Genomic DNA, 230,686 nt, shown 5'->3' on the forward strand with positions numbered 1-230,686 from the left:
TGAGGCAGTTGATTCTTCTTTCGCAGGTGCTTCTTCTTGTTTGTCTTCTTTATTAGAAGAAGCATCACTATGGTTACCTTTAAATTGCATTTGTTCAGCATCAGGAGCATCAATTCTTACAATAACGTCACCAACTACTGCTACAGTTCCTTCATCTACTAAAACTTCTTCAACAGTTCCGCTTACTGGCGAAGGAATTTCTACTACAGATTTGTCATTTTGAACTTCAGCTAAAACGTCATCTTCTTCAATAGCGTCACCAGCTTTAACAAACCACTTAACAATTTCACCTTCGTGGATACCTTCCCCAATATCGGGTAATCTAAATTCAAATGCCACGTTCTTGTCCTCCTAAGATTTACATTTTTAAATTAGTTTTAAAATATATACTAAAGTTGCAAGATAAGAAAGCCTTTACAACTTAGTTTACGCTTTATTACTTAATTATTACTACAGTCAGCTAATCCATTGATTAAATCATACAATGATTAAAACTCTAAAGTAGCTTTTGCTTTTTCAACAATGTCATTTTTGTTAGGTAACCAAACATTTTCCGCTTGTGTAAATGGATATACAGTGTCAGCTGCAGCTACACGAGCTATAGGTGCTTCTAATGACAGAATTGCACGTTCAGCTAATTCTGCAGCTACTAGAGCTCCTACACCAGCTTGACGTTGAGCTTCTTGTATAACAACAGCACGACCAGTTTTTTCTACTGAAGTTACTAAAGTATCTATATCAATAGGTTGTACAGTACGTAAATCAATAACTTCTACAGAGTGACCATCTTTTTCTAATTCTTCAGCTGCTTTTAAAGATTCTTGAACCATTGCACCATAAGCAATTAGCGTAATATCATTACCTTCTTTTTTAACACTTGCTTTGCCAATTTCAATTGTATATTCCTCTTCAGGTACTTCTTCACGGAAAGAACGATATAATTTCATATGCTCTAAGTAAACAATCGGATCATTACTTTGAATAGAAGAAATTAATAAACCCTTAGCATCATATGGACCTGATGGAATAACAACTTTTAAACCTGGTGATTGCGCTAAAATACCTTCAAGGTTATCAGCATGTAACTCAGGAGTATGAACTCCACCACCAAATGGTGTTCGAATAGTTACAGGTGCAGGTTTAGTACCACCTGAACGGAATCGTGTACGTGCTATTTGACCAGCAACTTCATCAAATACCTCAAATATGAATCCTAAGAATTGAATCTCCATAACTGGACGGAAACCTGTTACAGCTAGACCTAGTGCTAAACCACCGATACCTGATTCTGCTAAAGGTGTATCAAATACTCTATCCTCACCAAATTCTTTTTGTAGTCCTTCAGTTACACGGAATACACCACCGTTAACACCAACGTCCTCACCGAACACTAATACGTCTTCGTCTCTTTTAAGTTCAGTTTTAAGCGCATCGTTAATCGCTTGAACCATTGTCATTTGTGCCATGGCTTACTTCGACTCCTTATCTTTGTAAATTTCATATTGTTCTGATAAGTTTTGAGGCATATCTTCATACATAATATCCATTAGAGAAGTAACAGTTTGTTTATCTGTGTTGTCAGCCTCTTTAATAGCTGCTTTGATTTCAGATTTAGCACGTTCAATGACTTCATTTTCTTTATCTTCATTCCAAAGACCTTTTGACTCTAAATATTTTCTAAAACGAACTAATGGATCTTTTTTCTCCCACTCTGCATCTTCGTCAGAAGTTCTATAACGCGTTGGATCATCCCCAGCCATTGTATGAGATCCATAACGATATGTGAGTGTTTCAATGACAGTAGGACCTTCTCCTGCTATCGCACGTTCACGTGCTTCTAATGTTGCTTGATAAACTGCTAAAGCATCCATACCATCTACTTGAATTCCAGGAACACCTACTGAAATAGCTTTTTGAGCTAAAGTTTCAGCAGCAGTTTGTTTACTACGTGGAGTAGAAATGGCATAGTTATTATTTTGAATTACGAAAATAGCGGGTGCTTTGTATGCTGAAGCAAAGTTGATACCTTCATAGAAGTCGCCTTGTGAAGAACCACCATCGCCAGTGTATGTTATAGCTACCGCATTTTTTCCACGTTTTTTAAGTCCAAAAGCAACACCAGCAGTTTGAACATACTGGGCACCAATAATAATTTGTGGACTTAATGCATTGACACCTTCAGGAAATTGATTTCCTTTAAAGTGCCCTCTTGAGAACAGGAAAGCCTCTGTAAAAGGTAAACCATGCCAAATTAACTGTGGTACATCACGATAACCAGGCAAGATGAAATCTTCGCCTTCTAATGCATATTGTGAAGCAAGTTGTGAAGCTTCTTGACCAGCTGTTGGCGCGTAGAAACCAAGACGTCCTTGTCTATTTAGTGAGATTGAACGTTGATCAAGAATGCGTGTCCATACCATTCTTTCCATTAATTCTACTAATTGTTCATCTGTTAAATCAGGTACTAAGTCTTCATTTACGACATTACCATCCTCATCCAAAATTTGAACCATTTCAAATTTCGATTGAGTTTCATTTAAAACTTTAACTGCATCGAATTGGGCTTGTAACTTAGGAGCCATTCAATTCACCATACCTTTCCCATTTAAATAGAAATTCATTTTATCCTCCTTAATTGTATCATAAATGAAATTGCCTGTTAAACGATTTCATAAAGTTCTGTTTTAACGTAAAATAATACAGTCATACGTACTGTTATAGTATAAACCGTACAACTGTATTACTTCATTTAGTTATTTAAATTGATCTACATCCTGTTTCTCTCTTGTTACCTTTCTCATGGCTTTTGAGTATGTTTTGAATTTCTTATTCATATCCTTATAAGCACTAGATAAGTCTTTAGATTTACTATCTACTTCAGATTGTGTTGCATTCTCTTCATTCAAATAAGTAAACAGATCTTTTTCTTTACCAAGCGCCTTTTTGTAAGCCTTTGCATAAGCGTTGTGGGCTGTGTATTTTTCTTTAATCGCATCGTCTAATTCTTTGACTTCTTTTTTCTTAGCTTTGTTTTCAATATGATTCATATATTGCCTTGCTTTCTTAAATTCTTTTTCTGAATTATTTAAAGCATTCTCTTCATTTTTAAATTCTTTTTGGCGTTTTTCTACGTTACTTACGATATCTTTCGCGGCTTGTTTTCTTGTATTTTGATCTTTGTTGTTAACTTTTTTAAATAACTTTTGTTTGTCTTCTTCAAATTTATTTATTTTTTTACTGGTACTATTTACTGATTTCTCTTGATCAAAAGCTTTTTGAACTTGGTCATCATATTTTTTTATTTCTTTCTTATCAGTAGTACATCCAGCTAATAACACTGTTGACGTTAGGACAATTGCGACAGTTTTTCCGAACTTCATTAACTGTTACCTCCTCATAGTTGTTCGTTTGTAATATTAAATAATATTTAAACATAAATCAATATTAAGCTATTGTGTACATTTCATTTTAACTTTATAATAAAATGCTCTTCCACTGTAAACCAACTCAAAACATATCTTCACGATTACAAGTATCTAATAATGTACTTAAGTCTAATTTATCTGATATATTAATAAATAAGGAAGGTGTATGACATGTTAACAATGAAAGATATTATTAAAGATGGTCATCCAACACTTCGTGAAAAGGCCAAAGAATTAAGCTTTCCACTTTCAGATGAAGATAAAAAAACTTTATGTGCAATGCGTGAATTTTTAATCAATAGTCAAGATGAAGAAACTGCTAAACGTTATGGTTTACGTTCTGGTGTAGGTTTAGCTGCACCTCAAATAAATGTAGCAAAACGTATGATTGCAGTTTATTTACCTGATGATGGTAATGGTAAATCATATGATTATATGCTCGTAAATCCTAAAATTATGAGCTATAGCGTTCAGGAAGCTTACTTACCTACAGGCGAAGGTTGCCTTAGTGTTGATGAAAATATTCCAGGATTAGTACACCGTCATAATAGAATTACGATTAAAGCTCAAGATATTGACGGTAATGAAGTTAAACTGCGTCTCAAAGGTTATCCTGCAATTGTTTTCCAACACGAAATTGACCATTTAAATGGCATCATGTTTTATGACTATATCGATGCTAATGAACCTTTAAAACCGCATGAAGATGCCGTAGAGGTATAATTAATAAATTTAAGTCTAACACTTCACTAAGTTGTATTTAAAACATGCTTAGTGAAGTATTTTTTATTAAAAGCACTATTTACTCATTAATAATTCTAAACTGTAGAAACGAGAATCAATTAAGTAAGATAAAACTGCTTTATTTATTCAAAAACATCATGTAAAATAAAAGTTAACTGAAATCTTAGTAAAATTATACTAATTTCAAATATTGAACGACATTATTACCCTAGAGAACATACTGGGCAGTGAAATTAAACGAGCGTTGTTCAAACCAAAGTTTAGATTGAGCTAGTATGTTTCTAAAACTTAAAATCTTAGAACACTAATTATTGAAGAAAGAATTTTAAATGCATATATATATAGCTCTTTAATAACCCGAGTATTTACCGCTAGGGTCGTAAATATGAACAAATAAGTATTTAGGAGGAAATTTTAAAAATGGCAGTATTTAAAGTATTTTATCAACATAACAAAGACGAAGTCATCGTTCGAGAAAATACACAAACTATCTATGTTGAAGGACAAACGGAAGAACAAGTAAGACGTTATTTAAAAGACCGCAATTTTAACATTGAATTTATTACTAAATTAGAGGGCGCACACTTAGAATACGAGAAAGAACATTCACCTAATTTTAATGTGGAGAACGCTGAATAATGAAGCAACTACATTCAAATGAAGTAGGTGTATATGCGCTTGGTGGTCTAGGTGAAGTTGGTAAGAATACCTATGCTATCGAGTATAAAAATGAAATTGTAATTATCGATGCTGGAATTAAATTCCCTGATGATAACCTTTTAGGCATTGACTATGTCATTCCTGACTACACTTACTTAGAACAGAACCAAGATAAAATTGTCGGTCTGTTTATCACTCATGGACACGAAGACCATATAGGCGGTGTGCCCTTCCTATTAAAACAAATTAATGTACCTATTTACGGTGGTCCATTAGCATTAGGTCTTATTCGTAATAAATTAGAAGAACATCATCTACTAAGAACTACTGAACTACATGAAATTGATGAAAATAGTGTAATTAAATCTAAACATTTCGAAGTCTCATTCTATCTTACTACTCATAGTATTCCAGAAGCTTATGGTGTTATCGTTGATACACCTGAGGGTAAAATAGTACACACTGGAGATTTTAAATTCGATTTCACACCTGTTGGCGAACCAGCTAACATTGCTAAAATGGCAAAATTGGGTGAAGAAGGTGTTCTCTGTTTACTTTCTGATTCAACAAATGCACTTGTCCCAGATTTTACTCTAAGCGAACGTGAAGTTGGACAAAATGTGGATAAAATTTTCAGAAATTGTAAAGGTCGTATTATATTTGCAACATTCGCTTCAAACATTTATCGTGTTCAACAAGCAGTAGAAGCTGCAATAAAATATAATCGTAAAATCGTAACATTTGGTCGTTCAATGGAAAATAATATTAAAATTGGGATGGAATTAGGTTATATTAAAGCTCCACCTGAGACATTTATAGAACCTAATAAGATAAATAGTATTCCTAAACATGAATTATTAATTCTTTGTACCGGTTCTCAAGGCGAACCAATGGCAGCTTTATCAAGAATTGCCAATGGTACTCATAAACAAATTAAAATTATTCCTGAGGATACTGTTGTCTTCAGCTCATCTCCTATTCCAGGGAACACTAAAAGTATTAACCGCACAATCAATGCTTTATATAAAGCAGGTGCTGATGTGATTCACAGTAAGATTTCTAATATTCATACTTCTGGTCACGGTTCACAAGGTGATCAACAGTTAATGTTACGCCTTATTCAACCAAAATACTTCTTACCTATTCACGGTGAGTATCGTATGTTAAAAGCTCACGGTGAAACAGGTGTTCAATGTGGTATAGATGAAGATAATGTGTTTATATTTGACATTGGTGATGTGTTAGCCTTAACACATGATTCAGCACGTAAAGCTGGAAGAATTCCATCTGGAAATGTACTTGTAGATGGTAGCGGTATTGGTGATATAGGGAATGTGGTTATTAGAGACCGTAAGTTACTTTCTGAAGAAGGGTTAGTAATTGTAGTAGTTAGTATCGACTTTAATACTAATACGTTGCTTTCAGGTCCTGATATTATCTCTCGTGGCTTTGTTTATATGCGTGAGTCTGGCCAATTAATTTATGATGCACAACGTAAGATTAAAACAGATGTTATATCTAAATTGAACAGTAATAAAGACATCCAGTGGCATCAAATTAAATCTTCAATTATTGAAACACTTCACCCTTACCTTTATGAAAAGACAGCACGTAAACCTATGATTTTACCTGTCATTATGAAAGTAAATGAAGATGATAAAGAAAGTCAACATTCTTCTAAGAAACCCAAAAGTAACACTCGAGAGAAAAAAGAATCAAAATCATAATGCAAATAAATTTATTTTATACTCCCACATGTTGAAAAACTAAGTGGGAGTTTTTATGTATTCACGTTAATTTGTAGTGAAACTGTAAATTTTTCTCTTCAAATAATTTAGTATTCTAAGATGTTCATACTAAAAATCATGGTAAAAAAATGGGCCCTAAGATAATTCCATTAATTAGAATTTATTTTAGAACCTGATTACTGATATAGTCACATTATTTTTTCCTTAAAGTAAAACCTAAAATGACCATCATATAACATACAAAAATAATAAAATAGATTAACCTAAAACCTATCGGATTGGTTATAAAATTATTATTAGAAATTAAAGCAATATCCAATATCATTAATATAAAAATCATTGCTATGTATAGCTTACTTTTAATCAACATCGTTTATTCACCTCTACTGCAAGTGACAAATTGTCTTTTTCGTTTTTAAACCTCCAGTAAATTTACTTCCGAGGTCACTGAACCATCTCACCCATAATTAAATTTATCGCCTAACATGAATAACACTACATTTATGTTGAATTCCCTTTACAAATCATCATTTCTATAATCTTAATTCTAATCGAAAAGAAATAAATATACAATTAAAACATTAATGTGTAATAACACAATATTGTTTTAAAATGGGGTATATAATTATTTTTAAATTATTTAGCGTTTAATTTGATTTAAATTTTCAAAATAAAATCTCCCTTCAAAGTTTTAATCGTACTTCAAAGGGAGAAACAATTCAGTAACCTCACAATTATTTGCTTATATTTTTTTCAAACCGACCTAAATCATTATCGTGTCCAATCATAATTAAAATATCACCAATTTCGATATTGATGTTTGGATCAGGAGATACAATGAACTCCTTAGCACGTTTAATAGCAATAATATTAATTCCATATTGTGCACGAATATCTAAATCTATAATCGTTTGACCTGCCATTTTTTCAGTTGATTTTAATTCTACTATCGAGTGTTCATCTGCAAGTTCTAAATAGTCGAGTACGCTTGCACTCGCCACATTGTGAGCAATACGACGTCCCATATCTCTTTCAGGATGAACTACAGTATCTGCACCAATTTTATTTAAAATCTTAGCATGATAATCATTTTGTGCTTTAGCCGTTACCTTTTTAACACCTAATTCCTTTAATATCAATGTCGTTAATGTACTGGATTGAATATTTTCACCAATAGCAACAATTACATGATCAAAATTACGTATTCCTAGACTTTTCATGACTTCCTCATCTGTTGTATCAGCTACAACTGCATGCGTAGCAATATCACTATATTCATTGACACGATTTTCGTCTCTATCAATTGCCATTACATCCATATCTAAGGCATTCAGTTCTCTAACAATACTACCACCGAAACGGCCAAGTCCTATTACGACATACTCTTTATCCATATTCGTCCTCCACTATATAAAAGAGGAAAAGTGATTAACATTGATGAAAGAACACCAACTATAATCAATATCCTCGAAATGATATTATCTCTTGCCTTCTACATATGATTTGTCGAAAACAAATAGTCTCAATAATAATATTAACGATGGAACTATTAAAAGTAAACCTAAAGTAAACGCAATGACTAATGCTAAACCCATTTCTGGATTAACATGAGAACTTGTAATTTTAACAAATGGATGAAGTAGATATGGTAGTTTGCTCATTCCGTATCCAAAAAAAGCAAATAACATTTGTAAAATGACTATAATAAACGCTAAGCCATGATTTTTCTTAAAAATAGTTAACGCACCTACAATTAAGAAAAAGACAAAGCTAAGCGCAAACATCCACCAGTAGTTAAATACTGCATTATTAAAATGATCAGCATTTTGAATTCTTAAAGATAAGAAAACAAATAATGAAATGACAATCATGGGTGGTCCCAAAAAAATATGCCATTGTATAGTTAAATTATAGGCAGGTTTATCATTAGCTTTATGAGCATAGAATATTAAGAAATCAGTAGAAATATATAAGCTAAGAATACGACTCTGACCAAGCAAACGGGCTTAAAAGTAATTGTAGCCAGTTTAAATCGATATGTGAGCCATGTTCACTAATATAAACCACCTTCTGAAATTGTTAATGCTGTAGCTAAAGAAGCAGGAATAAATAAACCAGTTAAACCATATAACACTATCCAAGGTAACTTCGTATCTTGTCCATAATTTTCAAAAGCATAAAAACTACTACGAATTGAGATCAATACTAAGGCAATGGAACCTGGTACTAATAACACAGTTCCTAAATATTTCGCAGAGTCAGGAAAGAACCCTATAAATCCTACAAAGAAGAAGACAAAGAATACATTCGTCACTTCCCATACGGGGTTCAGATATCTATGAATTAAATGATTAATCTTTTTCTCTTTACCTAGCATTTTCGAATGTAGCGCGAAGAAGCCTGCACCAAAATCTATTGAAGCGATGATGATGTAACAAAACAAGAATATCCATAGCACTGTTATCCCAATATACGCATGTATTATTTTGTTCCCCCTCTCTTTTCAATTACTTTATCAACATCTTGATATGCAGGTTTATTTTTGTACATTCTAATTAACACATAAGCAGAAGTCACTAAAAGTACAAGATATAAAATACCAAACATAATAGTTACAAGCGTAATGCCTCCAGCTTGTGTCGCTGCCTGAGATACACGCATATAACCACGAATAATCCATGGTTGTCGACCCATTTCTGTTAAAAACCAGCCAAATTCTATCGCAAGCGTTGATGCAGGTCCAGTTAATAAAATTGCGTAAAGTGTCACTTTGTGAGTTAAATATTTACGCAGTTTCTTTATAAGTAGAAACAACATGTATACTCCGGAAATGATAAAGCAAAACACACCCATTGATACCATTAAGTCAAAGAAATAATGCACAATCATTGGTGGTAAATCATTTTTAGGGAATTCATTTAACCCTTTAACTTTAGTTGTAAAACTATTATCAGCTAAGAAACTTAAAAGTCCTGGTATTTCAATTGCCCCACTCACTTCATGTGTTTTTTCGTTTAGCACTCCAAAGAATACTAAGTTCGCGTGTCACTGAGTATCGTAATGCCATTCATATGCAGCAAGCTTTTCCGGTTGAACATTGTGCAAGAATTCAGCTGAAAAATCCCCTGCTATCATAGATAATACTGTATTTATGAAACCAATCATCATGCTCATATAAAGCGCTTTTTTATGATATGTTTTATCCTCTGGATGTTTATTGCGTAATAACTTAAACGCTGCAATTGCAGCCAATATAAATGCCATAGTCATACCTGCAGTCGCTACTACATGGAATGCTCTCACTATAAATGATGAATTAAACATCGCTTCTAACGGTTGAACATTAACCATGCGTCCATTTTTCATCTCAAAACCAGCAGGCGTATTCATGAATGAGTTCACTGATGTAATAAAGAACGCTGAGAAAGAGCCACCAATAATAACTGGTAAAGAGATAATAAAGTGTATCCATTTATTTTTAAATCTATCCCAAGTATATAAATATACGCTTAGAAATATTGCTTCGAAAAAGAATGCAAATGTCTCCATAAATAGTGATAAAGCAATGACATGCCCTCCCATTTTCATGAAAGTTGGCCAAACAAGTGAGAGTTGTAGGCCTATGATTATACCTGTCACGACTCCAACAGCTACAGTAATTGTGTAGCCTTTTGAGCATCTTTTGGCTAATGCAATATAGTTTGCATCATCTTTTTTAATACCAATAAATTCTGCGATTGCAAACATTAAAGGCATACCGACACCGATTGTAGCGAATATGATATGTGTACTGCAAGATTCATACCAGTTAGAAATCGGCTTATTTCAACTGAATCCATCTATTTATCACCTTTTCTTTATTTTGATATATTGGAGCCAAAAGTGGTTAAAATTATAAATCCTCATCACGTTGAACTAAATTAAGTTGCTTTAAATTAATGCGTCTATTTTATGACGTTTCACACAACGTTCACAAACATTGATTTGTCTTTATTTTTTTATATAGTATTTTGAGAAAAGTTTGAAAGGATGTTATAAATGACGAGCGAAGTCACAATTTATACTCAAGACAATTGTCCACTCTGTGCCTTTATCAAAAATTATTTAAGTGAGCATAATGTTGATTATGTGGAGAAAAATATTAAACATTCTCAATTTCGTAATGAAATGATAGATTATGACGCTTATGCAACTCCATTTATATTATTAAAAGGTGAAACTATATATAATGTTGATATAGATAAACTTAATACGATATTAAATCTTTAAATTTAAATTAATTCAATGAAAAACCACTTAATATTCTCAGTCATGTACACGTATCAAGTTCGTTTTTCAGCTTGACCTTAAACAATTACATCGAATGTTGAGTGTTTTTTATATAACTGGAAAATTTATTTTTATCTTATTATTCATCTTAAATGTAAAAAGAGAGTAAATGCAATTATGCATCTACTCTCAGTTAATTGATATATCTTTAACTATTATTTACTAATTCAACAACTTCATCTTGCGTAGAACATTCAATAGCACGGTTAGCAAGTTCAGCCATTTCATTTTTACTTAAACCATTAATTTGTCTTCTAGCTTTAAGAATAGAAGTCGCACTCATTGAGAACTCATCTAATCCTAAACCAAGTAATAATGGGACAGCTGTTGCATCTCCAGCCATTTCGCCACACATACCAGTCCATTTACCTTCTTTATGTGATGCTTCAATGACTTGTTTAACTAAACGCAAAATTGAAGGGTTATATGGTTGATACAAGTAAGAAACACGTTCTGACATACGGTCAGCTGCTAATGTATATTGAATTAAGTCATTCGTACCGATACTGAAGAAATCAACTTCCTTAGCAAATACGTCAGCTAGAGCTGCTGTTGCTGGAATTTCAACCATGATACCTAATTCAATATCATCAGAAACATCGTAACCTTCTTTTTGAAGATTTTCTTTTTCTTCTAAAAGAATAGCTTTTGCATCACGAAATTCTTTAATGGTTGCAACCATTGGGAACATGATATTCAATTTACCATAAACAGATGCACGTAATAATGCACGTAGTTGTGGTCTAAAGATATCTTGTTGCGCTAGACATAAACGAATGGCTCTGTAACCTAAGAACGGATTCATCTCTTTAGGTAGATCTAAATACGGAAGTTCTTTATCTCCACCGATATCTAAAGTGCGAACAACTACGCGCTTACCGTCCATTGTTTCTAATACCTTTTTATAAGCTTCAAATTGTTCTTCCTCTGTTGGCATTTGATCTCTACCCATATACAAGAATTCTGTACGATAAAGACCGATACCTTGCGCACCATTCTCAATTACACCACTTAAATCATTTGGCGTACCAATATTTGCAGCAAGTTCAGGATGAACACCATCAACAGTAACTGTATCAGCATCACGTAATTTTTGAAGTTCTTTCTTATCTTCAAAGAAACGTTCACGTTTATTTTGATAAGCAATTAACTCATCTTCTGTAGGATCGATAATGACATAACCAGACATACCGTCAACAATAATCATATCTCCTTGTTTAACTTCTTCAGTGATGGATTGAGTACCTACAACTGCAGCAATTTCAAGCGAACGACTCATTATTGCAGAGTGACTCGTTCTACCACCTATGTTAGTTACAAAGCCTTGAACGTATTCTTTATTTAACTGAGCTGTATCTGAAGGTGTTAAATCATTACCAATGATTACGACACTTTCATTAATTAAACTTGGGTTAGGTAGGTCTACACCAAGAATGTGAGCTAAGACACGTTTAGAGACGTCTCTAATATCAGCTGCACGTTCTTTCATGTATTCATTATCCATAGATTCAAAAATAGAAATAAATTGAGTTGTTACTTCATCTAATCCTGTAGCAGCACTTACTTTATCATTTCTAATTTTATCTTGGATAGGTTGAATTAATTCAGGATCATCTAAAACTAATAAATGCGCATCAAAAATAGCTGCTTTATCAGCACCTAATTGCTTCTCCGCATTATTTCTAATTTGAGTTAATTCGACTTTTGATGCTTCGATAGCTTCATTAAATTTGTTTACTTCGCTCTCAGTGTCAGTGATTTTCTCATCACTATTGAAAGACAAGTCTGGCTCTACAATTAAGTAAGCTTTTGCGATTGCTACACCATCAGATGCAGCAATCCCTTTAATTAACTTAGACATAATTACTCAGCTAAACCCTCTTTTGATAATACATCAGTGATTGATTCTACCGCATCTTTTTCATCGCTACCGTCAGCATAAATAGTAATTTCAGCATCTTTCCCTACACCTAAACTCATAACACCCATGATTGATTTTAAATTAACTTTTTTACCGTTATATTCTAATTGAATATCTGAATCAAATTTTGATGCAGTTTGCACTAGCATCGTAGCAGGGCGAGCATGAATCCCTGTTTCGTCTGTAATTACATATGATTTTTGTTCCATGTTTAAAACTCTCCTTTGTACAGTTAGAATCTTCAATATTATTACCATCTAACATAAACTTTACACAAATAACTTTACCAAAAGCTATTGCTAAATTCAATTCGTTTAAAATCGTTTTCAGTATTTAAATTTTAAACTCATTTGAAATTATAACATTTACTACAAATTATTGATAACTTTTTCACATTTTTCAATATGATCTTTTCCTAATTTACTCATAAAATAATAGCTAATTGAAGCAGATACTGCTTGTCCAATAAAAGGAAACCATTTCGTTTGTTTTGCCGCTGCACGTTTAGCAACATCTTTGATAATAACCTTTAATAATGCTTCAGAAACTTTTCTTCCTATAAATTGACTTCCTTGTATAGCAGCTGCCGACATAATTCTTTCTTTGACATCATCACCTAATGAATTGACTTTCTTATGGTCTAAACCATAAATTTTATTGACGTCTTCAATAATATCACGTATTAATTTAATATCCACACCAAAATCTAGACCTGGAATAGGGACTACACTAGCAGCTGATGATAATATAGATTTCTTTTTGACTAAAGATTCTGCTATTTCTCTTCGATGACGTAGTTCGTCTTTAGTTGTCGGCAAATCGCCCTTCTCTTTAATTTCCTCTATATTTAATGATGAATTCCCAACTTTATTAGTTATATCATTGGTAAATTTAGTTCTAATACCCAAATGTATACACCCTTTCATAACAATGGTTTCAATAAAGCATTATACCCATATTTTTATAAATTAATGCTTAATTGTAACAAATATAGCCTTTAAATATTTTGATGGTTTGTAATGAGGGTGAGTTTTAAAATCTTTAGGTAAGCCCATAACTTCGTTTATTTCATATTCAACTTCAGATTGTGACAGCGACTTTTTAATAACATTTTTAAACGCCTTTAATGAAAATGCACTCGAATTTGTACATAATAGTAAAGTACCTTCAGGCGATAAAATATTTAATGCACCTTCTATCAAACTGTCATAGTCTTTTTGTACTGAGAAAGTTTTTTTCTTATTACGAGCAAAGCTTGGTGGATCGATAACAATTGTCTCATATTGATAACCTTGACGTGTAGCATAATTATAAAAATCAAAGGTATCCATCACATAAATATATTGTGACTTAGAATCAATTCCATTCAATCCGAAGTTTTCCTCAGTAAGCGCTCTTGAACGGTTTACAAGATCTACACTTGTAGTAGAACGAGCATGTTCTGCAGCTATCATTGAAAATGCACCAGTATAACTAAATAAATTAAGTACATGTCTATTTTCAGAGAATTGATCGCGCAATTTTTTACGTACTTCTTTTTGATCTAAAAAGATCCCAGTCATTAATCCATCATTTAAATCAACATTATAAAAAGTGAAATTTTCTTCAATGATAATCGGAAATTCAGGTGCTTCACCTGCAACAAATCCACCTGCATATGAAGTGTCTTTGAATCTCATTTTTTCAAAAATAGACGTAAAATTAAAAACAGTCTTGATTGCTTCTAATACGTTGTATCTAAATTTATAAATCCCTTTAGAATACCATTGTATTAAAAGATGACTGTCATAGTTATCAATTGTTAATCCACCTACACCATCACCTTCAGCATTAAATAGTCTAAAAGCATTTGTTCCTTCAATATTAAAATAGTATTCTCTTCCCTCTAATGCCTTTTCAAATAAATGTACAAAAAATGATGTATTGATTTCTGCGTTTTCATCATAACTTAAAACCCATCCTAAACCTTTATGTTGACGGCCTACATAACCAGTTGCGATATATTGTTGTTGGTCAGTAACTAATTTAACTAAATCACCTTCTTTTAAATGATCATGCGCATATATATCTTCTTCATCTATCAGTGGATAGTGATTTAAATACTTTGATTCCTTGCCTTTATTTAATGTAGCAGTCTTCATATATGTCTACCTTTCTTTTTAAATTTAATACTAAGTTGTACTTATATCATATTTAAAGTTACTATTGCCTAATCACAATTTTAAAATCATTTTAACAAATTCCCTCTTTAAATCATACGTAAAAAAGCCATTGTTATTGAAATTCAATAACAATGGCTACAATCAATACCTTACGGTTTCTCTCTCAATTGTAATGAATATGCGACAATCATCGCGATTAACATTAATAATAAGATTGGAGTGATAAAGATCGATAGTAATAAACCGTGAATCATAATATTGATAAATTCAGTTAAGAATTTAAAGAATAATATACTTCCCATGAAGAGCTGTAGATAATAAAATTTATCTCTTAAATAATAAGTTAGTGTCGTCGCAATATAAATGATAATGATGAATAGTAACAAAATAAGTGTAACCCATTCAACAACATATTGTGTTTGTGACAACTCCCATTCTCCGGATAAGAATAAAGAATTACGATTATTAAACTCTAAAAATGCGAAGAATAAAATGACGACACCGCAAAATAGTTGAACATACATTGGTTTAATCCATTTAGGCTTTTTCATCCAATGTGGAATATCGTCTTCTTGAATATCAACTATATTCTTAACTTTATCTTTAAATTTATCCCTTTTAGCTCTCATCTTATCTAAATCAACACTTCTTCTTGTCTTACGTGCATATTCTGTTGTCTTATCTTGGAGTTGTTTTAAGTGAACTTTTGTTTGATTAGATACGTTCCCTTTATTAGTTCTTGAAAGCTCAGGTTCTTCTTCACCTAATTCTTCTTTAGTTAAAGGTAATGAACGTCTTAAGAATAAGAAATTCCAAATTGCCATTTGACCTAATAACCACATAATAATGAAGAAAGTATTTACACTTAAAATATCTATTGATTCAATTTCATTAGCATCAATACGACCATATAATACGATTTGTGTAATTAAATAACTAATACTATATGTCACAATAATCCACATATAGTGATTTTTGCGATTATTATGATTTAATTCATCTTTATATACGATATATCCAATATGTACGATGAACGGTATGATAAATACGATTGCGAAGAAACCATAAACTTGTGTCATAAGTAATAATGTAATAATGAAATACATAATACCAATAACCAAAAAGAAAATAGAAATGTCATAGTCATATTTTATTGTTCTAAATAACGTATGACCTAATAACATTAATAAGATACCAAACATAATAATAATAATGGCACTTATTATTGGAAAACAACCTATAAATCTACTCATCACTTTAATGATTTCAGCGAAGAATGCATTAAGAAATTCCCATACATTATGTACATGTGTATTAACTTTCTTATCCCCATTAAAGTGTTTAATTAATGGTAAGTTAATAAGAATGATGAGACCTGTGAAAAGTGAAACGATACCGATAATGTAGCTAAATATGATCTCGGTGTGTTTCCTAAGAAAAGACATACTGTTCACCTCAAAAGTTATTATATATGAAGATTTTATAATTGTCTTTAAATTAACTATTAAATACGTCTATAGTCTTATAAACGTTTATTACTAGAATAACGGGGTAACTTATATGTGTAAACTAAAATTCCTGTTTAAGGGGGGAGGAAATATTATGGGAAAAGAAGAATATAAAAAGAAATCAGCTGAACAAGCTAAAGAAGTTGAAGAAAAATTAAAAGAACAAAATGAAGAAAAAACTGACGATATCGAACAAACTAAAAAAGATATTCAGGATACTTTAGATTAGTAGTTTAAAGACATTTTTCCATGCAAAAACAATTAAATATTTATAGATGCTAAGTAAAACCTCAGAGTTAACTCTGAGGTTTTACTAATACATAAATCTACAGATTATATATTTTCGCTTAAATTTATAGCAATCATCCTTAGAATACTATATTGGCAGTGAATCAAAACTATTTTTCTAATTTTAACGATTTTACCTTTGGTATTTCTGGTAAGAAATCATATTTAATATAAACAGCCAAATACGCATTTTTATCGTTAACATTCACTATATATTAGCCTAAATCACCACTTCCTTGATTGTCTGCTTGCAATTTGATTAAAACCGACTCTTCATTTAATAAAAAGTTATATGTTTTTTTATCTGTCGTAATTCTATGAAGTTGATACGTGTCATTATTTTTAATGTAAGTATTAATTTGTTTCTGACTTGAATAACCTGCCCATCAATCAAAGAAGAAAAAATTTATCACTGCGTAACATTTCAATAATAAAATTACAGCACCGCAAATACGGACAATCTTTATCATAAGACGTTCTCCTTATTTAAAAAAGCACCCCATAAATAAATTATTTTCTAGTTCTCCTAAAAAACATTCAAAAAATTGTAATAAATTCTGGTGATTTTTCAATATTTTAATTTATGAAAGATAAACCATTACTTTTTGAATACACTCGAATAGCTACTCAATTATTGTAAAACTATCTATTAATATACTTTAATTTGTTTTAATCAGCCTTGACATTGTTTAATAAAAATCATACATTTAAATTAATTAAATAATCGAACGCACTAGGGGTGTATGTTTACTGAGATGAGGTTTACCTCAAACCCTTTGAACCTGATCTAGCTAGATACTAGCGTAGGAAAGTGTAGTTAATTATATAATCTAATTGAATGAAACAAATTAGATTTATCTTCTGACGCACAGCTTTCCTAGGAAGGGTTGTGCGTTTTTTAGGAGGATTGTTATGTCAAAAGGTTTAAAACTATCAGAAATACTCGTAACAGTGTTAATTTCTGTAGTATTTGCAATCATTTATAACCTATGGTGGTTTATTTACAATGTAGTACAGGTTGCAGGTATTCACCTAGAGCAATTGACTTACGGTGTATGGTTTATGGCTGCAATTGTTTGTTACTTAATCATACCTAAACCAGGGATTGCTCTTTTAGCAGAAATCGCTGCCGGTGCGGGGGAAACTATAGTCATGGGAAAATTTGATATTCCAACAATTATTTATGCTGTATTACAAGGTTTAGCATGTGAAATTGTGTTCGCTATTTTTAAATATAAATCACGTTCTGCAGCTGTAGCGATGCTTGCTGGATTAGCAACTGCATTAGTGTCGTTCCCAGTAGATTATTTTTATGGCTACCTTAATGAAGTTGCGGGATGGAACTTATTACTATTTATCATTTTCCGTTCAATTAGTGGTATAGTTTTAGCTGGTTTAGTTTCTTATTGTATTGTTAAAGCACTAGATAAAACTGGGGTTACTAAATTCTTTAGACCTGCTTCACAACAAGATTACGATAACCTATAAGGGGATTTTTTAATTGTTAAAAGTTAAAAATTTGCGTTTGAAATATCCAAATGGGGATAGAAAAATTTTTGATAATTTAAATATAGAAATCAATGATAAAGAAAAAGTGCTTTTACTTGGTCCCTCTGGATCAGGTAAAAGCACGTTACTTAATGTATTAAGTGGCATCGTACCAAATTTAATAGAACTTCCAATGAAATATGATGACTTAGAAATAGATCATCAAAGTGGAGTTATTTTCCAAGACTCTGACACTCAATTTTGTATGCCCAAAGTTTATGAGGAATTAGCATTTGTCCTTGAGAATAGACAACTACCACGCAGCGAAATGGACGCTGAAATCAAAGCTGCATTAGAATCTGTTAATTTACACGTAACTGATCAAACATATGTGAATCAATTAAGTGGTGGGATGAAGCAGAAATTAGCTATCGTAGAAACAATACTTCAAAAATCTAAAACGTTATTTTTAGATGAACCAACCGCTATGTTAGACGTAAAAGCAACTGAATATTTATGGAAAAAACTCATTGAACTATGGGATGATCAAACCGTCTTGATTGTTGAACACAAAGTTGAACATATCTGGCATCATGTTGATCGTGTATTGTTGATGAATTACGACGGACAAATTATTGCAGACGATACACCGGAAATTATTCTCAGTCATTATGAAAAATTATTAACTGAATATGGTGTTTGGCATCCTAAAGCTTGGAACAACGCACCTCAACCTATCAAATTACATAATCATTCTCAAGAATCTTTATTTAAATTTGAAAATGGAAGAATCATACGTGGCAAAAAGACATTGTTTTCTACTGATTATTTCGAGATACATTCTGGTGAATGGATAACAATTACAGGAAAAAATGGTGCAGGTAAAACATCTTTACTAGAATCAATATTACAATTGATAAAATATAAAGGTCACATGACCTATCGTAATCAATCATTATCGAAAATTAAACAAGCTGCTAAGCATATGTATTTAGTTTATCAAAACCCTGAATTACAATTCATAACTAATTCTGTATATGACGAAGTCCATATTCATTATAACCACTTAGACCCTAAAAATGCCGAAAATGAAACGATACAACTGCTCGAGCTACTTCACTTAGAAAAAGTAAAAAATCAGCATCCATTTGAAATATCGACTGGTCAAAAACGCCGCTTAAGTGTCGCTACAGCTCTTAGCTCAAAAGCAGAGATTATTTTACTTGATGAACCTACATTTGGTTTAGATAGTCATAATACTTTTCAACTTATTAAACTTTTTCAAGAACGTGTCAAGAAAGGTCAAACTATTGTAATGGTTACACATGATCCAGAAATCATTCATCGCTACACAACACGTCGTTTACATGTAGAAGATGATTATCTTAAAGAGATTGAAGGTGAACGCAATGTTTGAAAGATGGAAAAAACACCACACCTTCGTAGATGATGTTAATATCATTACTAAATTATTATTAGGTATTGTATTATTCTTCTTCATTATATTTATTCACAATTTTGATTTTATGATCTATATCGTTGTATTAATGTTTATATTTTTACTATTATTTAATGGTACTGAATTTAAAATTACTGGTATTTTCATATTAGTGACGACCATTTTCGCCTTGATGTCATCATTATTTATGATTTTATATGGTGATGGTGAGCATATGCTGGTAAAATTTGGTATTATTCAAATCAGTCAAGAAAGCATCGTTCGTGGTTTTCATTTATCAATGAGAACAATAACAGTATCAATGTTTGGAATTTTAATAGCATTGACTTCTCAAATCGTGATGATATTTTACAGTTTAATGCAACATTTAAAAGTAAAGCCCAAAATAGCATACGCTTTTATGGCAGCAATAAGAATAGTACCACTTATCATAAGCTCACTGATTCAATTACGTCGTTCTCTAAAAATGCGCTATCAAATGATAGATGCCTCAAATTATAAAGGAATCAAACGTCTCAATCATTTAGTGATTCCTTTATTAAGTCAAAATATACGTCGTGCTCATCAACTGTCGGTAGCAATGGAATCCAAAGGCTTTAAAGACGGACCGAGAACATATTATTATCGCACACCTTTTTCTTATAAAGATATCATCTTTATAATGAGTATTCTAACTATTATTGGCTTATCATTTTTATTATCAAATTACCTACCTATTACCGGAATCCATGATGTACGTTTCGGCAAATTAGGTTAAAGATAAAAAAATCAAGATGTTAGTCACTATGAATTGATAATGCTAAACAAAAAACGTCCACAGATAATTTGTAATTAAATATCTGTGGACGTTTTTTGTTTGTATATTAAAAGAATCAGTAACTTATCAAATTTTTATCGCTTTGTCACCAATATCATTTCTATAAAATAGATTATCACATTTTATTCTTTGAGCGTTTTCATAAGCAACCTTTTGTGCCTCTTTAACAGTCGTACCTTCACCTATCGCTAAAATAACACGCCCACCTGAATTTACAAAGTGTTCTCCATCTTTCTTTAAACCACTCACAAAATAACCCGATTCTAATTTAAAGCCACTTACTTCATGTCCTTTACTATAGTTTCCTGGATATCCTTTCGATGCAAGCATGACACCAACTACCACTTCATCTTTCCACTCAAAATGAATACTATTTTGCTCATCTAAAGCAATAATATGTTCCATTAAATCACTATCTAAACGCGTAAGTAAAACTTGTGCTTCTGGATCACCGAAGCGCGCATTAAACTCTATCACTTTAGGTCCTTCTTTAGTCAAAATTGCACCAATATAAAGCAATCCAAAAAACTCATGTCCTTCTTGCGCCATAGCCTTAGCAATTGGTTGTGCAATTTGCTCATTTGTTTGTCTAAGCACCTCTTTATCAATATGAGAAACAGGACAATATGCACCCATACCGCCAGTATTAGGTCCTTCATCATTATCATAAGCACGCTTATGATCTTGAGCAATACAATCAAATGGAACTGCATAATCACCATTTACGAATGTCATCAATGAAAATTCTTCACCCTCTAAGAAGCGTTCAAAAACAACTTTACCTTCCTCATTAGGATAGACTGCTTTAACTCCTTCTATTGCTTCTTCTCTAGATTTCGCAATGATTACTCCTTTTCCTGCAGCTAAACCATCTTTTTTAATAACAACTGGTAACTCACAAGACTCAACATAGTTTATAGCAACGCTTCGATTTGATACTTCTCGATATTCTGCAGTAGGGATATGATATTTTTCCATTAGTTGTTTTGCAAAAAGTTTCGAACCCTCAATTTGTGCAGCATCTTTACCAGGTCCAAATACCTTAATTTGTTCTTTTCTTAAAACATCTGCTAAACCATCTATTAATGGCTGTTCAGGACCTATGACGACCCAATCAATATCATTTTGCTTGGCAAATTTTAATATTCCTTGATGATCTGATTCAGCAATTTCATCATGAACTTCAGCAACATTACGCATCGCTTCGTTTCCAGGTATTACAAAAACTTGATCAATAATAGTAGATTGATTCAATTTGGAAGCTAGTGCATGTTCTCGACCTCCAGCTCCTACAACTAAAACTTTCATAGGTTAACCCCTTTCTCTCAGTCAAACTTAATGTTTAAAATGACGCATACCTGTCATTACCATTGCGATACCATATTTATTAGCCATGTCGATAGACTCTTGATCTTTAATTGAGCCACCTGGTTGAATAATCGCTTTAATACCGTGTTCAGCAGCATATTCAACTGTATCACCCATAGGTAAGAAACCATCAGAAACAAGCGCAACATCCTCATTTATTTCAATCGCTCTCTCAATAGCAATTTTAGCTGAACCTACTCTATTCATTTGCCCAGCACCAATTCCTACCGTTTGTTTGTTGTTACTTAATATAACTGCATTACTTTTAACAGCACTCACTACTTTCCAACCAAGTAACATCGCTTCCCATTGTGATTCTGTAGGCTGTGTGTGAGTAGCAACAGTCATCTTCTCACGCGAGACATCTTTATTATCTTTATCTTGAACCAAATAACCACCAGAAACCGATACAAACTCTTGTTCGGCATTATCAATTGTCATGTCAATTTCTAACAGACGAATATTTTTCTTTTTAGTTAAAATAGCTAATGCGTCTTCAGTAAATTTAGGAGCAATAACAACCTCTAAAAAGATAGAATGTAAAGTTTCAGCCAATTCAGCAGTTACTGTACGATTCAAGGCAATGATACCTCCAAAAATTGACTGATTGTCCGCCTCATATGCGTGCTTAAATGCCTCTTCAATCGTTTCTCCAACACCCACACCACAAGGGTTCATATGTTTTACAGCTACAGCAATTGATTGTTTAAACTTCTTAACTAAACTAAGTGCAGCATCCGCATCTTTAATATTATTGAAACTCAATTGTTTACCATGTAATTGCTTCGCACCAGCAATAGTATGTTTACTATTAGAATTTCTCACAAAATAAGCGGATTGTTGAGGATTCTCACCATATCTCAGTGTTTCTTTATTATCTTTGAAGAAACTCACAATTGCATGATCATATTCATTCGTATGTTCAAACACTTTAATCATTAATTCTTTTCTGAACGCTTCATCTAACTGATTCGTTTTAATTTTATGAATTACTTCATTATAATCTGAAGGATGAACAACTGTTGTAACATGTTTAAAGTTCTTTGCTGCTGCACGTAACATTGTTGGTCCACCAATATCAATATTCTCTATAGCATCATCTTGTGTCACGTCAGGATCTGCAACAGTTTGTTGAAAAGGATATAAATTAACTACTACCATATCAATTAAGTCAATATGTTGTTCTTTTAATTGATCGAGATGAGCCTGTTTATCACGATCAGCTAAAATACCTCCATGCACAGCGGGATGTAACGTTTTTACACGTCCATCCATAATTTCAGGAAATTGTGTTAACTCGGAAACTGATTTAACGTTAATATCTGCCTCTTCTAAAGTACGTTTTGTGCCCCCTGTAGAATATAACTCATAATCTAATTCAGTTAAGGACTTTGCAAATTCTACAATTCCACTTTTATTAGAAACACTTAAAATTACTTTTTTCATTGTTTCAGATACTCCTCTATTTAATGATTTTAGCGATAACTTTAGGATAAAGTTCATGTTCTAATTTTTTTACTCTATCTTCTAATTGTTCTTTTGAATCGTCCGGCCTAATATCACATTGCTGTTGTTCAATAATTTCTCCCGTATCCATACCACTATCAACAAAATGTACAGTAGAACCTGTGATTGTATCGCCACTATCAAGTGCTTGTCCTATTGCATCTAACCCCTTAAATTTAGGCAATAGTGAAGGATGGATATTTAACATACGACCCTCATATGCTTGTAATAAATCTTCTCCAACTAATCTCATATAACCAGCTAATATAATCCATTGAACACCTTCATGGGATAATAATTTTAATAAATGTTGTTCATATAATGATTTTGTCGAAAAATCTTTAGGTTGATTCACATGTACTGGAATTTTTAATTTTTTGGCTCTATCGATACAAGTTGCCCCTTCATTATCTGTGTATAAAGCTGTGACATTTATTCCAGGCAATTGTCCTGTTTGAACATGCTTAACAATATTTTCAAAGTTACTCCCTGAACCTGAAACAAAAATCGCTATATTTATCACGATTCTACCCCCAATAAATAAATTGGTGTATCTTCATCTTTAATAATTTCACCAATTTCATAAGCTTGTGTATCAAGCGCGCGCAAAATTGTTAAAGCTGTTTGTACATCTTTTTTATCCACTATAACCGTATATCCAATACCCATATTGAAAATATTATACATTTCTTTAGTAGGTATATTTCCTTGTTGTTGTAACCAATCAAATACTTTTAATGTAGGGAAAGAGTTCGTGTCAATCTTAGCCGATAAGCCTTTCGGTAATACACGCGGTATGTTTTCATAAAATCCGCCACCCGTAATATGATTCATTGCTTTAATATCGACATGTTTCTTAAGTTCAAGAATTGGCTTAACATAAAGTTCAGTTGGAGCTAAGAACGTTTGTAAAAATGTTTGCCCATTAAAATGATCATTTAAATCAATTCCTGACTCTTTAATTAATTTTCTAACTAGACTATAGCCATTTGAATGAACACCATTAGAAGCTAAACCAATGATGGCTTGTCCTTCTTTAACTTTAGTACCATCAATATACTCATCTTTTTCTACCGCTCCAACAGCAAAACCGGCAATATCATATTCACCTTCATGATACATCTCGCCCATTTCAGCAGTTTCACCGCCAATCAATGCAGTGTTAGTTTGTTGACAACCATCACTGACACCTTTAACAATTTGTTCAATAATACCTGGGACTACTTTGTTTGTAGCTATATAGTCAAGAAAATATAACGGTTCTACCCCAGTCGTTAAAATGTCATTTACACACATAGCTACTGCATCAATACCAATGGTGTCATGCTTATCATAATCAATAGCTAGTTTTAACTTTGTACCAACTCCATCTGTACCAGACACCAATACAGGGGCCTTCATATTTAACTGTGATATATCAAATGTTGCACCAAAACCACCTAGTCCACCTAGAACTTCCTTTCGCATAGTGCGTTCGACATGACTAGATATTCTCTCTACTGCTTCGTATCCTGCTTGAATATTTACACCTGATTCTTCATATACTTTAGACATGTAGATTTCCCTCACTATCGAAATAATATTTATTTTTAGCTATATATAATTTTTGTCTTTCACTTAAATATGCCTTATAATTCTCTCCGTAGTCATAAAGACCCGCAGGATAATCACCTGTAAAACTCTCAACACATAAACCGCTATAAGGAGCATCATAATCAAGACCTATAGATTCAATTAACCCATCAACGCTAAGATACGCCAGTGAATCTGCACCAATATGATTTTTTATTTCCTCTGGAGATTTACTTGCAGAAATTAACTCAGCCGTAGTAGATACATCGATACCATAGAAACTTGGAAACATAAATTCCGGTGAGGCAATTCTGACATGTATATGATTGGCTCCTGAATCTTTAAGCATTTTTACTATACGTTTAATTGTCGTACCTCTAACAATAGAATCATCAACAAGAATAATATCTTTCCCTTCAACTATATCTTTGACAGCCGATAACTTCACTCTTACACCTTGTTCACGTAATTCTTGAGTCGGTTGAATAAATGTACGTGCAACATACTGATTTTTGACAAGCCCCATTTCATATGGAAGACCAATTTGTTCAGCATAACCACTCGCTGCAGATAATGAAGAATTAGGTACGCCAATAACCATATCTGCATCTGCAGGACTTTCTTGTGCAAGTCGTTTACCAGATACTTTTCTTACAGCATGAACATTCTTTCCTGCAATCGTTGAATCAGGTCTAGCAAAATAGATATATTCCATAGCAGAAATAGCTGTATTAGTTTGACGTGTATAAGATTTTACCTCAATACCTTCATCATTAATAATTACATATTCACCTGCATGAATATCTTGTACAAACTCTGCCCCTAAAACATCAATTGCACATGTCTCACTCGCTAAGATGTATGCACCATTTTCCATTTGTCCAACGACAAGTGGACGAATTGCATTAGGATCAACCGCACCATAAAGTGCATCTTTTGTTAAGATTGCGAAGGTAAATCCGCCTTTAATTTGTCGCAAACTTTCTTTAAGAGCCTCTTCAAAAGATGGTGCCTTACTACGTCGAATTAAATGCATAATCACTTCAGTATCTGATGAAGAGTGGAAGATAGCACCTTGTTTTTCTAAGTTTTGACGTAATGATTGAGCATTAATAAGGTTTCCATTATGACAAATACCTACACTCATATCATAAAAATAGTATAAAAATGGTTGAATATTCTCTATTCCTTTATTTCCAGATGTTGCATATCGTACATGTCCTATCGCGTGAGGGGATCCTTTTAAATTATCCATATGTTCATCTTTTATCGCTTCAGTTAGTAAACCCAATCCACGCTCACCTTTAAGTATCTCATCACCTGAAACAACGATACCTGCACCTTCTTGACCTCTATGTTGTAAACTATGAAGCCCCATATATGTTAACTGTGCTGCTTCAGGATGGTTCCAAATTCCAAATACGCCACATTCTTCGTTTAGTCCTGAGTAGTTAAACATTGAGCAATAGCTCCTTCCCATGTTTGTTTAATGTGTGAAACACTTTCTGAAATTGTTACATCCGAATTCGAAATTTCAAAAGATTGGTCATAAGTAAGCTGCCCTATTTCTATTGCTTGATTGATATTAAGCGATTGTCCTTCTTTAACAGATACAATATAACGTCCCTGTGTTTCACTAAATAACTGTGCATTGGTTACATCTAAATGTGCTTTTATACCTAAGTTATAAAAAGCACTGATTTTAGCTAACGTAAGAAGTAATCCACCCTTACCTACAGTTTGTACATGAGAAGCAACACCATTACGTATGGCTTGTTTAATCAATTCACCTTTTGTAACTTCATCACTTAAATCAATAGCTTCAAATTCATGATTAACTGAACCATACAATAATTTTTCTAGTTGGCTTCCTCCAAAGTCATCACGTGTTTCACCCACTAAATAAAGTTTGTCGCCTGCTGTTGGTTTAAAGTCATTTAAAAAGTCTATATCATCAATAAGTCCTACCATGCCAACTACAGGAGTAGGGAAAATAGAAGTACCTCTTGTCTCGTTATATAAAGATACATTGCCAGATACAACCGGTGTTTTTAATACTTCACAGGCTTCTGCCATGCCTTTAGTAGAATCTATTAATTGTTGATAAATTTCTTTCTTTTCTGGAGAACCATAATTTAAACAATCAGTCATGGCTAGTGGTGTTGCACCTACAGCAATTAAATTGCGATACGCTTCTGCGACCACCATTTTTCCACCTTCATAAGGTTGGTTAAATACGTATCGTGCTTCTCCATCAATAGTAGAGGCAATTGCTTTATTTGTTTTTTCAACACGAACAACCGAAGATTGTAAACCGGGTTTGATAATTGTATTTGCTCCAACCTGTTGGTCATACTGTTCATATAAATAATGCTTTGATGCAATCGTCGGATGTTTTAGTAATTTTAAAAAGACATCTTGAACATCTACATTACTATAATCATTTTTCGAAGTATTATATTCTTTTTCTTCATCTTCAAGAATATAAACAGGAGCTTCATCAGATAGTGGCTGTACTGGTATATCTGCAAACACTTCATCTTCGTACGTTAAAACAAAACGATCTGTGTCAGTAACTTCACCAATTACCGCACTATCTAGTTCATGTTTATCAAACAAATCTAAGAATTTTTGCTCTGTTCCTTTTTCAACTACAAGTAACATTCTTTCTTGCGTTTCAGATAACATCAATTCATAAGGTGAAATACCAGGTTCTCTAGTAGGAACTTGATCTAATCTTAAATGTAAGCCACTACCACCTTTAGCTGCCATTTCTGAAGATGAAGACGTTAAACCCGCTGCCCCCATATCTTGAATGCCTACAAGTTCATCAAATGTGATTGCTTCAAGAGTAGCTTCCATCAGTTTTTTACCTACAAATGGGTCTCCAATTTGTACGGATGGTCGTTTATTTTCGCTTTCTTCTGTAAGTTCCTCCGAAGCAAATGTTGCGCCATGAATACCATCGCGACCAGTTTTCAATCCTACGTAAATCACTGAGTTACCAACACCTTTAGCAGTGCCTTTTTGAACCATATCGTGGTCAATAACTCCTACACACATTGAGTTGACTAGTGGATTACCATCGTATCGATCATCAAATTCAATTTCACCAGCAGTAGTTGGGATACCTATACAATTACCGTAGCCACCGATACCACTAACCACTCCCTTTAATAAACGTTGATTTTGTTTCACTGATAATTCGCCGAAGCGCAAACTATTTAATAAGTTGATTGGTCGTGCACCAATAGAAACAATATCTCTTATAATTCCACCAACTCCAGTTGCAGCACCTTGATATGGTTCAATTGCTGATGGATGGTTGTGTGATTCCACTTTAAATACTATTGCTTGATTATCTCCAATATCCACAACACCTGCGCCTTCACCAGGTCCCATTAAGACGTGCTTACCAGTTGTTGGAAATTGCTTTAAAAATGGTTTAGAGTGTTTATACGAACAATGTTCACTCCACATCACAGAGAATATACCTACTTCTGTAAAGTTGGGTTCTCTGCCAAGAATTTCTGTTACTTTATCGTATTCTTTATCACTAAGCCCCATATCTTGATAAAGTTTTTCAAGTTTAATTTCTTCAACACTTGGTTCGATAAATTTAGACATGTTGTTCCCTCCAACTTTCAACCATCGATTCAAACAATTTCACACCACTGTCTGTACCTAGCAATGTTTCAAGCGCGCGTTCTGGATGTGGCATCATACCGCAAACATTTCCATCTTTGTTAACGATACCTGCGATGTCTTCATAAGAACCATTGGGATTATCCATATATTTAAGTATAATCTGATTATTTTGTTCAAGTTCATTAAAGATATCTTCTGTACAATAGTAATGACCTTCTCCATGTGCAACTGGATATACCACTTTTTCATTTTCTTTATATAAATGTGTAAATGGTGTTTGATTATTAGTCACTTTTAAAGTTTCATTTCTACTTATAAAAAGATGTGAATCATTATGCAGTAATGCACCAGGTAGTAACCCTATTTCAGTTAATATTTGAAATCCATTACATACACCTAAGATAGGTTTACCTTCTTTCGCTAATCGTTTTACTTCATTAATAATAGGAGCGACACTTGCCATTGCACCAGATCTTAGATAGTCACCAAACGAAAAACCTCCAGGGATTAATACACCATCAAAACCTTTTAAAGTCGTTTCACGATAGTCAACATATGCTACTTCAATACCAGATTTAATCGCTGCATTATACATATCTCTATCGCAGTTTGAACCTGGAAATACTAGAACTGCAAATTTCATGTTATGCTTTCTCCTTTTCATCAATCACTTTATAGCTATATTCTTCAATCACTGTATTTGCGAAAAGTTTTTCACTTAAGATAGTAATAATATTATTGACCGCTTCATCAGTTGCTTCATCCACAGTCATATATAAAACTTTACCTACTCGTATATCATTAACTTGTGTATAACCTAAGTCATGAACAGCTCTATTAAGTGCTTGTCCTTGTATATCTAGTACCTGTGGTTGTAATGTGATATGTAATTCAATCGTCTTCATGATTTAAGATCCTCCAATTTATTTAAAAATGTTTGATAAGTATCAATGAGAGAGCCAGTGTCATTTCTATAAACATCTTTGTCAAAATTTGTATCTGAATATTTCTCCCATATTCTGCATGTATCTGGTGAAACTTCATCTGCAAGTAAAATAGTTCCTTTATTTGTTTTACCAAATTCAACTTTGAAATCGATAAGTTTAAGCTCCATCTCATCCATAAGTTGAATCAATATTTTATTAATATCTTTTGCCATTTGTTTTAGCGTGACAATATCATCATCATTAGCAATGTGAAGTAATTTAACATGGTCATCCGTTATAAGTGGATCGTTAAGATCATCATTCTTATAAAAAAATTCTACTAATGGTTCTTCAAATTGATGTCCTTTATTAAAACCTAGACGTTTTGTAATAGAACCTGTAGCAATATTTCTCACTACGACTTCCAATGGAATAATATTAACTTGTTGTACTAATTGCTCTATTTCTGAGAGTTGTTTAATAAAATGGTTGTCGATATTATGGCGTGTTAAATAATCAAATATAATAGATGTGATTTGATTATTTAACTTTCCTTTGCCGACCATTGTGTCTTTTTTTGCACCGTTGCCAGCTGTAACTTCATCTTTATATTCTACTCGCAATTGGCCTTCAGTTTCAGTTGTATATACTTTTTTGGCTTTTCCTTCATATAATAAAGACACTTATTTGTCTCTCCCTTCAAATTTCATTAACATATATTGCTCTGTTTGATTGACATCATCCGTAAGTAATGTCATATGTCCCATTTTTCTATCAGGCTTTCTGTCTGACTTACCATAAATATGCACATGCCATTCTGGATGTTCACCAAATTCATTTTCTAGTAGATCTAAATCACGACCTAATAAATTCATCATCACTGCAGGTTTAAGCACATCAATTTGTTGAGGTAACTTTTGACCAGTTACTGCCAAGATATGCGTATCAAATTGAGAATAATCGCAAGCTTCTATCGAGTAATGACCTGAATTATGAGGACGTGGTGCAATCTCGTTTACATATAATGTATTTGTCTTATCTATGAAGAATTCCACAGTAAATGTACCTACAAAATGGATAACATTAGTTATTTTTTTCACTTCTTTACGCGCCTCTTTTTCTTTGTCTGATCTTGCTGGTATAATTGTTTTGAATAATATTTGATTTCTATGTTCATTTTCTTGTAATGGGAAAAATGTTGTTTGTTGATCATTTCCAATCGTAACTGTTAAAGAAACCTCTTTATCTATATCAATATATTGTTCGACAACACATTCTTGTTTTTTAATTAAATCTTTAGCCGCTTCTAGATTTTCTTCATTTTCAACTAAAATTTGTCCCTTTCCATCATAACCACCAAAACGTGTTTTAATGATAATTGGATAACCCAATTCTTTTATTGCCTTTACTAAATCTTGTTCGTTTTGTATGTATAAAAATGGAACAATTTGTGTTTTTGCTTCTAGTAATGATTGTTTTTCAGTTAAACGATCTTGTAGTATTTCAATTGCTTGATAACCTTGGGGAATGTTAAATGTTTCAGTTAGATGTTTTAGTTGCTTAGAGGAAATGTTCTCAAATTCATAGGTTATCACATCAGAACTTTCACCTAAGCGTTCTAAAGCATTTTCATCATCATAATTAGCATGAATAAATTGGTGAGCAACATAGCGACACGGACAATCTTCATTAGGATCAATAACAATAACTTTAAATCCCATTTTCTGAGCCGATTGTGCCATCATTTTCCCTAATTGACCGCCACCAATAATTCCGATTGTTGAGCCGAAACTTAATTTATTGAAGCTCATTTTGCATTTCCTCCACTTTATCGACTAAAGATTTTTCGTAATTTTCCAAATTCTTTTGTACTGATTTGTGATACATACCTAACATTCTTGCGGCTAATATACCTGCATTTTTCGCACCAGATTTACCAATAGCTGTCGTTGCAACCGGTATACCTCCTGGCATTTGAACAATTGAAAGTAATGAGTCTAACCCTTTCAAACTTCTAGACTCTATTGGTACTCCAATTACAGGCAATGTTGTCATTGATGCTACCATGCCTGGTAAGTGTGCTGCACCACCAGCACCTGCAATGATAATGTCATAACCATTTTGGCGAGCTGTACTTGAAAACTCGAACATGAGTTGAGGCGTACGATGTGCTGAGACAACTTTTTTATCATACGGTATTCCAAATTTTTCTAGCATATCGCAGCTTTCTTTCATAATATTCCAATCTGAAGAACTACCCATAATGACTGCTATTTTCACTTTGTACATCCTTTCAAAATTTTGGATTATGATAAGAAATAGTTGTATATTACACATATAGCATAACAACAGTAGCATTAATTTTCAATCAAAATCGAACTTTATTGTTAATTTTAAATTTAATTTACGTCTTTTGACTATTAATCACTTTGATATTAATGTTAAAGTTAAGATATTAGTTAATTATAAGGAGGAGTTTTAGGTGGTCGCTAAAATTTTAGATGGCAAACAAATTGCAAAAGAATATAGACAGGGGTTAAAAGATCAAGTAGAAGAATTAAATAAACAAGGGTTTACACCAAAATTATCAGTTATCTTAGTTGGTAATGATGATGCTAGTCAAAGTTATGTCAAATCAAAGAAAAAAGCAGCCGAAGAAATTGGCATGATTTCAGAGATAATTCATTTAGATGAATCAACAACAGAAAAAGAAGTACTCAATGAATTAGGGCGATTAAATAATGATGATTCAGTAAGTGGTATATTAGTGCAAGTTCCCTTACCTAAGCAAGTCAGCGAACAAAAAGTCTTAGAAGCGATCAATCCTGACAAAGATGTAGATGGTTTCCACCCTACCAATATTGGAAAACTGTGTATACATGAACAAACGTTTATACCATGCACTCCATTAGGAATTATGGAAATATTAAAACATTCTGACATAGATTTAGAAGGAAAAAATGCTGTTGTAATTGGGAGAAGTCATATCGTAGGTCAACCTGTATCTAAGTTACTACTTCAAGCTAATTGCACTGTAACTATTTTACATTCACGTACTAAAAATATGAGCGAATATCTAAAAAATGCTGATATCATAGTAAGCGCAGTTGGTAAACCAGGATTGGTTACAAAAGATGTAGTTAAAGAAGGTGCAGTTGTTATTGATGTAGGTAATACACCAGATGAAAATGGAAAATTAAAGGGCGATGTAGATTATGATGAAGTTAAAAACGTTGCCGGAGCCATAACTCCTGTACCTGGTGGAGTGGGGCCATTAACAATTACAATGGTGCTTAATAATGCTTTGTTGGCAGAAAAAATGCGACGTGGTATTAAATAGTAGTCACGAATATATGATTAAATTTATTATTGTTCCCTTTAAAGCAACAGAATTCTATTATCTGAAGTTTTTATAATTTAAAATAGTTGTCATTTTACATATTCTTTATTGAAATTTACTAAAAAAATATTTAATTTTTGTTAACATTAGGGTATATTAAGACCATAGCATGATGTATATACATTAATTTTAAAGTATATTATATATATCGTAAACGACTACAAGACGGAGGTTAAGTGATGAACAAATTACTACAGTCATTATCAGCACTTGGAGTTTCAGCTACATTAGTGACACCAAATTTAAATGCAGAAGCTACTACAAATACTGAGCCTCAACTACGAGGTGTAAATGATGTCGTTATTGAAAAAGGCCAAGAATATAACTTATTAAATGGTATTAGTGCTTATGATAAAGAAGACGGTGACTTAACACATAAAATTAAAGTCGACGGTCAAGTAGATACATCTAAAACAGGAAAATATGCAGTAGAATACAAAGTAACAGACTCTGATGGAGCAGAAAAAACATCTATTAGACATGTTGAAGTTAAATAACTCATCAATTAGTTAATTAATTATAAAATTTGAGATTTTGAAATTTAACTTTAATTATATTATTTTTTGCAAAGGTACTTTGAGAGTCTAGAAATGGCCTTTAGATTAGAAATTCAACATTAAAAAGAAATTGATCATATATAGTAGTAGATATTAGTTCAATATTTCAATTTAAATTATCCAGATAAATCAATATATTAAAAAAAGGCAGTCTTATGAACTTTATCATTTGACTGCTTTTTAATACTATTATTTATAAATGTTTTCATTTGGTTATCTTTAAAAAGTAATTAACCTATCACTAAAATAATGTGTTAGTAGTCCCCGAATGATTTAATCACTAATATTTTTAAATACCTTTTGATATTGAACATACCCTGAAAGATAGTGTTCAATATCATCAATACGGACTCGATATCCATGATGCTTAATGAAAAATCCACCAAGAATTTTAGCAGGATTTTTAAAATACATTGCTACTTCAGGATAAAAATAACCTACTCGTTGATAATTAGCTCTTTTTTCAATAACATCAATTAAATACTTTTCATCAATTAATTTAGCAACTAAGCCTTCTCTACCTGTATCTTTAGCTTTTTGAATTAGACGATATGTTGCAATTAACATCTCTAAATAAGTCGGAAAAGTTGTCTCTCTTTGCTTGATAAAATCTAAATAAGTATTCACATTTTTGATACCAAATTCGAAATACTTATCTTGAGGATTAATTTGAACTAGCTCATTTGTACAATAACCTAACCAATGATCATGATATTTCCAGTAATCTTTATCAATAAAGTGATTCATTAAATTTTCAACTGTATTTAACCATAACTTATTATTGTCTAGCTGATATAATCTTAGTAAAGCTAAAGCTGCTTCACCATCATAATATATGATTCTATATTGCTCTTTTAATGACAAATCTGGATAATTTAATATATGTGTTGTTTCATAAGTTTCTTCATTAATCATCGTTAAAATACCATGAGCAACTTTTTGAGCTTTTTCTAAATATAAGTCATTTTTTTGATATTTTAAGTATTCACACACTGCAAATATAAAGGAAGCATTTTGTCCTAACTTAATTTCATTGATTCCGTTCGTATCTTCATAGACATATCCCCTATTATCTTGCTCCATTAAATTATGTTTAATTACATAATCAATAGCTTTTTTAGCGGGATCTAAATTCTTTCCTAAGTATGACAAACCTTCTATCAATGCATAAGTTGACGAAGAGTGTCTTAAAATATTATAGAACCCTATCTCATTATCAAAATGAGGGAAATAACCGTACACATATTTTCCATTTTCTAAGATCATACTTTGTAAAAAATCAGTACTGTTTAATATTAAACGGTCGATTTCACTACCTAAATCATGTACTTTTCTTAAATTTTGCTCATAACGATTATTATGTAATTCAAAATACGCATCGTTATCTAACATAAAACCTTTAGTATAAAATTTAATAACTTCTTTACCATTATAAAAATCATTACTAAATACTTTCTTATGTTTAGTGTACTTAACCAGATACGCATTTATATTTTTTTCAGAGAGATACAATTGATTATTCGTGTTGTTAGGTCTTACAAAAGCATTAGCATTAATCTCTTCAGCTATTAATGTCAACTCCCACTGACTATCAAATGCAATACCAAAATCTACATAGTTTCTTCTAGTTTTCTCTAAAGAAATTTTCAAATCTTTAAATAATACTTTTTTTGTAGATTGAACAACATCTACCTTTACCCATATAGGATATGTACCTGTTTTTTTCTTAAACTGATATCCTAATTTTAAAATATTATGCTCGAGGTAATTTGTTTTTTTGAATAATTTTACTTGTGCTTTAAATTTTGGTCCGCCAATACTTACGAAGACATAGTTATCAATTTTTATTTTACTTTTTATATAAGCAATTAATCTCTTTATTTTAGTTTCAAAATCCATTGTAGCCTCCATTCTCTTTAAAAATAAAACCAGACCTTTTGAGATCTGGTTTTATTCCACGCTACATAAATAATGGTAAAAATGTTAGTTTATTTTATTACCTTTATTTTTTCTGCGTCTACCAGCTAAAAATACGCCACCTATTGCTGCGAATAATGTTCCAAATAAAGTACCGTTTGACTGAGTTTCTAATCCTGTTTTAGGCAATGATTCATCATTTGAATGACTACCTTTTTTAGTAAGTTGTTTATTAGTTATTGCACTAGTCTCATTTTCATATTTAATTGCGTTGCTACCATGAGATTCTTGATTAGAATGAGAACCTGTGTTATCACCTGTATCATTATCCGAATCACCATCACTGTCTGCATCGCTATCTGCATCTGCGTCACAATCCGCATCCGCATCACAATCTGCATCCGCATCACTATCTGCATCTGCGTCACAATCCGCATCCGCATCACAATCTGCATCCGCATCACTATCTGCATCCGCATCACTATCTGCATCCGCATCACTATCTGCATCTGCGTCACAATCCGCATCCGCATCACAATCTGCATCCGCATCACTATCTGCATCTGCGTCACAATCCGCATCCGCATCACAATCTGCATCCGCATCACTATCTGCATCCGCATCACTATCTGCATCTGCGTCACAATCCGCATCCGCATCACAATCTGCATCCGCATCACTATCTGCATCTGCGTCACAATCCGCATCCGCATCACAATCTGCATCCGCATCACTATCTGCATCTGCGTCACAATCCGCATCGCAATCTGCGTCCGCATCTCCGTCTATATCTATATTACTGTCAGTATCTGTATCGCTATCTGCATCTGCGTCACAATCTGCATCCGCATCACTATCTGCATCCGCATCACTATCTGCATCTGCGTCACAATCCGCATCGCAATCTGCGTCCGCATCTCCGTCTATATCATATATTACTGTCAGTATCTGTATCGCTATCTGCATCTGCGTCACAATCTGCATCCGCATCACTATCTGCATCTGCGTCACAATCCGCGTCCGCATCTCCGTCTATATCTATATTGCTGTCAGTATCTGTATCGCTATCTGCATCTGCGTCACAATCCGCATCGCAATCCGCGTCCGCATCTCCGTCTATATCTATATTATTATCAACACTTGAATCATTATCAGTAGTATAGTCTGCATCGTAGTCAGCACTTGTATCTACATTAGAACCTACGTTTGAATCACTGTCTGCATCGCTATCTGCATCACAATCCGCGTCTGCATCAGCATCCCCATCACAATCATTATCATATTCTCCACCACAGTCTGTGTATGAAGTATTTTCCATATATGCGTTATCATTATCATAATCATATTGATCTGTAGTTGTTACTTGATTGTCTTCAGTATTCACCTCATATGATGAATCTGCATCAGCACAGTTGTCATTACTAAATTGACTACCATCTTCATATGTTGTAGGTGTATCCTGTGTACTTATTTCTGCGGCATGAGCTTCTCCACTTATGCCAAACATTAAAGTTGCACCAACAAGAACTGATGCAATTCCTACAGAATGTTTTCTAATAGAATATTTATTGAGCCTACTAGAAATAAAATCTTCTCTTTTCTTCACTGAATCTTGATGTCTCTTTTTCATACTTTTCCTCCAAGAATAAAAATCTAATATTAAAATAATATGCAATTTTCACATAATTCTTATGCGAATACGTTTTACAATAATACAAATTAAAATCAAGTACAATACATTTTCTTTAAAAATTCAATAATTACCTTACACTATATTAATAATATTAATAAAATATACAATATTTAGACACAATTAAATAATTTATGTCCATTTCATTAATCTCAATATTAATAGTTAAAAAACATTATAAATATTAATAATATAAGTGATTCTGGTTAATAAATTAATTAATATTGATTTATATGAGTAAGTTAATTTTATTTATTCTTAAATGAGAAATCTTAATATTTGTCTCAAAACATCTCATAATTGACATGAATATAAAAGGTTTTCTAAAGCATGAAAAAGTAAAAAAGTAGATTGGACAAATATAATATCTCAACCTAGCTTCATCAAATTTACAGTAATTGTATAAGTTACTAATAAACTTAAAATAATTCTTTCAACTTTAATCCTTTACTCCAACAGTAATTTTCTTGAATCAAAACGAACAGACAACTACAATGTGAAATTCAAATTTTAAAACAAATAAGTATTTCTAGTTTTAATGTTCATCATTAATCAAAAGTAATTTTTAAACATATTTGCAAATAGTAATGTAATATCTATACAAATATAATCACTTTATCTACATATAGAATTAAATTTTGTTTTCTTAATCAAAACTAACATTTTTATATCAAAAAACTAAAAACTTCTATATATGGTTAGTCACTTGGAAAATAAAAATAATATTATGTCAGAGTTTACATACATATTAGATATAATAAAAATTGATATTAGGAAGCTTAATTAACATTAATATTCTAAAAATGTGTTTTCTTCTTAAGCAACGGAGAGTAAGATTTCAAGCAATTAAGTGATAATTTTTCTCAATAAAGTGTTGCATTACATGTGATCTTTCTAAATTTGTCTATTTCCACAAAATGTACACATAATTTTAACAAATCTTACATACCCCGTCATATCTAGGTCCAATCGACCTCCGTTACATATAACAATAATTTTTTTTGAACAGACTCTTGTAAATATTGTGTAATAAACTAAAATTATTGGTAAGCCCTACATTTGTAGTATTAGGAGGTCAAAAAAAGTGTCAAAATTTAAGTCTTTGCTTCTATTATTTGGCACACTAGTTTTACTTAGTGGTTGTTCAAATGTAGAAGTTTTTAATGCAAAAGGGCCAGTAGCAAGTAGTCAGAAGTTCTTGATCATCTACTCAATCATCTTCATGCTTGTTATTGTTGTCGTTGTGCTTTCCATGTTTGCTATTTTCATTTTTAAATATAGCTATAATAAAAATAGTGAATCTGGTAAGATGCACCACAATTCTTTAATTGAAACAATTTGGTTTGTGGTACCTATCCTAATTGTTATAGCTTTAGCTATTCCAACAGTTAAAACGTTATACGATTATGAAAAACCACCTCAAAAAGACAAGGACCCACTTGTGGTTTACGCAGTAAGCGCTGGTTACAAATGGTTCTTTGCCTACCCAAATCAACATATTGAAACTGTTAATACGTTGACAATTCCTAAAGATCGTCCAGTCGTATTCAAGCTTCAAGCAATGGATACTATGACAAGTTTCTGGATTCCACAATTAGGTGGTCAGAAATATGCAATGACTGGTATGACTATGAATTGGACATTAACAGCTGATCAATTAGGTACTTTCAGAGGTCGTAACTCTAACTTCAATGGTGAGGGGTTCTCTCGTCAAACATTTAAAGTTCACTCTGTAAGTCAAAGTGATTTCGATAAATGGGTTAAAGATGCTAAAGGTAAGAAAACTTTAAGTCAATATACATTTGATAAACAACTCTTACCAAGCACACCTAATAAAGAATTAACATTCAATGGTACTCATATGGCGTTTGTGGACCCTGCAGCTGATCCTCAATATATCTTTTATGCGTACAAACGTTTCAACTTTGAACAAAAAGATCCTAACTTCACAGCAGAAAAAGATCTTTACAAAGATGTAAAAGATAAACCTATTAAGCCAGCTCGTAAGGTTAAAGTTACAAACCCTAACTATGAACGTCATGGTATGAAAGCTATGATTCTCGGCAACAATGAAAAATATGATAATGAGTTCAAAAAAGAAGAGAACCATAACTCTAAGGAAATGGAAAAAATTTCTAAAGGAGCTAAAGACGAAAATGCGTCTAAACTTCAAAAAAAAGAACACGATGATCATGGAGGTGGACATTAATGAATTTTCCATGGGATCAATTACTAGTTAAAGGTAACTGGATGATTATTTCGGCACAAATTGCTGCCCCATTTTTAGTCATCGGACTTATAGCTGTAATTTCTTATTTTAAATTATGGAAATATCTATATAAAGAATGGTTCACATCCGTAGACCATAAAAAAATCGGTATTATGTATTTAATCTGTGCCGTATTAATGTTTGTTCGTGGTGGTATTGACGCGTTATTAATTCGTACTCAATTAACAATTCCAGATAATAAATTCTTGGAAGCTAACCACTATGATCAAATTTTTAGTACACACGGCGTAATCATGATTATATTTATGGCTATGCCATTTATCTTTGGTTTATGGAATGTTGTTATTCCATTACAATTAGGTGCTCGTGATGTTGCCTTCCCTGTAATGAATAACGTTAGTTTCTGGCTATTCTTCGCTGGTATGATTTTATTTAACCTATCATTTATTGTAGGTGGATCTCCAGCTACTGGTTGGACAAACTACGCACCACTTGCTGGTGAATTTAGTCCCGGACCAGGTGTTAATTATTACTTGATTGCAATTCAAATATCCGGTATAGGATCGTTAATGACTGGTATCAATTTCTTTGTTACGATTCTTAGATGTAAGACTCCAACAATGAAATTCATGCAAATGCCAATGTTCAGTGTAACTACTTTTGTTACAACATTGATTGTTATTTTAGCATTCCCAGTGTTCACAGTAGCACTTGCTTTAATGACTGCTGATAGAATCTTTGGAACACAGTTCTTCACTGTAGCAAATGGCGGTATGCCAATGCTTTGGGCTAACTTCTTCTGGGTATGGGGGCACCCTGAAGTTTACATCGTTATCCTACCAGCATTCGGTATGTATTCAGAAATTATTCCTACATTTGCCCGTAAGCGTTTATTCGGTCATCAAAGTATGATTTGGGCAACTGCAGGTATCGCATTCTTAAGTTTCTTAGTTTGGGTTCACCATTTCTTCACTATGGGTAATGGTGCATTAATTAACTCATTCTTCTCAATTTCAACAATGTTAATCGGTGTTCCTACCGGAGTTAAACTATTTAACTGGTTGTTAACATTGTACAAAGGTAGAATTACTTTTGAGTCACCTATGTTATTCTCATTAGCATTCATCCCTAACTTCCTATTAGGTGGGGTTACTGGTGTAATGTTAGCGATGGCATCAGCTGACTATCAATATCACAACACTTATTTCTTAGTAGCTCACTTCCACTATACATTGGTTACTGGTGTAGTATTTGCTTGCTTAGCTGGTTTAATCTTCTGGTATCCAAAAATGATGGGCTACAAATTAAACGAAACATTAAACAAATGGTGCTTCTGGTTCTTCATGATTGGATTCAACGTTTGTTTCTTACCACAATTCATTCTAGGTTTAGATGGTATGCCACGTCGTCTATACACTTACATGCCTTCTGATGGTTGGTGGTTATTAAACTTCATCTCAACTATCGGTGCATTATTGATGGCGGTAGGATTCTTATTCCTAGTAGTAAGTATCGTTTACAGTCATATCAAAGCTCCACGTGAAGCAACTGGAGATAACTGGGATGGTCTTGGTCGTACTTTAGAGTGGTCAACAGCTTCAGCTATACCACCTAAATATAACTTTGCTATCACTCCTGATTGGAATGACTATGATACATTTGTAGACATGAAGGAACATGGTCGTCATTATTTAGATAACCATAACTACAAAGATATTCATATGCCAAATAATACTCCAGTAGGTTTCTGGATAGGTATCTTTATGACTATTGGTGGCTTCTTCTTAGTCTTCGAATCAATTGTTCCAGCACTTATCTGCTTAGCAGGTATCTTTGGTACTTTAATTTGGAGAAGTTTCCAAATCGATCATGGTTATCACATCCCTGCTTCAGAAGCTGCAGAAACTGAAGCTCGTTTAAGAGAAGCTCGAATTAAAGAAAGGGAGGCTGTAAGTCATGAGTCATGATGTAAATACTATTGATTCTCGATCACATGAAGGCGAATTAAATAAACTTGGCTTTTGGATTTTCCTTACAGCTGAATTTGCATTATTCGGCACCCTATTTGCAACGTTGTTAACTTTGCAACATGGTGGCGGATATGGTGGTAAATTAACTACAGATTTATTTGAATTACATTTAGTTTTAATAATGACATTTGCGTTATTATTAAGTTCTTATACTTGTGGTATTGCTATTTATTACATGCGACAAGAAAAACAAAACCTAATGATGATTTGGATGATTATCACAGTTATCTTAGGCCTTGTATTCGTAGGTTTTGAAATTTACGAATTCGCACACTATACTCAAGAAGGTGTCAATCCAACAATTGGTTCTTTCTGGTCTAGTTTCTTTATTCTACTAGGTACGCATGGCGCCCACGTATCATTAGGTATCGTGTGGATTATTTGCTTATTAATTCAAATCGGCACACGCGGTTTAGATTCTTACAATGCTCCTAAGTTGTTTATAGTAAGTTTATACTGGCACTTCTTAGATGTTGTATGGATCTTCATCTTTACTGCCGTATATATGATAGGGATGGTGTATAGCGGATGAATACAATCGTAAAACATACAGTAGGTTTTATTGCTTCTATCGTACTAACACTTTTAGCAGTTTTTGTAACTCTATACACAAACATGACATTCCATGCTAAGTTAACTATTATCTTCGGTTTTGCTTTCATCCAAGCAGCAGTTCAATTATTAATGTTCATGCACTTAACTGAAGGTAGAGACGGACGTCTTCAAACATTCAAAGTTATCTTTGCAATTATTATTACTCTAGCTACTGTTATTGGAACATACTGGGTAATGCAAGGTGGACACTCTCACCACTTATAAAATTGAAACAAATAAACAAAGTTTCTACTTTGTTTATCTTAAAGCAAGCTAACACATTCTTGTTAGCTTGTTTTTTATGTCGAAATTAAATATATACAATGTTACTCTTAATTAAATAAATTGTTTAAAAGGAGAGGAGAGCATCAATCATGCAGATTCCTATTATTATAGATACTGACCCTGGTATTGATGATGCAGCAGCTATTAGTTTAGCTTTATGTCATTCAAAATTTGATGTGAAAATGATATCAACTGTCAACGGAAATGTTGGCATAGAAAAAACAACTGCAAATGCACTTAAACTCAAACAATTTTTTAATAGCAACGTACAAGTACATAGAGGCGCTTCAAAACCATTATTAAATCAAATTGTCGATGCAGCACCTGTACATGGCGAATCAGGTATGGATGGCTATCAATTTCCACCTGTTTCCGAAAGTGATTTAACCTCAGTTCATGCAGTTGAAGCTTTGAAAAATTTGCTTATCAACAGCGAGGAACCTATTACAATTGTAGCAATTGGCCCATTAACTAATATTGCTATTCTTTTATCAAGCTATCCAGAGGTACAAAATCATATCAAAGAAGTTATCATTATGGGGGGAAGTACTGGAAGAGGAAATGTGACTCCACTAGCTGAATTTAATATTTATTGTGATCCAGAGGCTGCTCAAGTCGTTTTTAATTCAGGATTACCTCTTACAATGGTAGGCCTAGATTTAGCTAGTAAAGCAATGTTTACATATGATTTTGTCAAAAGTTTCAAAGAAGTCAATGAAACAGGCCGAATGCTATATAACCTATTTCAGCATTATAGAAGTGAAGATTTTGACATAGGAGTTAAAGTCTATGATGTATTTACAATCCTTTATTTACTTAACCCTCAGTCATTTATCGTTAAAGAAGCAGATGTACAAATCGAGTTAGATGGTAAGTATACTAAAGGTGCGACTGTAGTTAATTTTAACTCTCAATACCCTAATTGTTCAGTTGTATTAAGTCCAATAGGAAGCGAATTTAAAGATATCTTTTTAAGTTCACTTAAAAATTGCAAATAATTTACTTCAACACACTAAAAATAGCCAATGAATACGTGAATTATTGGCTATTTATTAAGTCATAATGTTTATTTAACTTTAACTCCAGCAGTATTATATGGTTTCTTTTGTTTTAAAATATTATAGAAAATATGTCTCATCTTATCTTCATTATCTACAAAGCCTGGAGTATTACTTACATTAGTTCCTAAAACTACTATATATTTATCATTAAAATAAACTGTAAATATTTGTCCGAAAAATACACCATTTCCCCTGTTTAAATAAGGGGTAACGTAGAATCCGTATCTGTATTCCTCTGGAAATTCTGCAGTACCAAATTCATGCAAAATAGGGTGCGTAATCTCAGGACTGAAAATTTTATTTTTTTGTAATTCAGAAATCAACTTAGCCATATCATATGGAGCCATATACAAATTACCTGCTCCATAATATTGATCTAAGATATTTGGTCGTAAAAATAAAAATGTATTGTTATTTAATTTATACCCTTTCGCCATATCATTTTGAAGAGGTTTCTCATCATAAAATGCTGTATGTTTTAAATGATACTTATCACCTAAACGGTCGTAATAATTTTTAACATATGGCTTTCCAGTTACATTTTCAATAACCTTTGCTAAGACTAGATAATTGCCATCATTATATTCATGCTTATGATACATATTTTCATTAATACCACGCGCTTGAATTGATTTTACTGCTTGATCTAAATTTTTAATATTTGTTGAAGCTTCGTATTTAAAAAGACCACTTCTATGTAACATCAAATCTTTAAGAGTAATTACTTTATCTATTTTAAACCAAGGTAAATATTTTGTGACGGAATCATTGATATTCACTTTATTTTCAACTTCAAGTTGTTTAAGTAATAATCCAGTGGTAAATTTTTGTGCTGATCCTATAAGAAACATGGTATTTGGACTGTTTTTCTTTCTTTTTTCAATATCTTGATAACCATAGCCCTTATTTATTTTAACTTTCCCATTTTCAAACACTGCAACCGTCCCACTAAATTTTGTTTCATTTAAATATTTATTTATTTCTTTAGACATGGGGTCTTTTTTATATACAGTTTTCAATTTGTTTGGCGTTTTTAGAGATTTATCTCTTTTTTCAATGTACGTTGAATTATCATTTTTCTTTTTTAAAGCATGATTTTCAACCATATGATGTTTATTCCATTTAAATCCTAACACCCCTACTAAAACAATCAAGGTAACTAATACAATTATAAAAAATATTATTTTAAATTTATTAAGTTTCATATTTTTTTATTTGCCTCACACATTCATATCTTTAATTTTCGATATATGTCTTCATGAACTCGTCAATCACACTATTAATATCTTCTACATCAAGTGAAAAATAAATTTTAATTTTAGGTTCTGTACCAGAAGGTCTAATAGCTATGAATCCTTCATCAAAAATAAAGCGAATTAAATTAGAATTTGGAAATCGTGTTTGTTCTACTAAACCACTATCAAGATATTTAATCTTTCCCAATTGATAATCCTCTATAGCTTTAACATTTAACCCACACATCTGATACACGTTTTCATTTCTAAAGAAGTCTATAATTTCTCTAATTTTCATCTGACCTTCTTGTCCTTTAAATGACGGACTTAAATTAATATCTTTATAATGGCCAATCGTTTTGTATATGTCTATAAGCGTATCTGTAAAGGTAATATTATTCTCATATAATATATTTTTGTATTTTATGATTAATGGAACAATTTGTATTGCATCTTTATCTCTTGTAAACGGCTCAGCTAAATAACCATTACTTTCTTCATAAGCTAATAGAAGTTTCTCGTCTTTACCTTCATTTTTATTTAAAATATCTGAAATGAATTTAAACCCAGTAAGAGCATTATAAACCTTTACATTAAGGGCTTTTGCAAGCTTTTCACCTAATTCACTCGTTACAATCGACTTGACTATATATAAACTTTCAAAAGAAGCATTTACTAAGTCTTGATATCTCAGTTTCATGAGAATAAGCCCAATTTCATTTCCATTGATATAACGATATTCACCATTTGCTAATCTTTCAACAATACCTAGTCTATCTGCATCAGGATCTGTAGCAATTATAAGCTTCGCATCAGTTCGTTCTGCTAATATTTTACTATCGTTAAATACCTCTTCATCTTCAGGATTAGGATTATTAACTGTAGGAAAATGACCGTCTGGTTTCGATTGGTTCTGTTCAATTACATAATTGTCATAATCAAGTTCATCTAATATCTCTGCTACAATTGGTAAACTCGTACCATGTAAGCTAGTCAAAACAATTTTAGCTTTTTTCTTTTCAATTTTACCAGTAGTTTGAATAACCTTTTTCTTATAACTATTAGTTAGGTCATCATTTGCATAAATAATTTGATTATCTTTTAAAAATGCACTGTATCCTAAACAATCAATATCTAAAGGATTGTCTATCTCTTCTATGTAATTACTTAATATTGCTGAATCTTTTGGCAAAAGTTGACCGCCATATTGATTATAAACTTTTATACCATTATAATTTTTTGGATTATGGCTCGCAGTAATCATAACCCCACCATCAGCATTATAATATCTAACTGCATAAGATAGCTCTGGCGTAGACTTGTATTTATTGGAAGTGATAACTTTAATATTATTTTGCGCTAATATTGTTGATATTTCTCTAGCAAAAGCATCTGAAAGTAATCTTGAATCATAAAATACAACAATACTTACATTGTCCTTAATTGACTTAAAGAATTTAGCTATACCTAAAGCTACCTTTCTAACAGTAAAAGCGTTCATTCTTCCAGGTCCAATTCCAAATATACCTCTAATACCTGCCGTCCCAAAAGATAATTGTGTTCTTAATCCCTCTTCTATCTCTTCATCAGTTTGTTGCTCATAAAACGGTCGAATTAAACTTTCATCCAATCGTTTTATCCATTCTTGTTTCATGAGTAATCTCCTTTCTTTAAAACACTCATTTTCAAAGGAAAATAACAGCTTGAATCTTTGATTAAAGTTTTCACTGAAAATAAAAATACCTTTATATTGAATATATATAATGTCTCTATAACTTTAGCTAAGGTTAATTATAACTTAACACCGTAGATAAATCACTTTAATTAGATAATACGTCTATTAGAAAATAAATCTATAGTACTTTGGTACCATTAAAAAATCTTTTTTATATTTCTTACACTAAATGTAAATTTTATTTGAATTTTGTAAAAATAATGTGTAGTTGAGAGTTGTAATTTTAACAATAAAGTAATAAAATTTAAGGCTATAGTGTACATATACTAATAGCAACCAGATGATTCAAAATTAACAATTTCTAACCATAGATTTTAAAAATTTTAATGATTATAGGAGCACTAACAATGAACAAATTTTTGAAGTTTTTTTTAATATTATTAACATTCGTTCTACTCGTTGTTCCAATTATTTTTGCTACCCAGTTATATCATAGTTCAGAATCCGCTTTTGAATCTTCACAGGACGCTAAAGATGCTCAAAGGCAGTCTAACTTACGAGATTCTAAAGTTAATCCTGAAAAGCAACCTATTTCTATTTTATTCTTAGGTATAGACAATAATGAAGGTAGAGAAAAGAACGGACAGAGTATTGAACATTCAAGATCAGACGCTATGATTTTATCTACTTTTAATCAAAAAAGACATCAAATTAGAATGCTAAGCATACCACGAGATACTATAAGTTATATCCCCAAAGTTGGCTATTATGATAAAATTACTCATGCTCATGCTTACGGTGGTCCAATCGCTTCAATGGATGCAGTCGAAGCTACAATGAATGTACCGGCAGACTATTATGTACGTGTCAATATGAAAGCGTTTGTTGAAGCTGTAAATGAATTAGGTGGTATTTATTACGATGTGCCGTACAATTTAAACGAACCTAATAGTGATGATACAGGTAGAATTAAAATTAAAAAAGGTTATCAAAAACTTAATGGTGACAAAGCTTTAGCAGTAGCACGAACTAGACATCACGATTCCGACTTAAAACGCGGTCAAAGACAAATGGATTTAATTAAAATTTTGTTCCAAAAGGCCCAAAGTTTAGATTCAATTGATAAGTTAGATAACGTTATAAATATTGTAGGTAAAAATGCAAAACATAACCTTACTAAAAAGGAAATTAAATCTTTAGCTAAAATGTATTTAACTGAAGATACGGATATTAAAACCTCTCAACTTAAAGGTAAAGATGATTATTTAAACGATATTTATTACTATCATCCAAGTGTAAAAAGTATAATGAAATATTCAAATATCTTGCGCTCAGACTTAGGCTTATCTAAAATTACAGATAAAGATGAATTCTTGGATTATAGAGTTATTAAACATTATGGTTCCCTTATTCCTCTTACTGAGTTAGACGAGAGTCTACTACGCAAAAATCAAAAAGAATCAACTAACAATCATACTGAAAATAGTACTGATAATCACTCTAATAACGATACTCAAGAACAAAATCAACAACATATGCAAGATGGCACTCAAACAGAACAGAATACTGAAGTAAACAAGTACCAAAATCAAGACCAACAAAATGATATGATAGATAACAGTAGCAACAACGCAATACAATAAATACTATTATATAATGTTAAATTCACATCATTCTTTATATAAATTCAAGAGAGGAGCTCAAAATATGAGTCGTAAAACATACGAGAAAGTTGCTAATATTAATGGCATGTTTAATGTACTCGAACAACAAATCATTCACAGTAAAGATATGGCTTTATTTAGAAATGAATTTTTCTATGTTAATCATGAACATAGAGAAAACTATGAAGCACTTTTAATTTATTATAAGAATAGTTTTGATAATCCTGTTGTTGACGGTGCTTGTTATATTCTTGCTCTACCTGAAATTTTTAATAAAGTTGATGTTTTTGAATCCGACTTACCATTCACATGGGTATATGATGAAAATGGCATTTCGGAAACAATGAAAAATATTAGCGTACCTCTTCAATACTTAATAGCTGCAGCATTAGAGGTTACTGACGTGACGATATTTAAACCATCAGGTTATACTATGGGTATGAATAATTGGAACATTGCACAACTACGTATTTTTTGGCAATATTGTGCGATTGTTAGAAAAGAAGCTTTATAAAAATAGTGATATTTATAACCCTCGTTCATTTTGTGAATAATGTTAGAAAATTTCTTTGACGTTAGAAAAAAAGTATTTGTAGAAGAACAAGGCGTTCATCTACAAAATGAAATTGATCAATATGAATATAACTCTATCCATATTGTTGGTTATATAGACAAAAATAGTCCCTTCGCTACAGCTAGAATAAGATCGATAAATAATTATACTGGAAAGGTAGAACGTCTGGCAGTATTAAAAAGATACAGGGGCTTAAATTATGGTCAAAATTTAATGAAAACGATAGAAATAATAACTAGAGAAAATGATTATAACGAGTTAACGATGCATGCGCAAGTACAAGCACAAGACTTCTATTCAAAATTAGGCTACACCCCTCACTCCAACTATTTTTTCGAAGAAAATATAAAACACATTATTATGAAGAAGTTTTTATAGTCTTTTTTATATACTAACATCATCTTTTTCATTTATTTAAAATGTAATATTTCACATGTAGAATATAAGCTAATAATTTCATTATGTATTGATTTACCAATGGTCTAAAGATAAAAACCACAAATTTATATTTGAGATATAGGTTAAAATTAGATTACAAAACTGTTAAAAGTAATACAGTTATGACAACAAATATTATAATTAATTCAAAATATTAAACATGCGAGGAGTAAATAATAAAATGGCGAAGAAATTCAATTATAAATTACCGTCAATGGTTGCTTTAACGTTAGTAGGAACTGCTTTTACAGCGCATCATGCATATGCGGAAGAACAACCCCAACAGGATCAAACAAGTAACAAAAATGTCCTTGATGGTCAAATTACACTTAAACAAACAGAACAAGCAAAAAAAACAGCTACTCAATCAACTCAAAACATATCAGGTACACAAACATACCAAGACCCAACAAAAGTTCAATTTAAACAAGATACAGATACTAAAATATATGATGCATCATTAGATGAACTAAATGTTTCTAGAAATACTTCTCAAAATCAATCAACTGGTTCAAATCAAAACGTTGATAACTCTCAATCAACTAATGAGTTAGTAAAACCTGTTTCTCAAGTTTCGTCGAATCAACAAAATGAAAGTATCACATCATTGCAAAGTGATATTTCTAATAATGCAGAAAGTAAAGATACAACTAATAATTACATAGCTCAAAAAAACGACACAACTACAGCTCAGGAAGTAAGTCAACCAAAAATTAGTACTAGAAACAACAACACTTCAAATAAAGAATTAACTAACACAAATCCATCTGGTTATAACTTTGACTACGATGAAAAAGACGAAGCTACTAATAGCACTCAAAACGTTTCAACAAGTGTTCAAATCAATAATCTAACAAATAAACAAACTACAGATAAGCCAGATACAACTAATCAATTACAATCAAATACTGTTAAAACAAATTCTATCAAAAAAGCTACTTCAACGAATGAAACAAAAAATGTTACTAATCAAATCACTACTTTTAGTTCAGTCGCACAACCAAGAATGTTGTATTCAGTAAGTAGCAATACATCTTCATTACCTAAATACACACCTCAAGTTAAATCACCAATCAACGACTATATACGTAAAAAGAACTATAAAGCGCCACAAATTGAAGAGGACTATACATCGTACTTCCCTAAATATGGTTATAGAAATGGCGTAGGACGACCAGAGGGTATCGTAGTTCATGATACTGCGAATGACAATTCAACTATCGACGGTGAAATTGCATACATGAAGCGTAATTACAATAATGCATTCGTACATGCCTTTGTAGATGGCAACAGAATTGTTGAAACTGCTCCTACTGACTATTTATCTTGGGGCGCTGGGTATTATGGAAATCAACGTTTTATTAATGTTGAAATAGTACACACACATGATTATGACTCATTTGCACGTTCAATGAATAACTATGCAGATTATGCAGCAACTCAATTACAATATTATGGTTTAAAACCAGATAGTGCTGAAAACGACGGCAAGGGTACTGTGTGGACACACTATGCTATTTCAAGATATCTTGGTGGTACCGATCATGCCGATCCCCATCAATACTTTAAAAATCATAACTATAGTTACGCAGAATTATATGACTTAATTAATGAAAAATATTTAATTAAAACAGGTCAAGTTGCACCTTGGGGTACAAGTTCATCTAGTTCTACTAAACCTTCTGGTGGCTCAAGTAGTAAATTGACTGTATCTGCAAATAGTGGAGTAGCTCAAATTAGACCTAAAAACAGTGGTTTATACACTACTGTGTACGACAGTAAAGGACATCAAACTGATCAAGTTCAAAAAACGTTATCAGTGACTAAATCGGCTACACTTGGTAATAATAAATTCTATTTAGTTGAAGACTATAATACTGGCAAAAAATATGGTTGGGTTAAACAAGATGATGTTGTTTACAATACAGCTAAATCTCCTATTAAAATAAACCAAACTTATAATGTTAAAGTTGGATCAACACTTTATACAGTACCTTGGGGTACACCAAGTCAAATAGCTAGCAAAGTTTCAGGTACTGGTAATCAAACATTTAAAGCAACTAAACAGCAGCAAATTGATAAAGCCATCTATCTGTATGGTACTGTAAACGGTAAGTCTGGTTGGATTAGTAAATATTATCTATCTACTCCATCATCTAGTAGTACTGATAAACCATCAACAAATAATAAATTGACTGTGTCTGCTAAAAGTGGCGTAGCTCAAATTAAACCTAAAAACAGTGGCTTGTACACTACTGTGTACGATGAAAAAGGTAAAGCTACTAACCAAGTACAACGTACTTTATCAGTCACTAAATCGGCTACACTTGGAAGTAATAAATTCTATTTAGTTCAGGATTATAACTCAGGCATTAAATATGGTTGGATTAAACAAGATGACGTTGTTTATAATACAGCTAAATCTCCTATTAAAGTGAACCAAACTTATAATGTTAAAGCTGGTGTTAAACTATACACTGTGCCATGGGGCACTTTCAATCAAGTAGCTGGAACTGTTACAGGTACTGGTAACCAAACATTTAAAGTGACTAAGCAACAACAAATTGATAAAGCAACTTATTTATATGGTACTGTCAATGGTAAATCTGGTTGGATTAGTAAATACTATCTAACAACGCCTACTGCAGTTAGATCGGTTGCTACAAAACCAGTTACTTCATCTAAAGTTGAAACAAGTACTAAACCTACAACTACTAATAAAAAAGTATCAACTCAAATGTTAGCAACATCAAAAGCGACTAACACAACTAAAACTACTCAAAAAACAGCAACACAAACTGTAAATAAAATTGCTCAAGTTAAAACTAATAATTCTGGCATAAGAGCATCTGTTTATGATAAGAAAGCAAAAAGTGGCGCTAAATATGCTAATCGCACAGTCATCATTAACAAACAACGTAAAAAAGGTAATAACACTTATGTATTACTTCAAGATAGTACTCGTAATACACCTTTAGGTTGGGTTAATATTAATGATGTAACAACACAAAATATTGGTAATCCTGTTAAGTCAGTTGGTAAATACACAGTTAAACAGGCAAACAATGGTCTGTACTCAATAGCTTGGGGTACTAAAAACCAACAATTATCTACACCTAAGACTTTATCAAACAAGACATTTAGAGCATCAAAAGCAGTATATGTTGGTAAAGATCTATACTTATATGGAACTGTTAACAATAAAACTGGATGGATGGCTGCAAAAGATTTAACAAACAATAATACTAATACACAAGCAACACCTTATAAATATACGTTTGTCATTAACAACAATAATAGCTACTTTTACAATAATCCTACACAATCAAGTCGCTATACATTAAGACCATATTATGAACAACCATTCTCAGTTATAAAACAAAAAAACATCGATGGTGTGACTTGGTACTATGGACAACTATTAGATGGCAAATTTGTTTGGATTAAATCATCGGATCTTGTAAAAGAAAACATTGATTATGTTAATACTGGAATGAGATTGGACGAAGCAGCAACAATTCAATATCATCTTCCATACAAACCACAAGTTCAACATGTAGCTGGCCAATGGACTGACGCAAATTATAGTGAAATTAAATATGCTATGGATACTACTCGATTAGCAAATGATCCGACATTGAAATACCAATTCTTGCGTTTAGACCAACCACAATATCTTTCAGTGGATGCGTTAAATAAATTACTAAAAGGTAAAGGTGTATTAGAAAATCAAGGAGCGGCATTCAGTGAGGCAGCACGTAAATACGGCATTAATGAAATTTATCTTATCTCTCATGCTCTAGTTGAAACAGGTAACGGTACATCTCAATTAGCCAAAGGTGGCGATGTAGTGAATGGTAAATTCACTGATCAAACACCTACAAAATATCATAATGTATTTGGAATTGGCGCTTATGATGAAAATCCATTAATCGATGGCATTAACTATGCTAAACAAGCTGGATGGTCTTCAGTATCTAAGGCCATTGTAGGGGGAGCCCAATTTATCGGACAATCATACGTTAAAGCTGGACAAAATACGCTATATAAAATGCGTTGGAACCCATCAAAACCTGGTACTCATCAATATGCTACTGATATTAACTGGGCAAATGTAAATGCTCAAGTCCTTAAAGGATTCTATGACACTATGTGTGAAGTTGGTAAATACTACGAAATCCCAGTATATAAATAAAGTTTAACTGTGGCATCTCTTAAGTGATTTACACTAAGAGGTGCCCTCATTATATGTAAACGTAACAGTTGATATTTTTACTCTTTATAATGCCTATAGTTGTCTTATAAACTCTATACAATCATAAAAAAGCTAAGTAAGTTTGAAAGTCCCCTGATGTCCTCTCACAAAATTAGATTTTATTCCAACTTTTAGTCTGAACATCTCCTACTACTTCAAAGTTACTTAGCTTTTTATTATTAAACGATTTAGTATACAATACACTTGCGACCCAATTTGTAAAACTACTTTTACTAAATAAATATATGCCTACTGTTCAATTTATTTAATAGTTGATTTAAACTGTCAATTTCTTCTGATGATAAACATTGACATCTAGCTTCAATTAATTCACATCTTGCAGTATTAATTTGTTGAATTAAAGAACGTGCTTCTTCTGTTAAAATTAATTCTTTACAACGTAAATCATCATGTGATTGCTGACTCGTGATATAACCCTTTAATACCAACTTTTTTATCCATCTTGACACAATCGACTGTTCCCTTCTAATCTTCATTGTTAAATCATATTGAGATAAGCGATCATAATTATTTAAAATACGCAAAAGTTCTAATTGCTCAGAGGTAATATCTGTACGCTGGCCAAATCGTCTATTGACTAAATTTAAATCATTATTAGTAAGTGTAATAAGTTTTTCAAGTTGTTTATACATGTTGTTCTACTCCACTATATTAAGTTGTTAATTTTATATGCTTTATTTATAAAATATACAATACTAATATACACATTGCACAAATTCTTTGCATAATTACCTAAATATATACTAAATTAGAATATGTCTAAATAGAAAAAAGGAGACCCTTTATGACCGCCATCAAAGATAGGGATTATTTTTTTGACAACGCCCGTGCAGTTTTAATATTTTTAGTTGTATTCGGACATCTTTTACAACCTTATACTTCTGAAGATAGATGTTTACAAGCTTTATATTTATTAATATATAGTTTTCATATGCCTACATTTTTATTTATATCAGGTTATTTTGCAAAAAATTTAGATAAACCACATTACTTAGAAAAAATTGCTAAGAAACTACTCGTGCCATATGTCATTTTTTTCGCATTCTTCTCACTTTATTATTATTTTACTGGTAAAGAAGATGCTATACAGTTAGATCCATTTAATCCAGTTTTTGCATTATGGTTCCTACTCACACTATTCTTCTTTCATGTCGTATTAGTAATCGTGCGTAGATATAATCCATATATCGTATTGTCAATTTCTATACTTGTATCAATTTTGGCTGGATTTTCTGGTAATATTGACGGTTATATGAGTATATCAAGAACAATTGTATTTTTTCCTATCTTCTATATTGGACATTTAGTGACTAAGGAACAAACAATAAAGCTTAGAAATAAAAAATGGATAGCTATATCTGTTATTATTCTTATCTCATTTTTTATTGGTTACACGATTCATCCTATCAATGGAGACTGGTTATTAGGTCACCATACACTTCTCTTGAAAGCCACGGTGAAGGTGTCTACAGTCCATTTAAACGTTTATTATTATACATCATCATTCTTATCACGATGTGTGCATTTTTAAATCTGACTTCCCAGAAACAACGTTTTTACACATATATTGGTCGGAGAACAATGTTTGTATACTTACTTCACGGTATTGTTATAGGCATAATCAGAGGTTTTGGATTATATCCATTTAAGGATAACATCTCAATATTCACATATTTATTTCTTATAGTCACTTCTCTCATTATTGTGTTCGTATTGTCATCTAAAGTGGTATGTAAATGGACGAATCCACTAATAAATTTAAGAAGACCATCACAATTTAAAGATTAAATTTCATATTATAATTAAGTTTAATACCAAAATGTAGTTAGCAAATATGTTATGATAGTACTAATTTGAAAGAATTATGAGACTATTCACACAATTTAAATACTGCATATTGGTATTTTTTATAGAGAGGTTTTAGACAATGAAATTATCATTAAATACACATTCAAAATTTTTAAGAGCGCCTAGTATTCGTCAATTTTCAAATAGAATTAAGTATATTGACGATTGTATCAACTTAACTATTGGTCAACCAGACTTTCCTATGCCAAATGTGGTTAAAAATGCATATATTAACGCAATTAAAGAGGATAAAACAAGTTACTCTCATAACAAAGGATTGGTAGAAACACGACAAGCGATTAGTGATTATTTTAAGCAACGATATGGATTCTACTACAGTGAAGAAGAAATCATCGTCACGAATGGAGCTAGCGAAGCATTAGATACCTCATTAAGAAGTATTATCGAACCAGGTAATGAAATACTTATTCCTGGACCTATCTATGCAGGATACATTCCTTTAGTAGAAACTTTAGGTGGAACACCTATCTTTATGGATACTACACATTCAGAATTTAAAGTAACTCCAGAACTCATTGAGAAACATTTAACTGATAATACAAAAGCAATATTACTTAATTGTCCTACCAATCCTACAGGTGTCGCACTCAGTCGAACAGAAACTAGAGCGATTGTAGACACACTTGTTGATAAAGAAATATTTGTCATCAGTGATGAAATTTATGCTGAAAATACTTTCGCTGGACATCATACATCATTCGCTGAATTTACAGAGATTCGTAATCAGTTATTACTCATTGGTGGTTTAAGCAAATCACATTCAGCCACAGGTATTCGAATCGGCTTTTTAATCGGTCCAGAGTATTTAATCGAAAAATTAACATTCATGCACGCCTATAATTGTATTTGCGCCAACGTACCAGCTCAAATTGCATGTAAAGCAGCACTTAAAGAAGGAATAGATGTTCCTAAATATATGAACGAAGCATATATTAAACGTCGTAATTATTTAAAAAACAAATTAGAATCGCTCGGTTTTGAAATCACTGCACAACCTGAAGGCGCATTTTATATTTTCCCTAGTATCAAAAATTTTACAGATAATGATTTTGATTTTTGTGTAGATGTTTTAGAAAAAGCCCACTTAGCCATGGTGCCTGGATCTTCCTTTACAGATATTGGAAAAGGATATATAAGACTATCATACGCTTATGACATGAATATGTTAAAAGAAGGTATGCGTCGCTTAGAAAATTATTTGTACAACCAGTATCCTAATGAGATGCCACCATCGTAAAACATTTATATTAGTTACAGGGTTCTATTCTTTTCAATCTAGGTTATTATCAAAATTTACAGTTTGGGCAAAATAGTTCCCTTCAAAAATGAATTATTTTTCATACAAAAAATCCCGTTGGCTAATTTAAGTGAACTAACCAAGGGGATTTCTATTTATATAAAATCTAAACACCTATGGGAATTTAGGGAATTGGTCGAAATCAGGATTACGTTTTTCTTTGAAAGCGTCACGTCCTTCTTTCGCTTCGTCTGTAGTATAGTAAAGTAAAGTAGCGTCACCAGCCATTTGTTGTAACCCAGCTAAGCCATCAGTATCAGCATTCATTGCTGCTTTTAAGAAACGTAGAGCAGTTGGAGAATGTTGCATGATTTCTTTACACCATTGTACTGTTTCATCTTCTATTTTATCCAATGGTACTACTGTATTAACTAAGCCCATATCTAAAGCTTCTTGTGAATTGTATTGACGACATAAGTACCAGATTTCTCTAGCTTTTTTGTGGCCAACAATACGTGCTAGGTAACCTGAACCATAACCAGCATCAAATGAACCTACTCTAGGACCAGTTTGACCAAAGATGGCATTATCAGCGGCGATTGTTAAGTCACAAACTACATTTAATACGTTCCCGCCACCAATAGCATATCCTCTAACCATTGCAATGACTGGTTTTGGAATGACACGAATTAAACGCTGTAAATCTAATACATTTAAACGAGGAATATCATCTTCACCTACATAACCACCGTGACCACGTTTCTTTTGGTCTCCTCCTGAACAGAATGCTTTATCTCCTTCGCCAGTTAACACGATTACTGAAACATTTTGGTCATCTCGTGCGCGTGAAAATGCATCAATCATTTCCGCAACGGTCTTTGGTGTAAATGCATTACGTACTTCAGGGCGATTGATTGTTACTTTTGCAATTCCTTCAAAAAATTCATATTTTATTTCATCATATTCTCTAAGTGTTTCCCACTGTCTAGTCATTTTGCTCCTCCTTTAAAAAACCTAGTAATATTGTATCAAATTCCGTTACATCTTCCACATGAATTGTATGACCGACGTTCGAAATTTGTACTTTTTGACTATCTGAAATATCTCTTTCTAGCCGTTGCCCAATATCAACAAACTTTTCATCTCTTTCACCCACTAAAATTAATGTACGAACTCCAATCGATGAAATGAGCGGCCAAAGATTAGGCATATTGCCAGTTCCATAATCTCGAAGCGCTTTAGCTAACCGATGGGGATTTTGATTCATTCGATTGGCACAAATAGCTTTTCGTACTTCCGCGTCCAAATCGTACTGCGAACGAAAAAGCGGCAACTTCTCCCAATCATTCACAAATATTTCCAAACCAGCAATATCAAGCACCTTCGCACGAGCCTCATCCACTCGGACACGTTCCACTTTATTCGCCTCATCTTGAATTCCAGCTGAAGTACTTTCTAAAAGCAGTCCAGCTAGCGCTTCATTGCCATATAAAGCATAATAAAGCGCTACCCGACCGCCCATAGAATAACCAAGTAAGAACACATCATAAGTTCTGAACTGCTCTAAAACTTGATCAAGCTGATGCACAATATACGGGAAGTCCCACACATCATTAATATTAGATATATCCTCACCATGCCCAGGTAAATCAATCGTAAGTATATTAACATGTTGAGATAAACGTTTAATATGTTCATTATAAGTAGATGAATCGCTTATAAACCCATGCAACATAACTAATAATTGTGTTGTTTCATTATTAGCTTTATAAAAATCAAAGTGTAACATTAACAATTTCACTCAATTTCTTATATAAATTTTGATGTTGTCTTAAATTATCATCTCTATTTGTCATAATTTCATAAATAGCTGAACCTATACTTGATAATTCAGCGTATTTGAAATCAGTTAAATAATCAAAACGTTCATACGTAAAATCATACAATAACGCTGTATACTCAAAGTTAAGTCCAGTAGGTGTACCAAACAAACGTTCAAAGTACACATCAGCTGAATCTTTTTGAGGTAAATAAGAGAAGATTCCTCCCCCATCGTTATTTACTAATATAATATTAATGTTGATAGCATTTAATTTCGCCATAAGCAAACCATTCATGTCATGATAAAACGATAAATCGCCAATAAGCAATGTAACCTTCTTATGCACTGCCATACCTAATGCAGTAGAAACTACACCATCAATTCCATTAGCACCTCGGTTAGCATAAATTCCTGCTTCACTATCAAACATTAAATTATCAACATCTCTTATAGGCATACTATTTCCAACAAATAAAGTATCCTCTTTCGATAGTTTTTGAATTAAACTACCAACATATGCCGCTTCGTCTGTAGCATGATTTAAATAATCTTTAATTTCAATTTGTGCTTGTTGTTCTAAAGACTGCCATAATTGTAACCACTCTTTACGTTCTACATACGGTTCGTCCATCAAAGATCTAAAGAAATCATTTGCTGAAACTTCATAAGAAATATGTGGTGGTATAGGAAATACATCAATTTTATCATTATTTTGGACAAGGATTTGATATGTCTTTGTTTGCTTTAACCATTGATTTAACTTTTTAGAAATAACAGGTTTACCTACACGTATCACAAAATTAACATCTATATCTAATCCAGCTCTGTACAATAAATCATAAGTAGCAATCACATTAGGATGCTTGCTTTTACGTAATTGACTTAGTGGATCTGCTAAGATAGGTAAGTCATAGATAGTCGAATAAGTGAGTATTTGATCTACTTTCTGATGCTGCATATCTCCCACAATAATGAGCCCTTTTTTTCTCTTCAATATAGCACTTATATCATGAACAGAAATTGTCTTTTGGTAATGGGACAACGTCTTAACATCTGACGTAAGTAAGTCAACTCGATCTAAATCTGGTGTTAATGGCTCCCTAAATGGTAAATTAAAATGAATCGGGCCTCGATGTGATCCATATAAATATTGACTGGCAATTTGCATTTGGTAATCAACAGTCTCTTTCGTTTGATTACTACCATCAGCTATAGGTAAATCAAATTGAAATTGAACATAATTGTTAAACATATTTACTTGATTAATAGCCTGTGGCGCCCCTACACTGCGTAGTTCATGAGGTCTATCACTCGTTAACACGACAAGTGGTAATCTGCTAATTTGACTTTCAGCAATCGCCGGTGTGTAGTTTGCAGCAGCTGTACCAGATGTGCATAATATTGCTACAGGCGTTTCACTACCCTTAATTAATCCTAATGCAAAAAATGCAGCACTACGCTCATCAGGATGAATCCATGTTTTAATTTTTGGATGCGCTTCAAACGCAAGTGCAAGTGGTGTTGAACGCGAACCCGGACTTATTACAACTTCTCTAATACCATATGCATATAACTCTGAAGCAAATGAAAACACTTGCTCTGTCAACGCTTCACTATAATTAGTCATTATTATCTACTCCTAAAGCATTCATCATTGGTGAAAATTTTACTGCTGTCTCTGCCACTTCACTATCAGGGTCGGAATTTTTTACAATCCCACAACCTGCAAATAAAGTTGCCTGACAATCTTTAATGAGCATTGAACGAATTGCTACAATAAATTCGCAATCATCATAAACATCGATAAATCCTACAGGCGACCCATATAATCCACGTGTACCAAACTCTTTATTTTCAATAAATTCAAGAGCTTCTGCTTTCGGATAGCCCCCTAATGCAGGTGTCGGATGTAAACAATCAATTAAACCAATGTATGATTCGTCATTTAAATTCGCTTTAATTTCTGTGTATAAATGATACAAATGATCATTTTTTAAAATATTAGGCGTTTCATTGTACTCTACATCTTGTACGAAAGGCTTGATATCACTCAAGATACTCTCAACAACGAAACGATGTTCTCCTAAATTTTTCTTATCTTTTAAAAATGCCTTGATGTTTTCTTCGTCTACTTTTTCATTATGAGTACGTTTAATCGTACCAGCAACTGCTTTAGTTGATAGTACACCATCTTCAACTTTAATCAATTGTTCAGGTGTTTGAGAAAAGAATACAGATTGGTTAGATTCTAATAAGAAAATATAACTATTTTTTTCATTATTTAGTGCCTGATTTAAAATAAATGGAATGTTAATTTCCTTATCAAACTTGATTAAACGTCTACGCGCCAATACAATCTTTTTACTTTCATCTATTGTATCGATGGCTTCATTAACAAGGTCACGCCAATCGTCTTTATAAATATCCTCCATACGAGTCACTTCGCCAAGTGAATCTCTTGAAGTATCAACACCAGTATGTTCTAAATAAGTAATTAAATCTTTAAAAACCTCAATATCAAAGTCTTGACGTTCTGTTGTATAAGTGATGAATGTACGAGCGCCCTCACTTGATATTAAAACTTTAGGCAAAATAAAATGATTAAGCCCATACTCTCTCCACTCATCATCTGATTTATGACCTGAAAATTGGAACCCACCACATAGCCTTAAATGGTGATAATCACTATCTGGATGGATTAACTCAATATTGTCTTTTAATTTTTCCCAGTCTTTAAAAATAGATTGTTTGTTTTCAAAATCATTTTTAAACCTTTGAACTGCATGATATCCGAAATATGAAGAATAGTTATCATTTAAGCGCATGTAAAAACGATCGCCAGCATTCTGTTCTGTTAAATGAAATAAAGTACTAGGTTCAAATGATTTGTCTACTTTAATTTCAACTGAAACCCAATCCTTCGTACTTTCATATATCTTATCGACGATATCGTCCTCTTTGACATTCACATCCATTCTTTTCACTTCTTTCTCCTCCGAATTCTACTCATTACTGTATTGTATCATTTTTAAAGTTATGTGTTGTCATAATTGCTTAAACAAAAATTGCAATTTTTCACGTCAATTGACCTTTAGTAATGATTCCTTTAAAATATTGATGATAAATCTTTATAAACAAGAGGTAATGCAAATCATGTCAGACAAATATCAACAATATTCAACCGTAAAAAAGTACTGGCAATTGATGAGACCTCATACCTTAACTGCAGCAGTTGTACCTGTATTAGTTGGTACAGCTGCAGCCAAAATTTACCTACTAGGTAGTGAAGACCATTTAAAATTCAGTTTATTCTTAGCTATGTTACTTGCATGTCTATTAATACAAGCTGCAACTAACATGTTTAATGAATATTATGATTTTAAAAAAGGGCTTGATGACCATACTTCCGTAGGTATTGGTGGCGCAATTGTACGTAATGGTATGAGCTCCAAACATGTAATGAACATCGCAATTGCTTTTTACATTATCGCAGCACTTTTAGGTATCTTCTTAGCTGTACAAAGTTCACTCTGGATTATTCCAGTTGGTATCGTGTGTATGGCAATTGGTTATTTATATACAGGTGGACCTATACCTATTTCTTGGACACCTTTTGGCGAACTATTCTCAGGATTATTTATGGGTATGATAATCATTTTACTTTCTTTTTTCATACAAACAGGAAATATACAAGGATATATTGTTTGGTTAAGTATCCCTATTGTTATCACAATCGGATTAATTAATATGGCTAACAATATCCGAGATCGAGTTAAAGATAAAGCAAGCGGTAGAAAAACTTTACCTATTCTGTTAGGTAAAAAGGCGTCAGTTATTTTTATGGCTACGATGTATATCATTGCGTATCTTATCGTTATTTTTACAGCTTTCTTTAAATCTGGTGGTTCACTTTTCTACTTACTCGTGTTGTTATCATTCCCAATGCCAATTAAAGCAGTAAGACGTTTTAATAAAAACGATACACCTGAGACAATGATGCCTGCAATGGCAGCAACAGGTAAAACAAATACTTTCTTTGGCTTATTATATGCATTAGGTATCTATATCAGCGCACTTTTAGGTGCAATATAGAAATATAATTTATTGAGAGTAAAACATAAGGTTCCCAAACCTTTTCAAGTTGCATGCTGACTTGAAAATGAACTTACTTTTACAAATATAACTCAGAGTCTCAGCACAGAGAATTTCCTAATGGAGGTAGGACAACGAATTAAGAGTGATTCCTGTCCTGCTCCTCTTTTAATTTAATTTCATATGATGATAACGATGTCCATATAGATTCATTTCCCCTACATCTTCAAAACCAATTTTTTCATATAATTTAAGCGCACCTTCATTAGCGTAATCACAATTTAATCCCCATTTTATAGTAGTATCAGTAGAAATTAAATGCTTCAATAATTGTGAGGCTATACCTTGTCCACGGTATTTTGGTATTGTTGCAACAGCCTCAATATACATCTCATCATCGAATGATTCCTTTTCGGGTAATGGTGTACCTAGTCGCATAATATCATCTTCAAGAGGTAAATCGTCCCATTGTTGTTCGAATTTCAGTTCCTCTGTTCCAGGATAAGCAATAATACATCCAACGACCACACCGTCTTTTTCATATACCCAAATATGCTCGTAAAGTGTACGATAAGTCACATTCACAATACTTAATTCAATTGCTTTAATCACACGATTTTTAGTTATTTCCTTGGTAATATCCGGTTCCATATCTTTCTATATCATATAACATAGTTCGGCAATTTGTCTGTTATCACTAGTACGCGCTTTTCTAATCATTCTTTCCCCATCCTTTTCATGTAGATTGCAACACCATTATAAAGAATTTAAATGCTTTAAGAAAATTTATTACAGAATTCTTACACTCTTTTTTTAATATAAGAAATCATAGTATACTAGTAAAATGAAATTTACATTTGATATCATAACATCTTATTTAAAACTATTACTTTTATGAATAAAGCTTTATGTTGTAAAAATAGTAATGAATGTTTGAATTAATAAAATAAGGAGGGCTTAACAATGAAAGTTAACAAAGCAATTTATATTATCGTTGCATTGTTTTTAGGAGGACTAGGTATACATAAATTTTACGCCGATCAAGTAGGTCAAGGCATCTTGCACCTAGTATTCTTCTGGACAAGTATACCAAGTGTTGTTGCAATTATCGTTATATTTACTAAAAAGGCAGATGAATATGGATATATTACTTTCGATAAGAAAGCATAGTTAAAATCATTACATTAAATTTTAGTATTTATTACAATTATATTAATTCCTATATGAACACACGTTTTGTCATTTTATAAATGAATAAACTATTATCAAAAATGAGTCTGGAATATCAATCATTTTTAGGTATTTTTCGCATATTCGCAGTCAATAACTGAATTGTACATACGCTTATAATATTTTTTTCAGCTCTAGTTCTCGTTACGGGGGTAAGACATCGAATTCAATACGAATTCTGTTCCACTCTCATTTTTTGTTGTTTATTTAGTAGTTAGATCAGATTGACTTAATCATAAAATTATCACATAATGCAAAATTTTTAACTAAGTATAACTATTTTTTCTTTAATAAGTTCTAACATCATAATCCCACTTTAATGAGGATTTATTATAAGAATATCCACATCTTCTATACTTTTAAGTTTGTCATCTTCTTTTAAAGTAGCACCTGTATTTGTCTTGTTATTAACTAATACTTTAAATTCTCTTAATAGTATTTCCTTTACCTTTTCCACAAATGACATCAATCATCACAAAAGTTTAATAAATCTGTACAAAGTTTTATTTATTTGTTTATGGTATATTATTATAAAAACCTATATAATGTATAATGTAAAATAAGTATTTAAAGAAACTGTATAAAAGATTTAACTAAGTTTGTCTTTTCATAATGTTGTTACGTACATTCTATTAATAATGAATAACCAAGGATAGCAATAAAATTCTAAAATTTTAATAGTCAGCTATTCATATGTAATATAAAACCCAGCCCAGGACCTAGATATTAAAGACAAGATGCATGTAGATATACTTGTTTATTCTCATTGGGAAGAAATGGTCCTTATCTATTTCTATAATAAAAATTAACTCTGTTCACTATAAAATATCAGAATTTTCTAATTTTAATAATTATTAATAGCAATTTATACTTTTAAAAGTTCGAATAAGGTGTTAATGAAGTGTAGCAAAAAATAGCTGAGTCACTAATTGAATTACTTCTCAAAAAGGTTCATAATTTTACTTTGTCATAAGTTACACCATCTACAGAATTATAACTCTATTTGTAGAGATTAAGCGCATAGAGGATCAATTAAATAGTTATATACATATAAATAAAAGGTTTTGAACAACCTAAATATTCAAAGAATATTGAAGGAGTGAGGATGATACATGTTTAATATCCAGATTGTACCTTCTTTAAACCAACTCTTCCGTGAGACAATATTGAAAATTAATGAATGCATTGTAATTAATTCCAATCAGACTACACCAGATCTACTTATCATTTACGAATCGAGTGATGAGTATTACCATACCATAAAAAGTAAAGTTCATTCTCTACCCGTTATTGTGGTAACAAAAAACAATAATAGAAAAAGAAAGTATGATTTTTATGAAAAAGGCGTCGCTTTATACATTATTCTTAATGAAGAAGACAGGCACCTTATAGAATGTCTAATTATCAATGAAATTAAAAAACACTTAAATTATTTAAAACCTAAATTATTTATCGACTTTGAAAAGCATATATGTATTTTTAAAGATAAAGCGTATGCTTTATCCCATATAGAATTACAGATTTTAAATTTCTTATATAGACATTTGAACCAATACGTATCTAGAGAAGAACTAAAAAATCAGGTGTGGCATACACAAAAATACGTAGGCTCGAACACTATTAATGTATACATACACAGGTTAAGACACAATCTTCAACATTGTGATGATCTAGAAATTATTAATAAAAGAGCAATTGGGTATAAATTAGTCATTAAAGATAAATAAATCATTAATTTCTAAAAATATCCCTAAAGTCACACTTTGCATTTCTTTAGGGATATTTTTTTCAACATCACAATCTTTTTACTAATTTATTAAGAACATATTTGTCCAACTTTTTTCTAAATAGCTAGCTTGTCTCTTTTTATAATTGAGTAAAGATAAAAGCGTACCTATCTGCCCTTCTAATAAACCTACTTTATTCGATATGCGTTGTTGATCTTTAAACATTTCGATATCATGAAACATACATGGATTTTCAGATGAATAGAATGTCATAATCTTATCTGTAACTTTATCAAGATATTTGTTTACCTCTACTATATTAAAATAACTATTGACGTTATTTATAATCGTAAGATGAGACGCTAGACCATGACAAAATGTTGGACTAATTAAATCGTCATTAGTTAATCTCACAATTTTCAGCATTAATCGTTTTGCTTTTTCAATAAGTTCATTGTCATTTAAAGCCAATCCTAATAGCCAAATCGTATTCATTATTCCAGTATCTCCATAGCACCAACCATTCCTCACTGAAACTGATGGATAAATCTTTTCAGCTATATCATAACGATCGAGCCACCCCATGCTATTTTGAAATTCAGGCTTATATATATAATCAGTAACGTCAGAAAGTAGACTCGTATGATGATTAATTTCAATTCCTTTTAATTTACATAAAGATAAGAGTGAAAATGGTCCTAAAATTCCATGAGCCAAACCTAAATTAATATTTCCTAATGTAAACCTGTGTTTATCTATATCTAAAAACTGATTCTCCTTAGAAACTATCCAATGATTTTTTGAATAATGTAAATCTTTAAAGTAATGCATAATTTTTATTAAACTAGATAAAACCTTAGGATTGGCTTCCACTCTATTTAATAAATATCTTCCAACACCTGTTAATCCTTGTATAACATCATAATGTTTAGGAACAGCTTCTATTTTAATGTTAGTGGTTTTTTGGTTAATAAATCTTATTAAATGATCATCTATATTATTTAAAATGATTTGATAGTTATTATTATCTTTTGAAATGATATCAATTGAAAAAGCTATACCTGGTAGCCCACTATATAATGAGAAACCTTCCACTCCCCTTTCTAATTCTCTACCAATCTTTAAAATGTATTGATGTATTAACCTTTCAAGGTTTATATTATATAAGCGTTGATACTCATTTAAGAACAAAATTAAACCCGGATAGCCATGCGATAATGTGTATGAACTCCAATGTTCACTATTATTTTCTATTTGAATTGTTGCATTTTTATAATTAGATAAAAATGCAATTTCTTCTTTAATAATTTCTTCAACTTCATCCATTTATCGTCTCACCACACCAATATTTTTTCGTTTTTTCTATTTCATTAAAAATAGAAAGTACAAATTTTTCTTTGTCACGATTCACACCAAAAATTCTGTTACATCTCATATGAATTAAACTCCCAATTATATAGGTTCTAGGAGTGGATAAAGCTTGATTTAAAGTAATTTTTAATTTCTCTAACTCATGGTAATGACAGTATAAAATATGATGTAGACTTGGTATCTTTTCAGACAAATAATGATAATTATCTTTTGGATTTGTAAGTTTTACTAAGTCATTTTTATATTTTCTTATATCCTTATTGCGGTATAAGTTTTCGACATTGTTATATCTCATTTCATCAATTTCTTTTTGGCTTATTTTCAATTCATTTAACAAGAAGCTAATGGTTATTGCGACTATAAACTCTTTAGGATAAGTAAATGCTTGGTTAATTATATTAATCGCTAACCAACTATCGTACATGAAATAATCTTCAATGGTTTCTATTGATTGAATACCTCCATACCTATGTATTTCTGGTTGATAATCTACGATAGCGTAATGAGATAATTCTGACTCTTTCAGCCAAATTTGTTTATGTTCTAAGAATTTTCTATATAAAAGAGACAAATCTCTAGATTTATTTAATAAACGGAGTTTAATAAAATGTTTATTATCTTTATATTTAATAAAAAAGAAATTTTCTAGTTGATTATCTGCTAAAAGATTACTTACAAATGGTAATAAATATTGAATAATAAACTCATTCTGATAACTTTCTTCAATAAAAAGATGAACGGACAGCCAATCTCTTTTTAATTGCGGATGGCCATATATATTTTGGGGTATATTTATTATCTGTTCATTTGTTTTGTCTTTTCTGTATATTGGAGTAACAATTTCTATAATTCGATCATTATAAGAGTATTGTATGAAACTCTCTAAAAGACATACTCGCCCTTGTTTGTTGATTTCTTTTTTTATTATTGAAATATGATTCTTATTAGATAAATCAATTATTAATCTATTATCACCAAAAGCCATAGTTACATCATTGGGAATAGCATAAAATTGCTGAATCTCATGAAACTTATTTATCCAATTTTCTTGTATACATTTTAAAAACATATCTTTACTTAACTTCCAAGTGGCTGGCTTCAAAATCACATTTTTATATCTAATTCTTGGACAGTAATTAAACATCTCAATACCCTTATCGTTAATTGGCTGAATAAATTTCGTTGTACCTAACGAAACCTCTCTTAGAAACTTATATAAGTTTGAGCATAAAACATAATTCAACATAGTATCCGTTATAAATACGACTCTAGATTTTAAATTTTTAGAAAATAAATATAATTTATTATAAGTGCTGCCTACATATAAATCATCCAAAAGAACTGTAGTAGAAGGCATATCAAGATTTAGCTCTTTAAACTTTGTAGAACTTAAACTAATAAGATTTAAATTTCTAGCATATTTTGGCATTTCATTAATATGGATAATCTCTGTATCATTCTCTTTACTATACTCATTGTATTGTTCATATATTTCATTATTTAATTGATTACGTAAATCTTTCTTAAACTCTTTTGAAAATCTCCCTATTGTTGCACCAGCATTATAAGAAGATACGATTGGACTAATAACTAAAAATTCCTCATATCCTTCAATAGCATCTCCATAGTAAAGCTCACTATAAATTTCTGAAGTTACAGGGGCTTGGTCTGTAGAAATAGTATTATTTCTTTTTAAATCTAGAAAGTCATTTTCAGTAATTTCTATCTCTTGATTGTGAGAAATCGCGTAGAGATACTTTTCTTTTAATAATGGGATATCATTTTGTACTAATTGATTTTCATAAGTGGGGTAACCCATTCCTTTAACATCTGAAAGCAATTCTTTTAAATTCACAAGCTGTTCGAACCCAAATTGTTCCACAAAATTGTAATGAAAATCTTTGATAGTACTTGTTCCTAAATCATTTGGGGAAAGTAACCATAGTATATAAGCAGCTTCACTAATTGTTTTAGATAGACCATTACTTAAAAAGTTATTTTTAGTACCTACACAAGTATCAATTTGGAGATATTCTTTAGCTTCAAACAATTCACGCATTAATTGTCTAATTCTCAAAAAAGTTTCCTTACCTTCTCCAATTTTCATATTTTGGTAAGTTTTTATATCATTATTGATTAATTGAAGTGATTTAAGTATACGATGATTAACATGTCCATAAAAATTTAATATAAACTCTAACGGATTTTCTTTCTTTAATGCAGTTCTTAAACTAGTGAAAATAATTTCTTTATCTAATAATTTCTGTAAAAATGATTTTATTATTGAATCATCGTTAATTAAAAACTTTTCTGAAATTAACTCTAATATGTCTTTAAATGTTAAATCCATATACATATTTTCTTTAATAAATCTAAGTATATCGTTATATTTTATAGAAACGGTATCATTACTATTTTCTTGTAGTAAACATGTTTGATTATCTAAGTAAATACGATCATTAGATATATAATCTCTATCATTCCAAATAACAAAGCTATCTTTATAATAATCATAATTACTTTCAAAAAACCTAATTAATTTACTTAACCACGAACCATCTATTTTAACTCTTTTAGTATAGTTACTAATGTAATTGGATATTTGTATATCAGTTAAGTCTCCAAATTGACCTAATGAAATCCCACTTAACAATCCGTAGGGTGTTCCTCTTGTACTCATTCTAATAAGATATTTTAAGAAACTCTCTTTAGCATTACGAGCTTTCTTAGATTCACTTTCAAATGAAATTTGAGTTAAACTTTGATATAAATGGTATGTCGTAGTCATAATAGCTTCTTCAATTATTGGATTATCGAAGAAAAATTTGTAATCTATATCTTCAACTTTTAAATGTTTAAAGTAAACAGATACTGGTAATAAAGGAGCTCTCATAATAAAATATCTCGATGTTTTAAAAATACTTTTCATTATTTCACCTCTAAAAATAAGCAGAGCTCTCATGAAAGAAACTCTGCTTAAGCATTGCACTTAGATTAACTACTTTAAAGATTTAATTTACAAGTTTTTGGCGCATCCTGGTGTACACCAAATTAAACTTGTATTAGGTGGTGGATCTGCTTCTGAATTACTAATTTCTCTCGCATTTACTTTAACATCAAGGTCAAAAAGATCTTTCTTTTCTTTAATAGCTTTCATTTAAACCACTCCTTAATATTATTAAAAAGAATATTTAAATTCTTTTCATAAACATATTAATACCTTATTTGAATTTTTTCCATATTAAAGTACCTTTATTACTAAAGTGTAATAATAAAATAATGAGTTTAATTTTGTGGTAACTAAATATAATTTTTTATAATATTTAGAAAGTAGGCAAAATTCATTCTGAACTGCTAGTCTCAGTCCCACAAGTTATCACTAATTTGATTTATTTGTAGATACTCTATTGAGGATCTTTAAGTTGGTCCCTAAATCCTCTAACTTGAAGAATTTTGGGATGAAATTCTAAATATTAGGTTTTCCCATATTAGAATTGAAAAGTTACATTTAAGTTCACTCTCAATTTAATCAACTACTATGAGAACGTTTAATAATCTATAAATATAAAGTACTGTATTAAACTCATAATTTCATTAGACTTTTACATTGGAATATATTCACAGAATAACTATTCTATAATTGTGCTTATATTAAATTTTAAAAAAGTTGGTGATAATTATGAACGTACATAAACGTGGTAATACGTATCAATACGACTTTTATTTATGAAGGAAAACGTTATAGAAAAGGAGGTTTTCTTACTAAGCGTGAGGCAAAAATAGCAATGACAATAAAACATAGTAATTTAATAGATGGTTTTTTGAGTTAAGCAATCAAATCGCTTTTGTGAGACTTACTATAGAAAGTGGTTAGAGGTCACAAAATTGGGCGTTATTCATGAAACCTCATATAACAGATATATAACTGCAATCAAAGTGTTTGAGGATTGTTTTGGTAATATTCCAATTAATGAAATAGATTTATTATCTTATAGAACCTTTTTGAGGGATTACGGACAAGGATATTATTTAAATCATGGTGTGATACGTCCTAGAACAACGAATACAATAAGCAAATTAAATAATTGCCTTAATCAGGCATTTGAAAGTGCGATTGAACAAGGTTTAATAAAAAAATACTTGTAAAAATGCTAACCCTAGAGGCGTTAAAGCCTCACAATCAATTGAGGATAAGTTCATGACTTTAAGTGAGTTAAAATCATTAATCAAACATGTAAAAAATAAGCCATATTTATCTTATCTGTATATCTATATCTTAATCATTACTGGTTCAAGATTTAAACCTGTTCAAAGGTTAAGATATGACCATTTAGACTTTGAGAATTCTCGTATCTATTTAGACGATCGAAAGAATATATATTCTGCAAGATTTGTTAAAGTACGAAAAGAAGACTTAGATTATATTCAATCTATAATAGATTTACATGATAAAAATCAAAATGGTTACATCTTTCATAATAAAATAAACTTTATTAACTACAGTACTGTAAATAAAGTTGTTAGTGATTTTTGTTTAAATAATGGATTACAAAAATATACTTTGAAATCTTTAAGACACACACATTGTAGTTACCTACTAGCTAAAGGTGTTTCAATACAATATATTTCAAAAAGATTAGGTCATGCTGATATACATACGACACTTAAAATTTATTCACATATAATTAAAGAATTTGAGAGCGAAGAAGACAAAGAAGTAGTTAACCACTTAAATGAAATTTTCTTGTGACTCAATTAAAAATTATTGTGACTAAAGCACGACTTATTATTAACACTCTTAGTCACAATTTGACTGAAAAATTTAAAATGAATTTAAACTATTAAGAAATTGAATTTTAATAAAATAGATTCAAATCGTTGACACAAAAGGGGTTATAAAATGACAAAAAACGCTTTTAATGAATTTAAACCATTATAAGCGTCTTTACGGAAACGGAGGGATTCGAACCCTCGCGCCGCTCTCGCGACCTACACCCTTAGCAGGGGCGCCTCTTCAGCCAACTTGAGTACGTTTCCATATGGCTCCGCAGGTAGGATTCGAACCTACGACCGATCGGTTAACAGCCGATAGCTCTACCACTGAGCTACTGCGGATTAATATTTAGTTATACTATCTCTATCAAGCACAAGTATTATTATATCAATCTTGTTGAGTTTTTCAAGAGAAATCTTCAAAAAATATACGGAACATTTACACTAATTTAATATTGACGGGCCGCATATTTTAAAAATAAACATAGAATTTTTTAAATTTTAATTTCGTAAATAATCATAGGAAGTTAAACTATTTGTCTTCAAAAAGTGAGTAACGAGAAAGTGCTTCGAAGATGTTTAATGAGGATTGATTATAGTCGATAGATTTTTCAGGATTATTAGATTTCATACGTGATTGTTTATCACATATAGTAGTAAATAATCACATTTGTGTACTGATGCCATAAACTGTGAAAAGACACGTGGAGTATAAATGATTCGTTATTGGCAAAAATAATTTTACTTTTACGATTCTTTAGTTCTTTTATACTTTCTATATAGTGCAGTTAATCCAAATATTTTCTTCTTGTCGATCAGAGTGTGTTGGGAAAAAGTAAGTTGGAAATAATGGAGTGAGTAATATAGGTGGTTTGCTTGAAATACCAGTAATACGATTGGTTTCTCCCTTTTTGCTGATATAATTATTACCATAAAATTTGCATGATCTTTCAATAATACGTTGAACTTTGAATGGACTTTCCTTTCGAGTTTTATCAAATCTGATGATTTCCGCACCGGAAGTTTGTTGATATTCATCATATATAGGACGAACAATCATATCACCTTTCCTAATAACATAAATTGTTTCAATTAAATTAGTCATTAAAAAACCTCACTTTATTCAATTATAAATTAATGCCATTATTTTCTTTTAAAAATAATAACTTAATTTTATCTAGCTCATAAGCAAAGTCAAGTTCTACTTTTATTTTCTTTTTACACATATTTATTTATAAATGTCAGAATATTCATTGATTTCAAAAATTAAAATCTGTATAATACCTATATATCATAAATACGAAAGGTCGTGGTTTTTATGAATCACACTAACGTTAAATATACTACGCTGAGAGACTTTGTAACCACAGTGAATGATTTTGGTGTAGAATTAGTTATTGATGAGGCGTTAAGAAATGCTAGGAAGGCAAAACTTAAAGTTTTAATTGATGAAGCGCTTGTTAATAAGAATAAAGAGGATTTTATGCAACTCACAAACGAATATAAGAAATTGGAAGCATTTTTAAGTGAATAAATTAGACTCGTGTCACTCATTATAAGAGGTCTATTCCCTACTTTAAACGAAGTTGAGAATAGACCTCTATTATTTTTATTTAAGACATTAATCTTATTATTTCATATTTATTTATATCACCAAAATAATGATAAAAGTCATAGTCTCTGAGTGATTCTTCTATATGCTCAAAGTCATGTAAGCACCCTCTAATGCATGCTCTAATTCTGTTACATCACCCTCGCCAAAGAAATCACCAAATATTTTAGCATGTTCAATTCGTCCCTTTTTAACATCTAACTTTATTTGAACAAAACCTTTATCAAATTTTTCTTCACGCTCAAAATTATATTTAGGATTATTACCGTAATTCCATTCCCACGTACGATATTTTTCATTACTTAATTTTTCGATTTTATTCCAATCGTCATCACTTAATACATACTCTTCAACCTTATTTTTCCCAAAGATAGATTTTAAAATAATTTGCTTAAATTCGTTAATATCAATAGGTTCATCTAAAAATTCATCAATATTAGCGACACGTTTTCTGACTGATTTTACACCTTTAGACTTTATTTTCTCTGTATTTACTTTTAAAGCGTTTTGTACTTCATCTAAATCACAATTTAGCATTAATGTACCATGACTAAAAATTCTATTTTTTACTTTGACCATCGCATTTCCAGATATTTTAGCCTCACCAACTTGAATATCATTTCGGCCGATCATTACAGCATTTACTCCGAGTGATTGTAATGCCAGTACAATAGGCATAGTAAATTTTTTAAAGTTGTGAAAACTATTACCATCATCATCAGTGATAAAACTAAAATTTAAATTTCCTGTATCGTGATATACAGCTCCACCACCAGAAATACGTCTAACAACGTCAATTTAATGGGCATCAATATAAGCTTTATTGACTTCTTCAATTGTATTTTGATTTTTCCCAACAATAATAGAGGGTCTATTGATATAGAATAGAAAATAACTTTCTTCAGCAAGAAGATTTTTAAGAACATATTCTTCCATAGCCAAATTGAGCGTTGGATCAGTAACATTATTATTACTAATAAACTTCATAACATTCTCTCCTTAAGTAAAGTCTCTCTATATGCCCTTAACCTAGTTATTAACGATTTATATTAAAATTTCCAATTATGTCTTACTTTTCATATTTGTATATAAGATTCAAGTTTTTTTAAAGATATTAGTTTATTTGTAAAGTAAATTTTAGTACAATATGATCTAGCTATGATTTAAGGGAGGACTCGTAATGACTGTTGCAGAAGTAGGTAATATTGTAGAATTTTATGACGGTTTAAGAGGCCGTGTTGAAAAAATTAATGACAACTCTGTTATAGTAGACTTGACAATTATGGAAAACTTCAATGAATTAGATTTACCAGAGAAAACTGTCATTAATCATAAGCGATATAAAATCGTTGATCAAGAAGGTTAATTATAATGAAAAATGTTTCTAAAGCTTTAATTTGGTTTGTTATAAGTTTCATAGTCTTTCACGCTATATTAATTGTGATGTGGGGTGAACACCAAGAGTACTGGTATTTATATACTGGCATTATGCTAATAGCTGGAATAAGTTATGTTTTTTATCAAAGAGACATTGCATCTAAACGATTATTAACTTCAATTGGAATTGGTATAATTACAAGTATTGTACTTATTGTTGTACAGCTTATATTTGCACTTATTTCATCTGATTTATCGTACGCACCATTAATCAAAGAACTATCTAGAACGGGTGTTTATTTTAAATGGCAAATGCTCGTCACATTATTATTCGTGATTCCATGTCACGAACTATATATGAGAACTGTTTTACAAAAGGAATTAATTAAATTTAATTTGCCCAAATGGGTTAACATTTTGATTGTGGCTATTTGTTCAAGCTCATTATTTATTTACTTAGATAATTGGTGGATTGTATTATTTATTTTTATAGCTCAATTTATTTTATCTCTAAGCTATGAATACACTAGACGTATTGCTACCACTACAATTGCTCAAATCGTAGCCATCATATTACTATTAATTTTCCATGGATAAAAAGCATTTCTTAGCCTCGTTAAATAGATGAGCTAAGAAATGCTTTTTTGTTGAAGTAAAAACAATAAATACAACGTTAACATATTATGAAGAGTAAATTAATAATTTACTCTGAAGTTATGATCTACTTCTATATCATAAATGTTATCTTTTAAATTTTTTCTAATCAGTACACCCATTGTTTCACTATGGGTTTCATGTATTGTTGCATCATGTAAATAGTCTTTATAATTTCTATAACAATAATCTGTCATTGTAATACGATACATTTGGTCCATATCTAAATCATCAATTTGTACTCTATTGAAGGGTTCTTTTGTCATATCAACAGTATATTTAAAACCTTGCCAAATTGTAAATAATGTTTCATCAATAATTGTTAAACTTAATTTTTCATTATTAAATTCTATATACGCATAACTATATTCAAGAATATCTTTAATGTTTTGACCTTTAACAGTTAAATCTACCGGTCTATCGGGATGTGGATACGCCTCATATAAATCCCTATTTTTTATCATATGATTTAATCCATTCTCCCCATTCTTAGATATATGAACGCAAGAAATACTATAATTATAAGCTACTCTTATAGCATCATGTAACAATTGAGTAAAAGGATGAGGATTACAAATAAGTTCTTCGATTCCATTCACAACTAAATTGAAGTTTTTATTTGAAATTATCTCATCTGCCCAATGTTCACGTTTTACGATCATAATACGTTTCTTTTAATAGCAAATCATCTTCATTATAATCGTTTAAATCGATAACTTTAGAATCAATATTTTCTATCTCATAAGAATTCGTTCGTTTTTTAAAATGAATAGATAGATGAACAAGTTCTTCAGCATTTTGGCCAGCTTGTACATATACTGTTTCGTGATCTTTTCCAACTATAGTTTGATGTTGATGAGCTGTAATAATTAAATCAATCATGCCAAGTTCTTCCATTATTTTCTCTGCTTCATTTACATTTTCTTCAATTTTCTGGTTGGATTTACTAATTTTATTTAATCCACCATGATAAATAACTATAAGAAAGTCAGGCTCTTCTACTTCATGAATATATCTTACCCATCTTTTTGCAGAAACTAACGTTTTCTCAATACTGACATCCTCTTCCATTTCAGCATATTCATTTTTCATCAATCCGTCAGCTGTTAATCCAACAATTGCAATTTTTAAATCATTGTATTTCTTAATCGTATAAGGCGTGGAAAAGTATGGTTCACGCGTAACTGTATATTCAATATTAGCTGATAACCAAGGAACCCGAGCTAAAGCTACTGAACGTGTTAAAAAGGATAAACCAAACTTAAACTCATTAGGGCTGATACCACTTGCATCATATTGCATCGCATTCATCAATTTGATCATAGGATGTCGTTTATAAGGTGCCACGATAGCGTAGTAAAAAGCGGCAAGTGAACCTGCTAAACTTCCTCCACTATCTAGTAATATCACATGGTCATTTTGGCTACGAGCTTCATTTACATATGTTCCTGCTCTATAAATATTTGATCCATACTCACCATTTAGGAATTGACTATGCATATCTGAAGTTGCAATAACATCTACAGTAATATTTTCATTTTTTCCATATGGTCATCACTCCCTCCCCACATTAATTTAAGTTTAACACTTTAACAAAATAGAATGTTATTAAACTATCCAACTTTAGTATCTCTATATAATTAAACACTTTTAGCAAAGCAACGAACTTTAACCAAAAGTGTTTATTAATAAATTATCCAATTTGTATACGCTCTCTAGGATAGCTAAACTTATCAGGTTCTCTTCGTCCAGCAAGCATTATAATGAATGAAATAAGCCCTACTCGTCCTATAAACATAAGAACCATTAACACTATCTTTGTTATGTCATTAATATCGCTTGTAATACCTAAAGTTAAACCACAAGTACCAAAAGCTGACATCACTTCGAAGAACACTTGTAAAAATGTTAATTTACCTTGCTCAGTCGCAGATATTATAATCATACTTACAAAAGTTAAAATTGATGCCATTGTAAATACTGCAAATGATCTTTGAACGTCCATAATATGAACTTCTCGATTAAAAATTTTTATACCTGTTTTATCAGCTGTGTTATTAAAGTTAATTACAAATAATATTAAAATTGCAAACGTCGTGGTTCTTATCCCACCACCAACAGAACTTGGAGAGGAGCCAATAAACATGAGAAGACCCATGATGATGTTCGTCGCATCACTAAAATGTGAGACATCAATTGTTTGTAATCCCGCACTTCTTGTCGTTGATGACTGGAATAGTGCATAAAATAAAGATTGATGCCAACTTAATCCTTTAAATGCATGGTTATGTTCAAGTAATAAAATAGCGATAACACCAAATACAAATAAAAACAAATACGTAGATGTTGTAATCCTAGTGAATAATGAAAACCTAAAATTTGTAACTCTATTTTTGATATAAGCTTTCAATTCTAATAATACTGGGAATCCTATTGATCCTAAGACGATTAAAAACATCACAATCGTTTGAACAAAGTAATCTTTAGAGTATGGTATAAGTGATTGTCCCGTTATATCTAATCCACCATTAGTAGTAGCAGATACTGAAACAAATATGCCTTGCATAAGTGCATATTTTAAATCTGGATTGTCTCTGTAGAAATAAAATGCTAATAATAATGCACCTATTAATTCAATAATAATTATTGTTCTCACAATTTCTAAGATAAGTTTAACAGTCCCACTCATCGTATCTCTATTATTATCTAACATAATAAGTTGACGCTCTCTGATTCCAATATGTTTACCCATTACTACCCAAAGTAAAGTACCAATTGCCATTACACCAATGCCACCAATATTTAAAATTATCAAAATAATAATCTGTCCAAATGTAGAATAAGTATCTACTATTGTAATCGGTGATAATCCAGTAACACTAATTCCTGAGACAGCAATAAATAATGTATCAATTGGATTGACATCAATACCTTGTTTATGAACATAGGGTAGGTTTAAAAGTAAAAATGCAACGATGATTGCAAAGAGATAATAAAGAATAATCCCTTGTTGAGGACTCGATTTCTTAAGTAATTGACTTAAAACAGACATTTATTTCACCTCAACGTTAATTATTTCAATTTAATTTTAATATTTTTCTCAGTACCATTTCTATAAATTTTAGCTGTTAAAGTTCGCAAATCGTCTTTATGACTGAAGATAATTTGTCTATATCGTAAGTTATCTTCGATAGTTTTACCATCTAATTCTACTATTACGTCGCCACTTTGCAAGCCAGATTTTTCACCTAAACCTTTTTGTTGTACCTCACCTATAACTACACCATTATTAACTTTTGAAGGTAAGTTTATTGAATCTTTTTCTGAATCACTCATATCTGCTACATTTTTAATTTTAATCCCTGTATTAGGATATGTAACTTTACCTTTATCTTCCAATTGCTGAGCAATCTTACGTACATCATTGATAGGTATGGCAAAAGCCATTCCTTCAACATTTTTCATATCGATTTTAAGTGACACAATACCTATGAGTCTTCCATCACTATCAACAACTGCTCCTCCAGAGTTACCAGGATTAACTGATGCATCAATTTGAAAAGCTTTCATTAACACATCATAGCTATCATCTTTATCAATATCAACCGGTACACGTCTATTAAGTCCAGAAATGATACCTTGAGAAACGCTACCTTTAAAATCCGTACCTAAAGGATTACCTGCAACAAGTAATGATTCACCTAATTTTAAATTATTAGAATCACCCATAGTTATAGTTTGGATATTATTATCTGCAACCTTCGCTTTCACAACTGCTATATCTGACCATTTATCTTTCCCAATCACTTTACCGATTACTGATTTATCATTACTATATGTAATTTTTTGTTTTTCTTTATCTCCAACTACATGAGCATTCGTTAGAATATAAATAGAGTCGTCCACTTTTTTGTAGACGACACCTGATCCTATTTCATTATCAAAACCTGCTTTATTTTGAGGTGCAGTTGTATTGTTTGATAAATCATTTTCAACCGTGACGACTGACTTTACTGTATTATTAGCATTTTTCATCGTATTTGTATAACCTTTATTAGTTCCATCAAAAGCACTGTCGTTAGTATGGTCGTTCTTATTAACTGTTGTAAAAATAGCATTAAGTATTAATAATAATAATATAATACCTACAATAATTAGAAGTTTAGGCCAATGTTCTTTAAAGAAAGTTATAGTAACACTTTTAATGTGATTAAATGTATTATGATTCTGACTTGTAGATTTTTTGGGTCGAGAACTTTGAGATCTCGACTTACTTAAATTGTCTTCGTAAATTTTACTTACAGTTTGTTGGCACTCATTATTATCATGGTGAGAATTCGTATTGTCGTCCTTTTCTAACTCATTAGATTGATTTAGTGTTTTATCCGATGATTTACTTTTAGACATTGATTCCGACTGTTTCTCACCATTTAAAGTTGAACTATCATTCTTTGGTGGTTGGGGTTGATCTTCATTAGAAGTTGTTCGTAATTTACTTTCTGATTGATTATCAGCTTTTATTTTTCTATGCTGTGTTTTATTTGCAGTTGTGACATCATGAGGTGTTATAGAATCCTCTAAGTCTTTTTTTATAGAACCATTGGTATCATTTTCCAAAGACTTTTCTTTGATATCTTCTCTGTCATTTTGTTGTCTATCTTTAGCTAAATCATTTTGTTGTTGTATATCATCTTGAGTTAATTTTTCTATCCTAGCTTTACGTAAATTATCTTTTACACGTTCCTCATTCACTCTTGATTGTTTTTGTTCTTTTGCAGCTTGCTTTAATTTAGATTCTTGTTCTTGTTTTATACGTTCTTCTCGTTCTTCATTATAAAAGAATTCGCGTCTTTCACGACGATACTGACTACGTGGTATGACTTGTTTTTTATCCTTATCCACTTGATGACCCACTCCTATAGTTACTTTAAACTAATTTTATATCTTTATTGATTACGTCATTTCTTTGTTATTTTACTTCATAGTTATGCTTAAGTTTATAATATAAATTTTAATATTTTCACTATAAAACTGCAATGTTCAATTAAAAAAGTCAAAAAGAATCTCCACTCAAATAGATAATGAATGGAGAAAAAATCTAATTAATTATTTATTTTTCTTTTTGTTTTTAATAACCGAAGTAAACCATCCTATTAATACTAATAATATTAAAACTGCCCAGAAAATAGATTGCCATAAAACACCATGTGGAAACTCTTCTGGTAATATTCCAATATCAGGATGTGCAATTACCATAACAACTAATTTAATACCAACCCATCCCACAATAGCAAATGCTGCACCTTCTAAACCGGGGTATTTATTAAGTAATTCAACAAACCAGCTTGCAGCGAATCTCATTAGAATGACACCTATCATTCCACCTAAGAACATAACAATAAATTGACCTAAGTCCATGCCACCAAAATGTATACCGACTTTAGGTAAAGTCACTGCTATAGCTAATGCAGCAAGCATAGAGTCAATCGCAAATGCAATATCTGCAAATTCTACTTTAAATACTGTTCCCCAAAAAGATTTAGCTCCAACTTCTTTCTCAATTCCTGACTCATCGTAATAATGATCATCACCGGTATCCTTATAATGTTCTTCTTCGGATTTATGGAAGAAATCCCATAGATTTTTGATGGACATATAAATTAAATAAATTGCACCAATCACTTGAATCCACCAGAAATTGGCAATAATACTAATCAAAAATAAGGCTATAAATCTAAATATAAAAGCACCTAATAAACCATAAAACAATGCCTTTTTTCGCTGGTTAGATGGTAAATGTTTGACCATTACAGCCATTACAATCGCATTATCGGCCGCTAATAAACCTTCTAAGAACACAAGTACTACTAGTACCCATAGATACGGCAAAATCAAACTTGGATCCATAGTGGACAACTCCTTTTAAAAAATACAAATAAAGAGACCTATGCTATTTTATAGCAAAGGTCTCACTTAGCAATAGCTTTGCCCACTTTACCGGAAGGCTTACCTTCGTAATGACGATAAAATGTTGAATAGTAGATTATACATTACTATTCTCAAGTTACTCCCCTCTGACGATAATGTCATAGGTATTCATTTGTTAATAACAGTATACATAGAATGTCATAACAACACAATCTAAAAATACACCTTCATATCTGATATGTCTAAAAGATAGCCTTCATTTAATAGATTAAACTTCAAATTATAACAAACTATATAACTTGATATCAGGGAATTTTTCTTCAAACCAGCGTGTTGCAAATTCATTTTCAAATAGGAAAACAAAGTTATTATAACGATCTTTTACTAGAATTGAACGAGACGTGTTCATGTTATCTTTGATATCATATTCATTTTCAATCCAACGTGCAATCTTACGTCCAACTGGTTCCATAACAACATCAACATTATACTCATTTTTCATACGGTGCTCAAAAACTTCAAATTGTAATTGACCCACCGCACCTAAGATAATTTGATTCGTATGCAACGTTTTATAATATTGTATTGCACCTTCTTGTACTAATTGTTCAATACCTTTATGGAAATGCTTTTGTTTCATAACATTTTTAGCTGACACTTTCATAAAGATTTCAGGAGTAAACTGAGGTAAATCTTGGAAACTATATTTTTGTTTACCACCAACTATGGTATCGCCGATTTGATAGTTACCTGTATCGTATAATCCAATAATATCTCCCGCAACAGCATGATTAACTGTTTCTTTATCATCTGCCATAAAAGAAGTCGAACGTGTCACTTTTTGTTTTTTATTTGTACGTTGTAAAGTCACATCCATTCCTCTTTCGAATACGCCACTAACAACACGCATAAATGCAATACGGTCACGGTGTTTAGGATCCATATTAGCTTGAATTTTAAAAATAAACCCTGAAAAATCTGTATCAAAAGGACTTACCTCTACATCTTCGTTTGTTTGTCTTGCATTCGGCATTGGTGCATGATCGACATAAGCATTCAAGAAATTTTGCACACCAAAATTAGCTAAAGCTGAGCCGAAGAAGACCGGGGTTAATTCTCCTTTTAATAATGCTTCGTTATCAAAGTCTTCACCCGCTTCATCAACAAGCATTAATTCTTCAATAGCTTGTTCAAAGGCACTATCATTTTTAATTATATGATCTTCTTCTAGTTCATATTCATTGTTTAAATGCAATAAATTGTCTTCATCTCTAAATGGTTCAATCATTTTGGAGTGTCTATCAATAATACCAAAGAAATTTTGTCCCATTCCTACTGGCCAATTCATTGGATAGGTATCAATATTAAGTGTTTCTTCAATTTCATCTAATAATTCAAATGGTTCTTTACCTACTCTGTCTAGTTTATTAATAAAAGTAAAAATTGGAATACCACGCATTTTACAAACCTTAAATAGCTTTAAGGTCTGTGGTTCAATACCCTTGGCGCAATCAATAACCATTACTGCACTATCTACCGCCATTAAAGTACGATATGTATCTTCAGAAAAATCTTCATGTCCTGGTGTATCCAAGATGTTAATTTTATAATCATCATAATCAAATTGCATCACAGAACTTGTAACTGAAATACCACGTTCTTGCTCTACTTTCATCCAATCACTCGTAGCAAATTTGCCAGTTTTTTTACCTTTAACCGTACCGGCTTCTCGTATCGCACCACTAAAATATAATAATTTTTCAGTTAGGGTTGTTTTACCAGCATCCGGGTGAGAAATGATGGCAAACGTTTTTCTAGACTCTACTTCTTCCTTTAAGTTCATTTATTATTCTCCTTTTAATCTGTAATTATCCATTTAGTAATGTCGCGTGCGAGTGCATCAGCTTCATTTTCAGTATATAAATTAAAAAATTGCATGACTAGTTCTTCTTGTATGTTTTTTTCTTCCATACTTGTAGATAACTCTATAGACCAAAAAAGTTCTGCAAACGCTAGCATAAGTAAGTTTTTCTTTTTAAATCTATAAAAGTAAACGTTGAGACCTATACCATTGCATTGAAGTGTTTTAATCTTCAACTGACCCACCGCCAAATTTTTTATAAGCTGCTTCTAAACCAATTAAATCATCGCGATGAGGTACTTTGACGTGACCTGGCATAATTTGATAAGGTTCTCGTCCTTTAGATGCTAATACCACAGTATCTCCGGGTTGAGCTGCTTCAATCGCATGTTTAATACCTTCTGCGCGGTCTTCAAACTCAACATAATTATTGTGAGTAGCACCTTTTGCTAATTCTGCAGTTAACATTTTAGGATCGTCATTCGCAGGATTATCTGGTGTAAAAATAACATAGTCAGCACGACATGCAACTTTTCCCATTTCAGGTGTTTTCGTCATGTCTCTCTCTCCAGCCATACCGACTAAAAAGATTAATTTCTGTTTAACAAATGGTTTAACTGCATCAATCAATTTATTCATACCATCAGCAGTGTGCGCATAATCAATAATTAAATCGATAGGTAAAGATGGATCAAGAACTTCCAAACGACCTTCTACAGGTTCAAGTGTCGTAACAGCATTAACAATATTTTCAAATGAAGCGCCTTTACTCCAAACTGCTATCATTGCTGCCATAATATTTGAAATATTGAAACGCCCAACATATGGTGATTTTACATGATAGTCCCCAAATGGTGTACTTAAATCAAATTCAACGCCATGTAAAGATTCATTTATATTTTTAGCCATAAATTGAGCTTCATTCTCGATACCATATGTAAACACTTCATAAGGTGTCACACTTGCCAAATATTTAGAAAAATCATCATCGTTATTTAAAACAATATACTTTTCTTTAGCTAAATCTTCTCCTAATTGACTGAATAGTAGAGATTTGGCGTGACCATAAGCTTCCATTGTTCCATGAAAATCTAAATGGTCTTGAGTTAAATTTGAAAATATCGCCACATCAAATTCAACACCTCTTAAACGGCCTAAAGCTAAACCGTGACTAGAAACTTCCATTGTCATTGCTTCCGCATTACTTTCAACTGCTTCTTTGATTTTTTTAGTAAGTGATACTGTCTCAGGAGTAGTATTCGCTCCTTTTGTTTTAGTTTCATTAATTTGGAAGCCATTTGTACCTAAATAGGCACTATTTTTATTTAATTTTCTATAGATTAAATGAATCATAGTTGCGATGGAAGTTTTACCATTAGTTCCAGTAACACCATATATTGTGAGTTGATGACTGGGAAAATCAAATAAATGATGTGCCAATAAACTTGCAACACGTAACGTATCAGGAACAACTACTTGTGTAACTTCACCTTCAAGTTGCACTTCTCTGTTGACTACTATAATACGGCATCCTTGTTCTATTACATCTTGACAAAATTTGTGACTATCAACCGTATATCCTTTTGACGCTACGAATATACTTCCTTCTTTTGCTGTACGTGAATCAGCAGTAATATCATTGACTTGGATGTCTAATGTTCCTATTACGTTTTTTACTCTTATTTTTTCGAACAATGCACTCGCATTCAAAATGTATCGCTCCTTTTTTTACAATAATTCTATTATACACGTTTTATTCACGTTAATAAATTTATAATTATTCAATGATGAAATGCATATATCATGATGCAATCAAGTATGATTTTAAGTGAAGAAACAATACTCATTGCCTCTCTTTTATTAAAATAAAGCAACTATTATTAAGGAAATGTTAAAATAAACTTAAAATTCTTTAGAAGCCTCACAATATTAATACATTATATTTCAATTAATGCTACCATAGACGTGAGTTAGATTAATATAAAGATATTGCAAAGACATTTTTAAGTTAAGACGAAACTTTAATTGATTACTTTGAAAATATTTGTGAACTTGGTTATGTTATAATGCATAAATACAAAATTTTAATTCAAATCATTTTATCACAGAGTGATAAACATAAATGAATTTTATACTGTATTTATATTAATTTGAGAAGTCTTTTGATTGTCGTTTTGTTCCTTTTATAATGTATGAAAATACGTTACAATTATTATAAATTTTAAAAATTAATGGAGGGTGGCTATAAATGGTTACTCAAAATAAAAAGATATTGATTATTACTGGGTCTTTTGGTAACGGTCATATGCAAGTTACGCAAAGTATTGTAAACCAATTGAACGAAATGAACTTAAGTCATTTATCAGTAATTCAACATGATTTATTTATGGAAGCTCACCCAATTATGACTTCTATATGTAAAAAGTGGTATATCAATAGCTTTAGATATTTTAGAAATATGTATAAACGGTTTTATTATAGTCGCCCTAATGAGCTTGATAAATGCTTTTATAAATACTACGGGTTAAATAAATTAATCAATTTACTCATTAAAGAGAAACCCGATTTGATTTTATTAACATTCCCGACTCCAGTCATGTCAGTTTTAACTGAACAATTTAATATCAATATTCCAATTGCTACTGTGATGACGGATTATCGTATGCATAAAAACTGGATTACTCCATATTCACAAAGATATTATGTTGCAACCGAAGATACTAAACGTGATTTTGTTGAAGCAGGCGTATCTGCGTCTCATATTAAAGTGACTGGTATCCCAATTGCAGATAAATTTGAGGAACCTATTAATAAAGAGGTTTGGTTATCAAAGCATCATCTTGATCCTAATAAACCCACTATCCTCATGTCTGCGGGTGCATTTGGTGTTTCTAAAGGTTTCAACTATATGATAAATGAGATTCTAGAAAAAAGTCCTCACTCACAAGTAGTAATGATTTGTGGACGAAGTAAAGAACTTAAACGCTCTTTAAAAGCTCAATTTAAACATAATCCAAGTGTTTTGATATTAGGATACACAAATCATATGAACGAATGGATGGCATCAAGCCAACTAATGATTACGAAACCTGGAGGAATAACTATTTCTGAGGGATTGACACGTTGCATACCAATGATTTTCTTAAATCCAGCGCCCGGTCAAGAACTTGAAAATGCGTATTATTTCGAAGAAAAAGGTTTCGGTAAAATTGCAAACACACCAAATGAAGCCATTGATATTGTTTCAGATTTAACGAATCATGAAAACAAACTAAAATCAATGACAATTCAGATGCGAAAATCTAAAGTAGGTCATTCTACTCGAAAAATATGTAGAGATTTATTAGACTTAATTGGTCACTCATCACAACCTGAGGAAATATACGGAAAGGTACCTTTATATGCAAGATTCTTCGTTAAATAATTACTCTAATAACAAAAATTTTGTTATTATGTTAGTTATTTTATTCTTGATGGAATTTGCTCGCGGCATGTACATACTAAGTTATATTAACTTTTTGCCAACTGTCACATCTATAGCTATTGCAATTACATCTTTTGCATTTTCCATCCATTTTATAGCTGACGCAGCAACAAATTTTGTTATCGGTTTTTTACTTAAGAAATTTGGTGCAAAACTAGTTCTAACAGCTGGTTTCTTACTCGCATTTATTAGTTTGTTCTTAGTTATATGGTTTCCAGCATCGCCTTTTGTCATTATATTTAGTGCAATTATGCTCGGAATTGCAGTAAGTCCAATATGGGTTATCATGTTATCTAGTGTTGAAGAAAGAAACCGTGGCAAACAAATGGGTTATGTTTATTTTGCATGGTTACTTGGGTTGTTAGTAGGTATGGTGGTAATGAATTTATTAATTAAACTACATCCTACTCGTTTCGCATTTATGATGTCACTAGTAGTTCTTATAGCTTGGAGTCTTTACTATTTTGTTAATATTCAGTTAACGAATTACAATACCAAACCAGTCAGAGAACAACTAAAACAAATTGTTGACGTTACAAAGAGACATCTTGTGTTATTTCCCGGGATATCATTACAAGGTGCAGCCATTGCAGCTCTAGTACCTATTCTACCTAAATATGCAACAAAGGTAGTTAAAGTATCAACTGTAGAATATACAGTAGCGATTATTATAGGAGGCATTGGTTGTGCATTTTCTATGCTATTCCTTTCTAAAATAATTGATAATAATAGTCGTGGATTCATGTATAGCATTATCTTTGGTGGATTTATTTTATATACTTTACTTATTTTCGGTTTATCAATGGTAACGAGCATTTATACTGTATGGATTATTGGTTTGTTTATTGGTTTAATGTACGGAATCTTACTTCCAGCGTGGAATACCTTTATGGCTGGCCATATTAACCCGGATGAGCAAGAAGAAACTTGGGGTGTATTTAATAGTGTTCAAGGATTTGGATCTATGATTGGCCCATTAGTAGGTGGACTTATCACTCAATTTACCAATGATTTAAATAACACATTTTACTTCTCTGCAATGATTTTCCTTGCCTTAGCGGTATTTTACGGATATTACTTTATAAGTGGCAAACAACAACAGCAAAAATAAGACGTTCAGAACCATCTCTGAACGTCTTATTTTTAGTATTAGGTAAATGAATTGACTATCTAATACTCCATCTATCTTGATTAGCTTAACTTAAATGTTTCAATGACTAACCATTTGTCCTCATCATCATTATATTTAAGTAGAGAAAGCTCTCCAATTGTCTCTTTATGATCGACCCCCGCTAATTTAACCTGACCATAAATATCTTCAAACTCTTGACTAGTTAAACCCTGAGCAATTGTAAAATGCGGTACAAATGTATGCCCAGCTATTCCAAAGAAATCGTCATTATTAAATTGATCAAATAATCTTTCTAATGATTCTGTTTTAGCAACTTTAAAGTAAATCACATTTGTTGTTGGAGCAAAATTTGAAGCTTTCGTAGCATGTACTTCCACGGGTTTAATATCACTAATACGATTTTTCACATCATTTTTTAATGATTCTAATTCATTATCGTCAATCTCAAATTGAGACTTAATAGTAATATGAGGGATAATTTGAGCATAATGAGTGTCATAACGCTTGCGATATGCGTTCACCTCATCTTGAAATGACTTAGACGGAACTAACGCTAATCCTAAAATCATTTAAATTCCTCCTTTGTTTAACTTGTTTCTATTATATCAAAATTTTTTGAAAATCGTTACTTTGAAATTGAAAACAATTACATTTCTGAAAATTCTGTATTTAATGTCTTTATTTAAAAAAATAAGCATTTTTTTATTTAATTAACTTATTGATACATCTTTAATGAGAATCTTAATCTTGAATCGCATCACTTAAAAAATATTTTAATATATCACTCAACAACGGGTTCCAAGATTTCCAACTATGATCACCATCAAGTTCTTTATAATAATCTATATTCTCACTAACTATAAGCTTAGATAGTTCACGGTTAGGTGTAAGGAAATTGGCTCTTTGTCCATTAGTAGGCAAAGTGAAATCCTCTTCTTCTAGACCAATCGCATGCCACAATGTAAGTTGTTCCTTATTATTGCAGTTTTCTATTTTAAGCTTGATATTTTTATCATACATCGGACTTAAAATTGCTGCTTGGCTAAATATAGTTGGATATGTTAAAGCAGTCATCAAAGCAATGCTTCCTGCAAGACTATCACCTAATAGTAATCATATGTAGGAAAATGTGTATCTATAAATGGAAGAATCTCTCTCCCTACAGCCTTAATAGTTAAGTGTGAACGGCTTAAGGATGAAATTCTTCTCTACGTTTTTCAATATCTTCATAGTGGAAACCTACTATAATCGCTCGCTGTATTTCATTGTTTTTTCTTAATTGCTCATAAGTGCGCTGAATTCTTCCAAATCTTAAAAAATCCAATCCATCGAAACAAAATATAATTTGGTACTTAAATAATTCAGTATAATCTTCAGGCAAATAAATGGAAATTGTTACATCTCTATTTAATATATCACTATGAATCATTGTTTTATTTATTTTTCCTACATTAAATTCTGTCATATCTGTATGCCCCCTCTTAGTAATATTATTGTATCAAGACTCTGCTTTATTTTAAATTATATAAAATATGCAGCTTCATAAGATTAATTAATATTTTTATAGAGTAAAATTTTGATGTTTAAGGCCCCCATCAAGTGGTGGATAATCGTACTTTAGAGACATTTTTTCTTTTTTAAGACTTGGTTTTGAGATATACTTATTGAGAATAAAGAAAAGAATATTATAGGAGGATAACGGTTTATGTTCAATAAGGTGTGGTTTAGAACAGGAATATTTTTTATTATGCTGTTCATACTCATCAAACTCTTTATGGAAGTGCATGAAGTATTTGCGCCGATAGCTACAATTATTGGTTCAGTATTTCTTCCATTCTTAATTAGTAGTTTTCTATTTTACATATGTTTACCATTTCAAAATATTTTAGAAAAATGGGGATTCTCACGTTGGGCAAGTATTACTACTATATTTATTGGATTAATAGCAATTATAGCGATTGTAGTATCATTCATCGCACCAATTATCATATCGAATATTAATAATTTAATTAAACAGACACCAGCGTTACAAAAGGAAGCTGAACAACTGATCAACTTCTCTTTAAAGCAAATGGATAAATTACCTGATGATGTTACTCATCGCATTAATAAAGCTGTTAAATCTGTTGGCGATGGTGCTACATCCATTTTATCGAATTCTGTTACTTATATTACTTCATTTATTTCAACAGTTTTCTTATTAATTATGGTGCCTTTCTTCTTAATTTATATGCTAAAAGATCATGAAAAATTCATTCCAGCAATAGGTAAATTTTTCAAAGGTGAACGTAAAGTATTTGTTGTAGATTTACTAAAAGACTTAAACTTCACTTTAAAATCTTATATACAAGGGCAAGTGACTGTCAGTGTCATATTAGGCATTATTTTATATATTGGTTACTCAATCATAGGATTACCATATACGCCATTATTAGTTTTATTCGCCGGAGTTGCCAATCTAATTCCTTTCTTAGGGCCTTGGTTATCATTTACACCTGCAGCAATATTAGGCATTATCGACGATCCTTCAACATTTATATGGGTTTGTGTCGTTACATTAATCGCACAACAACTCGAAGGTAATGTTATCACGCCAAATGTGATGGGGAAATCCTTAAGTATTCATCCATTAACTATTATTGTTGTCATACTGGCAGCTGGTGATCTTGGCGGATTTACTTTAATTTTAATTGCTGTGCCTTTATATGCCGTATTAAAAACATTAGTTAGCAATATTTTTAAATACCGTCAACGAATTATCGATAAAGCAAATAGTAACGTCAAAGATTAATAACTGTTTTAACATCACTCGCTTCAAATGATGTGAGTGATGTTTTTTATAAAAAATTAAAGCAATTGGACGACATTGACATCGCCCAACTGCCTTTTAAACTACAGAACTAATTATTTAATTGCATGGAACCCACTATCAACGTGGATGTTTTCACCGGTTACACCACTTGATAAATCACTTAATAAATATGCAGCAGTTTTACCCACTTCTTCTTGATCTACATTACGTTTTAATGGTGCACGTTGTTCAATTTCTTTAAGAATTGTATTAAAACCACCCACACCTTTTGCACTTAAAGTACGAATAGGACCAGCAGAAATTGCATTAACACGAATGTTATCTTCGCCTAAATCTAATGCTAAATATTTAACATTGGCTTCTAAACTTGCTTTAGCTACACCCATAACATTATAGTTTTGAACTGCAAATTCACCACCTAAATAAGTAGTAGCTACAATGCTGCCTCCTTCAGGCATAAGCTTTTTAGCTTCGTGTGCTACTAATGTGAGTGAATAAGAACTAATATCTTGTGCAAGTATGAAACCATCGCGAGATGTTTCAGAGAAACGCCCTCTTAAGTCTTCCATATTAGCAAACGCGATTGAATGGTACACACCGTCAATTTTACCTACATCTTTACCAATTTGAGCAAAACCATTAATGATAGCGTCATCACTTTGCACGTCAATTTCGTATAAGTAATGTTCTGATTGATTTAATTGTTCTAATAATCTTTCTAATTTTTTGCGACTACGCTCTTTACGATATGTAAAGACAAGTTTCGATCCTAATTTATCTAATACCTTTGCTACACCAAAAGCAATACTACGTTTATTCGCAATACCCATAATGACATATGTTTTATTTTCGAGATTTAACATTGTAGTAACTCCTTAATAATGAATTGATTTACACTATTTATGGTTATATATATGTTTAATAACCTATTTTTTACCATACCTAGTTTAACACTTTTAATACCTGATAAGAAAGTGTTTTAAAACTTGTGTAATCATATGATTTTTTATTATTTAAAAACTGGCACATGAAATACATATGCCAGTTCTTTATTGTTCAATTAAATGATTTAGTAATAAAATTCTAAATCTTGTTTCAGCTCATCAACATATTCCTTAGAGCCTGTGACAATAAGCCGATCTTTATAACGCATTTGTGTATCACCATGTGGTACAATCGAATCATTGTTTCGTACAATACGTACAAATATAATATCTCCATCAAATGGGAAATTACGTAATTGAATATTTTCATATTGATAATTAAGCATTTGAATTTCATATAATGAAGTTTCAACATTACTCAATAGATTCAACATGTTAGGCGATTCAATTAATCCCTTTAATAAAATTTTATTACTTAAATAGTTGCTAAATATTTCAATGCCTTGATGTTTCATTTCTATATCATCGTTAGTACTTTCTAACCTACATATCACACGCTCAACACCACGACTCTTAGCCATTAAAGCTACACTTCTATTAATTTCATCATCATTCGTTGAACACACGACAATGTCTTTTTCAAAAAGTCCTAAACGTTCTAAAATGGTTTCCTCATAATCAGCAATTTCTACCATCGTAATATCATCTGATAGCTTTCTGCTATCACTTAAATCCTTTCGATAATATAAAGATATGTCGTATGATGTTAAATTCTGTGCAATAGGAATCGTTAGCTGATTCTTACCAATTAAACTAACCTCAATTCGTCGGTTCACTTCATTAGGAACTGGGAATATTTTCTTAAAAATAATTGGTACAAACACACACGTTATGACAGCACTTAAAATTAAAATACCAGATGTCTCAGATGTGATTGTCTTCAATTGCTCTGCAATCTTAGCTACAGCAATGACAAGAGATAAAGTTGATGTAAGTAAAAATGCTGACGCAATCGTTGTTCTAGTGTCAAACCAGCGTCTGATATAAAGAACTGGAATTAATTTTGAAATGATAAATGAAAAGATAAGAACTGGTATAATGATTAAAATTGATGGCTCCTTTATCAAGGAAGGTATATTTAAGTCAACACCAACCATTATAAAAAATATTGGTATGAAAAAGCCGTATCCAAATGAATCTAGCTTCTCAACCATCTCTTCATCAGGGTTAAGAAGAGAAACTACTAGACCAGCAAGAATAGAAAATAACAGTAAACACTATTAATATACCAGTCAACCAAATCGTGCTTCCACCATGTCCATTGATTGCACCATATATGGTTAATAGAATCATGGTAAATAAATCTGCTAAGACAGCTACCAACAAAATGAATTGACCTATCTTTGTACGCATAATATTCATTTCTTTAAGTGTTGGTACAACAACCCCTAAAGAAATGGTAGAAATAATAATAACCATTAATAAAACATCATCTACTAAGCCTAACCATTTAAAGCCAAATGCTAACACAATTGAAATAATCATAATTAAACCAAATACTGTTAGTGCTAAATTTAAATGCCCTGGCAAATGATTGTCTTGCTTATTTTCACCTTGTCTTGGACGTAAATCTTTTTTGAATGCTTTAAAATCAATTTCTAAACCACTTAAGAACATTAAAAAGATAAATCCTAGAGTAGATAGAATGAATATTAAGAAAAGAATCTTTCTCGACTAAATTCAAGAAAGAATGACCTATAATAATCCCCATCAAGATTTATGCTACGACGACCGGAAGAAAATCAATATTTAGCCTATTAACGATAATTGGAGTTAAAAATGCAGCTACTACTACAATTACTAAAGATAAACCTCCTTAAGTTAAATAAGACATAAATGAAGTCGCTAAACCAAAATAGATTAACATACTTACTATGTCGTTAATTGTTGTAATAAACGGACCACTAGCAACAGCTGGGTCAATTTTAAATTTGTTCATTACAAGTGGAATCATAGAGCCCACTAATGTACCTACGGTCATGGCACAAGTCAGACTTCCACCTACTATTAACGCTAATAGTGGCGTTCTGTAAATAATTAATATGATAAAGAAAAGAACAGTTGCACAAACGAGACCAGATAAAAAGCCACTTCCCGCCTCTCTTAACGCAATTTTAAATTTACTCTGTTCATTGATTTCACCTGTAGAAATATTACGAACAGAAACGGCTAATGATTGTGTTCCTGAATTTCCTGACATTCCACTAATGATAGGTATAAAGGCAGCCAATAGTGCCACTTGCGATAAAGTATTTTCAAAGCTTCCTAATATTGTAGCCGTAATCATTCCTAAAAATGTCAAAACAATTAGCCAGGGTAATCTTTTACTTGCTGTTTTCACAACCGAATCACCTGTTGAGTCAATATCAGACACACCGGCTAAACGAGAGTAGTCTTCACTTGCCTCTTCATCCATAACATCTAAAATATCATCAATTGTAATAATACCTAAAAGATGATTCTGATAATCTACAACAGGAATTGCAATGAAGTCGTAGTCTCTCATTAATTGAGCTACATCTTCTTGGTCATCACCAACATTAGCGCTAATTACACGTTCGCCCATAATATCTTCTATATATGAATCATTTTCAGCTACAATTAAATCTCTCAAAGAGAGTACTCCGACTAGCTGATCAGCTTCATTAACCGCAAAAATAACGTAAATTGTTTCGGCATCAGGTGCTTGTTCTTTAACGTGCATGAGCGCCTCTTTAACTGGCGTTGTTGCCTTGAGAGAAATATACTCGGTAGTCATAATACCACCGGCAGTATCTTCTTCATAATGTAATAAAGCCTTAATTTCATTAGCTTCATCTTTATCCATTAAAGTTAGTAAGCTTGCAACCTTAGGTTTCGATAACTCATTTAAAATATCTACTGAATTATCATAAGACATTTCTTCTAAAACATGGCTTGCATAATTCGCATCCATCTTATCAAATAAACTTTCATAGTCATCGTCATCAAAATCTAATTGATCAAAGAAATTCGCTACTTCTTTTGGAGATAAAAACTCAAATATTTTTTGTCTATTTTCATCGGTAGTATCCTCAAAGTATTCACTTTGTTCGTAGTTATGTAAGGTCAAGAACTCATCTCTAAATTGATTAATACCATTATCATCTAATAATTGATCAAATAACTCTTTTTCATAAACATCTTCACGCACGTTTTCTTTTATCTCAGTGTCGTTAGCCAATGTTCACACCTCCAAAGCATGTTTATTATAGCATATTGAATATTTTTATTAATTGTTTGTAATCAATACTTATTAGTATCTCGTAGTTATAAATTGGATGAACAAATTTTATTAAATTACACTGTAATGCTTGTCCTTTAATCTCCTTATGTCCCCCTCCATATAAATCATCACCTACAAGTGGATGACCTATATGTTTAAAATGTACGCGAATTTGATGAGTACGCCCAGTATGTAATTTAACTTTACACAAGCTAGCTATGTTATTTTGTTTTAACGTTTCATAGCTTGTTTTAGCATATTTGCCTTCTTTTGAAACATGCCTTGTTATAATACTATCATTCGTTCTAGCAATAGGCGCCTCAATAATATTTGAAGTTTCTGTACAACCATAAACTAAGCAAGTATACTCTTTTTCAAATCGGACCTTTGAAAACAAATGATGAACATGTCCTATTTTCGCAAATACAACTAATCCCATTGTATTACGATCTAATCTTGTCACAAGATGAGGATTTGTTTGTTCCCCTTTATTTATTAGGTATGCTAATACTTGTTCTACCAAACTTTCATGAGGATGTTCTCTTGAAGGTGCACAATTTTGATTTTGTAATTTATTTACTACAAGAATATAATCATCTTCATAAATAACATCTAATGTCATATAATAGGGAATTAAATTTTTACTTGGTGTTTCTGGTGGAAAGTGAACTTGCAAAACATCGTCTTTTACTAATTCTTTCCTAACAGTAACTGGTTTATCATTTACAATTAAAGCGCCATTAAGTTTAATGGCGCTAATAGTCCTTTTAGAGTAATTTTGACTTTGCAAAAATGATTTCACTGTTTCAACAGTCTTGATTTCGTATAACAACATCATCTTTCATCATCACTAGAAATAAACGAGTCATGTACCCTTTTCCAAAATGGGAAAGGACGAAATCTAGCAAAGCGAACTTTTTCATCTGCGACTCTAAATTGAATGGCATTTACATTTTTATGTTTAATACTTACATGGTCAATTGTCGTTCTAATCGTATCATGATTGACTGGTGTAATTAGACAAGTATGGTGCTTTGGTAATACTAAAGGGGACCCTACAGTTCTAAACACTCTGTTGTTAATTGAAGCAATCTCAGCTATTTGCATTGCTTCTAGTGAAGGATGAATCAGTGCACCACCTAGAGCTTTATTATATGCAGTTGAACCTGATGGTGTAGAAATGCATAGTCCATCTCCTCTAAACCGTTCAAAATGTTTGCCTCGTATGTTTACGTCCACAACTAATGTCGAACCATTTTCAGTTTTCATTGTAGCTTCATTCAAAGCTAAATACCTTGTTTCATAACCGTTATCATTATTCCTCACTATTAATTCAAGTAACGGATATTCAATGACTTGAAATTCTGAATTATTAATTTCGATAATTAACTTTTCAACCTCATGTGGTAACCAATCAGCGTAGAAACCAAGATGCCCAGTGTGTATTCCGACAAACGCAACTTTGGATAACATATGACTATATTGATGAAAAGCTTGTAATAATGTCCCATCTCCACCTACAGAAATGACAATTTCAGGATTTTCATTGTCTTCCACCATCTGAAAGTCTTTCATATGATTAATCATTTTATGTTTTAAAGCGTGCGACTTTGAATCACCTTTTGTAAGGATTGTATAACGCATCATTTACACCTCATTAGTCATTTTCATGCTTTTTAGCACGTTTTTGCGTGTAATACTTTTGTGCTTCTTGAATTTCATCTTTGATTTCAGACATTTCTTCATCTAGTAAATATGCTGCTTCAGCCGCTCTTTCTAAACGATGTTGTATTTCATCTGGATAGTCACCATCATATTTATAACGAAGCGTGTGTTCAATCGTAGCCCAAAAGTTCATTGCTAATGTTCTAATTTGAATCTCAGCTAAAATATGCTTTTGTCCATTTAACGTTTCGATGGGATATTTTATAATAACGTGATAAGAACGATAGCCACTTTCTTTAGTATTGCGAATATAATCTCTCTCTTCGACAACTTTAAAATCTCTTCGTTGTTTCAAAATATCAACAACAATGTCAATGTCATCTACAAACTGACACATGATTCTTAGCCCAGCGACGTCATACATTTCTTCATGTAAACGGTCAAAAGGTATACCCCTTTTATTCGCTTTATCAATAATACTTGAAATAGGCTTTACTCTCCCGGTTACAAATTCGATGGGTGATGTATTTTCACCTATTTCATACTGTTTTCTTAGACCTTTGAGTTTAACCTTTAACTCATCTACTGCTTGTTTATAAGGTGTTAAAAATTGATCCCACTGGTTCATTTTGTTTCACTCCGCTTCATTCTAGTTCGAAATTTTTTTCAACAGCTGAAACAAACTCCTTACCATAGTTATTATTTCCTTCTATATTATCTAACACGTAATCTAATTCTTCTTGGAAATGCTCTAATTCTAAATGATTATTAATAATCACTTTTTTATCTCGATTTTCATGTAACATCGACCACGTTTCCTGTACAAAAATTAAATATGAATATGATTGTCCATTGTCTAAAAGATATGCAAAACCGTAATTATCACTATCAACAAGCATTTGTCCTACTTCCTCTAGTCCCTCTGTCGATTCATCTGAGAAGCAATAAATGCCATCGTCTTTTAGTTTCATTTCATTTATGTAAATACGCATGCTTGTCTTCCTCCTTATTCCATATTATTTTAACATAATATAACCTTTCAAAACACGCCACAATTTACATAAAAATCTTTACCTAATTAACGATTTTTTACTTTTCTTATGCTTAATTTAAATATTTAATGATCTAACTTCTTATAAAGTTATTTTCAGAAAACAATAAACCTCAGAAAAAGATATACATTTTTAGTATGACGAATTACTTTTATTTATGATAGAAATTCGTCATAATGAAACATGCTAAAGATTTCGGCTTAAGAAATTAAATTAAGAGGTGTTTGGTATGTCTACAAATAACGAAATTGAATTTAAACAAATTTTAAATAGATCTACTTATGAGGAAATTTATCACACTTACTTTAAAAATAAAAAAACCTTTACTCAAACCAATTATTATATAGATACAAACCATTTTAAATTAAAACAGCATCATTCAGCATTACGCATCAGAGTAAAAGATAATCATTATGAAATGACTTTAAAAGTACCAGAGGATGCGGGTTTGACAGAATATAATCATATAGTAGATATTGAACCTCAACTTAATATGTCCATCAAACTTTCACAGTTACCAAGTGATATCAGAAAAATTGTAAAAAATGAATTTAATGTATTTAACGATGAACTGGTTATTTTAGGACATTTAACAACACATCGTTTAGAAACACCTCACCAAAATGAACTTTTGGTATTAGATAAAAGTCAATACTTAGGAAAAACAGACTATGAATTAGAGTATGAAGTTCGTTCTCATGATGAAGGTTATGTTAAATTTAATCGTTTGTTAGAGGAGTTCAATTTAGAGCACAAAAAACCTTTAAATAAAGTACAACGCTTTTTTGAAGAAAAAAATGCAAGTAAAAAGAAGTAGACTTTTCCAAAAAGGCAAATTACTTTCAAATGTAAAAATTCATGTTATATTAGATATATATTAATGGAACACGGTGATAATATGTCTAAAACACCATATGAGTTAATAGGTCAAGACGCTTTATATCAAATAATTGATAACTTTTATAATCTAGTCGAAAAAGACAATCGTATTAACTACTTATTTCCAGTAGACTTTAGTGAGACAAGTAGAAAACAATTTTTAACACAGTTTCTCGGCGGACCAGACTTATATACTCAAGAACATGGTCATCCCATGTTAAAAAGAAGACATATGGAATTTACCATTAGCGACTATGAGCGTGATGCATGGTTAGAGAACATGTATACTGCCATTCAACATGCAAATTTTCCTGCAAGTGTAGGAGATTATTTAATATGAACGACTACGTTTAACTGCAAATCACATGGTAAATTCCTAAATCTAATTGTAGGTGAAAATACATGGCTGAAGAATTAAGAATCATGGAGAATAAGAGTCGTGAAGATACTAATCTATCACCTGTTAGCAAAATAGAGATTTATTCTTTTTTTGATCCTTTTAGTAAAGATTGCTTTAAAATATCAGCAATCTTGTCAAAATTAAGAATTGAATATAATAAGTATATCCGAGTTCGACATATTTTAATCCCGTCTTTAAAGGTTTTAACAAAGTGCCAAGCTCAAAGTACTTCTGACTTTGATAATATCGCACTTGCCTATAAAGCTGCTGAACTTCAAGGACGAGTGAGAGCTGAAAGATTTATTCATCTCATGCAAAATGAAATCATCCCTAAACGAGATATTATTACTGAGGATATGATTTGTGATTGTATTAAAAATGCAGGCATTGATTATCAAGTATTTAAAGAAGATTTACAAAAAAGTAAACTTACTGATAGTTTAAAGGTGGATCTTCATATCGCACGTGAGATGGAAATTGAACAATCACCATCACTCGTTTTCTTTAGTGAAGACATTCATGAAGAAGGATTAAAAGTTGAAGGCTTATACCCTTATCATATATATACTTACATCATTAATGAATTAATGGGTCAACCAATTGAAAAGAATCTTCCTCCTAAATTAGAATATTATATTCAAAAGAAACAACTTGTAACAATGGAAGAATTATTAACTATTTATGAGTGGCCTGAAAAGTTACTTAATAAAGAATTGAAGAAGTTATCATTACAGCAAAAAGTAGAGAAACTACAATATCCTGAAGGTGATTTTTGGAAATCAAAAATGCCTTCATGTTAATTATAAGAAAAGGATTCGGTTAAACCATACAGGTTTCAATCGAATCCTTTTTATATTTAAATTAATGTGTGTTGCTTAAAATTATTCTGAATAAAAAATGTATATTTAACCTATTTGGAAATATTATTTGAAATTAGACATAAAAAAACGCCGTGTTTTATTACACGACGCTAAACAAAGGGGATGGGAGAAATTTTTCACTTCAAACAAAGGGGTATGTTTGTTATGTGATTAATTTCATGCTCATAATATAACATGGGATTTGCCCCTTTTCAACCTTTGTTTATTTATAAATTTAAATTGTCACAATCTGTTCAAATTGTAAGCGAATTCAATCATATTAAGCTTTCATAAGCTTTTCAAAAGCATCTAATTTTTGTTCAAAAACTTCGCAAGCTTCTTCAATTGGTTTAGGAGTTGTCATATCCACACCAGCATTTTTCAATATCTCAATTGGATAATTTGAACTACCTTTTTTCAAGAATTCGTTAATATATCGTTTTACAGCTGGCTCACCTTCCGTTAAAATTTGATGACTTAAACTTTGAGCAGCACTATAACCAGTTGCGTATTGATATACATAATAGTTCATATAAAAATGTGGAATACGTGACCATTCTTTGCTAATATCTTCTTCAGTTTCTACTGCTTCACCAAAATACTGTCTATTTAACTTAGCATATTCTTCATTCATTCTATTAGGTGTTAATGGTTCGCCTGCTTCTTCGATTTGATGAATCTTATGTTCGAATTCAGCAAACATAGTTTGACGGAACAACGTAGCTCTAAAACGTTCTAATTCTTGATTGAGTAATAATAAACGACGTTCATCATCTAAGTGCTTATCCATATAATCACTTAAAAGTGCTTCATTACAAGTTGATGCGACTTCAGCAACAAATATAGTGTAATCACTTAAGTTAGATGGTTGGTTTTGACGACTAAAATAACTATGAGCAGAATGTCCAAATTCATGCACAAGTGTATATAGATCAGATACAGTATCTGTCCAATTTAATAAAATAAATGGATTCGTTAAATGAGCGCCTGATGAGTATCCACCTGAACGTTTACCTTTATTTTCGAATACGTCTACCCAACGATTCTCCAATCCTTCTTTAACAACTCTTAAATACTCGTCACCCATTGGTTCAAGAGCTTTAAGCATCCATGTTTTAGCTTTTTCATAAGGCATTTCAAATTTTACATCTTTGACTAATGGTGTATATAAATCATACATTTTTAAATCATCTATACCTAATAATTCTTTTCTTAGTTGAGTATATCTGTGTAGTAAAGGAAGGTATTTATGCACTGTTTTAACTAAATTATCATAAACCCCTTCAGGTATATGATTATTACTCAATGCACGTTCACGTGCTGAACTATAGTTATGAGTTATAGCATTAAATACATTTTTCTTTACTTCTCCAGCTAAAGTGGCGCCTAGAGTATTATTATGTGCTCCATACGCTTTATAAACGTTTCTAAATGCAGATTCTCTTAGTTGACGGTCGTCTGACTCTAAATATTTGATAAATGTACCTTGCGTCAATGGATGTGACTCACCATCTTTATCGACAGCATCTTCGAACTCTAAATCTGCATTACTAAACATACCATACACATTTGATGGTGTTGATAATGCATCTTGTGCTTCAGTAAGTAATTTTTCAGTATCAGCATCTAAAATATGAGGGCGTTTTTCATTTATTAATTTCAAATCAAACTCATATTGTTTTAATTGCTCATTAGATTCAATAAAAGATTTAATCGTTGATTCGTCTAATTGTAATATTTCAGGTACTAAAAAGCTCCAAGCTGAACTAAATTTAATCACTAGTTGATGCGCTCGAGCTTCTAAACCAGTATATTTATCATTGGCAGTATCTTGGTCTTGCTTTAAATGTGCGTAGACATATACTTTCTCTAATTTAGTACCGATTTCATCTTCTAAACTTAAAGCTTCATAAAGCTTTTGTGCACTTTCCTCTAATTGACCTTTAAATTGTTCTTCTTTACCTAATTCACTTTCAACCTCTTTAAAAGCTGTTTCGAATGCTTCATCACTGTCAAATATAGTAGTTAGATCCCAAGTGTATTGAGGATATTTACGTTCTTGTTCTTCTCTTGTTAATTGTTGACTCATATAGTAAACCTCCTTGATTATATCAATAGCTTAATTTTCTCATTTTAACATCATTTTTGCACGTTTAAGCATCCTCTAAAATATAATTCTTCAAATTGCTGATTAAGCCCTTTAAAATATTAAGTCGATTATATTTAACAGATGCAAAACTTCTAAATTTAACTTTTAGCAACAATTGTTTACTAACATCAGTATTATTATAATTATCTTTTAACAATAAATATTGTAACTGCCATTCAATAGGATAAGATAAAATGTATATTTGATTTGGTACTATAAATCCTATGCGCGTACAAACTTCTTCATCATATATCTTTAACTGATACATTGCACTTAAGATTGACTCTAATACAGAATTAATTCTTCTACACTTGTTTGTATATAGTAAAATCTGTTTTTTAGATAATTTATATGTTTGGATTTGTCTTCCTTCACAATTATTAAATAACTCCTCTTCGCTACAAACTTTTTACCACTTATATTTTGAATTTGACTATAAAGAATCATTGACGAATCTGCAGAATTCCAAGTTATCAACGTTCGACTAACAGTGTTTATAAAAGAGCTTTGAAATTGAGTTAACTCTAAATAACTTTTTCTTCGACAGATATCATCAATCAACCAATAAACCTCTAATCCGATACTATTTAAGCCTAATGTTCTATGTATAATTTGAGAAACATTTATTTTAGACAATTGAACCTCTATAGCATAATGAGAATCGACAACAATATCTGGATATTGTGAAATTTCAGCAAAATATGGCTCGATTTGAACATGACGATTTAATCGACGATATGCTTGTGATAAATACAATTTTAAATGATAGTGTTGAGCGATATCTGTTTTTATACATTTATGCTTAGTTCTTCCTTTATGAGCAAAATGAGGAAGCATGGAACATCCATGTTTAAATACTACGCTACTCTTACAATAAGGACAAACATAGTGTTGACACTTACTAGCATTCTTGGCAAGGATTCTTTGTCCGTCTTGATTCATTGTTACTAACATAAATTCACCTCATTATTAATAACGAAGTTTCTCATATTTTTACTTTGAAAATAAAAAACAAGGCCTTATCAGCGCCTTGCTTAAAAACAATCGATTTATTCTTCTGAGTCTGTGAAATATCTACGAACTTGAGATGTTACATTATGACTCATAATAATTTTACCGTAGTCATTTAAATATATTTCTGTCTTATCTGTTGGGGAGGCAAATTCTAATAATTGACTATAGCTATCGTTAATTTCCTCTTGAGAAACAGAATCATCAAAATGGATTGAGTAATAATATTGATTATCAATCATGTATAATAAATCTTCAAATTCAGTTGTATTTTGATTATTGCGATGTGCATAATTAATAACACTTTCTAAATCTTCAAATTTTACAATGATATTTCTAACATTAGAAGGTTTACGTGTGCGTTGTCTATCATTGTTGTTGCTATTTTTCTTTTGTTGATTACGTTGTTCAAATAAATCATCTAAACTTTCTTCTCCATCTAATGTTTGAGCTAATAACTCATTCACTTGATCATCAAATTGATTATTAGTATCATCATCTGACATGTTCATCGCGTCATCATTTTTAGATTTAGAGATAGTAACTTCCACACCTTTTTCGAAAGCATGTACTTGAATCCATAAAGGACCTTCAACAACAAAATCTTCTTCTTCATTGATTTCATCCATCATTGACCAAAAGAACTCTTCACCGCGTTTACGGTTACTCCATAAATCTTCACGACTAAAACCACGTTCTTCTATGTCGCCATAGGTTATATACAATTTAACTGTTGTATCATCAACACGTTCTATTCTCATATCATCTCACTCCTTACAGTCGATGAATAGTAACCATATTGTATTAGAACGGAATATAAATTACAATCTATTTGTTTGATTAATTTTAACTATTTTCTTTAGGATTTCCATATTAACATATTCCCTAATTTGACGCCAAGAAAACTCTTTCTCTACAAAGTCATTTGACACAAAAAACAACACTATTAAAGACAATAGTGTTGTTAGTATCTTTTAGTAAAGTTATCAATGACATAGTTATTAGTCAACTAAACGTTGCGCTTCTTGTAATTGGAACGTACGTACTTTTCTTGGTAAGAAACGTCTGATTTCATCCTCGTTATATCCAACTTGTAAACGTTTGTCATCTAAAATAATTGGACGACGTAATAAGCCTGGATTATCTTGAATAATTGAATATAAATCTTGAAGTGGTAATGAATCAATATCTACATTCAATTTTTGATATGTTTTAGATCGAGTTGAAATAATTTCATCTGTTCCATCTTCAGTCATTTTTAAAATTTGTTTAATTTCATCAATTGTTAAATGTTCAGAAAAAATGTTACGCTCCGTATATGGAATGTCATGTTCTTGTAACCATGCTTTCGCTTTACGGCAAGATGTGCAACTTGGTGAAGTAAATAATGTTACCATACATCTCACTCTCCTATAGAATGAATTAAATTCATTATTTTTTAAATTAGTTATTGATTAAAGAAATTGAATTTTTTGGCTTTCTTAATCTTACACTTATTATTATAAATACCTAAGATTAAAATTAAATGAGAAAATCCTCATAATTCTGAGAAATCTTAAAATAGGTAAAATATGTACCTACCTTATAGTGTATACCCATTTAACTATTATTCTAACACAACTTACAATTTAACGAAATACTGTTATAATGTTACCTAAACAATACTAATTAGAAAGTAGGCATCTCATATGGAAACTTTATTTTCAGGAATTCAACCGAGTGGTATCCCTACAATTGGTAACTATATCGGTGCTTTAAAACAATTCGTAGATGTTCAAAATGACTATGAATGTTATTTCTGTATCGTTGACCAGCATGCAATTACGGTTCCACAAGATCGATTGAAATTACGTAAACAAATTCGGCAACTAGCAGCAATTTATTTAGCTTCAGGAATTGATTCAGATAAATCAACTCTCTTTATTCAATCTGAAGTTCCTGCACACGTGCAAGCTGGTTGGATGCTTACAACAATTGCTTCTATAGGCGAGCTTGAACGTATGACACAATTTAAAGATAAAGCTCAAAAGCGTGTAGATGTCGTACCTGCAGGACTTTTAACATATCCACCTTTAATGGCTGCAGATATTGTTATTTATAATACCAATATTGTTCCAGTTGGCGATGACCAAAAACAACATATGGAGCTTACACGTAATCTTGTAGATCGATTTAATAGTAGATACAACTATGTTTTAGTCAAACCAGAAATTCGTATGCCAAAAATAGGTGGACGTGTAATGAGTTTACAAGACCCTACTAAGAAGATGAGTAAGAGTGATGATAATCAAAAGAATTTTATTTCACTATTAGATGAGCCTAACGTAGCAGCTAAGAAAATTAAAAGTGCGGTTACTGACTCCGACGGTGCCATTAAATTCGACCGTGAAAATAAACCAGGTATTTCTAATCTGTTGTCCATATACTCAGGGTTAACTGATGAACCTATTAAAGATATCGAAACAAAATATGAAGGTGAAGGATATGGTAAGTTTAAAGGAGATTTAGCTGAAATTGTTAAAGATTTCTTGATTAACTTCCAAGAAAAATATGAGAGGTTTTATAACTCTGAAGAACTGGATGATATCTTAGATAAAGGTAAAGAAAAAGCGCATAAAGCTTCATTTAAAACATTGAAAAAAATGGAAAAAGCAATGGGCTTAGGTCGAAAAAGATAAAAAAGGAGCCAAAATTTTGTCTCCCTTTTTATTTTCTACCTTTAGGATTAAACACATCTTTTAGTCCTTCACCTACAAAATTAATACTTAATATCGTTAATGTAATCATTATTGCTGGTGGCATCCAAATCCATGGTTTTCCACTTAATACATCACCTTCTTGAGCATAACTAAGCATATTTCCTCATGAGGGGATAAACTTACTAATACCGAAACCTAAAAAACTCAACCCAGATTCAACGACGATCATTCCAGCAAATGTTAATGTTGCTTGTACTATCACGACACTTAGTATAGTGGATAGTAAGTGTTTTAATATAATTTTATATGTAGGTGTTCCTATTGATTGAGCGGCTAAAAAGTATTCATTTTCTTTTTTTATAATACCTTTCCTCTCACCAGTCTAGCAATACCTCCCCAGCTCAATATTATAATTACGAATACTAAAATAATCGCAGAGCCATATGGATTTTTGATTTTATCTCCTAATGCAGCATTTAATACTATTGCAAAAATAAGGAAAGGAAATAACATTACAAATTCTGTTACTCTCATTAATAACGTATCTATAATCTCTCCAAAGTAACCTGAAATCACTCCAATTGAAATATCAATTAAAAGCATACCAATTGTTGAAGTGAAACCTATAGCTAATGAAATTCTACCGGCATATAAAAGTCTACTAAAATTGTCCCTTCCACCGGCGTCTGTATCTAAAAGGTTTTCAACTGACATATCTCCTTTAATATTGAGTAAGTCTTGTTTATTAATAGGTAAAGGTGCTATGAATGGGGCCTATAATTGAAATAATTGCAACTAATAATAGAAAAGATAGAGAAATCATAGCTATTTTATTACGGTAAAACTTTTTCATTGAAATAACAAATGGTGAATAGGATTTTTTCTTCATATGAGATACCTCCTCCTCAATTACTGCGTATCCTTGGATCCACAAAACCATATGTAATATCTGAAATTAAATTGCCTAATAATCCTAGAAATGAGAAAAATAGGGTCATAGCCATCATCACGGGATAATCTTGCCCAGTTACTGATTCTAAAAATAATTTACCTATACTGTTATAACGGCACCACCTAAAATACTTATCTGCACCTAAAAAAGTTATTATTGGAATTAATGACTTTCTTAAAATATGTTTTAAATATATTTTATTTGTAGAAAAACCTTTCGACTGTGCTGTTAACACGTAATCTTCCTGAGAATTTTCAATAATGTCATTACGTAAATATTGGATATATCCTGCAGTTGATAATACTCCCAATGTTGTTGCTGGCAAAATAGTGTGATAGAGCTTATTGATATAGTAATCAAGCGTCCCCTCTTTTATATTGATATCTACAGAACCTTGAAATGGAAATAAATTCAATTGAAACGCAAAGAAAAATATTGCAAAAACACCTGCAATAAATGAAGGTATTGCTAACATCACATAGTTAAACACTTGAATTGAATAGTCACTAATAGTATAAGAATACCTTCCAGAAATAACACCCAATGTAAAAGAAATCATATAAGTTATGATCAAACTTACAGTTCCTAACAAAATAGTATTTGGCAATCTTTCTTTCACAAGATCCATTACTGGTCTCTTGTATTTTATTGACTCTCCAAAATCTCCATATACAATATTATTCGCCCATCTAATATATTGCTTAGGGATTGAATCGTTAAGTCCTAATCTTTTAAGTATTAATTTAATCATTAGCAGCACTCCCTAATTTTTGTGAATAAAAACAAGCAACTTGATGACCTTTATGAAGCTCTACTAATTTTGGTTTTTCTATTTTACATTTTTCCTGAACTAACGGGCATCTGGTTTGGAATGGGCATCCCTTAGGTGGATGACTCGCCGAAGGTAATTCTCCCTGAAGTATAACTCTATCTTTTTTCTCTTGATTAAATTGTGGTATTGAAGAAATTAATGCTTGCGTATATGGATGTAACGGTTCATCATAAATTTCTTTATGCGAGGCTATCTCAACCATATTTCCTAAATACATCACACCTATTACATCACTAATATGTTTTACAACACTTAAATCATGTGCAATAAATAACTTAATTTAAATTCATCTTGTAAATCCTTTAAAATATTTAATACTTGTGATTGTACAGATACATCTAATGCACTAACGTAACGGGTTCGTCAGCAACTATAAGTTTTGCTCTTAAAGCCAAAGCTCTTGCTATTCCAATACGTTGCCTTTGACCACCAGAAAATTCATGAGCGTACTTATAATAAGCATCTTCATTTAATCCGACACAGCTTAATAGATGCATAACTTCACTTTTCAATTCGCACTTTGTTATTTTTCTATAATTAAGTAATGGTTCTGCAATGATGTTCCCTACCATTTGCATAGGATTTAATGAAGCATATGGATCCTGAAATATCATTTGAAAATTTTGACGTGCTTCTCTTAATTTTTTCCTTTTATATGTGTAATATTCTCTCCACATATTTTGATTTCTCCACAAGTTACGTTTTCTAATCTCACAATTGTTTTCCCAATCGTTGATTTTCCACAACCAGATTCACCTACTAAACCAAATGTCTGTCCTTCTTCAATAGAAAATGTGACATCATCTACAGTTTTAACATATTGACGCTTTTGAAATAATCCTGTTTTCAATTCATAATACTTTTTAACTTTTTTAACTTCTAATACGTTATTCATGATGTTTTTCCCCACTTTGGCTTTGATATAAATGGCATCGCACGAGTGACTGATCGATATTCCTTATATTTGGACAAGTTGTATTGCAAATTCCTATTTTTTCCGTACATCTATTAGCAAATCTACATTTATTTAATTGGAATTCAGTAATCGATGGCACTATACCTTCAATAGTATCTAATCTATCACGTTCATCTTCTAATGTAGGAATGCTTTTCAATAATTTTTTCGTGTAAGGGTGCTTAGGTTTTTTAAGTATTTCATCTAATTTTCCGTATTCAACCATTTGACCTGCATACATTACCATGACTTTATCGCAAAACTCAGAAACTACACTCAGATCATGTGTAACTAAAATAATAGACATTTCTGTGTCCTTCTGAATTGTTTTTAATAGTTCTAAAATTTGAGCTTGAATAGTTACATCTAATACCGTCGTAAGTTCATCAGCAATAAGTAATTTTGGTGAACATTGCCATAGCTATCATGACACGTTGTCTCATCCCACCGGAAAGTTGATGCGGGGTAACTATTTAATACTTCCTCTTGCCTAGAGATACCAACTTTTAACAGTAATTCTTTAGCCTTAATATATGCATCTTTTTTAGATTTTTTCTTATGAACTAATATGCTTTCAATAAGTTGATTTTTTATTTTAAATACTGAGTTCAAGGCAGTCATAGGTTCTTGGAAAATCATTCCAATATCTTTCCCTCTGATTTCCAAATATTCTTTTTCACTACACTGATCTATTCTTTTTCTTTCAAAAATAACTTCTCCATGAGTAATTTTAGAAATTTTATTTGGTAGCAACTTGATAATAGATTTATTTAATATCGATTTACCACAACCAGACTCACCAACTACCCCTAAAACTTCACCTTTTTCTAATTTAAAACTCACATTATCGACTGTTGGATACCACTGCTTATCTATCAAAAGTGATGTTTCAAGTTCTTTAACTTCTAAAAGATGATGATTCATTTTATTCCTCCTTAAAAATAAACCTCGACATCAGTTGAGATTCATCAAAAGTTAATCAATCTTAGTTAATTGATATAAATCTTTATCATTTCCGATTTCAATATCGTAGTTGTGAATTTTATCATTAACTATGCTAATTGACTTCATTTGTAACATTGGTAACGCAGGTAACTCTTCGTTTATATATTTTTGCCATTGTACATATAAATCCTTACGTTTTTTCTCATCTTTTCCAAATTTATCAAAATCTAAGGCATCATCTAGTAATTTATCTGATTTTGGTAAAACTGTACGCATTTCATTCATCGGTCTATCATTATGATATAAATCTGATGGATCTGGATCAATTCCACCTGCCCAAGATCTGAAGTAAACTTCTATATCTTTAGATGCGTTTGCTAAATCGTCGTTATATTTTCCAAATTCAACTAATTTAACTTTTGTTTTAAGTCCTACTTTTTCCCAAAAATCTTTTATTGCAGCCGTACGTGGTTCAAATGTTGGGTTCGAACCAGCGTAATGTTTGAGGTTAATAACAAATGGTTTTCCTTTTGGATCTTCTCTAAAGCCATCGCCATCTTTATCCTTATAGCCTATTTTATCTAGAATTTTTTTAGCTTTTTCTGGATTATATTTATAATCATTTAAATCTTTAGCGTCAGCTGCTATCCATTCAGTGGATAGCACATACGAATTAATTTCACTTCCGTAACCATTAAAGTATGCATTAATCCATTTTTTCTATCGATAGCATACATGAGCGCTTGTCTTAATTCTTTATTTTCATATTTTGGACGAACTTTGCCAGTTTTATTTTTCGCTTTATCATAATCGTGAGAGACAAATCCGATCACTGCATACTCAAGACTCGGAGTTGATAAAACTTTAATATTTTCTTTAGATTTTTTAGCTTCTTTAGCCATAGGTGCTGTTGCATCATTTACTAAGTCAATATCACCTTTTTCAAGTGCTTTAATCATTTGAGGTTGATCGATAACTTTTAATTCAATTTTTTCTAATGATGGTTTAACTTGCCAATAGTCATTAAAGCGTTCTAATTGAATAGCTTCACCTTGAACAATTTTCTTCACTTTATATGGTCCAATACCAATTGGATGTTTACGAATTTTATCTGATTTTGCTAAATCTTTAACCAGTACGTCACTTAAATATTTTTTACTTAATAAAGGTCCTGAAATAAAACCAGTTAAATAATTCACTTTCTTTTTATCAAATGTAACTTCCATAGTATATTTATCTTTCTTCTTAATACCACTCAAATGATCTGCATCACCATTATGCATCTCTTTTGCACCTTTGATATTTTCAATTGAAGGGATAATAGCTTCCTGAATAATCTTTATTAGCTAAAACTTCTAAAGTATAAATCCAGTCATCAATAGTTAACTCATTACCATCGTGCCATTTAATACCTTTTTTAATTTTGAACTCAATTTTCTTTCCTAGATCAATGTCCTTCCAAGATGCAATAAATGCTTTAGATTTAACTTTTTTATCTACTTTGATTAAACCTTCATTAAAATAACCTTCTACTGTAGCGTCTGAATGTTCAGAACTTAAAAATAGAAGAATATACACCTGATGGTGCAGCTGGCATACCAACTTTAAGGATACCACCTTTGTGATTAAAAGTATCTGTTTCACTTGCATCTTTAATATCTACATCTTGTTTCCCTTTTCCACAACCACTAAGAAGTACTAATATAATTACTAAAAGTAAAGTTAAATACTTAAAACATTTTTTCATTAATTATCCTCCTGTTAATTCTTAGTTGCTTTTATCAGTTTACTATTAAAAATTTTTATTACAAGTTAGTTTTTAGAATATTCCGTCATTATATATTTTATATTTCTATATTAATTATTAAAGTAAAAAATAATTACAATTCATACAATCAAAAACATAAAAATACTCCAAATCCTTTAACAAGAATTTGAAGTATTATCTTCATTAATTTATTTCTTTTTCTTACTTATTTCTCTAGCTATTGACTTATCAAAATGTATGTTTGAGTTTAGAATTTATTTCAAACTTAAGATAATCCAATCCTCAAACTTATAGATTAATTATGTGAGCTTTAAATTTTTTGTTAAATTGGCAAAACAGACGACTAATATAATAAAAAATTGCATAATTTTATCTATAATATAAAAGTTAATGGTAAGTAAAAATTTAATCACCAACCGTTAAATATTATATATTCAGAAACTAATTTCGTTTTATTTAGTCTTCGAATTTTTTTAGAATTAAAACTGCGTTATGACCACCAAAACCTAGACTATTACTCATTGCGTAAGTAATATCTAAATCTTCTGCTTTATTTGGCACAAAGTCTAAATCACATTCTGGGTCTGAAGTTTCAGCATGAATCGTTGGTGCGATTTTAGAATCTTTAATAGATAAAGCAGAGAAGATAGCTTCTATACCACCTGTAGCACCTAACAAATGTCCAGTCATAGACTTAGTAGAACTTACTTTTAGAGATTTTGTGGCATCGCCAAATGTATTTTTGATTGCTTGAACCTCAAATAAATCACCAACTGGTGTGCTTGTACCATGGGCATTAAGATATTGAACATCTTTCGCATCAATACCAGCATCATCTAAAGCAGCTTGCATTGCTCTAAAACCACCTTCGCCCTCTGGAGCTGGTGCAGTAATGTGATGTGCATCTCCCGAAGAACCGTAGCCAACCACTTCAGCATAAATTTCAGCACCACGTGCTTTAGCAGATTCTAAAGATTCAAGCACTACTATACCTGCACCTTCTCCCATGACAAAACCATCACGGCCTTCTTGGAATGGACGACAAGCTGTTTTTACATTATCATTTGTAGATAGTGCACGACTAGCACTGAATCCAGCAATTGCCATGTGTGTAATAGGCGCTTCTGTACCGCCTGTAATCATGGCATCAGCATCACCACGTTGTATAATTTTAAACGCTTCACCAATAGAGTTAGTACCTGTAGCACACGCTGTTACAGTTGAACCATTAGGACCTTTAGCTCCTAAATCAATTGACACTTGTCCAGTAGCCATGTCAGGAATTAACATAGGCACGAAGAATGGACTTACACGACGTGGTCCTCTTTCTACAAGAGTCGTATGTGCAGTTTCAAACGTTTCCATTCCCCCAATACCAGAGCCAATCCATACACCAATACGATCAGCAGTATTTTCATTAATGTCTAATTTAGCATCGTTAACCGCTTCTCTTGCAGCTACAACTGCGTATTGAGTAAACCGATCCATGCGACGTGCTTCTTTTCTATCAATATAATCTTCAATATTGAAATCTTTTAATTCACCAGCAAGGTGTACATTGTAAGGTTCAGTATCAATTCTCGTAATTTTATCAATACCATTAACTCCTTTTAATGCATTTTCCCATGTCGTTTTAGCATCGTTACCGATTGGAGATAAGGCTCCGATACCCGTTATAACAACTCTATTATTTTCATTCATACGTTATCCTCCTATTTTCCCCATTTAATAACGATTGCGCCCCAAGTTAGGCCTCCACCGAACCCAACTAAGACTAAAGTATCGTCATTTTTAATTTTTCCATTTTGTAATTCTTGATTAATACTTAATGGTATAGAAGCTGCTGAGGTATTACCATATTTATCTACAGAAACACTCATCTTTTCTCTTTCTATACCTAATCTCTCTCTTGCAGATTCCATAATTCGAATATTTGCTTGATGTGGAATAAATAAGTCAATGTCATCTGAAGTTAAACCGGCTTTATCTACCACACGAGTTGAAGCATCACCCATAATTCTAACAGCGAATTTGAATACTTCTCTACCATTCATTTTTAATTTTCCAGTTTCTTTATCTAGATATAAATATTTTCCACCACTACCGTCAGAACCCATTTCATAGCTAATGATACCACGACCTTCAGAAACTTCACCCATGACTACTGCACCAGCACCATCGCCGAACAACACAGCAGTTGAACGATCTTTTAAATCGGTAATTTTAGATAATTTGTCAGCACCCACAACTAAAATATGTTTATAGTCACCTGATTGAATATATTGTTTCGCAGTAATCATTGAGTACATGAAACCAGAACATGCTGCTAATTGATCCATAGTCGGAACTTTGCCAGTTCCTAATCTTTCTTGTAAAGTATTAGCTACACTTGGGAATGGCATATCTCCAGTTGCTGTAGCTACAATAATCATATCTATATCTTCAGGTTTAATTCCTGCATCTTCAATGGCTTTTAAACTTGCGTTATACGCTAAGTCAGATGTGTCTTGATCCTCATCCGCCCAATGTCTTTCTTTGATACCAGTCATTTTAGAAATCCATTCATTTGATGTTTCTAAAAATTGCTCAAAATAGGCATTATCTACAATATTCTTCGGAGCATAAGCTCCGAAACCTTTAATACCCACGTTCATGGTCGTACACCTTCTTAAAATAAATTTTTAATACCAGGTATTAATTTAACATATTCATATTTTTAAACTCAAGCAGAGATACTTTTTACGCCGGTAAATTTTTCTTAAGATTATTTTAACAAATTTTAATCTCATCTTCTTTAATGAACAAATATGAATAATCATTTATATATTGATTTATACTATACAAATGATTCTATATCACTTAAAATAGAGGTAACGAATAAACAAGTGGAGGTTATTACAATGAGATACCTCATGACATTTATATGGGCAGTTTTATTGCTCGAAATGGTCAACTTCGTATTGAATAGCTTGAATAGCGGACCAGCTCTAAATGTAATTAACCCTATTATCATAGCTGTTATCTTTACAATTATTGTAGCTATTTTAGATCCAATACTTAAACCAAACAAAGGCTTAAACCAATACGAATCGTAATTTATTAAATAATTAAGCGTGTTAACCACTATTTTTAGTTAACACGCTTATTTTTTCATCTTCATAGGCGAAGACACTTTCCCTGAATTTTCCAGTTAATTATCATGATATTCACTAATTATACAACTATATATTTGATTAAATAGTTTTTAATGTGATTGATAAACAGAGTATTCCCCTATGCGTTTGACTACTTATATGTAAAAAACTCAAGAGAGTGATACTATTATCACTCTCTTGAGTTGTTATAAATTTATATTAGTCCATAGTTCTTTCAACTTTAAAATCTAAGTCTCTATTATCATTTAAATCAACTTTAATTATAGTACCTTCTGGCAAGCTTTCTTTTATCATCATACGAGCAAGTGGCGTTTCAATTTGACGTTGTACAAAACGTTTTAGTGGTCTAGCGCCAAATTGTGGTTCATATGCTTCTTCACCTAACCATTTTTTAGCTTCATCAGATACTTCAATTGAAATGTGTTGCTCCAATAATCTGATGTTTAATTGAGTTAAGATTTTATCTACAATCATACTCATATCATTGATTGATAATGGTTTAAATAACACAATATCATCCATACGATTTAAAATTTCTGGTTTAAAGAATGCGTGAAGACTATCCATGACGGCTTTTTCTATACTTTCACTGATTTCTCCAGCATCTTTAACATTTTCAAGTAAAACTTGTGAACCGATATTACTTGTCATAATGATGATAGTATTTTTAAAGTCCACACTACGTCCTTTGGAATCAGTTAATCGACCTTCATCCAAGATTTGAAGTAACACATTGAATACATCGCTATGTGCTTTTTCAACTTCATCTAATAAGATAACTGAATATGGATTACGTCTCACTGCTTCAGTTAATTGACCACCCTCATCATGTCCAACATAGCCAGGAGGTGCACCAATTAAACGGGATACAGCGTGTTTTTCCATATATTCACTCATATCGATTCGAATCATGTGTTTTTCAGAATCAAATAATGACGATGCTAAAGATTTAGCTAGTTCAGTTTTACCTACACCTGTAGGACCTAAGAATAGGAAACTACCAATTGGTCTATTAGGATCTTTAATTCCAGCACGTGCTCTGACTACTGCATCAGACACTAAATCTACAGCTTGGTCTTGACCAACAACACGTTGATGAAGAATATCACTTAAACTTAATAATTTTTCTCTTTCTGTTTCAACAAGTTTAGAAACTGGAATACCTGTCCATTGACTAACGATATCTCCTATTTCTTCATCAGAAACGACCTCACGAATCATTCTTTCACTATCTTCGCCTGTCTCATCTTGATATGCTTCTTCGAATTCTTTCAATTCTTTCTCTAATTGAGGAATTGTACCATATTGTAACTCGGCTGCTTTTTCAAGATTGCCTTTCATTTGAGCATCTTCAAGTGCTTGTCGACTACGATCTAATTCAGCACGTTTTTCTTGTACTTTCGCAATTTTTTCTTTTTCTTGTTCTACACGAGATTGTAGTGAAGCTTGTTTTTCTTTCTCATTAGAAAGTTCTTCTTGTAATTCTTCTAAACGATGTTTACTAGCATTATCAGATTCATTTTTTAATGCACTCTCTTCAATTTCTAATTGCATTACGCGACGATTGACTTGGTCTAACTCAGTTGGGTTTGAACCCATTTCTGTGCGGATAGTGGCACAAGCTTGGTCAACCAAATCAATTGCTTTGTCTGGCAAGAATCTATCAGTAATATATCTATCTGATAATTCAGCTGCTGCAACGAGTGCGCGGTCCTGAATACGTACACCATGATATACTTCATAACGTTCTTTCAAGCCACGTAAAATTGAAATTGTATCCTCAACATCTGGTTCGCTTACTCCAACTTTTTGAAAACGACGCTCTAATGCTGAATCCTTTTCGATATATTCACGGTATTCATTTAAAGTTGTTGCGCCAATGCAATGTAATTCACCACGTGCTAGCATTGGTTTTAACATATTACCTGCATCCATTGCACCATCAGTTTTACCTGCACCAACTAACATATGAATTTCATCAATAAATAAAATAATGCGTCCTTCAGATTCTTTAACTTCTTTTAATACAGCTTTTAAACGTTCTTCGAATTCACCTCTATATTTTGCCCCCGCAACTAATGCACTTAAATCAAGTTCAAAAATAGTTTTATCTATTAATGATTCAGGCACATCTTTGCGTACAATACGTTGTGCTAATCCTTCAACAATAGCCGTTTTACCTACACCAGGTTCACCAATTAAGACAGGATTATTTTTAGTTTTACGGCTTAAGATACGAATAGTGTTACGGATTTCTTCATCTCTGCCAATAACAGGGTCCATTTTACCTTGACGAACTTCTTCTACTAAGTCACGGCCATATTTTTCTAAAGCTTCATAATTAACTTCTGGATTTTGTGATGTCACGTGATTTTCCCCTCTTACTTTAGTTATAATTTCTTTTATTACTTCAGATTTATTACCTATATATTTCTGAGTTGTTTCATCACTATCCACTGCAGCTCTAAGCAAATGTTCCATAGAGATGAACTCGTCCTCATAGTCTTTCATATAGCTTTTTGCTTTGTTCAATAATTCATTCGTTTTAGGACTTATAAATTGTCCATATTGTACATTATCACCTTGTACCTTAGGATAATTGTTTAATTTATTGTCGTATGCTTTTACGAGTTGATTAATATCAATATTTGCTCTTTCTAAAATACTTTTAAATAAACTATCATTTTCTTCAATTGATGCTTTTAATAAAGCTTCACTTTCAATATTTTGCAATTCGCATTCTTTACTGACCTCAACAGCTTTTTGTAAAGCATCTTGAACAGCATATGTCATTTGATTGATATCCAAATTACTTCACCTCTATCATTGAGAGTAGATCAAAAGTTCGTCAATTTGACTTTGACTTTCTTTGACCTTAATTTTATTATATTACCTATCACTTTTATATTCAACTATTAAGCCTTAGTTCTTTAAATGTATTAATTCTTCTTCATATTTTTTAATATTTCGTCTGTAAGTGCTTCTACACCTGAATTTTCAAGATGAATACCATCAGGTGCAAAATATTCTGTATGTCCTTCTGAACGACTATACCAGTCAACAAGTGTGACATTTTTCTTATCTTTTGCTGCTTGAGCCATCAATTTATTAACATGACCTTCATAAGATCTTGTTACTCTGGTATTGACGAGATATACCTGTGCCTTACCAAATTTATCGATTAAGTTATCTAATTGTTCTTTCGTAAAATCACCATTTGTACCCAATTCCAAAACAACTTGGTCTGATGATTTATTGTAATGTTTATAGTTACTGTCAACTAAAGGAAGTGCTTGATAAAGATTTCTTCCTACTTTACCATCAATGTTAGCTTTAGGAACTCTAGATTTAAATTGCTCTCCAATATCAACCATCACGGAATCCCCGATTAACAGTGGCTTAATATTCGTATAAACATCATCTTTATCCTTACCTTCTTTAGTTTTACCATCACCAGTTAATGTAATGTTATCTATAGGTATCATGTGAATTAGATATTGGTCAGATTCATTCGTATTAAAGGATTGTTCTTTATTTGAAATATTATCTTTACCTAATTTATCAAAAGCTCCTGCTAATATTAGAATAAGCGGTAATGCTAAAAGAATCGTTACCATTGTTCTAATAAATTGAGGTTTAAATCGCTTTTTAATAGTAAACGCCTTAATACCTCGTTTTCTAAATGGCGTTTCAACATATTTATAAGATAATTCTGCTAATACTACTGTTAAGATGATATCTACTACATAGACATAAACAGGTATCTGACCGTCAATAAAATAACTATGGATAAAGCTTATTACCGCAAAATGCCATAAATACAAACTATATGATCGTTTACCGATATATACGAACAGTGGATTTCCTAGTACTTTTGAAACTAATGTAGTTGGGTGAACAACACTCGCTATAATCAATAATGACATAGCCGAAATAATATAGAATCCACTATTATAAATCCAATCATCCTCATCACCAACAATAAAGAACAATAAAATTAAAAATGCTATGCCAATAATTCCAGCTGTATCAATGACAGCTTTTAATGTCTTAGGTGGCTGTGCTTTTAGTTTAAATGGTGGCCATATAAATGCTAAAAGAACTCCCAATAATAATGTCTGAAGTCTTGTATCGGTTCCAAAATAAACTCGTGAATGATTTATATGTAGTTGTGAAATGATAACCATTAACAAGAGTGAAATTAATGAAATAATCCAAAATATAATCGCTACATTTCTCTTTTTCTTTAAAGTCAATAAGAGCGTAATAAGTATAGCTGGGAAGAATAAGTAAAACTGTTCTTCAATAGCTAGTGACCATAAATGCTTTAAAGGCATAAAAGAAAATTGTTCAAAATAGTTAACATCTTTGGCTATATACCACCAATTAGACACATAAAATATTGATGCTATAATATCATGTTTAACTTTTACAATATTATCTGGTTGAAAAATGAGTGTAGCTAAACCAACGATAATAAGCAAAGCTAAAACAGCTGGTAGTAACCTTTTAATTCGTCGTAACCAAAAATCTTTAAGATTAATAACTCCCGTTTCTTCATACTCTTTTAACAAAAGACTTGTAATTAAAAATCCTGATATAACAAAGAAAGTATCTACGCCTAAAAAACCGCCGGTAAGCCATTTTTTATTTAAATGATAAATAATAATCCCAAGAACTGCAATCGCTCGCAAGCCATCAAGCCCAGGCATGTAGCGCATTTTACCACGACGATGACCTTTCTTTAATTCTTTTTCCATTTAACATTCTTCCCTATTAATAACAAATTTCGTTAGACTAGTAACTATTACTCCAACAATTATTCATTATAGATACACACATTTGTCTTAATTTATTATCATTAAATTTTTCTTGCTGTCTCTAAATAGCTTATGCCAAAATTACCCTATTTTTCTTAATTACTTTTTAAATAATTTGCACTAATTAATCATTAATTGTGAGAATTATCATTCCCATAAAAAATAGCAAGCTTTATTTATTATAATATATTTGTAACATCAATTCAATTTATATAGCAATTAGAATTTATTAAAAAATTCTTAACTACGATTAAAAAAGAAGCTACAACAAATATTTAAATTTAATTTATTACGTATAAAAAAAGAATAGCCTCACACTTTTATTTAAAAATGTGCACTACTCTTTTTTATCAATCTTATAAACTTAGCCAACACCTAATGCAATTTTTGCATAGCGTGACATCATATCTTTATTCCAAGGTGGATTCCACACGATATTCACTTCTGTTTCTGAAATCTCAGGAATTTCAGCTAACACACCTTTGATTTGATCAATGATTTGTGGTCCTAAAGGACACCCCATAGACGTTAATGTCATTTCAACTGTACATAATCCTTCATCATCAACATCAACTTTATATACTAAACCTAAATTAACAATATCAATCCCTAATTCAGGGTCTATTACCATTTCAAGAGCTCCTAAGATACTATCTTTTAACGCTTCTTCCATCAGTATCACCTCTCTAAAATTTCTTTACACTAATATATCAAATATCCGACAAAACGCCAATAAAATGCTATGATACTGATACATGATTATTATTCACACAAGGAGACATCTATGCAACCTTATTTAATTTGTTTAGATTTAGATGGAACATTATTAAATGACAATAAAGAAATCTCATCTTATACCAAACAAGTATTAACAGAATTACAACAGCGCGGACATTATATCATGATAGCAACAGGCAGACCTTATAGAGCTAGCCAAATTTACTATCATGAATTAAATATGGATACACCTGTAGTTAATTTCAATGGTGCATTTGTCCATCATCCTAAAGCAAAAGATTTTGAAACCATTCATGAAGTATTGGATATAGAAATCTCTAAAAATATTATTTCTGCATTACAACGATCTCATGTAACTAATATTATTGCAGAAGTAAAAGATTATGTCTTTATCAATAACCATGATCCCCGTCTTTTTGAGGGTTTTTCAATGGGTAATCCGCGAATACAAACGGGTAATTTACTTGATCATCTTAAAGAGGCACCTACCTCACTACTCGTAGAAGCTGATGAGGAAAATATCCCTAAAATTAAAGAAATGTTAACACACTTCTATGCTGAAAACATAGAGCATCGTCGTTGGGGAGCACCATTCCCAGTTATTGAAATCGTCAAGCGCGGTATTAATAAAGCACGCGGTATCAAGCACGCTATGGAATATTTAAACATTGATGACAAACATATTATTGCTTTTGGTGATGAAGATAATGATATTGAGATGATTAAATTCGCCACTTATGGTATCGCTATGGACAATGGTTTAAAAGAATTAAAAGATATAGCTGATCACACTACATATAATAATAATAACGATGGTATAGGTCGTTATTTAAACGATTTTTTCGACTTAAAAATACGTTATTACTAAATTATGAACGGAATGACCTTGAAATGCCATCCTTTTTTAATATAGAGAATATAAATAAAAAAGGAGTAACTTTATGAGAAAAATTGTAATTGTTGGTGCAGTTGCAGGAGGTGCAACTTGTGCAAGTCAAATTCGTCGTTTAGATAAAAAGAGTGAAATAGTAGTTTTTGAAAAAGATAGAGATATGAGTTTTGTCAACTATGCCTTACCTTATTACCTTGGAAATAAAGTAAATCATCGTCGTAAAGTATTAGCTTATACCCCAGTGGAGTTTGATGCCAAAAAGTACATTTCAGTTAAAACATAGCATGAAGTCATAGCAATTAATTATAAAAAAATACAATTACTGTCTTAAATCGTCATACTAATGAAACTTTTGAAGAATCTTATGACACACTTATCCTCAGTCCAGGAGCAGGTACGAATCATTTAGGATTCGATAGTCCAATAACATTTACTTTAAGAAATCTTGAAGATACTGATGCCATTGAAAAGTATATTAATGAAAAGCAAGCAACCCGTGCACTTGTGGTAGGCGCAGGTTATATTTCATTAGAAGTTCTTGAAAATTTATATGACCGTGGTTTAGACGTTACATTAATTCATCGTTCTAAACAAATCAATAAACTCATGGACCAAGATATAAATCAACCTATTATTGATGAGTTAGAAAAAAGAGGCATTACTTATAGATTAAATGAAGAAATCAGTCAAATTGATGGACACCAAATTACCTTTACTTCAGGTAAAATAGAGACATATGATCTTATCATCGAAGGTATTGGCACACACCCAAATTCAAATTTCATTCAATCTTCAAATATAAAATTAGATGACCGTGGTTTTATACCAGTCAATGATGCTTTCCAAACAAACATTCCTAATATTTATGCCTTAGGTGATATCATTACATCCCATTATCGACATGTTGATTTGCCAGCTCAAGTTCCACTTGCATGGGGTGCACACGCTGGTTATTACCCAGGAAATTCACCTATTCATTTAAGAGTTTACTATGAAAAAGAATCGCGTAAACTTTTACGTGCAGCTGCTGTCGGACAGCAAGGCATAGATAAAAGGATAGATATTTTATCTATGGCAATGATGAATCATATGACAGTTGATGAGTTAACAGAGTTCGAAGTTGCTTATGCCCTCCATACAGCCCCCTAAAGATTTAATTAATATGATTTGGGTGTAAAGCAAAATTATAATATCATCGCCTTATAAAGATGGCTATTGTTATCTTTAATAAGGCGATGTATTGTTCTTCATTAATGGTGATTAAATTTTTATTCATATTTTTAAACTAAAAAGTGTAAAACTCATCATTTTCAGTCTAAATATTGTCTAAAAATCTATCCTAGTCCGAACATTTTCGAAATTGGACCCCATGGTAAAATAATGTCTATTGCCATAGTAATAACAATTAAGACAATTGTAATCCAAAAGAATTTGTGACTTAGATCTTTTTTCTTTCTTCTGACAATAGATATTTCCATTAATCAGATAACCGCTAAACCACATAACATTTTTAGCGTTAATAACATATGATTACCATCACCATGAGAAGTAGCCATAAACTCTTCAATTAATTCCCAAAAACCAGAAATTAGAGTTAATAACATGAATAATCTTAATGCTATATGTAAAGGTTTATAATAAGGTGATGCACCTTGTGTCTTGGAATAATTCATATAAGTTGCGATAAACAAAATAATTGCCAATACCCAACTTAAAATATGGACATGTAGCATACTTGTCCCCCATATATATTTTTCTAGTTTATCATAACTTATATTATCGTATTTGATGTTACGTGAGCATTTATTTTCATTAGAACTTTCAACATCTTTGAATACGTGTAGCAAAAATACACCCCACTAAGTTAGATTTTTAGTCCAACTTCTGGGGTGCACATCACTTCGTAGGTGCATTTTTATTTTGTTAGTAGTAGTAGTCATTACATACTTTGAATATTTCGAATTTAACCTGACTTGTTGCTATTCTTCTGAAATATAAGTCGTTAATGTTCCAATATTATCAATTGTTACTTTAACTTCATCACCTGGTTGTAAAAATTGTGGTGGTTGTAATCCTGCCCCTACGCCACCAGGTGTGCCTGTAGCAATAATATCACCAGGATGTAATGCTACATACTTAGAAATTTTTTCGATAAGTTCATCAATTTTTAAAATCATTTCACCAGTATTGCCATCTTGACGAATATCATTATTTACTTTAGTCACAATATTTACATTCTCTGGCGTGGGTAGTTCATCTTTCGTAACAATATAAGGACCCATTGGACATGCTCCAGTTAAACTTTTAGATAAGAAAGCCTGGTCATGAGAGCTTTGAGCTGTACGATCTGTAATGTCGTTAATAATTGTATAACCGTATATATAATCTAATGCTAAACCTTTAGGGATTTTCTCTCCCGATTTACCAATTACAATACCCAATTCCCCTTCGTAATCTAACTGATCAGTGATATCTTTATGATTAGGAATTGTTGATTCATCTCCGGTTAAAGATGACGCCGCTTTAGTAAATACATATAAACTATCAACTTCATGATTTAATTCGCTAGCATGGTCTTTGTAGTTACGTCCAAATGCAATTACATTGTTAAGTGGAGTTACAGGTGGTAAAAATTCGATATCTTTAAATGAAAATTTGAAATTTTCTTCTCTACCACTATCTTCAGCTGCAACAACTGCTTTACGTACTTGTTCTTGAAAATCTAATGTTTGGTTTTGTTGTAAACCTTCTAGTAATGTTTTAGGATTAAAATCTTCTTCACCAAACTCTGCAAAAACCATTGGCAAATCCCAAACAGCATCTTCACGTTTTACTTTCACACCATATGAAGTTCTGTCATTGTGTTTGAATGATAGAAATTTCATTCATAATCAACTCCTCATCTATATCTTATTACATATTATAACTACATCTATGTTCAAATAACAAATATATAAGTAAGAAAATTAAGAAATTTCGTAATTAAAATTTGAGTGCATTATCTTAAAAATTACCATGCGATTACTACTTAATATTCATAAACAACATGGCATTATCAGTCGACAATTTGTTACACATCAATTTCTAACTTGCCAAACTTAAAAAAGTATAAGTAACCTTTCACAGGCTGTTTAAGTATCGTTTCTAAAGTATTACGATAATACTTTATTTGAATGCTATACTTCTTTTTAAGTTGATGTCCAATTTCTTCATCAGTCATTCCCTTTCTTCTATTAAAAGCATCCGTTTTATAATCAACAAAGCAGTATTGTCCATCTTTTTTATAGATTAAATCAATCATACCTTGAATAATTGATACATCTCCATCTTCTTCGGTTAATTGATCTACTTTCGCTTGATTAACAACAAAAGGTAATTCAGTATAAATTTTATCTGCTTGTGCAATTTCTTTATAAAGCGAACTATCAATAAATTGCATAATTTCATTAATTTTAATATCTTGTTTGGCATTATCTTCAATGATATTTTGATTGATTAAATCATCTAAATATTGATTAAGTTCTTCTTTATCCATACCCTCTTCTTTGAAAGGAAGATGTTGCATAACTGTATGCATTAATGTACCGATTTCGTTAGCTTTTCTTTTGTTATTGTGACTTAAAAATTTCGGACGCTCATATGTTGCAACTCCAACACGATATTGTCTCACACGATCATAATTCGTATCACTTTCTTCAGTTTCAAACTGACGCTTGAGTTCAGAAACTGATTGTTTAGAAGGTTTCACTATATCATCTTGGTATGGATATTCATAAGTAAGTTGATAATGAATTTTAGTTTTAACCTCTTCATTACCAGTATCAAGGTGATTGATATCATTAACTAATCTATAGTCATTTTTAGAGATAACCTCTTCTGTAGAAACATCTTCATAGTGATCAATAGAAATCGTTACACGTGGCTGAACTTCAGAACCTAACGTTTCAATACTACTTTCAAACTTATGTTCATTTGGTAATAATGAAGATTGATGTTTCGCTAGAATACTATAAATAAGTACAAATGGATGAGTAGCTGTAAGCCGCTCATTGACAGCAATGTGCGTACCTGAAATTGCTAACTGCTCATATTGTGATAATTCTTTTTCATCTTTAACTCTTCCTATTAAGATAAGCTGTTCCTTAGCACGTGTTAATGCCACGTAGATGAGTCTCATCTCTTCTGATATCAATTCTTTTTCATTAATCGCTCGAAATACTACAGAAGATAGTGAAGGGTATGCCATACCTTTTTCTACATTAAAATAATCCATTCCTAAACCATATTGTTGATTTAAAATCACAGGACCATTCAAGTCACCTTTATTAAATTTTTTAGAGAGACCTGAATAAATGACAAATGGGAACTCTAACCCTTTACTACTATGAATCGTCATCATTCGGACTACATTATCATTTGGACCGACAACATTTTCTTCACCAAGATCCTTACCACGATCAATCAATTCATCAATAAAATGAATGAATTGGAACAAACCTCTAAAGCTAGAGTTTTCAAATTCAATAGCTTTATTAAATAAACCATATAAATTTGCTATTCTTCCTCTGCCACCAATCAGACCACTGAAGTATTGAATCACATAATGATCATTATAAAATTGATCAATAAGTTGATAAACGGGTACACTTTGACTACATTTTTGATATTTTTGAATATCTTTAATAAAGTATTTTAATTTATCCACTAGTTGTGGCTTCGCATTGTTATTTATTATATAGTTTTCAATAGATTGATAAAAATAATCATCATTTGGGCTCTCTACGCGTATTTCAGCTAATTCATCTTCAGTAAACTGATAAATGACAGAGCGCATTAATCCTACAAGATATACGTCTTGTAATGGATTATCAATAGTTCTTAAAAATGATAGAACTAAACGGACCTCTGTTTGTTCAAAATAACCTTCTCTACTATTAACATGAAAAGGAATGTCATTATTTTTACATGCTTGTTGAAGGTTACGTGCTTGACTAAAACTTCTTTCTAAAATAACGATATCTTTATATGTAACATTTCGATATTCTTGAGACTTAATATCGTAAACCTTTTTATTTTCTAAAATATCTTTAACTTGTTCAACAATATAATAAGCCTCTTGCTCACTTCCAGTTAAATCACTATCTTCTGAATTAGCTTCAACCAACGCGCGTAATTGAACTGGATGCTCCACTTGATCATAAGGTGCACTAAAATAAAGTTGGGCTGCTTCATCATAGGTAATTTCACCTACTTGCTCGTCCATCATATGTTTAAATAAGTAATTAGTCGTTGAAAGTACTTCTTGTCGAGAACGGAAATTTTGAGATAAATCAATACGCATTCCACTATCGATTCCTTCATTTGAAAAACGATAATATTTCTCTATAAAAAGACTAGGATCTGCTTGTCTAAACTTATAAATAGATTGTTTAACGTCACCAACCATAAATAAATTACCATCATGCTCGCATCCTGTTTTAATACAAGATAAAATATTCTCTTGTACACGATTCGTATCTTGATACTCATCTACAAGAATTTCTTTGAAATGCTCACGATATAACTCAGCAATTGCAGAAGGTGTCCCATCTTCATTAGTCAGTATTTGTAATGCAAAATGTTCATAATCAGCAAAATCCAATACATTTCTACTACGTTTGTGTGCACTAAATGTTTCAATTACATCTTGAACAATATGTGTTAAATAAGCAACACGCGGCGCGAGTTGATTCATATCGGCTTTTAAATCATCTTCATTTCTTGAAAAATAGTCGTTTTTTACTTTCATAACTAATTTTTTGTACTTATCATAATGTTCTTTAGCATCTTCTAAAGCGTCTTCCATACCCTCGTTAGCTTCTCTAATTTTAGTCGTAACAGATGGGAAACGACTTACAAATTCATGGTTTACAATGACTTCTGTATTTAAAATATTACCTTCTAACACCATAGCAATAAATTGGCGTTCCGCTTCGACAACTTCCAACTGTTTCTCAACATTTTCCATCATAGAATATAAGTCATAACTTTTTTGTAATTCTTCATGCCCCGCTTTTAAGAAAATCATAGCGAGCTCATTGAGTAACTCTAACATCTTTTGTTGTTTTAATTCATCTTTATAAGGTTCATATAATTCATTTAACCACTTATATGGGTTAGGATTTGCGATACTAAAAAAATACAATTGTTTAATAATACTACGAAATTGATTATCATTTCTATCTGAAGATAATTGTTCAGTTAACTCAATAAAATCAGGATTTAAATTATCATAATGTTGTTCTAAAACTTCATCTATCGTTTGTTCTAAAAGTAGAATATTTTCTGCTTCACTACTCGTTCTAAAATTAGGGTCTACATCTAATACATCATAATGTTGTTGTATTAATTTTAAACAGAAACTATGTAGAGTCGAAATTTGTGCTTGATGAATTTTGATACGTTGTTTTTTTAAGTGCTCGTTATTGGGATCTTCGGCTGAAGCTTCTTGAATACGTTGATCAACACGGTGTTTCATTTCTCTTGCACTTAAGTTCGTGAATGTCACAACCAACAGTCGATCAACATCCACTTTATCTTTTATTATACGTTGAATGATACGTTCTACTAACACTGCTGTTTTACCAGAACCAGCTGCGGCGGCTACAAGAATGTCTTGGCCTTTAGCGTATATACTTCTCCATTGTGCATCAGTCCAGATTACATTATTAGGTTTTGTTGGAATCATGATTTGCCACCACCTTTATCTTTAAATTGTTGTATCAATTCTAGTGGATTGATTGTTTCGTCTACTGTACGATAACGTTTACTATCAATCATTCCATCTACATGACAAACAGATTGATAATTACAAAATTGACAAGGCAACTTTTGTTTATACTTTAATGGCGCTACTTCAGTGTGACCATCCATAATATGTGAGGCTGTCTCAATAAAATTCCTTTTATTATGTTCAATAAATTGATGAATAGTTTCTTCATCGGCTACTTTACTTACTTGTTGTTTGATAGCCCCTTTAGTTGTCAGACCAATAGGAACAATATCTGAATTAAATTTCGGTTCAAGTCTCATATCTAACGCGTCTAATACTTCTTGATTACTATTAACAAGTCCGCTCATCTTAAATGATTTAACTAACTCTCTTTCTAATTTTTCTTCATCTATGTCTGACCAGTTTTTAAACTTAATTCGTGGCTCATGTATATGAAAATAAAGTAGTGCTCCTGGTTTAACTACATTTGAGAGACCTAATCTATCGTGATTTTGTAGTACAATATCCATATATGTCATCATTTGCATTTGTAATCCATAATAAACCTTTGTTAAATCAAGCGTTGCACTACTTTCTGACGATTTATAATCTATGATATTTACGTAACTATGATTCCCTTTTGTGTACGTATCAATCCGGTCAATTTGTCCCCTGATATTAATTGGAACACCTTGCTTAGTAGTGAGTGGCTGTGCAAAGAGTTCATCTTTACTTTTAGGTGCTTTTCGAAAACCTATCTCAAATCTTCGAGGTACGAATTTTGAAAAATCTCCTTGATACTTCAACGCGCTTAATGTTGTTTCTACAATTGCACCTATCCTTCTAGACAAATACTTATAATACGCCGAAGAATTTAGTAAATTAAATTGAACTTTAGGTAAAATCATTTCGAGTGCTTCTTCTGTTAAAGATTTAATTTTTTGACGATTGAGATGTTTAAAATCCCCATGAATACGCTCAGAAATATATTTTAAAACAGAATGGAATATATCACCTAAGTCAAAATTTTGTAATTCATATTTCGTTCGTTCATTTAATCGTAAACCATGAGATGCATAGTGTTTAAATGGACATTGCTGATACCCCTCAAAGCGTGATACACTTGCACTAATTGTATTTCCATATAATTGTTGTGATAAAGATTCGCTTAATTGAACTGTTTCATTATCATAAGTTAATGAGGTAATGAGATAATCTAGTCCTTGATTCAAACGTTCATCATCACGAATCACTTGATAAGCCTCCAACCACTGTTGATCAATTTCTTCATGATCTAACCATGCTCTTAATGATTCAAACAGTTGTATTTTAGTTTGATGAACATGTTGCATAAGACTTAGAGGTTGTCGTCTGTGTACTTCTTGTATATTAATAATATCTAACTCGTGATATAAGTCTTTAATTTGACTTAAAAACGGACTTATCTCTTTTTCATCTCCAGAATTCCCCATAAAGCTATAAGAGAAAGTCATATTTTGTTGACTTCTAGTCATAGCGATATAACAAACAAATGCTTCGTCCATTTGTAATATATCAGCTGTTGGACTTAACTCAATTTGAGCGTTTTCTTCAAAATACTTCTTCTCTTCATCAGTGATTAAACTAGAAGATGATACAGGTTGCGGTAAGATACCATCATTCATGCCTACCATATAAATATGTTGTTTATTATCTACCTTTGCTAAATCCATCGTACCAATACTTACTTGATCTAAAGTTTGAGGAATCATCACAAATTCTAGTTGTTCTAAACCAATATCAAAGACTTCTAAAAATTGTTTCAATGTCATACCTTGAGTATCAAATACTGTAACTAAATTATCTAGAATTTGAATTAAACCATTCCATAGTTGATCAATTTCTTCTGCTTGTTGATGATAACCTTCAACATCAAGTTCATCACGCTCTGTCATTAGTTGATTGGGTAATTCAAAATATTCCATACTTTCATAAAAAGCACTAGCAAAATCTCTTACACTCCCAGATTCATTCATCGCTTTTTCAAAGTAAAGCACTTTATCAACAACACTGTTTTTTAGTTTAACCACTTCTTTATATATTTCTTTTAACTCTGGTGTCACCACATGCGATTTACGTTTCATTTTACCAAATTGTTCTATCTCAAAAATATCGTCATCTAACCAACGTTTTCCATAAACACCTCGTTCTAATACAAAATTTTCTAATATATCTATTAAATATGTACTTCTTTTAAACTGTGATGTTAAAACATTTGTCTTAAATAATCGTAACATTGCATTAGTATTCCATTTTGACTGAATAACTTCTATTAAAGAACGAATCATTTCCATAATAGGATGGTGTGTCATGGACTTTTTAATATCGATATAATAGGGAATATCGTATAGTGGCAATATTGAATCGAATAAATATGCATACGATTCATCACGGTATAATATAGCAATATCTTGAAATCTAAATTGGTTATCTCTAACATCACTTAAAATACGTCTTGCTACTTCATAAACTTCCTCTCTCATGCTAGATGCCTCAATAATTTGTAAGTGATTATGTTGTTGTTGAGTTGTAACTTGTAAAGCATTAAAGTCGCTTTCAAGATGCTTTAAATCAGGATTATTAAAACGATATCGTTCTTTAAAATAAGTTCTATTAAGTCTAATATCTAATTGTCGTGCGATATCTTCTAAATGAGTGAGAACCTCTGAAGGTTTTCTAAATAAACTAAACTGGTCTTGACTACCGTCAGTCGTTAACAGCACAGTTACACTCTTTGCTTGTCGAACAAGTGCTACAATAATTCTATATTCCAATGTTGAAAAATTATGAAATCCATCAATGAAAATTTCAGAACATTGAATCCACTCAGACTGGGATATTATATCAATAAATTGTTCTAAACTATCTTCTGTTGTTATAAACTCCCCGTTCATTCTTTTCTCTAAATGCTTATAAATGAGAGAAATATCTTCTAACTTATGTCGCGTTCTTGTTTGTAAAGAATGCGTATTAATCAATTGCTCTAAATGTTCTGCAGTAACGCTATACTTTTTAAAATCTTGAATTTGTTCAGCAAGCTTTTCACTAAAACCATAATATTTTGATTGAGACTGATATAATTTCAACTCATCTTTATGTTTTTGAACGAGGTGGTAAATCATCATTTCTAAAGCAGCTTTGGATAGTCTCTGTTCAGTTAATCCACCCACTTCTTGAAACACTCGATGACTTAATCTCTCGAAATGAAGGACTTCAGTTCTTAAACTTCCATTGAGTTCAGAGTCATTAACAAATGTTTGTTCTAATTGAAATGTACTTTGTGTTGGAGCGATTAAAATAATAGGATCTCCAAGTGGGTCCTTTTTCATTTCTTTTTTAATATATTCCAGCATTGCCGTAGATTTACCTGTCCCAGCTCTACCAATATATGTATTTAATTCCATATCATTCTCTCACTCCTTTATTCATAATATTATCATAACAATGTCTTATCGAATATTAAATAGAAATGGAGATTCCTACGTCAAACTTAAATAGGACCCTCCATTGATGAAAAGCTATATTCAATTGTACACTCAGTTAATTTTTAGTATTTTCAGGATTAAAATTTGATTTAAACTCATTGCATGGCCAGAATCTAAATAAAACTTTACCTACGATTTGATCTTTATCAATGAGTCCAAATGAACGACTATCTTTACTTACTTCACGGTTGTCTCCTAATACTAAATATTTACCCTTTGGAATAACATTTGATTTAGGGTTGGCGTTTGGTAAGTCTTTAGTTTTAAATGTGCCAGTGATGTACTCGATTTGTTTACGCTTTTCATTATAATTTAAGTAGGGTTCTTGTTGTTTTTTACCATTAACATATAACGTATCATTTTTATATTCAACGCTATCTCCTGGTGTACCAATCACACGTTTAACATAATCATCTTTATTATTTGCATGGAATACGATGACGTTACCTTTTTTCACGCCACCTATTTTATAACCAATGATATTTACCATTACGCGCTCACTGTCTTTTAAAGTTGGATCCATTGAATCACCTTTAATCGTGTATGGCTTACCGACAAACGTTTTAATAGCGAAAATAAGTGCAAGCGCGACCGCTATGGCAACTATCCACTCCATAATTTCTTTTTTCAATGTCTACACCTCTTTTGATTTTTTAAATTGATAGTTAAATTCTTTAAATGGGTAATATTTCACACTCACATTACCAATAATACTCTTTTTATCTATTAAACCATAGCGTCTTGAGTCTGATTGATCATGATTATTATCATTTAATACAAAAAATGAATCAGGCGGTATCATATCACCATCAAAATTTTTAATGTTTCTTAATGCTACATCTTTAATTTGTCAATGTTGCGCATATTTTTCTTTCAATTGTCTATCATCTATATAAATGTGATGATTTTTAATATTTACAGATTCACCAGGTTCACCTATAATTCTACTAAAATGAATCTTCCCCTCATATTCGTACATAATAATATCGCCACGTTTGAGCATATCAAAAGTAACTTTAGTTTTATTGATAATGACTCTATCAAACTTTTGTAAAGTTACACTCATGCTTTGGTTGGGGATAACAGCGCCTTTAATGATAAAAGTCTGAATGAATAGTATAATGATAATTGCAAATATTAAGGAAATCAAATATTTGATAAAGTATTGCATATCTTACTCCTTAGTAGAACTCATAAAATGTTTTTCTACTTTTTTACTAACAAACCATAGAATAACAAAACCTATCAACATGATGAGTGCTCTAATTGGGTTAGTGAAAATAGTAAAGACTTCTTTTCCCAAAAAGCCCAAAATTGCTATAGATATGAGCTTAGATATCACTAATATAATGAAATAAAATTTTATTTTAATATGCGATAAACTCACAACGATATTTATTAATGTATTGGGAGTAAATGGAAAGCATAGTAATATAAATAAAGGGATTAAACCCTGTCTATCAATAAAACTAATTAATCTTTTAACAGAGTTTCTACTTTTTAATTTCTTCATTCTCACAGTATTGACAAGCTTTTTACAAATTAAAAACACTATAAATGTACCTGTTACAACACCAAGCCAACGGATAATAATTCCTGGTATTATCCCATAAGTGTGAATTAATAACACAATATATAAGGTTAAAGGTAATACAGGTACAATAGCTCGTAAATAAAGCAAAATGAACCCAGGAATATATCTGAATTGTCGAAAGAACTCAAACAACTCTTCTAACTGATGAAACGATAACACATCAAATCCTTTCTAGGGCTAATATTACCTTCTTAATTATAGTGGTAATTGGTACCTTTTGAAATAACAAAATTAAGTTCACAACATAAATCAGTCTTTAGTAGTAAATAACCTATGAAAACAAACTAATGTCAGCCCAAAATAAGAAAGCCAACATCTCAAGTTTTCACTCAAGATGTTGACATGATTTTTTAAAGATTACTAAATTATCGATATGTGAATTTGATTCAACAGAGTAAATTTATAAACGATCTTCCAATTCTTTCTTTTTGTCTTCATGGCCAGTTTTACCTAACAATGCAAACATATTTTGTTTATAAGCTTCAACACCTGGTTGATTAAATGGATTCACACCTAACTGGTAACCACTCATCGCACATGCTAATTCGAAGAAGTAAACAACATAGCCAAATGTTTCTTCATCTAATTGAGGAATATTTACTACAATATTAGGAACGCCACCATCAGTATGTGCTAATAAAGTGCCTTCAAAAGCTTTAGTGTTAACTTCATCAATTGTTTTTCCTGCAAGATAGTTTAGAGCATCTAAGTCTTCACTATCTTCATCAATTCTGATGTCATGTTTTGGATGATTAACTTTGACAACCGTTTCAAACAAGAAGCGACGACCTTCTTGAACGTATTGTCCTAATGAGTGTAAATCTGTAGTGTAATTCGCACTTGAAGGATAAATACCTTTAAAATCTTTCCCTTCAGATTCACCATATAATTGTTTCCACCATTCATTAAAATATTGCATTGACGGCTCATAGTTAATCAACACTTCAGTTGTATAACCTTTACTGTATAAAATATTTCTAATTGTCGCATATTGATATGCAATATTGTCTTCTAAGTCACTAGAAGATAGTTCTTCACGTGCTTTTGCAGCACCAATCATAATTGACTCAATATTAATACCTGCCGTTGCAATTGGTAATAAACCTACTGCTGTTAAAACTGAATAACGTCCGCCAACATTGTCAGGCACAACAAATTTTTCATATCCCTCGTTATCAGCTAATTGTTTTAATGCTCCTTTAGACTTGTCCGTAGTTGCAAAAATACGTTTTTTAGCTTCTTCTTTACCATATTTTTCTTCTACTAAGAGTTTAAATAGTCTAAACGCAACTGCAGGTTCTGTAGTAGTACCAGATTTAGAAATAACATTCACTGAGAAATCTTTACCAGATAAATAGTTTACTAACTCTTGAGTATAACTTGAAGATAAGTGATTACCTACGAATACAATTTCAGGATACTCAGTACTATTTCTAAATGATGAAGTTAACATTTCAATTGCAGCACGTGCACCTAAATATGATCCCCCAATTCCAATAACAACGAGCACATCGGAATTTGATTTAATTCGTTTAGATGCTTCAACAATTCTTGAAAATTCTTCTTTATCATAATCAACCGGTAAGTCTAGCCATCCTAAAAAGTCATTACCAGCGCCTGTCCCTTTATGAATTGTGTCATGTATTGTTTTAACAGTATCTTTTTGTTGATCCAATTCATGTTTGTCGAAAAATTCTAAAGTTTTACCATAATCTAATTGAATATGAGTCATCTTATTGCCTCCTGTGATTTGTACTTATATTTAATTCTACTAAGTTTGTATTGGCTATTCAATTCACAAGGCTAATGGATAATTAGAAAATTGATTTTTCTGTGACTATTCACTACACTTTTATGAAAAAATTCGTCTCCTCGTATGGACTCTTATTAATTCAATATACAGAATTTTTAAATTTATTTAAAATGGCTATATAACGGATTTAAATAACTTCTCAACACGAATACTCTTTATTATTTATGAATATTTATGTATAAAAATGGTTTTATTTTCATTATGAATCTGCTATGATATATCCATATTCAAAATTCTGAAAATTATTTGAGGTGTTTATATATGAATGAAAAAATCGTTTTAGCATATTCAGGCGGTTTAGACACAAGTGTTGCTGTCCAGTGGCTTATAGATAAAGGTTACAAGGTCGTGGCATGTTGTCTTGATGTCGGCGAAGGAAAAGATTTAGATGTCGTATATCAAAAAGCCTTAGATATGGGTGCGATTGAATGTCATATTATTGATGCAACAAAAGAATTTAGTGATGATTATGTAAGTTATACTATTAAGGGGAATCTTATGTATGAGAATGCATATCCATTAGTTTCAGCATTGTCACGTCCTCTCATTGCTAAGAAATTAGTAGAAATCGCTGAGAAAACAAATTCTATTGGCATTGCACATGGCTGTACAGGTAAAGGGAATGACCAAGTACGTTTTGAAGTGGCTATTAAAGCGTTAAATCCTAAGTTAAAAGCATTTGCACCTGTGCGTGAATGGGCTTGGAGTAGAGAGGAAGAAATCGATTATGCAATTAAACATAACATCCCTGTGTCTATCAACCACGATTCCCCCTACTCTATTGACCAAAACTTATGGGGAAGAGCAAATGAATGTGGTATTTTAGAAGATCCTTATGCAGCCCCTCCAGAGGATGCTTTTGATTTAACCTCACCAATAGAAGAAACACCTAATGAAGTAGATGAAATTATTATTACTTTTAAAAAAGGTATCCCAGTTCAAGTTAATGGAAAGAAATATTCACTAGATGATCTTATCCTCTATTTAAATCAACTTGCTGGTAAACATGGTATTGGAAGAATTGACCATGTTGAAAATAGAATGGTCGGAATTAAATCAAGAGAAATATATGAAACACCTGGTGCAGAAGTCATTTTAAAAGCTCATAAAGCACTTGAAACTATTACTTTAACGAAAGATGTCGCTCATTTTAAACCAATTATTGAGAAGCAGCTTTCAGAACAACTTTATAATGGACTATGGTTCTCTCCTTTAACGGATAGCTTGAAACTCTTTATCGATAGTACACAACAATATGTTGAAGGAGATGTGAGAGTTAAGTTATTTAAAGGAAATGCAATCGTTAACGGTAGACAATCACCTTACACATTATATGACGAGAAATTAGCAACTTATACAAAAGAAGATGCATTTAATCAAGAAGCAGCTGTAGGATTTATTGATATCTATGGTTTACCTACACAAGTTAATGCGTTATTACATGGAGGTTATAGTAATGATCAATAAAGCTTGGTGCGGCAGATTCAAAGAGCAACCTGAAGATTGGGTTGATGATTTTAATGCTTCCATTGACTTTGATAAAAATTTAATCAATCAAGATATTAAAGGAAGTATTGCACATGCAACAATGCTTGCAAATCAAGAAATTATTTCACATGAAGAAGCTCAATCTATCATTAATAGTTTGAAATCTATCCAAAATGATTTTAATCATGGAAAAATTGAATTTAAAGCCTCTCTTGAAGATATTCATTTAAATATAGAACATGAGCTTATTCAACGTATAGGTGAAGCCGGCGGTAAATTGCATACTGGACGTAGTCGTAACGATCAAGTTGCTACAGATATGCATTTATACACTAAAGAACAAGTTCAAGAAATCATTAATTTAATAGCGTCATTTCAACATACTATCATCCAGTTAGCTGACCAACATGTTGACACAATTATGCCAGGCTATACACATCTTCAACGCGCTCAACCTATTTCATTTGCACATCATATCATGACCTACTTTTGGATGTTAGAAAGAGATAAAGGACGTTTTAATGATAGTCTTAAGCGAATTGATATTTCACCATTAGGCGCAGCAGCTCTAAGCGGTACAACGCACCCTATTGACAGACATCATACTCAAGAACTTTTAGGTTTCACTCATATTTATGAAAATAGTTTAGACGCTGTAAGTGACCGTGATTATATCGTTGAGACATTGCATAATATATCATTAACTATGGTACATTTATCTCGTTTTGCAGAAGAAATTATTTTTTGGTCAACTGATGAGGCAAAATTTATTACCCTTTCAGATGCCTTTTCAACTGGTTCATCTATTATGCCACAAAAGAAAAATCCTGATATGGCAGAACTCATTCGAGGCAAAGTTGGGCGCACAACTGGTCATCTAATGAGTATGTTAGTGACACTTAAAGGATTACCATTAGCATATAATAAGGATATGCAAGAAGACAAGGAAGGTTTATTTGATGCAATTCATACAGTAAAAGGTTCATTACGTATTTTTGAGAGTATGATAGACTCAATGACAGTCGATACATCATGCTTAAACCAAACCGTGAGAAAAGACTTCTCAAATGCAACTGAATTAGCAGATTATTTAGTAAGTAAAGATGTACCTTTTAGAACCGCCCATGAAATCGTAGGAAAAATTGTATTGGATTGCATTCAAAAAGGTATCTATCTTCTTGATGTTCCTTTATCTGACTATCAATCATATCATGCTAATATCGATAAAGATATTTATGATTATTTAACACCAAAAAATTGTCTCAAACGTCGTCAAAGCTATGGTTCAACTGGTCAAAATTCAGTCAAACACCAATTAACAGTGGCGAAATCATTAATTAACTCTGTTTAAAACTAAATAAAAATAAGTATGACTTTAGCGTAAATTATTTAAAAATGTTTAATGTTATATTAAGTAAATAAAATTTAAATAAACATATTGTAAAATTTAATTCTATTCTTTCAAATTAGTGTAATTTGAAGATATCACATTAATTTGAAAGGATGTTTTTATGTTTAAATCTAAAAAGGTAGTTATTTCAAGTTTATCTGCTTTAACTATTAGCTTAGTGAGTGTTAATGTGCCGACAATGGCGAATAGCTCGAATCATATCCCCCATCAAGATGGTCCAAATGATCAAAGTCAACAAGCAAAAACTCATATGAATACGAACCAATCATCAACTCATAACCAATTCACACGCCAACCTGAAGCTGATTCAGTGAGTGGTAAAACAAATGATACACATTCGAATTGGGTGAAAAATTTAACTGGTGAAAAATTCACCACCATTGCTCACCGTGGCGCAAGTGGTTATGCCCCTGAACATACTTTCGCAGCCTATGATAAATGTCATAATGAATTAGGTGCATCATACATAGAAATTGACCTACAACGTACTAAAGATGGTCATCTCGTGGCTATGCATGATGAAAAGGTTAATCGTACTACAAATGGACGCGGTCGTGTGGACCACTACACACTTAACGAACTTAAAAAGTTAGATGCAGGAAGCTGGTTTAATCACGCTCATCCTGAATACTCAAGTGATAAATATAAAAACGCCAAAGTTCCTACCTTAGATGAAATATTAAATCGTTATGGTAAAAATGCTAACTATTACATCGAAACAAAATCACCAGAAGTATATCCAGGTATGGAAAAACAATTATTAGACACATTAAATAAACATGGTATGTTAACACAGAATTCGCTTCAGAACGGTCATGTGATGATTCAATCGTTCTCTGGAAATAGCTTAGAAAAAGTTCACAAATTAAATTCAAAAGTACCACTTATTAGATTAATGAATAAATTTGAATTAGCGATATCTTCTGAACAAGATTTAAAACACATTAGATCTTACGCTGTAGGTGTCGGACCAGAATATACAGATTTAAATATTAAAAATACAAGACATCTTAAAGACTTAGGATTTTTAGTACATCCTTACACTGTAAATGATGAAAACGATATGAGACGTCTAAACCAATATGGTGTAGATGGCGTCTTTACAAATTTCGCAGACAAATATAAAAATGTATCAAAAACACAACAATAGTATTTAACACTTTTAAATAGGAAAGACTTTGCTAGCTGTTAGAGCTTTTGCAAAGTCTTTTTTATGTGGTGAACTCACTTCTCCACGAAATAGAGAATATTAAAAGGCTATAACTTTTTGATTCACAAAAAGCTATAGTCAAAATTGCTCATTCATTCAATTCTATTTACTCATCAAATAATTATGCCCAACCGCGATAACGTGCAGCCTCTGTGGTACGTTTTATACCTACAATATATGCAGCAAGTCTCATATCAATCTTTCTATTTTGTGCTAGCTCATAAATGGTATCAAAAGCCGTCACTAATTTTTCACGTAATTTTTCATTGACTTCTTCTTCTGTCCAATAGTAACCTTGATTGTTTTGAACCCATTCGAAATAAGATACTGTTACACCACCCGCACTTGCTAATACGTCTGGTACAAGTAAGATATCTCTTTCAGTTAAAATGCGTGTTGCTTCAGGTGTTGTAGGACCGTTCGCAGCTTCTACTACAATACTTGCTTTAATATCATAAGCATTGTCTTCAGTGATTTGGTTGGAAATCGCTGCTGGAACTAAAATATCACAATCTAATTCGAATAATTCTTTATTTGAAATTGTATCTTCAAATAAATTTGTTACTGTACCGAAACTATCACGTCGGTCTAATAAATAATCTATGTCTAAACCATTAGGGTCATGTAGCACCCCATAAGCATCACTAATACCAACTACTTTGGCACCTAAATCATATAAGAATTTAGCTAAGAAACTACCAGCATTACCGAAACCTTGAATAACAACTTTAGCATCTTTAACGTTCATACCACGACGTTTAGCAGCTTGCTCAATGGCAATAACTACTCCCAACGCTGTTGAACGATCTCTACCTTGAGAACCTCCTAAAACAATTGGTTTCCCCGTGATGAAACCTGGTGAGTTAAATTTATCAAGTGCACTATACTCATCCATCATCCAAGCCATGATTTGTGAGTTAGTAAATACATCTGGTGCTGGAATATCTTTGTTTGGTCCAACAAATTGAGAAATAGCTCTTACATAACCACGAGATAAACGTTCAACCTCATAAATACTCATTTGACGTGGATCACACACAATACCACCTTTACCACCACCATATGGTAAATTAACGATACCGCATTTTAATGTCATCCACATTGATAATGCTTTTACTTCTTCATCAACTTCAGGGTGGAAACGTACACCACCTTTTGTTGGACCGACAGCATCATTATGCTGAGCACGGTAACCAGTGAATATTTTGACTGTGCCATCGTCCATGCGAACTGGAATGCGGACTTGTAAAAATCTGATTGGCTCTTTAATAAGCTCATACATCCCATCGTCAAATCCCAATTTGTGTAATGCTTCTTTAATAATTCCTTGTGTGGAAGTTACTAAATTATTATTCTCAGTCATGATCTTATTCGCCTCTTTTTAACTAATGATTTCGCTTTCATTTTTAATTGTAACACAAGTGAAAGCATTTTAAAGGGGTTACAAAATGAATGTTACAACTTTTTGAACTCAAGCAAATACGCTCTTAATTTTTTCAAGTGCTAAATTTAATTCTTCTTTAATAATGATTAAAGGTGGTGCAAATCTAATCACTGTTTCATGTGTTTCCTTACATAATAATCCTTGTTCTTTTAATGCTTTACAATAAGGTCTAGCACTCTCATGTAATTCAATACCTATAAATAAGCCACATCCTCTTACTTCCTTAATTGAAGGGTGTTCAATCTTTTGTAATTCAGCTTTAAAATAATTGCCCAGTTCCAATGAGCGTCCTAGTAAGTCCTCATCTACGATAACATCTAAAGCAGCTATAGATACCGCACACGCTAATGGATTTCCACTAAATGTAGAACCATGTGACCCTGGTGTGAATACATCTAGAATTTCTTTATCAGCGAGAACTACAGATATTGGTAATACACCGCCACCTAAAGCTTTTCCCAAAATATAAACGTCAGGCTTAACATTATCCCAGTCAGTTGCGAAAAGCTTTCCTGAGCGACCTAAACCTGCTTGAATTTCATCAGCTATAAATAGGATATGATGATCATCGCACAATTCACGAATCGCTTTCAAATAACCTTCTGGAGGCACATTAATACCCGCTTCTCCTTGAATAGGCTCAACTAATATAGCAGCAGTACAATTATTTATTGCGTTCTTTAATTGGTCGATATCATCAAAATCAACTTTACGGAAACCATCTAACAATGGACCATAACCACGTTGATATTCAGCTTCTAAAGAAAGTGACACTGGAGCCATTGTACGTCCATGGAAATTCCCGTTAAATGCAATAATTTCTGCTTTGTTTGGTTCAATACCTTTTTAACATCATACGCCCAACGACGTGCCGCTTTCAAAGCAGTTTCAACCGCTTCTGCCCCTGTATTCATTGGTAAAGCTTTGTCTTTACCCGCTAATTTACAAATCTTTTCATACCATAGACCTAAGTTATCACTGTGAAACGCTCTAGATACCAATGTTACTTTATCTGCTTGATCTTTTAATGCTTGGATAATCTTCGGATGACGATGTCACTGGTTGACTGCAGAATAAGCTGAAAGCATATCCATATATTGATTACCTTCAGGATCCCTTACCCATACACCCTCTGCTTCAGAAATTACAATTGGAAGTGGTACATAGTTGTGTGCGTCATAGTGATTTGTTAACTCAATAATTTCTTCTGATTTAGTCATAATATCTCGCCTTTGTTCTTTTAATAAAAACTTATTAACAACATCATAACTGATTTCTTGTGACTCTCAAACATATTTTTACTATTGAAAATGATATCTAACAAACTATGGCTTCAACTACTGATATCATGGATTTTCACCCCTAAAATGAGCAATGACCCCTTCGTATGAAAGCCCTTACAAACATAATGGAATACGTATTCTACTTTTTACAAGCATAAATTTTAATTAATTAAAAAATTTAAATTTCTCAATTTACTTAAGCACATAAATAACCCAAATTTGCTTTTAACAAAACAAATTTGGGTTAAAACGCTCTTTACTACTTATCTTTACGTGGTAATGGATAAAATCCAGCATTAAATTGTTTCCATAAATTAGGAGGTAGTTCATGGTTATCTGCTCGCTTTGGATCAAATTCATTAATGATTTCATCTTCACGTCCATCTTTGATTTTACTTATGAAGTCATAGTCTAATAGAATCTCACGACCTAATGCGATGAATTCAACACCTACTTCATCAATAGCATTTAGTGCATCCTGTGGTGTAAAGACTGAACCAATACCAATAAGCGGCATGCGCCCGTTAATCCACTGATGAATTAATTTCAATCGATTTTTACCTTTATATTTACCTTCACGTGTCACTGAATTCACATCCATTAATGAAACATGTATATAATCTAATGGTTTATTTGAAATTAGATTAACTAATTGTTCAGTCATTTCCATTGATATCCCCGGTGATTCTGCTTCTTCTGGTGATAATCGGTATCCGATAATAAAATCATCATCTGCATAAGTTTTCTTAGCCTTAACTACTTCATCAATAACAGCATTTGGGAATTTATAATTATCTGCCCAAATATCATTTCTTCTATTGTAATATGGTGATACAAATTGATGGATAAGATAATGATTTGCACCATGAATTTCCACACCATCGAAGCCTGCTTCTATCACTCTTCGTGTTGCCTTACCAAAATCTTTAATGGTTTGCTCTATTTCATCCCCAGTCATTTCACGTGCATCATGAGGCTCTTGTTGTCCAAAACTTTTAAGTGTAATTGGACTAGGTGCAACCACATCTCCTTTCGGCGTTAAATTAGGTAATGCTTGTGCACCACCATGATGAATTTGAACTAAAGCTTTAGCTCCATTTTTCTTCATAGCTTTTGCCAATTCTTTTAATCCTTCAATATCTGAATCGTATGCTACTGAAGGTTGACCGGGGAAAGCTTTTCCCACGTCATTGATATTACTAGCAGCATTGATAGCAATACCGACATCTTTTGAACGTTTTTCAATATATAGTATTTCCTGATTTGAAATAGTACCATCTTCGTTAGATGACACATGTGTAAGAGGTGCTAATACAAAACGGTTTCTAATTTCAACACCGTTAGGCAATGTAAATGAGTTGAACAAAGGCTCATATTTATTATTCATATTAGAATACTCTCCTTGTATAATGATGTCATGACTATAGCATACAAGTTTCATACAACACTAATAATTTGCTTAAAAATCATTTATTGTCTAACAATATATTTTAATTAAATGTAAATAATCAATGAAACGAGTATCATTTTCTAACTGTATTTAACACAACTCTAACCTAAAATTAAATCAATTTTGTCCCTCTTAAAAAAATTTAAAAACAACAATCTTTACAATTTACCATTGCAAAGATTGTCGTTCTCATGCGATTTATTATTATAAATATAACCTCACATGTTGGCACGAATTTACAGTCATTCAGTCATTTCGAATTGCACGTTTAGACTGTTTGATCCAGACCGGTAAGCGTTCTTCAAGTGTTTGAAACCCATACTTTTCCGTTTCTCTTATTTCATCTAAGACTGACTGCTTTTCTTTTTTACGCTCATAATTTTTAAAGTAACCATTATCCTTTAATGACAAATTCAATTTACCTTCATCATCGATTGATAAAATTTTAGCTTTAACAACTTGTCCCTCAGATAGAAATTTCTTCAAGTTATGGACATAATCATCTATGATTTCAGAGATATGGATAAGTCCTTCAGTATGGTCAGGGGTCTCAACAAAAGCGCCATACGGTTGAATACCAGTTACACGTACCTTGATATGTTGACCTTCTTTATAGTGATTATTCAACGTGATAACCCCTTATTTCGATTTTCTTAACACTCATATCATAGCATAAATCATATTTATCGACTAACTAAAACTACAATAAATTTCATTTAAATTGAAAATAATTGCATCATAAATATCTAACTTAAGCTATTTTAAAATCATAGGGTTCCATTTCAAGACAACAAAAAGCTTAAGCTAGATCAATACATATTTAGACCATAACTTAAAGCTTTATTAAAAATATCCATGGAGCAGAAAAGACAACAATTTATACAACTGAATATCCAATATGCCCTACTTTGTAAAAATTATTTCTCAACATTAATTGATTCAATAACAACATCATAAACTGGCTTATCTTGAGCACCAACTTTTGTATTTGCAATATCTTCTAAAGTTGATTCTCCTTCAATCAATTGACCGAATACTGTATGTTTTTGATCCAACCATGGTGCACCACCCTTTTCACCATACGCCTCAACGATTGGTTGTGGCCAACCTCCATCAGCAAGTTGACTCAACATATTTTCAGGAACTTCTTTCATTTGTACTATAAAGAATTGAGAGCTATTTGTGTTAGGACCTGCATTGGCCATAGACAGTGCACCATATAAGTTGAAGGCTTCTAAAGAAAACTCATCTTCAAAGGCAGCACCGTAAATACTTTCTCCTCCCATACCTGTTGCAGTTGGATCTCCCCCTTGAACCATAAAATCGTTGATGACACGGTGGAAGGTTACATCATTATAATATCCGTTTTTAGCAAGTGTCACAAAATTTTCAACTGTCTTAGGTGCAATATCTGGAAATAGTTTGAACGTCATGTCACCTTTGTTAGTATGCATTACAATTCTAATTTCATTATCATTAATCTCTCTATTTAACTGAGGATAGTTCGTCATTTAAATTCTCCATTCGTGTTATGATATAACCATATATTAACATAATTGAAAGGAAGTCATATAACATGTTATATCGATTTTCTCATAAGACCGGAAGCTACGGTGTGAGTATCAAAGAGGATGATGGCGACCAAATCCTAGTCCAGGTTGAACAAGTAATTAAGCACCCTAAACAAGGTGACTTACATCATCCTAAAAAAATTGAAGGTGTATTCTTCCATGAACGCAAGGCACTAAGTCATTTTGAAAAACGTTATGCTACTCGTTCACAACTTCGAGAGTTTAATGTTGAAACAATGTCATATGAAGATTCTTTACAACAGGCTATCACAAATTTTTAACAACAATTAAAAGCAGATGATTCTGCACACGCACGCTTATCACTTAGAAGCTTAGATCAACTTAAAGAAGATTACTCTATTCAATACAAAAGAACATTTGTATAATGTAATTAAATTTTTAAAATTATAGTTACAGTTTTTATACATGAATTTCAATTTTTTTGGTAAATCTTGACGAGTTTCTTCTTATTTTAACAGTGCTTCAAAATCAGTGTTTTCATGCGATGAAGAGGTTTTTCAGAAAAAGTTCATTCATGTATAATGTTATTCATAAACAATTTTTAAAGGAGGACAACATAGTGAGTTTGTTACATATTGCGGTTTTATTACCGTTAATATTTGCACTCATTATTCCTATCCTATATCGATTCGTTAAACGTATACATTTAGGATGGTTTGTATTACCTGTCCCTATTGTCTTATTTATATATTTCTTATCATTGATTTCAATGACGATGTCAGGTAATAACGTAATGAAAACCTTAAATTGGATGCCACATTTTGGAATGAATTTCAATTTATATGTGGACGGTCTCGGATTATTATTCAGTTTACTTATTACAGGTATTGGCAGCCTGGTTGTTTTATATTCAATTGGTTATTTAAGTAAATCCGAACAACTCGGGAACTTTTATTGTTATTTATTACTATTTATGGGTGCAATGTTAGGAGTTGTATTCTCTGATAATTTTATTATTTTATATTTATTCTGGGAGTTAACTTCTTTCTCAAGCTTTTTACTTATTTCATTTTGGAGAGAGAAAAAAGCTTCAATCTATGGTGCTCAAAAGTCACTTATTATCACAGTTTTAGGCGGATTAAGCTTACTAGGAGGTATTATCTTACTTTCACTAGTAGCTGATACTTTTAGCATACATTCCATGATTAATAAAGCGAGTGAAATTCAAAGTAGCCCGTTCTTCATCTTAGCAATGGTATTCTTTATGATTAGTGCATTTACTAAATCAGCACAAGTACCATTCTATATTTGGCTACCAGATGCAATGGAAGCACCAACACCTGTTAGTGCTTATCTTCACTCAGCTACGATGGTTAAAGCTGGCCTTTATATAATTGCTAGAATAACGCCTATCTTTGCGATATCAGAAGGCTGGGTTTGGACAATCACTCTAGTAGGTCTAATCACATTATTCTGGGCTTCACTCAATGCGACAAAACAACAAGATTTAAAAGGTATCTTAGCTTTTTCAACGGTATCGCAGTTAGGTATGATTATGTCTATGCTTGGTATTGGAGCTGTGAGTTATCATTACCAAGGTCCAGATAGTCAGTTGTACGTGGCAGGATTTGTGGCTGCTATTTTCCATTTAATCAATCATGCCACATTTAAAGGTGCATTATTTATGATTACTGGAGGTATAGATCATTCAACGGGTACACGTAATGTTAAAAAATTAGGTGGTCTTCTTACAATTATGCCTATTTCATTTACGCTTACGTTAATAACAACGCTAAGTATGGCAGGTATACCACCATTTAACGGTTTCTTATCTAAAGAGAAATTTTTAGAAGCTATGATTAACATTACACATGCAAACATAATGAGTTTAAATACTTTAGGTGCTATTTTCCCAATTATTGCAATTGTAGGAAGTATATTTACCTTTGTTTATTCCATTAAATTTATTTTGCATATATTCTTTGGAAAATATAAACCGGAAGAATTACCTCAACAAGCGCATGAAGCTTCGGCATTAATGCTTATCTCACCAATGATATTAGCGTTATTGGTTATCGTGTTCGGTTTATTCCCAAGTTTATTAACACAATCAATCATAGAACCGGCATCACAAGCTATAAGTCAATCAACAGAATTAACGGCTGAGTTCCATCTTTTCCATGGAATAACACCTGCATTCTTATCAACTTTAAGCATATATGTGAATGGTACTTTGCTTCTTGTAACTTTTAGTTACTGGGTACATTTACTAGAAGCCCAGCCAGATTATCTTAAATTAAATTACTGGTATGATTCATCAGGTCAGCATATACCTGGCTATTCTGAAAATATCACTCATAGTTATGTAACTGGATTTTCAAGAAACAATTTGGTGATAATATTAGGTACACTTATTGTTTTAACTATCGTCACTTTATTAAGCGTACCTTTCAGTATTGATTTTAAAGATGTAAGTCATTTAAGAATATTTGAAGGTGGCATATTACTATTCTTACTTGTTGCTGCATCATTTATTGTATTTGCAAAGTCACGTTTATTTAGCATTATCATGTTAAGCGCAGTCGGTTACGCTATCTCAGTATTATTTATTTTCTTTAAAGCACCTGATTTAGCGTTAACACAATTTGTTGTTGAGTCTATCTCTACAGCTTTGTTCTTATTATGTTTCTATCACTTACCTAACTTAAATCGCTACAATGAAAAACCAACATTTAAAATGACTAACGCAATCATATCGATAAGTGTTGGTTTAACAGTTATTACTTTAGGTTTGATAGGTTACGGAAACAGACATTTTGGTTCAATCACAAAGTTCTATCAAGAACATGTATATGATTTGGCTCATGGTAAAAACATGGTAAACGTTATTCTTGTCGACTTTCGTGGTATGGATACACTATTTGAATCATCTGTACTTGGTATTGCTGGTTTAGGTGTTTACACAATGATTAACCTTCGATTGAAACAACAAAATCAATCAAGCGAGGTGAATGACCATGAATAGACAAAAAAATAATCTTATGTTTCAATATGCAGCTGTTGTTATATTCTTCATGGTTATTGTGTTCGGATTTTCTTTATTCTTAGCTGGACATTATACACCTGGTGGAGGATTCGTTGGTGGTTTATTATTTTCAGGAGCGCTTTTAGTCGTAACAATCGCTTATGATGTGAAAACGATGCGTAAAATCTTTCCTTTAGATTTTAAAATTTTAATCGGTATCGGTTTGCTATTTTGTGTAGGAACACCTTTAACAAGTTGGTTCATGTCTCATAACTTCTTTACTCATGTCACATTCGACGTGCCTGTACCATTACTTGAACCGTTGCATCTCACTACGGCAATGTTCTTTGACTTTGGCGTACTTTGTGTAGTAGTAGGAACTTTAATGACTATTATTATTTCGATTGGAGAGAACGAATAGTGGAAATTATCATGATATTTGTTAGTGGTATTCTCACAGCTATAAGTGTCTATCTCGTTTTGTCTAAAAGTTTGATACGAATAATTATGGGAACTACACTACTAACTCACGCGGCAAATTTATTTTTAATTACCATGGGAGGATTGAAGCATGGTACAGTTCCTATCCATGAAAAAGGAACTTCCAGCTATGTTGATCCAATACCACAAGCTCTTATCTTAACTGCTATCGTAATAGCCTTTGCAACGACAGCTTTTTTCCTAGTTCTTGCATTCAGAACTTATAAAGAACTAGGAACAGATAATGTTGAGCTTATGAAAGGAGCGCCAGAAGATGATAGAGAGTAATTTGCTTGTCTTAACATTAGTCATACCCATCGTCACTGCAATATTACTCATATTTGTTGGAAAGCGCCCAATAATCAAACGTTATGTTGCACTTATAGGCGCAATATTGACACTTATTGTCGCCTTTATTAACTTAAAACACGTCTTAAGAGATGGACCGTTAAAAGTAGAGCTCGGTTCATGGAAAGCACCATACAGTATTGTGTTTGTGTTAGATATCTTTAGCGCCTTACTTATCATTACTAGCATAATCATTACAATATTAGTAATTTTGTATTCATATCGTTCAATCGGTGTAGATAGAGAACGTTATTATTATTATTTCTCTATCATGTTTATGTTAATAGGTATTATTGGTGCATTTACAACTGGTGATATTTTTAACTTGTTCGTATTCTTTGAAGTCTTTTTAATGTCTTCATATTGTTTACTCGTTATAGGTACGACGAAAATTCAGTTACAAGAAACCATTAAATATATCTTAGTCAACGTCGTTTCATCTTCTTTCTTTGTTATGGGAGTAGCAGTCCTATATTCAGTTGTGGGTACTTTAAACTTAGCTCATATAAGTGAAAGAGTATCTCAACTATCCGTCCACGATAGTGGTTTGGTCAATATTGTTTTTATACTATTTATATTTGTTTTTGCAACTAAAGCAGGCGTCTTCCCCATGTATGTATGGTTACCAGGCGCTTATTATGCTCCACCTGTTGCAATTATTACTTTCTTTGGTGCCTTATTAACTAAAGTTGGTGTTTATGCAATCGCGAGAACTTTGAGTTTATTCTTTAATAATTCAGTTAGCTTCTCTCATTATATAATATTATTCTTAGCATTACTTACTATTGTCTTTGGCTGTGTAGGTGCCGTTGCTTATTATGATACTAAGAAAATTATCCTATACAATATTATGATAGCTGTTGGTGTCATTTTAGTCGGCATAGCAATGATGAATCAAACTGGCATGATGGGAGCAATTTATTATACATTACACGATATGCTAGTTAAAGCTTCCTTATTTCTACTTATAGGAGTGATGTATAAAATTACGAAAACTACTGACTTACGGCAGTTTGGTGGCTTAATCAAAGGATATCCTATTTTGGGTTGGACATTCTTTATAGCTGCTTTAAGTCTTGCAGGTATCCCTCCTTTTAGTGGGTTCTATGGTAAATTTTATATCGTCCGCGCAACTTTTGAAAAAGGATTTTACCTAAGCGGTATCGTAGTTCTGCTTTCAAGTCTAGTCGTTTTATATTCGGTCATACGTATTTTCTTAAAAGGATTCTTTGGAAAAGTTAAAGGTTATGAAGTGACACATCAAGTTAATGTGAAATATCTTACTACTATAGCTGTGGTTTCTACAGTCATTACTGTAATATTTGGTTTATCTGCGAATATGCTGTTCCCTATTATAAAAGATGGTACGCAAACATTTGTTAATCCAAGTATTTATATTCATAGCGTGTTAGGAGGTAAATAGAATGGCTATTCAGTTTATTATTAATTTATTAGTCTCTATCATTTGGTTACTAGTGACAAATAGCTATACGTTAAACAACTTTGTCCTAGGATTCTTATTAGGTTTAGTTCTCGTTTATCTCCTTCACCGTGTCATGCCTGGTCGATTCTATCTAATCAGAGTTTATAGGATTATCATGCTCACCGTTACGTTCTTAACTGAATTAATTAAAGCAAATTTTAATGTTCTAAAAATTATTCTTAAACCTCGTATTGAGAATAAGCCTGGCTTTTTCGTATATGAGACAGACTTAGAATATGATTGGCAACTTGTATTATTATCTAATCTTATTACTCTAACTCCTGGAACAGTTGTGTTAGGCATTAGTGATGATCGTAAGAAAATATATATTCACTCCATTGATTTCAGTACAAAAGAAGAAGAAGTTGAAAGTATCAAATCTTCTTTAGAAAAGGTAGTTAGAAAGGTAGGCGAAAAATAATGACATTTAAATTTTTTATCATTATTGCATTAATTATTGTCGTACTGTCAATGTTAGCAATGTTAATTCGTGTTATCTTAGGACCTTCTCTAGCTGACCGAGTCGTTGCACTAGATGCGATTGGTTTACAATTGATGGCAGTAATTGCTCTATTTAGTATATTACTTAATATCAAATATATGATTGTCGTCATTTTAATGGTAGGTATCCTCGCCTTTTTAGGTACCTCAGTCTTTTCTAAATTTATGGATGAAGGTAAGGTGATTAAGCATGATAGCAACAATCATCACTAGTATTGCGATTATCTTTGTTGTGCTTGGTGCTTTAATCAGTGCCTTTGCAGCTACAGGTTTAATTCGTTTAAGAGATGTCTATTCTAGAGCTCACGCTGCAGGTAAAGCTACAACGCTTGGAGCGATGTTCTTATTATTCGGTGCATTTTTATACTTTATCGGCACTGAAGAGTATGTCAACATGCAATTAATTATTGGTATTATTTTCGTATTTATCACAGGACCTCTTTCAAGCCATTTAATCATGAAAGCAGCATATAATATCAATACACCATACACGAAAGACACAAAAGTTGATGAAATTAAAGAAGATATGAATGATACAAAATTATAAATCATAGTAAACTTATTTATTAAATAGATGTGGTGCATAGCAATCCTCCTTATTAAATATTATTAGTCGCTTATTATTTAAATAAATTTTCTTACAAACTCTATATTGTACAAAACTTTCAGTAACCTCACAATTAAATAATAGCTCTAAGATAAATTCTAATTAAAGAAGAAATTTTAGAGCTTATTTTTATATCAAAAATTCGTACTACATTTCTATCATTTACTAATAACCCATTTTGATTCTCCCTCATCCTTAATAATACTCCTTCTCTTAAATAATGTTTGTATTGGAAAAGTTGGTTGATAGCTTGCTCTATTTCATTAGACGTTTTGATATTTATACTAGATATAGTCTTAACCTCTTTAATTCATGTATGATTAAAAAATAATTTTCCTGTTTTTATTTTCTAGAACTATCACTCTTTTTTGTAAGTATTAAATAGGTGTGGTATGATAATAAATCGTAATTGTTACGTTTTAAAGCGTGGAGGAGAGATTTGATGCATTGGACAATTATAGGTGGAGGGATACAGGGCACAACGATTGCACTTAAATTAAGACATGATGGTCTACGAAAAGATGAACTTACTATTATAGATCCTTATTCTAATTTGTGTGAAAGATTTAATATATACACACAACGAATCAGTATGCCTTTCTTAAGGTCCCCATTTGTTCACCACATACATCCTAAACCTTTTCATCTTAAGCAATATGCAAAATATCATCAATATACTTCAGCCTATTACGGACCATACAAACGTCCACAAAGAGATATGTTTATGCATCATGTTCATGACCTTGTTCATCAATACGAACTTAATGATTGTCAAATCCAAAATAAAGTTAGAAAGCTAAATAAACGTAGAGATAAATGGGAACTTAAATTGGTAAATGGCGAGAAGTTAGTGACTGATTGTGTCGTCATTTCTAATGGTTGTACACATGCACCTTATATTCCTGATTTATTTCTAAACAAGACGAAAGTTAAACATATTTTTGCTGATGATTATAATCACTCATTAGATAATGATGCGACACATGTCATAGGTTCTGGGATTTCAGCTGTACACCTAACATTAAAGTTGTTAAAAAAATGAGTCGAATCACAAAAATATTCATTTATGGTTAAATAAAGATATAGAGATACATGATTTTGATCCTGATCCAGGTTGGTTAGGACCTAAAAAAATGAACCAACTATTGTCAATATCATCTTCAGATGAACGTATGAAATTAATTGAAGAAGAACGTCATAAAGGCTCTATGCCTATGGAATTATTTTTAAGACTTAAAAAATATATTCAAGCTGAGCAACTTGTTCTACATCATACACCTATTGATAAAGTTAGTGATTCACAAATTTTTGCTGGTGGACAACACTACGATTATGATCAAATTTTACTTGCGACCGGTTTTAGTAATCAAATGTTGACACAACCACTTATTAAATCTCTTGTTACTGAGGAACAAGCTCCTTTAAACGACTCAGGATATCCTTCATTAGCACATGAGTTAGAATGGCTACATCAATTATTTGTAGCTGGTGGACTTGCGGATTTAGAACTAGGACCATTTGCCCGAAACATCATGGGAGATAAAGGAAGTGCTGAACGCATTAGTAAAGCATATCGTCGTTTAAGTAAGAAAATATCGTAAACAAATAGCCCACTTCGATTGTAAACTTTACCATTATACACAATCGAAGTGGGCTATCTGTTTATTTATTTAATTGATTTAATAGCAATTGTCCCTCGCATTACGCTAATCAATTGGTCTTGCTCATCTTTAATATCAATATTCCAAACCTGAGTAGTTTTACCTTGATAAATCAATGTAGCAGTTGCAATCACTCGTCCTTTTTTAGTTGATCGAATATGATTCGCATTCATTTCTAAGCCTAATGGAATGTATTGTTCAGTATCAATTAAATGCGCTGCTCCTATTGAACATGCTGTTTCACCTAAAGCAAGACTTGCACCACCATGCAAATACCCGAATGGTTGTTTTACCTTATCAATAACTGGCATGGATATTACAACCTTACCATTCTCTTGATGTTCTATCTTCATATCAAATGTCTCTAAAAGATTGGTCATAGTTAACACCTCAATTCACATGTTATAGTACCATAGCAGCTATCGTACCAAAAATCATAAGAGGTATATTGTAGAACAGAAAGTTAGGAACACATGTATCCCGTATATGATCATGTTGTCCATCTATATTTAATCCAGCTGTCGGACCTAACGTTGAATCACTTGCAGGTGACCCAGAATCTCCAAGTGCACTTGCTGTTCCTATTAGTGCGATTAAAGCCATAGTATCAAGCCCAATTGACGTTCCAAATGGAATAAATAACGACGCTATGATAGGTATCGTTGCAAATGATGAACCTATGCCCAACGTCACTATAAGCCCAACAATATACATCACGATAATACTTACTAATTTATGATCTCCAGTTAAGCTCGTTAAACTTTTAACTAATGTATCGATATCCCCTGTTGCATTCATAACCCCTGCGAAACCATTTGCTGTTAAAATGACTATCCCAATGTAAGCCATTAATTTAATACCATCGACAAATTGTTCATCCAACTCGTACCAACGATAGACTCTTGAAATGAAGAAGACAAGCACACCAGCTAGTGCACCAAAAATCATTGAATCAGTAAATGTTTGAACTAAGAAAGTAGCAAGTATAGCTACTATCGTAACTATTAATACAAAAGGTTTTAGTTGTGTAGTCGTTTCATGATCATTGACGTTACGTTGTTCATAATGACGAGGCTTTCGATATATAATAAATCCTAAAATCAGACCTACGATATATCCCATTGAAGGTATCAACATCGCCTTCCAAATCATGCTCATTTCTATTGGATAATGTGCTTTTTGAAAACCACTTTGAATAATTTGGTGAAATATCTGTCCAAAACCATAAGGTAAAAGAACATAGGGCCAACATAATCCAAATCCAATCACTAAACCAATTAATCGTCTATCTATTTTTAAATCGTTAAACAGACTAATTAACGGGGGTATAACTATTGGGATAAATGCTATGTGTACTGGAATTAAGTTTTGACTCATAATACTCATTACTAATAATGAGATAATAATAATAACTTTAACTTTGATACGAGATAGTCGACTATTTTCAGAGTGAATACCTTCAATAATCTTACCTACCAGATAGTCGGTAATCCCACTATAAGAAATTAGTGCTGCAAAGCCACCTAATAAAGCGTAACTTAGCGCTACTTCTGCTCCATCTACAATATTCTTACCAAAAACACTGATTACTTTCCCTATATTCATACCTGAAATCAATCCACCCGCAAGTGCACTAATAAATAAACTAATGACTACATTTAACCTACATAGACATAGAATAATCATTAACACAACTGCTATGACAACAGCATTCATCATTTTATTTCACCCTTTATCACTCTATCGAACTAAAGTATTTATAAATTTCATAGTAGCAAGACATGTTTTTAATGTCAATGTAAAAAAGTAAGACCTAGTCATAGCAATCTATTTAATATAACTCATCAAGACTAATGAAATTGCAAAATAAAGATGAATGATTAAGTCTAACTTAAAGTAATTTCCATGTATCTCTAATTATATGATTGTTTCATCCACTCCACAATTGTTGGTATCATATAGCCTGTTGGTCCTTTAGGTCCTTTAAATGAATGAAAATGACTTGTTGCTGGACCAGCAATATCAAAGTGAATATGTGGTGTTAAACCACTAAAATGTGAAATAAAGGCTGCTGCAAATAATGCTTTTCCTTGTCCATTAGTATGATTCACTAAATCAGCGACATCCGACTTTTTTATTAATTGTTGTTCAGTATCTGTAATTGGTAATTCGAACACCTTTTCATCAACTGCATGTGCTACATTTAATATACTTGTCAATTCATTTTTAGCATCGGAATGAAAAGCCGCTGACTTATCTTCGCCTAATGCTACAATTGCCGCACCAGTAAGTGTTGCAAAATCTAAAATCAATTGAGGTTTAAACTGCGTTGCATAAAACACAGCATCTCCTAATAACATTCTTCCTTCTGCATCACTATTTAACATTTCCACTGTTTCACCGTTAAGTGCTGTAAAAACATCATCAGGTTTCATAGAAGCTTCGTTAATCATATTTTCTGCAGAAGCAATTATTCCAACTATGTTGACTGGCAATTGTAGTTTAGATATTGCATCAATCATTCCTACTACATTAGCAGCACCACACATATCAAATTTCATTGTTTGCATACCTGTTTTTGACTTAATACTATAACCACCTGAATCATAAGTAATGCCTTTACCAACTAAAATAATTGGATCTTCATCCTCTTGTGCACCATTGTAGGTGATAGTAATTAATCTGGGTCCATGACTAGAGCCCTTGCCAACTGCATATAATAACCCAAAACCTTCAGATAATAACTGTTCAGTATCTTTAATATCAACATTTACGTTACTTCCGTCAAAATGCTTTCTGATCTGCTCAGCAAAGTATTGAGGCGTTAAAATATTCAGTGGCATCTGACTCAATTCACGAGATAAATTAATGGATTGACCTATTTGTTGACCTTCTTTAACAAGTGTATCGACATCAGAATGAGTCGTTTGTATATGAATATGAGGTTGATATGGTGCTTTTTTATCTGATTTATAGTTATCAAATTGATAAATTGATTGCTCACTTTGTAAACCTAGAGTTTTTAAAAGCTTTGATACATCGACATATTTAGAAATAAATGTCTCTAGAAGTAATTCCGCTTCATTAATATGCTCTTGTTTTAAATATTGAAATAATTGTCCCCAAACCTTTAATAAATTTTGATATGATAATTGCTTCAAATTTCCTAACCCTACAGTCACTAAACGTTTGGGAATATCTTCTATGTAGAAAATTGTCGATGAAATCTTCCCAACCTGACTGCCAATAATACGATGTTGTTTTAACATTTCGATTTGCTTCGTAAGTGTTATTTGATTGTATTTAATCTTACCTAATTGATTAATATGATCAGGAATACCTATGATAATTGTTTCAATCGGGGATTCATTATTGTGATTAACGTGAAAACGCATAGTTTTCCTCCGTTCATTTATGTGTATATCACTCATTATAAATCATTATATAGAAATTCTAAAAACAAACTTAGCAATAAAAAAACTTAATTAAACCACTGTATAAAAAATGCATCCTTTAAGTTAGAATAATAGCACTAACTTAAAGGATGCAGGTTATAAAACTACTATATTATTAAAATATTGCTTTAGAATTTACCTTTTTTAAATGCTAAACCTACGCCACCAAGTTTATATATTGCGCGAGTATCAATGACTTTCTTCAAGAATGCTGCTTTTTTACCAGTAATATCTCTACCATAAACAATACCAACACCATCATGAGCACCAAGTGAACACACTGTTCCACGATTGACATATTGGAAATCTTGTGTAGGTTCACCATTCAACATATGTTTGATATTCATTGCAACGTGTTCACCTTGTTGCATAGCGATTTGAGCAGTTGTAGGTAAAGGACGTTCTTCACCAGCTGGAATAAACGCTGCGCAATCCCCTACAACAAAGATATCATCGTGACCATCTATTGTTAAATCTTGCTTATTAATAATACGCCCACGTTTAACACCTTCAAATGATTCTTCCATTAAGTGACTTCCACGAACGCCAGCAGTCCATACTGAAGTACCTGCTTCTAATTGTTGTTTTTGACCATTTACTTCAACTACGAAGCCTTTTTCATTACAAGCAACAATCGGAGTAGCAATTTTGAATTCAACACCACGCTCTTCTAAATAATTAACAGCGTAATTAACTAACTCATCTGAGAACATAGGTAACATTTTTGGCGCTGCTTCGACACAAGTTAATTTAACTTTGTTTTGGTCGATTCCATATTTACTACATAATTCTGGAACTCTGTCAGTTAATTCACCCAAGAATTCAATTCCAGTAAATCCGGCTCCACCTACTAAGATAGATAAGTCTCTATCATCTTTGTCTTTAGATGCTACATAATTTGCGAACTTATCTTCAATGTGACGAGACAATTTACGAGAAGTTAAAACATTCTCAATTTGGAAAGCATGTTCTTTCATACCATCAATACCAAATGTTTCACTAACAAAACCTAATGCAACGACTAAAATATCAAAATCATAAACACCTTTATCAGTTTCTACGCGTTTAGCATTGCGATCAATTTTCGTTACTTCAGCAACAACGAAATTCACTTTATTTTTATTGACCGTTTTCTCAACAGGATAAAGTAAATCTTCATAATTAATCGTTCCTGCAGAAACTTCATGCAACCAAGTTGTTTCATAGTGGTATTCATTCTTGTTGATTAAAGTAATTTCCGCTGCCTCAGCAGAAAGTTCCTTTTGTAATTTAGTTACAGTTTGTAAACCAGCATATCCTGCACCTAAAACTAGCACTTTCTTACGATCTTGATCCATCTCTAATTCACCTAAGCTTTCATAATATTTTAACCAAAAATGAAGAAAAAGGCTATAAACTTATGACAAAATAAGCTACTTCATTCGTTATAGTCTTCGTCGACATCTCAAATCATTACGTCTTTTTAATTCCTTCCCATCTCCAGTTGTTCACACAAAAGACACTTTTAATCTAAGTTTAATTTTATAGCTTTTACCCTACATTTTCAAGCTAGAATAGGTTTAGATTGTGAAAAATTTAATTTATTTCACATAGGCAATACTATGGTTAACATTGTTCAGGATTTCCTGAAACTGTAGCAGTTTTAAACGAACTACCACAACCACATGAAGCAATAGCGTTAAGATTATCTATTTGGAATCCGCCACCCATAAGTGACTGTTTGAAATCAATGGTTGTTCCATTTAATACAGGGGCATTATGTTTATCTACTAGGACTTTTAAACCATAATATTCAATAACTTCGTCATTATCGCCTGGTTCTTCCTCTGCAGACATACCATAAGTTAAACCCGTACATCCTCCACCATTCACTTTTATTTTTAAATACCCATGAGACATATCATTGCTTTTCAGCATATCTTTCACCTCATAAGCTGCTGCTTCAGTCAAAATTACTGTTGCCATTTTTAAAACCTCCCAAAACGTTTTATATCATCATTCAAATAAATTATTAGTTATATTAAGCATTAAAACATATTAGTCACATCATTGTCTTCTATATGTTTATAAATATTTGATAATAAATCATCCGGCGTATCACCTTCAACGATATCACCGTCTACAAGTACATATAACCCACTTGAACATATACCACAATTTTGTAAACATCCGTATTCTAAAACATCTATTCCGGGATCATTTTCAAGTTTTTCGTAAACAGTATCTCCGCCCTTTGCCATATTCGACACACAAAATTCTACTAACGGAAACATAAGTCACCTTCTTATTTATGATTAGTTTATACATTATAACAAAGTTAATACGATATTGCCTATCAGTCAGTTTCATGATTTTTATGGGTTACATTTGTTTTATCATGCATAAAAAATAAATTGCATTCTACATTTGTTTGTAGTCATTTTGAAAAACAGATATAATAACTATACACATAAATATTTACTTACGTGTTAAGGGGTTAAGTATATCAATCATTTATCTTTTAATAATTCTGTCATTTTGAAAGATATTTTCAAAAGGGTTTCAAGAAAATATATTAAACAAAAGGGGTATAAAGCAATGAAAAACTTAGTATTACTAGGGTGGGGGCTATGGTAATATGCAAATCATGTCACGTATTTTACCTCATTCAATTCCTGAGGGGTACCATGTGACTTTAGTTGATCGTATGCCATTTCATGGATTAAAGCCAGAATTTTACGCGCTTGCGGCTGGTACGAAATCAGACAAAGATGTACGTTTACAATTTCCAGAGAGTAATCGTATTAATACGGTTTATGGTGAAATAAACGATATCAATCTCGATGAACAAATCATCTCTGTTGGTAATTCAAAAATTGATTATGATGAATTAATTATTGGATTAGGTTGCGAGGACAAATACCACAATGTGCCTGGAGCAGAGGAATACACGCACAGTATACAAACTTTATCTAAGTCAAGAGAGACTTATCATAGTATTAGTGAACTACCAAGTGAAGCTAGAGTCGGAATTGTTGGTGCCGGTTTAAGTGGCATTGAACTAGCTAGTGAATTACGTGAAAGTCGTGCAGATTTAGAAATCTTACTTTATGATAGAGGGCCACGTATTTTAAGAAACTTCCCTGAAAAGTTAAGTAAATACATATCTAACTGGTTTCAAAGCACAATGTTACTGTTGTGCCAAATTCAGTCATTAATCGAATTGAACCAGGAAAAATCTATAATAGTGTCCCAGAAGATTTTGATTTAGTGGTATGGACAGCTGGTATTCAACCTGTTGAAGTTGTGCGTAATTTACCAATAGATATAAGCAATACCGATCGTGTGATTGTGAACCAGTATCATCAAGTTCCAACTTATAGAAATGTATATGTATACGTTGTGGGCAATTGTGCAGATTTACCACATGCTCCTAACGCTCAATTAGCTGAACTGCAAGGGGAACAAATTGCTGATATTTTGAAAAAACAATGGAATAACGAATCACTTCCAAAGAAAATGCCCGAAATTAAAGTCCAAGGTTTCTTGGGTTCGTTGGGTGATAAACAAGAATTTGCATATATTATGGATAGAACAGTTACAGGACGTTTAGCTTCTATTCTAAAATCAGGTGTTTTATGGCGCTACAAATACCATAATGGTTAATTGTCAAATTCAAAGGAGTCTGGGACATCAATCATTGTTCAGGTATTTTTCGCAAATTGACAGTCGATGACTAAATTGAAAGTGGGCTTATATCAAACTCTTTTCAACTATAGTCTGGGGGCCCTAACAAAGAGAATTTCATCCAGAAATTCAACAGACAACGCAAGTTGGTTTTCGTTGTCATGGTGAGACAACGAATTCAATATGAATTCTATCCCACTCCTCTTTTTACTATTAATGATTAAAATGGGTTTCAATGAATCGTGTCACTCGCCTCGTTTGGATATAACCATCAGCAACGTATTCGTCATTCATTGTGATTAAAGGATAAAATAATTCATCATCATTTATTCTTTCAATAAACTGCTCATCATGATCAGTTAAGTTGTCAGTATCATTTTCAATATCAATATATGTAAACTCAAAATGATGTTTAGGAAGCTTTCGCTTTAATAATGGTTGGAGCCACTGATAGGTATCTTTAGAAGTTGGTGCATTCACACAACTTGCACATGCCACATCTGCTCCATACACGACAACACTTATTTTAGCCATCAAAATCCCCTATCTTGTTTTATAGATTTTTGTTACTGAATCTATTATAATGTATAAACAATGATTATGAAATAAATGACTTGAAAGGAGACATGTCTCATGCCTACTGAGAATACTACAATGTTTGATCAAGTAGCTGAAGTCATTAAACGTTTACGTCCGTTTTTATTACGTGACGGTGGCGATTGTACACTCGTAGACGTCGAAGATGGGATTGTTAAACTCCAATTACATGGTGCTTGCGGTACATGTCCTAGTTCTACAATCACTTTAAAAGCTGGTATTGAACGTGCACTTCACGAAGAAGTCCCAGGCGTTATAGAAGTAGAACGAGTATTTTAACAATTTTATATATGGGGAACTCTGAGTCAGTACTTTATAAGTACTGGCTTTTTTAATTGTATTCATTTAAATGTCGTGTATATATCAATAAAGACCAGTCACTTTAAATAGCGACTGGTCTCTTTATCTATTCTTGATGTTCTCGATTTTTATTATGTTTATGGGCTTTGTGGTGCTTGTGTGGTGGTTTATTTTTAGAATAATCAACTTTATGATTTTTAGGATCATGACCATCCATATGTCTAGCGATTTGTTGGTCTACATATACCCAACCTTTCCAACCGATATGAACGGCATCACTAATCACATATTTCTCATAATCTTTGTTAGTCATGTCATAAATTTTGCCACCATTATCAACTACAGTGGAATGAATTTTTTTATACACTGCTTCACGTCTATCTTTCTTAATACCGATATGATCATACCATCTTCCGTTAGACGGAATGCTAATATATTGCACATCAGCACCCGCTGCGTGGAGTGTTTGGACTAATAACTTTAAGTCTTGAAACTCTGGAGAATTAACGTTGAATTCATAATCACGTTTCACTTTACGTTTATTTTCTTTAATTAATTTCCAATAAGGATCTCTAATATCAAACTTGTTAGATTTAGTATTATCTTTACCAATACCAACAGCTTTATGTTTCATCTCATCCCATGATGCATCTTCACTCGTCGCAGGTTTAACATGCGCTAAAGGAGGTTTAGTGAATGAGAATAGAGATTTAATAGCTTCAATTTTTGTTAATTGATTTTCTTTAAATGCAGAAATGTAGTTACCTGTAACATTTCCAGGATGTTTTGCTTGCTCTCTAAGATAAGGCTTATTATGAGCATGCGGAAACTGTAATAATCTTTGAGCGTAACGTTTCTTTAAGTCAACTGGCATATCCTTTTGATTAAACATTTGGTTAATTTGAGTTTGAGACATACGAGCATCAAAGTTTTGATTAGTTAAACCATGATTTGTAAACCATTGAGGAGAAATAATGAATGTAAATTTCTTTCCTTTTAAATTATCATATTGGGCTGCAAGTTCAACTGCATTAATTAAATCTGTTGAACCACCTGTACCAATTAAGAATGGTTGTCTACTCGAATTATTTTTATTTAAAGCAATCGCTGGATTAAAAGGATCGTCTTTTCCAAGCTCACTTGAACCATAAATTGGATAGTAGTTATCTGACTCAAAAAGTTTATTTTGAATGAGTGTGCCTTTTAAAACTTGATCAGTTAAAGAGATTCTGTTATCAGCTAACGTTTTATTTGTTACAAGTCCTGTAAACCAACTTGCTGGTAACAATACAAATATAACAAATATAACGCCACTGATTAGAATAGATAAAAATGGTTTCAGTTTCATCGTAATTCTTCTAATGCTTCTACGATTTTATTAGGAGTTGCCCACTCATCTCTATCAAAGTCCATGATTGATACTTCAATATCTAATTTATTTTGAATTTCTAAAAGTAAACCTACAGTTTGAAATGAATCAATGATACCTTCTTCAAAGATTTCTACATCTGGATTTTCTTTTACAATATCATTTTCAGCTACATCTGCTAATAAATCTAATACTTGTTCTCTAAATTCCATAATTAATTACTCCTTTATTAAATAAATTTACCTGAGAAAATTAAGAATCCGAATGTTACAAAATGGAATGTGATAATAATACTCAAAGCTGTTGTAAAACCATGTTGCCAACGTGGTGGATGCTTTTTACGCCAGCGCTCATAGTAACCATAACCAATAAATAGCGCTGCGTGATATAAACCATAAATAATGTAATAAACTTCAAGACCATGCCATACTCCCATAATAAAGAAGTTTAAAAAGAATGCGACATTAGACATTGCAAATTGACTCTTTAATAACTTCTTGCGAGACATGTAGAATAATGATCTCATATAGATACAATCTCTAAACCAGAAAGATAAAGTCATATGCCATCTATTCCAGAAGTCTTTAATATTTTTAGCTTTAAATGGTTGTTTAAAGTTAGGTGGTGTTTTAATACCATATAAATAACTGACTGCAATGGCAAATAAACTGTACCCTGCAAAGTCAAAGAATAGGTAAAAGCTATATGCATACATATATAACCACATATGCGTAAATCCATGTAGATTCAATTGTAATGGGTTAACAGCATAAGTTTGAATTAAGTACGCAATAATATATTTATATAAGAAACCTAACATAATCATATGAATCGCTTTAAGTACAAGTACTCTGTACTCTCCACCTGTAGGTACTTTTTTATCATCTTTTGCAAAACGTTTATATCTATCAATCGGTCCTGAAGAAATTGTTGGGAAGAATGATATAAATTGGATTAACTTCCAAACTTTAATTTCCTTAATTGAACCATCACGAATCTCCATGATTAATTGCACACTTTTAAAGGTAACATAAGAAATTCCTAAGAACCCTACAAATTCAATTAATTTGCTCTCATGAAAATGAATTTGATGTCCGCCTAACCATGTACTTTGTAATATCTTTACAATTGCTAAAGGTAAAATGGATAATAACAATATCATTGCAAATTTAGCAAAGGTATTATTTGTCTGGCGTGACTTATAGTAAAACATTATCAGTGCAACTTGCCATATCACATAAATAATGAAACAAAACAGTTGGGCACTTAAATACTTTTGCCCAAACAGATTATGTTTGTCAGATGAAAATATTAGTACAATCATAAACACAGTACTTATACCATTGTAAATGTAACTTCGCTTACCTAAAAATCCGAGTATAATCACAGGTATAAGTACGATAAACGCAATTAAGAAGAAGGTAAACGTGCCATAAGGAATCATCCGTTTACAACCTCTGCTACTTTTTTACGATCTAATTTACCATTTGATGTAAGTGGTAATTGTTCCATCCATTCGAACTTTCTCGGAATCATATATTCTGGTAAGCGTGATTTGAGTTCGTGTTTGATGTTCGTTGTCATTTCCAAGTCATCTTTATCGGTCTCAGTAGGTACTACTACACCAATTAAATGAACAACTTTACCATTTTTATAAACTGGAACAACGATAGCTTCTTTTACATATTGTGACTGACGTAATTGTGTTTCAATTTCTTCTAATTCCATTCGATAACCGTTTAATTTAATTTGGAAATCGATACGTCCTTGGATAAACCATAATCCGTTCTCTTCTCTAGCTTTGTCACCAGTATGATATGTTCTTGTACCATCTTCAAAGTTAAATACTACTGAAGTTTTCTCTTCATTCTTAAGATAACCTAAACTTACACTTTGACCTTCGATAACTAACTCGCCCTCATCCGTTGTTGAAAACGTCGTTCCAGGTCTCGTAACTCCCACTGGTAAAGGATTGTATTGATTAAGAATGTCCTCAGTAATTTGAATACTTGTGACAGCTACTGTAGCTTCAGTTGGACCATACGTATTATAAATTGTAGTACTAGGGTATCTACTTATTAAAGCTTCCGCAGTTCTATGCGGTAATATCTCTCCACAGAAGAAGAATTGATTTAAACTACCATATTGTTCCTCATTTAAATTAGGTATCAATAGGCACATTTCGATAAATGATGGTGTAGATACCCACACATTCATTGGTGTATTCACTAACATTTCATTCAATAATTTAGGCTTTTTAATCATATCTTTATCAACAAGGTTTAATGTACCACCTGAAGTTAAACAAGGATATATAGCCATTACTGACAAATCGAATGAAAATGGTGCTTGGTTTAACCATTCTTTACCATTTCCAGCTTTATTTAATGATACTATCCACTCTGCAAATTCAATTAAACTCGCATACTCAATTTGCACACCTTTAGGCTCTCCTGTTGAACCAGATGTAAAAATTGTGTACACAATATCATTACTTTTCATTTGGCTGTCAAATACAACGGGATTTTGTGATTGTTGAACATCTTTAATAGAAATAACTTGTGCATCCGTTTGATCCAAAGTTTCATCTTCAGTATTAAAAATCATTTCTGGTTGTACTTTATTAATAATCATATTCACACGTTCTTTTGGAACTGATGTGTCGATAGGTACATAACCACAACCAGCTTTTATTGCTCCAATCATACCAACAATCATGTATGGAGACATGTGTCCGTACAAAATCATAGGTTTCTTACTATCTTGTAATTGATGTGCTAATTTACTAGAGGCTTCATCTAACTCTTTGTAAGTTAACTCATCATTCGTATGTCTAACCGCTATCGCTTCCGGTTGTGCTTTAACGAAGTGGTTTAAAATTTTAATAATATCTGCCATAATTACTCTCCCTCATTAGAACTCATTATAAATGAAGTTATTATGTGTATCGCCACTACCATAGATTAAATATAAAGCTATAAAAATAGCTAAGTATAATAGTGTAATTAAGTAAGGCTTCATTTTTTCAAAATGCTTGTTATTGGAAGTTTCTTTCCCTTTAAGCTTCATATAGCACCTCTCAAACTTATAGTATAAATAATCGTAAACATTCTCTTTAACCATATATCAATGTCTCGTGTTTAGAAGTTTCTACACATGATGAATCGATAAATTAAATATTCATTGCTCATTTTATATTTTAGTTTTACAATTCATTATAATCACATTTGAAATATAATTCAATTCAATTTTTCATATGAATTGTCAATACGCTAAAAGCATACAAATAATCATTTAGTTTTTACATGAAAATGATAGTTCTTTCTTTTATTAGAACAACATTATTTTAAGTCTTATGTTTCAAATAGACAATTACAGACAGTCTAACAATTTTGTTAGATTCAAATTAAAAAGCAAGTCGTCAAACAAAAAAATTCACGTCATCAATGCTTAAAATATGAGCATCAGTAGCGTGAATTGACTGTTAAAATTAGTTTTAATTTATCACTGAAGTAATTGGTTCTTTTTGAGTTAAAACGGCTTTGATATTATCTACGCAGAGTTGTACCATTTTGTCTCTAGTATTTTTAGAAGCACTTCCTATATGCGGTAAGATAACTGCATTCGGTAGTTTCAACAAAGGATGGTCGTGTCGAATAGGTTCTTGACGAAGTACATCAAGACCACAACCTAAGATATCTTGTTGTTCTAAAGCTTTTATTAGCGTCTCTTCATCAACAATCGCTCCTCGACCAATATTGATGAAAATAGCGTCATTTTTCATTTGTTTAAAGGCTTGAGTATCAAATTGATTTTCAGTGTCTTTAGTCAATGGTGCAGTGCATACTACAAAATCACTTTGCGTTAATAAATCATTAAATGATACATACGTTGCTTTTAATTCATTTTCAGCATCTAAATGACGAGAACGATTGTGATATAAAATACGAGTATTAAACCCTTTTAATCTACGCGCAAATGCTTTACCGATATCACCCATACCAAAGATACCGACCGTAGAGCCATGAACATCTTTTCCTGACAGTAAATAAGGTCCCCAACTTTTCCATTGTCCATCTTGTACATATGTTTCCGCTTCAATGATTCGACGTGCAACAGTGAGCATAAGGGTAAAACCTAATTCTGCAGTTGTCTCAGTAAGTACTTGTGGCGTATTTGTAACTGTAATATGATGCTGTTGAGCTAATTTAAGATCAATACTATCATATCCAACAGCCATATTAGAAATGACTTTTAAATGTTGAGCTCGTTCAAATACTTCATCATATACTTTTTCACTTAATGTAATCAAACATGCAGTCGCATCTTCTACTTCTGTTAAAAAGTGATTTCTAGACATTGGTGTGAGTTCCTGATCCCACATCACTACATCACCCAACTGTTCTAATTGATGAATAAATTGTTGAGGAATTTTACGAGTTACAAGTATCTTTTCCATATGCTCACTCCTTAAAATTTAAGGTTATATCATTATATAAACGACCTAAGGCTGTTTATCCTTTATTTATTTTTTCAAGCTTAGCAATCGCTACATTTAAGTCAGCAATTGAGTATGTAGGTGGTACCTCTTTAGTTTGAATTTCTTCATAAGTAGTTACACCTGTCTGAACATGTATTGTATCAATTCCGACATTAATACCGGACATAATATCTGTATCATATAAATCGCCAACCATTGCGACTTCTGATTTATTTAATCCTAACATATCTAATGCTTTTGTCATTATAATTGGTTCTGGTTTACCGATAAATTCAGGTTGGATACCAGTTGAAACACTAACCACACTAGTGATTGCACCGTTTCCTGGTAAAAAACCTCTTTCTTTAGGTATAGAGACATCAGGATTAGTTGAGATGAATTTGGCACCATTACGCACAGCTAAAGTTGCCACAGCAAACTTTTCATAAGTGACTTGCTCATCCAAACCAATTACGACATAATCAACATGTTCATCATTTTTGACTGTAAGACCAGCTTCAGTCAGTGCCATTTTTAGACCATGACCACCAATCATGTATACAGATGCCCCAGGATGCGCATCAGAAATATAGTCAGCAGTAGCAAGTGCTGAAGTTACAACTTCATCAGGTTGAGCATCGATATGCATATCTTGTAACTTCTGTGTTACTTGTTCTGGTGTCTTAGTGGAATTGTTTGTTACATATAAATGAGGTATATGATTTTTATTTAAATAGTTGATAAATTGAGCTGCGCCATCTACCTCATCTGCTCCTTTATACATTGTGCCATCTAAATCAATTAAATACGCTTTATAACGTTTCACTATTGGTTCTCTCCTTTTCCAAAAGCAGTGATTGGGACATTTTCACTTTCAAGAAATTGTACAACTTCATGAATGAATTGTTGATAGTATGGTAAAGCTTTATCAAATAACGGCACCATTTCATTGCAATCCAAGTCAATGTAATTATGTGCAAATTGCTTTCTTACATCTATCGTTTGATTAATTTGAGTTTGTGTTTCTTTAGAAATGACATTTTCCAATTCTAATATATCTATTACATCTTTATAATTTCCTGGATCTCTCAAAATAAATCCATCTATAATCATGTTTCCGATGTCTACTGAAGACTCAATTAACATTTGAGCTATACGTTCAAATGCATAATGATTATCTTTGTTTTCTTCATAATCATTAGTCAACGTTTGTAAGTACGTTAATTTCTGAGTCAATTTATCTTTGTCTACGAAATACAATCCTAGTCACCTCTTCGTACATCTATTATATTAATCATATCATAATTTTGCAGTCGTATTCATTTGTAGTTATACTTAGATATAACACTTTTCTAAATTATAAAGGAGCGCGTGAAGCATGATTGATATGTACTTATATGATGACGAAGAACAAAGCCATGTTCAATTTGTGGGATTTGTTGGTGAACATAGTCGTTATGATTTAATGCTCGTACAAACTGACAGGCATTATGGTAAAACATTGGTATTAAATATTCAGACAAATCAGTTTGGCATCATTGGTACAGATGATATTGAAGAAGAAGGATACATCGCACACATTTTAGGCGTTTCAAAAGAAGAAGGCGATGAAATTATTGAATACTTAAACGAGGTTATACGATAGTCATAATTAATATCACATAAACTAAATCACAATAACTAAAGTCCACTAAATTGAGATGGTTTTCCTCAACATAGTGGATTTTTACTTTTCATCATCATGTCTAGTTTTCTCAGTATCTTGAATGGTGGGTTGGATCTTTACATCATGAAGTTTGTCAACTAAATCTTCTTTGTCTTCAACTTCCTCAGCTAATTCATTGGGAGAAATACGTCTGACTACGAAATAAGGACAGCCGAAATTACAATATTCCAATATATAATCTTGTATACTAGAAAATCGCTTACTTATCTCAGCCTTTTTATTATTATCTTTATAAAATCCTTTTAATCGTAGTTGATTATAACCAAAATCACCTACAACATAATCATATTTGTCTAAGATATCTGAGTATCTAGATGCAAATATTTCTTCATTAAAGCAATCTCTATATTCTTCAATTAATTCAAAATAATGTTGTTCTACTTTAATCATGCTTCCACCTATTTTAATAAAGAGGTAGAGACATTAAAATGTAGTAGCTTAAATTACCTGTATAATCATCTTATTGAATGGGCCACCCATTCATAACCTGCAATGATTTTTGAAATCATATCAAACAATTTGCTCAATCATTTATACCTTAAGCCTTATGTCTCGACCTCTTTTATATTGATTATAATTATTTGATTAATTAAGTTGTTCTTCACCTTGGCGTTGTTTCTCTTTAGCCGCTTCATTTACTTGTTCATCAGCATGGTAGGAACTGCGTACTAAAGGTCCAGCTTGACAATGTTTAAATCCTTTGTCCATAGCAACTTTTCTCATCTTACCAAATTCTAGTGGTGTATAATATTTTTCAACTTTGAGGTGTTTACGAGAAGGTTGTAAGTATTGACCAATTGTTAAAATATCAACATCGTTAGCACGTAAATCATCCATTGTCTCATAAATTTCTTCCATTGTTTCCCCTAGTCCAACCATCAAGCTAGATTTTGTTGGAATATCTGGCTGTAAATCTTTAGAACGACGTAAAAATTGTAATGTTCTATCGTAAGTAGCTCGAGTACGAACTCTTGGTGTTAAGCGACGTACTGTTTCAATATTGTGATTTAAAATGTCTGGTCTTGATGCCATTAAAGTCTCAAGCGCTTCATAATCGCCACCCATATCAGATGGTAAAATTTCAATAGTAGTAAATGGACTTCTTTCTCTCACTTTACTTACTGTTTCAGCATACACGTTTGAGCCTTGGTCTCTTAAATCATCACGCGCAACGGCAGTAATAACAACATGTTTTAAATTCATTAATTCTACTGATTCTGCAACACGTTCTGGTTCATTTAAATCTAATTCATTAGGTAAGCCTGTTTTAACAGCACAGAATCTACACGCTCTTGTACATACTGCTCCTAAAATCATAAATGTAGCTGTACGACGAGCTCCCCAACACTCATGAATATTCGGACATTTCGCCTCTTCACAAACAGTGTGTAAATTCTTCTCACGCATCATCTTTTTAAGGCCAGTATAGTTTTCATTTGTGTTTAGCTTTATTTTCAACCAATCTGGCTTACGTAAAATCTCTTCATTTCTAGTCGCCATAACAACACATACCCTCCTGTTTAATGTATCTTGGTTCATTATAACATATCAAATTTAACAATTAATTAAAATCCAATATGCGTTTAATTTATAATCTTAGTAATTTCTCTTTAAAGATATCTCGTAAAAATTCCGGCATAACATAGTCAGTAGGTAGTCCTTTTAAAAGAGGAAAATATCTGCCAAATGTGTACATATCAACTGTCCCTAACGTATAATATTGATTATCTTGAATTTCTTCATTATGAATAAAGTAACGTTCTTCCGATTCAATAAAACCAATATTATATAAGATATATCCTCCAAAAATATCCCCTCTAAAACCAAGTCCTTGTGCAAGCTCATGAATATATTCTTGTTTTTGACTTTTCTTAATGACCTTTTTAAGTTCTTCACCTGTTAACTTTACCCTTACTACATTAATAGGATGCGGTAGCATACGATGAATATCATATTCCGTTACTCTATCTGCTTCAATGCCGTTCACAATTAATCCAGCATTAATGATTGCACAATCTGCGTGGGTAAACTCAAATACACTTTCTGCTAACAAATATGACGTTTCCGTAATGACATCCGTCTTTTTGATTAAATTAACATGATGATCGATGACCGGCTCACATAACAATTTCTTTCCTTCTTCTTCAAAATGAGTTGCTACTTCAGGAAGGCTGTCAACTAGATGAAGTTTGGCTCTTTTATCAATGATTTTTCCATGTTCTATCGTAATGTTGACTTCACCAAGATAATAACCATATTTCCCAGCAGCAGCCATAAGAACACCATTGTTCATTTCTCCGTTATCAAAATGATGATGCGTATGACTACCAAAAATAACATCAATTTCAGGGATCTCTTGACATAACTTTTCATCAAAAAAGATTCCAACATGACTCATAACTATTAAAATATCATATTCGCCCTGATGTGCATTTATTTCATCCTTTATAGCAGCTAAAGGGTCTGTAACTATCCAGTCCAATGCACGGTAAAAAGGTGTAAATGGTGCCGTTGCCGCCACAAACATAATACGTGTACCTTCAATCTTTTTAATATATGAAGTGATAATATTATTGGGAAGGCGACCTTGTTCATCTAACACATTCGTACAAATCACTTTGAAATTTGCTTCATTAAATAAGTTTTGTAATGCTTCATGAGAAATAGTCATTCCTTCATTGTTACCAATCGTTGCAATATCACAATATGCTTCATTTAGTAATTCAATATTCTTTTTACCTAAAGTAGCTTCTGTCACAGGTGAAGATAAATCTACATGGTCACCTATATCTATATACAGTGAGGGATGTTTAAGTTGTGGTCTATGTTTTGCCAAATAAGCTTGTATACGTGCATACTCGTTTAAATGACTGTGAATATCGTTCGTGTGATATATCGTTAATTCCATGTAGTGACCCCCTCTAAATCTTTTCAATATGATTAATTTTTACTTTAGCATTTTAATTCTTTCTCTAAAAGCCGAAGCACTTAGTTCTCTATACTATAGATTTAATAATTAAATAAGCACCTATTAATAACATGACAGTTCTAAGTAGCATAACTACTGTATCTGATTTAATTGAGCGATTAACTCTTACACCAATTTGAGCTCCTATCACACTAGATATAATTAAAACAATAGAGTAACCCCATGCAACATGTCCTTGTACAATGTGACCTATGGAACTCATGACACTAGAAAAGAAAATCATCATCATGCTTGTCCCTACAGCAACATGTGGAGGAAATCTAAACACGATTAACATGAGCGGTGTCATAAGTGCTCCTCCACCTATACCAAATAATCCTGTCAATACTCCAATAAATAACGTCGTACAAAATGCAAAAAATGGTGGTACACTGTAATGATAGGTTTTACCTTCCACATCTATATATGCGCGCTCATATTGTGGTTTATCAAAAATTTTGAATGGTTTAATTTTATAGCGAATCATGAGTAGTATCGACACACCAATCATAAATATACCAAAATATAAATTAAAAGAATCTAACGTTAAATATCTACTTAAAAAAGAACCGATAAGTGAACCCGGTAATAAGCCAAATAAAAAAATAGACCCATTTTTAATATCTACTTGTTTAGTCTTTAAATATCCGAGTGAAGAAGAAAGTCCTGTAACAATAAGAATAACTGAAGACGTCCCTATCGCAATTTGAGTCGTGATACCATGAAGAAAATGATGGTTAACTCCTAAATAAACAAGTGTAGGAACAATAATAATACCCCCACCTATTCCGACTATTGAACCGAGTATTGCTGAAAGTCCGCCTATTAAAATCAATAAAATAATTGTCAATAACATGAATTTCGCCTCTTAAAATAGTTTTAATTGTTGTGGTGCTAATCCTTCATAATCGATACCTAAAATATCTTGATATGTTTTAGCATTTTGAGCAGCATGGCCACCAGAATTATTATTGAAAATCACATAGACCTTTTTAGCCTTTTGATTAAGTATTTCAACTTTCTGAGCTAAATCTACTAACTCTTTTTCATTATAATTATACAAATATCTTACATCTCGCCACTCTTGGTCTGTCATATCTTTTTTTGTCCAACCATGTCTATTACGACCATGGTAGCGAACTAAGGCAACCTCATTCGTAATTCTATTCACCAGTGGAATACTACCTTCTTTAATTTGAGGTTCATCCACGACAGAGTGTATAATCTGATGTTCTGTTAAAAAAGATAACGTTTGTTCTTTATAACAATCATCAAACCAAGATTGGTGTCTAAATTCAACACAAATTGGAAAATCAGCTAATTGCTTTTTTATATATAGTATGTATTTAATATTTTGTACATTACAATCAAACCAAGGAGGAAATTGTACAAGTATCATCGCTAACTTATCATGCACTTTCAAAGGTTGAATCATAGCTTTAAATTGTTCAAATAAGTCATTTCGTGTTTCTGCATAATCTTTATAATCTGCATGCAACGTTAACGCTTGATGAATTTTAACAATAAATTGAAATCGTTTAGGGGTTTCATTAATCCATTTAAATATGTTGCGTTCGGGTTGAATCGCATAATACGAAGCGTCTAATTCTACAACTGGGAAATGACTCGCATAAGTTTTGAGCTTATCAGTTTTACGCTCTAAATCTTCATACAATGTGTCATGGTCTCCCCAACCTGTTAGACCTATCTCTATCATTTTTATCACCATTAACATGATACCATATTACAAATCTTTGATTCACTCTAGTTAACTTAAATTTACACTTTCTTTAGTTTGCATTTATTTTGAGAATATAGGTATAAATATATTAATAAATGAATTTCAACTTAAAAACTCCCTACTTTTTTAAAGTAAGGAGTTTCATGATATCGTTATATATTTGTTTAGAAATTATTTAACTTATGCTCAACTTGTGTAATCACTTTATTCATCATCATTGAAGCGTGCATTCTTTCAGCAAGACGAGGTGATTGACCACTCCACATGTGTGTAAATTCAGTCTTTCCATCTTGAACTGCCGTCTTTCTAATACTATTTGTTAGTTGGTTTTGAATGAGATAATCTGGAATCTCACCATCATATTGACTCATCTGATCAATAAATTTATTATGGATTCCTCGAGCATACTTCCCACTAAACACGTTCGTCACTACAGTATCTGTCTCTTTGCTATTTAAGATAGCGTTTTTCAACAGTTCATTCGCAGCGCTTTCATCTGAAATTAAGAAAGCTGTACCCATTTGAACACCTTGTGCACCTAACATCATACTTGCGAGAAGTCCTCTACCATCCATAATGCCACCCGCTGCTACAACAGGTATATTCACAGCATCAACGATTTGAGGTACAAGAGACATCGTTCCAATCATTGGCGTATGATTACCATTATCTAAAGCCCCTATGTCCACCCGCTTCGCTACCTTGAGCTACAATAATATCCATACCAGCACGTTCATTTTCAATTGCTTCATCTACAGAAGTGGCTGTACCAATTAATGTTACTTTGGTTTCTTTTAGTTTTTGAATAATTTCATAATCTGGAATTCCGAATGTAAAGCAACACACAGAGACACATTGGTTAATAATCATATCTATAGCTTGCTTGAATTGTATTTTTTCAGTCACATTAACTACAAGTTCTTCTAAATTAAATGCACGTCTATATGGCTCTAAGAACGCATTCATGTGTTCAACTTGACCTAGTAAATAGCGATGATGGCTTGGGACAAATACATTTACTCCGAAAGGCCGAGTTGTTAATTGCTTAACCTTTTTAATCTCACTCTCTAACTTTTCAGCATTAAAATAACCAGCACCTATTGTACCTAAACCGCCTTGTTCACTTACCGTTGCAACAAGTTGAGGTGTTGTGCTCCCTGCCATATCTGCTTGTATAATAGGATATTTTATTCCTAAGACCTATGTCATTTGATTGTTATTCCACATTTCGTACTCCCCTTAGTTGATATTACGAACGCATGATACTTTGAGGAAACTTTTGATGTTTTAATTTTTCTTCCTCTTCTTGATCCATCTCATCTTCAATATCCATGCCTAATAGTTCTTCTATTAAATCTTCATGTGACACAATAGCATCGGTGCCACCATATTCATCAAGCACAATTGCTAAATGCTTGCGCGTTACTGTCATTTTACGCAATACCCATTCAGCTCGGTTGTGTTCATTTACAAGTAGAGGACTCGAGGCATAATTAGTAATTGCATCCTCTTTTTGTTTACCCCAGGCTAATAAATATTTTGAATGAAAAACTCCTATAATATCATCAATATCTTCATCGTATACTGGATAACGTGTATAAGGTTCATCCATGACCGTTTCATAGGCTTCATCATATGTCATGTCCTTCGAAAAAGCAATGACATTGATACGTGGTGTTGTGTCTATATCTTTAACTTTTAATTTTTCAAAATCCATAACGTTTTGTAACCGGGGATTTTCAACTTCATTAAATGCTCCTTCACGGCCTGCAATATTTAATAATGTACGAATTTCCTCTTTTGAAAAGCGTTTCTCAACAGGACGTCCTCGAGAAAGCACATGATTAATACCATCTGTCATTTTATTTAAGAGAAGTGTAATAGGTTTTAGCACAATGACACAAATATGAATGATAGGGTAAACTAACCGCGATATTTTATCTGGAAATGTCGCTGCTATAGATTTTGGTATTACTTCTGAAATCAAAATAATAACTATCGTGATGATGGCAAAAGCAATCCCAACATTAGCACCAATATTTAGCGCTAAGATTGTCACGAGTGTAGGTAAAATAATATTTACCACATTATTACCGATTAATATAGCAGTGATAAACTCACTTGGTTTATCTAATAACTTTGTTAAACCCTTGAGCCTTACGGTCACTCTTTTTAGCTTCAGTTTGAAACTTAGTGCGATTCGCGGCTGTTAATGCTGTCTCACTACCTGAAAAGAAAAATGAAATAAATATCAATAGTATAATTGCAATAATCATGATGCATTTCTCCTTATGATTTAATCCGTATTAATACATTATTTCCCGAGGAATGATTTATCAAACTTATATTTTATATTGTTTTATTGATCAAACGTAGCCAACATTTAAATAAAAAGCAATACTTTTTTAAGTTAATCGTGTTTACTTTTTGTGAAGTCAGTAACGTGCTTAACGATGCCTTTATAATAAGTATATTGATTATTAAGAAAGCCAGTTTACATACAAAAGTAATACCCAATAATCACTATTAACTTTCTAATTTTTATTTTAGCTTTTTGTCCTCATTCTTAATTAGATATAAATACCAAGAACAATTAAAATAACTTCTTATTAAGAAAGCACATACACATAATAAGTATATACTCCCTCCGAGGATTAAATCACTTTCGTCTTCTGTTGTTGGAACAATCATGCTTAAATAAATTAGAGAAATAAAAGATATTATAATTAAGAAAAATTGCTATCACTTGTATTAATCTATTAATGACTAATTTTAAGAGGTTAAACAAGCCAATGTGTTTAACCCCTTTTTCACTCACGTATTCAGTTGTTTTTGCTGAATCTTAAAAACTAAGAACGAGCCATACGTAAATAGTAAAGCCCCTAAAACCAAAGTGATTAAATACATTACCACATATTTGAAGACCCATATTTAAAAATTGTTCTTTCATAACTATATAAAATATGTCATTATTATCGATAAGTATACAGTCGGTTTTGATATACTTTCAAATATTCTACTATTATGATAGGGTGTATATACCACTAACCACATTATATTTAATGCAATACGCCATTAAAAAACCATATGAACTCATTAAACTAAAAACTAAAGATAAAGATAAGCTAATCCACCAAATGTGTTTCACTGTCTGTAACGCCTTTATTTTGTCTATTTATTTTAATTAATAATATTCCACACACTAACCAAGATATAAAAGTAATCATATTTAAACTTAATATTGCACCAATAATATAAAACACACAGTTTGCCATAGAATTACTTTTTTCTTCTTCATATCAATAATTCCAAAAATGAGTGAAAAAATTGCAATGATGAACACAACCAAAAAACCAACACTAAAAGCATGTTGTGCGGTTTCTGCACTATGCACTGTTGTTTTACCATTAAGTGTTGTAGAAAAATTAAGCATCCATGACTCCAGTAATCGATAATACCAAGAAAACTAAAAACAGTAGATTAGAAAAACTTTGTAAAATGATTCCTATCAATGAGGTAATATTAATTGCTTTATTCATCATATTCTCCTTTTATTTTGTACGTATATCCTTATAATCAGATTGATGTTCTTTAATATAATCTTTAGGATTTATATCTTGTATATAGTAGACTTTCTCTCCCTTTATTTCATATGCAGCTGCAGCATAGAATAGTTGTTCTTTATTTTTGAATAATTTATAACTAATAATCATTTGTCCGTCTTTGAAAAAGTATCTATTGACTTTTCCTTTTTCAAATTTTGGTCTAACTTTATCACTTTTATGGACCATTTTTTGATGTATTTTTTCTTGAATTTTTAATATCTTTTTAATTTCATCATGATATTGAGAATTATCGTGTTGATTTTTCGAATCCTTATTACACTCAACTACTAATATAATCAGAAATAATAAATTTAAGATGAGTAATTTTTTTATATTGTCCCCTTCTACTTATTGAATTATTTAATAATATAAAATCTAAAAGAAAAATACCTGAACTATGATTGATGTCCCAGGCTCAATTAATTGTTACCAATTCTATTGACATAAAAAAACTACCAACGAATCACAAAACGATTCGTTGATAATTGAACATTTTATAATTGACTTTAAATTAACCAATTGAACCTTCCATTTCGAATTTGATTAAACGGTTCATTTCTACTGCGTATTCCATTGGTAATTCTTTTGTAAATGGCTCAATGAAGCCCATAACAATCATTTCTGTCGCTTCTTCTTCAGAAATACCACGACTCATAAGATAGAATAGTTGTTCTTCTGATACTTTTGAAACTTTAGCTTCATGTTCTAATGAAATATTGTCGTTAAATACTTCATTGTAAGGAATGGTATCTGAAGTTGATTCATTATCTAGGATTAATGTATCACATTCGATGTTTGAACGTGCACCTTTGGCTTTACGTCCAAAATGAACAATACCACGATAGATAACTTTGCCACCATTTTTAGAGATAGATTTAGAAACGATAGTTGAAGATGTATTAGGTGCTTTATGAATCATCTTGGCACCAGCATCTTGAACTTGTCCTTTACCAGCGAACGCAATAGACAATGTACTGCCCTTAGCGCCTTCACCTAAAAGTACACAGTTAGGATATTTCATTGTCAGCTTAGAACCTAAGTTTCCATCTACCCATTCCATATTACCATTCTCGTGGACAAATGTACGTTTAGTTACTAGGTTATAAACGTTGTTAGCCCAGTTTTGAATTGTTGTATAACGTACATGTGCATCTTTGTGTACAATAATTTCAACAACAGCAGAATGTAGTGAACTTGTTGAGTAAACTGGTGCAGTACAACCTTCTACATAGTTTACTGATGCACCTTCATCAGCAATGATTAATGTGCGTTCGAATTGACCCATATTCTCAGAGTTAATGCGGAAGTATGCTTGTAGTGGTGTGTCTAATTTAACATTTTTAGGTACATAAATGAATGAACCACCAGACCATACTGCTGAATTTAAAGCAGCAAATTTGTTATCTGCAGCGGGTACGACAGATGCAAAGTATTCTCTAAATAGTTCTTCATTTTCACGTAACGCACTATCAGTATCTTTAAAGATAATACCTTTTTCTTCTAGCTCTTTTTCCATATTATGATAAACAACTTCCGATTCATATTGCGCAGATACTCCTGCTAAGTATTTCTGCTCAGCTTCTGGAATACCCAATTTATCAAATGTACGTTTGATTTCTTCAGGCACTTCATCCCATGAACGCTCAGTATGTTCGGAGGGTTTTACATAATACGTAATATCATCAAAGTCTAGTTCAGATAAATCTCCACCCCATTGTGGCATCGGCATTTTATAAAATAGTTTCAGTGCTTTAAGACGGAAATCTAGCATCCATTGGGGTTCTTCTTTCATTTTAGAAATCTCTGTAATGATATTTTCCGTTAAACCACGCTCTGATCTGAAAATGGACACATCTTCGTCGTGGAATCCGTATTTGTACTCCCCAACATCAGGTGCTTTTTTAGCCATTTCAATCACTCCTTGAATTTATAATTAATAAACAACGTGCATATATACTTTGTACTTGTCATAAAAATCTATGATTAATGATGATAAAAACGAATTTCTATCATAAACAGTGCTATAATTGTCGAAATCATAGAGCTATATTCACTTTAGTATGTGCTATTTTTAAATGTTGTAGTAACAGTATAACAATATGTTTAATACTTCAAAAGATAACGAACTAAGATACACAATTACTCTTCTTCAGTTGTTCCTTCTGATTTACCTTCCTTTTCAACTGTACCTTTTTCTAGTGCTTTCCAAGCAAGTGTGGCACATTTGATACGAGCTGGGAATTGTGAAACACCTTGAAGTGCTTCAATATCTCCCATTTCTTCTGTAATTTCATAATCTTCACCAAGCATCATTTTAGTGAACTCTTGACTCATTTGCATTGCCTCAGCAAGTGAGTGACCCTTAACTGCTTCAGTCATCATAGATGCACTTGACATTGAGATTGAACAGCCTTCACCTTCGAACTTTGCATCATTAATAATCCCATCTTGAATATCAAAAGTAAGACGTATACGGTCACCACAAGTAGGGTTATTCATATCTATAGTCATTGAACCATTGTCTAAGACACCTTTGTTTCTAGGATTTTTATAATGATCCATAATTACAGATCGGTATAATTGATCTAAATTATTAAAATTCATAAGAGAAAAACTCCTTCGTTTGTTTCAATGCTTGAACTAATTGGTCTACATCTTCTTTTGTGTTATAAATGTAGAAACTTGCACGTGCAGTTGAAGAAACATTCAACCATTTCATGAGTGGTTGAGCACAATGATGACCAGCACGTACTGCCACACCCTCAGTGTCAACTGCAGTAGCCACATCATGTGGATGGATATCAGCTAAATTAAATGTAATCACACCAGCACGACGTTCTTTAGGTGGACCATAAATATCTAAACCTTCTATAGAATGCATTTGATCATAAGCGTATTCAGTTAATTCCTTTTCGTGTTGATGGATTGTTTCAAAGCCTATGTTTCCAATATAACGAACAGCTTCTGCTAAACCGATTGCCTGAGCAATAAGTGGAGTACCAGCCTCAAACTTTGTTGGTAAATCTGCCCACGTCGCATCATATTTACTGACAAAGTCAATCATATCTCCACCGAATTCAACAGGTTCCATACTTTGTAATAACTGTCTTTTTCCATATAAGACTCCAATACCAGTTGGACCTAACATTTTATGTCCACTAAAACTATAAAAATCTGCATCAATATCTTGCATGTCTAAAGCCATATGAGGTGCAGCTTGCGCACCATCTGCACTAATAATAGCTCCGTGAGCATGTGCAATTTGAGCAATCGTCTTAACATCATTGATAGTACCTAATACATTTGAAATATGTGCGATAGCTACAATTTTAGTTTTATCATTAATCGTTGCTTTAATGTCTTCTAATCGAAGTTCGCCCTCGTCTGTCATTGGTATAAACTTTAATGTGGCATTTTTACGCTTTGCTAACTGTTGCCATGGAACAATATTTGCATGATGTTCCATTTCAGTCACTACAATTTCATCGCCTTCTTCAACGTTAGCATCTCCATAACTACGTGCAACTACGTTGATAGAAGCTGTTGTGCCTCTAGTAAAAATGATTTCTTCAAAATACTTGGCATTAACAAAACGACGCACAGTTTCACGTGCACTTTCATAAGCATCTGTGGCAAGAGATCCTAAAGTGTGAACGCCACGATGAACATTTGAATTATATCGTTTGTAATAATCTTCAAGCACATTTAAAACTTGATTAGGTGTCTGACTTGTTGCAGTTGAATCTAGATAAGCTAATCGTTTGCCATTAACTTTTTGCTCAAGTATTGGAAAATCTTTGATGACTGAATTGACATCAAAATTTTGTTCGGCCACTGTTTTTCACGACCTTTCTAATAATTAAAAATCTAACTCTATTAAGATATAACTTTTGTTGGTTTAATGTATTATATTAGAAACTTTTCGTTCAATCATTTCTCTAAGCTGACGCTTTACATCTTCAATAGGTAATTCTCGTACAACTGGATCTAAGAAACCATGAATAACTAATCTTTCCGCTTCAGTTCTTGAGATTCCACGGCTCATTAAGTAATAGAGTTGTTCTGGATCTACTCGACCCACAGATGCTGCATGTCCTGCTTCTACATCATCTTCATCGATTAAGAGAATCGGGTTTGCATCTCCTCGAGCATTTTCAGAAAGCATAAGAACTCGTGATTCTTGGTTAGCAACAGATTTAGTACCGCCATGTTTGATATAGCCGATACCATTAAATACTGATGAGGCATTTTCTTTCATAACACCATGTTTCAGAATATAACCATCTGTTTCTTTACCATATTGAACAATTTTAGACGTTAAATTAATCTTTTGATCACCGGTACCCACAACGACTGATTTTATTGCACTAGTTGAACGATCACCAATTAAGTTTGTTGTATTATCAATAATTTGATTGCCTTCATTCATCAAGCCTAATGCCCAATTTATTGATGCATCAGCATCTGCAGAGCCACGGCGAATGATGTGACCTGTAAACCCATTATCCAAATAGTCTACAGAGCCATATATGATGTTAGAATTAGCACCTGCAATCACTTCTGAAACTATATTAATTTGGTTACCTTCACCACTTGCAGTTGATAAATAATTTTCAACGTATGTCACATCAGCACTTTCTTCAGTAATAATAATGACATGGTTATAGAAACTCGCTTGGTCATCATCATGTAAAACAACATATTGAATTGGATGCTCAACTGCAACATTTTTAGGTACATAAACGAAAATACCACCATTGACTAGAGCAGTATGCAAGGCTGTGAGACGATGTTCATCTACTCCAACTGCTTCTGTCATAAAATATTTCTGAACTAAGTCACTATGATTGGTCATTGCTTCTGCTAAACTTTCAATAATGACATCATCATTATCAGCTTGTTTAGATACTTGCGTATATGCTAATTCATTATTATGTTGAATAACTAAATTCTCAGAGTTTTCAACATCTATAATTTGTTTAACAGCTTCTGGTAATTGTGATAAATTATCATAAGCTATACCAGTTGTATAATGTTGTTTAAACGTATCAAAATTCCATTTTCTTAATTTAGTTTTATCAGGTTTTGGCATTTCTAAAGTTTCTGTTAATTTCAACGCTTTTTTACGTAATTCCGTCATCCAAGAAGGTTCATTGTGCGCTTTAGAATAATCAACAAGTTGTTCTTCAGAAATGTTCAAAGTTTCCGTTGTCATAACTTTAATCCTCCTACTTGATGAAATATTTTCGATTAGCATGTTCATTTTCATCATTCAATGTGAACATCTCAATGCTAAATTAGTGGAATATGACTATTCAGCTGCACCAAATTCTTCTTTAATCCACTCGTAACCTTCTTCTTCAAGACGTTTAGCTAGTTCTGGACCACCAGATTTAACTACTTTACCACCATACATCACATGTACTTTATCAGGAGTAATATAGTTTAACAGACGTTGATAGTGCGTAATCATCAATGTACCGAAATCGTCTCCACGCATTTGATTAATACCTTTAGATACTACTTTCAGTGCGTCTATATCTAATCCTGAGTCAATTTCGTCTAAAATTGCGAACTTAGGTTCTAACATCATTAATTGTAAGATTTCATTACGTTTTTTCTCCCCACCAGAGAAACCTTCATTTAAATAACGTTGAGCCATATTTTGATCTATATCTAAGAAATCCATTTGTTTATCTAATTTCTTGATAAATTGCATTAGGTTTATTTCTTGCCCTTCTTCACGTTTAGCATTGATTGCTGAACGCATGAAGTCTGCATTTGTTACCCCAGTAATTTCTGAAGGATACTGCATTGCAAGGAATAAACCTGCTTTCGCTCTTTCATCAACGTCTAATTCTAAAATATTTACGCCATCTAATAATACTTCACCTTGTGTAACTTCGTATGTTGGATGTCCCATAATTGCAGAAGATAATGTTGATTTACCAGTACCATTAGGACCCATAATTGCGTGTATTTCTCCTGTATTAACAGTTAAATTAACACCTTTTAAAATATCTTTATCCTCAATAGACACATGTAGGTCCTTAATTTCTAATGTTGATGACATTTATATTCCCTCCGTAAAATATAAAGTTTTCTTAACTAGTTTATAATAATTTTAATCTATAGTCAAAAAGACTCAGCGAATTTCAATTCTCTTCATTATAACGTACTTAGTCTTCAATATAAACTTTTTAAACTGCTTTTTTAGATTAATTCTTTAAATAAAATTATTTTTATCAAACGCTTTCATTGAGATTAAATGATAAAGAAACGTTCGATTTCTCAATAGCCAATTTTTAGACATATTAGTTAAATCATGACCGCAACTTCCATTTTTATGATATGACACACTTTAACCTTTAAATCATTTTTGAAAGGAGCCACACATGAACAATTTAAAATGGATTAATATCCTTAAGGGTTTTGCAATGGGAACCAGCGACCTAGTGCCTGGTGTAAGTGGTGGCACTATTGCTTTACTACTTGGCATTTATGATAAATTTATTAGTTCAATGAGTGGACTATTCTCTAAACGCTTTTGGACTAGCTTTAAATTTTTACTTCCTATATTGAATAGGAATGATAATAGCAATAAGTATATTAAGCAATTTATTCAATTATTTACTCAGCAATCACAATATACCTACTATGTTTTTCTTTACGGGTCATATTATTGGAATTATTCCATATCTATTAAATATTTCTAATTTCAAACAAACTTTTGAGTTGAAATATTATTTAATGGTCTTTATTGGTATTGCCATTATTGTAATTTTTACATTGCTCAATCATAGAGATAAACATTCTGGTGAGACACTATCTTTATCTTTCGGTCTTATTATTAAATATTATTTAGCTGGAATATGTGCTTCAAGTGCAATGTTATTGCCAAGTATATCAGGATCATTTATGTTATTAGTTTTTGGGGCATACGGTACCATTATGTTTGCACTTTCCGAGCTTGTTCAACTTAATTTCAAAGCATTACCAATTATTTTCATCATTGGTTTAGGCATTCTTACAGGATTCATGATTTCTAGTCGCTTAATTAAATATTTCTTGCAACATCATACCATTATGACTTTGGCATTAATTATTGGTTTTGTTATTGGAGCTATATGCAATTTTCCCTGGAATTCCCACCAATGCCTTTCAATGGTTAATATCATATCCCTTACACTAATAATTGGTTTTATAGTCAGTTATATACTTGGTAAGATTACCGATCGTAATGAAAATAAATCAATTTAAACCACATAAATTAAGCCCTCAAGTACGATTTTGTACGTGAGAGCTTATATTGTTCAAAGCATGAAAATTAGTCGCCTTTATTACCTTTAAATTTATCAATAACATCGTTAGCTTTTTCTTTAACGTTATCTACTGCTTCTTTAGCTTTACCAGATGCTTTGTCACCTTTACCTTCTTTTTCTAAATCTTTATTATCAGTAGCATTCCCTACAGTTTCTTTAATATTACCTTTAGCTTGTTCAAATTTATCTTCAGCCAATGTAATTCCTCCTTAATTCTTAACTTAGTCTTTAAATACCCCGCATATTTGTTATTAAACATTCCTATAGAAAATAATTTATATATAACTAAAAATATGCCTATCTTTTATTTTTATTCATCCACACCAATATTATAATAAAGTTAAATTATGCATTTATTAATTTTAAAGCTATGACTGAAAATGGTCTCAATAAAAAAGTAAATCGATTTTTGAAAGATCATCCGTATATTGAAATATTAAAATTTGACTACCAAAATAAGTACAATGGAATGGGTGTAGGCATTCTATATAGAGGCACACTAACAAAATAATAAAAATGCTTCAAAATCTATTGTGAAATTATAATTTTAAAATTTAAATAGCCCGTACTAATGATGATTACTATCATTCATTTTACGGGCTTTAGCATAAGTAATATTACTGGTTTCTATAAATTATTTAGCTGGTATAACTGCACCATCATATTTATCTTTAATGTAGTCTTGAATGTCTTTAGATTGTAGAACTTCCATTAAAACCTTGATTTTTTTGTCATCTTTATGTCCTTTTTGAACTGCAATTAAGTTAGCATAAGGATTACCTTTAGGTGATTCTAATGCAATTGAGTCTTTCTTAGGACTTAGTTTTTGATCAATTGCATAGTTAGAATTAATGATAACTGCATCAGCATCTTGGTTTTGATAAATTTTCGGTAAATATTCTGCTGATTGTTTATTATCAAATTTAATATCTTTTTTGTTTTCGGTAATGTCACTGAATTTTGCATCTTCAATTTTAACGCCCTTTTTTAGTTTAATTAAGCCTTCGTCTACGAAGAATTTTAAGAAACGTCCTTGTTCAGCAGGGTTATTTGATACATATACTGTGTCACCTTTTGGCAAATGTTTTAGGCTTTTATACTTTTTAGAATAAACTGACATCGGTTCTAATTCTACATTTCCTGCAGATTCAATTTTATAAGCCTTTTCTTTACTCTCAGTGTCTAAATATGGTGTATGTTGGAAGAAGTTAGCATCGATTTCACCTTTATCTAACAATTTATTTGGTATAGTGTAATCGTTAATTGTTTTAATTTTTAAATCATATCCTTTTTTCTCTAGTAAAGGCTTAGCTTTTTCAAAAATTTCAGCGTGAGGCGCTGGTGATGCACCTACTGTTATCGTTTTGTTCTTGTCGCCACCACCACAAGCAGCTAATGCAACTGTTAATGCTAAGACTAAAATAATTCCAAATAATTTTTTCATAAAGCATGGTCCCCTTTTCTTTATCGTTTATCAATTTTATTTGTAATCCAATCCCCAAGGAATTGAATTATAAATACAATAATCAAGGTGAATACCGTAGAAACTAAGATGACGTCGTTTTGGTTTCGTGTAAATCCTGTTAGATATGCTAAGTTGCCTAACCCACCAGCACCTATAACGCCTGCAATAGCTGTTGAACCGACTAATGCAATGGCAGTAACCGTAATACCAGAAACTAACGCTGGCATAGCTTCCGGGAGTAAAACTTTTCTTACAACTGTCCAAGTGTTGGCTCCTATTGACCATGCAGCTTCAATCACGCCTTTATCTATTTCTTTAAATGCAATCTCAACCAATCTAGCATAAAATGGCGCAGCACCTATGATAAGAGCTGGTAGTGCTCCAGTAGGTCCGCTTATTGTTCCTAATAGCACTCGTAAATGGTATAAGTAATAAGATTAAAATAATAAAAGGAATCGCTCTAAATAAATTGACTATAAATGAAACAATTGTATAAAAGACCTTCGCAGCTACAGAATCACTCTTAGCCGATAAAAAGAGTAATACTCCTAAAATCAATCCAAAAATAAAGGCGAAAAATGTAGAAACAACAGTCATATAAAGTGTTTCTAATATAGCTTGCCACACCTCAGGCCATTGAACGTTAGGCATTATAAACATTTCATGAAATATTTCGCTATATGATTTACCCATGTCTCAACACCTCCACATTCACGTGTTGGTCATGTAAATCATTTTTAAATTGATTAAAACACTCTATATTAATGTGTGGAATATGAATCACTAAAAAACCTAACGAGCCATTTTTAGTATTCTTAGTATCAGCTTCAAGGATGTTAAAGTCAATATGATGCATTTTTGTTATATATGAAATGATAGGTTGTGTCACATTATTGCCAGTAAAGTTTAATCTTACTATGTAAGCATCTTTACCTAATGGTTCTAATTCGTCTAATGATTCCTCAAAATTATCATTTAAATCATCTTTAACAAATCGTTGAGTCACTTCATGTTGAGGATTTTCAAATACCTTACTAACTTTACCTTGTTCAATGACTTTACCACTCTCCATTACAGCTACTTCATCACAAATTCGCCTAATCACATGCATTTCATGTGTGATTAAAACGATAGTAAGATTTTGTTGTTCTCTAACCTTTAGCAATAAATCAAGAATTTCATCTGTAGTCTGTGGATCTAATGCACTCGTAGCTTCATCACATAATAGAACATCCGGGTTGTTCGTTAAAGCCCTAGCTATTCCGACACGTTGCTTTTGTCCACCTGACAATTCAGAAGGATAAGCATTTTCACGCCCTTTAAGACCTACAAGTTCTATTAACTCAAGTGCTTTTTGTTTAGCAGTCCCACTAGGTACACCTGCAATCTCTAGTGGGAACGTAATGTTTTTCATTACATTTCTAGACCATAATAAGTTGAAATGTTGGAAAATCATACTTACTTTTTGACGTTTTCTACGTAACTCTGACTTAGATAATTGACTAATATTGTCTCCATCTATAATGATATCTCCAGATTTTGGAGTTTCTAAATTGTTAAACATTCTAATTAGCGTGCTCTTACCAGCACCAGAGAAACCAATAACGCCAAAAATTGAGCCTGATTCAATATTTAAATCAATGTGATCAACAGCGAGAACATCTTTGTTCTTCGTGTGATATCGTTTAACAATTTGATTTAACTCAATCACGTTAATAGCCTCCTTAATGTTGCTTAAATAAAATTAAAAAAATGCTTTCTCAATCTTTAGAAAATTTGAGAAAGCATTAGTCATATATTCTTTCTCTCATCTTCTAAAGTTTAAAGTTAAACTTTATGTGAATTGGCACCATTTCTATATCAGACGGTTGCCGGGCTTCATAGGGCACATCCCTCCACCTCTCTTGATAAGAGTTTACGCATCATTTAATTTGTTTTAATCCTACCACCGTGCTAAAGTTTCGTCAATAATTATTTTAAATTTTCTAACAAATAAGGTACTGATTGAAATGCATAAATTCTCTTCAGCTCTGTATCCCTATTGATAACTAACAAAACGGGTACTGACATTATTTCTTTTTCTTTACTCCATTCAGGATGAAAATTAAGATTAACTTTTATTACAGGTAAGCGTACAATTTCATTAGCAATGTCTAACATCTTTTCAGACATTTTACATGTACCACACATAGGTGTGTAACCAAAAATGAGATATTTATCTTTGTTGAAATTTTCTGTTATATCTTTAAGATCTTTAGATCTATTCATTAACTAAAATTAACCTTTCAGTGTTTAAATTAGGCATAAGATTCTTCTCTTTACGAACAGTAAAACCATATCTATTCAGAACATTAGCTAAATAATTTTTTGGACATTTTGCTACTTCGCAATATGTTTTATCAACATATATGTGTTCGCTTTCGCTTAAATATCTTTTAAACCATTTTCTAATTTTCTCTCCTTCGTCATCAGAATCTGCAAGAACATAAACTTGTTTACCATAAAGTGATTCTATCATATTGTCAATCTTATCTATACTCATTGTGCCATGGGTACAAATAATACTAACGGGTTCAGCGATAACTTGTTGTACTCTTTTCTTATCCGATTTACCTTCAACAATGATTACTTTATTTACAATAGTCATGTCAATCCACCTTCTAAGCGTCGATAGAACTGTCACTTACATAATTCACAGAATCCCAAAAAACTAAACATTAAGTGACACTGCAATTTTTAATTGCTAGTGTCACTGATGCATGAGCTTAGCTCAAGCGTTCCACAATTCACTACAATTTTTAACCATTAATATCAATCAATACTCTGCTAGTAATGATTTAAATTTTAGTTTCATATGTAATTGATATACTTTTACTATTGTTGTTTATTTAAAAGAACTCATTTAATGTTCTGCTATAATCCTGAGATGATTACTTCAACAGTTTTAACTTACAACCCTTGTAAAAAAACTCCTTGATTTTGTATAATCGAGGAGTTTAAACGTACTATTCACCAATCATTTCTGAGTATTGATCCGCTGATAATAATTCTTGTAATTGACTTTCATCGTTTATTTCTATTTTAACCATCCATGCTTTTTCATATGGTGATTCATTAACAAATTCAGGACTATCTTCTAACTCTTCATTCACTTCGATGATTTTACCTGAAATTGGTGCATATAACTCTGACACAGTTTTAACTGATTCAACACTACCGAAAGTGTCACCTTCATTTAATTCATCATCTGTTTCAGGTAACTCAACAAATACGATATCACCTAATTCATTCTGAGCATGTTCCGTAATACCAATAGTTGCTACGTTATCTTCAACTTTAACCCATTCATGTTCTTTAGAATACTTAAATTCGCTCGGTACTGCCACGAGAATCCCCTCCTAATTATTTAATTACAATTTAATGATGCCACACTGAAATTATTCATTCAACTATTATCTAAAAGATAATGTTAATTAAAATTCGTGTTTAAGTTTATAAAACATCATTTTCACTAATAATTTACTATTAATGTTCACTTTTTAAGACAAAGCAATAAAATTACAACCAATGCTGTTTATAATCGTCCTCTTTAAAACCTAAAGTGATATCATCTCCAGAGATAACTAATGGACGTTTTACCAACATTCCGTCAGATGCTAATAATTCTAATTTTTCATCATCTGACATATTTTTAAGCTTATCTTTTAATTTTAATTCACGATACTTCGCACCATGTGTATTAAACAATTTGCTAATTTCTACATCTGTTTTGTCGATGATTTCTTCAAATTCTTTTTTAGTTGGTGTGTGTTGAACAATATCAATTGGTTCATAACTCACACCATATTCATCTAAAAATTTAGCGGCTTTCTTACAAGTCGTACAATTTGAATATTGATAAAATTTGATCATTCGTTATATTACCTCCTTCTCTATATTAACTCAAATATACCATGTTCTTAGATAGAACGCTTTAGTTTTTAGGCTAATATTTTTATTAAAAAGATAACATTAGTTATAATAAATTTACTAAATCTTAGAAAAGGAGCATAAAACTATGCAAAATATTCATAAAACTGAAGAGTTTGATTCTATTCTTAATAGTCAAGAACCTGTCATCGTGAAATTTGAAGCTGATTGGTGTCCAGATTGTAAAGCAATGGATATGTGGATTACTCCGATTGTAGAGAAATTTAATAATTATAATTGGTATGTTGTGGATCGTGATGAACTTGAAGAGACCACAACTAAAAACAATGTAATGGGTATCCCTAGTATTCTAATATTTAAAAATAGTAAAAAATTGGCACATCTTCACTCAGCAAATGCTAAAACACCTGACCAAGTTGAATCATTTTTAGATGAGAATTTGACTTTGAAATAAAATAAGCTTCCACCTTATAGTGCAAATGATAGAGGGGAAGCTTGTTGATTATAATCACTCTTAATCATGGAAGTGTTATTCAAACTCAGTAATTAGATTTTTATTTTTACGTTGAGCTTTTGTAGGCACAACTTCTAAATCTGTTAAGTACAAAAAACCTGCTAGAATCTCATTATCTTTAACACCTAAAGCTTTACGTACTTTGGGTTCAAAAATATACTGTGGTGATTTCCAACATGTGCCTATACCTGCTTCATATAAAAGCAACATTAAATTTTGAGTAAATGCCCCGAATGCGAAATAATTTTCACAACTTTGTCGTTGTCTTGGATCATCTTTTAAAATGAGTAATAACATTCCACCTAAATTTGTTACTGCATTGTAATGATCCTCACGCTTCTCTGGACTATCTGGAAATGCAAATCTTGTTATATCTTGACTAAAATCACCGAGTTTATCTTTTGCAATATGAACCACACGCCATGGTTCTCTCATCCCATGATTTGGAGCGTCTGTAGCTTTTTCAATAGCATCATACAATGCCTTATCGTCAATGGCCATTTCATGTTTAAACTTCTTGATACTTCGACGACTAGATATCGCTTCTTGTAATTCCACTTTAATTCGCTCCCTTCATGTACGTTGATAACAATTATCAATTATAATTGACGTTCTTATGAATTTCAAATTTTTGGCTTAAGCATGATACACTGATATCAGTTGTTCTAATTGTTGAACATGAATTTGACCAGGTGCTTTAGGTTGGTCCAAGCATCCATAAGAAATAGAACCTCCAAACACACCTTGTGCAATTCGACTTACTATTCCTAAATTAGACATCGCTATCCCTACAACTTTATATGGCGTAGTATCCACTGTTACGCTCATAGCCTCTAGTAAGTGTAATACATCCTCTTTGCATTGAGGCATAACTGCTAGTTTTAAATAACTAGGTTGTAATTTTTGCATTTTAAAATATATAAATTTTAAATCTTCTAATGAGGGTGTTTCTTTAAAATTGTGATGTGATAACACAATTTCTATACCTTGACGTTGAGCTTGTTGAATTACATTAGCATATAATTCTAGATTCATCGACTGACTCCATTCAATATCTAACATATCAAATTGATGATTTTGTATTATCTGATTTATTATATCTAAATAGTCCTTCTCTTCTAAATCTCCTTTGCCACCTTGAGAAGCTGTTCGGTATGTAACTAATATTTTAAAATTAAAAGTCTTTAATTGTTTTATTACAAAGTTAAATCTTTCCATATTAAATTTAAACCATTGGTCAATTCTTAGTTCTATTATGTCAATTGAATCCTTATATCGATTCAAATCATCTAGTAATATTTGACTTATTTCTACTTCAGGTGCAATCGTTGCTGCTATATCTACATGAGACATCTTATCCCTCAATTCCTATTATATTATCTTTATTTTATATGATTCACTTTATTTATTACAAATTACTTTAGCACGATTGATTCTAAAAAAATAAAAGTCTGATGATTTAACTCATAAATCAATGGGTAATACACAAATACATACGAAATTAGGAGGTAATTAATATGTCAGTTCAATATGAAACTAAAGCTACAAACGTAGGTGGACGTAAAGGACATGTCCACACAGACGATAGTGCAATAAATGTAGATGTATTACCGCCACAACAAGCAGATGGCTATGCGACAAATCCTGAACAATTATTTGCAGCTGGCTATGCTTCATGTTTTAACGGCGCAGTCGACCTTATCTTAAAACAAAATAAAGTACGTGACGCTGAACCTGAAGTGACATTAACTGTACGTTTAGAAGACGATCCAGACGCTGAAAGTCCTAAACTAGGCGTTGATATTCATGCAAAAGTAAAAAATGTTTTATCTCAAGAGGACGCTGAAAAATATTTACAAGAAGCACATGATTTCTGTCCATACTCTAAAGCAACTCGTGGCAATATAGACGTTAAATTGAATGTTGAAGTAGTAGATTAACTTATCCTAACTCATATTTCTTAAGATATTGTAGTTTAACTCTACTCCGATTGAAGTTCTAAATGAATTTCAATCGGAATTTTTATTACTTATTATGTATAAATACGCTATTTTAACACCTTTTAAACTATATTTTTATTAAGATTTAGTAAAAAGCTTTTGCTTTATAAAATTTTCGCTACAATAGAATGTAGTAAATTCATTTTATACACAATAATAGATAGTAATTCAAAATTATAATTTTTTGTTTAAAAACTCAAAATAAATAAGTTTCATAGATTGTTTTTTGGTATTATAAAACGATTATTGCGTATTTTTAATAATTCTTTTATTATGTATTTAATAAGTCTCTTTACTATAAGATAATATATATTTATGTAATTTCTTTTAATGGGGAGGTCACCATGAACAATATCCGTTTATTAAACCAGGATGATTTAGAATCTTATATAGAATTAATGTCAAATGGTTACCATAGTTATGATTGGGATCGCTATTACTTAGAGCATGTAAGCAAAGATAGACTTAATAAAATATTGTCACAAGATACTAAATTTTGGAATATTTTTGGGGCTTTTGAAAAGGATCAACTCGTAGCGACTTGTACACTTAAACAAATGAACTATGTTGGTAAAAATCACAAAGCAGTGCTTGAAAATAATTTTGTCAAAGATAATGATGAAATTGTTAATAGAGAATTAATCAATTATATTATTCACTACGCTAGAGAGCACCAAATTGAAATGTTAATGACTACAATTGCGTCTAATAATATCAGTGCTAAAGTCTTTTTTAGCTCAATTGGTTTTGAAAATCTAGCTTTTGAAAAAAATGCTAGTAAAATTGGTGATGAATATTTTGATGAAAATTGGCTCATTTATTATGTTTCAGATTCTTTAGATAGTAATTAAAATGAGTGCAATATCTAAGATAAGCTACCTCTTTTTAATCTAAAAAATGAGACATCAGTAATGTCGCAGTCTTTCCATAAACTCAACAAATTTTTGTTGAGTTTATTATTTTTTTGGATCAATGATTTCTAAAAATGTGAATCGTTCGTCATCATATTTAAATTTGACAATATTACAATTGCCAATGTCATATTGACTACCTTTTTTATAACCTAATACTTTTCTAATAAACAGTCCTATTGTACTACCATGACTGACTTCTAAAGTATTATTTCCATTATTATTCTTCATGACACCCTCTAAAGCGTTGCACACACGATTTTCAACCTCAGCTCTAGCTTCACCACCAAATGGCACAACGGCATCTCCATATAAATATTTAGGTTCTTTAATTGCTCTTAGTAACTCAATACTTTCACCTTCAAACAAACCAAAACTCCACTCTTTCAATTCTTTAATCCTTTGATATGCTTGGTTGGGTGCTGCATTTTCTAAAGTGCCACATGCACGTTGTTGTGGGGAGGTATATAAAGTATCAAATTGAATATTGTTTGTCTTAAAATATTTTTGTGCTGCTAGTGCTTGTTGAATTCCTAGTGATGTTAATGGTGAATCACTCGCACCTTGTATCTTTCCTTTTAAATTAAAAACTGTTTGACCATGTCGCAAGCAATAAATATAATGTTTGTGTCAACACCGAACACCTCTTTGTTAACATTTCTTAAATGAAAGTTTATAAATTAATTTCTATCTTCATTTAAGCATTGACTTTTCTATAAGTAAATATAGCTATAACTATTTTTAAAAATATGTGTATTAAGGAAAATCAGAAAATTGAAGGATAACTTGTTTGAATATATTCAACAAGGGTATAACTTAACATCAGATTTACATTTATTAAAGGAGTGTTAATGATGGATAACCATAATAACTGTAATTATGTAAATCCTAGTTCAATCTCACTAGATTGGGAATGTTTTATCATTAGTAAAACTGATATGTTATTAGATGGTGTTCCTAAAGAATTAATTAACACCTGGTTAGATAAAAATGTTCTTAAACCCTTTTCCATTCGTAACAATGAAATTAATTTTAAAACAAAAGACGTTTGGAAAGCGCTTAAAACTCATAATTGGTATTACTCAAATTAAATTATATAAACTAATCGCTCTGTTCGTACTTTCAATTAACTCATGATCATTATAATTAAAAAGGACGTACGTTTGTTATTCTCCTCTTCACAAGGGAAATGAATATCATCTAAAATATACTTAGCTAAACTTCGTAGCAGTGTATCATCATTGCTAAATTGAAGAATAAAATCATAAAATGACATCGAAATTCATCCCCTATTTAAAAGTGTAATTGACACTTTTAATCTTTACTGTAGTAATTCATGTACTAATCATACCGAATTGCTCAAGATTATCTATGTGCAAAATTTTATTTTTTTCACTTTTTTACTTTGTTCTTCTTTTTGAAATTTTAAAATAAAGTTTTTGTTGAATTTCATTTAATTAAAGTCAGATATAACTAGAAATAATATTATATAATTAAATACGTTTAATAGTCAGAAAATTCTTATTATTTAAAAGATAGTAACAGATTGATAAATTAAAATATCTTCCCTCTTATTTACTTAATAGATTTTCAAAAGATATAAAAATAAACATGTAAATTGAATTTTATTAAAGATAATATATTTACCTGTGTGTAATAAATGATATTATAGTACATAAATAACCTAGTGCTAGCATAATAGTATCTAATGAGGTGAAACACCATGAAACTAATTAGAATAAATGTAATTAACGTGATATTAACTATACTATTTATGGCTTTTAACGTACTCATTACCTACAACGAGAATATTGATAACAATTTGTGGTTAGTACCAGGATTAATCATTTGTGGTATTACTTTACTTACAAGTTTAACAATAGCTATTGTGTATACTGATTTATTTAGTGAAATTTTATTTTTTATCAATATCATTTTAGCACTATATTATATCTATCCTATTCTTTATGAGTTCATTTAATGCAAAGTTTAATTGCAAGGAGGGTTAACTATGAGTTTACATTTTTATATCCTATTATGGCTTGCCATACTGTTTATTATTGCAGGAACTATCTTATTAATTACAATGCTAAAAACTAAAAAAGAAGAAAGAAAAGAATCCTACTTAGGCTTTACAGTCATCTTCTTAATCTTTGGTATTGCCATACTTATCTACACGCTTATATTTGGAATTTTGTAACCGACTACGTGTCTAGCATATTATGTTGAGAGTCAAAGAATATTCAATTTTAAATGGTGCATCTTTAAAAGTTAGATTTCATGCGACTTTTAGAGATGCATTTTTCGTATAAAGATTGTAAATTTAAAATAGCCATTAAATATTAAATCATTAATTGAATCGAGTTATTCATTTAATTAAACTTTTAAGGAGCTTTTATAACAAATGAAAACTAAACAAAAATACCTATTAATATCTTTTTCTTTAGTTTTTATTGCATTATTTTCTACATATTTGATAACCAATAACAATGTATATCCTTCTTCATATAAAAATCATCAAAAATCCTTTCAACTCCAACCTGGGGATATCATCATTACTAAAGGCCCCGTTTTGTTTGGTTTTTTCGACCATTCGAGCATTGCTATTGACCATCAAACTGTTCTTCAAATAGAAGGTCCAGGTGACAAACCTATTACTGAATCATTTACTTCTTACCGAAATCGTTTTGGTACAGGTAAAAATGAATGGGTTAAAATTTATCGTTGTGTTAAACCTGCTGCTGGACTACAGGCCGCGCATTGGGCTAAAGAAAACTATGAAAACAGCAACAGCCGTTATCTTGTCACACTTAATTTAACGAGTAAAAAGTTTACATATTGTACCAAAATTATTTACCAAGCATATAAGTATGGCGTAAGTAAAAATGCGGTGAGTGACCATGGTCTTTATATTATCTCTACTTACGCATTGAAAGATAATTTTACTGATGCGTATCGCCTTAAATTAGTAAAGACATATTAAAACCCTATCAATGAGATAAAAGGAAGCAATCTTTATTGAACATTGATAGGAATTTTTTACTAATCCTCTTTAAAATAATTAATAAACTGATCGTTCTTATCTAACAAGTCTAGATAAGATATTGAACTAAAAGGTATAATACGCGTGCAATTTTTGAGTGGATAAATAATAATTTCATTCTCATAGTCAACATGTATATCGTTTTCTAAAACAACTTTCTTATTCCCAATCACTACCACTACAGATTTAAAAACATCATCGTTTAAATACTTTCTTAATAGTTCTTTATTCATTACACCATCACATCCCTTTATTTAAATTTACCACATTTTTGTTAAGGTAGTATGAATGTAATTAGATTATTTTATTTATTCAATAAATTATTTTTACAAATATAAATCAAGTTGCATTACAATACATATATGAATTGAAAAAGGGTATTAATAATGCATGCCTTAGTATATTGAGTTGTCTTCCCTACAAAGTTTAAACTGAAATCACCTTATTATAGCTACCTTAATTTTAATAAATAAAACAATAATTCTTTCAAGCAACATAAATCATCCAGACTTTTAAAATTATTTAAATTATTTTAAAATATAAAATAAAAGTTGTTTTACTTGTTATTAGAACAAAATTATTGTTATTATTTATGAGTTAAATTACAAATTTATAATAAAAAGGAGTCAAAATGAGAGAAAAAGGGAGCCTTTATTCAAAATTATATTATATCTTTCTAACTTTAATTATCATCGCCATTGTTATTGTAGTCATTATCCTCTATAACACATTGAAGACAACTAAATCATCGTCCTCTGATTGTTATAGTGATTTTAATGAATTAAAAAAGAATACTCATAAAAACAAAGATTGGCGAATAGATACAAAAACACGTAAAAATAAAAAAATAGTAGTTACAGCAATACATGGTGGAGGAATTGAACCTGGAACAACTGAGATAGCTAGACGTATTTCTAATGTCGGTAAATACAACTTCTTTACATTTGAAGGTTTACGTAAATCAAATAATGACCAACTACATATTACCTCTACTCACTTCAATGAACCTCATTTACAAAAAATACTAAAAGATACAAAAAAAACCATTTCGATACATGGATTTTCTGGTGACGACCCGATTGTCTATATAGGCGGTAAAAATAAAGGTATGTCTAAAGCCATCGCAACACAACTACGTAGAAAAGGATTTACAGTTAAAGAAAGTCCTGAAAACATTGACGCGCAATCATCTGATAATTTCGTAAATAAAAATGAATCAAATTTAGGTATTCAATTAGAATTAACCACTGCTTTAAGAAAGGGATTTTTTAAACATTATAAATTAGATCGTAGTAATACTGATAAATATACTCCAGAATTTTACAAATTTGCGAACGCTGTGCAAAAAGGTATCGAAAAAGCAGATTAAATTCTAAAATAATTGTTATGATGTTTTAGAAATATTGTGTTTATAACTCTTTTTATTTATGGGTATAACATAATATCTATTAATTTTGGAGGGGAACTTTTTAATGGATAACCTTACTAAAGAACAAAAATATACAATTGCAAAATTTTATAAACTTTATATGGAAAGATCTAATGCTGGTCAGTCTGAAGAAGATGCAAATCATTTTAAAGATTCAGTAACAGCACAAGATGATTACTTTTGTGATAGAAAATATGAAGATTTTATTCATAACTGCAAAGTTCTAATCAATGAGGGATATTTAGAAGGTGATATTGAAGATAATAAAATCTTTAATATCAAAGTTACGACGAAAGCATTTACTGAGATTGAGCGAAGCTTTGGTTAATATATTAAATAAAGTTAGGTATCATTCTATGTAAGATTGGAACATTAGTAATCATTCCAAACAGCAATTTCTTGTTCAAAGAAATCATAACGACATTTCAATTGTTGAACCACTTGAAAATGACACATTTAAGATACTTGTCGAAATCAATATTTCTGATGAGAATAAAATGAATGTATATGATAATACCTTATATGTTTTTATTAAAAATTTAGAAATAAGCATTTTTGGTAGGAATTAAATTGAGCGTTTTGATATAGGGAAAATTTAATTTTGAAAAGTTGTCAATTTATATTAACAAAAGTTTAACAATCATAATATTATTTTTAGATAAGTTAAATAGCTATAAATATACTTTTGTGGTACCCTATACGTGTTGCACTCTGTGAGTGTTTAACATTACTTCTTGTTGTCGCCGTGCAGACTTTAATTTTTCGTCATTATTAAAGTAACTGCACAGGCGATTTTTTTATTTTTAAAGACAAGTAACTATTAATATTATAAAATATATATAAAGAAAACATAAAAAATGGAGGGCGTTATGAAAAAAGTTTTATATTTATTTATATGTAGCTTTTTAATTTTAACTGCTTGTAGTAACCATAATGACTCATCAAAAGACAACCACAAGAAGAATACAGAATCAACTTCACACCATAAGAAAACTCATAAACAATCAAAAGATAAGAATAAAACAATAAAGAATGAAAAAGATAGTGCTAAGAAAAAGAATACTCTTAATCAATTAGATTCAAACGATAATTCTGATCGTGTAAGTGGAGAAAAAGTACAACAGAATATTAAAAACAATCCAGCAAATAACAAGCAAAACACTGAACAACAAAGTTATAATCAAAGCATTGGATACACACAATCTTCTAATAACGAAAAGCATCAACAAACGAGTCAAGAACAGAATGGTAATATAAAATTCCCCATGAATAGTGAAATTCCAAATCAATATATAACTGGAGATGTAGCAAAAGCATTAGATAAAAAAACGAAAATAGAACAACAAGCATCTAAAGATAATGAAAAGGGGATAATCAGTGACGCAGAAAGTATACGAAGGCAAAAAGAAGCTTCTCAGATATTTAATAATGCAATTGAACAATAATTGGACCACAAAACTGATAACAAAAAAGCCCTTTTTTGAGGGTTTTTGCTAATTATTACATTTTAACAACGTTTGCAGCTTATTCGCCACGTTCACCTTCGACAATTTCGAATTCAACGCTTTGGCCTTCTTCTAAAGATTTGTATCCATCTTCAGCAATTGCTGAGAAATGTACGAATACATCTCCGCCATTTTCTCTTTCGATAAATCCAAAACCTTTTTCTGCATTAAACCATTTAACTGTACCGTTATTCATATAGAATACCTCCGTGTGCGTTTGCACTAAATATTTGTAACAAATCCATTAATCAAAAGAGAATATTCTATAAAAATAATTCCACAATCAACTTCACGTACTTTATTACTTAAACTTCACTATACTCTTATTTTCATAAATGTAAAGGAACTTCTATAATTTTTAAAAATATATACTACTAATTTAACTTAAATTATTTTAAAATATACGCTTTTAAAGTTTTTCTTCTCCAAAACAAAGATTTATCTTATAATATGTCATATTTTTTCACAAGACATGTTATTAATTAAACGATTAGGAAGAATATTCTCGTATTATTTTAAATTTTATAACGCTACGGAACTTAATATTTTAATTTACGCAATGATAGACTGCAATCCAATTAAATTATGTACCATATAACCATAATCAATTTAATTGGAGGTGCTTTTCATGTTCATCTTTGATTTACTAAAAAAAGGCGTACAATTCTTTAAAGATGTTTTCAAAACAGACGACAAATAATAACGTTACCCTTCCTTAGTGAAGGGTGTTTTATAAAATTTAATTCTTATTAAACTTATAAGTCATACAAAATAAATATATTATATCAAAAATATTATAACAGAAATGAATTCCAAGTTATTTGTTTTACAATTTAAAATAACACTTAAGAATATTTTTTAATTACTTTAGAACTAGCAACCCAAATACTTTGATTCAATACTATAATTTAATTAACAAATACATAGGAGGTGAGACACATGTTCATCATCAACTTAATCAAAAAAGTAATCGCATTCGTAAAAGGTTTATTCGGTAACAACGAAAAATAATTTATTCTCTACTACCCCCTCTCTTTAAGAAGAGGGGATTTTTATGTCTACAATAGTATTGTAAAACTTAAAATTTAATTTTTACAACGTTTAAAAATTATAAATACATATTTGGAGTAAATTGAAGTTACTAAAGATTTTATTGGAAAAAAATTTGTAGTGAAAAAGTTATTTATGATTCTATTATCTAGTTTTTTAATTTTAGGAGCATATGGTCATAACCACGAATCTGATAAAGACAATTCTAAGTCAGAATCTAAAAGCTCCCATAAAAAGAATTCAAATGGTGATAAAAAAGTTAATAATGCTAAAGATAAAATAAAAGATAGTCAATTAAGTCATAAGAAAGATAAGTCTGCTTCTAAACAAAATTCAAATAGTAATTTTCAATTAACTCAAAATAATTCAAACTCAACGCAATACACTAATAATAATTCAAATAATGGTTATCAAAACTCAAATAAAAATCAATACAACTCCGCGAATCAACAACAAAAACAATATAATCAACAACAGTATCGTCCTCAACCTAAACAGACAAATCAATATATAAACGATAATCAACCAAATACAAACCCCAATGCTCAAAATAATAACGCCCAACAACAGAACGGAACCTATAACAATCAACAAAGAGGTGATTAAATTATAAAAAATGCGTGCTAATAATTAGTTTTAGTACGCATTTTACTATGTTATCAATTTATTTGAATTGAAGTCATTCTATGGGAATTAACATATCACAAAAATTATTGATTCTCTCCCCTTCCTTGTAACGCTCAATGATAGGATGATTAATCATATGTAGTTGAGTTTTATCTAAAATATTATTTAAATCTCGGAAAAATTTTGAAACCGCTTCTTCTGTATGTGGAATTGAAAAGACAGCACACTTTCCACCATGGAATTTTCGAAAATTAATATTCTCATCTTTAACTATGTCATCAATTCTTAGCATAACATCATATCTGCAATGTTTGGGTATAACAGTTTGAGGATCATCTAAATCCACTTCTAACACCCCATATTTTTCGACATAACTCCAATAATGATTCTCTCCTCATCGTTTCAAATGTTTCTTCATTACCATGGTTACCTGTATATCTCATATAAACGACGTAACATCCTTCTAATTCTTCTATATTTAAAGTCCATTTTGTCCCCTCCTAATGAAACAGTAACCTGAGTTAAAATATTTCTCAATGCACATTTTAAAAAATAAAAACATCCCAAAAATTAAATTTCATTCTAGTTTTGGGATGGATATCATGTAACTTTATTCTAGTAATTATGCTTATATCATTTATTCCTCTTCTTGGATTTGTTTAAAGTAATCTTCTTGTAGATGATTGAGATTAATATTTTCAATTTGAAGTGTCACGTGTTCTAAACCATATTTTTCTTTTAGTAAATCTGAAACTTTATTAATTGTCGCATAGGGTGATCTAATATATTCATCGCTTAGCACAACATGTGCACTTAAAGAACTTTGATTTGTTGTAACGCTCCATAGATGAAACTCATGAATATCTATTACCCCTTCAATATTTTTCATATCAGTCATAATTTCATCAGTATCAAAGCGATCAGGAATTCTCTCCATTAAAACTTTTGAAGCATTTTTAATTATTTTGTAGCCACCTCTTAAAATAATTACTGAAATAACTATACTAATTATCGGGTCAATGATGTTCCATTCTGTAAGACGTATAAGCACAAAAGCGACTATAATACCTAAAGAATTTAATAAGTCTCCAATGAAATGCCACAACGCACTTTGAATGTTGATATTATTTTCCTTTTTCAGAGACACCATCAAAATAATAGTTAATAAAATATTGGTAATCAGTCCAATGATAGCAATAATTATCATTATGCCACTTTCTATTGATCTAGGATGAATAATTCTCATAATCCCCTCATACATAATTCCTAATGAGATGACAATTAATGCTAAACCATTGAGAAACGCTACTATAATTTCGAGTCGTAAGAAGCCATAGGTATAATTTTTAGTCGGTGGTTTACTTGAAAAGTAAATGGCTACCATTGATAACCCTAAAGCTAGTACATCACTTAACATATGAAATGAATCAGAAAGTAGCGCAAGTGAATTTGAAATTATTCCGCCAGTAAATTCTATAATTGTAAAAATAATAGTTATCATCAATGATAACCAGAGCGTCACTTTAGAACTACTTTGAAACTTTCTATGTTCAATATGATGAAAATAATCTGGTTTATTTTCCATCTTAATCCTCCATTAACATAATCTACTAAATATAATTTTTTAATTTTAATTTATTATACCCTTTGTCGACTGTTATTAACTAAAGTTTCGTACGATTTTAAGTAAAGTCAAAATATTGAATTTATATTTATCAAGTATGTATTTGTAAAATTTAAAAAAGCCAATCTATACTATCAAAAGTTCAAATAATTTATACTTTTGAACTCGAAAAAAGTAATATAATTAGATTGAAATATAATGCTTTATTTTAATTAACAACGCCATTGTGACGTTTTAATAAAATTACATGCAAATAAAGGAGAAATGTAGCATGAAAACCAAGACAAATCAAAGTTGGATTAAGCTTCTTTGGGCAGGAATCATAGCAGGACTCTTGTCAGGGATAGTTAAATTGGGTTGGGAAGTCATGTTTCCACCGAGAACACCTGTAAGAGACGCAACTAACCCACCACAACAACTTCTTCAACTTTTGGGGGTGCCATCAGACGTAACTCATCTAACATACAGTTTTTCTGAACATGCACTGCCATGGATTAGTTTTATCGTCCATTATAGCTTTTCAGCAGTTATCGCTATTATTTATATTTTGTTAGCCAAAAAATATACTAAAATTACACTTGGCTATGGTGCCTTATTTGGTATTATCATTTGGATAGCTTTCCACCTGATAATTATGCCTATCATGCAGGTTGTACCAAGTCCATTTGAGCAACCATTTGCCGAGCATATCTCTGAATTATTCGGACACATTGTTTGGATGATGGTTATAGAAATGGTTCGAAGATATTTTTATCAACCAGATGTAAAATATTAATCTTTACAGACTTATAATCATAAAATTTTTTTAGGGAGTGAGACAGAATTCATATTGAATTCGTTGTCTCATCCCGGCAACGAACCCCAACTTGCTTTGTCTGTTGAATTTATGGATAAACTTCTCTTTGTTAGGGTCCAAGACTATAGTTGAAAAAAGCTTGATATAAACGCATTTTCAATTCAGTCATCGACTGCCAATATTCGAAAAAACACCTGAACAATGACTGATGTCTCAGACTTTTTTATGTAAATTTAGATACCTCCACATCGTTTTACTAATATATAAAATTACATAGACATAGTAGCTATCAGAGAACTTTTCAAAGATACTTTAATAATGTATGAAAGTTATGATATTGTTGTCGTTTTTACATTTAAATTGTATACTAGTTTTTGCGTTAAATAACGAATTACACTAAATTCATGAAACTTAGATTTGTTAACATTCAAAGTTAGTTAAAATAAAAATTGATGATTAACATTTATGTAGAAAGGAAGAGCACGAAGTCTTTATGTTATTTGTAATTATAGCTCTTTTCATAATAGGGATCGGATTATATATCTTTAGTTTCTTCTTAGCTCAAAATGAAGGTCTATCCTATAAAACCCACTGTAGAAATATTTCAGCAGTCTTTATTTCCCTTGGGATATTGTCATTAATGGGCTATCTTGTTCATTATATCTCAGCACACTATTTAGGTATATGATTGTGATTTATATAGTGTAAATCTTTTCACACCAAGTCTAATAGACGAATAAATTTATTAAAATAAATGATTGGTTAAGTTTCAAACAAGATTGAACTTTTTTAATGATCTACAAATATACTCCATATATTTTAGAAGGTAGTACAAAATATTAAATCATATAATTTGCAGTAAAATAAAAATTTTATATAGTAGTATACACTCCAATAGTATGATTATAATATGAATATACCATTTTATATTATGGCTAAAGGAGCAGATATGATAAAAAATATACCTAAAAAAAGATTAACAATGAGAGAAATATGGTCAGAATGTGAATATTTAAATTCATTAAATAAAGAAGAGAAAAATCAATATAAAAGCTTAACTATAGATAAGAAACGTGAAATTTTAAAATATTTTAAAACAACTAAAAATCATAATGATGTATCAAAAGATAATAAATTAAATTCCTTTTTCAAAAAACGTGGTATAGAACATCCTTCCATTACTTTAATTAATGCAACAGATAAAAATAGGGTTGATGTTTTTGTAAATAAACTAGGTAATATGACTGGAATGCTTTCTATGAATTTGGAGAAGCAAATGAATTATAATTATCACATGTCCCAATTAAATCAAAACTTCATTAACACTGCATTGTTGAATAAAATTATTAATCAAAATGATGAAATAATTGAATTGCTAAAAATTATAGAAAATAAAGAATAATTTTCTATATCTTAAATTATATGTAAAACAGTTTAATCATTAAATATACTAAGCATAATTCTAAAAAAACAGTAAGATGTTCCCTAATATAAATCATCTTACTGTTTATTATATTCAATACATAATATAGTAGATATTTAGTTCCTAGAGTTCAGCCCAGCTTATGTCTTCGAATGACAACACTTCTTCATAATTTTATATATAATCACTACTCATCTAAATGTAATTTTATACTACTATAATTTAAAAATTAAGACATCTTTTTATAATTCTAATTTTCTATAATAAAGAGCTCATTAATCATTTATCTAGTATAATAAATTCAACAAAAAATTTTTATTTTTTAAAAAAGGGCAATTCAATTAGAAATATTATTAAACAATTAAAATTGAAAATTAACTTTCTCTTTTTGAACGTTCATAGTTATCTACTATGTATTTTAAACTTAAAATTATTTGGAGTCTTAGTAAAAAACCACTATTATGCAATATTAAATAATATTATTCTTTTTTCTTGCTCAGCATAGTATTTTTCTTCTTTCTCTTTCTTTTTATCATATTCCATTTTTAAATAGACTCCACCAATTATTAATATTATACTTATAAATATAATCAATATCTAGAATACTTTTTTATTCAAAAAATTACTCCTTTGATGTAAAATTATGAAAAAGTTAAAAGACAAAATTATTACATATTATAAACTATCAGATAAAGTTTATGATAGTCCTATTAATGAAAAAGTATTCTCAGTATATTTCGACGGTAAGTCAAAATAAAATTTTAAAATTCAAGCATCACATATCGATAAAGGTAATGGATTTCAAGGCATGGCAGTATCACGAATAGATAGTAATGGTAAAGTTGATAATGACACAGTCTATATGATTTATGCTGGTACTGATATTAAAGAGAATGCAGATTTAGAAACCGATGCAAAGTTAGCTTTTTCTAGTATCTTTAATAATCAAATAAAATCAAACCCAAAAGATTTAAAATTATACAATGAATATAAAGCCTTAAATAACTAAATTATTGACTACAAATATCCTGACAATACTGCTAAAAATTCACAATTTGACGAAGCTAATGCATGTACTGAATCGGTGCTAGAGAAAAGAAATTATAAACATGTTTATGGTGGAGGTCATAGCTTAGACGGAACCATCGCTCAAGTAATGGTCGACAATATTAAGATTAAATAGACTCAGACAAAGCATATTGCTGAAAAATTAAATAATAATCTAAAAGCAATTGATAAAACAATACACCGTTTAGAAGATTATGAGGAAAATTCCAAAAAGCGTGCTAGACAAATTGAAGAAAAGTACAAAAAATCAAATTTCATCGGGTAATTATAAATATATACATGCATCTGACATAGAAAGTTACATGGAAGAACTTACTAAATCCGGAAAATATGATTTTTACGATAAAAAAGAATTTGACTCTACCTTATCGAATCTAAAATCACATAAAAAACAATTAGAACAACTCTCTGAAAAAATTGTAGATGCTGGACAAAAAATGGAAAATCGTGACAAAGAGTTAAGTGAAATGTATCAAATGTTTGAGGATGCATAACAATGGGACTATTGAATGCTGCTAAAGACGGGTTAAAAGAAACAGCCAAAAAAGAGGCAGAATTCATAAAACTTGAATATTTAAAACATGAAATGAAATCTGATGTCAAATCAATGATATATGAAGAAAAAGATAGTTTAGAAAAATATAATGATTCATTTGAAGATTTAATTCAAGCTATATTTGAATTAAAAGGTACATTGATATTTGGATTTGAAGGTAAAACAGCCGATGCTATGGTCGAAACAATGAGTAAATACCATTCAAAGGTCGTCGAAGACCAAAATGCAATTGAGTCATGTATTAGTAGTTGCAGAACCTATGACGGGTGGTTCTAATTATATCATTACTTGTATTTTCTTCTTAAAATAATTTGAAGATGACATACTAATATATTGCGCTTTTTTAAGCCTCAAACTTCTTTATATAAAAAATGTAGTTTTTGTCATAGTCTAATAAACTTTACCGCTTTCTGAGTAGGTCACAATAACTAACCTATCGTTTCGACCTGCCCGTTGTAAATAGATCTAGCAAACCTATATATGTATTGTATTTAAATGTATCTTCCGTAACTTTTTAAAAATTGAGAGAATCATAGTAAACAACAAACGGATTATTTCTCTCATACGCTTTGATTCACACAACTACAACAGCCCCACAACCTATACGGTTGTGGGGCTTCTTTAATAGAGCGACTGAATTTCATTATTGCATTTACCTATTCATGTGATAATTATTATAAATGTTGTCATAACAAATATTTTAATTGACTATTGAATTGCATATAAAATGTCAAAACTGAAAAAACGAAAGTAATTTGGGGTAACATAGATAACAGTATTTACTTTAATATGTCCTTATTACAAGAAGTCCTCAAAACGTAGATATCTTTCAAAAATACAACATACTATTTTTTTCTTAACAATCTACTTTCTACTTTTTTTAAATAGAAATGTGTCATAATTATTTAAAAATTTATTTAAAATATATTATAATTAAATTATAAAAAACAAATTAGTTAGGTATGATGGAAGAAAACTATAATCAAGATCAACAAAGAAAACAATGGGAGCAATTCCAAGAGTATCAGAAGAAACAAACAAGGTGAGCAAAAAAAGAAAAAACGTAAAAAAGGCTGGCTATTCGGTTGTAGCGGTTGTTTAATATTATTAATTTTAATTGTTATTGGTATCTCTGCTTGTACAACCACTTTTACTGGTCACTTAACCTCAAATAATCCAAATGATAACAAATTTTATAAAATAGGAGACACTGCAAAAAACGGTAATTTACAAGTGACAGTAAATTCAGTTGAAAACATGAAATCAGTAGGGCCTTCAGCCTTGCCAACTAACGCTAAAGATACATTTGTTACAGTTGACGTTACAGGTAATAAAGCACTGACAATTGATAGCAATATGTTTAAGTTAAAATCTGGTGGTAAATCTTTAGAAGCTGATTCTCAAGGTTCAATGTCTGCTAATCAAAATGAAGATGGTAGCATTGAAAACTCTTTTTTCTTGGAACAAGTCAACCCTGATAGTACAACTCAAGGAAAAGGAAAAACAATAGCAGTTAGCTCTAAAAAAGATGAAGGTCAAAACAATTTAGTTACGCCTTTAGAGGCTGAAAATAAAACATCCAATTCAAACGTAATTAGTTGTAGTAATTAAAAAAAATGAAGTTCAAAATCCTCAATATAACAAAGAAAGCTTCAAACTCAGAGAGTGAAATTGACCCAAATGTTGTATACCATAATGACAATATATTTAAAGAATGAAAAAACAAACGGTTGAACATAATGAAAATTTTGATCGCAAGAGAGGTGGAGATTTAAATAATGTTGAAACTGGTAACTTTGTAGGAGATGAATGATAAAAAAGGCTTTAACTTAAATATACATTCTTTAACTTAAATATACATTCTATAACTACTTACATTAAGCTTATCTAAATTAAATAATTGGAATTGAATAGACAACTAATTAATACTTGTAATCTTAACTCAGGACTACAATAGTAAAAATAGTTGCTACATTTTACCTTTCTGACTAAACAAATCGTTAAATCAACAACCATACTATTTAGTGAGATAATAACAAAAATATAACTATCTCTTACATTAAAGTACGTCCCTATTTCAAAGTACTGGTTTACAATTAGCTTTTATCTTTGAATCTGATAAACAAAGCCAACTGTTAAAATTAAAGATTGTAATTTATTTCTAAAGTACAATTTTAGTACCACAGTGTTTATCAACATCGTATTTTAATACGTCAATATTTATAGTTAGCTTTACAAAGTTATATAGATTACTATTACTCAAAGCAACACAGGTCTTTTTCTTAGCACTATTATATTTCTGATATAATTTTTTGTCATCAATAAAAGTTGCTGCTTTCACACAATTACAACAGCCCCACAACCTATACGGTTGCGGAGCTACTTAATGGAGACGGCGGGATTCGAACCCGCGTCCAGAGGTCCTGATACAAATCTTTCTACGTGTGTAGTTTATTGATCATTTTCGCATCATGCTCAGCAATAAACAACCAACATGATGCTAGCTTGATTATATTTCATCTAAACAGACTTCAAGCGGCAGTGTTTAGCATATCCTACTAGGGTTGAATCACGTTAACAGCACGTAGGAGATGCTGTTAGGCGATGCAGTGGCTATTACGCAGCTACTGCGAAATTATTGTTTGATTTGTCAGTTATATTTAACCGAAATGTGTTGATGACGGAGCCAACCCTCCAACACGCTTAATAAGCTCTGGAGACCCCTGTCGAATCCAAGAACGTCCCCTCAATTCAAATTAATCTATAAAAAATGACTTTGATTAAATCATCAATAAAATAATTTGTCATTGTAAACTATCATATCAAACATAGCCCAATTAAGCAATGACAATGCTTAATAACGGGCTTTTACCGCACGATCAATATCACGTTTTACCGCTTTTTCTTTAAGCGCTTGACGTTTATCATATTTCTTTTTACCTCTAGCAACGCCTAGTAAGACTTTACATTGACCATGTTTTAAATATAATTTCAACGGAATAATAGAATACCCTATTTCTCGTGTACGTTCACCTAATTTTTGAATTTCCTTTTTATGCAAGAGTAATTTGCGTGTACGTAAAGGATCATGATTAAAGCGATTCCCTTCTTTATATGGAGCAATATGCATATTATTCAGGTACATTTCGCCTCGTCTCACTTGCGCAAAGCTATCCTTTAAATTGGCACTACCACGACGTATGGATTTAATTTCAGTACCACGTAAAGCAATTCCTGCTTCAATCGTATCTTCTATATTATAATCGTGTCTTACTTTACGATTTTCAGCTAATGTACCTGGTGATTTTGATTTTTTCTTAGCCATTAATACTCACCTCTTCTTTGCTGACTATTTTTTCTTGCGACGTGATTTCTTGATCACGCTTTTACTCTTGTAAAATGGTTTATGATGCGTATTACCTTGTTTATCTTTTTTGCGCGCGTTTTTACCTTTACGTTGCTTGCGCTTTTTCTTCTTACCTTTACTATTTTTACTATTAACATCATTTTTAGAATTATCTAATGACTTACCGCGTGTCTTAGCCTGAATCGTCTTACCACGAGCAGGATGTTGTGATTGCGTATTTTTAGGTAACGGCATACCTACAATTTGGAAGTCAATCATACGTTCATCCACATCAACATGAGTCACTTTGACCTTTATTTCATCACCAATGCGAAATACCTTAGCTTGACGTTCGCCAATCAATGCCATTTGACGTTCGTCAAAATGATAATAATCATCTGTCATATTCGCAATATGAACCATACCTTCAATGGTATCAGGTAATTCTACAAACATACCGAAATTAGCAACTGAACTAATGACACCTTCAAATTCATCACCAATATGTTGAATCATATACTCAGCTTTTTTCAACTCATCAGTATCACGTTCAGCTTCAATCGCACGACGTTCCCGTTGTGACGTATGTTCAGCAAGTTCTGGCAGCGTATCTTCCCAATGTCTTAATTCCTTTTTATCCATAGAATGGTCAATTAAATATTTGCGAATCAATCGATGCACTGTTAAGTCAGGATAACGACGTATAGGAGATGTAAAGTGAGTATAGTACTCAGCAGATAAACCGAAGTGCCCTAAATTAACATCATCATAATGTGCTTGTTGCATTGAACGCAACATCATCGTTGAAATGACTATTTGTTCCGGTCTACCTTCGACTTCTTCTTGAATGTTTTGTAAGGTTGTTGGATGAATATCTTCACCTGTACCTTTAATCATAATACCGAAATTGGTAATAAAGTCGAAGAACTGTCTTAATCGGTCAGATTTTGGTTGTTCGTGAACACGATAAATAAATGGTACTTCTAATTTATTGAAGTATTCAGCTACTGTTTCGTTGGCTGCTAACATGAACGATTCGATTAAGCGTTCCCCTTCACCTCGTTCTCTCATTAGCACTTCTGTTGGAATACCTTCGTCATTCACAAGTACTTTCGCTTCATTAATATCAAAATCAATTTCCCCACGACGTTTGCGCATTTGAATCAATCTATTAGATAAATCTTGCGCTAAATCTAACATAGGTGTTAAATCTTTGTATTGTGAACGCGTTTCAGGATCTTGATCAGTGATGATTTTGTTAACTGCGTCGTATGTCATTCTATAGTTAGAATGTATCACACTATCAAAAATCTCATGATTAATTACTTCACCACGCGCACTGATTTCCATACGACAACTTAATGTGAGACGATCCACTTCAGGATTTAATGAACATATTCCATTACTTAAACGGTGTGGAATCATTGGAATCACTCTATCCACGAGATACACACTTGTCGCACGGTCGTACGCTTCTTTGTCTAAAGCTGAATCTTCTTTAACATAATAACTTACGTCGGCAATACTTACTGTAAGCTCGGTGTTGCCATTTTTCAATTTTTTTACAGCGATGGCATCATCTAAATCTTTAGCATCTGGACCATCGATTGTAATCGTCAAGTCATCTCTTAAATCTCGACGACCTTTAATTTCAAATGGTTCTATCACATCTGGTACTTCTTCAGCTTCTTTTAACACTTCATCAGGAAACTCGATTTCTATCCCATGTTGATAAATAATAGACAGTATATCTACGCCAGGATCATTTTTATGTCCTAAGATTGCTGAAACATGTCCTTCTGGATTATCGTTGCTATCCGCATATTTAGTGATTTGAACAAGCACTTTATGTCCATCCACCGCGCCTAAGTTTTGCCCTTTAGGAATAAAGATATCTTGCATAATACGTTTGTCATCCGGTAATACGAAACCAAAATGCTTTGCTTCGCTATACGTTCCAACAACTTGCGTAACTGAATGCTTTTCAATAGATTTTACTTCACCTTCAATTTTACTTTTATGTTCTCCACGAGATTTTTGAATTTCTACGATGACGGTATCTCCATCTAATGCTCTATTGATTTTAGTTGGTGGAATAAAAATATCCTCCATCTCGTCATCTTCAGGTCTTAAAAAAGCAAAGCCTTTTTTATTTTGACTTAACGTTCCTTTGATTAGTTTTGAATTTGTTTTGTTAGATTGTTTACGTTGATATCTGTCTGTTCTCGTACGTTCAATTAAACCAGACTGTTCTAATTCAACGAGTATTTTAATTAAATCTCTAAATGAGTCGGCACTATTTAAACCTAACGCATCTTGAAAGTCAGATACTGACATGGGTTCATAGTCAGGTTGTTTAATCATTTCTTCGATGGATTGCTTTAAAATCATTATGCCCCTCCTTTCTCTCCTACATCTTTATTTTTTACTCTGTCCATTCCAATGATTCTAAAAACTGATATACATCTTCAAAGACTTTCTCTTTTTCTTTATCAATGGTAATCACATGACCTGAATTTTGATACCATTTGATATCTTTTTTATCAGAATCGACATGATTATATATATAATTTGCGGATTGAGGATCAATTATTGTATCTTGTCCTGCTTGTACGACAAGTATTGGGTCAATCACTTCATCGACATGTTCTTTGCCCCCTTTTAGTGTGTCACTCAGTTCTTTCAGGGTTTCAGTTGGATGAAATTGTTCCATTTCTTGGTCAATGGTTTGTTGATTTTTACCTTCATACTTTTTAAAGTTACGTGCATATTCAAGAAATCCTTCATAAATAGAACCTTCTGTTTTATTCTCCATAGGTGCACACATAGTTATAATCCCCTTCACATCTCGATTTAAACTTAGTTCTAATGCAAAGGCGCCACCTAATGATAATCCAGCTACTGCTATTTCTTCGTACCCTTGGTCTACTAAATAATCATAACCATTTAAAACATCTTTAAACCAAACAAAAGGGCTGGATTTTAATATTTCTTCTGGTGGTGCTGCATGTCCCTCATATTGTGGAGCATAAGATGTATAGCCCTTTTTTTGAAGGTAACGTCCGAGTTGTCTTACATCAGCAGAATTACCAGTAAAGCCGTGAAGTAATAATACTGCGCGTTGACCTTCTTCAAAAAAGAATGGTTTTGGTAGTTTAATTTGCATGGTTAAAATCCCTCTCCCTTATCATTACGAACTGAATATTTTATCTATCATTTAAAATATACATGTTAATTTTACTAACTATCACTTAAAGTTCAAATACATAAATCGTGATTCCCTCTAAAATGAGGTTAACAAACATCTCTATCTTTATTATAAAATAAAAAAGTCCGACAAGTATATCGTCGGACTCAGGCTGATAACATTTTTAGTAAACAATTTATGTCTACTTATCATAACTTTATCAGTCTTGGTTGAGATTTATTTACTTCATTAATTCATGTTTATATCTTCTACATACCTAAGTAACTTATGCAAAACATAAGTACAAAGAAAATAACAGCTAGAAAAATTGTTAATCTATGCAAGAATAAATCGACGCCACGTTGTTTTAGTTTACCAAATAACTGTTCTGCGCCACCACTTATAGCACCTGAAAGTCCAATACTTTTACCTTCTTGGAGTAATACAACAGTCACTAATGCAATACAATCTATAATTAATAAAACGATGATTAATGTATGCATAAAAATTGTCCTCCGTTCATTATATACGACACGAATTATAACACATCTTCACTGATATTATCAAACTTCTATCTATTAAAAGTACTCTTACGTAAGATAGAAGCAATTAACATATAAATAGCTATAATAATTGATCCAATCACTACAATTAAAATAGGAAAAATAGCAATGACATTCTTAACATCTAAAATGCCTTGAATAAATAAGTATAAATTTACGAGTGTGAATAGTGCATTTGATACATAAACAGCAAACATGAACCACCATAAGTAAGGATGTCGATTCCAAAACGCAACTACACCAGCTAAGTATGCTAATATATACATTACTCCAGTGTATCTATCACTATTTAAAATATTATGTATCGCTGTATCAGAGGTCTTTTGACCAGCTAAAGATAAAATTGATTTAGCTGTAGATTCATCTATAACAATAAAATGATGAATAATAAGTAAAATACAAAATACTAATGAACTTATAGCAATTAAGCGACCCGTTCTGGTTTCTTTAGCATATGAGTCTTTCATAACGTTACTCCTTTTTAAAAATTACTTCTATCATTATATCAGTTTAAATAAGGATGTTAAAAGGCTTAACTCAATAAAATACCCGTTACAGACTCAACACTGTAACGGGTTTGTAACTTCTTTAGGGCGTGAAACCTAAAGTTTTAAGCGTGAACTATATATTTAGCTATAGCACTATTATTTGTCTAAATTGTAGAAAGATTTAATTCCTTCAAATTTAGCTGTTTCGTATAATTCATCTTCGATACGTAATAATTGATTGTATTTAGCAATACGGTCAGTTCTTGATAATGAACCAGTTTTAATTTGACCTGCATTAGTAGCCACTGCAATATCAGCAATTGTAGTATCTTCAGTTTCACCAGAACGGTGTGATACAACAGCAGTGTATCCAGCTTTTTGAGCCATTTCGATAGCATCGAATGTTTCAGTTAATGTACCAATTTGGTTTACTTTGATTAAGATTGAGTTACCAATACCTTGTTCGATACCTTTAGATAAAATTTCAGTGTTAGTTACGAATAAATCATCGCCAACTAATTGAACTTTATCACCGATACGATCAGTTAATTGTTTCCAACCTTCCCAATCGTTTTCATCCATACCATCTTCAATAGTAATGATTGGATATTTACCAATTAATTCTTCTAAGTAGTCAACTTGTTCTGCTGCGCTACGTTTAGCACCGTGTTCACCTTCGAATTTAGTGTAATCATAAACACCGTTTTCATAGAATTCAGAAGAAGCACAGTCAAATCCTAAGAATACATCTTCACCTGGTTTGTATCCGGCTTTTTCGATTGCTTTGATAATTGTTTCAACCGCATCTTCAGTACCTTCAAATCTAGGAGCGAAACCACCTTCGTCACCTACTGCAGTTTCTAAACCGCGTTTACTAAGGATTGATTTAAGATTATGGAAGATTTCTGCACCCCAACGTAATGATTCTTTAAATGATTCTGCACCTACAGGTAAAATCATGAATTCTTGGAAAGCGATTGGTGCATCTGAATGAGATCCACCATTTACGATGTTCATCATAGGTACTGGTAATTGTTTACCGTTGAATCCACCTAAATATTTGTATAAAGGTTGACCTAATAAGTCAGCTGCTGCACGTGCTACTGCGATAGAAACACCTAAAATAGCATTTGCACCTAATTTACCTTTGTTATCAGTACCGTCTAATTGAATCATCATTTTGTCAATAGATACTTGATCTAGTACTGAAAATTCACCTTCAACAATTTCAGGTGCAATAATTTCGTTAACATTTTCTACTGCTTTAGTTACACCTTTACCCAAATAACGTAATTTATCTCCATCACGTAATTCAACTGCTTCGTGTTCACCAGTAGAAGCGCCTGATGGTACTAAAGCACGTCCGAAAGCACCGCTTTCAGTTAAAACTTCAACTTCAACTGTTGGATTACCACGTGAATCTAAGACTTCGCGAGCGTAAACATCTGTAATAATTGGCATGTTTAATATCTCCTTTAATTATATTATATGGCTATTATAGCCTTTTTTTATTTTTTATAAAATAATATTACATATGAAATTTGGGAAACTTGAAGAATGAATCATTACATCAAGTCTCAATATATCATACATTTTATTAATGATTGATTAATGATTCACCAGTCATTTCTGACGGTTGTTCAACATTTAATAAATCTAATAATGTTGGAGCCAAGTCACCTAAACGTCCAGTTTCTCTTAACGTTACACCTTCTTTTGTAACGATAACTGGTACTGGATTTGTTGTATGTGTAGTCATTGGTTGATCATCATCCGTTAAGACTTGGTCTGAGTTACCATGGTCTGCAGTGATAATCGCATGACCACCCATAGCAATAATTTTATCAACAACTTCTTCTAGACATTCATCTACCGCTTCAATAGCTTTAATTGTAGGTTCTAACATACCACTATGACCAACCATATCAGGGTTAGCGAAGTTTAATAGGATTAAATCTAAGTCACCTTTGTCTAACTCTTCAAGAAGTGCATCTTTAACTTCATAAGCACTCATTTCTGGTTTTAAGTCATACGTAGCTACTTTAGGAGAATCAATTAATCGACGACGTTCTCCTTCAAATTCCTCGTTACGACCGCCACTCATAAAGTAAGTGACATGAGGATATTTTTCAGTTTCAGCAATACGTAGTTGTTTTAAATGATTGTTTTGAGCAACCTCACCGATTGTATTATTTAAATCAACTTTTTCAAATGCAATTTCAGCATCTACATTATCATTGTATTTAGTAAACGTTACATAGTATAAATCATTAACTTGCTCAACTTCGAAACCATCAAACGCTTTGTTAGTAAAGATTTCAGAAAGTTGTGTAGCTCTATCTGGACGGAAATTATAGAATACAACTGCGTCGCCATCATTGACACCATTATTTTGACCTTCAACAATAAATGGTTCAACGAATTCGTCAGTGACATCATTTTTATAATTAGCTTCAACACCTTCTTTAGCAGAAGCATATGATGGGCCTTCAAAATTACGAATTGCGTTGTAAGCACGTTGTTCACGATCCCAACGTTTATCACGGTCCATCGCATAATAACGTCCTGATACTGAAGCGAATTGACCTACACCTAATTCTTCAAATTTAGCTTCAGTTTCTTCGATATATTTAAGTGCTGATTTTTGGTCAACGTCACGACCATCTAAGAAAGCGTGAACGAAAACTTTATCTACACCTTGTTTTTTAGCTAAATCTAAGATTGCAAATAAATGTTTATAGTGGCTGTGAACACCGCCATCAGACAATAAACCAAACACTTGTAATGCTGATGAATGATCCTTAACATGTTTAACAGCATTATTTAACACGTCATTTTTAAAGAAGTCACCATCTTCAATTGATTTATTAATACGCGTTAAACTTTGATATACAACACGTCCAGCACCAATATTCATATGACCAACTTCTGAGTTACCCATTTGACCTTCCGGCAATCCGACATCTAAGCCACTTGCTTCGATTTGAGTTGTTGGATATTTCTCACAATAACGATCAAAATTTGGTTTATGTGCCTGTTTAACAGCATTACCGTGTTCACTTTCACGATTTGCAAATCCATCTAAAATGATTAAGGCAGTTGGTTGTTTAGCCATAATTATTTTGCACCTTCCAATAACTGTACGAAATCTTCAACTTTTAATGAAGCGCCACCTACTAATGCGCCATCAATGTCTGATTGAGCCATGTACTCTTTGATGTTATTAGGTTTAACACTACCACCGTATTGAATACGAGTCGCATCTGCAACATCTTGGCTAGATAATTTAGCTAATGTTTGACGCACATGTACGCACATTTCATTAGCATCTTCAGAAGTTGATGATTTACCAGTCCCAATTGCCCAGATTGGCTCATAAGCAATAACAACTTGTTTAAGTTGTTCATCAGATAAACCTTCTACAGCTTTTTTTACTTGGTTTCCTACAATTTCATTAGCTTTTCCAGCTTCACGTTCTTTGTCTGATTCACCTACACAAATGATTGGTGTCATGTCATGATTAAAGATCGCATGAGCTTTTTTATTCACTTCTTCGTCTGTTTCTTGGAAATAGTCACGACGTTCTGAGTGACCAATAACTACATATTTAACACCTAAATCAGATAATGCTACAGGTGAAGTTTCACCAGTGTACGCACCACTATCTTCAAAGTAAGCGTTTTGTGCACCGATTTTTAATCCTTGTGCTTTACCGTCTTTAACAGCAGTTACTAAAGCATCTAATTGAATTGTTGGTGCACAAATTACTGATTCTACTTCTTTAGGATTAGGTAATGTTGGTAATTCATTTACGAAATCTTTAGCTTCTTGAACTGTTTTATTCATTTTCCAGTTTCCGGCTATAATTGGTGTTCTCATTCATTACACTCCTTAATTTTTAGTATTAAATTTGTAAGTTTAACGATTACTACTTTTTTTAGTCAAATGTTGAAAGTCTTAACTACTTTCTGTTGTCTTTTTCCCATAAAAAAGTATTTAAAAACTTGAGTTTCAACTCAACATTTTGAATTGAATTATTTATTATTGATAGCTTTAATACCAGGTAACTCTTTACCTTCTAAGTATTCTAATGAAGCACCGCCACCAGTTGAGATATGTGTGAAATCATCTTTGAAACCTAGTGAGATTGCTGCCGCTGCAGAATCACCACCACCGATGATTGTTGTAGCATCATTTAATTTCGCGATGGATTCACATACACCGATAGTTCCTTTAGCAAAGTTACTAAACTCGAATACACCCATAGGCCCATTCCATACTACTGTATGAGCACCTTGTAATTCTTTATTGAATAACTCAACTGTTTTTGATCCAATATCCATAGCTTCTTGATCTGAAGGAATTTCATCAATTGAAACTTCAGTGATTTTCGCATCATTTAAGAATTCTTTAGCAACTTTACAATCAACAGGTAAGACAATTTGATCGCTATTGTTTGCTAATAAATCTTTAGCGAAATCAATTTTGTCTTCTTCTAATAATGAAAGACCAATTTCTTTACCTTGTGCTTTTGCAAATGTGTAAGCCATACCGCCACCAATTAAAATTTTATCAGCGATATTTACTAAGTTTTTAATAACATTAATTTTATCTGAAACTTTAGCACCACCTAGAATAGCTACTACTGGTTTATGAGGATCATTAACTACTCCACCAATAAATTTAATTTCTTTTTCCATTAAATAACCAGCTGCTGTTTCTAAGTGAGTAGAAATACCTACGTTTGAAGCATGCTCACGGTGAGCTGTACCAAACGCGTCATTAACGAAGACATCACCTAATGAAGCCCAGTATTTGCCTAATTCAGGATCATTTTTAGATTCTTTTTTACCATCTAAATCTTCGAAACGTGTATTTTCAACTAGTAAAACGTCACCTTCATTTAAGTTCTTAATTGCAGATTCAAGTTTTTCTCCACGAGTTTCTGGAACGAATGTAACTTTCTTACCTAATTGTTTAGATAAATTATCTGCTACAGGTTTAAGTGTAAGACCTTCTTTATCACTTTCTTCTTTAACTTTACCTAAATGAGAGAATAATACTAATTTACCACCTTGTTCGATGATATATTTAATAGTTGGCAAAGCTTGAACAATTCTGTTGTCGTTAGTGATTTCACCATCTTTGATTGGTACGTTGAAATCAGCACGTTCAAGAACAACTTTACCTTTTAAATCTAAATCAGAAACGATTTTTTTAGTCATTATTAATTTCCTCCTTTGATTAGGAAAACTTTATATAAAAATAAGCGGAGAAGCGTTTGTGCTCCCCGCTTACTCATAAGCTTTTATATCTAATTAAACAGTACAAAGCACTAATCAAATTAAAAAATATCGAGAGGGTCATTAACCTCCGTATGATTACTTTAAATAACTTGAATAACGTGCTTATCCGTTAAGCTTCAATTATTTAGAAAGTTCAGCTAAGTGAGCTAATGTACGTACTAATTGAGCTGTGTAAGACATTTCATTATCGTACCAAGCTGCAACTTTTACTAATTGACGGTCACCAATAGTCATTACACGAGTTTGTGTCGCATCGAATAATGAACCATAAGTCATACCTACGATATCAGAAGATACGATTTCATCTTCAGTGTAACCGAATGATTCGTCTGAAGCTTGTTTCATAGCGCTGTTAACTTGGTCAACTGTAACATCTTGTTTGTCTAATACTACAGTTAATTCAGTCAAAGAACCAGTAGCAACTGGAACACGTTGAGCTCCACCGTCTAATTTACCATCAATTTCTGGAATAACTTTACCGATTGCTTTAGCAGCACCTGTTGAGTTAGGAATAATATTTTCTGCTGCTGCACGAGCACGACGTTTGTCACCTTTTCTGTGAGGAGCGTCTTGTGTATTTTGGTCACCAGTATAAGCGTGAATTGTTGTCATGAAACCTTCAACTAAACCAAATTCATCACTTAAAACTTTTGCAACTGGTGCTAGTGAGTTAGTTGTACAAGAAGCACCTGATACAACTGTTTCTGAACCATCTAATATGTCATGGTTAGTGTTGAATACGATTGTTTTTACATCACCTTTAGCTGGAGCTGAGATTAATACTTTTTTAGCACCTGCATCGATGTGAGCTTGTGCTTTTTCTTTATCAGTGTAGAAACCAGTACATTCTAATACTACGTCGATATCTAAATCGCCCCAAGGTAATTTACCTGCATCTGGTTCATCGAATGATTTGATTTCTTTACCATTTACACGGAATCCACCTTCGATGACTTCAACTTCTCCAGTGAAACGACCTTGCATAGTATCATATTTTAATAAATGCGCTAACATATCGTCGTCTGTTAAGTCGTTAACTGCAACTACTTCAAGACCTTCTACATCTTGAATTCTTCTGAATGCTAAACGACCAATTCTACCAAAACCATTAATTGCTACTTTAATTGCCATTATAATGGCCTCCTTTAAAATAATATTTAAAAAGTATTAAACTTTTTATTACTGCTGTAAAATAACTTTTGCTGCGGCTTCATCTGTTATTAAAACAGTATTTTCTGGGGCGATGGAAAGATACGCCTTAATAGCTTCTCCTTTAGACCGACCGCCTGCTACCGCAAAGATAAAATCTTTACTCATAAGGTCTTCAAGTTGTAGTCCAATAGTCTTAACTTTATGAACAATATGACCTTGAGCATCAAAATAATATCCAAAAGCTTCTCCAACGGCTTGATGATGTTGAAGTTTATCAATCACATCTTGAGGTGACTGACGTCTATACGCCATCTTCAGCGCATCACCAATGCCGTGTACTGTAACATTCGCTTGTTTAATTTTATCTAGAGTGTGCATAACCGATGGCTCTAACATTAACGTATCATATGTAGATTCGCTAACATTATCTGGTACATATAATGTTGTATAATAACCACCAGCTTGTTGAGCCATGCTAGAAGAAATTGTATTAGCTTGGTAAACTACGTTCTCACCTAGTCCACCTCTAGCTGGTACAAAAAATACATTGAAGGGCAACAAATGAATTGATTCACTGACATAAGCCATTGTCGAACCACCTGTTACTGACACAATAGCATCTTCGTAAAGTATGCTTTCTAATAATTGTCCAGCTTGTTGACCAATTTCTCTTTTGACCGGTTGACTCGTATCAGAATCACCCGGAATAACATGTACATCTTTAATATGATATTTGTCTTTAATGGCTCTTGCCATTTTGTGATCATCAGTATAAACATTGAAGTAATCACTCAATTGCGACAATACTTCAGTGCCTTCACGTGTAATTTCCATGCCTGTGGGTTTTACGCTGATTAACTCTTGTTTCTTTAACATATCTGTTTCAGATCTCAAAACCCTCTCAGTCATGTCCATATGTTCACTTAAACTTCGTCTTCCCACTGGTTGATTTTGCGAGATAGTAGTTAAAATATAAAAGCGTCTATACATCTTATCAACGAGGTCTGGTATGAGCTTTTGTTGAACTTTGATTAAGTCTTTCACTACTACCTTCCTCCTTATATCTTTATAAAAAGGTATTTGAGAGATACTTACAACCAATCTTTGACTTTTTCTGTCCCGACCGGGACAATTTTTAACCTCTTTACAATTGCAATAGTACTATTACGTACTATAAATTGCAAGGGAATTAACTCAATTTTCATTATAATTTGTAAATAATTGGAGTAGAAATTTGAAGTAGCTCAGTCACACCTCTGCCAATTGCTAATAATTCATATATTCCACTACCTTTCCAGGGAAATTTTACCCTGGCTACATTATCATTAATCATATATTTTAAATACTTAATTTTTCCTTTATAATTTATATAATCATAATTAAGTAATGAAGAGGGATATAAATGTCTAAAGAAAATCGCTCACATGATAAAGTTGAAGTTATAGATCCAAGTGATGAGAGATATAAAAACGATGATTATTTTAAAGAAAAGAATCATCATTATTCTCATAACAATAAACAAATTTATAAGCACACATATTCTTATGGTTGCACGCATACTGGTTGCGGATGTTCACTCGGTTGTCTATCAATATTATTGATATCTTTCATACTGTCACTATTAATTTATTGGATGATATAAACACGAAAATGCCAACGTCAAAAATTAAAGACGTTGGCATTTTATATTAGTGATTTTGTGTTTTGATTACTAGCACTCTGACAGCTTGAGCGTTGGTTGCTAGCACTTCTTTGATTATTTTGTTGAGTTGATTGTTGTGATTGACTCGAATTTCTTTGTGATGATTGACTACTGTTACGATTAGAAGTGCTATTAGATGATGATTGACTGGAATGATTTTGTTGTGGTTTTTGCTGTGTAGATAGTTTCTCTTCCGTACTTGGTGTTTCTTTTGAATCAGAACTATCTTGTTTAGATTTTTGCTTTTCTTGTGTTTTAGGTTCTTGTGTTGATTTTTGTTGCGTTTGTTTTTCTTGAGTACGAGGTTGTTGGGTTCTTTGCTGTTGAGTCGGAGATTGTGTTGTACGTCTTTGTTGCGTTGATGATTGCGTCGTTTGTTGTGAAGGAACCTGTTGTGTTTGTTGAGTGTCCTTCATTTTGTCCTTTTCTTTGTCTTTCTTTTTATCCTTTTCATCTTTTTTCTTATCGTGCTGTTCTGTTGTTTTGTCATTTAAACGCTCGTTTGCCTTTTTTGAACTATCAACGAAAGAATAAATTCCAAAAGCCAAGCCAATAAGTAGCAGTAATACTACAATTGTACTAATTATTTTGGCAATACCGCTCATTTATTACATACCTCTCTTTCAAATGGTAGAAAATGGTTTATAATTAAAAATGAGTTCATAAAATGAACGCATAATCTATATCATTAAATGAATTTTTAAGATTTGGAGTTTAAAATGCAATAACTACACTTTAAAATCTAGCAAAACTAAAACTTTTAATTTTAATGATGAACTAACTTTACAACAAATACATCATTTAATATTACCTTAAAGCTATATAGTTAAATATAACTATCTCATATATGATAACATCATAGTAATTGATAAACATCATTTTTAAATAACTTAATTAAAACTTAATGCGAAATGGTAAGTGATTATTTTGAGTAAATTAAATTATAATGAACTTTTTAAAGACATTAATCAAAAAGGTTTAAAACGTATGATGATTGAGAATGAAAATTTCGACTCAAATGAAGACCATCATATTGTAGGATTTATCATTACAGTTGTTATTGCTACCCTCTCAATTTTAACAATATGGTTATTAGAAAAATAATCATTTTTAATCTATAAAACATTAACCTTATTTCGCTTTTATTAAACAATGGATACTTTACTGAAAGTGAATTCAAGTAATTTTTATAAAATGTGGTATACATATATTAGGACAAAAAAAGGATCCATACGTTTCTCGCATGGATCCACTACTAAAGGGAGTCAAAATTTACCTTCGTTAGTATATTATGGGGTATACTCATACTAATTAAGAGATGTTTAATTAATTATCGAAGGTACAATTTTATTATAACTGATATACTTTAATTTTAAATGCGTAATCCAAAAATTATTTGACATCTTATTGTCTAAAAAATGTATAAAATTTGAATATTAATAATATCTATCAATAAGGTTAGCACGTTTATATTTAAAAATGAGGTGAAAGAATGAAACGTTATTTAATTACAGGTGGAACTGGAATGGTAGGTTCACACTTAGTGAATGAAATCAAGAACACTGATGCACAGATTACAATTTTAACAAGGCAAGATAAAATGTCTTATCACCCAAATATCATGTATGTCAATTGGTCAAAAGAAGGTTGGCAACAAAAAGTTCCTGAGATTGATGTGGTTATTAATTTAGCTGGTGCAACGTTAAACAAAAGATGGACGCAATCTCATAAACAAGATATGATGGTCAGCCGAATACAATCTACACAAGCGCTTTATGAGTTATTCGAAGCACGCTCCAAAAAGCCTGAGATATTGTTTAATGCAAGTGCAATGGGATATTACCCACAAGATTTGTATTATAGTTATACTGAATTATATAAAACGTTACCTTTTGACTTCTTATCAGACATTGTTTATCAATGGGAACGTTTCGCAAATAAATTCAAACATTTTGGCACCCGTGTCCTGTTAGGTCGATTCGGTCTTATACTTTCTGATGATGGTGGTGCACTTCAAACAATGGAAATGCTTTATCGTTTTTATGTGGGAGGTAAACTAGGTTCAGGTCAACAGTGGTATTCATGGATTCACATTGACGACTTAATTAGAGCAATTTTATTTACAATTGAGAATAAAGAAGCGCAAGGTCCCTTTAACTTAACAGCACCAATTCCAGAAAGACAAAATTTATTTGGTTACACATTAGCACGTGCGATGCATAAACCACATGAAACTTGGGCTCCAAAGTTAGCAATGCGTTTAATTTTAGGCGAAATGTCTACAATCGTGTTAGATACTCAAAAAGTTTTACCAAATAAATTACATGCGCTAGGATTTGAGTTTAAATATAATAATTTACGTAATGCTTTAGATGATTTAGTTAGAACTTAAGAATTACAAACTATGAAGAAGGTTTATAGAATGAAAGACAATCAATTAACTTATATTTTGTTAATTATTGCTAGTATTTTACTTATTGCTAATGGGATATTTGCATTTGATCATACACTGCCAATGATAATTATGTCTATATTATTTATTGCTATAGGATTAATATTATTAATTTTTACATTACGAGCTTTTATCAAATTATTAAAAAGTTAAGAAAATAATGTTCGTATAAACATAAAAAGCCTTAGAATGAATTCAATGAGTTAGAAATCATTCTAAGGCTTTTTATTTTATGTGTGAGATAACTTTTAGGAATTATTTACCTTTTGGTTCCATCACTTCATCAATTAATCCATATTCTTTAGCTTCTTCAGCAGTTAAGAAGTTATCACGATCAGTATCTTGTTGAATTTTTTCAATAGACTGATCAGTACGTTCAGCTAAAATACGATTTAATTTTTCACGAGTTTTTAAAATGTGATTAGCTGCAATTTCAATTTCAGTAGCTTGACCTTGAGCACCACCTAAAGGTTGGTGAATCATTACTTCAGCATTTGGTAATGCGAAACGTTTACCCTTTGCACCTGCTGCTAGTAAAAATGAGCCCATTGATGCAGCCATACCAATACAGATTGTTTGTACATCTGGTTTAATATGTTGAATTGTATCATAGATAGCGAATCCTGCTGTTACACTACCACCTGGTGAATTAATATATAAGTAAATATCTTTTTCAGAGTCTTGTGCTTGTAAGAATAATAATTGAGACACGATAGAATTTGCTACATTATCATCAATTTGAGACCCTAACATAATAATACGGTCTTTTAATAAACGTGAATAAATATCATATGCACGTTCACCACGATTTGTTGTTTCAATAACTGTAGGAATTAAATTCATCTATTTTTCCTCCTTGTAATAACTGTTATACTTATTTTACCTTAAAAGTCAAAAATGGTCAAAAACTTAAACTATTAAAATCAATTTGACACCTAACTCTATCATTTGTAAACTAGAATTATCGCTTTTAATTGTACTGTTATCTAAGATTTTAGTACAGAGATATGATTATTTATTAACTTACCCCTCGTAGTGTAATGGATAACACATGAGATTCCGGTTCTTAGAATGGAGGTTCGATTCCTCTCGAGGGGGTTAAAGCAATACGAAGCACTATTTTAAGAGGTTGAGATATAGGTAAGCTCAAAATTCTATTGATTGAATAGCCCTCACCTTTTTATAATTCAATATGCTCACCATTACGTATTTTATCAGCAAGTTCATTGAGCTTTCTTAAACGATGATTGATTCCTGACTTTGAAATGGGCCCAGTTGACACCTTTTCTCCTAGTTCTTTTAAAGATATCTCTTGATGTTCTACTCTAAGCTTAGCAACTTCTCTCAATCGATCTGGTAAATTATCTAACCCTATCTCTTCATCTATAAGTTGAATGCTCTCAACTTGTCTTATAGCTGCACTTACCGTCTTGTTTAGATTTGCAGTTTCACAATTAACGAGACGATTCACGGAATTACGCATATCGCGAACAATTCTTACATCTTCAAATTTTAGCAACGCCTGATAACCACCAATGAGGCTCAGAAAATCAGAAATTTTTTCAGCTTCTTTTAGATAAGCAATGCTTCCCTTTTTACGTTCTAAATGTTTAGCATTAAGCTCATAACTATTCATTAACTTAGTTAATCCTTCAGAATGATTTTCATACTGTGAAAATATTTCTAAATGATATGAAGAAGTTTCTGGATTATTAACTGACCCGCCTGCTAAAAATGCACCACGTAGATAACTACGACGCATTTTATCATCTTTAATCATCTCTGAATCGATTTCATGTGTAAAAATGCCATCTTTTAAAATACCTAAATCATTGAGTATTACTTTAGCTAACATTTTAGTACGACAAATATAAATATTGTTCTTCTTTAACTTCATCTTTTTTCTTACTAAAATTTCAACTTCAACATTAAATATACGTTTAATTAGAGAATAAATTCGACGAGCTGTTGTTGCATTTTCAGTTTGTACATTAATTACAAATTGCTGATTTGATAGACTAAGTGCGCCATTCATACGAATTAATGCACTGAGCTCTGCTTTAGCATTTGATTCATCTACTTCAATGCGTGTTAATTCATTTTTCATATCAGATGCAAAGCTCATAGAACACTCATTCCTTCCTAATCATTTATTTTTAAGCTGGAATTGATATATTATTTGAATTAACGGCAACAATATATGATTCCAACCTCAATTTCTTTCAATAAACACACTTAAGCTATCATATCATAAACTTTTCACTCGCCCATACTATTTTTATTTCTCATTGGGATTAAAACGAATGGTACTTGTCAATTCAAGAGCTAGCTCATAAATCATTTTTGACAAAATTTTAGTATTGTGACGTACATAGTGTTCGTCTGATATTTCAACTAAATTTGAAGCGGTCAATACTCTAATGCCTTTAGCTTTTAATTCTTCTTTGTGCACGGCAACAGGTTTTGAATTTTTCTCTTTATAACGATGCAACACGTCTTGACTATATGATTCCGAACTACAAATTACAAAATCAATAAATTCTTGTCCTACTTGTTGACTTAGTGCATCAATATGTTCTTTTACATCATAATTATCCGTTTCTCCAGGTTGAGTCATCACGTTTGCAACATAAAGTTTTGGTGCAGCTGAACGTAATAACGCTTCTGAGATTCCTTTCACACAAAGATTAGATACAACACTTGTGTATAATGAACCGGGCCCAAGAACAATTAAATCAGCTTGTTCAAGTGCCTCTACCGCTTCAGACATCGGTTCAACATCACTAGGTTCTAAAAAAACGTGATTAATTTTCTTATGTGATTTAGGAATATTAGTTTCACCATGAACAATTTCTCCATCTTCCATCACAGCGTTTAATTGTACACTCGTATTTGTAGACGGTATGACTTGACCTTTAATATTTAAAACTTTACTTAACTCTTTGATCGCATGACCAAAATCATTCGTGATATTTGTCATTCCAGCAATGACTAGATTACCTAAAGCATGACCGTCAACTTGATTTTCACCGAAACGATATTGAAATAGCTGAGTTAAAATAGATTCTGAGTCACTCAATGCAGCAATAACGTTACGTATATCTCCTGGGGCAGGGATATCCATGACATCTCTAATTTTACCTGTACTGCCACCATTATCAGCAACTGTTACAATAGCAGTGATATCTATCGGAAATTCTCTCAGTCCTCGAGCTAAAACAGATAAACCTGTTCCGCCTCCAATAAGTACAACTTTCATTTGTTTCATTCTCTCTCTCCACTTTCAATATGTGCATCTCTGTGATGCACATAAACATTGTAATCAAAGATCTCATCAAGATATTCGCCTAAACGTTTTGCTAAAGCAACTGATCGATGTTGACCACCTGTGCAACCTATAGCAATTACCAATTGTGATTTACCCTCTTTTTTATAACCAGGAATCATATATTTCAATAAATCCGTTAGTTTTTCAAAGAAAATTTCCGTTTCTTTCCATTTCATTACGTAATTGTAAACTTGATCATCTAAACCAGTAAGCGGACGCAATTCTTCAACATAATAGGGGTTTGGTAAAAATCTTACATCGAAAACTAAATCTGCATCCATTTGAATACTATGTTTAAAGCCAAAACTTGAAACGTTAATAGTAAATGTTTCAAAATTATCGTCCAAGTAAAACTTGGCAATACGTTGTTTAAGTTCTTTTGGCTTAATTTGAGTCGTATCTATCACATAATTCGCAATACTTCTAATTTCTGAAAGATGTTCTCTTTCTTCATTAATTGCATCGATTAATGAACGTTGACCTTGCTCATTAAGCGGATGAGCTCTTCTAGATTCTTTATAACGTGAAATGATTTTTTCAGTTTTAGCTTCTAAAAACATAACGTCTACTATCACATCATTACGACTCTTAATGATATCTATTTCTTTAACTAAGGATTTAAATAGTTCTTTTCCTCTAAGATCAATTGCAATTGCAACCTTCTGTAAAGAAGGATTTCCCTGTTCCATTAGTTCTACAAATTTAGGCAACAGTACAGGTGGCAAGTTATCTACGCAGAAGAATCCCATATCTTCGAGACTTTGAATCACTAGTGATTTACCCGCTCCTGACATTCCTGTAACAACTAATAGTTCACTTTTACTTATTTCCTTTTCGCTGTTTTTCATTTCAAAAGTCACCGCCAGTTAAAATCTTCAATGTATATAAATGTATTAAACTCATCTTATCACACTCAATTAAGCAAAGTAATATACTTTAATACAATTAAAAAAGCTAGAACAATTGATGACGAAACTTTAACGTAAACAATGTTCTAGCTTATGTGTAAACTTAATTGAATTCCTTATTTATCCTTTAATTCTGTAATATAATCTGCTGCACTTTGAGCTGCAATACTTCCATCTCCTGTAGCAGTGACGATTTGACGCAATCCTTTTTCACGCACATCTCCAGCTGCAAAAACACCAGGAACTTTTGTACTCATATCAGCTTTGGTAACAATATAACCTGTCTCATTAGTGATACCTAATTCTTTAAATGGTCCAGTCAACGGCTTCATTCCAATATAGATAAAGACCCCATCTGCATCAAAAGTTTGTTCTGTACTATCTTTTGTTGATTCTAACGTTACAGATCCAACCTTACCATCTTTTTCATTAATTGTTTTTAATGTATGACTCCAAATGAAGTCAACTTTATCATTTTTAAAAGCTCGTTCTTGTAAAATGTTTTGAGCACGGAGTTCATCTCTACGATGTACTATTGTAACTTTATCAGCAAATTTGGTTAAGAACGTTCCTTCTTCTACTGCTGAGTCACCGCCTCCAATAACAAAAAGACGTTTATTTTTAAAGAAGGCACCATCACAAACTGCGCAGTAACTTACGCCACGGCCACCAAGTTCTTGCTCACCTGGAACACCGATTTTTTTATATTCAGCACCAGTTGAAATGATGACAGCATGAGCTTTAACCTCTTTGTTGTCTAAGTTAATGATTTTGTATTCACCTTTGTCTTCTACAGATTTAATATCTCCATACTGATATTCTGCTCCAAATTTCTTTGCATGTTCAAACATTTTTGTGGATAAATCTGGACCAGTAATCATCTCAAATCCAGGAAAGTTCTCTACCTCTTCAGTATTGGCCATTTGACCACCTGGCATACCACGTTCAATCATAACTGTTTTTAAATTTGCTCTAGATGCATACACTGCTGCTGTCATACCGGCAGGGCCAGCACCGATAATTGCTACGTCAAAATCTACTTCAGTCATTTTAAATGCCTCCTAAGTTATTAATCATTATGCGCATTATATATCATACCATTTGATTCATAAATTTATATGCTCAAAATAAATTCGATGGCTTTGTCCAATTTGTAAAGCATAACACCAAAATAATCGATAATTTGCTTTTTAGTTAATTTATGGTTTGAGTGTCGATAAATTAAATATACAAAAGCCGAAAGATATCTATCCACGTCTGCTAAATTCACATTTTCAGCTATAATAGCTTCAGCTTGATTTATCCACTCTACAAATAAAATTTTATTCTGTTTAAAATACTCAATACTATAAAGTCTTAACATACCTCTGTGAATAAAGTCTAATTTATTCAATGTTAAATCCTGTACTAAATAAGTGAGATATAACTTTTCATAATCATTCATTTTTTCAAGGATGGACCATATTTCCTCAGTCATTAAAATCTCTTTACCATTAAGTTGATTTAACAAGAAAATTCCATAAAATCTATAGTGGCTATCATCATCAAGTAATAAAGGTAAAATTCTTTGATTAAAAACAGTCTTACTTTCTTCTATAACCCATGGAGCGTATCCTACATCCACTTTAGAAATTCGAGTTAATTTGTTCCACATGTCTACACTTTCATCTTTATTTCCAAGGTAATAATAATTGAAACTTAAAGCATTATACATTTGGATAGATAAAAATTTTCCTTTTTTATACAGTGGATAAAGCAAGTGCTGTGACGCTTGATATTGTTTTAAGTAACTTAAAACAATGCCTAATTTAAAACTTTCATCATCATTTAATGGTACAACTTTTATTAAGTATTTTTAGATACTTCTTATACTTTTCTAATTCATTTGTGTTATAAAGTAATAAAGTATAGTGGCATAACGCATGAACATCCGAATTATCCTCACTCAATAATTCTTCAAACATTTCTTTAGCAGTTTCATACTCACTCAAGTACAAATAACACATTGCTATTAAATTTCTTATAACTCGATGATTTTGAATGTCTTCAGGTTGATGCAGTATATAGGCTCGTGCATCTTTGAGTCTTCCTTGTGAAAATAAGTACTGAAATAACAATTGTGTCGCAAATAGTTGCGCCTCTAGCTCTATCTTATGCTCACTGGTATATGTCACTTCGAAAGTCTTTTCAAGTACCTCTCTGAACTCTTGATCGTCTGTTAAAATTACATAATTAATACCAAACAAGAACGCCCTGTTTGGTTCGTTTAGCTCTATATTTAATTGACTCAATTCATAAAAACTATCTTCAACATGAAAATCATTAACAATGTTCTCATAAAAAAGATGTTCAGCTTGTCTACCATTATTTAATTTAGATAGACACTGAGCATAATGTAACTGAATATTATAATCTTTAGGTGACAATTCGAGCACTTTTTTATAATATTCTGCAGCCTTCTTATAATCCTGATGTTGCCACTTTTGTGTAGCCATTTTACGATAAAGTGTTTCATCAAAAATCATTGGAATAATATTACTTTTTTCATGTGCCATCAATTGTCACCTCCTGAATGTAATTTTATTTGTATAGGATTCCCAAATGCAAAACTGTTGTCTGGTACATCTGTTGATATAACAGTGCCAGCACCAATTTTGACATGATTCCCAATTGTTATACCAGGTAAAATCGTAGTATTAGCCCCTATTAAAGTATGACTTCCTATTTTGACTTTCCCTAGTCTCCACTCATTCCCAAGTACTTCATGAGTTAGTATTGTTGTATTATACCCAACGACTGTATTGTTGCCAACAGATATTAATTTAGGATAAAACAAGTCAAGCATTACTTTATAAGCAAATGAGGTATATGAACCGACTTTCATATTTAACCACTTTCGACAAATGTAGTTTTTCACAGTCATACATGGGATAAATCGAGATACTTCTATTAACAATGTCTGCTTAAAAACTTTTGAAAATTTGACTATCTTATAGATTTGCCACAAAGTATTAACAGCTTGATATTTTTGTTTCACCAATCTTCTCAATCCAATCACGATACTTTTTTACCAGGCCATGACAATGGCCCTAATGTTTTAAATGGAGTCGGTTGACATTTCGCTCTTCTATATATAATTAACACAATACTTATTACAATTAATAATACTGAAACAAGTTGTGCTACTCGAATATGACTTGTAAGCATTAAGCTATCTGTTCTTAATCCTTCAACAAAGAAACGACCCACAGAATACCAAATTAAATATCCAAAGAAAGTCTCTCCTAGTCTAAGATGCTTTCTTAGTGCAATTAAGATAATAAATCCAAGTACATCCCATATA

Annotated in this window: 202 protein-coding genes, 3 tRNA genes, 1 other RNA gene, 31 pseudogenes and 3 riboswitches (2 of these 240 only partly in view); of the genes and pseudogenes, 79 read left to right on the forward strand and 158 right to left on the reverse strand. The window is 31.7% G+C overall.

Annotation, left to right across the window (positions count from 1 at the left end; all coding sequences use genetic code 11):
* The 4 genes from DYE57_RS08195 to DYE57_RS08210 form a co-directional block, all read right to left on the reverse strand.
* A protein-coding gene (locus DYE57_RS08195) for a dihydrolipoamide acetyltransferase family protein (protein WP_115313610.1) crosses the window boundary here: on the reverse strand, positions 1–339 show its 5' end (the start). The gene continues 984 nt to the left of window position 1, outside the view; 339 of the gene's 1,323 nt are visible here — the first part of the coding sequence; it begins with the start codon at positions 337–339; its stop codon lies beyond the left edge, outside the window.
* Between the two features lie 149 nt (positions 340–488).
* Positions 489–1,466, reverse strand: coding sequence for an alpha-ketoacid dehydrogenase subunit beta (locus DYE57_RS08200; protein WP_115313611.1), 978 nt, complete (start codon positions 1,464–1,466; stop codon positions 489–491).
* Between the two features lie 3 nt (positions 1,467–1,469).
* Positions 1,470–2,582: a pyruvate dehydrogenase (acetyl-transferring) E1 component subunit alpha gene (pdhA, locus tag DYE57_RS08205; RefSeq protein WP_115313612.1), complete on the reverse strand. Its 1,113-nt coding sequence runs from the start codon at positions 2,580–2,582 to the stop codon at positions 1,470–1,472.
* A gap of 171 nt (positions 2,583–2,753) precedes the next feature.
* Positions 2,754–3,380, reverse strand: a complete 627-nt coding sequence (locus tag DYE57_RS08210; protein WP_115313613.1) for a YkyA family protein — start codon at positions 3,378–3,380, stop codon at positions 2,754–2,756.
* Positions 3,381–3,596: 216 nt separating this feature from the next.
* On the opposite strand from DYE57_RS08210, the gene def reads away from it, so the two are divergent.
* The 3 genes from def to rnjA all read left to right on the forward strand — a co-directional run bounded on the left by def (position 3,597) and on the right by rnjA (position 6,556).
* Positions 3,597–4,148: a peptide deformylase gene (gene def / locus DYE57_RS08215; protein WP_115313614.1), complete on the forward strand. Its 552-nt coding sequence runs from the start codon at positions 3,597–3,599 to the stop codon at positions 4,146–4,148.
* 441 nt (positions 4,149–4,589) lie between these two features.
* The gene (locus DYE57_RS08220; RefSeq protein WP_115313615.1) at positions 4,590–4,808 is read left to right on the forward strand and encodes a DNA-dependent RNA polymerase subunit epsilon; all 219 of its coding nucleotides are present in this window, start codon (positions 4,590–4,592) and stop codon (positions 4,806–4,808) included.
* Positions 4,808–6,556, forward strand: a complete 1,749-nt coding sequence (gene rnjA / locus DYE57_RS08225; RefSeq protein WP_115313616.1) for a ribonuclease J1 — start codon at positions 4,808–4,810, stop codon at positions 6,554–6,556. Before DYE57_RS08220 ends, rnjA begins: the two co-directional genes overlap by 1 nt.
* Before the next feature lie 755 nt (positions 6,557–7,311).
* Here rnjA and DYE57_RS08230 read toward each other — a convergent pair.
* From DYE57_RS08230 to DYE57_RS08240, 3 genes and pseudogenes are all read right to left on the reverse strand, one after another.
* The gene (locus tag DYE57_RS08230) at positions 7,312–7,971 is read right to left on the reverse strand and encodes a potassium channel family protein (RefSeq protein WP_115313617.1); all 660 of its coding nucleotides are present in this window, start codon (positions 7,969–7,971) and stop codon (positions 7,312–7,314) included.
* An 84-nt stretch (positions 7,972–8,055) separates the two neighbouring features.
* Positions 8,056–9,062 (reverse strand): annotated as a pseudogene (locus tag DYE57_RS08235) (cytochrome d ubiquinol oxidase subunit II).
* A pseudogene (locus DYE57_RS08240) lies at positions 9,059–10,416 on the reverse strand (cytochrome ubiquinol oxidase subunit I). The pseudogenes DYE57_RS08235 and DYE57_RS08240 overlap by 4 nt, the downstream one beginning before the upstream one ends.
* Positions 10,417–10,615: 199 nt before the next feature.
* Here DYE57_RS08240 and DYE57_RS08245 point away from each other — a divergent pair.
* Positions 10,616–10,846, forward strand: coding sequence for a glutaredoxin family protein (locus tag DYE57_RS08245; RefSeq protein WP_115313618.1), 231 nt, complete (start codon positions 10,616–10,618; stop codon positions 10,844–10,846).
* Between the two features lie 208 nt (positions 10,847–11,054).
* On the opposite strand, the gene ptsP is transcribed toward DYE57_RS08245, so the two are convergent.
* The 5 genes from ptsP to auxA form a co-directional block, all read right to left on the reverse strand.
* Positions 11,055–12,767, reverse strand: a complete 1,713-nt coding sequence (gene ptsP, locus DYE57_RS08250; RefSeq protein ID WP_115313619.1) for a phosphoenolpyruvate--protein phosphotransferase — start codon at positions 12,765–12,767, stop codon at positions 11,055–11,057.
* 2 nt (positions 12,768–12,769) lie between these two features.
* Positions 12,770–13,036: a phosphocarrier protein HPr gene (locus tag DYE57_RS08255; protein WP_115313620.1), complete on the reverse strand. Its 267-nt coding sequence runs from the start codon at positions 13,034–13,036 to the stop codon at positions 12,770–12,772.
* Between the two features lie 159 nt (positions 13,037–13,195).
* On the reverse strand, positions 13,196–13,735 hold the full coding sequence (locus DYE57_RS08260) for a DUF697 domain-containing protein (RefSeq protein WP_115313621.1): 540 nt from the start codon (positions 13,733–13,735) through the stop codon (positions 13,196–13,198).
* Between the two features lie 60 nt (positions 13,736–13,795).
* Positions 13,796–14,968, reverse strand: a complete 1,173-nt coding sequence (locus tag DYE57_RS08265) for a class I SAM-dependent rRNA methyltransferase (RefSeq protein WP_115313622.1) — start codon at positions 14,966–14,968, stop codon at positions 13,796–13,798.
* A 170-nt stretch (positions 14,969–15,138) separates the two neighbouring features.
* The gene (gene auxA, locus DYE57_RS08270; protein ID WP_115313623.1) at positions 15,139–16,434 is read right to left on the reverse strand and encodes a lipoteichoic acid stability factor AuxA; all 1,296 of its coding nucleotides are present in this window, start codon (positions 16,432–16,434) and stop codon (positions 15,139–15,141) included.
* A gap of 157 nt (positions 16,435–16,591) precedes the next feature.
* On the opposite strand from auxA, the gene graF reads away from it, so the two are divergent.
* From graF to DYE57_RS08295, 4 genes are all read left to right on the forward strand, one after another.
* Positions 16,592–16,726 (forward strand): glycopeptide resistance-associated protein GraF, encoded by a 135-nt coding sequence (gene graF / locus DYE57_RS08275; protein ID WP_115313624.1) that lies wholly within the window; start codon positions 16,592–16,594, stop codon positions 16,724–16,726.
* Between the two features lie 784 nt (positions 16,727–17,510).
* Positions 17,511–17,612: riboswitch (TPP riboswitch) on the forward strand.
* A gap of 85 nt (positions 17,613–17,697) precedes the next feature.
* Positions 17,698–18,273, forward strand: a complete 576-nt coding sequence (locus DYE57_RS08285; protein WP_115313625.1) for an ECF transporter S component — start codon at positions 17,698–17,700, stop codon at positions 18,271–18,273.
* 13 nt (positions 18,274–18,286) lie between these two features.
* Positions 18,287–19,690 carry an ABC transporter ATP-binding protein gene (locus DYE57_RS08290; RefSeq protein WP_115313626.1) on the forward strand — a complete coding sequence of 468 codons (1,404 nt, stop codon included), beginning with the start codon at positions 18,287–18,289 and terminating at the stop codon, positions 19,688–19,690.
* On the forward strand, positions 19,683–20,489 hold the full coding sequence (locus tag DYE57_RS08295) for an energy-coupling factor transporter transmembrane component T family protein (protein ID WP_165417864.1): 807 nt from the start codon (positions 19,683–19,685) through the stop codon (positions 20,487–20,489). The genes DYE57_RS08290 and DYE57_RS08295 overlap by 8 nt, the downstream gene beginning before the upstream one ends.
* A gap of 126 nt (positions 20,490–20,615) precedes the next feature.
* Here the strand turns inward: DYE57_RS08295 and purD are convergent, their stop codons facing one another.
* Genes purD through purE form a run of 11 tightly spaced genes read right to left on the reverse strand, consistent with a single transcriptional unit; the run spans position 20,616 to position 31,849 of the window.
* Positions 20,616–21,857 (reverse strand): phosphoribosylamine--glycine ligase, encoded by a 1,242-nt coding sequence (purD, locus tag DYE57_RS08300; protein WP_115313628.1) that lies wholly within the window; start codon positions 21,855–21,857, stop codon positions 20,616–20,618.
* A 27-nt stretch (positions 21,858–21,884) separates the two neighbouring features.
* Positions 21,885–23,363 (reverse strand): bifunctional phosphoribosylaminoimidazolecarboxamide formyltransferase/IMP cyclohydrolase, encoded by a 1,479-nt coding sequence (gene purH, locus DYE57_RS08305; protein ID WP_115313629.1) that lies wholly within the window; start codon positions 23,361–23,363, stop codon positions 21,885–21,887.
* A gap of 16 nt (positions 23,364–23,379) precedes the next feature.
* On the reverse strand, positions 23,380–23,946 hold the full coding sequence (purN, locus tag DYE57_RS08310) for a phosphoribosylglycinamide formyltransferase (protein WP_115313630.1): 567 nt from the start codon (positions 23,944–23,946) through the stop codon (positions 23,380–23,382).
* A complete protein-coding gene (gene purM, locus DYE57_RS08315; RefSeq protein ID WP_115313631.1) occupies positions 23,943–24,977 on the reverse strand; it encodes a phosphoribosylformylglycinamidine cyclo-ligase in 1,035 nt (344 codons plus the stop codon). Before purM ends, purN begins: the two co-directional genes overlap by 4 nt.
* On the reverse strand, positions 24,970–26,454 hold the full coding sequence (gene purF, locus DYE57_RS08320) for an amidophosphoribosyltransferase (protein WP_115313632.1): 1,485 nt from the start codon (positions 26,452–26,454) through the stop codon (positions 24,970–24,972). Before purF ends, purM begins: the two co-directional genes overlap by 8 nt.
* Entirely contained in the window at positions 26,433–28,622 is a 2,190-nt protein-coding gene (gene purL / locus DYE57_RS08325; protein ID WP_115313633.1) for a phosphoribosylformylglycinamidine synthase subunit PurL, read from the reverse strand. Before purL ends, purF begins: the two co-directional genes overlap by 22 nt.
* Entirely contained in the window at positions 28,615–29,286 is a 672-nt protein-coding gene (gene purQ, locus DYE57_RS08330) for a phosphoribosylformylglycinamidine synthase subunit PurQ (protein ID WP_115313634.1), read from the reverse strand. Before purQ ends, purL begins: the two co-directional genes overlap by 8 nt.
* 1 nt (position 29,287) lies before the next feature.
* The gene (purS, locus tag DYE57_RS08335; protein WP_115313635.1) at positions 29,288–29,548 is read right to left on the reverse strand and encodes a phosphoribosylformylglycinamidine synthase subunit PurS; all 261 of its coding nucleotides are present in this window, start codon (positions 29,546–29,548) and stop codon (positions 29,288–29,290) included.
* The gene (purC, locus tag DYE57_RS08340; RefSeq protein ID WP_115313636.1) at positions 29,545–30,252 is read right to left on the reverse strand and encodes a phosphoribosylaminoimidazolesuccinocarboxamide synthase; all 708 of its coding nucleotides are present in this window, start codon (positions 30,250–30,252) and stop codon (positions 29,545–29,547) included. Before purC ends, purS begins: the two co-directional genes overlap by 4 nt.
* Positions 30,253–31,380 (reverse strand): 5-(carboxyamino)imidazole ribonucleotide synthase, encoded by a 1,128-nt coding sequence (purK, locus tag DYE57_RS08345; protein ID WP_115313637.1) that lies wholly within the window; start codon positions 31,378–31,380, stop codon positions 30,253–30,255.
* Positions 31,367–31,849, reverse strand: a complete 483-nt coding sequence (gene purE / locus DYE57_RS08350; protein ID WP_115313638.1) for a 5-(carboxyamino)imidazole ribonucleotide mutase — start codon at positions 31,847–31,849, stop codon at positions 31,367–31,369. Before purE ends, purK begins: the two co-directional genes overlap by 14 nt.
* 202 nt (positions 31,850–32,051) lie before the next feature.
* On the opposite strand from purE, the gene folD reads away from it, so the two are divergent.
* Together folD and DYE57_RS08360 are read left to right on the forward strand one after the other, a co-directional pair.
* Positions 32,052–32,909 (forward strand): bifunctional methylenetetrahydrofolate dehydrogenase/methenyltetrahydrofolate cyclohydrolase FolD, encoded by an 858-nt coding sequence (gene folD, locus DYE57_RS08355; RefSeq protein WP_115313639.1) that lies wholly within the window; start codon positions 32,052–32,054, stop codon positions 32,907–32,909.
* Between the two features lie 239 nt (positions 32,910–33,148).
* Positions 33,149–33,466, forward strand: a complete 318-nt coding sequence (locus DYE57_RS08360; protein WP_115313640.1) for a DUF5011 domain-containing protein — start codon at positions 33,149–33,151, stop codon at positions 33,464–33,466.
* A 333-nt stretch (positions 33,467–33,799) separates the two neighbouring features.
* Here DYE57_RS08360 and DYE57_RS08365 read toward each other — a convergent pair whose 3' ends face one another.
* From DYE57_RS08365 to DYE57_RS08375, 3 genes are all read right to left on the reverse strand, one after another.
* Positions 33,800–35,425, reverse strand: a complete 1,626-nt coding sequence (locus DYE57_RS08365) for a poly(glycerol-phosphate) alpha-glucosyltransferase (RefSeq protein ID WP_115313641.1) — start codon at positions 35,423–35,425, stop codon at positions 33,800–33,802.
* A gap of 84 nt (positions 35,426–35,509) precedes the next feature.
* The gene (locus DYE57_RS08370; protein ID WP_198458891.1) at positions 35,510–36,427 is read right to left on the reverse strand and encodes an LPXTG cell wall anchor domain-containing protein; all 918 of its coding nucleotides are present in this window, start codon (positions 36,425–36,427) and stop codon (positions 35,510–35,512) included.
* Positions 36,372–37,073 carry a YSIRK-type signal peptide-containing protein gene (locus DYE57_RS08375; RefSeq protein ID WP_115313643.1) on the reverse strand — a complete coding sequence of 234 codons (702 nt, stop codon included), beginning with the start codon at positions 37,071–37,073 and terminating at the stop codon, positions 36,372–36,374. Before DYE57_RS08375 ends, DYE57_RS08370 begins: the two co-directional genes overlap by 56 nt.
* Before the next feature lie 1,144 nt (positions 37,074–38,217).
* Between DYE57_RS08375 and qoxA the strand changes: the two genes are divergently transcribed.
* The 5 genes from qoxA (at position 38,218) to rihC (ending at position 43,270) form a co-directional block, all read left to right on the forward strand.
* Positions 38,218–39,342: a cytochrome aa3 quinol oxidase subunit II gene (gene qoxA, locus DYE57_RS08380; protein ID WP_115313644.1), complete on the forward strand. Its 1,125-nt coding sequence runs from the start codon at positions 38,218–38,220 to the stop codon at positions 39,340–39,342.
* Entirely contained in the window at positions 39,342–41,330 is a 1,989-nt protein-coding gene (qoxB, locus tag DYE57_RS08385) for a cytochrome aa3 quinol oxidase subunit I (RefSeq protein WP_115313645.1), read from the forward strand. Before qoxA ends, qoxB begins: the two co-directional genes overlap by 1 nt.
* On the forward strand, positions 41,320–41,925 hold the full coding sequence (gene qoxC, locus DYE57_RS08390; RefSeq protein WP_115313646.1) for a cytochrome aa3 quinol oxidase subunit III: 606 nt from the start codon (positions 41,320–41,322) through the stop codon (positions 41,923–41,925). The genes qoxB and qoxC overlap by 11 nt, the downstream gene beginning before the upstream one ends.
* Positions 41,922–42,212, forward strand: a complete 291-nt coding sequence (gene qoxD / locus DYE57_RS08395; RefSeq protein WP_115313647.1) for a cytochrome aa3 quinol oxidase subunit IV — start codon at positions 41,922–41,924, stop codon at positions 42,210–42,212. Before qoxC ends, qoxD begins: the two co-directional genes overlap by 4 nt.
* Positions 42,213–42,361: 149 nt before the next feature.
* The gene (rihC, locus tag DYE57_RS08400; RefSeq protein ID WP_115313648.1) at positions 42,362–43,270 is read left to right on the forward strand and encodes a ribonucleoside hydrolase RihC; all 909 of its coding nucleotides are present in this window, start codon (positions 42,362–42,364) and stop codon (positions 43,268–43,270) included.
* Positions 43,271–43,338: 68 nt separating this feature from the next.
* Here the strand turns inward: rihC and DYE57_RS08405 are convergent, their stop codons facing one another.
* Together DYE57_RS08405 and DYE57_RS08410 are read right to left on the reverse strand one after the other, a co-directional pair.
* The gene (locus tag DYE57_RS08405; RefSeq protein ID WP_115313649.1) at positions 43,339–44,538 is read right to left on the reverse strand and encodes a serine hydrolase domain-containing protein; all 1,200 of its coding nucleotides are present in this window, start codon (positions 44,536–44,538) and stop codon (positions 43,339–43,341) included.
* A 31-nt stretch (positions 44,539–44,569) separates the two neighbouring features.
* Entirely contained in the window at positions 44,570–46,222 is a 1,653-nt protein-coding gene (locus tag DYE57_RS08410; protein ID WP_115313650.1) for a phospho-sugar mutase, read from the reverse strand.
* A 428-nt stretch (positions 46,223–46,650) separates the two neighbouring features.
* On the opposite strand from DYE57_RS08410, the gene DYE57_RS08415 reads away from it, so the two are divergent.
* The 4 genes from DYE57_RS08415 (at position 46,651) to DYE57_RS08430 (ending at position 53,114) form a co-directional block, all read left to right on the forward strand.
* On the forward strand, positions 46,651–47,886 hold the full coding sequence (locus DYE57_RS08415) for an LCP family protein (RefSeq protein ID WP_115313651.1): 1,236 nt from the start codon (positions 46,651–46,653) through the stop codon (positions 47,884–47,886).
* Between the two features lie 64 nt (positions 47,887–47,950).
* The gene (locus tag DYE57_RS08420; RefSeq protein ID WP_115313652.1) at positions 47,951–48,421 is read left to right on the forward strand and encodes a DUF2538 family protein; all 471 of its coding nucleotides are present in this window, start codon (positions 47,951–47,953) and stop codon (positions 48,419–48,421) included.
* A 39-nt stretch (positions 48,422–48,460) separates the two neighbouring features.
* Positions 48,461–48,859 (forward strand): GNAT family N-acetyltransferase, encoded by a 399-nt coding sequence (locus tag DYE57_RS08425; RefSeq protein WP_115313653.1) that lies wholly within the window; start codon positions 48,461–48,463, stop codon positions 48,857–48,859.
* 241 nt (positions 48,860–49,100) lie between these two features.
* Positions 49,101–53,114, forward strand: coding sequence for an N-acetylmuramoyl-L-alanine amidase (locus tag DYE57_RS08430; protein WP_115313654.1), 4,014 nt, complete (start codon positions 49,101–49,103; stop codon positions 53,112–53,114).
* 293 nt (positions 53,115–53,407) lie between these two features.
* Here DYE57_RS08430 and DYE57_RS08435 read toward each other — a convergent pair whose 3' ends face one another.
* A complete protein-coding gene (locus DYE57_RS08435; RefSeq protein WP_115313655.1) occupies positions 53,408–53,827 on the reverse strand; it encodes a MarR family transcriptional regulator in 420 nt (139 codons plus the stop codon).
* A gap of 152 nt (positions 53,828–53,979) precedes the next feature.
* On the opposite strand from DYE57_RS08435, the pseudogene DYE57_RS08440 reads away from it, so the two are divergent.
* Together DYE57_RS08440 and DYE57_RS08445 are read left to right on the forward strand one after the other, a co-directional pair.
* Positions 53,980–54,983, forward strand: a pseudogene (locus DYE57_RS08440) (acyltransferase family protein).
* A 139-nt stretch (positions 54,984–55,122) separates the two neighbouring features.
* Positions 55,123–56,301, forward strand: coding sequence for an aminotransferase class I/II-fold pyridoxal phosphate-dependent enzyme (locus DYE57_RS08445; RefSeq protein ID WP_115313656.1), 1,179 nt, complete (start codon positions 55,123–55,125; stop codon positions 56,299–56,301).
* A gap of 174 nt (positions 56,302–56,475) precedes the next feature.
* Here the strand turns inward: DYE57_RS08445 and menB are convergent, their stop codons facing one another.
* Genes menB through DYE57_RS08465 form a run of 4 tightly spaced genes read right to left on the reverse strand, consistent with a single transcriptional unit; the run spans position 56,476 to position 61,098 of the window.
* Positions 56,476–57,294, reverse strand: a complete 819-nt coding sequence (gene menB, locus DYE57_RS08450) for a 1,4-dihydroxy-2-naphthoyl-CoA synthase (RefSeq protein WP_115313657.1) — start codon at positions 57,292–57,294, stop codon at positions 56,476–56,478.
* On the reverse strand, positions 57,287–58,090 hold the full coding sequence (menH, locus tag DYE57_RS08455) for a 2-succinyl-6-hydroxy-2,4-cyclohexadiene-1-carboxylate synthase (protein ID WP_115313658.1): 804 nt from the start codon (positions 58,088–58,090) through the stop codon (positions 57,287–57,289). The genes menB and menH overlap by 8 nt, the downstream gene beginning before the upstream one ends.
* Complete coding sequence (gene menD / locus DYE57_RS08460; protein ID WP_115313659.1) at positions 58,077–59,750, reverse strand: 2-succinyl-5-enolpyruvyl-6-hydroxy-3-cyclohexene-1-carboxylic-acid synthase; 1,674 nt, start codon at positions 59,748–59,750, stop codon at positions 58,077–58,079. The genes menH and menD overlap by 14 nt, the downstream gene beginning before the upstream one ends.
* Positions 59,743–61,098, reverse strand: coding sequence for an isochorismate synthase (locus DYE57_RS08465; protein WP_115314135.1), 1,356 nt, complete (start codon positions 61,096–61,098; stop codon positions 59,743–59,745). Before DYE57_RS08465 ends, menD begins: the two co-directional genes overlap by 8 nt.
* 178 nt (positions 61,099–61,276) lie before the next feature.
* Between DYE57_RS08465 and DYE57_RS08470 the strand changes: the two genes are divergently transcribed.
* Positions 61,277–62,215 (forward strand): 1,4-dihydroxy-2-naphthoate polyprenyltransferase, encoded by a 939-nt coding sequence (locus DYE57_RS08470; protein ID WP_115313660.1) that lies wholly within the window; start codon positions 61,277–61,279, stop codon positions 62,213–62,215.
* A gap of 168 nt (positions 62,216–62,383) precedes the next feature.
* Here the strand turns inward: DYE57_RS08470 and DYE57_RS08475 are convergent.
* Positions 62,384–62,935: pseudogene (locus DYE57_RS08475) on the reverse strand (GNAT family N-acetyltransferase).
* A 243-nt stretch (positions 62,936–63,178) separates the two neighbouring features.
* On the opposite strand from DYE57_RS08475, the gene DYE57_RS08480 reads away from it, so the two are divergent.
* The gene (locus DYE57_RS08480; protein ID WP_115313661.1) at positions 63,179–63,385 is read left to right on the forward strand and encodes a TM2 domain-containing protein; all 207 of its coding nucleotides are present in this window, start codon (positions 63,179–63,181) and stop codon (positions 63,383–63,385) included.
* A gap of 376 nt (positions 63,386–63,761) precedes the next feature.
* Here DYE57_RS08480 and DYE57_RS11870 read toward each other — a convergent pair whose 3' ends face one another.
* The gene (locus tag DYE57_RS11870) at positions 63,762–63,902 is read right to left on the reverse strand and encodes a hypothetical protein (RefSeq protein WP_165417906.1); all 141 of its coding nucleotides are present in this window, start codon (positions 63,900–63,902) and stop codon (positions 63,762–63,764) included.
* A gap of 655 nt (positions 63,903–64,557) precedes the next feature.
* On the opposite strand from DYE57_RS11870, the gene DYE57_RS08485 reads away from it, so the two are divergent.
* Complete coding sequence (locus DYE57_RS08485) at positions 64,558–65,172, forward strand: winged helix-turn-helix domain-containing protein (protein ID WP_115313662.1); 615 nt, start codon at positions 64,558–64,560, stop codon at positions 65,170–65,172.
* 81 nt (positions 65,173–65,253) lie between these two features.
* On the opposite strand, the gene DYE57_RS08490 is transcribed toward DYE57_RS08485, so the two are convergent.
* The 3 genes from DYE57_RS08490 to DYE57_RS08500 form a co-directional block, all read right to left on the reverse strand.
* The gene (locus tag DYE57_RS08490) at positions 65,254–66,498 is read right to left on the reverse strand and encodes a lanthionine synthetase C family protein (RefSeq protein ID WP_115313663.1); all 1,245 of its coding nucleotides are present in this window, start codon (positions 66,496–66,498) and stop codon (positions 65,254–65,256) included.
* Positions 66,491–69,472 carry a lantibiotic dehydratase gene (locus DYE57_RS08495; RefSeq protein ID WP_115313664.1) on the reverse strand — a complete coding sequence of 994 codons (2,982 nt, stop codon included), beginning with the start codon at positions 69,470–69,472 and terminating at the stop codon, positions 66,491–66,493. Before DYE57_RS08495 ends, DYE57_RS08490 begins: the two co-directional genes overlap by 8 nt.
* A gap of 87 nt (positions 69,473–69,559) precedes the next feature.
* Positions 69,560–69,700 carry a gallidermin family lantibiotic gene (locus tag DYE57_RS08500; RefSeq protein ID WP_115313665.1) on the reverse strand — a complete coding sequence of 47 codons (141 nt, stop codon included), beginning with the start codon at positions 69,698–69,700 and terminating at the stop codon, positions 69,560–69,562.
* Positions 69,701–70,428: 728 nt separating this feature from the next.
* Between DYE57_RS08500 and DYE57_RS12410 the strand changes: the two genes are divergently transcribed.
* Together DYE57_RS12410 and DYE57_RS12415 are read left to right on the forward strand one after the other, a co-directional pair.
* Positions 70,429–70,689: a phage integrase SAM-like domain-containing protein gene (locus DYE57_RS12410; protein WP_232619662.1), complete on the forward strand. Its 261-nt coding sequence runs from the start codon at positions 70,429–70,431 to the stop codon at positions 70,687–70,689.
* Positions 70,690–70,741: 52 nt separating this feature from the next.
* Positions 70,742–71,293, forward strand: a complete 552-nt coding sequence (locus DYE57_RS12415) for a tyrosine-type recombinase/integrase (RefSeq protein WP_232619661.1) — start codon at positions 70,742–70,744, stop codon at positions 71,291–71,293.
* Positions 71,294–71,491: 198 nt separating this feature from the next.
* On the opposite strand, the gene DYE57_RS08510 is transcribed toward DYE57_RS12415, so the two are convergent.
* From DYE57_RS08510 to DYE57_RS08520, 3 genes and pseudogenes are all read right to left on the reverse strand, one after another.
* Positions 71,492–71,580, reverse strand: a tRNA-Ser gene (locus DYE57_RS08510).
* A gap of 3 nt (positions 71,581–71,583) precedes the next feature.
* Positions 71,584–71,658 (reverse strand) — tRNA-Asn (locus DYE57_RS08515).
* Between the two features lie 190 nt (positions 71,659–71,848).
* Positions 71,849–72,421, reverse strand: a pseudogene (locus tag DYE57_RS08520) (competence protein ComK).
* A 213-nt stretch (positions 72,422–72,634) separates the two neighbouring features.
* Here DYE57_RS08520 and DYE57_RS08525 point away from each other — a divergent pair.
* Complete coding sequence (locus DYE57_RS08525) at positions 72,635–72,850, forward strand: IDEAL domain-containing protein (protein ID WP_115313666.1); 216 nt, start codon at positions 72,635–72,637, stop codon at positions 72,848–72,850.
* 79 nt (positions 72,851–72,929) lie between these two features.
* On the opposite strand, the pseudogene lplA reads toward DYE57_RS08525, so the two are convergent.
* Positions 72,930–73,915, reverse strand: a pseudogene (gene lplA, locus DYE57_RS08530) (lipoate--protein ligase).
* Between the two features lie 193 nt (positions 73,916–74,108).
* Here lplA and DYE57_RS08535 point away from each other — a divergent pair.
* The gene (locus tag DYE57_RS08535) at positions 74,109–74,294 is read left to right on the forward strand and encodes a YkvS family protein (RefSeq protein ID WP_115313667.1); all 186 of its coding nucleotides are present in this window, start codon (positions 74,109–74,111) and stop codon (positions 74,292–74,294) included.
* A gap of 5 nt (positions 74,295–74,299) precedes the next feature.
* On the forward strand, positions 74,300–74,902 hold the full coding sequence (locus DYE57_RS08540) for a CPBP family glutamic-type intramembrane protease (RefSeq protein WP_115313668.1): 603 nt from the start codon (positions 74,300–74,302) through the stop codon (positions 74,900–74,902).
* A 98-nt stretch (positions 74,903–75,000) separates the two neighbouring features.
* On the opposite strand, the pseudogene DYE57_RS08545 reads toward DYE57_RS08540, so the two are convergent.
* The 8 genes and pseudogenes from DYE57_RS08545 to DYE57_RS08575 form a co-directional block, all read right to left on the reverse strand.
* Positions 75,001–76,459, reverse strand: a pseudogene (locus DYE57_RS08545) (bifunctional metallophosphatase/5'-nucleotidase).
* A gap of 193 nt (positions 76,460–76,652) precedes the next feature.
* Positions 76,653–78,011: a TrkH family potassium uptake protein gene (locus DYE57_RS08550; protein WP_115313669.1), complete on the reverse strand. Its 1,359-nt coding sequence runs from the start codon at positions 78,009–78,011 to the stop codon at positions 76,653–76,655.
* A gap of 20 nt (positions 78,012–78,031) precedes the next feature.
* Positions 78,032–79,147 (reverse strand): annotated as a pseudogene (locus tag DYE57_RS12875) (S1C family serine protease); the annotation flags it as partial.
* Between the two features lie 495 nt (positions 79,148–79,642).
* Positions 79,643–79,861: pseudogene (locus DYE57_RS12880) on the reverse strand (serine protease); the annotation flags it as partial.
* 204 nt (positions 79,862–80,065) lie between these two features.
* Positions 80,066–80,866 carry a TerC family protein gene (locus DYE57_RS08560; protein ID WP_115313671.1) on the reverse strand — a complete coding sequence of 267 codons (801 nt, stop codon included), beginning with the start codon at positions 80,864–80,866 and terminating at the stop codon, positions 80,066–80,068.
* A 68-nt stretch (positions 80,867–80,934) separates the two neighbouring features.
* Positions 80,935–81,044: riboswitch (yybP-ykoY riboswitch) on the reverse strand.
* 123 nt (positions 81,045–81,167) lie between these two features.
* Entirely contained in the window at positions 81,168–82,730 is a 1,563-nt protein-coding gene (locus DYE57_RS08565) for a peptide chain release factor 3 (RefSeq protein WP_115313672.1), read from the reverse strand.
* Positions 82,731–82,744: 14 nt separating this feature from the next.
* Complete coding sequence (locus DYE57_RS08570) at positions 82,745–82,984, reverse strand: YueH family protein (RefSeq protein WP_115313673.1); 240 nt, start codon at positions 82,982–82,984, stop codon at positions 82,745–82,747.
* The gene (locus DYE57_RS08575; RefSeq protein WP_115313674.1) at positions 82,974–84,458 is read right to left on the reverse strand and encodes a UDP-N-acetylmuramoyl-L-alanyl-D-glutamate--L-lysine ligase; all 1,485 of its coding nucleotides are present in this window, start codon (positions 84,456–84,458) and stop codon (positions 82,974–82,976) included. The genes DYE57_RS08570 and DYE57_RS08575 overlap by 11 nt, the downstream gene beginning before the upstream one ends.
* A 538-nt stretch (positions 84,459–84,996) precedes the next feature.
* On the opposite strand from DYE57_RS08575, the gene DYE57_RS08580 reads away from it, so the two are divergent.
* The gene (locus DYE57_RS08580) at positions 84,997–86,172 is read left to right on the forward strand and encodes a diglucosyl diacylglycerol synthase (protein WP_115313675.1); all 1,176 of its coding nucleotides are present in this window, start codon (positions 84,997–84,999) and stop codon (positions 86,170–86,172) included.
* Positions 86,150–87,343, forward strand: coding sequence for a lipoteichoic acid biosynthesis MFS flippase LtaA (gene ltaA, locus DYE57_RS08585; RefSeq protein WP_115313676.1), 1,194 nt, complete (start codon positions 86,150–86,152; stop codon positions 87,341–87,343). Before DYE57_RS08580 ends, ltaA begins: the two co-directional genes overlap by 23 nt.
* 80 nt (positions 87,344–87,423) lie before the next feature.
* Here the strand turns inward: ltaA and DYE57_RS08590 are convergent, their stop codons facing one another.
* Together DYE57_RS08590 and DYE57_RS08595 are read right to left on the reverse strand one after the other, a co-directional pair.
* On the reverse strand, positions 87,424–87,933 hold the full coding sequence (locus DYE57_RS08590) for a YjcG family protein (RefSeq protein WP_115313677.1): 510 nt from the start codon (positions 87,931–87,933) through the stop codon (positions 87,424–87,426).
* A gap of 172 nt (positions 87,934–88,105) precedes the next feature.
* Positions 88,106–88,829, reverse strand: a pseudogene (locus tag DYE57_RS08595) (esterase family protein).
* A 240-nt stretch (positions 88,830–89,069) separates the two neighbouring features.
* Here DYE57_RS08595 and cozEa point away from each other — a divergent pair.
* A complete protein-coding gene (cozEa, locus tag DYE57_RS08600) occupies positions 89,070–90,155 on the forward strand; it encodes a lipoteichoic acid biosynthesis protein CozEa (RefSeq protein ID WP_115313678.1) in 1,086 nt (361 codons plus the stop codon).
* 113 nt (positions 90,156–90,268) lie between these two features.
* On the opposite strand, the gene fabI is transcribed toward cozEa, so the two are convergent.
* The 7 genes and pseudogenes from fabI to DYE57_RS08635 all read right to left on the reverse strand — a co-directional run bounded on the left by fabI (position 90,269) and on the right by DYE57_RS08635 (position 97,021).
* Positions 90,269–91,039, reverse strand: a complete 771-nt coding sequence (gene fabI, locus DYE57_RS08605; protein ID WP_115313679.1) for an enoyl-ACP reductase FabI — start codon at positions 91,037–91,039, stop codon at positions 90,269–90,271.
* A 206-nt stretch (positions 91,040–91,245) separates the two neighbouring features.
* Positions 91,246–92,918, reverse strand: a pseudogene (locus tag DYE57_RS08610) (cation:proton antiporter domain-containing protein).
* An 18-nt stretch (positions 92,919–92,936) separates the two neighbouring features.
* A complete protein-coding gene (mgtE, locus tag DYE57_RS08615) occupies positions 92,937–94,322 on the reverse strand; it encodes a magnesium transporter (RefSeq protein WP_115313680.1) in 1,386 nt (461 codons plus the stop codon).
* A gap of 25 nt (positions 94,323–94,347) precedes the next feature.
* Positions 94,348–95,202: an RluA family pseudouridine synthase gene (locus DYE57_RS08620; protein ID WP_115313681.1), complete on the reverse strand. Its 855-nt coding sequence runs from the start codon at positions 95,200–95,202 to the stop codon at positions 94,348–94,350.
* Entirely contained in the window at positions 95,199–96,008 is an 810-nt protein-coding gene (locus tag DYE57_RS08625; RefSeq protein WP_115313682.1) for an NAD kinase, read from the reverse strand. Before DYE57_RS08625 ends, DYE57_RS08620 begins: the two co-directional genes overlap by 4 nt.
* A 13-nt stretch (positions 96,009–96,021) precedes the next feature.
* The gene (yjbM, locus tag DYE57_RS08630) at positions 96,022–96,657 is read right to left on the reverse strand and encodes a GTP diphosphokinase (RefSeq protein ID WP_115313683.1); all 636 of its coding nucleotides are present in this window, start codon (positions 96,655–96,657) and stop codon (positions 96,022–96,024) included.
* Between the two features lie 16 nt (positions 96,658–96,673).
* Positions 96,674–97,021 carry a UPF0738 family protein gene (locus tag DYE57_RS08635; protein ID WP_115313684.1) on the reverse strand — a complete coding sequence of 116 codons (348 nt, stop codon included), beginning with the start codon at positions 97,019–97,021 and terminating at the stop codon, positions 96,674–96,676.
* A 289-nt stretch (positions 97,022–97,310) separates the two neighbouring features.
* Between DYE57_RS08635 and DYE57_RS08640 the strand changes: the two genes are divergently transcribed.
* The 3 genes and pseudogenes from DYE57_RS08640 (at position 97,311) to yjbH (ending at position 99,160) form a co-directional block, all read left to right on the forward strand.
* On the forward strand, positions 97,311–97,898 hold the full coding sequence (locus DYE57_RS08640; protein WP_115313685.1) for a CYTH domain-containing protein: 588 nt from the start codon (positions 97,311–97,313) through the stop codon (positions 97,896–97,898).
* Between the two features lie 81 nt (positions 97,899–97,979).
* A pseudogene (locus tag DYE57_RS08645) lies at positions 97,980–98,340 on the forward strand (globin domain-containing protein).
* A gap of 22 nt (positions 98,341–98,362) precedes the next feature.
* The gene (gene yjbH, locus DYE57_RS08650) at positions 98,363–99,160 is read left to right on the forward strand and encodes a protease adaptor protein YjbH (RefSeq protein WP_115313686.1); all 798 of its coding nucleotides are present in this window, start codon (positions 98,363–98,365) and stop codon (positions 99,158–99,160) included.
* Between the two features lie 340 nt (positions 99,161–99,500).
* Here yjbH and pepF read toward each other — a convergent pair whose 3' ends face one another.
* The 5 genes from pepF to spxA all read right to left on the reverse strand — a co-directional run bounded on the left by pepF (position 99,501) and on the right by spxA (position 103,777).
* Positions 99,501–101,309: an oligoendopeptidase F gene (gene pepF, locus DYE57_RS08655; RefSeq protein ID WP_115313687.1), complete on the reverse strand. Its 1,809-nt coding sequence runs from the start codon at positions 101,307–101,309 to the stop codon at positions 99,501–99,503.
* 64 nt (positions 101,310–101,373) lie between these two features.
* On the reverse strand, positions 101,374–101,637 hold the full coding sequence (locus DYE57_RS12420) for a hypothetical protein (protein ID WP_232619660.1): 264 nt from the start codon (positions 101,635–101,637) through the stop codon (positions 101,374–101,376).
* A 17-nt stretch (positions 101,638–101,654) separates the two neighbouring features.
* Positions 101,655–102,323, reverse strand: a complete 669-nt coding sequence (locus tag DYE57_RS08660; protein ID WP_232619659.1) for a competence protein CoiA — start codon at positions 102,321–102,323, stop codon at positions 101,655–101,657.
* 95 nt (positions 102,324–102,418) lie between these two features.
* Positions 102,419–103,141 (reverse strand): adaptor protein MecA, encoded by a 723-nt coding sequence (gene mecA, locus DYE57_RS08665; protein ID WP_115313688.1) that lies wholly within the window; start codon positions 103,139–103,141, stop codon positions 102,419–102,421.
* Positions 103,142–103,381: 240 nt separating this feature from the next.
* Positions 103,382–103,777 (reverse strand): transcriptional regulator SpxA, encoded by a 396-nt coding sequence (gene spxA, locus DYE57_RS08670; protein WP_001829294.1) that lies wholly within the window; start codon positions 103,775–103,777, stop codon positions 103,382–103,384.
* Positions 103,778–104,068: 291 nt separating this feature from the next.
* Between spxA and trpS the strand changes: the two genes are divergently transcribed.
* Positions 104,069–105,058 (forward strand): tryptophan--tRNA ligase, encoded by a 990-nt coding sequence (trpS, locus tag DYE57_RS08675; RefSeq protein WP_115313689.1) that lies wholly within the window; start codon positions 104,069–104,071, stop codon positions 105,056–105,058.
* Between the two features lie 28 nt (positions 105,059–105,086).
* On the opposite strand, the gene DYE57_RS12725 is transcribed toward trpS, so the two are convergent.
* The 9 genes and pseudogenes from DYE57_RS12725 to DYE57_RS08715 all read right to left on the reverse strand — a co-directional run bounded on the left by DYE57_RS12725 (position 105,087) and on the right by DYE57_RS08715 (position 113,185).
* Positions 105,087–105,236, reverse strand: a complete 150-nt coding sequence (locus tag DYE57_RS12725) for a hypothetical protein (protein WP_338014861.1) — start codon at positions 105,234–105,236, stop codon at positions 105,087–105,089.
* A gap of 200 nt (positions 105,237–105,436) precedes the next feature.
* Complete coding sequence (locus DYE57_RS12730) at positions 105,437–105,793, reverse strand: ABC transporter permease subunit (RefSeq protein WP_338014862.1); 357 nt, start codon at positions 105,791–105,793, stop codon at positions 105,437–105,439.
* A gap of 31 nt (positions 105,794–105,824) precedes the next feature.
* The gene (locus DYE57_RS12735; RefSeq protein WP_165417905.1) at positions 105,825–105,968 is read right to left on the reverse strand and encodes a hypothetical protein; all 144 of its coding nucleotides are present in this window, start codon (positions 105,966–105,968) and stop codon (positions 105,825–105,827) included.
* Positions 105,969–105,984: 16 nt separating this feature from the next.
* A pseudogene (locus DYE57_RS08690) lies at positions 105,985–106,764 on the reverse strand (ABC transporter permease); the annotation flags it as partial.
* Between the two features lie 10 nt (positions 106,765–106,774).
* Positions 106,775–107,758: pseudogene (locus DYE57_RS08695) on the reverse strand (ABC transporter ATP-binding protein).
* Positions 107,751–108,742, reverse strand: a pseudogene (locus DYE57_RS12885) (ABC transporter ATP-binding protein). The pseudogenes DYE57_RS08695 and DYE57_RS12885 overlap by 8 nt, the downstream one beginning before the upstream one ends.
* Before the next feature lie 51 nt (positions 108,743–108,793).
* Positions 108,794–110,510, reverse strand: a pseudogene (opp4A, locus tag DYE57_RS08705) (oligopeptide ABC transporter substrate-binding protein).
* Positions 110,511–110,987: 477 nt separating this feature from the next.
* Positions 110,988–112,232: a beta-ketoacyl-ACP synthase II gene (gene fabF / locus DYE57_RS08710; RefSeq protein ID WP_115313691.1), complete on the reverse strand. Its 1,245-nt coding sequence runs from the start codon at positions 112,230–112,232 to the stop codon at positions 110,988–110,990.
* A gap of 11 nt (positions 112,233–112,243) precedes the next feature.
* Positions 112,244–113,185, reverse strand: a complete 942-nt coding sequence (locus tag DYE57_RS08715; protein WP_115313692.1) for a beta-ketoacyl-ACP synthase III — start codon at positions 113,183–113,185, stop codon at positions 112,244–112,246.
* Positions 113,186–113,431: 246 nt separating this feature from the next.
* On the opposite strand from DYE57_RS08715, the gene DYE57_RS08720 reads away from it, so the two are divergent.
* Positions 113,432–113,626 carry a DUF2929 family protein gene (locus DYE57_RS08720; RefSeq protein ID WP_115313693.1) on the forward strand — a complete coding sequence of 65 codons (195 nt, stop codon included), beginning with the start codon at positions 113,432–113,434 and terminating at the stop codon, positions 113,624–113,626.
* A gap of 258 nt (positions 113,627–113,884) precedes the next feature.
* Here DYE57_RS08720 and clpB read toward each other — a convergent pair whose 3' ends face one another.
* The 3 genes from clpB to DYE57_RS08735 all read right to left on the reverse strand — a co-directional run bounded on the left by clpB (position 113,885) and on the right by DYE57_RS08735 (position 119,179).
* Positions 113,885–116,494, reverse strand: coding sequence for an ATP-dependent chaperone ClpB (clpB, locus tag DYE57_RS08725; protein WP_115313694.1), 2,610 nt, complete (start codon positions 116,492–116,494; stop codon positions 113,885–113,887).
* Positions 116,495–116,625: 131 nt separating this feature from the next.
* Positions 116,626–118,446 carry an acyltransferase family protein gene (locus DYE57_RS08730; RefSeq protein ID WP_115313695.1) on the reverse strand — a complete coding sequence of 607 codons (1,821 nt, stop codon included), beginning with the start codon at positions 118,444–118,446 and terminating at the stop codon, positions 116,626–116,628.
* Positions 118,447–118,870: 424 nt separating this feature from the next.
* Entirely contained in the window at positions 118,871–119,179 is a 309-nt protein-coding gene (locus DYE57_RS08735) for a metal-sulfur cluster assembly factor (protein ID WP_115313696.1), read from the reverse strand.
* A gap of 111 nt (positions 119,180–119,290) precedes the next feature.
* Between DYE57_RS08735 and DYE57_RS08740 the strand changes: the two genes are divergently transcribed.
* Positions 119,291–120,112 carry a Cof-type HAD-IIB family hydrolase gene (locus DYE57_RS08740; protein ID WP_115313697.1) on the forward strand — a complete coding sequence of 274 codons (822 nt, stop codon included), beginning with the start codon at positions 119,291–119,293 and terminating at the stop codon, positions 120,110–120,112.
* A gap of 73 nt (positions 120,113–120,185) precedes the next feature.
* Positions 120,186–121,313 (forward strand): annotated as a pseudogene (locus tag DYE57_RS08745) (CoA-disulfide reductase).
* A 157-nt stretch (positions 121,314–121,470) separates the two neighbouring features.
* On the opposite strand, the pseudogene DYE57_RS08750 reads toward DYE57_RS08745, so the two are convergent.
* The 8 genes and pseudogenes from DYE57_RS08750 to DYE57_RS08785 all read right to left on the reverse strand — a co-directional run bounded on the left by DYE57_RS08750 (position 121,471) and on the right by DYE57_RS08785 (position 133,737).
* Positions 121,471–121,869 (reverse strand): annotated as a pseudogene (locus DYE57_RS08750) (YisL family protein).
* Between the two features lie 246 nt (positions 121,870–122,115).
* Positions 122,116–123,021 carry a fumarylacetoacetate hydrolase family protein gene (locus tag DYE57_RS08755; protein ID WP_115313698.1) on the reverse strand — a complete coding sequence of 302 codons (906 nt, stop codon included), beginning with the start codon at positions 123,019–123,021 and terminating at the stop codon, positions 122,116–122,118.
* Positions 123,022–123,206: 185 nt separating this feature from the next.
* Complete coding sequence (addA, locus tag DYE57_RS08760; protein WP_115313699.1) at positions 123,207–126,863, reverse strand: helicase-exonuclease AddAB subunit AddA; 3,657 nt, start codon at positions 126,861–126,863, stop codon at positions 123,207–123,209.
* Positions 126,860–130,330, reverse strand: coding sequence for a helicase-exonuclease AddAB subunit AddB (gene addB, locus DYE57_RS08765; RefSeq protein ID WP_115313700.1), 3,471 nt, complete (start codon positions 130,328–130,330; stop codon positions 126,860–126,862). The genes addA and addB overlap by 4 nt, the downstream gene beginning before the upstream one ends.
* A 136-nt stretch (positions 130,331–130,466) precedes the next feature.
* Positions 130,467–131,042 carry a signal peptidase I gene (gene lepB, locus DYE57_RS08770; protein ID WP_115313701.1) on the reverse strand — a complete coding sequence of 192 codons (576 nt, stop codon included), beginning with the start codon at positions 131,040–131,042 and terminating at the stop codon, positions 130,467–130,469.
* A gap of 3 nt (positions 131,043–131,045) precedes the next feature.
* Positions 131,046–131,582: pseudogene (gene lepB, locus DYE57_RS08775) on the reverse strand (signal peptidase I).
* A gap of 3 nt (positions 131,583–131,585) precedes the next feature.
* Positions 131,586–132,164 carry a TVP38/TMEM64 family protein gene (locus DYE57_RS08780; protein WP_115313702.1) on the reverse strand — a complete coding sequence of 193 codons (579 nt, stop codon included), beginning with the start codon at positions 132,162–132,164 and terminating at the stop codon, positions 131,586–131,588.
* 241 nt (positions 132,165–132,405) lie between these two features.
* On the reverse strand, positions 132,406–133,737 hold the full coding sequence (locus DYE57_RS08785; RefSeq protein ID WP_115313703.1) for a glucose-6-phosphate isomerase: 1,332 nt from the start codon (positions 133,735–133,737) through the stop codon (positions 132,406–132,408).
* Between the two features lie 342 nt (positions 133,738–134,079).
* Between DYE57_RS08785 and DYE57_RS08790 the strand changes: the two genes are divergently transcribed.
* From DYE57_RS08790 to DYE57_RS08800, 3 genes are all read left to right on the forward strand, one after another.
* Positions 134,080–135,285, forward strand: coding sequence for an argininosuccinate synthase (locus DYE57_RS08790; RefSeq protein WP_115313704.1), 1,206 nt, complete (start codon positions 134,080–134,082; stop codon positions 135,283–135,285).
* The gene (gene argH / locus DYE57_RS08795) at positions 135,275–136,657 is read left to right on the forward strand and encodes an argininosuccinate lyase (protein WP_115313705.1); all 1,383 of its coding nucleotides are present in this window, start codon (positions 135,275–135,277) and stop codon (positions 136,655–136,657) included. The genes DYE57_RS08790 and argH overlap by 11 nt, the downstream gene beginning before the upstream one ends.
* A gap of 160 nt (positions 136,658–136,817) precedes the next feature.
* Positions 136,818–137,867, forward strand: a complete 1,050-nt coding sequence (locus tag DYE57_RS08800; RefSeq protein WP_115313706.1) for a glycerophosphodiester phosphodiesterase — start codon at positions 136,818–136,820, stop codon at positions 137,865–137,867.
* A 181-nt stretch (positions 137,868–138,048) separates the two neighbouring features.
* Here DYE57_RS08800 and DYE57_RS08805 read toward each other — a convergent pair whose 3' ends face one another.
* From DYE57_RS08805 to DYE57_RS08825, 6 genes and pseudogenes are all read right to left on the reverse strand, one after another.
* Positions 138,049–139,290 (reverse strand): Glu/Leu/Phe/Val family dehydrogenase, encoded by a 1,242-nt coding sequence (locus DYE57_RS08805; protein ID WP_115313707.1) that lies wholly within the window; start codon positions 139,288–139,290, stop codon positions 138,049–138,051.
* Positions 139,291–139,398: 108 nt separating this feature from the next.
* Positions 139,399–140,372 (reverse strand): annotated as a pseudogene (gene rocD, locus DYE57_RS08810) (ornithine--oxo-acid transaminase).
* Positions 140,373–140,426: 54 nt separating this feature from the next.
* Positions 140,427–140,591 carry an aminotransferase class III-fold pyridoxal phosphate-dependent enzyme gene (locus tag DYE57_RS12890; protein WP_420802100.1) on the reverse strand — a complete coding sequence of 55 codons (165 nt, stop codon included), beginning with the start codon at positions 140,589–140,591 and terminating at the stop codon, positions 140,427–140,429.
* 322 nt (positions 140,592–140,913) lie between these two features.
* Positions 140,914–142,041 carry an NADH-dependent flavin oxidoreductase gene (locus tag DYE57_RS08815; RefSeq protein WP_115313708.1) on the reverse strand — a complete coding sequence of 376 codons (1,128 nt, stop codon included), beginning with the start codon at positions 142,039–142,041 and terminating at the stop codon, positions 140,914–140,916.
* A 309-nt stretch (positions 142,042–142,350) separates the two neighbouring features.
* Positions 142,351–142,731, reverse strand: coding sequence for a S1 domain-containing post-transcriptional regulator Ygs (ygs, locus tag DYE57_RS08820; protein ID WP_115313709.1), 381 nt, complete (start codon positions 142,729–142,731; stop codon positions 142,351–142,353).
* Between the two features lie 290 nt (positions 142,732–143,021).
* Positions 143,022–143,615, reverse strand: a complete 594-nt coding sequence (locus DYE57_RS08825) for a peptidylprolyl isomerase (protein WP_115313710.1) — start codon at positions 143,613–143,615, stop codon at positions 143,022–143,024.
* 65 nt (positions 143,616–143,680) lie between these two features.
* Here DYE57_RS08825 and kapB point away from each other — a divergent pair.
* From kapB to DYE57_RS08870, 9 genes and pseudogenes are all read left to right on the forward strand, one after another.
* Positions 143,681–144,061: pseudogene (gene kapB, locus DYE57_RS08830) on the forward strand (sporulation phosphorelay system protein KapB).
* A 194-nt stretch (positions 144,062–144,255) separates the two neighbouring features.
* Positions 144,256–146,661: a Na+/H+ antiporter subunit A gene (locus DYE57_RS08835; protein ID WP_115313711.1), complete on the forward strand. Its 2,406-nt coding sequence runs from the start codon at positions 144,256–144,258 to the stop codon at positions 146,659–146,661.
* Positions 146,654–147,082 (forward strand): Na+/H+ antiporter Mnh1 subunit B, encoded by a 429-nt coding sequence (mnhB1, locus tag DYE57_RS08840; protein WP_115313712.1) that lies wholly within the window; start codon positions 146,654–146,656, stop codon positions 147,080–147,082. Before DYE57_RS08835 ends, mnhB1 begins: the two co-directional genes overlap by 8 nt.
* On the forward strand, positions 147,082–147,429 hold the full coding sequence (mnhC1, locus tag DYE57_RS08845) for a Na+/H+ antiporter Mnh1 subunit C (protein WP_115313713.1): 348 nt from the start codon (positions 147,082–147,084) through the stop codon (positions 147,427–147,429). Before mnhB1 ends, mnhC1 begins: the two co-directional genes overlap by 1 nt.
* Positions 147,416–148,912, forward strand: a complete 1,497-nt coding sequence (gene mnhD1, locus DYE57_RS08850) for a Na+/H+ antiporter Mnh1 subunit D (protein WP_115313714.1) — start codon at positions 147,416–147,418, stop codon at positions 148,910–148,912. Before mnhC1 ends, mnhD1 begins: the two co-directional genes overlap by 14 nt.
* Position 148,913: 1 nt before the next feature.
* Complete coding sequence (gene mnhE1 / locus DYE57_RS08855) at positions 148,914–149,393, forward strand: Na+/H+ antiporter Mnh1 subunit E (protein WP_115313715.1); 480 nt, start codon at positions 148,914–148,916, stop codon at positions 149,391–149,393.
* Entirely contained in the window at positions 149,393–149,686 is a 294-nt protein-coding gene (mnhF1, locus tag DYE57_RS08860; protein ID WP_115313716.1) for a Na+/H+ antiporter Mnh1 subunit F, read from the forward strand. Before mnhE1 ends, mnhF1 begins: the two co-directional genes overlap by 1 nt.
* Complete coding sequence (gene mnhG1 / locus DYE57_RS08865) at positions 149,664–150,020, forward strand: Na+/H+ antiporter Mnh1 subunit G (protein ID WP_115313717.1); 357 nt, start codon at positions 149,664–149,666, stop codon at positions 150,018–150,020. The genes mnhF1 and mnhG1 overlap by 23 nt, the downstream gene beginning before the upstream one ends.
* A 502-nt stretch (positions 150,021–150,522) precedes the next feature.
* Positions 150,523–151,681, forward strand: a pseudogene (locus DYE57_RS08870) (NAD(P)-binding domain-containing protein).
* A 65-nt stretch (positions 151,682–151,746) separates the two neighbouring features.
* On the opposite strand, the gene DYE57_RS08875 reads toward DYE57_RS08870, so the two are convergent.
* The 6 genes from DYE57_RS08875 to DYE57_RS08900 all read right to left on the reverse strand — a co-directional run bounded on the left by DYE57_RS08875 (position 151,747) and on the right by DYE57_RS08900 (position 157,469).
* A complete protein-coding gene (locus tag DYE57_RS08875; RefSeq protein WP_115313718.1) occupies positions 151,747–152,121 on the reverse strand; it encodes a PaaI family thioesterase in 375 nt (124 codons plus the stop codon).
* Between the two features lie 22 nt (positions 152,122–152,143).
* The gene (locus DYE57_RS08880) at positions 152,144–153,460 is read right to left on the reverse strand and encodes a Na+/H+ antiporter family protein (RefSeq protein ID WP_115313719.1); all 1,317 of its coding nucleotides are present in this window, start codon (positions 153,458–153,460) and stop codon (positions 152,144–152,146) included.
* A 194-nt stretch (positions 153,461–153,654) separates the two neighbouring features.
* Positions 153,655–155,136 carry a M17 family metallopeptidase gene (locus DYE57_RS08885; protein ID WP_115313720.1) on the reverse strand — a complete coding sequence of 494 codons (1,482 nt, stop codon included), beginning with the start codon at positions 155,134–155,136 and terminating at the stop codon, positions 153,655–153,657.
* A gap of 188 nt (positions 155,137–155,324) precedes the next feature.
* Complete coding sequence (locus tag DYE57_RS08890) at positions 155,325–156,533, reverse strand: NAD(P)/FAD-dependent oxidoreductase (RefSeq protein WP_115313721.1); 1,209 nt, start codon at positions 156,531–156,533, stop codon at positions 155,325–155,327.
* A gap of 268 nt (positions 156,534–156,801) precedes the next feature.
* Complete coding sequence (locus tag DYE57_RS08895) at positions 156,802–157,161, reverse strand: HesB/IscA family protein (RefSeq protein ID WP_115313722.1); 360 nt, start codon at positions 157,159–157,161, stop codon at positions 156,802–156,804.
* 62 nt (positions 157,162–157,223) lie between these two features.
* The gene (locus DYE57_RS08900; protein ID WP_115313723.1) at positions 157,224–157,469 is read right to left on the reverse strand and encodes a YuzB family protein; all 246 of its coding nucleotides are present in this window, start codon (positions 157,467–157,469) and stop codon (positions 157,224–157,226) included.
* 304 nt (positions 157,470–157,773) lie between these two features.
* Here DYE57_RS08900 and DYE57_RS08905 point away from each other — a divergent pair.
* A pseudogene (locus tag DYE57_RS08905) lies at positions 157,774–158,841 on the forward strand (NAD(P)/FAD-dependent oxidoreductase).
* Between the two features lie 234 nt (positions 158,842–159,075).
* Here the strand turns inward: DYE57_RS08905 and DYE57_RS08910 are convergent.
* On the reverse strand, positions 159,076–159,396 hold the full coding sequence (locus tag DYE57_RS08910) for a YuzD family protein (protein ID WP_115313724.1): 321 nt from the start codon (positions 159,394–159,396) through the stop codon (positions 159,076–159,078).
* Positions 159,397–159,495: 99 nt separating this feature from the next.
* On the opposite strand from DYE57_RS08910, the gene DYE57_RS08915 reads away from it, so the two are divergent.
* Complete coding sequence (locus tag DYE57_RS08915) at positions 159,496–159,738, forward strand: NifU family protein (RefSeq protein ID WP_115313725.1); 243 nt, start codon at positions 159,496–159,498, stop codon at positions 159,736–159,738.
* Between the two features lie 127 nt (positions 159,739–159,865).
* On the opposite strand, the gene dltD is transcribed toward DYE57_RS08915, so the two are convergent.
* The 8 genes from dltD to DYE57_RS08955 all read right to left on the reverse strand — a co-directional run bounded on the left by dltD (position 159,866) and on the right by DYE57_RS08955 (position 166,868).
* Positions 159,866–161,107, reverse strand: a complete 1,242-nt coding sequence (gene dltD, locus DYE57_RS08920; RefSeq protein ID WP_115313726.1) for a D-alanyl-lipoteichoic acid biosynthesis protein DltD — start codon at positions 161,105–161,107, stop codon at positions 159,866–159,868.
* The gene (dltC, locus tag DYE57_RS08925; protein WP_115313727.1) at positions 161,104–161,340 is read right to left on the reverse strand and encodes a D-alanine--poly(phosphoribitol) ligase subunit 2; all 237 of its coding nucleotides are present in this window, start codon (positions 161,338–161,340) and stop codon (positions 161,104–161,106) included. The genes dltD and dltC overlap by 4 nt, the downstream gene beginning before the upstream one ends.
* A 17-nt stretch (positions 161,341–161,357) precedes the next feature.
* Positions 161,358–162,572 carry a D-alanyl-lipoteichoic acid biosynthesis protein DltB gene (dltB, locus tag DYE57_RS08930; RefSeq protein ID WP_115313728.1) on the reverse strand — a complete coding sequence of 405 codons (1,215 nt, stop codon included), beginning with the start codon at positions 162,570–162,572 and terminating at the stop codon, positions 161,358–161,360.
* Positions 162,569–164,026 carry a D-alanine--poly(phosphoribitol) ligase subunit DltA gene (gene dltA / locus DYE57_RS08935; protein ID WP_115313729.1) on the reverse strand — a complete coding sequence of 486 codons (1,458 nt, stop codon included), beginning with the start codon at positions 164,024–164,026 and terminating at the stop codon, positions 162,569–162,571. Before dltA ends, dltB begins: the two co-directional genes overlap by 4 nt.
* Positions 164,027–164,041: 15 nt before the next feature.
* The gene (locus DYE57_RS08940) at positions 164,042–164,197 is read right to left on the reverse strand and encodes a teichoic acid D-Ala incorporation-associated protein DltX (RefSeq protein ID WP_115313730.1); all 156 of its coding nucleotides are present in this window, start codon (positions 164,195–164,197) and stop codon (positions 164,042–164,044) included.
* Between the two features lie 427 nt (positions 164,198–164,624).
* Entirely contained in the window at positions 164,625–165,587 is a 963-nt protein-coding gene (locus DYE57_RS08945) for a 2-hydroxyacid dehydrogenase (protein WP_115313731.1), read from the reverse strand.
* A 55-nt stretch (positions 165,588–165,642) separates the two neighbouring features.
* Positions 165,643–166,434, reverse strand: a complete 792-nt coding sequence (locus tag DYE57_RS08950) for a TIGR01457 family HAD-type hydrolase (protein ID WP_115313732.1) — start codon at positions 166,432–166,434, stop codon at positions 165,643–165,645.
* A complete protein-coding gene (locus DYE57_RS08955) occupies positions 166,434–166,868 on the reverse strand; it encodes a DUF86 domain-containing protein (protein ID WP_115313733.1) in 435 nt (144 codons plus the stop codon). The genes DYE57_RS08950 and DYE57_RS08955 overlap by 1 nt, the downstream gene beginning before the upstream one ends.
* A 118-nt stretch (positions 166,869–166,986) precedes the next feature.
* Here DYE57_RS08955 and DYE57_RS08960 point away from each other — a divergent pair, with 118 nt between their 5' ends.
* Positions 166,987–167,253: a DUF3055 domain-containing protein gene (locus DYE57_RS08960; RefSeq protein WP_115313734.1), complete on the forward strand. Its 267-nt coding sequence runs from the start codon at positions 166,987–166,989 to the stop codon at positions 167,251–167,253.
* An 81-nt stretch (positions 167,254–167,334) separates the two neighbouring features.
* Here the strand turns inward: DYE57_RS08960 and DYE57_RS08965 are convergent, their stop codons facing one another.
* The 15 genes and pseudogenes from DYE57_RS08965 to sufC all read right to left on the reverse strand — a co-directional run bounded on the left by DYE57_RS08965 (position 167,335) and on the right by sufC (position 181,721).
* Positions 167,335–167,724 carry a YutD family protein gene (locus DYE57_RS08965; RefSeq protein WP_115313735.1) on the reverse strand — a complete coding sequence of 130 codons (390 nt, stop codon included), beginning with the start codon at positions 167,722–167,724 and terminating at the stop codon, positions 167,335–167,337.
* Positions 167,725–167,919: 195 nt separating this feature from the next.
* The gene (lipA, locus tag DYE57_RS08970) at positions 167,920–168,834 is read right to left on the reverse strand and encodes a lipoyl synthase (protein ID WP_115313736.1); all 915 of its coding nucleotides are present in this window, start codon (positions 168,832–168,834) and stop codon (positions 167,920–167,922) included.
* A gap of 88 nt (positions 168,835–168,922) precedes the next feature.
* Positions 168,923–170,242, reverse strand: a complete 1,320-nt coding sequence (locus DYE57_RS08975; RefSeq protein WP_115313737.1) for a bifunctional metallophosphatase/5'-nucleotidase — start codon at positions 170,240–170,242, stop codon at positions 168,923–168,925.
* Between the two features lie 88 nt (positions 170,243–170,330).
* Entirely contained in the window at positions 170,331–171,158 is an 828-nt protein-coding gene (locus DYE57_RS08980) for a sulfite exporter TauE/SafE family protein (protein ID WP_115313738.1), read from the reverse strand.
* 12 nt (positions 171,159–171,170) lie between these two features.
* Positions 171,171–172,019 carry a DUF72 domain-containing protein gene (locus DYE57_RS08985; protein WP_115313739.1) on the reverse strand — a complete coding sequence of 283 codons (849 nt, stop codon included), beginning with the start codon at positions 172,017–172,019 and terminating at the stop codon, positions 171,171–171,173.
* Between the two features lie 188 nt (positions 172,020–172,207).
* A pseudogene (locus DYE57_RS08990) lies at positions 172,208–173,234 on the reverse strand (NAD(P)H-dependent flavin oxidoreductase).
* Positions 173,235–173,292: 58 nt separating this feature from the next.
* Positions 173,293–174,319 (reverse strand): annotated as a pseudogene (locus DYE57_RS08995) (hemolysin family protein).
* A gap of 676 nt (positions 174,320–174,995) precedes the next feature.
* Positions 174,996–175,097 carry a DUF5084 family protein gene (locus DYE57_RS12895; protein ID WP_232619658.1) on the reverse strand — a complete coding sequence of 34 codons (102 nt, stop codon included), beginning with the start codon at positions 175,095–175,097 and terminating at the stop codon, positions 174,996–174,998.
* A 181-nt stretch (positions 175,098–175,278) separates the two neighbouring features.
* Positions 175,279–175,476, reverse strand: a complete 198-nt coding sequence (locus DYE57_RS12425; protein ID WP_232619657.1) for a hypothetical protein — start codon at positions 175,474–175,476, stop codon at positions 175,279–175,281.
* A gap of 118 nt (positions 175,477–175,594) precedes the next feature.
* Positions 175,595–175,981 (reverse strand): cystatin-like fold lipoprotein, encoded by a 387-nt coding sequence (locus DYE57_RS12430; protein ID WP_115313740.1) that lies wholly within the window; start codon positions 175,979–175,981, stop codon positions 175,595–175,597.
* A 178-nt stretch (positions 175,982–176,159) separates the two neighbouring features.
* Positions 176,160–177,557, reverse strand: coding sequence for a Fe-S cluster assembly protein SufB (gene sufB, locus DYE57_RS09015; RefSeq protein ID WP_115313741.1), 1,398 nt, complete (start codon positions 177,555–177,557; stop codon positions 176,160–176,162).
* A gap of 230 nt (positions 177,558–177,787) precedes the next feature.
* Positions 177,788–178,252, reverse strand: a complete 465-nt coding sequence (sufU, locus tag DYE57_RS09020) for a Fe-S cluster assembly sulfur transfer protein SufU (RefSeq protein ID WP_115313742.1) — start codon at positions 178,250–178,252, stop codon at positions 177,788–177,790.
* Positions 178,242–179,483, reverse strand: coding sequence for a cysteine desulfurase (locus DYE57_RS09025; RefSeq protein ID WP_115313743.1), 1,242 nt, complete (start codon positions 179,481–179,483; stop codon positions 178,242–178,244). Before DYE57_RS09025 ends, sufU begins: the two co-directional genes overlap by 11 nt.
* Before the next feature lie 63 nt (positions 179,484–179,546).
* The gene (sufD, locus tag DYE57_RS09030; RefSeq protein WP_115313744.1) at positions 179,547–180,863 is read right to left on the reverse strand and encodes a Fe-S cluster assembly protein SufD; all 1,317 of its coding nucleotides are present in this window, start codon (positions 180,861–180,863) and stop codon (positions 179,547–179,549) included.
* Positions 180,864–180,959: 96 nt separating this feature from the next.
* Positions 180,960–181,721, reverse strand: coding sequence for a Fe-S cluster assembly ATPase SufC (gene sufC, locus DYE57_RS09035; protein ID WP_115313745.1), 762 nt, complete (start codon positions 181,719–181,721; stop codon positions 180,960–180,962).
* A gap of 322 nt (positions 181,722–182,043) precedes the next feature.
* Between sufC and popT the strand changes: the two are divergent.
* Positions 182,044–182,908: pseudogene (gene popT, locus DYE57_RS09040) on the forward strand (polyprenyl-phosphate transporter PopT).
* 67 nt (positions 182,909–182,975) lie between these two features.
* Here popT and DYE57_RS09045 read toward each other — a convergent pair.
* The 8 genes and pseudogenes from DYE57_RS09045 to DYE57_RS09080 form a co-directional block, all read right to left on the reverse strand.
* Positions 182,976–183,167, reverse strand: a complete 192-nt coding sequence (locus DYE57_RS09045; RefSeq protein WP_115313746.1) for a CsbD family protein — start codon at positions 183,165–183,167, stop codon at positions 182,976–182,978.
* 437 nt (positions 183,168–183,604) lie between these two features.
* On the reverse strand, positions 183,605–184,414 hold the full coding sequence (locus DYE57_RS09050) for a MetQ/NlpA family ABC transporter substrate-binding protein (protein WP_115313747.1): 810 nt from the start codon (positions 184,412–184,414) through the stop codon (positions 183,605–183,607).
* 20 nt (positions 184,415–184,434) lie between these two features.
* Positions 184,435–185,128, reverse strand: a pseudogene (locus DYE57_RS09055) (methionine ABC transporter permease).
* Complete coding sequence (locus DYE57_RS09060; RefSeq protein ID WP_115313748.1) at positions 185,121–186,146, reverse strand: methionine ABC transporter ATP-binding protein; 1,026 nt, start codon at positions 186,144–186,146, stop codon at positions 185,121–185,123. The pseudogene DYE57_RS09055 and the gene DYE57_RS09060 overlap by 8 nt, the downstream one beginning before the upstream one ends.
* Positions 186,147–186,239: 93 nt before the next feature.
* A riboswitch (SAM riboswitch) is annotated at positions 186,240–186,349 on the reverse strand.
* 57 nt (positions 186,350–186,406) lie between these two features.
* Complete coding sequence (locus DYE57_RS09065) at positions 186,407–186,703, reverse strand: thioredoxin family protein (RefSeq protein ID WP_115313749.1); 297 nt, start codon at positions 186,701–186,703, stop codon at positions 186,407–186,409.
* Positions 186,696–187,082 (reverse strand): toprim domain-containing protein, encoded by a 387-nt coding sequence (locus DYE57_RS09070; protein WP_115313750.1) that lies wholly within the window; start codon positions 187,080–187,082, stop codon positions 186,696–186,698. Before DYE57_RS09070 ends, DYE57_RS09065 begins: the two co-directional genes overlap by 8 nt.
* A 358-nt stretch (positions 187,083–187,440) precedes the next feature.
* Positions 187,441–187,821, reverse strand: a complete 381-nt coding sequence (gene gcvH / locus DYE57_RS09075) for a glycine cleavage system protein GcvH (RefSeq protein ID WP_115313751.1) — start codon at positions 187,819–187,821, stop codon at positions 187,441–187,443.
* A 172-nt stretch (positions 187,822–187,993) separates the two neighbouring features.
* Positions 187,994–188,347, reverse strand: a complete 354-nt coding sequence (locus DYE57_RS09080; RefSeq protein ID WP_115313752.1) for an arsenate reductase family protein — start codon at positions 188,345–188,347, stop codon at positions 187,994–187,996.
* Positions 188,348–188,492: 145 nt separating this feature from the next.
* Between DYE57_RS09080 and DYE57_RS09085 the strand changes: the two genes are divergently transcribed.
* The gene (locus DYE57_RS09085) at positions 188,493–188,819 is read left to right on the forward strand and encodes a thioredoxin family protein (protein WP_115313753.1); all 327 of its coding nucleotides are present in this window, start codon (positions 188,493–188,495) and stop codon (positions 188,817–188,819) included.
* Positions 188,820–188,894: 75 nt separating this feature from the next.
* On the opposite strand, the gene DYE57_RS09090 is transcribed toward DYE57_RS09085, so the two are convergent.
* Both DYE57_RS09090 and aroD read right to left on the reverse strand, forming a co-directional pair.
* Positions 188,895–189,437: a nitroreductase family protein gene (locus DYE57_RS09090; protein WP_115313754.1), complete on the reverse strand. Its 543-nt coding sequence runs from the start codon at positions 189,435–189,437 to the stop codon at positions 188,895–188,897.
* Positions 189,438–189,515: 78 nt separating this feature from the next.
* The gene (gene aroD, locus DYE57_RS09095; RefSeq protein ID WP_115313755.1) at positions 189,516–190,232 is read right to left on the reverse strand and encodes a type I 3-dehydroquinate dehydratase; all 717 of its coding nucleotides are present in this window, start codon (positions 190,230–190,232) and stop codon (positions 189,516–189,518) included.
* A gap of 164 nt (positions 190,233–190,396) precedes the next feature.
* On the opposite strand from aroD, the gene DYE57_RS09100 reads away from it, so the two are divergent.
* Positions 190,397–190,819, forward strand: a complete 423-nt coding sequence (locus tag DYE57_RS09100) for an organic hydroperoxide resistance protein (protein ID WP_115313756.1) — start codon at positions 190,397–190,399, stop codon at positions 190,817–190,819.
* A gap of 404 nt (positions 190,820–191,223) precedes the next feature.
* On the forward strand, positions 191,224–191,730 hold the full coding sequence (locus DYE57_RS09105; RefSeq protein ID WP_115313757.1) for a GNAT family N-acetyltransferase: 507 nt from the start codon (positions 191,224–191,226) through the stop codon (positions 191,728–191,730).
* A gap of 105 nt (positions 191,731–191,835) precedes the next feature.
* Here the strand turns inward: DYE57_RS09105 and DYE57_RS09110 are convergent, their stop codons facing one another.
* Positions 191,836–192,408 carry a histidine phosphatase family protein gene (locus tag DYE57_RS09110; protein ID WP_185802537.1) on the reverse strand — a complete coding sequence of 191 codons (573 nt, stop codon included), beginning with the start codon at positions 192,406–192,408 and terminating at the stop codon, positions 191,836–191,838.
* A gap of 236 nt (positions 192,409–192,644) precedes the next feature.
* On the opposite strand from DYE57_RS09110, the gene DYE57_RS09115 reads away from it, so the two are divergent.
* Positions 192,645–192,881, forward strand: coding sequence for a hypothetical protein (locus DYE57_RS09115; protein ID WP_115313759.1), 237 nt, complete (start codon positions 192,645–192,647; stop codon positions 192,879–192,881).
* Here DYE57_RS09115 and DYE57_RS09120 read toward each other — a convergent pair.
* Positions 192,873–193,066: pseudogene (locus DYE57_RS09120) on the reverse strand (YozE family protein). The gene DYE57_RS09115 and the pseudogene DYE57_RS09120 overlap by 9 nt on opposite strands.
* 447 nt (positions 193,067–193,513) lie before the next feature.
* Here DYE57_RS09120 and tsaA point away from each other — a divergent pair.
* The 3 genes from tsaA to lnsA all read left to right on the forward strand — a co-directional run bounded on the left by tsaA (position 193,514) and on the right by lnsA (position 194,773).
* Positions 193,514–193,771, forward strand: a complete 258-nt coding sequence (tsaA, locus tag DYE57_RS09125; RefSeq protein WP_115313760.1) for a type II toxin-antitoxin system antitoxin TsaA — start codon at positions 193,514–193,516, stop codon at positions 193,769–193,771.
* 30 nt (positions 193,772–193,801) lie between these two features.
* Positions 193,802–193,990, forward strand: coding sequence for a type II toxin-antitoxin system toxin TsaT (gene tsaT, locus DYE57_RS09130; RefSeq protein WP_115313761.1), 189 nt, complete (start codon positions 193,802–193,804; stop codon positions 193,988–193,990).
* Between the two features lie 204 nt (positions 193,991–194,194).
* Complete coding sequence (gene lnsA, locus DYE57_RS09135) at positions 194,195–194,773, forward strand: lipoprotein N-acylation protein LnsA (protein WP_115313762.1); 579 nt, start codon at positions 194,195–194,197, stop codon at positions 194,771–194,773.
* 59 nt (positions 194,774–194,832) lie between these two features.
* On the opposite strand, the gene DYE57_RS09140 is transcribed toward lnsA, so the two are convergent.
* A complete protein-coding gene (locus tag DYE57_RS09140) occupies positions 194,833–195,066 on the reverse strand; it encodes a hypothetical protein (RefSeq protein WP_115313763.1) in 234 nt (77 codons plus the stop codon).
* A gap of 398 nt (positions 195,067–195,464) precedes the next feature.
* Here DYE57_RS09140 and DYE57_RS09145 point away from each other — a divergent pair, with 398 nt between their 5' ends.
* The 4 genes from DYE57_RS09145 (at position 195,465) to DYE57_RS11880 (ending at position 197,707) form a co-directional block, all read left to right on the forward strand.
* A complete protein-coding gene (locus DYE57_RS09145) occupies positions 195,465–196,202 on the forward strand; it encodes a poly-gamma-glutamate hydrolase family protein (protein WP_115313764.1) in 738 nt (245 codons plus the stop codon).
* 103 nt (positions 196,203–196,305) lie between these two features.
* On the forward strand, positions 196,306–196,590 hold the full coding sequence (locus tag DYE57_RS09150) for a hypothetical protein (RefSeq protein WP_115313765.1): 285 nt from the start codon (positions 196,306–196,308) through the stop codon (positions 196,588–196,590).
* Positions 196,591–196,633: 43 nt separating this feature from the next.
* Positions 196,634–196,831: a hypothetical protein gene (locus tag DYE57_RS12435; protein ID WP_232619770.1), complete on the forward strand. Its 198-nt coding sequence runs from the start codon at positions 196,634–196,636 to the stop codon at positions 196,829–196,831.
* A gap of 300 nt (positions 196,832–197,131) precedes the next feature.
* Positions 197,132–197,707 carry a hypothetical protein gene (locus DYE57_RS11880; RefSeq protein WP_165417903.1) on the forward strand — a complete coding sequence of 192 codons (576 nt, stop codon included), beginning with the start codon at positions 197,132–197,134 and terminating at the stop codon, positions 197,705–197,707.
* Between the two features lie 79 nt (positions 197,708–197,786).
* Here the strand turns inward: DYE57_RS11880 and DYE57_RS09170 are convergent, their stop codons facing one another.
* Complete coding sequence (locus DYE57_RS09170) at positions 197,787–197,963, reverse strand: cold-shock protein (RefSeq protein WP_115313768.1); 177 nt, start codon at positions 197,961–197,963, stop codon at positions 197,787–197,789.
* A gap of 743 nt (positions 197,964–198,706) precedes the next feature.
* Here DYE57_RS09170 and DYE57_RS12900 point away from each other — a divergent pair.
* Together DYE57_RS12900 and DYE57_RS09180 are read left to right on the forward strand one after the other, a co-directional pair.
* Entirely contained in the window at positions 198,707–198,778 is a 72-nt protein-coding gene (locus DYE57_RS12900) for an epsilon family phenol-soluble modulin (RefSeq protein WP_126517390.1), read from the forward strand.
* A 159-nt stretch (positions 198,779–198,937) separates the two neighbouring features.
* Positions 198,938–199,423, forward strand: a complete 486-nt coding sequence (locus tag DYE57_RS09180; RefSeq protein ID WP_115313770.1) for a hypothetical protein — start codon at positions 198,938–198,940, stop codon at positions 199,421–199,423.
* Between the two features lie 73 nt (positions 199,424–199,496).
* Here DYE57_RS09180 and DYE57_RS09185 read toward each other — a convergent pair whose 3' ends face one another.
* Both DYE57_RS09185 and DYE57_RS09190 read right to left on the reverse strand, forming a co-directional pair.
* A complete protein-coding gene (locus DYE57_RS09185; RefSeq protein ID WP_232619655.1) occupies positions 199,497–199,790 on the reverse strand; it encodes a GyrI-like domain-containing protein in 294 nt (97 codons plus the stop codon).
* A gap of 291 nt (positions 199,791–200,081) precedes the next feature.
* The gene (locus DYE57_RS09190) at positions 200,082–201,029 is read right to left on the reverse strand and encodes a cation diffusion facilitator family transporter (RefSeq protein ID WP_115313771.1); all 948 of its coding nucleotides are present in this window, start codon (positions 201,027–201,029) and stop codon (positions 200,082–200,084) included.
* A gap of 310 nt (positions 201,030–201,339) precedes the next feature.
* Between DYE57_RS09190 and DYE57_RS09195 the strand changes: the two genes are divergently transcribed.
* Complete coding sequence (locus DYE57_RS09195; protein ID WP_115313772.1) at positions 201,340–201,843, forward strand: YagU family protein; 504 nt, start codon at positions 201,340–201,342, stop codon at positions 201,841–201,843.
* A gap of 952 nt (positions 201,844–202,795) precedes the next feature.
* Positions 202,796–203,266, forward strand: a complete 471-nt coding sequence (locus DYE57_RS09205; protein ID WP_126517396.1) for a hypothetical protein — start codon at positions 202,796–202,798, stop codon at positions 203,264–203,266.
* A 492-nt stretch (positions 203,267–203,758) separates the two neighbouring features.
* Here DYE57_RS09205 and DYE57_RS12905 read toward each other — a convergent pair.
* Positions 203,759–203,884 (reverse strand): annotated as a pseudogene (locus DYE57_RS12905) (DUF1433 domain-containing protein); the annotation flags it as partial.
* Positions 203,885–204,095: 211 nt separating this feature from the next.
* Here DYE57_RS12905 and DYE57_RS09210 point away from each other — a divergent pair.
* The 4 genes and pseudogenes from DYE57_RS09210 to DYE57_RS09225 form a co-directional block, all read left to right on the forward strand.
* A complete protein-coding gene (locus tag DYE57_RS09210) occupies positions 204,096–204,296 on the forward strand; it encodes a hypothetical protein (protein WP_115313775.1) in 201 nt (66 codons plus the stop codon).
* 286 nt (positions 204,297–204,582) lie between these two features.
* Positions 204,583–204,849 (forward strand): hypothetical protein, encoded by a 267-nt coding sequence (locus tag DYE57_RS09215; RefSeq protein ID WP_232619654.1) that lies wholly within the window; start codon positions 204,583–204,585, stop codon positions 204,847–204,849.
* 2 nt (positions 204,850–204,851) lie between these two features.
* On the forward strand, positions 204,852–205,187 hold the full coding sequence (locus DYE57_RS09220; RefSeq protein WP_115313776.1) for a hypothetical protein: 336 nt from the start codon (positions 204,852–204,854) through the stop codon (positions 205,185–205,187).
* A 689-nt stretch (positions 205,188–205,876) separates the two neighbouring features.
* A pseudogene (locus tag DYE57_RS09225) lies at positions 205,877–206,408 on the forward strand (DUF4352 domain-containing protein); the annotation flags it as partial.
* A gap of 887 nt (positions 206,409–207,295) precedes the next feature.
* Here DYE57_RS09225 and ssrA read toward each other — a convergent pair.
* The 12 genes from ssrA to DYE57_RS09290 all read right to left on the reverse strand — a co-directional run bounded on the left by ssrA (position 207,296) and on the right by DYE57_RS09290 (position 219,997).
* Positions 207,296–207,657: a transfer-messenger RNA gene (gene ssrA / locus DYE57_RS09235) on the reverse strand.
* A gap of 108 nt (positions 207,658–207,765) precedes the next feature.
* Positions 207,766–208,236: an SsrA-binding protein SmpB gene (gene smpB, locus DYE57_RS09240; RefSeq protein ID WP_115313778.1), complete on the reverse strand. Its 471-nt coding sequence runs from the start codon at positions 208,234–208,236 to the stop codon at positions 207,766–207,768.
* Positions 208,237–208,260: 24 nt separating this feature from the next.
* Positions 208,261–210,648 carry a ribonuclease R gene (gene rnr / locus DYE57_RS09245; RefSeq protein WP_115313779.1) on the reverse strand — a complete coding sequence of 796 codons (2,388 nt, stop codon included), beginning with the start codon at positions 210,646–210,648 and terminating at the stop codon, positions 208,261–208,263.
* A 34-nt stretch (positions 210,649–210,682) separates the two neighbouring features.
* Positions 210,683–211,423: an alpha/beta hydrolase gene (locus DYE57_RS09250; protein ID WP_115313780.1), complete on the reverse strand. Its 741-nt coding sequence runs from the start codon at positions 211,421–211,423 to the stop codon at positions 210,683–210,685.
* Positions 211,424–211,713: 290 nt separating this feature from the next.
* Complete coding sequence (gene secG / locus DYE57_RS09255; protein WP_115313781.1) at positions 211,714–211,947, reverse strand: preprotein translocase subunit SecG; 234 nt, start codon at positions 211,945–211,947, stop codon at positions 211,714–211,716.
* A 68-nt stretch (positions 211,948–212,015) separates the two neighbouring features.
* Positions 212,016–212,474: a hypothetical protein gene (locus DYE57_RS09260; protein WP_115313782.1), complete on the reverse strand. Its 459-nt coding sequence runs from the start codon at positions 212,472–212,474 to the stop codon at positions 212,016–212,018.
* A 177-nt stretch (positions 212,475–212,651) separates the two neighbouring features.
* Complete coding sequence (gene eno, locus DYE57_RS09265; RefSeq protein ID WP_115313783.1) at positions 212,652–213,956, reverse strand: surface-displayed alpha-enolase; 1,305 nt, start codon at positions 213,954–213,956, stop codon at positions 212,652–212,654.
* Between the two features lie 136 nt (positions 213,957–214,092).
* The gene (gene gpmI / locus DYE57_RS09270) at positions 214,093–215,610 is read right to left on the reverse strand and encodes a 2,3-bisphosphoglycerate-independent phosphoglycerate mutase (RefSeq protein WP_115313784.1); all 1,518 of its coding nucleotides are present in this window, start codon (positions 215,608–215,610) and stop codon (positions 214,093–214,095) included.
* 2 nt (positions 215,611–215,612) lie between these two features.
* The gene (gene tpiA / locus DYE57_RS09275; protein ID WP_115313785.1) at positions 215,613–216,374 is read right to left on the reverse strand and encodes a triose-phosphate isomerase; all 762 of its coding nucleotides are present in this window, start codon (positions 216,372–216,374) and stop codon (positions 215,613–215,615) included.
* A 155-nt stretch (positions 216,375–216,529) separates the two neighbouring features.
* Positions 216,530–217,720, reverse strand: a complete 1,191-nt coding sequence (locus DYE57_RS09280) for a phosphoglycerate kinase (protein ID WP_115313786.1) — start codon at positions 217,718–217,720, stop codon at positions 216,530–216,532.
* Positions 217,721–217,921: 201 nt separating this feature from the next.
* Positions 217,922–218,932, reverse strand: coding sequence for a type I glyceraldehyde-3-phosphate dehydrogenase (gene gap, locus DYE57_RS09285; protein WP_115313787.1), 1,011 nt, complete (start codon positions 218,930–218,932; stop codon positions 217,922–217,924).
* A 48-nt stretch (positions 218,933–218,980) separates the two neighbouring features.
* Complete coding sequence (locus DYE57_RS09290; protein ID WP_115313788.1) at positions 218,981–219,997, reverse strand: sugar-binding transcriptional regulator; 1,017 nt, start codon at positions 219,995–219,997, stop codon at positions 218,981–218,983.
* 358 nt (positions 219,998–220,355) lie between these two features.
* On the opposite strand from DYE57_RS09290, the gene DYE57_RS09295 reads away from it, so the two are divergent.
* Positions 220,356–220,595 (forward strand): hypothetical protein, encoded by a 240-nt coding sequence (locus tag DYE57_RS09295; RefSeq protein WP_115313789.1) that lies wholly within the window; start codon positions 220,356–220,358, stop codon positions 220,593–220,595.
* A gap of 41 nt (positions 220,596–220,636) precedes the next feature.
* On the opposite strand, the gene DYE57_RS09300 is transcribed toward DYE57_RS09295, so the two are convergent.
* The gene (locus DYE57_RS09300) at positions 220,637–221,260 is read right to left on the reverse strand and encodes a DUF4887 domain-containing protein (RefSeq protein WP_115313790.1); all 624 of its coding nucleotides are present in this window, start codon (positions 221,258–221,260) and stop codon (positions 220,637–220,639) included.
* A 322-nt stretch (positions 221,261–221,582) separates the two neighbouring features.
* Between DYE57_RS09300 and DYE57_RS11885 the strand changes: the two genes are divergently transcribed.
* From DYE57_RS11885 to DYE57_RS09310, 3 genes are all read left to right on the forward strand, one after another.
* Positions 221,583–221,759, forward strand: coding sequence for a hypothetical protein (locus DYE57_RS11885; RefSeq protein ID WP_165417893.1), 177 nt, complete (start codon positions 221,583–221,585; stop codon positions 221,757–221,759).
* 388 nt (positions 221,760–222,147) lie between these two features.
* On the forward strand, positions 222,148–223,047 hold the full coding sequence (locus tag DYE57_RS09305) for a TIGR01777 family oxidoreductase (protein WP_115313791.1): 900 nt from the start codon (positions 222,148–222,150) through the stop codon (positions 223,045–223,047).
* 30 nt (positions 223,048–223,077) lie between these two features.
* Complete coding sequence (locus tag DYE57_RS09310) at positions 223,078–223,260, forward strand: hypothetical protein (protein ID WP_115313792.1); 183 nt, start codon at positions 223,078–223,080, stop codon at positions 223,258–223,260.
* Between the two features lie 102 nt (positions 223,261–223,362).
* Here DYE57_RS09310 and clpP read toward each other — a convergent pair whose 3' ends face one another.
* Positions 223,363–223,950 carry an ATP-dependent Clp endopeptidase proteolytic subunit ClpP gene (gene clpP / locus DYE57_RS09315; protein WP_115313793.1) on the reverse strand — a complete coding sequence of 196 codons (588 nt, stop codon included), beginning with the start codon at positions 223,948–223,950 and terminating at the stop codon, positions 223,363–223,365.
* Positions 223,951–224,133: 183 nt separating this feature from the next.
* Here clpP and DYE57_RS09320 point away from each other — a divergent pair.
* Positions 224,134–224,205, forward strand: a tRNA-Arg gene (locus tag DYE57_RS09320).
* A gap of 82 nt (positions 224,206–224,287) precedes the next feature.
* On the opposite strand, the gene whiA is transcribed toward DYE57_RS09320, so the two are convergent.
* The 7 genes and pseudogenes from whiA to lgt form a co-directional block, all read right to left on the reverse strand.
* Positions 224,288–225,232: a DNA-binding protein WhiA gene (gene whiA, locus DYE57_RS09325; RefSeq protein ID WP_115313794.1), complete on the reverse strand. Its 945-nt coding sequence runs from the start codon at positions 225,230–225,232 to the stop codon at positions 224,288–224,290.
* A gap of 153 nt (positions 225,233–225,385) precedes the next feature.
* Positions 225,386–226,375 (reverse strand): gluconeogenesis factor YvcK family protein, encoded by a 990-nt coding sequence (locus DYE57_RS09330; protein ID WP_115313795.1) that lies wholly within the window; start codon positions 226,373–226,375, stop codon positions 225,386–225,388.
* Complete coding sequence (rapZ, locus tag DYE57_RS09335; protein ID WP_115313796.1) at positions 226,372–227,283, reverse strand: RNase adapter RapZ; 912 nt, start codon at positions 227,281–227,283, stop codon at positions 226,372–226,374. The genes DYE57_RS09330 and rapZ overlap by 4 nt, the downstream gene beginning before the upstream one ends.
* Before the next feature lie 176 nt (positions 227,284–227,459).
* A complete protein-coding gene (gene trxB, locus DYE57_RS09340; RefSeq protein ID WP_115313797.1) occupies positions 227,460–228,392 on the reverse strand; it encodes a thioredoxin-disulfide reductase in 933 nt (310 codons plus the stop codon).
* A 65-nt stretch (positions 228,393–228,457) separates the two neighbouring features.
* Positions 228,458–229,898, reverse strand: a pseudogene (locus DYE57_RS09345) (tetratricopeptide repeat protein).
* Positions 229,898–230,392, reverse strand: a complete 495-nt coding sequence (locus DYE57_RS09350) for an acyltransferase (RefSeq protein ID WP_115314137.1) — start codon at positions 230,390–230,392, stop codon at positions 229,898–229,900. Before DYE57_RS09350 ends, DYE57_RS09345 begins: the two are co-directional and overlap by 1 nt.
* Before the next feature lie 5 nt (positions 230,393–230,397).
* Positions 230,398–230,686: the final stretch of a prolipoprotein diacylglyceryl transferase gene (lgt, locus tag DYE57_RS09355; RefSeq protein ID WP_115313798.1), read on the reverse strand. 551 nt of this gene lie beyond the right edge of the window; the window shows 289 of its 840 coding nt (coding positions 552–840); its start codon lies beyond the right edge, outside the window — the gene reads right to left on this strand; its stop codon occupies positions 230,398–230,400.

This window comes from Staphylococcus saccharolyticus, assembly GCF_900458815.1.
Lineage (GTDB): Bacteria > Bacillota > Bacilli > Staphylococcales > Staphylococcaceae > Staphylococcus > Staphylococcus saccharolyticus.

Excerpts from the sequence above, each read along its gene's own strand:
- DYE57_RS09145 (WP_115313764.1), top strand. The coding sequence starts at position 195,465 with ATGAGAGAAAAAGGGAGCCTTTATTCAAAATTATATTATATCTTTCTA.
- rihC (WP_115313648.1), top strand. The coding sequence starts at position 42,362 with ATGCAGATTCCTATTATTATAGATACTGACCCTGGTATTGATGATGCA.
- DYE57_RS12890 (WP_420802100.1), bottom strand. The coding sequence starts at position 140,591 with ATGACTAAATCAGAAGAAATTATTGAGTTAACAAATCACTATGACGCA.
- menB (WP_115313657.1), bottom strand. The coding sequence starts at position 57,294 with ATGACTAGACAGTGGGAAACACTTAGAGAATATGATGAAATAAAATAT.
- ltaA (WP_115313676.1), top strand. The coding sequence starts at position 86,150 with ATGCAAGATTCTTCGTTAAATAATTACTCTAATAACAAAAATTTTGTT.
- DYE57_RS08375 (WP_115313643.1), bottom strand. The coding sequence starts at position 37,073 with ATGAAAAAGAGACATCAAGATTCAGTGAAGAAAAGAGAAGATTTTATT.
- DYE57_RS11880 (WP_165417903.1), top strand. The coding sequence starts at position 197,132 with ATGAAAAAAGTTTTATATTTATTTATATGTAGCTTTTTAATTTTAACT.
- rnjA (WP_115313616.1), top strand. The coding sequence starts at position 4,808 with ATGAAGCAACTACATTCAAATGAAGTAGGTGTATATGCGCTTGGTGGT.
- DYE57_RS08415 (WP_115313651.1), top strand. The coding sequence starts at position 46,651 with ATGAACAAATTTTTGAAGTTTTTTTTAATATTATTAACATTCGTTCTA.
- DYE57_RS09210 (WP_115313775.1), top strand. The coding sequence starts at position 204,096 with ATGGCAGTATCACGAATAGATAGTAATGGTAAAGTTGATAATGACACA.
- DYE57_RS08360 (WP_115313640.1), top strand. The coding sequence starts at position 33,149 with ATGAACAAATTACTACAGTCATTATCAGCACTTGGAGTTTCAGCTACA.
- DYE57_RS09115 (WP_115313759.1), top strand. The coding sequence starts at position 192,645 with ATGGATAACCATAATAACTGTAATTATGTAAATCCTAGTTCAATCTCA.
- trpS (WP_115313689.1), top strand. The coding sequence starts at position 104,069 with ATGGAAACTTTATTTTCAGGAATTCAACCGAGTGGTATCCCTACAATT.
- ptsP (WP_115313619.1), bottom strand. The coding sequence starts at position 12,767 with ATGTCTAAGTTAATTAAAGGGATTGCTGCATCTGATGGTGTAGCAATC.
- purH (WP_115313629.1), bottom strand. The coding sequence starts at position 23,363 with ATGAAAAAAGTAATTTTAAGTGTTTCTAATAAAAGTGGAATTGTAGAA.
- lipA (WP_115313736.1), bottom strand. The coding sequence starts at position 168,834 with ATGGCGACTAGAAATGAAGAGATTTTACGTAAGCCAGATTGGTTGAAA.
- DYE57_RS08900 (WP_115313723.1), bottom strand. The coding sequence starts at position 157,469 with ATGTTTCCGTTAGTAGAATTTTGTGTGTCGAATATGGCAAAGGGCGGA.
- DYE57_RS08425 (WP_115313653.1), top strand. The coding sequence starts at position 48,461 with ATGTTAGAAAATTTCTTTGACGTTAGAAAAAAAGTATTTGTAGAAGAA.
- purS (WP_115313635.1), bottom strand. The coding sequence starts at position 29,548 with ATGAAGACGATTGAATTACATATCACATTACAACCACAGGTACTAGAT.
- DYE57_RS08940 (WP_115313730.1), bottom strand. The coding sequence starts at position 164,197 with ATGAAGCTTAAAGGGAAAGAAACTTCCAATAACAAGCATTTTGAAAAA.
- trxB (WP_115313797.1), bottom strand. The coding sequence starts at position 228,392 with ATGACTGAAGTAGATTTTGACGTAGCAATTATCGGTGCTGGCCCTGCC.
- mnhE1 (WP_115313715.1), top strand. The coding sequence starts at position 148,914 with ATGGCTATTCAGTTTATTATTAATTTATTAGTCTCTATCATTTGGTTA.
- mnhD1 (WP_115313714.1), top strand. The coding sequence starts at position 147,416 with ATGATAGAGAGTAATTTGCTTGTCTTAACATTAGTCATACCCATCGTC.
- yjbH (WP_115313686.1), top strand. The coding sequence starts at position 98,363 with ATGGCTGAAGAATTAAGAATCATGGAGAATAAGAGTCGTGAAGATACT.
- DYE57_RS12420 (WP_232619660.1), bottom strand. The coding sequence starts at position 101,637 with ATGTATCAGTTAAAGATATATGATGAAGAAGTTTGTACGCGCATAGGA.
- tpiA (WP_115313785.1), bottom strand. The coding sequence starts at position 216,374 with ATGAGAACACCAATTATAGCCGGAAACTGGAAAATGAATAAAACAGTT.
- def (WP_115313614.1), top strand. The coding sequence starts at position 3,597 with ATGTTAACAATGAAAGATATTATTAAAGATGGTCATCCAACACTTCGT.
- DYE57_RS08535 (WP_115313667.1), top strand. The coding sequence starts at position 74,109 with ATGACTGTTGCAGAAGTAGGTAATATTGTAGAATTTTATGACGGTTTA.
- DYE57_RS08590 (WP_115313677.1), bottom strand. The coding sequence starts at position 87,933 with ATGATTTTAGGATTAGCGTTAGTTCCGTCTAAGTCATTTCAAGATGAG.
- graF (WP_115313624.1), top strand. The coding sequence starts at position 16,592 with ATGGGAAAAGAAGAATATAAAAAGAAATCAGCTGAACAAGCTAAAGAA.
- DYE57_RS08430 (WP_115313654.1), top strand. The coding sequence starts at position 49,101 with ATGGCGAAGAAATTCAATTATAAATTACCGTCAATGGTTGCTTTAACG.
- DYE57_RS08490 (WP_115313663.1), bottom strand. The coding sequence starts at position 66,498 with ATGGATGAAGTTGAAGAAATTATTAAAGAAGAAATTGCATTTTTATCT.
- DYE57_RS08560 (WP_115313671.1), bottom strand. The coding sequence starts at position 80,866 with ATGGATCCAAGTTTGATTTTGCCGTATCTATGGGTACTAGTAGTACTT.
- DYE57_RS12735 (WP_165417905.1), bottom strand. The coding sequence starts at position 105,968 with ATGAAGAAAAAATCCTATTCACCATTTGTTATTTCAATGAAAAAGTTT.
- DYE57_RS09295 (WP_115313789.1), top strand. The coding sequence starts at position 220,356 with ATGTCTAAAGAAAATCGCTCACATGATAAAGTTGAAGTTATAGATCCA.
- DYE57_RS08800 (WP_115313706.1), top strand. The coding sequence starts at position 136,818 with ATGTTTAAATCTAAAAAGGTAGTTATTTCAAGTTTATCTGCTTTAACT.
- DYE57_RS09220 (WP_115313776.1), top strand. The coding sequence starts at position 204,852 with ATGGGACTATTGAATGCTGCTAAAGACGGGTTAAAAGAAACAGCCAAA.
- DYE57_RS09140 (WP_115313763.1), bottom strand. The coding sequence starts at position 195,066 with ATGAATAAAGAACTATTAAGAAAGTATTTAAACGATGATGTTTTTAAA.
- sufD (WP_115313744.1), bottom strand. The coding sequence starts at position 180,863 with ATGACAACGGAAACTTTGAACATTTCTGAAGAACAACTTGTTGATTAT.
- dltC (WP_115313727.1), bottom strand. The coding sequence starts at position 161,340 with ATGGAATTTAGAGAACAAGTATTAGATTTATTAGCAGATGTAGCTGAA.
- DYE57_RS08285 (WP_115313625.1), top strand. The coding sequence starts at position 17,698 with ATGTCAAAAGGTTTAAAACTATCAGAAATACTCGTAACAGTGTTAATT.
- DYE57_RS08435 (WP_115313655.1), bottom strand. The coding sequence starts at position 53,827 with ATGTATAAACAACTTGAAAAACTTATTACACTTACTAATAATGATTTA.
- DYE57_RS08500 (WP_115313665.1), bottom strand. The coding sequence starts at position 69,700 with ATGAAAGCTATTAAAGAAAAGAAAGATCTTTTTGACCTTGATGTTAAA.
- DYE57_RS08910 (WP_115313724.1), bottom strand. The coding sequence starts at position 159,396 with ATGGCTAAAATAAGTGTTGTCGTGTATGGAGCAGATGTGGCATGTGCA.
- argH (WP_115313705.1), top strand. The coding sequence starts at position 135,275 with ATGATCAATAAAGCTTGGTGCGGCAGATTCAAAGAGCAACCTGAAGAT.
- qoxB (WP_115313645.1), top strand. The coding sequence starts at position 39,342 with ATGAATTTTCCATGGGATCAATTACTAGTTAAAGGTAACTGGATGATT.
- cozEa (WP_115313678.1), top strand. The coding sequence starts at position 89,070 with ATGTTCAATAAGGTGTGGTTTAGAACAGGAATATTTTTTATTATGCTG.
- DYE57_RS09105 (WP_115313757.1), top strand. The coding sequence starts at position 191,224 with ATGAACAATATCCGTTTATTAAACCAGGATGATTTAGAATCTTATATA.
- smpB (WP_115313778.1), bottom strand. The coding sequence starts at position 208,236 with ATGGCTAAGAAAAAATCAAAATCACCAGGTACATTAGCTGAAAATCGT.
- DYE57_RS08825 (WP_115313710.1), bottom strand. The coding sequence starts at position 143,615 with ATGACGAACTATCCTCAGTTAAATAGAGAGATTAATGATAATGAAATT.
- sufB (WP_115313741.1), bottom strand. The coding sequence starts at position 177,557 with ATGGCTAAAAAAGCACCTGATGTTGGGGAGTACAAATACGGATTCCAC.
- DYE57_RS08470 (WP_115313660.1), top strand. The coding sequence starts at position 61,277 with ATGTCAGACAAATATCAACAATATTCAACCGTAAAAAAGTACTGGCAA.
- DYE57_RS09070 (WP_115313750.1), bottom strand. The coding sequence starts at position 187,082 with ATGACTATTGTAAATAAAGTAATCATTGTTGAAGGTAAATCGGATAAG.
- purK (WP_115313637.1), bottom strand. The coding sequence starts at position 31,380 with ATGAGCTTCAATAAATTAAGTTTCGGCTCAACAATCGGAATTATTGGT.
- DYE57_RS09250 (WP_115313780.1), bottom strand. The coding sequence starts at position 211,423 with ATGCAAATTAAACTACCAAAACCATTCTTTTTTGAAGAAGGTCAACGC.
- DYE57_RS08975 (WP_115313737.1), bottom strand. The coding sequence starts at position 170,242 with ATGGAATTAACGATATATCACACGAACGATATTCACAGTCATTTAAAC.
- DYE57_RS08465 (WP_115314135.1), bottom strand. The coding sequence starts at position 61,098 with ATGGATGTGAATGTCAAAGAGGACGATATCGTCGATAAGATATATGAA.
- DYE57_RS09065 (WP_115313749.1), bottom strand. The coding sequence starts at position 186,703 with ATGAATAGATCTAAAGATCTTAAAGATATAACAGAAAATTTCAACAAA.
- qoxD (WP_115313647.1), top strand. The coding sequence starts at position 41,922 with ATGAATACAATCGTAAAACATACAGTAGGTTTTATTGCTTCTATCGTA.
- DYE57_RS08720 (WP_115313693.1), top strand. The coding sequence starts at position 113,432 with ATGAGATACCTCATGACATTTATATGGGCAGTTTTATTGCTCGAAATG.
- DYE57_RS08985 (WP_115313739.1), bottom strand. The coding sequence starts at position 172,019 with ATGATAGAGATAGGTCTAACAGGTTGGGGAGACCATGACACATTGTAT.
- tsaA (WP_115313760.1), top strand. The coding sequence starts at position 193,514 with ATGAAACTAATTAGAATAAATGTAATTAACGTGATATTAACTATACTA.
- DYE57_RS08790 (WP_115313704.1), top strand. The coding sequence starts at position 134,080 with ATGAATGAAAAAATCGTTTTAGCATATTCAGGCGGTTTAGACACAAGT.
- DYE57_RS08640 (WP_115313685.1), top strand. The coding sequence starts at position 97,311 with ATGTCTACAAATAACGAAATTGAATTTAAACAAATTTTAAATAGATCT.
- DYE57_RS12895 (WP_232619658.1), bottom strand. The coding sequence starts at position 175,097 with ATGTGGTTAGTGGTATATACACCCTATCATAATAGTAGAATATTTGAA.
- auxA (WP_115313623.1), bottom strand. The coding sequence starts at position 16,434 with ATGTCTTTTCTTAGGAAACACACCGAGATCATATTTAGCTACATTATC.
- secG (WP_115313781.1), bottom strand. The coding sequence starts at position 211,947 with ATGCATACATTAATCATCGTTTTATTAATTATAGATTGTATTGCATTA.
- DYE57_RS08805 (WP_115313707.1), bottom strand. The coding sequence starts at position 139,290 with ATGACTGAGAATAATAATTTAGTAACTTCCACACAAGGAATTATTAAA.
- tsaT (WP_115313761.1), top strand. The coding sequence starts at position 193,802 with ATGAGTTTACATTTTTATATCCTATTATGGCTTGCCATACTGTTTATT.
- sufU (WP_115313742.1), bottom strand. The coding sequence starts at position 178,252 with ATGAATTTTAATAATTTAGATCAATTATACCGATCTGTAATTATGGAT.
- DYE57_RS09205 (WP_126517396.1), top strand. The coding sequence starts at position 202,796 with ATGGCTAAAGGAGCAGATATGATAAAAAATATACCTAAAAAAAGATTA.
- DYE57_RS08785 (WP_115313703.1), bottom strand. The coding sequence starts at position 133,737 with ATGACTCATATTCAATTAGATTATGGTAAAACTTTAGAATTTTTCGAC.
- DYE57_RS09170 (WP_115313768.1), bottom strand. The coding sequence starts at position 197,963 with ATGAATAACGGTACAGTTAAATGGTTTAATGCAGAAAAAGGTTTTGGA.
- sufC (WP_115313745.1), bottom strand. The coding sequence starts at position 181,721 with ATGTCATCAACATTAGAAATTAAGGACCTACATGTGTCTATTGAGGAT.
- DYE57_RS08740 (WP_115313697.1), top strand. The coding sequence starts at position 119,291 with ATGCAACCTTATTTAATTTGTTTAGATTTAGATGGAACATTATTAAAT.
- DYE57_RS08885 (WP_115313720.1), bottom strand. The coding sequence starts at position 155,136 with ATGCGTTTTCACGTTAATCACAATAATGAATCCCCGATTGAAACAATT.
- DYE57_RS08735 (WP_115313696.1), bottom strand. The coding sequence starts at position 119,179 with ATGGAAGAAGCGTTAAAAGATAGTATCTTAGGAGCTCTTGAAATGGTA.
- pdhA (WP_115313612.1), bottom strand. The coding sequence starts at position 2,582 with ATGGCTCCTAAGTTACAAGCCCAATTCGATGCAGTTAAAGTTTTAAAT.
- DYE57_RS08265 (WP_115313622.1), bottom strand. The coding sequence starts at position 14,968 with ATGAAGACTGCTACATTAAATAAAGGCAAGGAATCAAAGTATTTAAAT.
- mecA (WP_115313688.1), bottom strand. The coding sequence starts at position 103,141 with ATGAGAATAGAACGTGTTGATGATACAACAGTTAAATTGTATATAACC.
- DYE57_RS08730 (WP_115313695.1), bottom strand. The coding sequence starts at position 118,446 with ATGGAAAAAGAATTAAAGAAAGGTCATCGTCGTGGTAAAATGCGCTAC.
- spxA (WP_001829294.1), bottom strand. The coding sequence starts at position 103,777 with ATGGTAACATTATTTACTTCACCAAGTTGCACATCTTGCCGTAAAGCG.
- DYE57_RS09190 (WP_115313771.1), bottom strand. The coding sequence starts at position 201,029 with ATGGAAAATAAACCAGATTATTTTCATCATATTGAACATAGAAAGTTT.
- DYE57_RS12730 (WP_338014862.1), bottom strand. The coding sequence starts at position 105,793 with ATGTCAGTTGAAAACCTTTTAGATACAGACGCCGGTGGAAGGGACAAT.
- addA (WP_115313699.1), bottom strand. The coding sequence starts at position 126,863 with ATGATTCCAACAAAACCTAATAATGTAATCTGGACTGATGCACAATGG.
- DYE57_RS08755 (WP_115313698.1), bottom strand. The coding sequence starts at position 123,021 with ATGAAATTTCTATCATTCAAACACAATGACAGAACTTCATATGGTGTG.
- DYE57_RS08915 (WP_115313725.1), top strand. The coding sequence starts at position 159,496 with ATGCCTACTGAGAATACTACAATGTTTGATCAAGTAGCTGAAGTCATT.
- dltD (WP_115313726.1), bottom strand. The coding sequence starts at position 161,107 with ATGAAACTGAAACCATTTTTATCTATTCTAATCAGTGGCGTTATATTT.
- DYE57_RS08525 (WP_115313666.1), top strand. The coding sequence starts at position 72,635 with ATGAATCACACTAACGTTAAATATACTACGCTGAGAGACTTTGTAACC.
- DYE57_RS08495 (WP_115313664.1), bottom strand. The coding sequence starts at position 69,472 with ATGAAAAGTATTTTTAAAACATCGAGATATTTTATTATGAGAGCTCCT.
- DYE57_RS08895 (WP_115313722.1), bottom strand. The coding sequence starts at position 157,161 with ATGGCAACAGTAATTTTGACTGAAGCAGCAGCTTATGAGGTGAAAGAT.
- DYE57_RS08875 (WP_115313718.1), bottom strand. The coding sequence starts at position 152,121 with ATGACCAATCTTTTAGAGACATTTGATATGAAGATAGAACATCAAGAG.
- DYE57_RS08200 (WP_115313611.1), bottom strand. The coding sequence starts at position 1,466 with ATGGCACAAATGACAATGGTTCAAGCGATTAACGATGCGCTTAAAACT.
- lnsA (WP_115313762.1), top strand. The coding sequence starts at position 194,195 with ATGAAAACTAAACAAAAATACCTATTAATATCTTTTTCTTTAGTTTTT.
- pepF (WP_115313687.1), bottom strand. The coding sequence starts at position 101,309 with ATGAGTCAACAATTAACAAGAGAAGAACAAGAACGTAAATATCCTCAA.
- purD (WP_115313628.1), bottom strand. The coding sequence starts at position 21,857 with ATGAAAGTTTTAGTTGTAGGAGCTGGAGGTCGAGAACATGCACTAGCT.
- DYE57_RS09305 (WP_115313791.1), top strand. The coding sequence starts at position 222,148 with ATGAAACGTTATTTAATTACAGGTGGAACTGGAATGGTAGGTTCACAC.
- DYE57_RS08620 (WP_115313681.1), bottom strand. The coding sequence starts at position 95,202 with ATGATGTTGTTATACGAAATCAAGACTGTTGAAACAGTGAAATCATTT.
- mnhF1 (WP_115313716.1), top strand. The coding sequence starts at position 149,393 with ATGACATTTAAATTTTTTATCATTATTGCATTAATTATTGTCGTACTG.
- DYE57_RS08485 (WP_115313662.1), top strand. The coding sequence starts at position 64,558 with ATGTTTAATATCCAGATTGTACCTTCTTTAAACCAACTCTTCCGTGAG.
- DYE57_RS08565 (WP_115313672.1), bottom strand. The coding sequence starts at position 82,730 with ATGAACTTAAAGGAAGAAGTAGAGTCTAGAAAAACGTTTGCCATCATT.
- mnhG1 (WP_115313717.1), top strand. The coding sequence starts at position 149,664 with ATGATAGCAACAATCATCACTAGTATTGCGATTATCTTTGTTGTGCTT.
- DYE57_RS08635 (WP_115313684.1), bottom strand. The coding sequence starts at position 97,021 with ATGCGTATTTACATAAATGAAATGAAACTAAAAGACGATGGCATTTAT.
- DYE57_RS08815 (WP_115313708.1), bottom strand. The coding sequence starts at position 142,041 with ATGAATAATAAATATGAGCCTTTGTTCAACTCATTTACATTGCCTAAC.
- DYE57_RS08370 (WP_198458891.1), bottom strand. The coding sequence starts at position 36,427 with ATGCAGATTGTGACGCAGATGCAGATAGCGATACAGATACTGACAGTA.
- purM (WP_115313631.1), bottom strand. The coding sequence starts at position 24,977 with ATGTCTAAAGTATATGAAGAATCAGGTGTAAATATTCAAGCAGGATAC.
- purL (WP_115313633.1), bottom strand. The coding sequence starts at position 28,622 with ATGTCTAAATTTATCGAACCAAGTGTTGAAGAAATTAAACTTGAAAAA.
- rnr (WP_115313779.1), bottom strand. The coding sequence starts at position 210,648 with ATGATTTTAAAGCAATCCATCGAAGAAATGATTAAACAACCTGACTAT.
- addB (WP_115313700.1), bottom strand. The coding sequence starts at position 130,330 with ATGGAATTAAATACATATATTGGTAGAGCTGGGACAGGTAAATCTACG.
- yjbM (WP_115313683.1), bottom strand. The coding sequence starts at position 96,657 with ATGAACCAGTGGGATCAATTTTTAACACCTTATAAACAAGCAGTAGAT.
- DYE57_RS08890 (WP_115313721.1), bottom strand. The coding sequence starts at position 156,533 with ATGGATCAAGATCGTAAGAAAGTGCTAGTTTTAGGTGCAGGATATGCT.
- DYE57_RS09085 (WP_115313753.1), top strand. The coding sequence starts at position 188,493 with ATGCAAAATATTCATAAAACTGAAGAGTTTGATTCTATTCTTAATAGT.
- DYE57_RS08410 (WP_115313650.1), bottom strand. The coding sequence starts at position 46,222 with ATGAAACAAGAATGGATAAAACGATTGGATGAAAGTTTAATTCGACCG.
- DYE57_RS08980 (WP_115313738.1), bottom strand. The coding sequence starts at position 171,158 with ATGTTATTGACAATTATTTTATTGATTTTAATAGGCGGACTTTCAGCA.
- mnhB1 (WP_115313712.1), top strand. The coding sequence starts at position 146,654 with ATGAATAGACAAAAAAATAATCTTATGTTTCAATATGCAGCTGTTGTT.
- DYE57_RS08880 (WP_115313719.1), bottom strand. The coding sequence starts at position 153,460 with ATGATGAATGCTGTTGTCATAGCAGTTGTGTTAATGATTATTCTATGT.
- DYE57_RS08660 (WP_232619659.1), bottom strand. The coding sequence starts at position 102,323 with ATGTTAGTAACAATGAATCAAGACGGACAAAGAATCCTTGCCAAGAAT.
- DYE57_RS09310 (WP_115313792.1), top strand. The coding sequence starts at position 223,078 with ATGAAAGACAATCAATTAACTTATATTTTGTTAATTATTGCTAGTATT.
- DYE57_RS09280 (WP_115313786.1), bottom strand. The coding sequence starts at position 217,720 with ATGACTAAAAAAATCGTTTCTGATTTAGATTTAAAAGGTAAAGTTGTT.
- DYE57_RS09195 (WP_115313772.1), top strand. The coding sequence starts at position 201,340 with ATGAAAACCAAGACAAATCAAAGTTGGATTAAGCTTCTTTGGGCAGGA.
- DYE57_RS08715 (WP_115313692.1), bottom strand. The coding sequence starts at position 113,185 with ATGAACGTGGGTATTAAAGGTTTCGGAGCTTATGCTCCGAAGAATATT.
- DYE57_RS08230 (WP_115313617.1), bottom strand. The coding sequence starts at position 7,971 with ATGGATAAAGAGTATGTCGTAATAGGACTTGGCCGTTTCGGTGGTAGT.
- DYE57_RS08580 (WP_115313675.1), top strand. The coding sequence starts at position 84,997 with ATGGTTACTCAAAATAAAAAGATATTGATTATTACTGGGTCTTTTGGT.
- qoxC (WP_115313646.1), top strand. The coding sequence starts at position 41,320 with ATGAGTCATGATGTAAATACTATTGATTCTCGATCACATGAAGGCGAA.
- gap (WP_115313787.1), bottom strand. The coding sequence starts at position 218,932 with ATGGCAATTAAAGTAGCAATTAATGGTTTTGGTAGAATTGGTCGTTTA.
- DYE57_RS08405 (WP_115313649.1), bottom strand. The coding sequence starts at position 44,538 with ATGAAACTTAATAAATTTAAAATAATATTTTTTATAATTGTATTAGTT.
- fabI (WP_115313679.1), bottom strand. The coding sequence starts at position 91,039 with ATGTTAAATCTCGAAAATAAAACATATGTCATTATGGGTATTGCGAAT.
- DYE57_RS08295 (WP_165417864.1), top strand. The coding sequence starts at position 19,683 with ATGTTTGAAAGATGGAAAAAACACCACACCTTCGTAGATGATGTTAAT.
- DYE57_RS08540 (WP_115313668.1), top strand. The coding sequence starts at position 74,300 with ATGAAAAATGTTTCTAAAGCTTTAATTTGGTTTGTTATAAGTTTCATA.
- DYE57_RS08365 (WP_115313641.1), bottom strand. The coding sequence starts at position 35,425 with ATGGATTTTGAAACTAAAATAAAGAGATTAATTGCTTATATAAAAAGT.
- DYE57_RS08960 (WP_115313734.1), top strand. The coding sequence starts at position 166,987 with ATGATTGATATGTACTTATATGATGACGAAGAACAAAGCCATGTTCAA.
- menH (WP_115313658.1), bottom strand. The coding sequence starts at position 58,090 with ATGTTACACTTTGATTTTTATAAAGCTAATAATGAAACAACACAATTA.
- DYE57_RS12425 (WP_232619657.1), bottom strand. The coding sequence starts at position 175,476 with ATGCTTAATTTTTCTACAACACTTAATGGTAAAACAACAGTGCATAGT.
- DYE57_RS08420 (WP_115313652.1), top strand. The coding sequence starts at position 47,951 with ATGAGTCGTAAAACATACGAGAAAGTTGCTAATATTAATGGCATGTTT.
- DYE57_RS08220 (WP_115313615.1), top strand. The coding sequence starts at position 4,590 with ATGGCAGTATTTAAAGTATTTTATCAACATAACAAAGACGAAGTCATC.
- DYE57_RS08445 (WP_115313656.1), top strand. The coding sequence starts at position 55,123 with ATGAAATTATCATTAAATACACATTCAAAATTTTTAAGAGCGCCTAGT.
- DYE57_RS09260 (WP_115313782.1), bottom strand. The coding sequence starts at position 212,474 with ATGAAAGACTCATATGCTAAAGAAACCAGAACGGGTCGCTTAATTGCT.
- DYE57_RS08965 (WP_115313735.1), bottom strand. The coding sequence starts at position 167,724 with ATGATTAAAGTAGAACAACATTATTTTGAATTAATTGAAGAATATAGA.
- DYE57_RS08255 (WP_115313620.1), bottom strand. The coding sequence starts at position 13,036 with ATGGAACAAAAATCATATGTAATTACAGACGAAACAGGGATTCATGCT.
- DYE57_RS09100 (WP_115313756.1), top strand. The coding sequence starts at position 190,397 with ATGTCAGTTCAATATGAAACTAAAGCTACAAACGTAGGTGGACGTAAA.
- DYE57_RS08480 (WP_115313661.1), top strand. The coding sequence starts at position 63,179 with ATGAAAGTTAACAAAGCAATTTATATTATCGTTGCATTGTTTTTAGGA.
- DYE57_RS12725 (WP_338014861.1), bottom strand. The coding sequence starts at position 105,236 with ATGCTTAGTTATGCTCAAGAAGGTGATGTATTAAGTGGAAAACCATGG.
- purQ (WP_115313634.1), bottom strand. The coding sequence starts at position 29,286 with ATGAAATTTGCAGTTCTAGTATTTCCAGGTTCAAACTGCGATAGAGAT.
- DYE57_RS08625 (WP_115313682.1), bottom strand. The coding sequence starts at position 96,008 with ATGCGTTATACAATCCTTACAAAAGGTGATTCAAAGTCGCACGCTTTA.
- DYE57_RS08945 (WP_115313731.1), bottom strand. The coding sequence starts at position 165,587 with ATGGAAAAGATACTTGTAACTCGTAAAATTCCTCAACAATTTATTCAT.
- DYE57_RS08245 (WP_115313618.1), top strand. The coding sequence starts at position 10,616 with ATGACGAGCGAAGTCACAATTTATACTCAAGACAATTGTCCACTCTGT.
- DYE57_RS09150 (WP_115313765.1), top strand. The coding sequence starts at position 196,306 with ATGGATAACCTTACTAAAGAACAAAAATATACAATTGCAAAATTTTAT.
- DYE57_RS12415 (WP_232619661.1), top strand. The coding sequence starts at position 70,742 with ATGACTTTAAGTGAGTTAAAATCATTAATCAAACATGTAAAAAATAAG.
- whiA (WP_115313794.1), bottom strand. The coding sequence starts at position 225,232 with ATGAGCTTTGCATCTGATATGAAAAATGAATTAACACGCATTGAAGTA.
- menD (WP_115313659.1), bottom strand. The coding sequence starts at position 59,750 with ATGACTAATTATAGTGAAGCGTTGACAGAGCAAGTGTTTTCATTTGCT.
- eno (WP_115313783.1), bottom strand. The coding sequence starts at position 213,956 with ATGCCAATTATTACAGATGTTTACGCTCGCGAAGTCTTAGATTCACGT.
- dltB (WP_115313728.1), bottom strand. The coding sequence starts at position 162,572 with ATGATTCCTTATGGCACGTTTACCTTCTTCTTAATTGCGTTTATCGTA.
- DYE57_RS08210 (WP_115313613.1), bottom strand. The coding sequence starts at position 3,380 with ATGAAGTTCGGAAAAACTGTCGCAATTGTCCTAACGTCAACAGTGTTA.
- purF (WP_115313632.1), bottom strand. The coding sequence starts at position 26,454 with ATGTTTAACTACTCAGGACTAAACGAAGAATGTGGCGTATTTGGAATT.
- DYE57_RS09080 (WP_115313752.1), bottom strand. The coding sequence starts at position 188,347 with ATGATCAAATTTTATCAATATTCAAATTGTACGACTTGTAAGAAAGCC.
- dltA (WP_115313729.1), bottom strand. The coding sequence starts at position 164,026 with ATGGCAGATATTATTAAAATTTTAAACCACTTCGTTAAAGCACAACCG.
- fabF (WP_115313691.1), bottom strand. The coding sequence starts at position 112,232 with ATGAATGAAAATAATAGAGTTGTTATAACGGGTATCGGAGCCTTATCT.
- rapZ (WP_115313796.1), bottom strand. The coding sequence starts at position 227,283 with ATGAAAAACAGCGAAAAGGAAATAAGTAAAAGTGAACTATTAGTTGTT.
- DYE57_RS08550 (WP_115313669.1), bottom strand. The coding sequence starts at position 78,011 with ATGTCTGTTTTAAGTCAATTACTTAAGAAATCGAGTCCTCAACAAGGG.
- clpP (WP_115313793.1), bottom strand. The coding sequence starts at position 223,950 with ATGAATTTAATTCCTACAGTTATTGAAACAACAAATCGTGGTGAACGT.
- DYE57_RS09300 (WP_115313790.1), bottom strand. The coding sequence starts at position 221,260 with ATGAGCGGTATTGCCAAAATAATTAGTACAATTGTAGTATTACTGCTA.
- aroD (WP_115313755.1), bottom strand. The coding sequence starts at position 190,232 with ATGTCTCATGTAGATATAGCAGCAACGATTGCACCTGAAGTAGAAATA.
- DYE57_RS09330 (WP_115313795.1), bottom strand. The coding sequence starts at position 226,375 with ATGAAACAAATGAAAGTTGTACTTATTGGAGGCGGAACAGGTTTATCT.
- DYE57_RS09050 (WP_115313747.1), bottom strand. The coding sequence starts at position 184,414 with ATGAAAAAATTATTTGGAATTATTTTAGTCTTAGCATTAACAGTTGCA.
- gpmI (WP_115313784.1), bottom strand. The coding sequence starts at position 215,610 with ATGGCTAAACAACCAACTGCCTTAATCATTTTAGATGGATTTGCAAAT.